Annotated in this window: 197 protein-coding genes and 5 tRNA genes (1 of these 202 cut by a window edge); 113 read left to right on the top strand and 89 right to left on the bottom strand. The window is 41.8% G+C overall.

Annotation, left to right across the window (positions count from 1 at the left end):
- On the top strand, nt 1-1,276 hold the 3' portion of the coding sequence (locus tag FAZ15_RS15715; protein ID WP_238387277.1) for a bifunctional alpha,alpha-trehalose-phosphate synthase (UDP-forming)/trehalose-phosphatase. It extends 938 nt beyond the left edge of the window; only the last 1,276 of its 2,214 coding nucleotides appear in the window; its start codon lies off the left edge, out of view; the stop codon is at nt 1,274-1,276.
- Nucleotides 1,269-3,068: a glycoside hydrolase family 15 protein gene (locus FAZ15_RS15710; protein ID WP_136902268.1), complete on the top strand. Its 1,800-nt coding sequence runs from the start codon at nt 1,269-1,271 to the stop codon at nt 3,066-3,068. Before FAZ15_RS15715 ends, FAZ15_RS15710 begins: the two co-directional genes overlap by 8 nt.
- Nucleotides 3,069-3,162: 94 nt before the next feature.
- Here FAZ15_RS15710 and FAZ15_RS15705 read toward each other — a convergent pair whose 3' ends face one another.
- From FAZ15_RS15705 to FAZ15_RS15695, 3 genes are all read right to left on the bottom strand, one after another.
- Nucleotides 3,163-3,672 (bottom strand): RNA polymerase sigma factor, encoded by a 510-nt coding sequence (locus tag FAZ15_RS15705; RefSeq protein ID WP_136902267.1) that lies wholly within the window; start codon nt 3,670-3,672, stop codon nt 3,163-3,165.
- Nucleotides 3,673-3,977: 305 nt separating this feature from the next.
- Nucleotides 3,978-4,631 carry a response regulator transcription factor gene (locus FAZ15_RS15700; RefSeq protein ID WP_136902266.1) on the bottom strand — a complete coding sequence of 218 codons (654 nt, stop codon included), beginning with the start codon at nt 4,629-4,631 and terminating at the stop codon, nt 3,978-3,980.
- Nucleotides 4,628-5,722, bottom strand: coding sequence for a sensor histidine kinase (locus FAZ15_RS15695; RefSeq protein WP_136902265.1), 1,095 nt, complete (start codon nt 5,720-5,722; stop codon nt 4,628-4,630). The genes FAZ15_RS15700 and FAZ15_RS15695 overlap by 4 nt, the downstream gene beginning before the upstream one ends.
- Before the next feature lie 444 nt (nt 5,723-6,166).
- Here FAZ15_RS15695 and FAZ15_RS15690 point away from each other — a divergent pair, with 444 nt between their 5' ends.
- Together FAZ15_RS15690 and FAZ15_RS15685 are read left to right on the top strand one after the other, a co-directional pair.
- Entirely contained in the window at nt 6,167-7,213 is a 1,047-nt protein-coding gene (locus tag FAZ15_RS15690) for a threonine aldolase family protein (RefSeq protein WP_136902264.1), read from the top strand.
- A gap of 219 nt (nt 7,214-7,432) precedes the next feature.
- Nucleotides 7,433-8,638, top strand: a complete 1,206-nt coding sequence (locus FAZ15_RS15685; RefSeq protein WP_136902263.1) for a glycosyltransferase family 4 protein — start codon at nt 7,433-7,435, stop codon at nt 8,636-8,638.
- A 232-nt stretch (nt 8,639-8,870) separates the two neighbouring features.
- Here the strand turns inward: FAZ15_RS15685 and FAZ15_RS15680 are convergent, their stop codons facing one another.
- Both FAZ15_RS15680 and FAZ15_RS22730 read right to left on the bottom strand, forming a co-directional pair.
- The gene (locus tag FAZ15_RS15680) at nt 8,871-9,074 is read right to left on the bottom strand and encodes a uracil-DNA glycosylase family protein (protein ID WP_136902262.1); all 204 of its coding nucleotides are present in this window, start codon (nt 9,072-9,074) and stop codon (nt 8,871-8,873) included.
- Nucleotides 9,075-9,097: 23 nt separating this feature from the next.
- Nucleotides 9,098-9,250, bottom strand: coding sequence for a hypothetical protein (locus tag FAZ15_RS22730; protein WP_202912419.1), 153 nt, complete (start codon nt 9,248-9,250; stop codon nt 9,098-9,100).
- Nucleotides 9,251-9,608: 358 nt separating this feature from the next.
- On the opposite strand from FAZ15_RS22730, the gene FAZ15_RS15675 reads away from it, so the two are divergent.
- Nucleotides 9,609-11,291: a DNA polymerase/3'-5' exonuclease PolX gene (locus FAZ15_RS15675; RefSeq protein ID WP_136902261.1), complete on the top strand. Its 1,683-nt coding sequence runs from the start codon at nt 9,609-9,611 to the stop codon at nt 11,289-11,291.
- A 35-nt stretch (nt 11,292-11,326) separates the two neighbouring features.
- Nucleotides 11,327-12,304, top strand: a complete 978-nt coding sequence (locus FAZ15_RS15670; protein WP_136902260.1) for a 2-hydroxyacid dehydrogenase — start codon at nt 11,327-11,329, stop codon at nt 12,302-12,304.
- Nucleotides 12,305-12,389: 85 nt separating this feature from the next.
- On the opposite strand, the gene fabV is transcribed toward FAZ15_RS15670, so the two are convergent.
- The 3 genes from fabV to FAZ15_RS15655 form a co-directional block, all read right to left on the bottom strand.
- Nucleotides 12,390-13,589: an enoyl-ACP reductase FabV gene (gene fabV, locus FAZ15_RS15665; RefSeq protein WP_136902259.1), complete on the bottom strand. Its 1,200-nt coding sequence runs from the start codon at nt 13,587-13,589 to the stop codon at nt 12,390-12,392.
- Between the two features lie 340 nt (nt 13,590-13,929).
- Complete coding sequence (locus FAZ15_RS15660; RefSeq protein WP_136902258.1) at nt 13,930-14,400, bottom strand: Dps family protein; 471 nt, start codon at nt 14,398-14,400, stop codon at nt 13,930-13,932.
- A 68-nt stretch (nt 14,401-14,468) separates the two neighbouring features.
- Complete coding sequence (locus FAZ15_RS15655) at nt 14,469-15,425, bottom strand: aldo/keto reductase (RefSeq protein WP_136902257.1); 957 nt, start codon at nt 15,423-15,425, stop codon at nt 14,469-14,471.
- 128 nt (nt 15,426-15,553) lie between these two features.
- Between FAZ15_RS15655 and FAZ15_RS15650 the strand changes: the two genes are divergently transcribed.
- The 9 genes from FAZ15_RS15650 to FAZ15_RS15610 all read left to right on the top strand — a co-directional run bounded on the left by FAZ15_RS15650 (nt 15,554) and on the right by FAZ15_RS15610 (nt 24,055).
- Nucleotides 15,554-17,329 carry a pseudouridine synthase gene (locus FAZ15_RS15650; RefSeq protein ID WP_136902256.1) on the top strand — a complete coding sequence of 592 codons (1,776 nt, stop codon included), beginning with the start codon at nt 15,554-15,556 and terminating at the stop codon, nt 17,327-17,329.
- 30 nt (nt 17,330-17,359) lie between these two features.
- Nucleotides 17,360-17,938: a Crp/Fnr family transcriptional regulator gene (locus tag FAZ15_RS15645; RefSeq protein WP_136902255.1), complete on the top strand. Its 579-nt coding sequence runs from the start codon at nt 17,360-17,362 to the stop codon at nt 17,936-17,938.
- 12 nt (nt 17,939-17,950) lie between these two features.
- Nucleotides 17,951-18,523, top strand: coding sequence for a pentapeptide repeat-containing protein (locus FAZ15_RS15640; protein WP_136902254.1), 573 nt, complete (start codon nt 17,951-17,953; stop codon nt 18,521-18,523).
- 69 nt (nt 18,524-18,592) lie between these two features.
- Entirely contained in the window at nt 18,593-19,048 is a 456-nt protein-coding gene (locus FAZ15_RS15635) for an SRPBCC domain-containing protein (RefSeq protein WP_136902253.1), read from the top strand.
- Nucleotides 19,049-19,356: 308 nt separating this feature from the next.
- Nucleotides 19,357-21,552, top strand: a complete 2,196-nt coding sequence (locus FAZ15_RS15630; RefSeq protein WP_136902252.1) for a GAF domain-containing sensor histidine kinase — start codon at nt 19,357-19,359, stop codon at nt 21,550-21,552.
- A 314-nt stretch (nt 21,553-21,866) separates the two neighbouring features.
- Nucleotides 21,867-22,241 carry a MauE/DoxX family redox-associated membrane protein gene (locus FAZ15_RS15625; protein WP_136902251.1) on the top strand — a complete coding sequence of 125 codons (375 nt, stop codon included), beginning with the start codon at nt 21,867-21,869 and terminating at the stop codon, nt 22,239-22,241.
- Nucleotides 22,242-22,325: 84 nt separating this feature from the next.
- On the top strand, nt 22,326-22,766 hold the full coding sequence (locus tag FAZ15_RS15620) for a VOC family protein (protein ID WP_136902250.1): 441 nt from the start codon (nt 22,326-22,328) through the stop codon (nt 22,764-22,766).
- Between the two features lie 182 nt (nt 22,767-22,948).
- Entirely contained in the window at nt 22,949-23,482 is a 534-nt protein-coding gene (locus FAZ15_RS15615) for a DUF1697 domain-containing protein (protein ID WP_238387276.1), read from the top strand.
- A 51-nt stretch (nt 23,483-23,533) separates the two neighbouring features.
- Complete coding sequence (locus tag FAZ15_RS15610; RefSeq protein ID WP_136902248.1) at nt 23,534-24,055, top strand: SRPBCC family protein; 522 nt, start codon at nt 23,534-23,536, stop codon at nt 24,053-24,055.
- A gap of 109 nt (nt 24,056-24,164) precedes the next feature.
- Here FAZ15_RS15610 and FAZ15_RS15605 read toward each other — a convergent pair whose 3' ends face one another.
- Nucleotides 24,165-24,497 carry a HopJ type III effector protein gene (locus tag FAZ15_RS15605; RefSeq protein WP_136902247.1) on the bottom strand — a complete coding sequence of 111 codons (333 nt, stop codon included), beginning with the start codon at nt 24,495-24,497 and terminating at the stop codon, nt 24,165-24,167.
- 52 nt (nt 24,498-24,549) lie between these two features.
- On the bottom strand, nt 24,550-25,773 hold the full coding sequence (locus FAZ15_RS15600) for an MFS transporter (protein WP_136902246.1): 1,224 nt from the start codon (nt 25,771-25,773) through the stop codon (nt 24,550-24,552).
- Nucleotides 25,774-26,046: 273 nt separating this feature from the next.
- Here FAZ15_RS15600 and FAZ15_RS15595 point away from each other — a divergent pair, with 273 nt between their 5' ends.
- On the top strand, nt 26,047-26,499 hold the full coding sequence (locus FAZ15_RS15595; RefSeq protein WP_136902245.1) for a copper resistance protein NlpE: 453 nt from the start codon (nt 26,047-26,049) through the stop codon (nt 26,497-26,499).
- A gap of 199 nt (nt 26,500-26,698) precedes the next feature.
- On the opposite strand, the gene FAZ15_RS15590 is transcribed toward FAZ15_RS15595, so the two are convergent.
- Nucleotides 26,699-27,367, bottom strand: a complete 669-nt coding sequence (locus FAZ15_RS15590; protein WP_136902244.1) for a tetratricopeptide repeat protein — start codon at nt 27,365-27,367, stop codon at nt 26,699-26,701.
- A 307-nt stretch (nt 27,368-27,674) separates the two neighbouring features.
- On the opposite strand from FAZ15_RS15590, the gene lon reads away from it, so the two are divergent.
- Nucleotides 27,675-30,134: an endopeptidase La gene (gene lon, locus FAZ15_RS15585; RefSeq protein WP_136902243.1), complete on the top strand. Its 2,460-nt coding sequence runs from the start codon at nt 27,675-27,677 to the stop codon at nt 30,132-30,134.
- A 147-nt stretch (nt 30,135-30,281) separates the two neighbouring features.
- Nucleotides 30,282-30,791: an FUSC family protein gene (locus FAZ15_RS15580; protein WP_136902242.1), complete on the top strand. Its 510-nt coding sequence runs from the start codon at nt 30,282-30,284 to the stop codon at nt 30,789-30,791.
- Nucleotides 30,792-30,807: 16 nt separating this feature from the next.
- Here FAZ15_RS15580 and FAZ15_RS15575 read toward each other — a convergent pair whose 3' ends face one another.
- Entirely contained in the window at nt 30,808-32,637 is a 1,830-nt protein-coding gene (locus FAZ15_RS15575; protein WP_136902241.1) for an alpha-L-fucosidase, read from the bottom strand.
- A gap of 170 nt (nt 32,638-32,807) precedes the next feature.
- Here FAZ15_RS15575 and FAZ15_RS15570 point away from each other — a divergent pair, with 170 nt between their 5' ends.
- The 5 genes from FAZ15_RS15570 (at nt 32,808) to rimK (ending at nt 36,549) form a co-directional block, all read left to right on the top strand.
- Nucleotides 32,808-33,314 (top strand): ribonuclease H family protein, encoded by a 507-nt coding sequence (locus tag FAZ15_RS15570; RefSeq protein WP_136902240.1) that lies wholly within the window; start codon nt 32,808-32,810, stop codon nt 33,312-33,314.
- 9 nt (nt 33,315-33,323) lie between these two features.
- On the top strand, nt 33,324-33,806 hold the full coding sequence (locus tag FAZ15_RS15565) for a DNA-deoxyinosine glycosylase (protein WP_136902239.1): 483 nt from the start codon (nt 33,324-33,326) through the stop codon (nt 33,804-33,806).
- A gap of 146 nt (nt 33,807-33,952) precedes the next feature.
- Nucleotides 33,953-35,131, top strand: coding sequence for an AIR synthase related protein (locus FAZ15_RS15560; RefSeq protein WP_136902238.1), 1,179 nt, complete (start codon nt 33,953-33,955; stop codon nt 35,129-35,131).
- Between the two features lie 6 nt (nt 35,132-35,137).
- Nucleotides 35,138-35,569, top strand: a complete 432-nt coding sequence (locus FAZ15_RS15555) for an ATP-dependent zinc protease family protein (protein WP_238387275.1) — start codon at nt 35,138-35,140, stop codon at nt 35,567-35,569.
- 47 nt (nt 35,570-35,616) lie between these two features.
- Nucleotides 35,617-36,549, top strand: coding sequence for a 30S ribosomal protein S6--L-glutamate ligase (gene rimK / locus FAZ15_RS15550; RefSeq protein ID WP_136902237.1), 933 nt, complete (start codon nt 35,617-35,619; stop codon nt 36,547-36,549).
- Between the two features lie 68 nt (nt 36,550-36,617).
- Here the strand turns inward: rimK and rplT are convergent, their stop codons facing one another.
- From rplT to thrS, 4 genes are all read right to left on the bottom strand, one after another.
- Nucleotides 36,618-36,962, bottom strand: a complete 345-nt coding sequence (gene rplT / locus FAZ15_RS15545; RefSeq protein WP_136902236.1) for a 50S ribosomal protein L20 — start codon at nt 36,960-36,962, stop codon at nt 36,618-36,620.
- Nucleotides 36,963-37,065: 103 nt separating this feature from the next.
- Nucleotides 37,066-37,266 carry a 50S ribosomal protein L35 gene (rpmI, locus tag FAZ15_RS15540; RefSeq protein WP_136902235.1) on the bottom strand — a complete coding sequence of 67 codons (201 nt, stop codon included), beginning with the start codon at nt 37,264-37,266 and terminating at the stop codon, nt 37,066-37,068.
- 34 nt (nt 37,267-37,300) lie between these two features.
- Nucleotides 37,301-37,825, bottom strand: a complete 525-nt coding sequence (gene infC / locus FAZ15_RS15535) for a translation initiation factor IF-3 (protein ID WP_394343815.1) — start codon at nt 37,823-37,825, stop codon at nt 37,301-37,303.
- Nucleotides 37,826-37,873: 48 nt separating this feature from the next.
- The gene (gene thrS / locus FAZ15_RS15530) at nt 37,874-39,799 is read right to left on the bottom strand and encodes a threonine--tRNA ligase (protein ID WP_136902233.1); all 1,926 of its coding nucleotides are present in this window, start codon (nt 39,797-39,799) and stop codon (nt 37,874-37,876) included.
- 172 nt (nt 39,800-39,971) lie between these two features.
- Here thrS and rlmF point away from each other — a divergent pair, with 172 nt between their 5' ends.
- Nucleotides 39,972-40,880 (top strand): 23S rRNA (adenine(1618)-N(6))-methyltransferase RlmF, encoded by a 909-nt coding sequence (gene rlmF, locus FAZ15_RS15525; RefSeq protein ID WP_136902232.1) that lies wholly within the window; start codon nt 39,972-39,974, stop codon nt 40,878-40,880.
- Nucleotides 40,881-40,934: 54 nt separating this feature from the next.
- On the opposite strand, the gene glmM is transcribed toward rlmF, so the two are convergent.
- The gene (glmM, locus tag FAZ15_RS15520) at nt 40,935-42,317 is read right to left on the bottom strand and encodes a phosphoglucosamine mutase (RefSeq protein WP_136902231.1); all 1,383 of its coding nucleotides are present in this window, start codon (nt 42,315-42,317) and stop codon (nt 40,935-40,937) included.
- Nucleotides 42,318-42,613: 296 nt separating this feature from the next.
- Here glmM and FAZ15_RS15515 point away from each other — a divergent pair, with 296 nt between their 5' ends.
- Nucleotides 42,614-43,210, top strand: coding sequence for a phosphatase PAP2 family protein (locus FAZ15_RS15515; protein WP_136902230.1), 597 nt, complete (start codon nt 42,614-42,616; stop codon nt 43,208-43,210).
- Nucleotides 43,207-43,998, top strand: coding sequence for a ZIP family metal transporter (locus tag FAZ15_RS15510; protein ID WP_136902229.1), 792 nt, complete (start codon nt 43,207-43,209; stop codon nt 43,996-43,998). Before FAZ15_RS15515 ends, FAZ15_RS15510 begins: the two co-directional genes overlap by 4 nt.
- Here the strand turns inward: FAZ15_RS15510 and FAZ15_RS15505 are convergent, their stop codons facing one another.
- Nucleotides 43,999-44,469 carry a MarR family winged helix-turn-helix transcriptional regulator gene (locus FAZ15_RS15505; RefSeq protein ID WP_136902228.1) on the bottom strand — a complete coding sequence of 157 codons (471 nt, stop codon included), beginning with the start codon at nt 44,467-44,469 and terminating at the stop codon, nt 43,999-44,001. It lies immediately after the preceding gene.
- A gap of 113 nt (nt 44,470-44,582) precedes the next feature.
- Here FAZ15_RS15505 and FAZ15_RS15500 point away from each other — a divergent pair, with 113 nt between their 5' ends.
- The 3 genes from FAZ15_RS15500 to FAZ15_RS15490 are packed head-to-tail and all read left to right on the top strand — an operon-like array spanning nt 44,583 to nt 47,077.
- Nucleotides 44,583-44,822: a FeoA family protein gene (locus tag FAZ15_RS15500; RefSeq protein ID WP_136902227.1), complete on the top strand. Its 240-nt coding sequence runs from the start codon at nt 44,583-44,585 to the stop codon at nt 44,820-44,822.
- A complete protein-coding gene (gene feoB / locus FAZ15_RS15495) occupies nt 44,822-46,924 on the top strand; it encodes a ferrous iron transport protein B (protein WP_136902226.1) in 2,103 nt (700 codons plus the stop codon). Before FAZ15_RS15500 ends, feoB begins: the two co-directional genes overlap by 1 nt.
- 6 nt (nt 46,925-46,930) lie before the next feature.
- Complete coding sequence (locus FAZ15_RS15490; RefSeq protein WP_136902225.1) at nt 46,931-47,077, top strand: FeoB-associated Cys-rich membrane protein; 147 nt, start codon at nt 46,931-46,933, stop codon at nt 47,075-47,077.
- 47 nt (nt 47,078-47,124) lie between these two features.
- Here the strand turns inward: FAZ15_RS15490 and FAZ15_RS15485 are convergent, their stop codons facing one another.
- Together FAZ15_RS15485 and dinB are read right to left on the bottom strand one after the other, a co-directional pair.
- On the bottom strand, nt 47,125-48,669 hold the full coding sequence (locus FAZ15_RS15485; protein WP_136902224.1) for an alpha-N-arabinofuranosidase: 1,545 nt from the start codon (nt 48,667-48,669) through the stop codon (nt 47,125-47,127).
- Between the two features lie 96 nt (nt 48,670-48,765).
- On the bottom strand, nt 48,766-49,812 hold the full coding sequence (gene dinB, locus FAZ15_RS15480) for a DNA polymerase IV (protein WP_136902343.1): 1,047 nt from the start codon (nt 49,810-49,812) through the stop codon (nt 48,766-48,768).
- A gap of 189 nt (nt 49,813-50,001) precedes the next feature.
- On the opposite strand from dinB, the gene FAZ15_RS15475 reads away from it, so the two are divergent.
- From FAZ15_RS15475 to FAZ15_RS15455, 5 genes are all read left to right on the top strand, one after another.
- A complete protein-coding gene (locus tag FAZ15_RS15475; protein WP_136902223.1) occupies nt 50,002-50,877 on the top strand; it encodes a carbon-nitrogen hydrolase in 876 nt (291 codons plus the stop codon).
- A 92-nt stretch (nt 50,878-50,969) separates the two neighbouring features.
- Nucleotides 50,970-52,016, top strand: coding sequence for an agmatine deiminase family protein (locus FAZ15_RS15470; RefSeq protein WP_136902222.1), 1,047 nt, complete (start codon nt 50,970-50,972; stop codon nt 52,014-52,016).
- Between the two features lie 16 nt (nt 52,017-52,032).
- The gene (locus FAZ15_RS15465; protein WP_136902221.1) at nt 52,033-53,235 is read left to right on the top strand and encodes a porin; all 1,203 of its coding nucleotides are present in this window, start codon (nt 52,033-52,035) and stop codon (nt 53,233-53,235) included.
- Nucleotides 53,236-53,513: 278 nt separating this feature from the next.
- Nucleotides 53,514-54,629 carry a lipid-A-disaccharide synthase gene (gene lpxB / locus FAZ15_RS15460; protein WP_136902220.1) on the top strand — a complete coding sequence of 372 codons (1,116 nt, stop codon included), beginning with the start codon at nt 53,514-53,516 and terminating at the stop codon, nt 54,627-54,629.
- Nucleotides 54,630-54,664: 35 nt separating this feature from the next.
- Entirely contained in the window at nt 54,665-55,300 is a 636-nt protein-coding gene (locus FAZ15_RS15455; RefSeq protein WP_136902219.1) for a hypothetical protein, read from the top strand.
- Between the two features lie 93 nt (nt 55,301-55,393).
- On the opposite strand, the gene mnmA is transcribed toward FAZ15_RS15455, so the two are convergent.
- Entirely contained in the window at nt 55,394-56,485 is a 1,092-nt protein-coding gene (mnmA, locus tag FAZ15_RS15450; RefSeq protein ID WP_136902218.1) for a tRNA 2-thiouridine(34) synthase MnmA, read from the bottom strand.
- Nucleotides 56,486-56,669: 184 nt separating this feature from the next.
- Between mnmA and FAZ15_RS15445 the strand changes: the two genes are divergently transcribed.
- Both FAZ15_RS15445 and FAZ15_RS15440 read left to right on the top strand, forming a co-directional pair.
- Nucleotides 56,670-56,745 (top strand) — tRNA-Phe (locus FAZ15_RS15445).
- A 38-nt stretch (nt 56,746-56,783) separates the two neighbouring features.
- Nucleotides 56,784-56,859, top strand: a tRNA-Phe gene (locus FAZ15_RS15440).
- A gap of 226 nt (nt 56,860-57,085) precedes the next feature.
- Here FAZ15_RS15440 and FAZ15_RS22530 read toward each other — a convergent pair.
- The 7 genes from FAZ15_RS22530 to FAZ15_RS15405 form a co-directional block, all read right to left on the bottom strand.
- Nucleotides 57,086-58,045, bottom strand: a complete 960-nt coding sequence (locus FAZ15_RS22530) for an MBL fold metallo-hydrolase (protein ID WP_162304973.1) — start codon at nt 58,043-58,045, stop codon at nt 57,086-57,088.
- The gene (coaE, locus tag FAZ15_RS15430) at nt 58,045-58,629 is read right to left on the bottom strand and encodes a dephospho-CoA kinase (RefSeq protein WP_136902217.1); all 585 of its coding nucleotides are present in this window, start codon (nt 58,627-58,629) and stop codon (nt 58,045-58,047) included. Before coaE ends, FAZ15_RS22530 begins: the two co-directional genes overlap by 1 nt.
- A gap of 4 nt (nt 58,630-58,633) precedes the next feature.
- Nucleotides 58,634-59,581: a hypothetical protein gene (locus FAZ15_RS15425; protein WP_136902216.1), complete on the bottom strand. Its 948-nt coding sequence runs from the start codon at nt 59,579-59,581 to the stop codon at nt 58,634-58,636.
- Nucleotides 59,582-59,740: 159 nt separating this feature from the next.
- Nucleotides 59,741-60,064, bottom strand: coding sequence for a preprotein translocase subunit YajC (gene yajC, locus FAZ15_RS15420; protein WP_136902215.1), 324 nt, complete (start codon nt 60,062-60,064; stop codon nt 59,741-59,743).
- Nucleotides 60,065-60,092: 28 nt separating this feature from the next.
- Nucleotides 60,093-60,551, bottom strand: a complete 459-nt coding sequence (locus FAZ15_RS15415) for a DUF1573 domain-containing protein (RefSeq protein WP_136902214.1) — start codon at nt 60,549-60,551, stop codon at nt 60,093-60,095.
- Between the two features lie 163 nt (nt 60,552-60,714).
- Nucleotides 60,715-61,662, bottom strand: a complete 948-nt coding sequence (nusB, locus tag FAZ15_RS15410; protein ID WP_202912418.1) for a transcription antitermination factor NusB — start codon at nt 61,660-61,662, stop codon at nt 60,715-60,717.
- 48 nt (nt 61,663-61,710) lie between these two features.
- The gene (locus FAZ15_RS15405; protein WP_136902213.1) at nt 61,711-62,778 is read right to left on the bottom strand and encodes a Glu/Leu/Phe/Val family dehydrogenase; all 1,068 of its coding nucleotides are present in this window, start codon (nt 62,776-62,778) and stop codon (nt 61,711-61,713) included.
- A 192-nt stretch (nt 62,779-62,970) separates the two neighbouring features.
- On the opposite strand from FAZ15_RS15405, the gene FAZ15_RS15400 reads away from it, so the two are divergent.
- From FAZ15_RS15400 to FAZ15_RS15385, 4 genes are all read left to right on the top strand, one after another.
- Nucleotides 62,971-64,749, top strand: coding sequence for an ABC transporter ATP-binding protein (locus FAZ15_RS15400; protein WP_136902212.1), 1,779 nt, complete (start codon nt 62,971-62,973; stop codon nt 64,747-64,749).
- Between the two features lie 68 nt (nt 64,750-64,817).
- Nucleotides 64,818-66,797 (top strand): DUF3857 domain-containing protein, encoded by a 1,980-nt coding sequence (locus tag FAZ15_RS15395; RefSeq protein WP_136902211.1) that lies wholly within the window; start codon nt 64,818-64,820, stop codon nt 66,795-66,797.
- The gene (locus FAZ15_RS15390) at nt 66,790-68,703 is read left to right on the top strand and encodes a DUF3857 domain-containing protein (RefSeq protein WP_136902210.1); all 1,914 of its coding nucleotides are present in this window, start codon (nt 66,790-66,792) and stop codon (nt 68,701-68,703) included. Before FAZ15_RS15395 ends, FAZ15_RS15390 begins: the two co-directional genes overlap by 8 nt.
- 68 nt (nt 68,704-68,771) lie before the next feature.
- Nucleotides 68,772-68,845, top strand: a tRNA-Ala gene (locus FAZ15_RS15385).
- A 117-nt stretch (nt 68,846-68,962) separates the two neighbouring features.
- Here the strand turns inward: FAZ15_RS15385 and FAZ15_RS15380 are convergent.
- The 6 genes from FAZ15_RS15380 to FAZ15_RS15355 all read right to left on the bottom strand — a co-directional run bounded on the left by FAZ15_RS15380 (nt 68,963) and on the right by FAZ15_RS15355 (nt 72,659).
- Nucleotides 68,963-70,249 (bottom strand): DEAD/DEAH box helicase, encoded by a 1,287-nt coding sequence (locus tag FAZ15_RS15380; RefSeq protein ID WP_136902209.1) that lies wholly within the window; start codon nt 70,247-70,249, stop codon nt 68,963-68,965.
- A 151-nt stretch (nt 70,250-70,400) separates the two neighbouring features.
- Nucleotides 70,401-70,664, bottom strand: coding sequence for a 50S ribosomal protein L27 (gene rpmA / locus FAZ15_RS15375; protein WP_136902208.1), 264 nt, complete (start codon nt 70,662-70,664; stop codon nt 70,401-70,403).
- A gap of 43 nt (nt 70,665-70,707) precedes the next feature.
- Nucleotides 70,708-71,019, bottom strand: coding sequence for a 50S ribosomal protein L21 (rplU, locus tag FAZ15_RS15370; RefSeq protein ID WP_136902207.1), 312 nt, complete (start codon nt 71,017-71,019; stop codon nt 70,708-70,710).
- Nucleotides 71,020-71,167: 148 nt separating this feature from the next.
- Entirely contained in the window at nt 71,168-71,611 is a 444-nt protein-coding gene (locus tag FAZ15_RS15365; protein ID WP_136902206.1) for an Hsp20/alpha crystallin family protein, read from the bottom strand.
- A gap of 418 nt (nt 71,612-72,029) precedes the next feature.
- A complete protein-coding gene (gene folB / locus FAZ15_RS15360) occupies nt 72,030-72,392 on the bottom strand; it encodes a dihydroneopterin aldolase (protein ID WP_136902205.1) in 363 nt (120 codons plus the stop codon).
- A gap of 87 nt (nt 72,393-72,479) precedes the next feature.
- Nucleotides 72,480-72,659: a hypothetical protein gene (locus FAZ15_RS15355; protein ID WP_136902204.1), complete on the bottom strand. Its 180-nt coding sequence runs from the start codon at nt 72,657-72,659 to the stop codon at nt 72,480-72,482.
- A 67-nt stretch (nt 72,660-72,726) separates the two neighbouring features.
- Between FAZ15_RS15355 and FAZ15_RS15350 the strand changes: the two genes are divergently transcribed.
- A complete protein-coding gene (locus tag FAZ15_RS15350; protein ID WP_136902203.1) occupies nt 72,727-73,467 on the top strand; it encodes a 3-keto-disaccharide hydrolase in 741 nt (246 codons plus the stop codon).
- 44 nt (nt 73,468-73,511) lie between these two features.
- Complete coding sequence (locus FAZ15_RS15345; RefSeq protein ID WP_136902202.1) at nt 73,512-75,770, top strand: S9 family peptidase; 2,259 nt, start codon at nt 73,512-73,514, stop codon at nt 75,768-75,770.
- 50 nt (nt 75,771-75,820) lie between these two features.
- Here FAZ15_RS15345 and FAZ15_RS15340 read toward each other — a convergent pair whose 3' ends face one another.
- On the bottom strand, nt 75,821-77,515 hold the full coding sequence (locus tag FAZ15_RS15340; protein WP_136902340.1) for a protein-disulfide reductase DsbD family protein: 1,695 nt from the start codon (nt 77,513-77,515) through the stop codon (nt 75,821-75,823).
- Nucleotides 77,516-77,643: 128 nt separating this feature from the next.
- Nucleotides 77,644-78,711, bottom strand: coding sequence for a PLP-dependent cysteine synthase family protein (locus tag FAZ15_RS15335; RefSeq protein ID WP_136902201.1), 1,068 nt, complete (start codon nt 78,709-78,711; stop codon nt 77,644-77,646).
- A 191-nt stretch (nt 78,712-78,902) separates the two neighbouring features.
- Here FAZ15_RS15335 and FAZ15_RS15330 point away from each other — a divergent pair, with 191 nt between their 5' ends.
- Nucleotides 78,903-79,361, top strand: coding sequence for an Lrp/AsnC family transcriptional regulator (locus FAZ15_RS15330; protein ID WP_136902200.1), 459 nt, complete (start codon nt 78,903-78,905; stop codon nt 79,359-79,361).
- Between the two features lie 114 nt (nt 79,362-79,475).
- Here the strand turns inward: FAZ15_RS15330 and FAZ15_RS15325 are convergent, their stop codons facing one another.
- Together FAZ15_RS15325 and FAZ15_RS15320 are read right to left on the bottom strand one after the other, a co-directional pair.
- The gene (locus tag FAZ15_RS15325) at nt 79,476-79,685 is read right to left on the bottom strand and encodes a hemolysin III family protein (RefSeq protein WP_136902199.1); all 210 of its coding nucleotides are present in this window, start codon (nt 79,683-79,685) and stop codon (nt 79,476-79,478) included.
- A gap of 522 nt (nt 79,686-80,207) precedes the next feature.
- A tRNA-Pro gene (locus FAZ15_RS15320) sits at nt 80,208-80,281 on the bottom strand.
- Between the two features lie 304 nt (nt 80,282-80,585).
- Between FAZ15_RS15320 and rplS the strand changes: the two genes are divergently transcribed.
- The gene (gene rplS, locus FAZ15_RS15315) at nt 80,586-80,933 is read left to right on the top strand and encodes a 50S ribosomal protein L19 (protein ID WP_136902198.1); all 348 of its coding nucleotides are present in this window, start codon (nt 80,586-80,588) and stop codon (nt 80,931-80,933) included.
- 97 nt (nt 80,934-81,030) lie between these two features.
- On the opposite strand, the gene FAZ15_RS15310 is transcribed toward rplS, so the two are convergent.
- On the bottom strand, nt 81,031-82,017 hold the full coding sequence (locus tag FAZ15_RS15310) for a potassium channel beta subunit family protein (RefSeq protein ID WP_136902197.1): 987 nt from the start codon (nt 82,015-82,017) through the stop codon (nt 81,031-81,033).
- A 101-nt stretch (nt 82,018-82,118) separates the two neighbouring features.
- Here FAZ15_RS15310 and FAZ15_RS15305 point away from each other — a divergent pair, with 101 nt between their 5' ends.
- The 4 genes from FAZ15_RS15305 (at nt 82,119) to yidC (ending at nt 87,999) form a co-directional block, all read left to right on the top strand.
- Nucleotides 82,119-83,222 carry a carbohydrate-binding family 9-like protein gene (locus FAZ15_RS15305; protein WP_238387274.1) on the top strand — a complete coding sequence of 368 codons (1,104 nt, stop codon included), beginning with the start codon at nt 82,119-82,121 and terminating at the stop codon, nt 83,220-83,222.
- Entirely contained in the window at nt 83,215-84,291 is a 1,077-nt protein-coding gene (locus FAZ15_RS15300) for a family 10 glycosylhydrolase (protein ID WP_136902196.1), read from the top strand. Before FAZ15_RS15305 ends, FAZ15_RS15300 begins: the two co-directional genes overlap by 8 nt.
- A gap of 261 nt (nt 84,292-84,552) precedes the next feature.
- Entirely contained in the window at nt 84,553-86,157 is a 1,605-nt protein-coding gene (locus FAZ15_RS15295; protein ID WP_136902195.1) for a CTP synthase, read from the top strand.
- A 42-nt stretch (nt 86,158-86,199) separates the two neighbouring features.
- A complete protein-coding gene (gene yidC, locus FAZ15_RS15290) occupies nt 86,200-87,999 on the top strand; it encodes a membrane protein insertase YidC (protein WP_136902194.1) in 1,800 nt (599 codons plus the stop codon).
- Nucleotides 88,000-88,049: 50 nt separating this feature from the next.
- Here the strand turns inward: yidC and FAZ15_RS15285 are convergent, their stop codons facing one another.
- The 3 genes from FAZ15_RS15285 to FAZ15_RS15275 all read right to left on the bottom strand — a co-directional run bounded on the left by FAZ15_RS15285 (nt 88,050) and on the right by FAZ15_RS15275 (nt 92,482).
- Entirely contained in the window at nt 88,050-89,036 is a 987-nt protein-coding gene (locus tag FAZ15_RS15285; protein WP_136902193.1) for a pectinesterase family protein, read from the bottom strand.
- A gap of 49 nt (nt 89,037-89,085) precedes the next feature.
- Nucleotides 89,086-90,708, bottom strand: a complete 1,623-nt coding sequence (locus FAZ15_RS15280) for a glycoside hydrolase family 43 protein (RefSeq protein WP_136902192.1) — start codon at nt 90,706-90,708, stop codon at nt 89,086-89,088.
- A 421-nt stretch (nt 90,709-91,129) separates the two neighbouring features.
- Nucleotides 91,130-92,482 carry an acyl-CoA dehydrogenase family protein gene (locus tag FAZ15_RS15275; RefSeq protein WP_136902191.1) on the bottom strand — a complete coding sequence of 451 codons (1,353 nt, stop codon included), beginning with the start codon at nt 92,480-92,482 and terminating at the stop codon, nt 91,130-91,132.
- Nucleotides 92,483-92,717: 235 nt separating this feature from the next.
- On the opposite strand from FAZ15_RS15275, the gene FAZ15_RS15270 reads away from it, so the two are divergent.
- The 4 genes from FAZ15_RS15270 (at nt 92,718) to FAZ15_RS15255 (ending at nt 97,020) form a co-directional block, all read left to right on the top strand.
- Nucleotides 92,718-92,930 carry a hypothetical protein gene (locus FAZ15_RS15270; RefSeq protein ID WP_136902190.1) on the top strand — a complete coding sequence of 71 codons (213 nt, stop codon included), beginning with the start codon at nt 92,718-92,720 and terminating at the stop codon, nt 92,928-92,930.
- Nucleotides 92,931-93,221: 291 nt separating this feature from the next.
- On the top strand, nt 93,222-94,571 hold the full coding sequence (gene purB, locus FAZ15_RS15265; protein WP_136902189.1) for an adenylosuccinate lyase: 1,350 nt from the start codon (nt 93,222-93,224) through the stop codon (nt 94,569-94,571).
- 66 nt (nt 94,572-94,637) lie between these two features.
- A complete protein-coding gene (locus FAZ15_RS15260; protein WP_136902188.1) occupies nt 94,638-95,192 on the top strand; it encodes a NifU family protein in 555 nt (184 codons plus the stop codon).
- A gap of 181 nt (nt 95,193-95,373) precedes the next feature.
- Nucleotides 95,374-97,020: an amidohydrolase gene (locus FAZ15_RS15255; RefSeq protein ID WP_136902187.1), complete on the top strand. Its 1,647-nt coding sequence runs from the start codon at nt 95,374-95,376 to the stop codon at nt 97,018-97,020.
- 9 nt (nt 97,021-97,029) lie between these two features.
- Here FAZ15_RS15255 and FAZ15_RS15250 read toward each other — a convergent pair whose 3' ends face one another.
- The 3 genes from FAZ15_RS15250 to FAZ15_RS15240 form a co-directional block, all read right to left on the bottom strand.
- Nucleotides 97,030-97,656 carry a hypothetical protein gene (locus tag FAZ15_RS15250; RefSeq protein ID WP_136902186.1) on the bottom strand — a complete coding sequence of 209 codons (627 nt, stop codon included), beginning with the start codon at nt 97,654-97,656 and terminating at the stop codon, nt 97,030-97,032.
- A gap of 21 nt (nt 97,657-97,677) precedes the next feature.
- Nucleotides 97,678-98,559 (bottom strand): lipoyl synthase, encoded by an 882-nt coding sequence (gene lipA, locus FAZ15_RS15245; protein ID WP_136902185.1) that lies wholly within the window; start codon nt 98,557-98,559, stop codon nt 97,678-97,680.
- A 133-nt stretch (nt 98,560-98,692) separates the two neighbouring features.
- The gene (locus tag FAZ15_RS15240; protein WP_136902184.1) at nt 98,693-99,337 is read right to left on the bottom strand and encodes a porin family protein; all 645 of its coding nucleotides are present in this window, start codon (nt 99,335-99,337) and stop codon (nt 98,693-98,695) included.
- 286 nt (nt 99,338-99,623) lie between these two features.
- Here FAZ15_RS15240 and FAZ15_RS15235 point away from each other — a divergent pair.
- Nucleotides 99,624-99,694, top strand: a tRNA-Cys gene (locus tag FAZ15_RS15235).
- A gap of 35 nt (nt 99,695-99,729) precedes the next feature.
- The gene (locus FAZ15_RS15230) at nt 99,730-99,909 is read left to right on the top strand and encodes a spore protein (RefSeq protein ID WP_136902183.1); all 180 of its coding nucleotides are present in this window, start codon (nt 99,730-99,732) and stop codon (nt 99,907-99,909) included.
- Between the two features lie 123 nt (nt 99,910-100,032).
- Here FAZ15_RS15230 and FAZ15_RS15225 read toward each other — a convergent pair whose 3' ends face one another.
- Nucleotides 100,033-101,223 carry a phosphoglycerate kinase gene (locus tag FAZ15_RS15225; protein ID WP_136902182.1) on the bottom strand — a complete coding sequence of 397 codons (1,191 nt, stop codon included), beginning with the start codon at nt 101,221-101,223 and terminating at the stop codon, nt 100,033-100,035.
- A gap of 173 nt (nt 101,224-101,396) precedes the next feature.
- Nucleotides 101,397-103,160 (bottom strand): signal peptide peptidase SppA, encoded by a 1,764-nt coding sequence (gene sppA, locus FAZ15_RS15220; RefSeq protein ID WP_136902181.1) that lies wholly within the window; start codon nt 103,158-103,160, stop codon nt 101,397-101,399.
- Nucleotides 103,161-103,243: 83 nt separating this feature from the next.
- Here sppA and folK point away from each other — a divergent pair, with 83 nt between their 5' ends.
- Nucleotides 103,244-103,723 carry a 2-amino-4-hydroxy-6-hydroxymethyldihydropteridine diphosphokinase gene (folK, locus tag FAZ15_RS15215; RefSeq protein ID WP_136902180.1) on the top strand — a complete coding sequence of 160 codons (480 nt, stop codon included), beginning with the start codon at nt 103,244-103,246 and terminating at the stop codon, nt 103,721-103,723.
- The gene (locus FAZ15_RS15210; protein WP_136902179.1) at nt 103,723-104,076 is read left to right on the top strand and encodes an Hpt domain-containing protein; all 354 of its coding nucleotides are present in this window, start codon (nt 103,723-103,725) and stop codon (nt 104,074-104,076) included. Before folK ends, FAZ15_RS15210 begins: the two co-directional genes overlap by 1 nt.
- A gap of 55 nt (nt 104,077-104,131) precedes the next feature.
- Here FAZ15_RS15210 and FAZ15_RS15205 read toward each other — a convergent pair whose 3' ends face one another.
- Both FAZ15_RS15205 and FAZ15_RS15200 read right to left on the bottom strand, forming a co-directional pair.
- The gene (locus tag FAZ15_RS15205; protein WP_136902178.1) at nt 104,132-105,334 is read right to left on the bottom strand and encodes a hypothetical protein; all 1,203 of its coding nucleotides are present in this window, start codon (nt 105,332-105,334) and stop codon (nt 104,132-104,134) included.
- 78 nt (nt 105,335-105,412) lie between these two features.
- Nucleotides 105,413-106,021 (bottom strand): Crp/Fnr family transcriptional regulator, encoded by a 609-nt coding sequence (locus FAZ15_RS15200; RefSeq protein ID WP_136902177.1) that lies wholly within the window; start codon nt 106,019-106,021, stop codon nt 105,413-105,415.
- Nucleotides 106,022-106,380: 359 nt separating this feature from the next.
- Between FAZ15_RS15200 and FAZ15_RS15195 the strand changes: the two genes are divergently transcribed.
- From FAZ15_RS15195 to FAZ15_RS15125, 16 genes are all read left to right on the top strand, one after another.
- The gene (locus FAZ15_RS15195; protein ID WP_136902176.1) at nt 106,381-106,851 is read left to right on the top strand and encodes a c-type cytochrome; all 471 of its coding nucleotides are present in this window, start codon (nt 106,381-106,383) and stop codon (nt 106,849-106,851) included.
- A 54-nt stretch (nt 106,852-106,905) separates the two neighbouring features.
- A complete protein-coding gene (nosZ, locus tag FAZ15_RS15190) occupies nt 106,906-108,891 on the top strand; it encodes a Sec-dependent nitrous-oxide reductase (RefSeq protein ID WP_136902175.1) in 1,986 nt (661 codons plus the stop codon).
- Between the two features lie 11 nt (nt 108,892-108,902).
- Nucleotides 108,903-109,493: a hypothetical protein gene (locus tag FAZ15_RS22725; protein WP_238387273.1), complete on the top strand. Its 591-nt coding sequence runs from the start codon at nt 108,903-108,905 to the stop codon at nt 109,491-109,493.
- 45 nt (nt 109,494-109,538) lie between these two features.
- Nucleotides 109,539-109,991 carry a nitrous oxide reductase accessory protein NosL gene (locus tag FAZ15_RS22720; protein ID WP_202912417.1) on the top strand — a complete coding sequence of 151 codons (453 nt, stop codon included), beginning with the start codon at nt 109,539-109,541 and terminating at the stop codon, nt 109,989-109,991.
- 12 nt (nt 109,992-110,003) lie between these two features.
- Complete coding sequence (locus FAZ15_RS15180) at nt 110,004-111,251, top strand: nitrous oxide reductase family maturation protein NosD (protein ID WP_136902174.1); 1,248 nt, start codon at nt 110,004-110,006, stop codon at nt 111,249-111,251.
- The gene (locus FAZ15_RS15175; protein WP_136902173.1) at nt 111,248-111,955 is read left to right on the top strand and encodes an ABC transporter ATP-binding protein; all 708 of its coding nucleotides are present in this window, start codon (nt 111,248-111,250) and stop codon (nt 111,953-111,955) included. Before FAZ15_RS15180 ends, FAZ15_RS15175 begins: the two co-directional genes overlap by 4 nt.
- Nucleotides 111,956-111,976: 21 nt before the next feature.
- The gene (locus FAZ15_RS15170; protein ID WP_136902172.1) at nt 111,977-112,744 is read left to right on the top strand and encodes an ABC transporter permease subunit; all 768 of its coding nucleotides are present in this window, start codon (nt 111,977-111,979) and stop codon (nt 112,742-112,744) included.
- A gap of 78 nt (nt 112,745-112,822) precedes the next feature.
- Nucleotides 112,823-113,752 (top strand): iron-sulfur cluster repair di-iron protein, encoded by a 930-nt coding sequence (gene ric / locus FAZ15_RS15165; RefSeq protein ID WP_136902171.1) that lies wholly within the window; start codon nt 112,823-112,825, stop codon nt 113,750-113,752.
- Nucleotides 113,753-113,763: 11 nt separating this feature from the next.
- Complete coding sequence (locus FAZ15_RS15160; RefSeq protein WP_136902170.1) at nt 113,764-114,597, top strand: DUF2249 domain-containing protein; 834 nt, start codon at nt 113,764-113,766, stop codon at nt 114,595-114,597.
- A 10-nt stretch (nt 114,598-114,607) separates the two neighbouring features.
- On the top strand, nt 114,608-115,885 hold the full coding sequence (locus tag FAZ15_RS15155; RefSeq protein ID WP_136902169.1) for a hypothetical protein: 1,278 nt from the start codon (nt 114,608-114,610) through the stop codon (nt 115,883-115,885).
- Nucleotides 115,869-116,198: a metal-sulfur cluster assembly factor gene (locus FAZ15_RS15150; RefSeq protein WP_136902168.1), complete on the top strand. Its 330-nt coding sequence runs from the start codon at nt 115,869-115,871 to the stop codon at nt 116,196-116,198. The genes FAZ15_RS15155 and FAZ15_RS15150 overlap by 17 nt, the downstream gene beginning before the upstream one ends.
- A 49-nt stretch (nt 116,199-116,247) precedes the next feature.
- A complete protein-coding gene (locus FAZ15_RS15145; RefSeq protein ID WP_136902167.1) occupies nt 116,248-117,033 on the top strand; it encodes a FixH family protein in 786 nt (261 codons plus the stop codon).
- A gap of 55 nt (nt 117,034-117,088) precedes the next feature.
- Nucleotides 117,089-119,116, top strand: a complete 2,028-nt coding sequence (locus FAZ15_RS15140) for a TonB-dependent receptor plug domain-containing protein (RefSeq protein ID WP_136902166.1) — start codon at nt 117,089-117,091, stop codon at nt 119,114-119,116.
- A 117-nt stretch (nt 119,117-119,233) separates the two neighbouring features.
- Entirely contained in the window at nt 119,234-121,363 is a 2,130-nt protein-coding gene (locus tag FAZ15_RS15135) for a ribonucleoside triphosphate reductase (RefSeq protein WP_136902165.1), read from the top strand.
- Nucleotides 121,338-121,523: an anaerobic ribonucleoside-triphosphate reductase gene (nrdD, locus tag FAZ15_RS23005; RefSeq protein ID WP_136902164.1), complete on the top strand. Its 186-nt coding sequence runs from the start codon at nt 121,338-121,340 to the stop codon at nt 121,521-121,523. Before FAZ15_RS15135 ends, nrdD begins: the two co-directional genes overlap by 26 nt.
- Nucleotides 121,504-122,184: an anaerobic ribonucleoside-triphosphate reductase activating protein gene (locus tag FAZ15_RS15125; protein WP_136902163.1), complete on the top strand. Its 681-nt coding sequence runs from the start codon at nt 121,504-121,506 to the stop codon at nt 122,182-122,184. Before nrdD ends, FAZ15_RS15125 begins: the two co-directional genes overlap by 20 nt.
- Nucleotide 122,185: 1 nt before the next feature.
- Here the strand turns inward: FAZ15_RS15125 and FAZ15_RS15120 are convergent, their stop codons facing one another.
- From FAZ15_RS15120 to FAZ15_RS15105, 4 genes are all read right to left on the bottom strand, one after another.
- On the bottom strand, nt 122,186-123,295 hold the full coding sequence (locus FAZ15_RS15120) for a hypothetical protein (protein WP_136902162.1): 1,110 nt from the start codon (nt 123,293-123,295) through the stop codon (nt 122,186-122,188).
- A gap of 188 nt (nt 123,296-123,483) precedes the next feature.
- Nucleotides 123,484-123,720, bottom strand: coding sequence for a hypothetical protein (locus FAZ15_RS15115; RefSeq protein ID WP_136902161.1), 237 nt, complete (start codon nt 123,718-123,720; stop codon nt 123,484-123,486).
- A 73-nt stretch (nt 123,721-123,793) separates the two neighbouring features.
- Nucleotides 123,794-124,489, bottom strand: a complete 696-nt coding sequence (locus tag FAZ15_RS15110; RefSeq protein ID WP_162304971.1) for a response regulator transcription factor — start codon at nt 124,487-124,489, stop codon at nt 123,794-123,796.
- A gap of 10 nt (nt 124,490-124,499) precedes the next feature.
- A complete protein-coding gene (locus tag FAZ15_RS15105) occupies nt 124,500-125,891 on the bottom strand; it encodes a sensor histidine kinase (RefSeq protein WP_136902159.1) in 1,392 nt (463 codons plus the stop codon).
- 132 nt (nt 125,892-126,023) lie between these two features.
- Between FAZ15_RS15105 and FAZ15_RS15100 the strand changes: the two genes are divergently transcribed.
- A complete protein-coding gene (locus FAZ15_RS15100) occupies nt 126,024-127,433 on the top strand; it encodes an alpha-L-fucosidase (protein WP_136902158.1) in 1,410 nt (469 codons plus the stop codon).
- A 137-nt stretch (nt 127,434-127,570) separates the two neighbouring features.
- Here the strand turns inward: FAZ15_RS15100 and FAZ15_RS15095 are convergent, their stop codons facing one another.
- Complete coding sequence (locus FAZ15_RS15095; RefSeq protein WP_136902157.1) at nt 127,571-127,840, bottom strand: hypothetical protein; 270 nt, start codon at nt 127,838-127,840, stop codon at nt 127,571-127,573.
- Nucleotides 127,834-128,445, bottom strand: a complete 612-nt coding sequence (locus FAZ15_RS15090; RefSeq protein WP_202912416.1) for a RagB/SusD family nutrient uptake outer membrane protein — start codon at nt 128,443-128,445, stop codon at nt 127,834-127,836. The genes FAZ15_RS15095 and FAZ15_RS15090 overlap by 7 nt, the downstream gene beginning before the upstream one ends.
- Before the next feature lie 50 nt (nt 128,446-128,495).
- On the opposite strand from FAZ15_RS15090, the gene FAZ15_RS15085 reads away from it, so the two are divergent.
- The 4 genes from FAZ15_RS15085 to FAZ15_RS15070 all read left to right on the top strand — a co-directional run bounded on the left by FAZ15_RS15085 (nt 128,496) and on the right by FAZ15_RS15070 (nt 135,193).
- A complete protein-coding gene (locus tag FAZ15_RS15085) occupies nt 128,496-129,299 on the top strand; it encodes a sigma-70 family RNA polymerase sigma factor (protein WP_238387272.1) in 804 nt (267 codons plus the stop codon).
- A gap of 72 nt (nt 129,300-129,371) precedes the next feature.
- Nucleotides 129,372-130,484 carry a FecR family protein gene (locus tag FAZ15_RS15080; RefSeq protein WP_136902155.1) on the top strand — a complete coding sequence of 371 codons (1,113 nt, stop codon included), beginning with the start codon at nt 129,372-129,374 and terminating at the stop codon, nt 130,482-130,484.
- Nucleotides 130,485-130,495: 11 nt separating this feature from the next.
- Nucleotides 130,496-133,522: a SusC/RagA family TonB-linked outer membrane protein gene (locus FAZ15_RS15075; RefSeq protein WP_136902154.1), complete on the top strand. Its 3,027-nt coding sequence runs from the start codon at nt 130,496-130,498 to the stop codon at nt 133,520-133,522.
- Nucleotides 133,523-133,537: 15 nt separating this feature from the next.
- Entirely contained in the window at nt 133,538-135,193 is a 1,656-nt protein-coding gene (locus FAZ15_RS15070; RefSeq protein ID WP_202912415.1) for a RagB/SusD family nutrient uptake outer membrane protein, read from the top strand.
- 127 nt (nt 135,194-135,320) lie between these two features.
- Here the strand turns inward: FAZ15_RS15070 and FAZ15_RS15065 are convergent, their stop codons facing one another.
- The 15 genes from FAZ15_RS15065 to FAZ15_RS14995 form a co-directional block, all read right to left on the bottom strand.
- A complete protein-coding gene (locus tag FAZ15_RS15065; protein WP_136902153.1) occupies nt 135,321-136,481 on the bottom strand; it encodes an AGE family epimerase/isomerase in 1,161 nt (386 codons plus the stop codon).
- Nucleotides 136,482-136,510: 29 nt separating this feature from the next.
- Nucleotides 136,511-137,908, bottom strand: coding sequence for an MFS transporter (locus FAZ15_RS15060; RefSeq protein ID WP_136902152.1), 1,398 nt, complete (start codon nt 137,906-137,908; stop codon nt 136,511-136,513).
- Nucleotides 137,909-137,933: 25 nt separating this feature from the next.
- Nucleotides 137,934-139,103, bottom strand: a complete 1,170-nt coding sequence (locus tag FAZ15_RS15055) for a glycoside hydrolase family 130 protein (RefSeq protein ID WP_136902151.1) — start codon at nt 139,101-139,103, stop codon at nt 137,934-137,936.
- Nucleotides 139,104-139,153: 50 nt separating this feature from the next.
- Nucleotides 139,154-140,308: an esterase gene (locus tag FAZ15_RS15050; protein ID WP_136902150.1), complete on the bottom strand. Its 1,155-nt coding sequence runs from the start codon at nt 140,306-140,308 to the stop codon at nt 139,154-139,156.
- 10 nt (nt 140,309-140,318) lie between these two features.
- Nucleotides 140,319-141,806 (bottom strand): glycoside hydrolase family 30 protein, encoded by a 1,488-nt coding sequence (locus FAZ15_RS15045; protein ID WP_202912414.1) that lies wholly within the window; start codon nt 141,804-141,806, stop codon nt 140,319-140,321.
- Between the two features lie 358 nt (nt 141,807-142,164).
- Nucleotides 142,165-143,364, bottom strand: a complete 1,200-nt coding sequence (locus FAZ15_RS15040) for a glycoside hydrolase family 5 protein (protein ID WP_136902149.1) — start codon at nt 143,362-143,364, stop codon at nt 142,165-142,167.
- 192 nt (nt 143,365-143,556) lie between these two features.
- Nucleotides 143,557-144,621 carry a glycoside hydrolase family 26 protein gene (locus FAZ15_RS15035; RefSeq protein WP_202912413.1) on the bottom strand — a complete coding sequence of 355 codons (1,065 nt, stop codon included), beginning with the start codon at nt 144,619-144,621 and terminating at the stop codon, nt 143,557-143,559.
- A gap of 25 nt (nt 144,622-144,646) precedes the next feature.
- Nucleotides 144,647-145,837: a glycoside hydrolase family 26 protein gene (locus tag FAZ15_RS15030; protein WP_202912412.1), complete on the bottom strand. Its 1,191-nt coding sequence runs from the start codon at nt 145,835-145,837 to the stop codon at nt 144,647-144,649.
- Between the two features lie 10 nt (nt 145,838-145,847).
- Nucleotides 145,848-146,789, bottom strand: a complete 942-nt coding sequence (locus tag FAZ15_RS15025; protein ID WP_202912411.1) for a hypothetical protein — start codon at nt 146,787-146,789, stop codon at nt 145,848-145,850.
- 11 nt (nt 146,790-146,800) lie between these two features.
- The gene (locus tag FAZ15_RS15020; protein ID WP_162304970.1) at nt 146,801-148,327 is read right to left on the bottom strand and encodes a RagB/SusD family nutrient uptake outer membrane protein; all 1,527 of its coding nucleotides are present in this window, start codon (nt 148,325-148,327) and stop codon (nt 146,801-146,803) included.
- Nucleotides 148,328-148,351: 24 nt separating this feature from the next.
- The gene (locus FAZ15_RS15015; protein WP_162304969.1) at nt 148,352-151,414 is read right to left on the bottom strand and encodes a SusC/RagA family TonB-linked outer membrane protein; all 3,063 of its coding nucleotides are present in this window, start codon (nt 151,412-151,414) and stop codon (nt 148,352-148,354) included.
- A 226-nt stretch (nt 151,415-151,640) separates the two neighbouring features.
- Nucleotides 151,641-152,519, bottom strand: a complete 879-nt coding sequence (locus FAZ15_RS15010; RefSeq protein ID WP_136902146.1) for an AraC family transcriptional regulator — start codon at nt 152,517-152,519, stop codon at nt 151,641-151,643.
- Nucleotides 152,520-152,733: 214 nt separating this feature from the next.
- Nucleotides 152,734-153,738, bottom strand: coding sequence for an ABC transporter permease (locus FAZ15_RS15005; protein ID WP_136902145.1), 1,005 nt, complete (start codon nt 153,736-153,738; stop codon nt 152,734-152,736).
- A gap of 18 nt (nt 153,739-153,756) precedes the next feature.
- Nucleotides 153,757-154,707 (bottom strand): ABC transporter ATP-binding protein, encoded by a 951-nt coding sequence (locus FAZ15_RS15000; protein ID WP_238387271.1) that lies wholly within the window; start codon nt 154,705-154,707, stop codon nt 153,757-153,759.
- An 8-nt stretch (nt 154,708-154,715) separates the two neighbouring features.
- The gene (locus FAZ15_RS14995; protein WP_136902144.1) at nt 154,716-155,573 is read right to left on the bottom strand and encodes a COG1470 family protein; all 858 of its coding nucleotides are present in this window, start codon (nt 155,571-155,573) and stop codon (nt 154,716-154,718) included.
- Nucleotides 155,574-155,848: 275 nt separating this feature from the next.
- Between FAZ15_RS14995 and FAZ15_RS14990 the strand changes: the two genes are divergently transcribed.
- The 13 genes from FAZ15_RS14990 to FAZ15_RS14930 all read left to right on the top strand — a co-directional run bounded on the left by FAZ15_RS14990 (nt 155,849) and on the right by FAZ15_RS14930 (nt 174,778).
- Entirely contained in the window at nt 155,849-156,547 is a 699-nt protein-coding gene (locus tag FAZ15_RS14990; protein WP_136902143.1) for an ATP-binding protein, read from the top strand.
- A gap of 97 nt (nt 156,548-156,644) precedes the next feature.
- Complete coding sequence (locus FAZ15_RS14985; protein WP_136902142.1) at nt 156,645-157,112, top strand: DinB family protein; 468 nt, start codon at nt 156,645-156,647, stop codon at nt 157,110-157,112.
- A gap of 28 nt (nt 157,113-157,140) precedes the next feature.
- A complete protein-coding gene (locus FAZ15_RS14980; protein ID WP_238387270.1) occupies nt 157,141-157,371 on the top strand; it encodes a hypothetical protein in 231 nt (76 codons plus the stop codon).
- Nucleotides 157,372-157,466: 95 nt separating this feature from the next.
- Nucleotides 157,467-158,048: an RNA polymerase sigma factor gene (locus tag FAZ15_RS14975; protein ID WP_136902140.1), complete on the top strand. Its 582-nt coding sequence runs from the start codon at nt 157,467-157,469 to the stop codon at nt 158,046-158,048.
- Nucleotides 158,049-158,098: 50 nt separating this feature from the next.
- Nucleotides 158,099-159,244 (top strand): FecR family protein, encoded by a 1,146-nt coding sequence (locus FAZ15_RS14970; RefSeq protein ID WP_136902139.1) that lies wholly within the window; start codon nt 158,099-158,101, stop codon nt 159,242-159,244.
- 94 nt (nt 159,245-159,338) lie between these two features.
- Nucleotides 159,339-162,608, top strand: coding sequence for a SusC/RagA family TonB-linked outer membrane protein (locus FAZ15_RS14965; protein ID WP_136902138.1), 3,270 nt, complete (start codon nt 159,339-159,341; stop codon nt 162,606-162,608).
- A 10-nt stretch (nt 162,609-162,618) separates the two neighbouring features.
- A complete protein-coding gene (locus FAZ15_RS14960; RefSeq protein ID WP_136902137.1) occupies nt 162,619-164,205 on the top strand; it encodes a RagB/SusD family nutrient uptake outer membrane protein in 1,587 nt (528 codons plus the stop codon).
- 18 nt (nt 164,206-164,223) lie between these two features.
- Nucleotides 164,224-165,864, top strand: a complete 1,641-nt coding sequence (locus FAZ15_RS14955) for an FAD-dependent oxidoreductase (protein ID WP_136902136.1) — start codon at nt 164,224-164,226, stop codon at nt 165,862-165,864.
- A 2-nt stretch (nt 165,865-165,866) separates the two neighbouring features.
- Complete coding sequence (locus FAZ15_RS14950) at nt 165,867-167,216, top strand: glycoside hydrolase family 2 TIM barrel-domain containing protein (RefSeq protein WP_136902135.1); 1,350 nt, start codon at nt 165,867-165,869, stop codon at nt 167,214-167,216.
- Nucleotides 167,217-167,226: 10 nt separating this feature from the next.
- Nucleotides 167,227-168,447, top strand: a complete 1,221-nt coding sequence (locus tag FAZ15_RS14945) for a hypothetical protein (RefSeq protein ID WP_136902134.1) — start codon at nt 167,227-167,229, stop codon at nt 168,445-168,447.
- Between the two features lie 94 nt (nt 168,448-168,541).
- Nucleotides 168,542-170,866: a glycoside hydrolase family 3 N-terminal domain-containing protein gene (locus FAZ15_RS14940; RefSeq protein WP_202912410.1), complete on the top strand. Its 2,325-nt coding sequence runs from the start codon at nt 168,542-168,544 to the stop codon at nt 170,864-170,866.
- A gap of 11 nt (nt 170,867-170,877) precedes the next feature.
- A complete protein-coding gene (locus FAZ15_RS14935) occupies nt 170,878-172,893 on the top strand; it encodes an FAD-dependent oxidoreductase (RefSeq protein ID WP_136902133.1) in 2,016 nt (671 codons plus the stop codon).
- 40 nt (nt 172,894-172,933) lie between these two features.
- Complete coding sequence (locus tag FAZ15_RS14930) at nt 172,934-174,778, top strand: carbon starvation CstA family protein (protein WP_238387269.1); 1,845 nt, start codon at nt 172,934-172,936, stop codon at nt 174,776-174,778.
- A gap of 149 nt (nt 174,779-174,927) precedes the next feature.
- On the opposite strand, the gene FAZ15_RS14925 is transcribed toward FAZ15_RS14930, so the two are convergent.
- Together FAZ15_RS14925 and FAZ15_RS14920 are read right to left on the bottom strand one after the other, a co-directional pair.
- Nucleotides 174,928-175,878 (bottom strand): alpha/beta fold hydrolase, encoded by a 951-nt coding sequence (locus tag FAZ15_RS14925; protein WP_136902132.1) that lies wholly within the window; start codon nt 175,876-175,878, stop codon nt 174,928-174,930.
- Nucleotides 175,879-175,924: 46 nt separating this feature from the next.
- The gene (locus FAZ15_RS14920; RefSeq protein WP_136902131.1) at nt 175,925-176,830 is read right to left on the bottom strand and encodes an alpha/beta hydrolase family protein; all 906 of its coding nucleotides are present in this window, start codon (nt 176,828-176,830) and stop codon (nt 175,925-175,927) included.
- Nucleotides 176,831-177,138: 308 nt separating this feature from the next.
- Between FAZ15_RS14920 and FAZ15_RS14915 the strand changes: the two genes are divergently transcribed.
- The 7 genes from FAZ15_RS14915 (at nt 177,139) to FAZ15_RS14885 (ending at nt 188,267) form a co-directional block, all read left to right on the top strand.
- A complete protein-coding gene (locus tag FAZ15_RS14915; RefSeq protein WP_136902130.1) occupies nt 177,139-177,894 on the top strand; it encodes an MBL fold metallo-hydrolase in 756 nt (251 codons plus the stop codon).
- 40 nt (nt 177,895-177,934) lie between these two features.
- A complete protein-coding gene (locus FAZ15_RS14910) occupies nt 177,935-178,534 on the top strand; it encodes an RNA polymerase sigma factor (RefSeq protein ID WP_136902129.1) in 600 nt (199 codons plus the stop codon).
- A 71-nt stretch (nt 178,535-178,605) separates the two neighbouring features.
- Nucleotides 178,606-179,667, top strand: a complete 1,062-nt coding sequence (locus tag FAZ15_RS14905) for a FecR family protein (protein ID WP_136902128.1) — start codon at nt 178,606-178,608, stop codon at nt 179,665-179,667.
- A gap of 175 nt (nt 179,668-179,842) precedes the next feature.
- Nucleotides 179,843-183,397: a SusC/RagA family TonB-linked outer membrane protein gene (locus FAZ15_RS14900; RefSeq protein WP_136902127.1), complete on the top strand. Its 3,555-nt coding sequence runs from the start codon at nt 179,843-179,845 to the stop codon at nt 183,395-183,397.
- 24 nt (nt 183,398-183,421) lie between these two features.
- The gene (locus tag FAZ15_RS14895) at nt 183,422-184,846 is read left to right on the top strand and encodes a RagB/SusD family nutrient uptake outer membrane protein (protein WP_162304967.1); all 1,425 of its coding nucleotides are present in this window, start codon (nt 183,422-183,424) and stop codon (nt 184,844-184,846) included.
- A 32-nt stretch (nt 184,847-184,878) separates the two neighbouring features.
- A complete protein-coding gene (locus FAZ15_RS14890) occupies nt 184,879-187,146 on the top strand; it encodes a redoxin domain-containing protein (protein WP_162304966.1) in 2,268 nt (755 codons plus the stop codon).
- A 17-nt stretch (nt 187,147-187,163) separates the two neighbouring features.
- Complete coding sequence (locus FAZ15_RS14885) at nt 187,164-188,267, top strand: TlpA disulfide reductase family protein (protein ID WP_136902124.1); 1,104 nt, start codon at nt 187,164-187,166, stop codon at nt 188,265-188,267.
- A gap of 72 nt (nt 188,268-188,339) precedes the next feature.
- Here FAZ15_RS14885 and FAZ15_RS14880 read toward each other — a convergent pair whose 3' ends face one another.
- On the bottom strand, nt 188,340-188,741 hold the full coding sequence (locus FAZ15_RS14880) for a winged helix-turn-helix transcriptional regulator (protein ID WP_136902123.1): 402 nt from the start codon (nt 188,739-188,741) through the stop codon (nt 188,340-188,342).
- A gap of 108 nt (nt 188,742-188,849) precedes the next feature.
- On the opposite strand from FAZ15_RS14880, the gene FAZ15_RS14875 reads away from it, so the two are divergent.
- Nucleotides 188,850-189,479, top strand: a complete 630-nt coding sequence (locus FAZ15_RS14875; RefSeq protein WP_136902122.1) for an NAD(P)H-dependent oxidoreductase — start codon at nt 188,850-188,852, stop codon at nt 189,477-189,479.
- Nucleotides 189,480-189,544: 65 nt separating this feature from the next.
- Here FAZ15_RS14875 and FAZ15_RS14870 read toward each other — a convergent pair whose 3' ends face one another.
- Nucleotides 189,545-190,126: a helix-turn-helix domain-containing protein gene (locus FAZ15_RS14870; protein ID WP_136820128.1), complete on the bottom strand. Its 582-nt coding sequence runs from the start codon at nt 190,124-190,126 to the stop codon at nt 189,545-189,547.
- 260 nt (nt 190,127-190,386) lie between these two features.
- Between FAZ15_RS14870 and FAZ15_RS14865 the strand changes: the two genes are divergently transcribed.
- Together FAZ15_RS14865 and FAZ15_RS14860 are read left to right on the top strand one after the other, a co-directional pair.
- Nucleotides 190,387-191,085: a phosphonatase-like hydrolase gene (locus FAZ15_RS14865; protein ID WP_202912409.1), complete on the top strand. Its 699-nt coding sequence runs from the start codon at nt 190,387-190,389 to the stop codon at nt 191,083-191,085.
- 34 nt (nt 191,086-191,119) lie between these two features.
- Nucleotides 191,120-192,280, top strand: a complete 1,161-nt coding sequence (locus tag FAZ15_RS14860; RefSeq protein ID WP_136902121.1) for a TIGR03364 family FAD-dependent oxidoreductase — start codon at nt 191,120-191,122, stop codon at nt 192,278-192,280.
- Nucleotides 192,281-192,370: 90 nt separating this feature from the next.
- Here the strand turns inward: FAZ15_RS14860 and FAZ15_RS14855 are convergent, their stop codons facing one another.
- The 11 genes from FAZ15_RS14855 to FAZ15_RS14805 form a co-directional block, all read right to left on the bottom strand.
- Nucleotides 192,371-193,681, bottom strand: coding sequence for a DUF5690 family protein (locus FAZ15_RS14855; RefSeq protein WP_136902120.1), 1,311 nt, complete (start codon nt 193,679-193,681; stop codon nt 192,371-192,373).
- A 2-nt stretch (nt 193,682-193,683) separates the two neighbouring features.
- Nucleotides 193,684-195,057: a (R)-1-hydroxy-2-aminoethylphosphonate ammonia-lyase gene (gene pbfA, locus FAZ15_RS14850; RefSeq protein WP_136902119.1), complete on the bottom strand. Its 1,374-nt coding sequence runs from the start codon at nt 195,055-195,057 to the stop codon at nt 193,684-193,686.
- A 158-nt stretch (nt 195,058-195,215) separates the two neighbouring features.
- Nucleotides 195,216-196,385, bottom strand: coding sequence for a purple acid phosphatase family protein (locus FAZ15_RS14845; RefSeq protein ID WP_136902118.1), 1,170 nt, complete (start codon nt 196,383-196,385; stop codon nt 195,216-195,218).
- 19 nt (nt 196,386-196,404) lie between these two features.
- A complete protein-coding gene (locus FAZ15_RS14840) occupies nt 196,405-196,875 on the bottom strand; it encodes a hypothetical protein (protein WP_136902117.1) in 471 nt (156 codons plus the stop codon).
- A 28-nt stretch (nt 196,876-196,903) separates the two neighbouring features.
- Nucleotides 196,904-198,532 (bottom strand): LamG-like jellyroll fold domain-containing protein, encoded by a 1,629-nt coding sequence (locus FAZ15_RS14835; RefSeq protein WP_136902116.1) that lies wholly within the window; start codon nt 198,530-198,532, stop codon nt 196,904-196,906.
- 5 nt (nt 198,533-198,537) lie between these two features.
- Nucleotides 198,538-199,389 (bottom strand): DUF5007 domain-containing protein, encoded by an 852-nt coding sequence (locus FAZ15_RS14830; RefSeq protein ID WP_136902115.1) that lies wholly within the window; start codon nt 199,387-199,389, stop codon nt 198,538-198,540.
- A 69-nt stretch (nt 199,390-199,458) separates the two neighbouring features.
- Entirely contained in the window at nt 199,459-200,091 is a 633-nt protein-coding gene (locus FAZ15_RS14825) for a fasciclin domain-containing protein (protein ID WP_136902114.1), read from the bottom strand.
- Between the two features lie 17 nt (nt 200,092-200,108).
- Nucleotides 200,109-201,638, bottom strand: coding sequence for a RagB/SusD family nutrient uptake outer membrane protein (locus tag FAZ15_RS14820; RefSeq protein WP_162304965.1), 1,530 nt, complete (start codon nt 201,636-201,638; stop codon nt 200,109-200,111).
- Between the two features lie 38 nt (nt 201,639-201,676).
- Entirely contained in the window at nt 201,677-204,745 is a 3,069-nt protein-coding gene (locus FAZ15_RS14815; protein ID WP_162304964.1) for a SusC/RagA family TonB-linked outer membrane protein, read from the bottom strand.
- Nucleotides 204,746-204,788: 43 nt separating this feature from the next.
- The gene (locus FAZ15_RS14810) at nt 204,789-206,201 is read right to left on the bottom strand and encodes a RagB/SusD family nutrient uptake outer membrane protein (RefSeq protein ID WP_136902111.1); all 1,413 of its coding nucleotides are present in this window, start codon (nt 206,199-206,201) and stop codon (nt 204,789-204,791) included.
- An 8-nt stretch (nt 206,202-206,209) separates the two neighbouring features.
- A complete protein-coding gene (locus FAZ15_RS14805) occupies nt 206,210-208,618 on the bottom strand; it encodes a TonB-dependent receptor plug domain-containing protein (RefSeq protein WP_136902110.1) in 2,409 nt (802 codons plus the stop codon).
- A 508-nt stretch (nt 208,619-209,126) separates the two neighbouring features.
- Between FAZ15_RS14805 and FAZ15_RS14800 the strand changes: the two genes are divergently transcribed.
- From FAZ15_RS14800 to FAZ15_RS14770, 7 genes are all read left to right on the top strand, one after another.
- Nucleotides 209,127-212,684 carry a chemotaxis protein CheB gene (locus tag FAZ15_RS14800; RefSeq protein ID WP_136902109.1) on the top strand — a complete coding sequence of 1,186 codons (3,558 nt, stop codon included), beginning with the start codon at nt 209,127-209,129 and terminating at the stop codon, nt 212,682-212,684.
- 158 nt (nt 212,685-212,842) lie between these two features.
- Nucleotides 212,843-213,814, top strand: coding sequence for a PD40 domain-containing protein (locus FAZ15_RS14795; protein WP_162304963.1), 972 nt, complete (start codon nt 212,843-212,845; stop codon nt 213,812-213,814).
- Nucleotides 213,815-213,916: 102 nt separating this feature from the next.
- Entirely contained in the window at nt 213,917-214,570 is a 654-nt protein-coding gene (locus FAZ15_RS14790; RefSeq protein ID WP_136902107.1) for a hypothetical protein, read from the top strand.
- Between the two features lie 27 nt (nt 214,571-214,597).
- A complete protein-coding gene (locus FAZ15_RS14785; protein ID WP_136902106.1) occupies nt 214,598-215,569 on the top strand; it encodes a TolB family protein in 972 nt (323 codons plus the stop codon).
- A 21-nt stretch (nt 215,570-215,590) separates the two neighbouring features.
- Nucleotides 215,591-216,202: a hypothetical protein gene (locus FAZ15_RS14780; RefSeq protein WP_136902105.1), complete on the top strand. Its 612-nt coding sequence runs from the start codon at nt 215,591-215,593 to the stop codon at nt 216,200-216,202.
- 46 nt (nt 216,203-216,248) lie between these two features.
- Nucleotides 216,249-218,240: a tetratricopeptide repeat-containing sensor histidine kinase gene (locus FAZ15_RS14775; protein WP_136902104.1), complete on the top strand. Its 1,992-nt coding sequence runs from the start codon at nt 216,249-216,251 to the stop codon at nt 218,238-218,240.
- Nucleotides 218,237-218,848 (top strand): response regulator transcription factor, encoded by a 612-nt coding sequence (locus FAZ15_RS14770; RefSeq protein ID WP_136902103.1) that lies wholly within the window; start codon nt 218,237-218,239, stop codon nt 218,846-218,848. Before FAZ15_RS14775 ends, FAZ15_RS14770 begins: the two co-directional genes overlap by 4 nt.
- Here the strand turns inward: FAZ15_RS14770 and FAZ15_RS14765 are convergent.
- Nucleotides 218,845-219,780 carry a LysR family transcriptional regulator gene (locus tag FAZ15_RS14765; protein WP_136902102.1) on the bottom strand — a complete coding sequence of 312 codons (936 nt, stop codon included), beginning with the start codon at nt 219,778-219,780 and terminating at the stop codon, nt 218,845-218,847. The genes FAZ15_RS14770 and FAZ15_RS14765 overlap by 4 nt on opposite strands.
- A 99-nt stretch (nt 219,781-219,879) precedes the next feature.
- On the opposite strand from FAZ15_RS14765, the gene FAZ15_RS14760 reads away from it, so the two are divergent.
- The 6 genes from FAZ15_RS14760 (at nt 219,880) to FAZ15_RS14735 (ending at nt 228,204) form a co-directional block, all read left to right on the top strand.
- Nucleotides 219,880-220,491, top strand: coding sequence for an NAD(P)H-dependent oxidoreductase (locus tag FAZ15_RS14760; RefSeq protein WP_136902101.1), 612 nt, complete (start codon nt 219,880-219,882; stop codon nt 220,489-220,491).
- Between the two features lie 213 nt (nt 220,492-220,704).
- Complete coding sequence (locus tag FAZ15_RS14755) at nt 220,705-221,844, top strand: WG repeat-containing protein (protein WP_136902100.1); 1,140 nt, start codon at nt 220,705-220,707, stop codon at nt 221,842-221,844.
- Between the two features lie 51 nt (nt 221,845-221,895).
- The gene (locus FAZ15_RS14750) at nt 221,896-222,564 is read left to right on the top strand and encodes a hypothetical protein (RefSeq protein ID WP_136902099.1); all 669 of its coding nucleotides are present in this window, start codon (nt 221,896-221,898) and stop codon (nt 222,562-222,564) included.
- A 509-nt stretch (nt 222,565-223,073) separates the two neighbouring features.
- Nucleotides 223,074-224,780 carry a hypothetical protein gene (locus tag FAZ15_RS14745; protein ID WP_136820078.1) on the top strand — a complete coding sequence of 569 codons (1,707 nt, stop codon included), beginning with the start codon at nt 223,074-223,076 and terminating at the stop codon, nt 224,778-224,780.
- Between the two features lie 5 nt (nt 224,781-224,785).
- The gene (locus tag FAZ15_RS14740) at nt 224,786-226,510 is read left to right on the top strand and encodes a hypothetical protein (RefSeq protein ID WP_136902098.1); all 1,725 of its coding nucleotides are present in this window, start codon (nt 224,786-224,788) and stop codon (nt 226,508-226,510) included.
- Complete coding sequence (locus FAZ15_RS14735) at nt 226,510-228,204, top strand: IPT/TIG domain-containing protein (protein WP_136820076.1); 1,695 nt, start codon at nt 226,510-226,512, stop codon at nt 228,202-228,204. The genes FAZ15_RS14740 and FAZ15_RS14735 overlap by 1 nt, the downstream gene beginning before the upstream one ends.
- 221 nt (nt 228,205-228,425) lie before the next feature.
- Here the strand turns inward: FAZ15_RS14735 and FAZ15_RS14730 are convergent, their stop codons facing one another.
- The 3 genes from FAZ15_RS14730 to FAZ15_RS14720 form a co-directional block, all read right to left on the bottom strand.
- The gene (locus FAZ15_RS14730; RefSeq protein WP_136902097.1) at nt 228,426-228,740 is read right to left on the bottom strand and encodes a hypothetical protein; all 315 of its coding nucleotides are present in this window, start codon (nt 228,738-228,740) and stop codon (nt 228,426-228,428) included.
- A 251-nt stretch (nt 228,741-228,991) separates the two neighbouring features.
- The gene (locus tag FAZ15_RS14725) at nt 228,992-229,399 is read right to left on the bottom strand and encodes a DUF5675 family protein (protein WP_136902096.1); all 408 of its coding nucleotides are present in this window, start codon (nt 229,397-229,399) and stop codon (nt 228,992-228,994) included.
- A gap of 150 nt (nt 229,400-229,549) precedes the next feature.
- On the bottom strand, nt 229,550-230,191 hold the full coding sequence (locus tag FAZ15_RS14720; protein WP_136902095.1) for a DUF6266 family protein: 642 nt from the start codon (nt 230,189-230,191) through the stop codon (nt 229,550-229,552).
- Nucleotides 230,192-230,686: the final 495 nt, after the last annotated feature.

The following is a 230,686-nucleotide window of genomic DNA, read 5'->3' as shown; positions in this document are numbered from 1 at the left end:
TGAAGTATCGGCATACAAAAAATTACGTAACGATATTGACCGATTAGTTGGAAATATTAATGCCGTTTATGGTAGACCCGGTTGGAGTCCGGTTGCTTATTTTTATCAATCCGTTCCCTTTGAGGAGTTGTCTGCCTTATACGTAGCAGCTGATATCTGTTTCGTGAATTCTATTAGAGATGGAATGAATCTCGTAGCCAAAGAGTATATAGCCAGCAAGCAAAGTGATAAACGAGGGGTGCTCCTCTTGAGCGAATTCACCGGTGCTTCCAAAGAATTGACCGATGCCGTACTCATTAACCCACACGATTCCATAAAAGTAAGTGCATCTTTATATCATGCACTCAATATGCCTGTAAAAGAGCAAAAAGAAAGGATACAAGCCTGTCAACATATCGTTGAAAAATTTCACGTGCACCATTGGGTGAAGCTATTTATGGAAAGGCTACAGGAAACTAAACATCTTCAAAGAAAAGAATTAGCACGTAAAGTAGCTTCTTCCATTAAATCAGCAATACACGATAGATATACAAATAGCCAAAATCGGCTATTCTTTTTGGACTATGACGGTACATTGGTGGGTATAAATATAAATGCCAATAAAGCGGTCCCTACAGAGGAAGTTTATAATTTAATTGATTCGCTTACTGCAGATCCAAACAATACCGTCGTCATCATTAGCGGACGTAGACATCTTGAATTAGAAAAGTGGTTTGGAAAAAAATCAGTATATCTAATTGGAGAACACGGTATCTGGACAAATTATCCAGATAAGAAATGGCGTGCGAAAAAAGGTATTTCCAACAAATGGAAGACCCATATCAAAGAGATACTTCAACATTATACCGATCGAACTCCGGGAGCTTCTATCGAAGAAAAATCGTATGCTGTAGCCTGGCACTACCGTAAAGTCCAAAAGGGATTGGGCTTACTACAAGCACATAATCTTATTGTACAATTAAAAAATCTCGCTTCGGATTATGGATTGCAAGTTGTACACGGGGACGAGGTTGTTGAAATAAAAGTAATGCAGACAAATAAAGGAAAGGCAGCCTTGGAACTTGTAAACACCATGACTCCGGACTTTATATTAAGTATAGGCGACGACACAACGGATGAAGATATGTTTCAAGAGCTCCCATCTAATACGATCTCGGTGAAAGTTGGTGATAAACAGTCTCATGCAAAATTTTATGTCGATACGCAGATCGATGCCTTGAAATTTCTTAAATCCTTCACCCAATTAAATGTAGAAAACACAATACAATATGAATAAAAAGCACGTTTATGAAAGTGGAATTATAGGAAACTGTTCTTACATAGCTCACGTCCATAAGAGCACAAATATCTCCTGGTTATGTTGGCCTTCCTTTGAAGACAGTTTTATTTTCGGAAAATTGTTGGATGAAAACTTAGGAGGCGAATTTTCCTTTAATTTAGAAGGTCCGATTGACAGCCAAGAGCAGTATTATCTGGAGAATACCAATATTTTGGTTACTGAAGTCAAGGGTCCTAACGCCGGATTTAAAGTAATCGACTTTGCGCCCAGATTCAATCAATATGAACGGTATTATAAACCGCTCATGCTGGTTCGGATATTTGAACCGCTCTACGGTAACCCAAAGATTAAAGTAAATTGTGAGCCACGTTATTCTTATGGAAAAGAAGGATTTACTAAATCAAGAGGCAGTAATCACGTCCAATATTATAACACGAAAGAAAACATACGGCTAACGACTAATATCCCTATTAGTCATTTTTTTGACAAGGAAGAAAGTTATATCATCATTAATGAGAAGAAACATTTTATTTTAACTTACGGGGGATTATTCGAAGCGCCATTAGAAAGCACTGCTGAAGATTTTTTACATAAGACAAAGAAATACTGGAGGGGATGGACAAAAAAAGCAAACATTCCCAATTTTTATCAAAAAGAGGTTATACGGTCTGCCCTTACGCTGAAGCTACATCAGTATGAGGATACTGGAGCAATTATCGCCGCGAGCACCACGAGCCTTCCCGAGTCTCCGGGATCGGGAAGAAACTGGGATTATCGGTATTGTTGGGTAAGAGATAGCTTCTATGTATTAACTGCTCTCGCACATATCGGTAAATTTGAAGAGATGGAAAAATTTGCCTCATACGTCGCTGGAATTACACAAACGGATGCTGGACGACTTCAACCACTTTATGGAATTTTGGGCAAAAAAAATCTCTACGAGGAAACACTTGAACATCTTGACGGTTACCTGGGCAACAAACCTATTCGCGTCGGTAATCAGGCATATGAACACATTCAAAATGATGTATATGGACAGGCCATGATTGCGCTACTTCCACTTTTCACGGACTATCGCTTTCCGGTGGATGAGAGAAAAGATGTTAAGAATTGGCTATTGTACATTCTGGAAAAGATCGAAATGACCATTGATGAAAAAGACGCCGGCATCTGGGAGTTCAGAAATTTTGCAAATCATCATGCCTATTCCAATCTATTTCAGTGGGCTGGCGCTTCAGCAGCACTCAAGATAGCACACCAAAATGGATATGAGGATATCAGAGAGCGAGCCCAAAAGTTGAAAGATAAAGCTGCAGACTATATTGAACGTTGTTACGATAGTGAACGAAACCTATATACCAATGCCGTGGGTAGCAGCAACCTCGACGCAAGCACGCTTCAACTTATTATGATGAACTATCTTAAACCAGATAGTGAACGTGCAAAAAGCCATCTCGAAGGATTGGAAAAAGAATTAAAGGGGAAAGATGGTCTCTTTTATCGATACCTTCATCGTGACGACTTCGGTAAACCGACTACTACGTTTTTGGTTTGCGCATTTTGGTATGTAGAGGCTTTGGCCTGCGTAGGACGTGTTGATGAGGCACAGGAGATTTTTGAAAAACTGCTAAAATACGGCAACCATCTTATGCTATTTAGTGAAGACATCAACGAAGATAATGGAAGTCAATGGGGCAACTTTCCACAAGCTTATAGTCACGTGGGACTTATGAATGCTGCGTACCGTATTGCGACCAAGTTGGATAAACCGATCTTTCTGACGGAGTAACTCGAATAAACACGTCGGTCATAAGGAAAGATATTACCAAATAAGCAGTCTATAATCACAGACTGCTTATCGCATATAAAATAAAAATGGAAAACTAATTTAGTTTATAGCTGGAGAGAGTCGATTTCAATCTCTTACGAGCTATATGGATTCGAGTCTTTACCGTTCCCACCGGAATTACAAGATGTTTCGCTATTTCATCATATTTGTATCCTTCATAAAACATAATAAAACATATATATAAATCTTCGGGTAACTTCGCGAGCGCATAATTAATGTCATCCAACATACATTTATTCTCACCGCGATTATTGGAAGCCGAATGGCGTAAACTGACCGACGAAATCTCTTCTTCTACGGTAATGACCGACTTGGATTTAACAGCACGTCTGTAGTTATTTATAAATGTGTTTTTCATGATCGTCACTAACCAGCCTTTCAAATTAGTCCCCTCCTTGAAATTCTCAAAGTAATGCACCGCTTTTAACATGGTCTCTTGTACCAGATCGTTAGCGTCGTCATAGTTTTTGGTTAGATTTTTTGCATAATCCTTTAATAAGTTACTTTGTCCTAGCACTAGGCTATTAAATTGTACTCTGTCCATAAAAAATCTTTTTTAGCGTTTAAAACTTCATTAATACAAAGCTCACGTGACCAAAAACTGGTCTTCCTTTCGTCTTTAATTCATCATCTTAATATCAAATTTTATGCTGCTTACTTCGAAATGAAGGAAAACAAGTATAACCACCCCTAAAAAAACGTTTATTAGAAAGAGGAGCACGTACATATACGCTTATAATCAGCATTTTGCCACTCTAAAATCAATTGTGATAGGCCTTAAATGGAAAAACTGCATTAATGAATATAATACAGTTTTTAAAAAACCCTACATGGTTGGAAAAGCAGAAATTATTTAATCAAACCATTCAAAACAGCAAACTTGATTAAAGAGGCTGTATTTTTACATCCTGTTTTTTGAATTAAATTCTGACGATGCCCTTCGATCGTCCGTTTGCTGAGAAAAAGCTTATCAGATATTTCGTTATTAGTCAATCCTTCGCCTAATTTCTCTAACACCTCTAACTCCCTTACCGACAAATTCAGATCTACTTTATTAGGCATATCGGGGTAGGATAGCTGGTTAGAAATTAATCTATTTACATACTGCATGCTCAATTCTTCACAGAGATACTTTCCACCCGACGCTACGTAACGTATGGCTGAGAGCAATTCTTCTGAATTTACATTCTTCACTAAATAAGCTGAAACCCCTGACTCAAAAGATCGAGCTATATATTGTTCATTATCCATCATTGATAATATGATAATAGCAGGTCTTATTTCGAATTTGCTAATAATCTTTGCCAATTCAATACCATCTAAAGGTTCCATGCTTATATCAGAGAGCAATATATCTGGCTGTAATCCCGCATCCAATAATTTTAACACTTCCTGTCCATTGGTGGCCACCCCTACTATTTCAATATCTTCTTGACTCTCCAATAATAGACGAATGCCGTCTCTGACCAATTTATGGTCATCGGCTAACATTATTTTTATCATTTAACTTTATTTTTAAAGACTACTTTAACAACACATCCACTTCCGTCATAATCGATAGAAAGTATACCTTTCATGACTTCAACTCTATTTTTAATATTTCTTAAACCGGTTCCTTTCAACATACATTCATCGACATCTTTCAAAAAGCCTTGCCCGTTATCTTTTACTTCTATTATTAAATTTTCATCTTCGCGAAACAATCTGATCCAAATTTCACTAGCATTCGAGTGCTTTAAACAATTGTTTAAAAGCTCTTGGATAATTCTGAAAACTCCAAACTCATAGTCATACGGCAATCGAATTTCCTCTTCCATATACGTATGAATATCCAACTGCGGGACATGTATACGATCGACCATATCCATAATTGCTTTTTTGAGTCCGAAATCTTTTAAAACCGAAGGTGCCAAATCTTTAGAGAGATCACGTATTTGATGAATGGCTTCATCCAACATGCCTTTTATGGGTTGGATATTGTTCTTGAATTCCGGATTTTTCAATAAAAAATGTTGAAGACTCAACCGGATACCATACAATACCTGTGCAAGGCTATCGTGCAAGATAGACCCAAGCTGTTCTCTTTCTTTATCTTGTGCATCAATCACCGCTTGCATAAAACTAAATTCAATATCGATTTCTGATGCAAATACACTAACTGTAGAAATCAGCAAAATATACAAATCGTCATTGTCTGCTATTCGAATTTTTTTTATATAAAAATAAAGATACTCCTGCGCAGAATCAGCATAATTGACATGGAGCTTTATTGAAAAAAGTGTATTCTCCTGCTCTTTTTGCAAAATATTTTCCAATGCCTTAGCACTTCCGGAATATAGACCTCCATAAAGCGAGCTATCTAATAGGTCCTCAGATTGGACACCAAGAATTTCTTGACTTCTTCTATTCAAATGGACAATCTTTGCATTTCTATCAATCAACATGTAACCCAAAGGCCCCAACGTAAATAAATCTAGAAATTTCAAAAAATTATCAAACGATTCGGCACTAAGATCGTCTTGGATTCCGGAATTTATTTCTCTATATTCCATTAAGATACGTTTTTCTGGCAAGGCATTTATATTCTCCTCCATAACCCTATATTACGTTTTCCGTTTATTTTTCATAAAAACAAACTTGACAGGTAGTAATATATACAGACAAACGAAAAAAAAGTTTTTTTCGTTCACTAATTCTTTATTATTTAACAACAAATCACAGTTAGCTTGGGAGATGGTATAAATATATATATTATTAAAAGCTATTTACTTTCTGTCGCTAACTAAAACAACATTTACAGTACTTATACCCTATACTTCGAGTATTAATTCTTCATTCAAAGATTTAATAACATACCTATTGACAACCTATACATCAATAAATAATAGAATATTAAATAAAAATATCAACGGCAATATATTCCTATGATTCCCATAATATGCACACAACCGGTCAACGAACTTTTTGATACAACACGACTAATATATGCTTAATGGATTATCTTTGTGTTCAATAGGTAGACAAGTAGCAAAACGATAATGTATAACTTTAAGAACGATTATGCTGAGGGTGCACACCCACGGATTTTAGATAAACTTGCCGAGACAAATTTTGAACAGCAATTAGGATATGGTGAAGATAACTATTCCCTTGAAGCGAAATTTATTCTCAAAGAAAAAATAGGATGCAAAGGTGCATCTGTGTTTTTTTTAACCGGTGGAACCCAAACGAACTTAATTGTAGTATCTGCTCTACTACGGCCACATGAAGCTGTCATAAGTGTTTCTTCTGGACACATACAAGCGAATGAAGCAGGCGCCATCGAAGCGACAGGACATCGTATTATAACTGTAGAAGGCGAAAACGGAAAAGTAACTCCATCTGACATACAGCAGGTGCTCGACACACATACTTTACGACCTCATGTAGTAAAGCCAAAATTAGTCTATATATCCAATGCGACAGAATTAGGCACCTATTATGCGAAACATGAACTACAAAGCCTAGCCAATATCTGTCGTAAAAACAGGTTATATCTATATATGGATGGAGCGAGGCTTGGAAATGCCCTAACAGCAAAAGATAGCGACACGTCCTTTGAAGATATTGCCCAACTTACCGATGTGTTCTATATCGGAGGCACCAAAAACGGCGCATTATTGGGTGAAGCTGTTGTTTTTACCATACCGCAGCTTGCTCAAGACTTTGACTATATACTAAAACAACGTGGTGCCTTGCTGGCGAAAGGAAGAATTTTAGGAATCCAATTTTTAGAACTCTTTAAAGATGGTTTATATTTTGAACTGGCAAAAATGGCGAATGATAACGCTTCTGAAATTGCGGATGCCATTCGGAAACTGGGGTATACTTTTTTAACAGACGCTGGAACGAATCAGATCTTCCCAATACTTTCGACTTCAATCATAGAAAGCCTTTCAAAAAAATATGCATTCTACGTTTGGAAAAAGATTAATATTAACCAAGCAGCTATTCGACTAATTACATCGTGGGCGACCGAACAACACGTTGTCGATGCTTTTATTTCGGATTTAGAAAAAGCTCATGCCGGCATTGAAATTTATTGATGAAGATCGAATAGTTAACATTTAATTTCTCACACTGCTTCCCAACGTATCTCACTAAAGATATCACGTATTTTTTACGGTATCTAAGCCTACTAATACGATAAATAATGCTGTTTCAAAACTTTCGCTCTGCTCGTTAGTTGTGTAACTAACAATGCTAAAAATTATCATCGCTGCAGTTATATAAATAGTACGACACTGATATAAGAATATAGAATTATGAGAATAGCTATAATAGGAACATACCCACCAAGGCAGTGCGGTATCGCTACATTTACTCACGACCTTTATCATGCAATTACTTTCCATTCCAACTATCCGCATGGCATTATAGCCATTACCGATGGTACTGAACAGGGGTTTCCAGATGAAGTTGTCTTCACGATTAAACAAGCTGAGAAATCAAGTTATTTAGATGCCGCTAAATTCATCAATTCTCATTTTGACATTTGCCTTGTACAGCATGAATATGGAATTTTCGGAGGCAATAGTGGGGAATATATACTTTCCTTGTTGGAGAACCTGACGATTCCTGTTACAGCCACGTTACACACCGTGCTACAACATCCTAGTCACGTAGAATATACCATCTTACGTAAGTTAGCTCACTTTAGTAGTCACCTCATCGTAATGACTGATACCGCCATAGAAATGTTACAACATGTTTTTCAAATCGATACCGCTATGGTCTCTATGATTCCACATGGTGTGCCTCAATTTGATTTCAATCAATTTGAAGCAAAACGGAATTTAGGCCTTTTAGGCAAAAAAGTCATGCTCACGTTTGGCTTTTTGGGTAAAAATAAGGGCATTGAAACTGCAATCGACGCGCTTACTGAGGTGGAAGATGATGACATTCTTTATATTGTATTAGGAACTACTCATCCGAATGTAGTTAAACATGAAGGAGAGGCATATCGTGACATCCTACAGCAAAAAGTAAGAGAACTCCAATTAGAAGAGAAAGTTATCTTTATTAATAGCTTTGCATCAGAAGAACTACTTATTCAATATCTTACTGCCTGTGACATCTACGTCACACCGTATCCTCACGAGAATCAAATTAGTAGCGGAACACTTTCTTTTGCCGTCGGAGCAGGCGCAGCTGTTATTTCTACGCCTTATTGGTATGCAAAAGATCTACTGCAAGAGGAAAGAGGTTTGTTATTTGATTTCAACGATGCTCATGGGCTGGCAAATTTGATTAATCGTCTAACAGGTGACCACCAGGAATTAACACGATACAGGAATAATGCGGCAAGCTATGGACAGCAAACGTCTTGGAACAAAATAGGAAAAAAATATCTTGAAAGCTTAAAAGAAATTGTAGATCGGATGCCCGAAAAATTGATTTCATTAGACCCATCAGATAGTAATCGGATTACGGAATTCACAACAGTCAATACCAAAAGGTTATCTTCTTAAAAACATAATTTTATTCAAAACAAAGAAGCTCATTCGCTATATGAAGCTTCTTTGTTTTCTGAAATTGTCTATTTTCTCAAAGGCAATCAAGAACATTCATGCCTACGGCATGTATCGCATCATTCAACGAACTGTCTCTAATCCGAATAATTTTTTCCTCATCGATGACAAACCGACACACAGTTTATCCAAAATAGCTAAACGCTCATTGACGGCCTCTTTTCCTTCAAATTCAAAATATTGCAACTTGTGCTCCTGCTAAATTAATCATCACATTCCAAAATCTATTAGCCGGGTTTGGATAATAGAAATCGATCTTCCGCTTAGCTTCCTGTGAGGAAAATGCACCTAGTATAAGATGAGTAGATCCTATTGGTATATAGGCCGCCCATGGCAACGTTTCTATGCTATAGTCTATACGTGTCTTATATTCCATTTCTGATTAAAGGAATAATGTCTCTAATAAAAAAATACAAAATATATTATTGTCAGCAACACGACAGCAATAAGGATTGTCCAATTTAATGTTTTTGCAGCCGGCTTATCATTGGGTTCTTCTTTCACCACTTCCGGCACTTCATCATTTTCAACTTTTTCTCTCCACTCTTCCATAAGATTAAAATTTTAATAATTAATGCACTTATTTATATATTATAACTCATTTTCTTGCTTATGGTTTTTTTCAAAACAGCATTAACCGTATTTTACTCCGATATAGCACGTATTAATATCATCAAAAATGATGAGTAATCGTTAAATCCAATACCGCTTAAAAAATCAGAACGATATTCCCCTGTTCTATTAACGCGCCGAGCAACAGTAGAAATTACATGTACATTGATATACAAACTGATTTTATTATGTAAAAAACTGGACTACGAATGGTGTGTTTTTCCGTAGGGTATTCGTGAATGCAGCGCATTTTATTTAAGTTTGAATACACGAAATTCAGATTTTATATATTTTAAAAATGGATAACAAATCTATAGCTAAAGTATTCAAACTTTGCGCTCAATTGATGGAATTGCACAATGAAAACCCTTTTCGGACTAAAGCTATGGGGAGTGCTGCTTTTAAAATCGATAAATTACCATTTTCTGCTATAGATGCTTCATTGTATCAGTTGAGTGATCAGCAAGGAATTGGAAAAAGTACCGCCGAAAAAATCAAGCAGGTGGTAACCTCGGGTACATTCCCTGATCTAGAGAGTCTTCTAGCAAAGACTCCTGAGGGTATTTTGGAGATGCTCAAGATCAAAGGATTGGGACCTAAAAAAATACAGATCGTTTGGAAAGATCTAGCTATCGAATCTGTTGGTGAACTATATTATGCCTGTAATGAGAATCGTCTAATCGAAGCCAAAGGCTTTGGATTGAAAACTCAGGAGGATATTAAGAGAGCGATCGAATTCACCATAGCCAACGAGGGGTGGATACTCTATGCCAAAGCATTACCTTCCGCTAATCAGGTTTATACACATTTAAAAAATCAACTTCCTACTCATCGCATTTCGTTTACAGGTGAATTTAGACGCAAATGCGAAGTGCTTACCCATATTGAACTTTTATCAGATGCTTCTGCAGACGAAATCTATAAAGCAGTTGAAAAATTGAATAACGAAATCATTTTGAATGAGGATACCCATAGCATTTCATTCAAAGACGAGAACAATTTCTCCTTTGTGATTTATTTTACTTCTGAGGATGACTATGCTAAGGAATTAATGATAACTACCGGCTCTGAAAAGCATCTTGAATTGATTCAGCAAATACAGCATGTAATTCCGGCCTTAGGTTCGGAAGAAGAAATATACCAGCAGCTAGGTTTAAACTACATAGAACCTGAACTCAGGGAAGGTCTTGACGAGGTTGAATTGGCTAAAGCCAATTTATTGCCCACACTAATTACATTTGAAGATCTCAAAGGGACTTTACACAATCACTCTACGTATAGCGATGGTGTACATACCCTTGCAGAGATGGCCCGATATTCGAAAGAAGAACTCGGTTTAGCGTATTTGGGAATCTGCGACCACTCTAAAACGGCCGTTTACGCCAATGGATTATCCATTGAACAATTAGAACAGCAGTGGATAGAAATAAATCATTTGAACGAGACCTTGGCACCGTTCAAAATATTCAAAGGTATTGAATCAGATATTCTTTCAGATGGCTCTCTAGACTATCCGGAAACCGTGTTGGCGAAATTCGATTTTGTGGTGGCATCCGTACATAGCAATCTAAAAATGGAGGAATCTAAAGCCACAGCACGATTAATAAAAGCAATTGAAAATCCATACACGACAATCTTAGGCCACCCTACCGGAAGACTGCTGTTATCTAGAGCGGGTTATCCGATTGATTACAAAAAAGTCATAGACGCTTGTGCAGCCAATAATGTCGTCATTGAAATTAATGCGAATCCATTACGTCTGGATTTAGATTGGCGTTGGCACAGGTACGCGTTGGATAGAGGTGTACTGTTATCTATTAATCCGGATGCGCACCGCACGGAAGGTTTATTAGACATGCACTATGGTGTGTTTGTGGCAAGAAAAGGTGGGCTATCAAAAGGAAAATGTTTAAATACGTATAACTTAAATGACATTTCAGCTTATTTTTCAGAGAAAAAATCAAAAATCAATAACACTTAGCACCGTCTGTTTGTTTAAAGATATATACATAGTGAATGAAAGTATTTATTGCTAGAAATATTCCCGAGAAAGCTATTGAACAGCTAAAAGAAAAGGGGTTGGAGGTATCGATAAACAGGTCTCGTAAACACCTTCCGCAGGAACAATTGATAGCGCAGTGTCAGGATAGTAATTTTCTGATCCTCGTGGGAAATGCGAAACTCGACTCCCTTTTCTTTGAAAAATGTGCTCATCTGGAAGGAATAGCTCTTACTACTGTTGGATTTGACCATGTCGATCTTGCTGCTGCAACCAAAGCGGGTATTCCGATAAGTAATACGGCAGGCTCTCTCCGCAAAACAACTGCAGACATCGCTTTTTTGTTGATGATTGCGGTGTCTCGGAAAGCTTTTTTCTATGCGAAGGAAGTTAGGGAAAAGCAAAAGAGATCATTTGACTTCATGCAGGACCTCGGCATTGAACTTGAGAAGAAAACGTTGGGAATATATGGACTGGGTGATATTGGACTAGAGCTTGCCAAAATGGCAAAAGCGGCATATGGCATGAAAATCATTTACCACAACAGAACTAAAAATGAGGAAGCAGAGAAATTAGTTGACGCAAAATACGTCAGTTTTGCTGATTTGCTGGCTCAAAGTGATGTTGTTTCTGCACATGTAAACCTTTCACCGGAGACGAAATACAAATTTAACAAAGATGCATTCAAAAAAATGAAAAATTCCGCTATTTTCATCAATACGGCAAGGGGAAAAATACATCAGGAAGAAGATTTAATAGTTGCCTTGCAACAAGGAGAAATATGGGGAGCAGGATTAGATGTAACGGATCCCGAACCTATTTCGTCAGAAAATCCACTGTTAGAGATGCCGACAGTGTGTATACTGCCGCATATCGGATCCGCTACAGTAGAGGCTCGCACAAAAATGGCTGTAATGGCTGCTAATAATATAATATGTGCTAAAACGGGATTGGAAATGCCTCAGGTTATTAACAAAGAAGTTTATATGAAGTAGCAAATTACACATATGAGGGTGTCCCTTATGTTTGTCTTGAACAAACTTAGGAGACACCCTCATAAAGAAATACAACATCACGGCATTAACCGATGATGCTAGGTACATTTACAACCTCATTTGTATCTACCTCGTAATCGATCGAATCGAGATTAAAACCAAATAGATTAAAGAAATCCTTCCGGTACCCTTTGATATCAGAAATTTCTTCTAAGTTTTCAGTAGTGGCTTGTTCCCACAATTTAGCTACCTCCTCTTGTACATCTGGACGCATCTCTAAATCATCTACACGGATACGACCTTTTTCATCCAACTGCACATGACCACCATTGTACAGGCGTTCTGCAAATAAGCGCTGCATTTGTTCTATAGTACCCTCATGGATGCCTTTCTCTTTCATTACCTTATAAAGCAATGAAATATATAACGGCACCACCGGAATGGCCGAACTGGACTGTGTCACCAATGCTTTATTCACAGATACGTAAGAAACACCTCCTAGGTCTTTTAACAGTTCGTTTAATGCAGGAACCGTTCCTTCTAAATCATCTTTGGCTCGGCCTATTGTACCATTTCGATAAATCGGATATGTTAACTCAGGGCCTATATAGGAATACGCTACCGTCTTTACCCCTTCTGCCAATACCCCCGCAGCTTTTAAATCCTCGATCCAAAATTTCCAATCTTCACCCCCCATTACGGCAACAGTATTTGTAATATCCTCCTCGTTCTCTACGGGCTGAATGGAGATATCAGAAACCACTCCGGTATGGAAATCAACTGTTTTATTGGTAAAGCTCTGTCCGATAGGCTTTAATACCGAAGCATGTGCTACACCTGTTTTAGGATGAGTACGACGTGGAGAAGCCAATGAATACACGACTAAATCTACTTCCCCTAAATCCTTTTTTATCAAATCGATCGTTTGCTGTTTAATATCGTCGGAAAAAGCGTCGCCATTAATACTTTTCGCATATAAACCAGCTGCTTGTGCTTCTTTTTCAAAAGCAGCGGAATTGTACCAACCTGCAGTTCCTGGTTTACCTGCTGCAGCGGGTTTTTCGAAGAATACGCCAATGGTAGCAGCGTCAGAACCAAAAGCGGCGCTAATACGAGAAGCTAATCCGAATCCAGTAGAGGCACCTATGACCAATACTTTTTTTGGCCCATCAGTAATCTTACCTTTTGACTTTACGTATTCAACTTGATCCTTAACATGTTGCGCCGTTCCTTCGGGGTGCGACGTCAAACAAATAAATCCTCTTACACGTGGTTGTATAATCATGTTCTTATATTAACAAGTTTCAATTTCTAATTTAAGGTACAAATTAAGCAATTTTTGAGGAATATACCGCAATAGCCATAGTTAATAGTTGTTCTTAGTTTTCCTCAAAAAAATTAACCACGGATAAAATTAAACTTTTCTACATAAAATAGGGATATCGATTTTAATTTCAATATCCCTTAATTCTGTCTTACCCGTTGTGCATGATGAAATCGTAAAACGCTTTAATGTCATGCTGAGCGAAGTCGAAGCATCCATAACCAGATTTTTAGATCCTTCCTGTCGTCAGGATGACAGTTTTGAAGTAATAATGCTCAACGGGTTCTATCTTGTCTTTTACTTATTTGATGTGTGCTCTCAACATCCAAGCTGTCTTCTCATGTTTTTCCAAAATACCAACTAGAAAATCTTCGGTTCCAGCATCACCTGCCTTTTCGACAGCATCGATATCTTCGCGAATGGAAATAATCAGACTTTCAAGATCGTTTAGCAGTTCCTTGATATAGCCCTGACTATCATTTTTACCGTATTTCATTTCGGTCAGCTGTGTAAGTTCCAAGAATTGCTTCATAGTACCTATTGCAAAATGACCAATGGAGCGGACACGTTCGGCAATTTCATCAATCAACTCTGCTAATTCTCCATAGATGGTTTCAAAAAACAGATGCTGTGCATGAAAATCAGGCCCTTCAACATTCCAGTGTGCATTTCTTACCTTAGTATACAGTACATTTTCGTCTGCCAACAGTTTATTCAAAATCTGTGCTACGACAGCTGTGTCTTTTTCTTTAATTCCAATATTTGCTTTCATCTTTTTTATTTTTGTTTTAAGGATCAAACGTATGCCTGTCTATTGGCAGGGATCTGATAATATATTATTTAATATTTACTTGCTTCGTTTAATAAAGTTAGCGATTCATATGACAAATTCAAGTCCACCGCTGTTATAAAAGGATCTAAATGTATTGCTTTTGTGGCACTTGCTATCGGCGCAGTGACAGTTGGTTGTGCTAACAGCCAGGCCAATGCCACCGCAGCAGGGTTCGTATTGTTCTCTTCCGCTACGTGAGTTAACGCTTTTATGATACGTTCTCCCCGCTCATTCCAATATTTTTGTTTCACTCCCTCGCCTCTATCCGATTTAGCAAAATCATTTTCAGTTTGGTATTTGCCAGTCAAAAATCCGCTAGCCAGTGAATAATAAGGAATGACACTTAACTCAAAGGTCTGTGCGATTTGCTGATAGTTTTGTTCATAGTTTTCTCGGTCGAATAGATTATACAGGGGTTGCAAAGATTGATAACGCGCAATCCCCAGTCCCTCACTTACATTTAGTGATTCTTTTAGTCGTTGAGGGGAAACATTAGAGGCTCCAATGTAACGCACTTTTCCGTCTTTTATCAAATCTTCATAAGCCCGTAGCGTCTCTTCTACAGGTGTTTTCTCACTATCAAAATGCGTCTGATATAAATCGATATAATCTGTCTTTAAACGGAGTAAAGACAATTCCACCTGTTGTAAAATATGTTCCCTGGTATTAATAGGCTCAGGAATATCAGAGGAAGTTCCGCCAACTTTAGTGATTACCGTAATTTTATTCCTATTGCCACACGCTGATAACCAATTTCCAATAATTGTTTCTGATTCGCCTCCCGTATTTCCCGGAACCCAATAGGAATATTGATTTGCTGTATCAATACCGTCAAAACCTAAATCAACAAATGCATCTAAGATGTCAAATGCCTGCTTTTCATCCAGCGTCCATCCAAAGACATTACCTCCAAATATAATTGGAGCTACTGACAAGTCTGATTTTCCAATTTTTCTTCCAACCATAAAATAATCGTTTGCGAATAAAATAACAATTTACTCTTTAAGTTTGATTCCACATCGGTTCGAACTACATTTAATTATCATAAATTTCGGTATTCTTACTATTTTTGTGGCACACAATAAATTACACTATGCAGTCATCACCTTCCTATTCTCGTCAAAATAAATTCTCTTTTAACGGTGATGAAGCTCGTACAAGCGATGTCTATGACGGTTCTTTTTTGAGAGGCAGCTCATCCAGGCTTCATTCATTTAATACAGATATATCTCTTATAGAAAAACCGCGGAAATTCACATTTCCTTTTTATTACGAGCCTCACGCATTAAGCATTATGGCGGCCAAAGAGTTACAAAAATATTTAATAGAACAAGATGATTTCGTTCACAATTTTGGATTACGTGACGGACAGGAAGGATTGGTGATTGGAAAAATGTTTGGTGTGCTTGTAGTAGAAACACCTTCCGGCGAAATGGGTTATTTGGCTGCCTGTTCGGGTAAACTTGCCGGTACAAATAAACATCACTATTTTGTCCCTCCTATTTTTGATATGTTGGATGAAGAGGGGTTCTTTTTGAAAGAAGAATCGACCATCAATCAATTGAATCGAGAAATAGAAAAATTAGAAGCCAATGAGGAGCTTGAATCTGCGATTGCCGATTTGGAAAAAACGAATGAAACTGCGTCCGCTAAATTAGCCGAAATGCGTGTGCTGCATAAGCAGAATAAAGCTGAACGCAAACAAATACGGACGCATCGGAAAATCATATTAGCGGAAACAAAATACAAAGAAGTGGAGGCTGATCTCATAAAACAGAGCTACCGCGATCAGCATGAATATGATGTACTGAAAGCGCAATGCAAGTTAGATGTGGAGCAAGCAAAGTTCGTCGTAGATCAACTTCGGGAACAAATCGCAAGCTTGAAAGAAACCCGCAAGCAAAAATCTGCCGCGTTACAACACAAACTTTTTGATCAGTATCAATTCCTCAATGCTTGCAAAGAAACTAAAAATGTTTTGGCCATTTTCGAAGAGGCAAATAATATTACGCCACCTGCAGGTGCAGGAGAGTGTGCGGCGCCAAAACTACTACAGTACGCATATCAAAATGATTTAAAGCCAGTATGTATGGCCGAATTTTGGTGGGGTGCATCACCTTCTTCTGAAGTGCGCAAACATAAAAGTTTCTATCCAGCATGCCGGGGTAAATGCGAACCCATTTTGGGCCATATGTTACAAGGACTAGAGGTAGACGAAAATCCGATGTTACAAAATCCGGCTGTAGGTAAGGAGTTGGAAATAATATTTGAAGACGAGGATTTAATAGTCATTAATAAACCCGCAGAATTCTTATCGGTACCCGGCATTCATATCCAAGATAGTGTACAACAACGAATTTTGGCACGTAATCCCGAGATTACAGGGCCTTTAATTATTCACCGCTTAGATATGTCTACTTCGGGAATACTTGTACTCGCAAAGCACAAACATGCACACCAGTTTATTCAGGATCAATTCATCCATCATAAAGTACGAAAACGATATACCGCTTTACTAGATGGGATGATTACGCAAACCGCAGGAATAATTGATTTACCATTACGTGTAGATTTGGACGACAGACCGCGCCAAGTCGTTTGCTACGAATACGGCAAGGTAGCACAAACTGAATTTGAGGTAGTGGGTATAGAAAATGGAAAAACACGCATACATTATTTCCCGCTGACAGGACGCACGCATCAACTACGTGTTCACTCCGCACACCAGCTTGGTTTAAACACGCCTATCGTGGGGGATGATTTGTACGGAACACGAACGAATAGGCTCCACTTGCATGCGGGATTTATTTCTTTTGTACACCCGGTCTCCCGAAAAGTAATTGAATTCGAAATAGCAGATCCATTTTAATTTATTACTTTAGTTTTAAATTGATGACCAATGGCTATAGAAGTTCTAAAATATGCTTATCAACATCCACTTTTTCAGCTTAAAGACCTGGAACTAATATTTAACGCACATACTAAACTTACCTATTCAAAAGGAGACTTTTTATTAGAGAGAGGACATATCGCAAATGAATACTTTATTATAGAAAATGGTTTGGTGCGCAATTATCTCCATGATTATGAAGGCAATGAGATAACAACGGGCTTTGTTGGGAATAATGAAGTGCTGATTGAAGTTGCGTCCCTCTTTCAACGTATTCCTACGCATGAATATATCCAATGCCTAACAGATTGCACACTTTGGAAGATCGCATATGACGATTTCCAAGAGCTCTTTCACCAAATACCTGCATTTAGAGAATGGGGACGGGCTTGGATGTCTTTCGAATTGTATAAAAGTAAATTAAGAGCAACAGAAATGATAACGCTACCAGCTTCTAAACGTTACCTCCAACTTATTCATAAAAATCCGCAAATCATACAACAGGCGCCTCTAAAACACATCGCAACGTATTTAGGTGTAACAGATACTTCCTTAAGCCGTATACGGAAAGACATATCTCATTTATAATACTATTCATCTATGTCCTATCCGATAATTGAAGATATAACGTACATACAGGAAGACTTCGAGATTAGAGAACTGCCTCTCGCTGAATATGAAAACTGTCGATTTGAGAACTGTAATTTCGAAGGACAGAATCTATCTCAATTTCGATTTTTAAATTGTGAATTTGTTCGTTGTAATTTGTCGCTGACAAATATGCAGAATGCCACACTACAGGACGATGTCTTTAAAGAATGCAAAATGCTGGGTATCCGATTTGACTTATGCAATCCCTTTAACCTATCTTTCACATTTTATAATTGCTTATTGGATCACTCCTCTTTTTACAAGACTGTTGTTAAAAAGACAATCTTCCAAACCTGTGAATTAAAGGAGGTTGACTTTGAACAATGTAATCTTACGCAATCTATATTTGACACCTGTAATCTGCTAAATAGTAAATTTTTTCAAAGTGTATTAGAAAAGGTAGACTTCAGATCCGCCTACAACTATACCATCGACCCGGATAATAATAAACTTAAAAAAGCTAAATTTTCGTTAGTCGGTATACCGGGATTACTGGAAAAATATAATATCGACATAAGCTAGCGGAAAATGACAAGTGCAACGCAAAAACCAATCATTATATTAATTGTTATCCTTGAAATTTGAACCATCATGGAAAAATACCTCTTTGCTAAAGCTGCCATTCAAATTCAAAAACCTATAGCAGAAGTTTTTGAAGCAATCATAGATCAGGAAAAAATGTCTAATTACTTTATCTCAAAAAGCACAGGCCGATTAGACTCTTCCAGTGCAGTTGAATGGAGTTTTCCTGAGTTTGAAGGATCTTTCTCCGTTGAACCCCGAGAAATTCAACCCTTTAGTTATATTTCCTTTGATTGGAGCGGTGGCGCAGAAGACATGCTTGTTGAGATTTTTCTCGAACCACAGGAGAATAATTCGACAGTCGTACGCATTAAAGAAAAGCAAATGAATGCAGACGAAGACGGTATCCAACAGGCTATAGGCCAGACAGAAGGTTGGGCTAACTTTTTAGCCTGTTTAAAAGCCTATTTGGAATATGGCATTAACCTTAGAAAAGGTGCATTTGATTTTGTGAAAGAAGACTAACGGAGTCATATCGTATTTACTCCCATATTTCACCGTATTTATACCAACAGAAAAAAATCATTTTAGCGGATAAGTACGCAACAGCTCAAGATCAACGAATTTCATTTCTAAAAAACCACTAAACAAATGAAAATCAGAAAAATAGAACTGAAATTTAATTTTTAAGATTTCCATAAAAATACAATTTGATTAATTCGTAACATTATTATTTTTTTGAGGAATAAGCATTATATTTGGAATAGATTGATGTGTAAAGACCTGCTTTATCATTGTCCATTCATTATCCATTTTAATACAAATATTTCTTTATGTTAACTGTTATCAATTGTGAAGATGAAAAAATTCATATTCCCAATAAAATTATTCAGAATGGATATTTAATAGTTTTTAACCTATCTGGGAAAGCGAGCTATATAAGTGAAAATTTGGACACTTTGTTTCCGACAGAACATGAGTTTTTAGGCTTAGATATTACCTCATTTATAGAAAACTACCTAAAAGATTACAGCACTACTATACACACCTTTCTTGAAACGTTAGCAATTACTAACGAAGAAATATCCATGATCGATGTGAACGAACATAATTGTTATCTTTCCATCTATCAGCATCACGATTTAATTTATTTTGAATTTGAAGAAATACACAACACACTGAGCGAAAATAATATCTCTTTCAATACATTTTCCAGGTTTAACCAGCCCGCTATATTGTGGGATAATCTATGTGATGTAATTTCTGAAATAATTGATTTTGACCGGGTCATGATCTATCGATTTGTGGAAGATAGCAGTGGTAAAGTTATCGCAGAGAAAGTAAAAAACAGTCTACCTAGTTATTTAAACATGCACTATCCTGAATTTGATATTCCAAAACAGGCTCGGGTATTGTATTTGACAAATCATTTTCGTTTAACTCCAGACACGGATGCGCCCCGGGTAGACTTGATTGGAAACACGTCGAGACCATTAGACCTTAGCAAAAGTAATATTCGCGCTGTATCACCTATCCATCTAGAATATTTGAAAAATGCAGGAGTAAGAGCAAGTTACAGCATATCCATCATTATCGACAACAGACTATGGGGGTTGGTTGCCTGCCAAAATATAGAACCAAAGTTTATTGATTTAAAAAACCGAATCACGACCAATATAATAACCCAATTTGTCGCGAATAAATTTACCGCTAATACCAATGCGGAATTGGTCACAGAGGCAGAAAAATTAAAGTTTATTGAATTGGATATCAAAGGCAAGCTTCTTTTACATGACTCCATTGAGCATGCCGTGGGGGATAATTTGGGAGCTTTATGTAAATTAGTTGACGCCGATACAATTGTATACGCGAAAGATGAAAATATTCGCTCTTTTGGAAGTCAAATTTCGGAAGAAACCATCAAAAGAATAGTTCGCTTTTTTAAGTCCGATTTCCAATCGGAAGAAGAAATTTATTTTTCAAGTACATTCCTCAAAGATTTTGGCGAAAAATTAAATCTGGACTCGAATCTTGGTGGTATTGCGCTGATACACTTAGATACATTGAGAAATGAAAATATGCTGTGGATTAGAAAAGAACAGCTTCATCAAAAAGTATGGGCAGGTTCTCCGACCAAAATATTAATTCCAAGCGAAGATAAAAGGATGTTAAAGATTTCACCCCGCAAATCTTTTGAAGCCTGGAAAGAACATGTCAAAGGAACTTCTTTCATGTGGAATGATAAAGACATTTATCTTATCAAGCGTCTACGCAATCTAATTATTGAATCGGCTCTTTTAAAGTCAGAACAAATCCAAAAGCTGAATAATGAATTATTAGAAGCAAACAATGAGTTAGAAAATTATGCACACACTGTTTCCCACGATTTAAAAAATCCGCTTTCGGTACTTAAATTGAATGCCCAAGTGCTCCAATGCAAGCCCTCTACAGATCCTATTTTCATCAAGAAGCATCTTAATCATATTTTAGAGAGCATCTCTACGATGGAGGATATGATAAAATCCATATTGGAAGTTTCTAGAACTAAAAATGCTGAATTGTATATGGAAGAAATTAACCCCGAACAATTAATTCATAAAGTGTTCAACCATTCCAAAATTATTTACAATTCGCCAGGCACTGACCTTATCCTAAAGAAGGTCCATCACATATACACAAATCAAACATTAATAGCTCAGGTATTGATGAATCTCATCAGTAATGCGGTTAAATATTCGTCAAAATCGACAACTCCCACAGTTATCATAAATAGTTATATGGAAGATGAATATACGATTTATGAAATCGCTGACAATGGAATAGGAATTGAAGTTAACGAAGCGGATAAAATATATCGCAAATTTATTCGTCTTGGGAATGCTTCGGATTTCGAAGGCACAGGGTTGGGACTTTCAATTGTATATAAAATTATGAAAAGGTTGAAAGGCAAGATATCATTTGTAAGTAAGCCAAATGAAGGAACTACATTTATTGTCAAGTTTCTAAACAAAAAACATCAGGATTCCTGATTAAATTCCTTTTACTCCAAAAGAGCTTAATCTATAACATCGGCTATCACTTCATGATGTCAAAAACACTATTCCAATATAATTGTTATTGATTCATTCTAAAATTACTATCCCAATAGAAGATTAGTAATGGGAATGGGGCTACTGACATATAGCTGTCAAACATGGGCTTAATTTTACAGATATATACCATTTTGTATATGATATGTGGAGAAATAGCAAAAATATTTTTATTAAAACTTGCCATAAGGCAAGTGTTATGTTCGAATTGTAAACTAAATTTAAAACTTAAAGAATAATTATATTATATACCGATGAAAATTTTCAAATACGTTATTTGCATACTCTTTGGTGCCATGTTTATCAATGCAGGTCTCAATAAGTTTATCATGTACATGCCTGCGCCGGAGCTGGAAGGTGAATTACTAAAAGTTAGCGAGGCAATGGCCAGCATAAAATGGCTGTTACCTTTGGTAGGTCTTATCGAAGTACTGGGCGGGCTTCTATTTATTATTCCCAAAACACGCGCCTTAGGTGCAATAATGATACTTCCTGTTATGGTGGGTGTGGTCTTACAAAATGCCATATATTCCCCCTCTACGTTATCAATAGCAGGTGTATTATTTCTGATCAATTTGTATATCTTATTTGATGAGAGACGCAAATACAAACCTATGATTGAAAAGTAATTACCGACGAGACCATCCACCTTAAAAATCAAGAGATTAAAAGACGCAGAAAATATCTATTCAAAAAATTAACATTTAGAAATCATGACAAAAGTACACGCTTATTTAAATTTTAACGGCAATTGCGAAGAGGCCTTTAAATTTTACGAACAAGTTTTCAACAAAGAAAACACAGGTATTTACCGTTTCGGCGACATGCCCGCTGATCCGGAATACCCACTGCCCGAAGAAGCAAAAAATTTGGTCGCACACACAGCCATTGTACTTAATGACTCGACCATGCTGATGGGATCAGACTGTTTTGAGGGTTTTGGTCAAAAAGCTACCCAAGGTACAAATACCTATATTATGTTAGATACGGATACTCCCGAAGAAGCGACCGCACTTCATGCGGCATTATCTGCCGATGCGGAAAATATAGAAATGCCACTAGGAGAACAATTCTGGGCAGAACTTTATAGTTCTTTTACGGATAAATATGGAATCTCTTGGATGATACATTTTGAGGGGAACAAAAAAATGTAATGAAGTCGACCTCGCCCCTGGCGAGAGAGCTCATTGATTCCTTCAAAAAACTTAAATTTATCAATAACTAGGGAGACGGTTTAGTGATGATATCCGATTTGATTTTCTTGGCGAAGTGTTATCATCATTTTAAAGAAGTTAACACGAGAAATGGAATTTGCGAAATGCATAATCATAATAAAGTGGCGAAACATATTGTATTCCTACGGGGCATTAATGTATCCGGAAAAAATAGCATTAAGATGCAAGATCTGCGGTCTCTTCTGACAGAAGCAGGATTTGAAGAAGTCATGTCATACATTCAAAGTGGCAATATCATCCTCTCTTCTCCCCTTTCCAAACAAGAAGTCAAATCGGCTATACATCAGCTTATTCAGGAAAAATTAGGATTAGATATCGAAGTTTTTGCGGTAACTGGCGAAGAGCTGAATCAAGTACTTTTAAACAACCCTTTTCAAGGGGGGCACGAACAACCAAATAAGTTATTCATCACCTTTCTATCTAATCAGCCGAGCACCGATTTGGTAAACAAATTGCAAGAAAAAGATCACGGACAAGAAGAATTTCAGCTCATTAATAATATGCTATATTTTTACCTGCCAGAAGGAATGGCAAAATCCAAAATGAATAATAGTTATTTTGAAAAAGCGCTAAAAGTAAAAGCGACAGGACGAAATTTAAATACCGTACAGAAATTAATAAGTCTCATCCAATAAACCCAGCTTTAATGCACTACAGAAATACAAACCATTAACAATGAAACTAATATGAAAACTTTGAAGTACATCTTATTCACACTTTTGGGGCTAGTTGCGTTGGTATTAATTATAGCATTAATAATGCCCAAGAAATTCCACGCCGGAAGTGAAATAGCTATCAACAAGCCGCGACAGGAAGTGTTTGATTACGTGAAGCTACTACGCAATCAGTCAAACTACGACAGCTGGTCAATACAAGACCCCAATATTCAACAAACTTATTCCGGAACCGACGGAACAGTAGGCTTTCGCTATGTCTGGAAAAGTGACAAGGTAGGTGAAGGTGAACAAGTTATTACACGTATTGAGGAGGGACATCAAATGGATACTGATTTATTTTTCAACGGATCCAAAGATGTTAATAAATCTATTCTTCGTGTCGAAGAGTTAAGTCCAACGCAATCAAAAGTAATTTGGAAAATTGATGGAAAGATGCCCTACCCTTTTAACATCATCGGTTTATTTTTTGATATGAACAAAGACTTCGACAAAGGTCTTCAGAACTTGAAATATATTTTAGAGAAAGAATAGCATATTTTAAAAAGTATATCGAAAACTTCTACGAGAAGAGGTGTTCAAAAAAACTCATCATATCGGTTTTTTGAACACCTCTTTTATTTTTTCTGAGATCGGCTATCAACTATTTTGCCTGTAAGGATGCCCCTTCAAACTTCACGCCCTCCCAGCCGTTCAATATAAACTGACGGATGTTTTGATGATCCATAGCATCAGGAGACGCCAATACAGCTTCTCCATGTTCGGCAAATAAAAGCAATGTATCGTCTTTTGAAAGTCCGTGTATTTGTGCGAAAGAAAAAACCTTTGCACTCCCTTGATTTTCATTTTCAGTATTATATTGTTTGCCGTTTGTAAATGCTGTCGGCGTATGTACATATCGTTCGTCAATAAAAGCCAACACATCCGCAAATTTTGCTTCCTTATTTTTTAATCGTTGTATTAATTCCTGAGCCATAATATTGTTTTTTATGCGAATATAGTAAAGGGGACCGAAAATTCAATTCCTGTTATTTCTTTTGTCCTATCTTCATTAAAGCAGGTGTAAAAAAAGAAAATAGGCCAACCAATACGATCGACAATCCTAAGATCATAAAAGTCAAATTAATACCAATACTATCAGCAATAAATCCTGTAAACAATAATCCTACGATCGACGGTATAACCACAATACTAAAGTACATGGAAAATACGCGACCCAATTTATCTGCCGATATTTCCTCTTGAAGAATTGTTGTAAAAGCAGCGTTATAAATCGAGGCAGCAACACCTCCAACAGCCGTTAATCCAACAAACAAGTAAAACATATTCGCAGAAATATAACCCGAAAGAGCGAGTGCAATTCCAAGTATAATATGCATACTATTGACCAATATTACCTTAGGGACCGATGGCTTGAAGATACCCAAAATCCCACCTCCAATTACCATCCCTACTCCCCAAACAATTTCAATAACACTCATTTCCCATTTTCCACCACCAAAATGATTGAGCGTTAATAACGGAAAAATCACGGCTAAGGGCATGATGCAGAATGTCGCTATGACGGAGTAGGTAAATAGCCAAGCCAACCCTTTTCTGCTCATAATTTCATTCCAACCAATTCCGATATCGGTCCATACTTGATGGAAACTCGATTTTTGTACGTTATCCTTTTTTGGATCGGGAATATGCACAAAAAGCAGACTGCTGATTGCAATGATGGCACCGATGATATCTAACCAAAGTACGTCACCGATACGAAATAAACCAATTGCCAATGCGCCCAACGCCGGTCCAGCAATACTCGAAACTGATTGTATCATTTGATTTATCCCGGCTATGCGCAATAATTGATTTTCAGGAGCCAACATGGGTATTGCAGCCTGCATCGCTGGCATATGAAAGGCAGAACCTACTGAGCGTAAACTAAGTAGGACATAAATAAGCAGTAGACTTTCATTGCCTAGGTAAAAACTTATAGCCATTACCAATGTACAAAATGCAACAAATGCGTCTGCAAAGATCATGACTTTTTTGCGATCCCAACGATCAATATAAACACCCGCGAACGGACCGATGACAGCTTGAGGAAGTAGTGCCGCTATCGCACTATACGCCAATACCTCTGCTGATCCGGTCTCTAAACTCAACCAAATAATAATTGCGAAATTCACCGCTGAAGTACTTACCAACGATAAAAACTGACCTATCCATATTATAGAAAATGTTCTTTTCCATGAATACTGTAACATAAAACAATAATTTTTTTGTACACCAAATATGTACAGTTCGTAAAAAAATATAAAAATTTCCCTGTAATTAGGAAGTGAAAAAGATATGCTTTATGGCATATTTAAGAAGCTGAAATTCTGTCTCTATGACAAAAAACACCTTTTTGTGCAGTACTCCACATGGTTCAAAACGATTTAATATGCCAAAGATAATATTTTACACCGCAAAATCTATTCTGATTAAAACAAAGTTTTCTATAATTCGTTGTATACATATTTATTAATTCCATTGACATGAATAAATTATTACTTCCCGCCATACTTTCAGTATGCCTAATGTTTGCATCTTGCACATCAAACACGAACAATCAAAAAACAACTGACGAAGTAAGTACCCCTACTGATGAAGTATTACCGGATACTACCCACACGTCACAAAACTCGCTGGATTGGAATGGCACCTATAAAGGCGTGATCCCTTGTGCCGATTGTCCGGGGATAGCAACTACGGTAGTTTTGAATACCGACGAGACATTCGCCTATACTGCGGAGTACCAGAATAGAAACACGAAGCTCAAAGATACAGGAAAAATCATGTGGCATGACCACGGCAGCACCGTTCATCTGCACGGCAAAGAATTAGATATAAAATATAAAGTGGGCGAAAATAAGCTTATACAATTGGATCAGGAAGGAAAAGAAATCGATGGAGAGCTTAAAGATTTATATAATTTAATTAAACAATAATAAGGGGACCTTAAGTATCTATAGCAGTAAACAAAGGGGTTTCTAAAGGGGAGCTCATCCTCAAAAAACGCGTCATTGCGAGGAAGCATGGCGAGGCAATCTGCGTTTTTAAAATCGTCAGATGCTTCACCATCGTTCTTCCGGTTCGCACGATGTTGTGCTTTTTAGAAACCCTCTTGTTTTTAAAACGGAGAATAGCTTATTTTAAATTATCTCTATATACTTTTGCTTTTTTCACCTCAGTCTGAATATCCTTACGAGCTGCGTCGTATGTCAACACTTTTTCGTAATCTACGATCGCTTTGTTATACGCATCAGTTGCATCCGCTTTGTTGTAATTTGCTGCTTCAGAAGTTCCTTTCAAAATTCCTAAATCACGATAAGCGATAGCGCGATTCTGATATAGTTTAGCGTCATTCACATTTACGGAAATAGCTTTAGTATAATCCGCGATAGATGAAGTTAATAACTGTTCTTTTTGAGCTAATGATAACTTGCTGTCTTTTGCTATGGCCAAGTTGTTGTTTGCTTTTGCTTTATAATAGTATGCATTTGCATTTTTACTGTCTAGCATAATTACTTTGCTAAATGAAGCAGCTGCTTTTGTATAGTCACCATTGTGAAATTGTGAATAACCTAACAAATACAACACATTGGGATCTTTACTTTCTGCGGGAAGGGCTTTTTCCAAATGAGAGGCTGCACTTTTAAAATCGCCATCCAACAACGCCTTTTGTCCGAGACGAACATTTGGATTGCTGTGTTCTTCTTGCTGTGCGTGAGCCGATAATGTAGTTACTGCTAGCGCTAAGGTAGCAATTCCAAGTTTTAATGTTCTTAAACGAGTACCCACAAATTTTAAATTCATATCCTTATTTTATATAGTTTCTATCTAATAGAGTAAAAATGCTGGATTAAGTTTAAGCATACAATTAATATTTATAAACATTTCCACAATATACATTGTTCCTCCGATAATCGTTACTTTTACGTCTATGAAAAAGATGTCAATCTAGATTATTTTCTGACGTTTTAGCAGTATCCAAATTAATATAGCATAAATAATACCAAATATTCAAGTTGGCATCGGACTTGCATTATAAGCAATCACAGTTTATTAAAGATTTTATACTAAACAATCTGACATCTTGTCGGATTAACCAAACAATATATAGATGAGCAAATTTGACACATTCGACTTCAATCAGGCTATACCAATGATTAGCGAAGATACAGAATTCTTTCCTTTGCTAAGTCAGCAAGATGAAGACGAAATGAGTAAAGCAGATATTCCTGAAGATTTATCCATTCTTCCCCTTCGCAACACCGTGTTATTTCCTGGAGTTGTAATACCGATTACTGTAGGAAGAGATAAGTCTATTAAGCTCGTAAAAGACGCCTATAAAGGAAATCGAACAATTGGTGTGGTCTCTCAAAAAGACATGAATATTGAAGACCCCGGCTTTGATCAACTGCATAAAATCGGTACAGTAGCAAATATCATTAAGATCTTGCAAATGCCGGATGGAAATACTACTGTGATCATCCAAGGCAGACAACGCTTTAAACTGATCGAACTAATTCAATCCGAGCCTTATATCAAAGCCAGGGTTGAACGTTTTCCGGAGGATAAACCCAAAACGAGCAGCAAAGAGTTTAAAGCGTTGATATCTTCCATCAAAGAGCTAGCGCTTCAAGTGATTCAACTTTCTCCTCATCTTCCTAGCGAAGCTGGTATAGCGATAAAGAACATTGAAAGCCCTACATTTTTAGTAAACTTTATATCCTCAAATTTATCTCTTGAGATGATCGACAAGCAAGATCTTTTGGAAATGAAAGATTTTGTTAAACGCGCAAAGTTATTATTGGAATACTTGACTACTGAAATTCAGATGTTAGAGCTTAAAAACCAAATCCAGAATAAAGTCCGTATTGATTTGGATAAGCAACAAAGAGATTATTACCTCAATCAACAGCTGAAAACAATCCAAGAAGAATTAGGTGGAAATACACCTGATTTAGAGATGGAAGAACTAAAAAAGAGAGCTAAAACAAAAAAATGGTCTCAAGAGTTAAAACAACATTTCAATAAAGAAAGTGAGAAGTTGGCCCGTATTAATCCAGCAGCAGCTGATTATTCGGTACAATTGAACTACTTAGAATTGCTTTTGGATCTACCTTGGGGAGAATATACGAAAGACAATTTTGACTTAAACCGCGCGATTAAGATACTGGATAAGGATCATTATGGCCTAGAAAAGGTAAAACAACGTATTATAGAATATCTTGCCGTATTGAAACTTAAAAACAATATGAAAGCCCCCATCCTTTGTCTGGTCGGCCCTCCGGGAGTGGGAAAAACTTCTCTAGGTAAGTCTATAGCACGTGCATTAGGAAGGAAATATACGCGTATGGCTTTGGGAGGCGTGCGCGATGAAGCTGAAATCCGCGGTCATCGTAAAACGTATATTGGTGCTATGCCCGGCCGTATCATTCAATCCCTAAAGAAAGCAGGAACTTCAAATCCGGTTTTCGTACTGGATGAAATCGATAAAATCGGTTCGGACTTTAAGGGCGACCCATCATCTGCTTTATTGGAAGTATTGGATCCGGAACAAAACACTAATTTCTATGACCACTACGTAGAGATGGAATACGATCTGTCTAAGGTAATGTTCATTGCTACCGCAAATTCACTAAATTCCGTCCAACCGGCACTGCTTGATCGGATGGAAATCATAGAAGTAAACGGCTATACGATTGAAGAAAAAATAGAGATTGCAAAAAAACACCTATTGCCGAAACAACGTGAAATGCACGGTTTGAACACCAAGGATGTATCATTGTCCCCCAAAGTTATTGAGAAAATAATTGAGGAATATACAAGAGAATCCGGTGTACGGGGCTTGGAGAAGAAAATAGGTTCTGTAGTACGCGGTGTAGCAACCAAGATTGTTATGGAAAAACCGTATAACACCAATATATCTGCCCCTATCGTAGAAGAAATATTAGGTGCTCCCATTTTTGACAAGGACATCTATGAAAACAACGAAGTAGCCGGCGTTGTCACCGGATTGGCTTGGACTTCAGTAGGCGGCGACATCTTATTTATAGAGTCTAGTTTAAGCCCGGGAAAAGGCAAGTTAAGCTTAACAGGTAATTTAGGTGATGTAATGAAAGAGTCGGCAGCTATCGCCATGGCTTATCTTCGTTCGCATGCAGAAGAGTTTGGTATTGATTATAAAATATTTGACCAATGGGATGTAAATGTACACGTTCCAGCAGGAGCTACACCTAAAGATGGACCATCAGCAGGTGTCACCATGCTCACCGCACTGACTTCTTTATTTACACAGCGCAAGGTAAAAGAGAAATTAGCAATGACCGGAGAAATTACACTGAGAGGGAAAGTATTGCCTGTTGGGGGGATAAAAGAAAAAATACTCGCTGCAAAACGCGCCAACATCAAGGAGATCATACTTTGTAAATCCAACAAAAAAGATATTATTGAAATAAAAGAAGACTATATTAAAGATCTTACCTTCCATTATGTAAGTGAGATGTCTGAAGTAATTGAGTTAGCCTTACTGAAGAACAAAGTAAAAAATGCTAAGGTGCTAGAAAGAATTGCTTAATAGGGGTTAGAAACCAGGAATCAGGAGTTAGGAATCAAACAGTTTAGGCAGATTGAGACCTAACTCCTTATACCTAGCTCCTTTTAAATTTTTGACAATATTAGACTAATCTTCCGAAAAGAAAAGCTAATTTTGTCTCCCAATAATATGATTGATAATTTCATCAAAAGATTCGTTTCTTCGCCCTTATTGGTTTACACCTTACGATGTCTTATAGGTTTCTTAATAGGTTTCTCTTTATATCAGACTTATCCTCAATTCGAGCTCTTCTGGACATTATTATCCATTCTTCTGGTAATCTCCCCAGAAGAAAAAGACTCGAGGCGTCTATCTATTGAACGGTTTAAATCCAATTTTATTGGTTCTTCTGTCGCGATGGCCTGTCTGTTCATACATGAATCCAACATTTATAACATCATTATCGGAATAATATTGACCATTATAGTCTGTCGGTTATTTCACGTGATGAATATGGCAAGGGTAGCATTGGTTGCACTATTAATTATCATGGTTGAACCGCATCATACTGCCATGAGTATTACTCCCATTTTTCGCTTCTTATCGGTAGGACTGGGTTGTATAGTAGGTTTACTAATAGTTGTATTTACATCCATGATTTTCCGTTATTTCAAACGTAAATACGGGATAAAATATTAGTAAACCCACTACTAAATTACAAATTACTTTCTATAGCCCCCACTTCTTCACGGTATAATTCAATAGGCCTGTCTAATAAAACTGCAACCACAGTGATGTCCTTATCCAATCTAGATGCTGGTAAATCTATATATATAATACCGGGAATAGGTGACCAATACAATTTATTGAAAATATCATGACCTATCATCGAACCTTCGCCCACAATACGAATACGCGCGATCACATTTTTCAGCCCCTTCACTGCGAGAGGTCCTGTCGGCTTACCCTCTACAAACAAATACAAGGTCTGTTTATCTCCTGAAAGAGCTGTCGCTCCAGCGTAATGACCAGCGTCTATGCCGGCCTGTGCATTGTGCAATACTTCTGCGTGTTTCAATATCCATTCCTCAACCCTTTTATTTGCAAATTTCAACGTAGGATCTATTTCACTGCCATCACTCTGTAATTTGCCTTTTAATAGATTCGATCCAACATCAGTCCATTTAACCAATGTTGAAATAGATTCTGAAGCATCCTCCATATCTAAAATGCGTTGTAGTAATGGTATAGCTTCTACCTCGTGGAGACGAAATTCAGGCTTCTCATCAAACGTTATAGCAAGGACAGTAACAGTGGAGTCAAAATTATTGGGGGACAGTGGAAGATTTAAATGATATCCATCGTAATCAAGCGTAATTGTTTCAGACGTCCCTACCATCCGAACCGATGTAGGTTTGGTATGCAATCCAGTTATCCGAACTTGATCTTTTACATTCTCCAAATACACAAACAAAGTTTTACCATCTTTAGAAAACGCATTTTTATCTTTTAAAAAAGATGGTGATACCCCTTCTCTGGTTTCATATACGGCTTCTTTATGTTTTGCAGTCCATCGTCCCAGTTCCTTTAAGATCGCTATTTGTGGCTCTGGGATCGTTCCATCTTCTTTTGGCCCGATATTAAGCAGCAAATTTCCACCCATAGCAATACATTCCACTAATGTCCGAACAATCATATTTGGTGTTTTATAATGTGTATCAAAAGGCTGATATCCCCACGAATCGTTCATCGTATAACACAATTCCCAATATTTGTTCTTCGGTCTGGTGATAGGCACTCCCTGCTCCGGTGTTTCATAATCTCCATGATGATTTAACCTGGAATTAATGATAATATCCGGATTATAAGATCTCAAAAGTGATAGGGTTTGGGGTGCTTTCCATTCTTCGGATGTATGTTCCCAATCTCCATCGAACCAAATCAAATCCGGATTATAAGTTGTAGAAAGTTCTTTTAATTGCAATTGATAATAATCTACAAAATCAGTCCATCGTTTTGGTTCGTCTTTGAGTTCATATCGCTTTTTAGTACGTGTATTGACATCATACCATGGGTGGCTCCAATCGGGAAGCGAATAGTATAACCCTGTTTTTAAATCTGTTTTTTTCAATGCAGAAATAAAAGGTGTTAATACATCCTTTTTTACAGCAGCATCTTTGATCGTAGTAACAGCATGCTGCGCTTTACTATCCCACAAGGATACACCATCGTGATGTTTTGTTGTGATGACAGTATACTTGGCACCGGATTTCTGAACGAGATCAATCCATTCTTCTGGTTTATATTTGGAAGCCGTGAAACCTCCTAATTGTTTCATGTAATTTGCATGGCTGGTGTAATTATTAAAAAATGCCCATGATTCTGATATACCATCTACGGAATATATACCCCAGTGAATAAATATACCAAGCTTTGCGTCTTCAAACCATTCCATTTTCTTTTCGGAATTGTTCTGAGCTTGCAGATTTATCGCTGTACTGATCACCAAAAATGAGAGTGCGCTAAAGAATTTTCGTAGATTCATATATCTAATTTGAACGGTGAAAATAATCAATTTTAAAGCAATTTCAAACTTAGGCTGATTTGAATATAGCGGTTTGCCTTCGATAAGCTCGGTTCTCATCTACCGCTGAAGATTTATTTTTAGTGGGAATATTGATAGACTCTGTTCAGAATAACTGTACTTTTGTAGGAATGATCGAATTATATACAGATGGAGCATCAAGTGGAAATCCCGGTCCTGGCGGATACGGCACAATATTACGAACGATTTATCAAGGTTCGAATCCCGAATACCAAGGCAAACTAATTGAAAAAGAGTTTTCGGGCGGATTTAGAAAAACGACGAATAACCGCATGGAACTCTTGGCAGTAATAATCGGGTTAGAAGCTTTAAAAAATATCAAACAAAAGGTAACCATCTTCTCTGATTCGAAATATGTGATTGACGCAATCGAAAAAAGATGGGTATATGGCTGGATCCAAAAAGGCTTTCAAGGAAAGAAAAATAAAGACCTCTGGATGCGATTAATACAGTCTTACAAACTTCACGATGTGCGGTTAGTGTGGGTAAAGGGGCACGCCGGACATCCGCTAAACGAGCGCTGTGATAAGTTGGCGGTAGCAGCTTCGAAAGACAAAGCAAATTGGAAAATTGATTCTGTATTTGAGATGGAAGAGCAAAAACCCGGAATAATATAAATGTAAAATATGATCAAACAATCCTTTCCTCCGATACTACATCTTGAGGCGACCGTCCTGATTTTAGGCTCATTGCCCGGAGACTTCTCCATAGCACATCAACAATATTATGCACACCCGCAAAATCGGTTTTGGAAGGTATTATTCAGGTTAGTAGACGAGGAATTCTCTATCGATTACAAAGAGCGGATAGATTTACTATATCGGAATAACATCGCACTATGGGATGTTTGTGCGACCGCAATAAGACCGGGAAGTATGGATACGGCCATCTTAAATGAACACCCCAACAACATCCATAACGTACTGAAAGAGTACACCTTACTAAAAAAGATATGTTTTAACGGACAGAAAGCTCAAAAACTGTACGACAAGTATTTCCAACGCCTGCCACAAATCGACTACTATACCTTACCAAGTACCAGTCCGGCCAATGCACAATTTACATTAGAAAAATTGGTAACGGCATGGTCCGTTATCAGGGGCCGATAACCTTGGAAACGCATACCTTGTAAGCGAATTCCCAAAGTTTACTAATTTCAAATAGTGCCATACACATACAGAAGTGAATACCAAGAGGACTAAGGCAATAAAAAACTTTACCAATAGTCGTTCAGTTTGTTTATTTTTGCGTTAAGATGTCAGATTTAAAATACAACCAACGAGGTGTATCCGCTGGTAAAGAGGATGTACACAATGCTATAAAAAATATCGACAAGGGTCTCTATCCTCAGGCTTTTTGTAAAATCATACCTGATATACTGGGTGGTGATGAGCAATGGTGTAATATTATGCATGCAGATGGCGCGGGTACCAAATCGTCTTTGGCTTATGTGTATTGGAAAGAAACTGGAGACATTTCTGTATGGCGTGGCATTGCACAGGATGCAATCATTATGAACCTTGATGATCTCCTCTGTATTGGTGCTATCGACAATATATTGCTATCCTCAACAATCGGACGTAATAAAAACGTTATCCCCGGTGAAGTCATTGCAGAGATTATTAATGGTACGGAAGAAATATTAGCGGAATTACGCAAATTGGGTATCGGTATTTTTTCTACAGGTGGGGAAACTGCAGATGTCGGGGACTTAGTTCGTACAATTATTGTCGACAGTACGGTAACATGTCGGATGAAGCGAGACGATGTCATTTCCAACCATAACATAAAACCCGGAAATGTAATAGTAGGCTTAGCTTCGAACGGTCAAGCTACCTATGAAAAAGAATACAATGGTGGCATGGGCTCCAATGGATTGACATCTGCCCGCCACGATGTGTTTAATAAAACCGTAGCTGAAAAATATCCAGAGAGCTTTGATCCCGCCGTACCTTATGAACTTGTATTTTCAGGGGGGAAAGCTTTGACGGACAAAATAAAAGTGGAAACCGGAGAAGAAATCACTGCTGGAAAATTGGTTCTCTCTCCAACGCGTACCTATGCTCCCGTTATCAAACAGATATTAGACAAGTACCGTAAGCAAATCGACGGCATGGTACATTGTTCGGGCGGTGCTCAGACAAAAGTACTACACTTTATAAACAATATGCATATCATTAAAGATAATTTGTTCCCTATTCCTCCGCTATTTGACCTTATTCAAAAACAGTCGAATACAGATTGGAAAGAGATGTACAAAGTTTTCAATATGGGCCATCGCATGGAGTTATACGTTCCGGAGGATATCGCTGCCGACATTATCGCAATTTCAAACTCATTTGGTATTCCAGCTCAAATTATTGGGCGTGTAGAAGCTTCAGACAGAAAACAGGTCACGATTACGTCGTCATATGGTGAATTTACATACGAATAAATAGGTTTGAAAGAAAAAAGCATCATTGGTCGTCATGAAATTGTAGATCTGCCCGAGTTGGGCATGTATAATATCCATGCTAAAGTGGACACTGGTGCAGAGACTTCTGTTTTACATTGTGAAGATTTTAAGGTATTTGAAAGAAAAGGACACCGTTATATTACTTGTCACATTAAACCGCATTTAGAAGAAGAAGAAATCCTAACATTGACATTTCCTGTACACCGGGAGCGCATCGTCAAAAGCTCTTTCGGTCAGACAGAAACCAGATATATTTTTATTACTAAGATTAAAATGTTTGACTGCTTATTCGACATCAAGCTCTCATTAAGAGATCGTTCTTCTATGTCCTATCCTATGCTATTGGGCAGAAACTTTATCAACCAAAAATTTTTGGTTGACGTTTCACAAAAGTATCTGGCTAAGAATAGCTTTTAAGCAAACTTATCTTTTCCAATTTTGTTACTAATTATAAACAGATCTTTGTGAAAATTGCCGTATTATCCACGAACAAGCATTTATATTCTACCCGACGGCTTGTAGAAGCTGCATCAGCCCGCGGTCACGAATGTATTGTTATCGACCACAGTAAATGCTACGTCGGCATTCGACAAGGGCAGCCAAGTATACATTACAAAGGTCATGATATAGCCGATATAGATGCTATTATCCCTCGCATCGGCGCCTCTGTCACGTTTTATGGCTCAGCTATTGTAAGACAATTTGAAGTCATGAATGTGATCTCTGCCAATCCGAGCCAGGCCATCACACGCTCTAGGGATAAGCTACGCTGCATGCAAATCCTTTCCGGCGCAGGACTCGGACTTCCTATTACTGGGTTTGCACGTACAGCTTCAGATGTCGATGATTTGATTAGTATGGTGGGTGGAGCCCCTCTGGTTATTAAACTTTTAGAAGGTACTCAGGGTATCGGTGTGGTACTTGCTGAGACGAAAAAAGCTGCATCTTCTGTAATCGAAGCGTTTTACGGTTTGGGAAATAACATCCTTATTCAAGAATACATTAAAGAGGCGAAAGGCAGTGATATTCGTGCTTTCGTAGTAGATGGCAAGGTTGTGGGGGCTATGAAACGTACCGCAAAAGAGGGAGAATTTCGTTCAAACTTACACCGCGGAGGAACAGCAGAAATAGTTAAATTAACGCGAAAAGAACGTGAAACGGCGATTGCCGCCGCGAAAGCGATGGGCTTAACCGTTGCTGGTGTAGATATGCTGCCTTCCGATAGGGGGCCGTTAATTCTAGAAGTTAATTCTTCACCGGGCCTGGAAGGAATTGAAACAGCGACACACAAGGACATCGCTAGCGAAATTATAAAATATTTGGAAACACAGCATGAAGCAAAACAGCTGTTAAAGCCTGTTATAAAACGCAAAATTAAGAAAGAAAGCAAATTATAGTTTATAAAAAAAGGAATCCAAATGGATCCCTTTTTTTATATCTAACAAATTGATTGCGGGTTAAAACTCTATTTTACTACGTCTATAACTGCTTTGAAAGCATCTGGATTGTTTAAAGCTAAATCAGCCAAAACCTTACGGTTTAAACCAACATTTTTAGCATTTAATTTACCAATCAACTGAGAGTATGAAATTCCGTGTTGACGGGCTCCAGCGTTAATACGTTGAATCCATAAAGCTCTAAACTCGCGTTTTTTAGTTTTACGGTCGCGGTAAGCGTACTGTAAACCTTTTTCTACTGTATTTTTAGCAATAGTATATACTTTGCTACGTGAACCGAAATAGCCTTTAGCTAATTTCATGATTCTTTTTCTTCTTCTTCTCGAAGCTACTGCGTTAACCGAACGTGGCATAATTTTTAAATTTTAGTTTGGTACAAGGCGTTACGTTTTTCAGCAATCTTACGACCCAATACCCGGTTAAAAAAATGTTATTAATAAATAATGATGATAAAACTTATTTACCGATACCTAGCATACGTTTTACGTTACCTGTATCACCATCAGAAACATAACTAGTTGTTGTTAAGTTACGTTTTTGTTTGGTAGTTTTTTTCGTCAAGATGTGGCTTTTGTAAGCGTTTTTTCTTGCAATTTTACCTGTTCCAGTCAATTTAAAGCGTTTTTTCGCGCTGGAATTGGTTTTTACTTTTGGCATAATACTTAAATTTTATATCAATCTGTTAGATTTTCTATTTTTTAGCAGCCTTAGGAGCTAAGGTCAAGAACATACGCTTACCTTCTAATTTCGGTAGCAACTCTACTTTACCATAATCCTCTAAAGCCTGCGCGAATCGAAGCAATAAGATTTCTCCCTGTTCTTTAAACACGATAGCACGTCCCTTGAAGTGTACGTATGCACGTACTTTCTCTCCTGCTTCCAAAAAGCGGATGGCGTGTTTTAATTTAAATTCAAAATCATGCTCACTGGTATTAGGCCCGAAACGGATCTCCTTAATGACAGTTTGCTTTGCATTAGCTTTGATTTCTTTTTGCTTTTTCTTTTGTTCGAAAGCGAACTTACTGTAATCAATTATTTTACAAACCGGCGGAACAGCATTTGGCGAAATCTCCACTAAATCAAGTTCCAATTCATCGGCTAGTTCCAATGCTTTGCGCGTTGAGAAAACCCCTTGTTCCACATTATCTCCCACTAAGCGTACCTCTGGCACGCGAATATGTTCGTTAATGCGGTGATCTGGTTCTTTCTTTCTCATTGGTGGTCTTGGACCACTCGGTCTTTTTAATGCCAAATGTTTAAAAATTTAAACGGTTATTTCTTTAATTAATACTTCTCTAAATTCGTCAGGGGTCATTGAACCCAAATCTACTGACCCGTGTTTGCGAACAGAAACTGTGCCACTTTCCATCTCTTTTTCCCCTACAATCAACATATAAGGCAATTTTTTAACTTCAGCGTCACGAATCTTACGACCAACCTTCTCATCACGAAGGTCAATCAGACCGCGAATATCGGAATTATTTAGCGATTCTAAAAGTTTTTGTGCATAATCTTCATATTTTTCTGACACCGGCAACACGATAAATTGCTCAGGCGCAAGCCATAATGGAAATTGCCCTGCGCAATGTTCGATCAATACCGCTACAAAACGTTCTAATGAACCAAAGGGAGCACGGTGGATCATGACAGGGCGGTGTTTTTGATTATCGCTACCTGTATACTCCAATTCAAAACGTTCTGGTAAATTGTAATCCACCTGAATGGTACCTAACTGCCATTTACGTCCTAAAGCATCCTTGACCATAAAGTCCAATTTAGGGCCGTAGAATGCAGCTTCACCGTATTCAATGACTGTATTTAGTCCTTTTTCTGCTGCAGCCTCGATAATCGCATTCTCCGCTAAAGCCCAATTTTCGTCTGTACCGATATATTTCGTTCTATTGTCCGGATCACGTAACGATACTTGCGCCGTATAATCTTTAAAACCCAAGGCTCCAAAAACATACAATACTAAATCAATTACTTTTTTAAATTCTTCCTTCACCTGGTCTGGACGACAAAACAAGTGGGCATCATCTTGTGTAAACCCGCGTACACGAGTTAAGCCGTGTAATTCACCCGATTGCTCATAACGATATACTGTACCAAATTCAGCAAAGCGAACCGGCAACTCCTTATACGACCGAGGTTTTATTTTATAAATCTCACAGTGATGTGGGCAGTTCATCGGTTTCAAGAAAAATTCTTCTCCCTCTACAGGTGTATGAATAGGCTGAAATGCATCCGCACCATACTTCTCGTAGTGACCAGAAGTAATGTATAATTGTTTGTTTCCGATATGCGGTGTAATCACTGGCTCATACCCTGCTTTTAGCTGTGCTTTTTGTAGAAAATCCTGTAATTTTTGACGAAGGGCAGTTCCCTTTGGCAACCATAACGGTAGTCCAGCTCCCACTTTTTCAGAGAAAGCAAACAATTCCAATTCTTTCCCCAATTTGCGGTGATCTCGCTTTTTAGCTTCTTCGATAAATTTCAAATAATCTGAAAGCTCGGAAGCTTTAGGAAAAGTGACCCCATAAATACGGGTCAATTGTTTGCGGGTTTCATCCCCCCTCCAATACGCCCCGGCTACATTCGTAAGTTTTATTGCTTTTATAAACCCTGTATTTGGGATATGAGGACCACGACACAGATCTGTGAAATTCCCTTGCGAATAAAACGTAATCTTCCCGTCTTCCAGGTCTTTGATGAGATCCAGTTTATACTCATCTCCTTTTTCAGTGAAATAAGACAATGCATCTGCTTTGGAAACTGCTTTACGCTCAAAGATTTCTTTTTGCTTCGCCAATTCCAACATCTTATCTTCGATCAGCTTGAAATCATCTGAAGAAAATTCACGATCACCAAAATCTACATCGTAGTAAAAACCGGTTTCGATAGAAGGACCGATTCCAAATTTGACACCGGGATAAAGAGATTCCAAAGCCTCGGCCAACAAGTGAGCAGAAGAATGCCAAAAGGTTGATTTACCTTTATCGTCATTCCACGTCAATAATTTTACGCTAGCGTCTTCTTCAATAGCACGAGAGGCATCCCAAACCTCACTATTTACTTCTGCTGCCAATACATTTCTTGCTAAACCTTCGGAAATAGAAAGGGCTATCTGCATGGCGGTAGTACCTTTTTCATACTGACGTACCGAGCCGTCAGGGAGCGTAATGTTAATCATGAACAACTATGATTTTTAAATTATTTAAAGTTAAGAAACGCCTGAAATCAGTATGCACAATTATACTGTTAAATATCAAGTGATTCTATGAATTAATAGGTTGCAAAGGTACCTAATATTTAGCAAGATAGGAAGAAAAAAAAACAGTACCTTTGCATAAAAATACACATAGATGGCTAATAACGCAAAATCCACTCCCAAACTGCATGCTCGGAACAAGCACCAATCAGGATACGATTTAAAAAAGTTGAGCAGCAGATACGCAGGACTTAAACAGCATATATTTATCAATGATTTTGGCAAGGAAACCATAGAATTTTCTGATCCTAAGGCCGTTTTTGAATTGAATAAATCCATATTATTAACCGATTATAAGCTAAAGCATTGGGAGATTGCTAAGAACAGTCTTTGTCCGGCTATCCCCGGACGAGCAGATTATGTGCATTACATGGCGGATTTATTAGCTTCTGAAAATAATGGAGAGCTTCCAAAAGGACCAAAAATAAATATCTTGGATATCGGAACAGGATCGAGTCTGATATATCCACTAATTGGGGCTCAAGAATATGAATGGAAATTTGTAGGAACGGAAATCGACAGAACTTCCATCCACCACGCCGAAATTAATATCAATAAAAACGTATGGTTGAAGAAACAGATTGATCTGCGATTTCAGGATGATAAAAACAAAATTCTAGCGGGCATCATATACGACAACGATAAATTTGATGTCGTAATGGGTAATCCTCCATATTACGGCTCAAGGGAAGAACATTGGAAAAGTACCACCAAAAAATTCGACAACCTGAACAAAAAGAAAGACGCTTTACCGGTTCAAAACTTCGGTGGACATGCCAATGAGCTATGGTATGAAGGAGGCGAAAAAGCTTTCATCAGTAAGCTCATTTATGAAAGTATGGAATTCAAGAAAAATCTAAATTGGATTACTTCTTTAGTTTCTAACAAAGATCATTTAAAGCCACTTATATCTATTTTGGAATATCACAAAGCTTCCAAAGTTGAAGTAATTGAGATGAAACAAGGTCAAAAAACGTCACGGATATTGGCTTGGAAATGGTAGCAAACGAAAAAAGGATCCACTGAAAGGATCCTTTTTTCGTTTGCACGACAATACTTAACCAATAATTTCTTTCATCTCGGCAATAATCCGCTCCGCAATTGCTTCTGCTGCCTGAGGAGTCTGCCCTTCGGAGTAAATACGGATAATCGGTTCTGTATTCGATTTACGAAGATGTACCCATTCGTTCTCAAAATCGATTTTCAATCCGTCTATAACGGAATGATTTTCATGGGCATATTTTTCCTGCATTTTAGCCAATAAGTTATCGATATCCAATTCGGGAGTTAATGTAATTTTGTTCTTTGACATAAAATATTGTGGAAGCTCCGCTCTGTACAGCGAAACTTTCTTTCCCAATTTGGCTAAATGAGACAAGAAAATAGCTACGCCTACCAATGCATCCCGTCCGTAATGCGAAGCCGGATAGATAACACCACCATTTCCCTCTCCACCAATCACGGCATCTACTTCTTTCATCTTAGTCACAACATTTACCTCGCCAACAGCTGCCGCAAAATATGCTCCACCATGTTTTTGTGTGATGTCGCGTAATGCTCTGGTCGATGATAGATTTGATACGGTGTTACCCTTTTGATGCTGAAGGATATAATCGGCCACCGCAACTAATGTATATTCTTCTCCAAAAAGCTCGCCGTCTTCCATCATGAATACTAAGCGATCCACATCCGGATCTACGGCAATCCCTAGATCGGCTCCATGCTCCAATACCGCAGCGGATAGATCCGTCAGGTTTTCTTTAAGCGGTTCAGGGTTATGTGGGAATTTACCATTTGGCGTACAATGGATCTGATATACCGCATCAACTCCTAAAGCCTCCAATAATGCAGGGATGAATATACCGCCCGAGCTATTAACCGCATCAACAGCTACTTTGAAATTAGCGCTTTTAATAGCCTCCACATCCACGTATTCCAAAGCCAAAACAGCATCAATATGTTTCTGCAAGTAACTTTGATCATGAACAACTTGCCCCAATTCTTGTACCTCAGCAAAATCGAAATCCAAACTTTCACCCAATGCAAGTACCTCCTTGCCCTCTATATCGGAAATAAACTCCCCTTCATGATTTAATAGTTTTAGCGCATTCCATTGCCCTGGATTATGTGAAGCAGTTAGGATGATTCCTCCTGCAGCTTTTTCAAGTGGCACTGCAATTTCTACCGTAGGTGTCGTAGACAGTCCCAAATCGACAACCTCGGCACCTATACTTTGTAACGTACCTATGACTAGGTTATTCACCATTTCACCCGATTCTCGTGCATCTCTTCCGACTACTATTTTCTTATTACCTGTTTTACCGATTAAAATCTTACCAAAGGCTGCCGTAAATTTAACAATATCAATCGGTGTTAACGATTCACCTGGTTTTCCGCCTATAGTACCTCGAATGCCGGATATGGATTTAATTAAAGTCATAATATTTCTAATATTTAATGGTGGTAAAAATAAGCTATTAATAATAAATATCCATGACGTTCAAACACAAATGCAGATAAAAATAACTTGGATATTCCTTATGACCTTTAAAAAACAAACCGAGCGTGCGAGTTCATGAAATAATCATTTACATGAGAATTTACAATAAATACTTCAATATTTGAATCCAAAAACATACCTTTGTTGCAACTTTGTGTATTTAAACAATTTCTACTTATTTTTATTCCTTATAAAATAATGTACTTTTATCGGATAAAATCACAAAATCACTACGCATGTTGCAGCAAATAATAGAATTAGATAAAGAAATATTCCTGATTATCAATCAGGGGATGAGTAATCTCGCATTTGACTGGTTGCTACCCATACTTCGGAATCCATATACGTGGGCGCCTCTCTATTTATTTTTAATTATTTTTTTCATAAAAAATTATGGCCGGTTCGGTATTGCAATCGTCCTTTGTACCTTAATTAATTTTGGCATTTCGGATGGTATTTCCTCCCATCTTATCAAAAAAACTGTAAAACGTCTCCGCCCCTGCAACGATATTGAATTCAAGCATGACATTAATCTTCGCGTTAGATGTGGTTCGGGCTACAGCTTTACAAGTTCTCACGCTACGAATCACTTTGCAATGGCATTTTTCTGGATTGTACTCTTCAGAAGAAGGTGGAAACACACCCTGTGGTTATCCATTACATGGGCCGCATTAATTTCGATTTCTCAGATATACGTAGGTGTACACTATCCTTTTGACATTTTATGTGGAGCTATCTTTGGCGCCTTAATAGGAATCCTTAATGGAAACCTCTTCGTAAGATTACTACCTAAATTCGCAAACGAAAACATTCAAGAAAACACATCTATATGAGTTCTGCTCTAATTATTACAATTTTATTTGGTTCTGCTTTAGCAAGTGGATTAGCCGTATTTTTTGTCAAGCGCAACAATACAAATTTACTCAAGCTCATTCTCTCATTTAGTGGTGCATATTTATTTGCTATAACGGTACTACACCTCATACCTCATGTATACCATTCTAACACCAGCAGTCCCGAGATAATTGGATTGTTTATATTAGGAGGTTTTATTTTCCAATTGGTTTTAGAACAATTTTCTCAAGGTATTGAACATGGGCATATACATCATGATAGTCATCAGGCTTTTCCGATAGGAATAATGATAAGTTTATGTCTACACGCGCTTTTAGAGGGCATGCCATTGGCGTCAGAACACCAATCACAGTTGGTTTTCGGAATAGCCATACACCATATCCCAGCGGCTTTTGCCCTTGGAAGTTTATTGCTTCATACTTCATTGAAAAAACAAAGCATTATTTTAATGCTTGTTATATTTGCCATAATGACACCATTGGGTTTTATATTAAGTAGAACAATTAGCAACGGCAGTATTGGAAATATTTCTCAATACTTTGACAAAATCATGGCAGTAGTAATAGGTATATTCTTACACATCTCCACCACGATTTTATTTGAATCCGGATCTGCAGATCATCATAAATTTAACAAGAAAAAGATGATAGCCGTATTCCTTGGAATAGCGGTTTCATTGAGCAATTTCCTATTTGACTCCCATACGCATAGCCACGATGCACCTCATCAGCATGAGCATCATGATCACGACGACCATCAACATTAACTATTCATCTATACCGTTATTTGCTCCTCGAAACTTATCTAACAAATTACTCAATTGAAGTGCCTCCTGTTCGGTTATATTACTATTGACTAAATCCGTCAACATCATATCTTCTTCAATTTCATCAAGAAGTTGTAGACCTTTTTCCGTAATCTCTAGGTCGACGGATCTTTTATCGCGAATATTTTTTGTACGCATCACCAAGCCTTTTGCTACAATACGGTCTACCAATCTTGAAATATCGGGTGTACTATTAATCATTCTTTCTTTTAAAAGATTATTAGATGCGGCTTTGGGATATTGCCCTCTTAGAATTCGTAAAACATTAAATTGCTGAAGTGTAATTTCTTTTTTATTTGCTCGTTGCTCTAAATTTTTAACAATCCAACTATTAGTATAGATGATGTTTATAGTTGCTTTATGCCAATCGTCTCTAAATTTTTTAACTTTCACTAGCTCGTTGATCTTCATGTTTATAATAATTCTAAATAATACAAAAGCGTGACAGATTGTGCTCCTGTAAAACTTCTATTTTGACTATATTTGGACATTTCTAATAAATAATATCTTATCTAAGATACAAAATGCAAAACAATATTACTTTAGACAAATTAAAAAAAGGCGAAAAAGCAATAATTCATTCTTTTAAAAGTAATGAACTTCCTGCAAAGTTTTATGAGTTAGGATTCACGCCTGGAACGTCGATCGAAATAAAACATATAGCTCCTTTACAAGGGCCAATGTGTGTAAACATCATTCAGCAAGATTCTTTAATTGCTATTCGCAAAAAAGAAGCTAACTTAATTTTGATTAATAAGATATAATGAAAAGAAAAACAATAGCTTTATTAGGAAATCCAAATGTAGGTAAGACATCATTATTTAACAGATTAACAAAATTAAATCAAAAAGTTGGTAATTATCCCGGTATCACGGTAGATAAACGTATTGGAACGTTAAAGACAGATGCGAAAGAATACAAAATAATCGATCTTCCGGGGACTTATACATTGTTTCCGAACTCCTTGGATGAGGAAGTTGTTTTCAATATTTTAAGCGATCAGTCTAACGAAGATTTTCCGGACTTAACCGTAGTTGTTACTGAACCATCTAGTGTTAACAGAGGAATAGTAATATATCAGCAAGTTCGTGAACTAGGCTTACCCGCAATTTTTGTTATCAATATGATCGACGAAGTAGACCAAAAGGGTTTACATGTAGATTATACTGCACTCGAAAACTATTTACAAACAAAAGTTGTCAAAACCAATGCCCGTTCTGGTAAAGGTATAGATCAATTAATTCAACATTTTGACATTGAACTAAAACCTTACTTTGGTGCATTTGATTTACCTCAAAAATATCAGAACGCATTAAAGGATGCGAGACAGTTATTTCCTTTGGCAACAGAGTACCTAACTTGGCAATATTTAGCACAAGATAGCGTGCGCAGTCTTCCCCTGGAGAAAATAGCTGCATTGCAAAAAATACGTCAATCTCATCAGCTCGATACCCAAGAATTGCAAAAGGATGAGTCTATATCGCGGCACGATAAGGTTGCAAATGACTTGGCATCGATTATCTCTAAGAAGGAAAACAAACGGCTATCTATTACAGAAAAAATAGACAACCTACTGATACATCCTGTGTTGGGTTACGTCGTATTCTTCGGACTATTATTTCTTATATTTCAGGCTATTTACAGTTGGGCCGGCCCTTTGATGGATGGTATAGATACCCTTTTTGCTTCTTTATCGGATTCTACCGCCGCGGCATTGCCGGAAGGTCCTTTAAGCGCTTTATTGGTAAATGGGGTTATTGCCGGAATTGGGGGAATTGTTATATTCCTGCCTCAAATCGTGATTCTCTTTCTATTTATCGCTATTATGGAAGAGACAGGCTATATGAGTCGGGTCGTGTTTTTAATGGATCGGTGGTTAAGGCCTTTTGGGTTGAATGGTAAATCCGTCATTCCGTTAATGTCCGGAGCTGCCTGTGCCATCCCTGCGGTTATGTCTGCACGTAATATTGAAAACCCAAAAGAACGCCTATTGACTATATTGGTTACGCCATTTATGACTTGTTCTGCAAGACTTCCGATATATATCGTTATCATCGGACTTGTCATTCCGGATGAAACGTTTTTGGGATTCAACCTGCAGGGCATGACATTATTCGGAATGTACATCTTGGGTATACTTGGCGCGTTGTTGTCTGCCCTCGTACTGAATAAAATCATAAAATCAATTCGTAAATCCTTTCTAATTTTTGAATTACCCACGTATAAAGTTCCAGATTGGAAGAATGTATTGAATACCGTATGGGAAAAATCATTAGGATTTTTAATAGGAGCCGGTAAAATAATTTTAGCCATTTCCATCATTCTATGGGTTCTAGGAAATTTCGGGCCTACGGACAGGTTCTCAGATCCGGAAACATATATCGCGGAAGCCAATCCTGAATTCTCACAAGAGGAAATAGACAACGAAGTAACGGCTTACAAAACCGAATACTCTTATCTAGGTTACTTAGGCCGTGGTATTGAACCCTTGATTAGGCCATTGGGATATGATTGGAAAGTAGGAATAGGCTTATTAGCTTCATTTGCTGCAAGAGAAGTTTTTGTCGGCACCATGGCGGTAGTTTATAGCTTAGGAGAAGATGTAGATATTGAAGATGAAGGGCAAAGACAAACATTATTTGAGCGCATGAAAGGTGAAATAAATCGCAATACGGGCATGCCCACATATAATTTTGCCACAGGAATATCATTATTGTTGTTTTATGCTTTCGCTATGCAATGTATGGCAACAATAGGCGTTGTAAAAAGAGAGACAGGTTCTTGGAAATGGACATTGATACAAACAGGATTTATGACCGGACTCGCTTATTTGGTCGCTTTAGTTGCTTATCAGCTTTTAAAATAAATTGATATGGAAACCATTCAATATATCATTATCGCACTCATATTTATCGCAGCCGTATTATATGTAGTGAAAAGATTTATTCCTTCTAAAAACCAGCAAGGTGGTTGCGGCAAAGGCTGTGGTTGTGATTTTGACAAAGCAAAACAATCCTAAAAAAACAATCCTAAAAAGTAAATAATTAACAGCAGGATTGCAAATCACTAATTAAGATGCAATACAACTACGGAGAACGGTGGAATTTCTACTTCTATCTTTCCGTTGGTTAATGTCGCGGCAGTAAAACGTCGCGGAGAAATCTTTTCGGGCTCTTGAAACGAATTATAATCGCGTAATTTTTTAGCGCTTAGAATACGTCCGCCGACAGTTTTCGCTTTGATTTCACCCATATCCACACTTATTTTCTTAGGAGATTTTGGATCAATGTTCACCAACGAGATATGTGTTGTTCCATCCACATTCTGCGAGGCAGACGCCGATACAGCAGGAATGCGCTCATCCATAAACGTAAAATCTTCCGAAATCAGTTTTAACGGAATGAGTGTTGCATCTTGATGCACTTTATACATTTCCATCACATGATACGTGGGTGTTAAAAGCATCTTTTCCCCCTCAGTAAGAATCACTGCCTGTAATACATTAATCGTCTGAGCAAGGTTAGCCATCTTCACCCTACGCGCATGATTGTTGAAAATATTCAGTGTCATCCCAGCAATCATCGCATCACGCATTGTATTTTGCTGGTATAAAAACCCCGGATTAGTTCCCACCTCCACTTCATACCATCCTCCCCATTCATCTACTACAAGATCGATTTTTCCTTTGGGATCATATTTATCCATAATTGCGGAATGCTTTTCAATCAATTCATTCATAAACCAAGCAGATTTCATGGTTTTAAAATACTGTTCTTCAGTAAAATCGATCGAAGGCCCTTTTTTACTCCAATCGATCACTGCATAATGGTGTAGCGCAACTCCTTTCATGAGACTACTTGGAATTTTCTTCATTAATGTCTCCGTCCAATGATAATCATCTCCACTCGCTCCCGATGCTATGCGGTACAGCCCGCCACTATTGTCCCAGTCTGCCATGAAGGTTGAATACTTGCGATAGATATCCGAATAGTATTCTGGAGTCATATTCCCACCACATCCCCAAGCCTCATTTCCCACTCCCCAATACTTCACGTTCCAAGGGTCTTCACGGCCATTTAATTTTCTTAAATCAGACATGGGGCCTTTCCCTGAAAAATTGACGTATTGTACCCAATCCGCTAATTCCTGTACTTCACCACTGCCTACATTTCCTGCTAAATAGGGCTCAGTAGCGAGCAACTCACACATATCTAAAAAGTCATGCGTACCAAACGAATTGTCTTCCGTCACTCCTCCCCACCAATTATTTACAATAGTTGGGCGAGATTCCTTTTTTCCTATTCCATCTTTCCAATGATAGGTATCCGCAAAGCAACCTCCGGGCCATCGTAAATTAGGTATTTGAAGCTTTTTTAATGCATCCACCACATCGTTTCGCACTCCCTTGGTATGGGGTATTGTGGTATTACTTTCTCCCACATAAAAGCCATCATAAATACATCTTCCCAGGTGCTCAGCAAAATGACCATAAATATGTTTATTGATGATGATGGTTTGTTCGGAATCAAATTCCAATTGGACTGTATTTTGCCCCATACAAAAAACACTGCTAGATAACAGAATACTTCCTAATAAAAATTGCTTTATCATACTACAACTGGTTATTACACCTCTAAATTACAAATAAACGTTATAGCAACAATTAAAAAAGAAAAAATAATTGTGCATCCTATCGAGTCACAAATTTTAAAACAGTGATAATTGGTTGCTTTCCAATTTTTTCACATCTTCTTCATAGAAATTGGAAAGCGTAACACCAAGAAGTCTTACTTTCTTTTCATCTAAAAGGAGATTGTCAAATAATTTCTCGACTTGCGCATAGATATCAGCATAAGAGTTTATATAATAAATTGAAGTGTAGCTACGTGTGATTTGTGTAAAATCCGAGAATTTGACCTTTAAAGTAACCGTCCTTCCCATTTTTGCTTTACTATCTATTCTCCTTTCAACTTTTAGAACTAGATTTTGCAATTCGGTTTTGAGTACCATTACGTCCGAAATATCTGTCTCAAATGTATCTTCAGCTCCTATGGATTTACTTATCCGATTGGGTTGCACCGGTCTATTATCCTGTCCTCTTACAATATGGAAGTAAAACTTACCAGATTTTCCAAATTGTCGAATGAGTTCCTCTTGGGAATATTTCTTCAGGTCTTTACCATAATGGATACCTTTTCCTTTCATTTTTTGGGCGGTAACTTTTCCGACTCCAAAAAATTTATCAATAGGCAATGCTTCCATAAATGGAATTATTTTAGAGGGTCCTATAAACGTCAATCCATCTGGCTTATTGTAATCCGAAGCAATTTTCGCAATAAATTTATTGGTCGACACACCAGCTGAAGCGGTAAGATTTAACTCGTTACGAATAGCATCCTTTATTTGCTTCGCTATTTCTATGGCCGATCCAATTTTTAATTTATCTTCTGTAACGTCCAAATAAGCTTCGTCCAGCGACAACGGTTCTATCATATCAGTATATCGTTTGAAAATAGTACGGATATGAGAAGAGACACCTTTATAAACATCAAAACGTGGCGGAGTAAACAATAAATGAGGGCACAACTGCATAGCCTGACGGGAAGACATCGCCGACCGTACCCCAAATTTACGTGCTTCATAACTGGCAGTAGCTACAACCCCTCTTCCGTCCGGAGAACCTCCAACAGCTAAGGGGTGACCTCGAAATTCAGGAAAATCCCGTTGCTCCACCGATGCATAGAATGCATCCATATCGATATGTATAATTTTACGCAATACCCTAAATATATTTTCTCGACCAGCTCCCGTTTATTATCGATTAACGTGAACACTGTTTTAGATATGTAAATTTATGCAATAAATAAACGAGATTATAGCCCCTTTAGATATAATTAATTCAATAATCTTATCTTTGCAACGTACTATCATAATTTAGGAAAAATGAGCAAAGTAAACGTTGGTATAGTTCAAATGTCGTGCGTAGCAGACAAACAACAAAACTTGGATAAAGCAATTCAGAAGGTGAGAGAAGCTGCTGCTAAAGGTGCTCAAATTATATGTCTTCAAGAATTATTTACTTCATTATATTTTTGTGATGTTGAAGATTATGACAACTTTGACCTAGCGGAAACTATACCTGGTCCATCAACAGATGCATTATCAGCTGTTGCAAAAGAACTTAATGTTGTTATAATTGCTTCGCTATTTGAAAAACGTGCACAGGGTTTATATCACAACACAACAGCGGTATTAGATGCGGATGGCAGCTATTTAGGGAAATATCGTAAAATGCACATCCCCGATGATCCGGCATTTTATGAAAAATTCTATTTTACTCCGGGAGATTTAGGTTATAAGGTATTCCCTACTAAATTCGGAAAAATCGGTGTATTGATCTGTTGGGATCAATGGTATCCGGAAGCCTCACGTATTACCGCTTTAATGGGGGCTGAAATTTTATTTTACCCTACCGCAATTGGTTGGGCAACAGATCAAGATGAGGAAACAAATCAAGATCAGTACAACGCTTGGCAAACGATTCAACGCTCGCACGCCGTAGCCAATGGTGTACCTGTGGTATCTGTAAATCGTGTTGGTTTTGAACAAGAAGGTGCAATGAAATTTTGGGGAGGAAGCTTCGTAACGAATGCGCAAGGTAAACTATTATATCTGGCTTCTCATGATAGCGAAGAAGTGGATGTGGTAGAAATCGACCTACAACAATCAGATTATTTCCGCAAGCATTGGCCTTTTTTACGCGACAGGCGTATCGAGACCTACGCTCCAATAACAAAGCGATTCTTGGATGAAGATTAATGTTTAAATGAAGATGATCATTCCCGTCCATGAAAAATGGAACACCTATGGGCATATCAATAACACATTAGAATTACTAAACACACGATAAATTGAATAACTTAAATACACCAAAAAAGGATGGTTTTAGTTTCCCTGCGGAGTGGGAAAAACAGGATGCCATGTGGCTAAGTTGGCCACATAAAGAAGAATCGTGGCCCGGAAAAATTGAATCGATTTTTAAGCCTTATTCTGAATTTATCAAAGCTGTAGCAGAAGGTCAAAAGGTACGAATTAATGTGAGAGATGAAGAGATGAAGTCTTTTGCATTGAAATACCTGACTGAAATATCCGCCAATTTAGAAAACATTGAATTCTTTTTTCATCCCACAAATGATGCTTGGTGTAGAGACCACGGTCCAGCTTTCGTGTTGAATAAACAAACCGGAGAAAAAGCAGTGGTGGACTGGGGTTATAATGCTTGGGGAGATAAGTATCCTCCCTACGACTTAGATGATGTTATTCCAACTCAGGTCGCCAATCATTTCGGGCATAAACTCTTCACCCCTTCTATTGTTATGGAAGGTGGTTCTGTCGAATTTAATGGAAACGGAACGATTTTGACAACCACTGCCTGCCTGCTTAATAAAAATCGTAATCCGCATTTGAACCAAGAGCAAATCGAAGACTATTTAAAAGAATATTACGGACAAAAACAAGTTTTGTGGCTCGGAGACGGTATTGTTGGGGACGATACGGATGGGCATATTGACGATATTACACGTTTTGTTAACGAAGATACCGTATTGACTGTTGTAGAAGAAAATCAGGAAGATGAAAATTATGCCATTCTACAGGATAATCTCAAAACGTTGAAAAATCTCAGACTATTGGATGGACGCCCATTACAAATCATTGAACTGCCGATGCCCCACCCTGTCGTATACGACGAAACAAGACTTCCAGCATCATATGCAAACTTTTACATCGCTAATGAAGTAGTAGTCGTTCCCACTTTTGCGGACGATAATGACCAAAAAGCATTGGACATCATCCAAGGCTGTTTCCCCGACAGAAAAGTTATCGGGATCAATTCAATAGATATCATATGGGGATTAGGGAGTTTCCATTGTTTAAGTCAACAAGAACCATCCATCTAAACCTGAAAATTATACCATGAGAGTACTTAAAAAGGTATTGATAGTCTTATTTTCCATATTAAGTGTATGCAATTTTGCAAAAGCCCAAGAACGCGATGACCGTGCCACTATTTTAAACTTTAAAGGCATCCAATATACTTCTAAAGACTCGCTATTCTATACAAATTTTAGATTCCGTATGCAAAACCGTGTCGGATTTTCAAACACGTTAGACGAAGCAGATAACGGAAAATTTGATGCGCGTATACGCCGTCTCAGAATGCGAATGGATGGCTATATTTATACACCTAAGATCTCGTATTCCGTACAACTTGCCTTCACGCGGGGAGATCAGGATTTTGACGACACCGGTATTCCCAACATTGTACGTGACGCTGTATTATTTTACAATTTTTCGGATGATTTCTACATATCTTTTGGCCAAAACAAACTACCCGGTAATCGTCAACGCGTGAATTCCTCCGGACAATTACAATTTGCAGATAGGTCGCTTGTAAATACTAATTTTACCGTAGACCGTGATTTTGGTTTGAGTTTAAATTTGAGCAAGAAAATAGGCAACATGCCGTTTAATGCAAAGGCTGCCATTTCGACGGGAGAGGGACGGCCGGTAAATTCAACAGACAAGGGTCTCGCTTATACCGGAAGGATAGAATTTCTGCCATTTGGAAAATTCACGAATGATGGCGATTATTCTGAAGGAGACATCGAACGCGAGGAAACACCTAAACTATCAATCGGGACAGGATACAGCTACAACGACAATACCGTGCGTGAGGGTGGACAGACCGGACGATTCGTTAAAAATCCATTTACCTTAAAAACAATGTTTGCCGATGCTATTTTCAAATATCAGGGTTTCGCTTATCAAACGGAGTACATGCAACGTGATGTCGATAACCCACTTAATGTAATTGACGACGACAAAGCAGAGGAAACCTACGCATATAAAGGTTGGGGGCTCAATCAACAGAGCTCATATTTATTGAATCATGGCTATGAAATCGCAGGGCGATATACCTTTGTAAGACCCCATAGCGACATCGCCAACCTAGAAGACCAAATCGAAGTTCTTGAAGTAGGATTAACAAAGTATATGAAGGCCCACAGGCTCAAATTTCAGTTGAATGCGAGCTATACCGTAAAAGACGGAATTTACAGTAATACCAACAACAAAAGTGCATGGGGAGCCATGTTCCAGGTAGAGCTGGGTATCTAAAAAACGGCTTAAAAAAATCAGGCCCTATTTTTTAGTTAAATCTTCAACGATAGTTTTTTAATTTGTATTGAAAACTATCATTGACATTATTTTCCCATTATTTATGGAATTCCGTTCTTTGCTGCATCATGTAGCAAAGTTTTCCTAATTTCAATGTTATTTACAATGTACACGAGTCTGATTTGGAAAAATATTCGAAGGATGAAAGAAGTGACTAAGATTGAGCAATGAATTCATTTTATGATATTGAATTCTTATATTCATAAATATTTACGCTAATGAAATACTATATAATAGCAGGCGAAACATCTGGCGATTTACATGGCTCCAATCTGATAAAAGCACTGAAGATAGAAGATCCTTCAGCGGAATTCAAAATTGTTGGCGGTGACTTGATGGAAGCGGCAACAGGACAAAAACCATTGATACACACGTCCGAAATGGCGTTTATGGGGTTTATAGAAGTTCTTAAAAACTTAAAGACCATATCCCAAAACCTTAATACAGTAAAACGAGATCTATTGAAATACAACCCTGACACGGTTATACTCATTGATTTTCCCGGATTTAATTTAAAAATCGCCTCTTTTGCTAAAACGAATGATATCAAAGTCTGTTACTATATTTCTCCTAAGATATGGGCTTGGAATCAGGGCCGCGTACACCAAATCAAAAAGGTTGTAGACCATATGTTCTGTATACTTCCTTTTGAAGTTGATTTTTATAAAAGCTTTGGGGTAAAAGTTGATTATGTCGGAAATCCACTTTTAGACGCCATCTCCAGCTATTCTTTTAATCCAAACTTTATTGTGGACAACGGTCTAGCATCGGAACCGATTATAGCACTGTTGCCAGGTAGTCGCAAGATGGAAATCGATCAAATCTTGCCCAATATGGTAGAACTCTATTACGCATTCCCAGGGCATCAGTTAGTGATTGCCGGAGCACCTAATTTCGATGAGTCTTACTATAGAAAATACACTAATGACTTGCCAATTCCTATCGTTTTTAATCAAACCTACGACTTATTAAAGCACGCGCAAGCAGCGGTCGTCACGAGTGGCACAGCGACTTTGGAAACAGGTATATTGAAAGTTCCGCAAGTGGTCGTTTACAAAGCCAATCCGATTACCATTATGATCGCGCGCAAGTTGATCAAAGTACGTTTTATTTCTTTGGTAAATCTGATCAACGATTTTTTATCGGTAAGAGAACTTATACAACAAGACTGTAATCCGGAGGACATCCGAGATGAGCTTAAAGAATTGATTATGAATCCAAAACACCGTGCAAGTGTGTTGGAAAATTATGACCTGCTGGCTGAAAAACTTGGCACCTCCGGAGCCTCGGAAAAAACAGCTAAGCTAATTGTAACATATTTAAAGAATGATTAAACCTTTGGATATAATTGAAGTTAAACTTATTAGGTATGAAAACAAAAATAATATTAGGTGTATTTGTGGCGGTATTTGGTTTTCTTAATACTCAAGCTCAGGTTAATGAGCAGCATTTTGATAAACTGGTACTAAACAAAAAAGAAAGGAAAGTCTTTTCTGAACGCGACTCTTCGGCTGTTATTTATATTGACACCCTAATCATGAAGGATAATTCTTCTTTGCAATTCTTTGGTAAAAAGGATGTAAAACTTATCGTGAAGCATGCGGAAATAGGAAATAAAGCACTGATCAGCGGACAGGCTGGTCAAAATAATGCATCAGACTTCGACATCACGATAAATTTTCAAAAATTAGGATCTTTATATGTAGTAGCCCGTGGCATAGATGCATTCAACGGGACCAAGACATTCCCTAACGGTGACGCAGGAACTGTAAACATCAGCTACGACAACGAGGGAATTTCTCCCCAGACTGCAAATAAAAAAGATAAAAATTATTTATTTGTCGATGTGACTCCTGGTGGTCTTCGTGTAACACCAAGTTCGGAGGTAGCGAATATATACAGTCGGATAGCGACTTCAGCTCCCGGCTTAAGAGGACTTCCACAAGGACAAATCTATTCAGGGTCTCCGGGGAAGGAAGGAAAGATAACTATTAGGGGTAATTAGAATTTTATTCTAAAAATGCAAAAGGTTCCGAGAAATCTCAGCACCTTTTGCTATAATAAATATAGAACTACTTGTTCAAAAAAATAAACGTTTTTACTTCATTAAAAAACCACCACCAATCAAATCATTGCCTTCGTAGAAAACAGCAGATTGACCTGGCGCAATACCCTTTACATTATGCGGAAAATCAACCTGCATAATATTTCCTTGTTGGGTGAGCACAGATTGTGCTCCGGCATCTTTATAACGAATTTTTGTGATTGCATTCATCGGCTCGTCCAAAGAAGCATATTTAATTAGATTAATATCCCGTACAAACGCCTCTGCCTTCTCCAATTCGTGTTCCTCACCCACCACTACCGAGTTACTTTCCGGTAAGATTTCGATAACATACATTGGTTTACCAAATGCAACACCTAATCCCTTACGTTGCCCTATTGTGAAATAGGGATAACCGATGTGTTGCCCCACTACCGTGCCATCAGAAAGAATAAAATTACCTGGACCTATCTCTTGATCCAATGTAGGTTTCTTGTGTCTTAAAAAAGCTCTATAATCATTCTCAGGCACGAAACAGATCTCATAGCTCTCCGATTTATTCGCGAGCTCCTGTTGTCCCATCTCCAATGCCATCTGGCGAATTTCCTTTTTCGTAAAGTTTCCCAATGGAAATTGCGTCCGTGCTAAGTTTTCCTGAGAAACTCCCCATAATACATACGATTGATCTTTATTTTCGTCACGTCCTTTGGAGATTACATAACGTCCATTATCATGCATACGAATATTCGCATAGTGTCCGGTCGCTATAAATTCACAATCCAGCTTGTCGGCTCGTTTCATAAGCGCAGACCATTTAATGTGTGTATTACACAATACACAAGGGTTAGGCGTACGTCCGGCGATATATTCGTCCACAAAATTATCGATTACAAAATCTCCAAACTCATCTCTTATATCTAAAATATAATGTGGAAACCCATAACCTACAGCTAAGGCTCTTGCATCATTGATACTGTCTAAACTACAGCACCCTGTTTCCTTTGAAGAACCACCTGAACTTGCGTAATCCCAAGTTTTCATGGTAATTCCAATGACTTCGTATCCTTGCTCGTGTAACATTACGGCCGCCACAGAACTATCCACTCCTCCACTCATTGCGACCAATACTCTACCCTTTTTACTCATAACAATTCAATAAAGTGCAAAGATACCCTAAATTCGTGGATTCGAGTGTTTATTTGATGTAATTTTATCTTAATCAGAATCAAGGCATTGGGTTTTCTCCCGAAAATATTTACCTTAAAAGTTTTAGAATTAAAAAAAAGAAACTACATTTGCATCGCAACAACGGTAAAAAGTTAAGCAAAAAGGTGCCATAGCTCAGTTGGTAGAGCAAAGGACTGAAAATCCTTGTGTCGCTGGTTCGAATCCAGCTGGCACCACCAAAAAATCTGAAAGTAACAGATTCAAATCAAAAACTTGAGGTGCCATAGCTCAGTTGGTAGAGCAAAGGACTGAAAATCCTTGTGTCGCTGGTTCGAATCCAGCTGGCACCACCATAATAAAAAAGGACTTATTATTTCAATAAGTCCTTTTTTATTATCCTAAATATCCCAAAAGATAATAAATTATGATAAAAACGATGATGGTTCCGAAACAACCAAATCCCATTTTTTTCGCACCCCATCCAGCAATTAATGCTCTAAAAAATTTATTCATAATCCTATCTTTTAATTAAGTCCATTCTTTTAACCGTATAGATAACAACAGGGAATGGTTAAGGTTTTAAAACGCAGTAATTTTCGCCATATTTCGAACAACGATCTTTCCTTCAAAATAGCTTTTTAGCATGGCGCCGTCTCCATGTACAGTCCATATCTCTCTTGGATTAGACGCTTCAATACATTGAAGTAAATCTTTCCAATCCACATGATCTGAGATGTAAAGAGACAAATCGTTATTGTGTTGTAACCTTTTCCAACCGGAAGCAAAAACCCGTATAACATTCTTCGCTCGGAAGTAACTGTTAAAAGTCAATGGCGGTACTAAATATATCTTGTTTATGCCATCCTTCATCACTTTACGGTTATAGATCTCATATTTTAGCGGCACGAAACCGTAGGTATCATAGATGCGATGAATCGGAGCAATGTTGTGATGTACATATATTACCTTTTCAGGGCAATACACGTTTAAGAGGTAGGTTAACCTTTGCGCCTTACCGAGAGAATAACATCCCAGCATCATGTTATGATTTGTCGCAGTCAGTTTAGAAATTTCTTCGACCTGATCCGGATGAACAATATTCGGGTTAGCAAAAGTTGTTTCCGTTATGAGTACGTCGGCCTTTACAAAAACGAGGGGTTCACATGTGGCATCGTCCTGTAGTTTATAATCTCCCGTGTATAGATATCTTGTCTCCTTGTACTCCATGAGTATTTGTGCTGACCCCAAAATATGGCCAGCAGGAAAAAACGTAATCTTCACATCAGCCAAAAAGAAAGATTCGTTATACGATATCACCTTATAGGATTTCAGGTCTTGCTTTGCGAAACGGTGCTGCATAAAGATTGTGGTCGTATTAGTCGCTAGAATACGGCGATGTCCGGGTCTAGCATGATCGCCATGCGCATGGGAAATTAATGCGGTATCCACAGGCATTAGGGGGTCAATGTAGAAATCGCCGTACGAACAGTAGTACCCTTTTGCCGTTTCCACTAAAAAATCAGCCATTATTTCAGCCATTACTTCTCCATTAACTTATGGTGAATGGCCAATACCTGCGGCAGCAAAGGAGCAATTTCATCATTAACAACAATAAAATCTGCATACCCTTTCTTCTCTTCTTCAGACATCTGTCTACTCATCCTATCCAATACCTCTTCCTCCGATACATTGTCTCGTTTCATCACTCTTTTTATACGCAGTTCCAATGGGGCAGCAACTAAAATCGTATAATCCAAAGATTGGTAAGAACCGCTTTCGTAAAGTAGGGCAGCTTCTTTAAGGCTATATGCGCCCTTTTGTTTTTCTGCCCAATCCACAGCACTTTGGATTACAACAGGGTGAACAATCCCATTTAATACTTGAAGCTTCTCAGGGTCTTTAAACACCTTATCAGCTAACCATTTTCGGTTTAACGCGCCATCTTCACGATAGGTTTCAGATCCAAATGCATCAATCAAACCTCGACGCACGATATCACTTTTAGTCATAATATCTTTCGCTTCCTTATCTGCATCATAAAACGGCACTCCCATACTTTTAAAAATTTTGCTGACAAAACTTTTCCCAGTACCGATCCCTCCTGTTATTCCTATCTTTAACATGTTATTATTTTCTGACGAAAAAATCCACATTTTGCGGTTCAATCTTAATAATCTTACTAAAATCAGGAACCTGGGTCAATATGACGGGTAGGCTAGTGACACCATTCTCAACCCAACTTTCCAAATCAACAACTGCTTCAAAGTCCCTGGCAGACCATTTGTTATAATCTTTTAATGACACCAAGGTAGTGATGGTGACCTTACTTGGAACAGTTCGTACAGATGTAAATTTTCTGGCATTTTCAATCTTTAAAGGTATCTCGATCACCTTTTCCGTAAGTTCTCCTACCGGAATCACGATTTCTGCAATCGTAGGATAAATTGATATATTCGTACGTTGATTGCGGTTGATATTAGCTACCGTTCGTACATCCGTTTGGATTTGTATCCCTCGAATCGTATCCGTCTCCAAAAACTCAATATTAGCCACATCCTCTAATGGGCCTGTAATGGTAACATATGCCGGATTTACCCTGGTTTCTCCCGTGATGCCATACTGCTTACGAAAGGTGATATTATAAGGCACTTTTACAGGCACTTTCCGCTGGGTTTGTTTCGAAAAATCGAAGTAAAGCGTATCTGGGGCAACGTGAGTTACCTGCTTATTTGCCGGAAATTGTCGATTAATAAATCCTAATTGATTACTGAACACAATAAAGTTTCGACTCTTCAGATTACTGAGATCCACCTGGATATTAGAACTGTCCGGATTAAATTTACTGAACAACAGATCCCAACCACTCATTTTTACGCGCACGTTGACTGTATCTGACTGAAGCGGATGAAAAGCTCTTTTTTCGGGAATATTAATATATTCTATTCCGGTCTTCAATGTAACGGTGTATTTATTAGAAATCGCAATTAAGGTCCAAGCAATAAACGAAATAATAATACAACGCACAAATATCGAAATCTTCCGACGCTGGTTCTTATTAAATCTTCTTTGCTTCATTACACAAAGTTAATAAATAGTCTGGGATCAATCTTAAAAAGTAGGAGTATAATAAAAACGAAGGTTTAATTTAAACAATTTATCTAAGCTACGATCTACTATAAAACAACAAAGCCATTCAGAAGTGAACGGCTTTGAATAATACCTTTTGAAAATAAATTACGCTTTTTTCGCGCCTTCTCCATTTGCCAAACGCGATGCTTCTAAAGAGACCGCCGATTTGTCAAAACGCATTTTCACACCAGAACCTACATCAACCAAAAACGTCGTGTCACTCACTTCCACGATTCTTCCGTGAATACCTGCCGTAGTTACTATCTTTGAATTCACCCCTAGTTCTTCGATATATTTTTTGTGATCCTTTTGCTTCTTCATTTGCGGTCTGATCATGAAGAAATAAAATACCACGACGATTAAAATCATTGGTAAGAAGCTATATATACTGCTTCCACCTGTTGCTGCTTGTAATAAAACTGTTAACATTATTTGTTCTTTTTAATTGATTACTTATTTATTTTTCTACTACCGCGCCTTTAATTTGGACCGTAGTTACTTTATTCATAGCATTAGAACTCACCGTAACTATTTTTTGTTGGGTCCCGACTTGTCCTTGACTATTAAAGCTCACTTTTATCTCACCTTCTTTCCCAGGTAATATCGGATCTTTCGTATAATCCGGAGTCGTACATCCACATGAAGCACTTACCGCAGAAAGGATAACAGGCTCTTCACCCGTATTTTTAAATTTAAAGACATGATTCACCACTTCGCCTTCCTTAATAGTACCAAAGTCAAAAGCATCTTCTTCAAATTCGATCTTACCTTTACCAGACAACGGCTCGGTGTTCTCCGTAGGCGTGACCACTTCGGCAGGATCCACTTTACTTGCTTCATCTGTCTTTGGTTGATTGTTACAAGCTGCGAAGAAAACGACTGCAGCGAGACCTATACCCAATTGTTTTAATTTCATCCGTATACTAATTATATTTATTATTCATATGTATATATTTGTTTTTTTAATTATCATATGGAATATCCAAACCATATTCATTCGTGTTTGTGCAGTTCTGCTACATGGATATTTCATATGATTCCTTGTATCCGCAGCTCACAGACACGTAGATACATATATACTAATCTTTTAATCCCCGACCGACCTTGCGGATACGGCCTTGTTTAGTCAAGTCCGCTAAAATTTTGTCCAGTATACCATTTATAAATGTATTACTTTTTAGCGTACTAAAAGATTTAGACAACTCAATATACTCATTTATCGTCACTTTCACGGGGATACTTGGAAAATTTATCAATTCACTGATAGCCATACGCATTAACAAAGTATCCATCAACGCGATACGATCTGCCTCCCAATTTTTTGTTTTATCCGATATGAGTTGTTGATACTCCGGCGTGTAACGGATAGTTGTCTTCAATAACTCCTCAATAAACTCGCTGTCTTCATCCCAACTAGGTGTTAAATCTGCTAATTTATTCTGTGATGGATTTTCCGAACTAAAATTTTTGAATGTCTTAGCAACCATCGCTTGAAGAACTTCCTTATCTACCGACCAATTGATAAATTTTTCTTCGAAAACCTGTTCAATTTCTACCGTTTTAAGGATGATTTTTTTAAAGATATATTTAATGATATCCTTCTCTCCTCCGATACTGCGATCATCGCCGGATAGGTATTCCAAATAAGCTTCCGAATCCTTCAACTGCGCAAATATCGAGCGAACAATCTCAGGATCAAACTCCCAAGATACCTTATATTTTTTGACCAGCTCCAGGTATTCACGATTCTGACGGAGCGATTCAATAAAAGTATTCGTGTTTAATTTGGTAGTAAGGATTTTATCCTTTTCTGTCGGTAAAAATTTTGCAGCACGACTTTCAGCATCCAATACCACGTATTCAGCCACTTCATCCAATAAATTCAGCGTCCAAATGTACATTTCACTTACTTCTTCAACACTTTTGAAAAGCGCCTTTTGAAAATCTTTAACTTGTTTATCTTCTGACAAGCTATACGCATAAAGCGTCTGCATTACTTTCACCCTAAGGTGTCTTCTATTAAGCATATTTATTTAAAGAACGATTGTTTGAATAAAGAACGATTTTTGTATTTATTATCTTTTTAATTTCCCGATATCCTTAATACGGCTCTCTGCAATTTGTTGAGCAGCTTCAAACGTAGTAATTCCTTCTTCTCGGGATTTTTGAATTACATGTCGGGTGGCGCTATAAATATTTCTAATCAAAGATTCAGTACGCTCAACACCATACCCTTCCAATTCGGAGAAACAACTGATTAACGCACCTGAATTAATCAAGAAATCTGGCGTATAGAGAATATTGTGATCTCTTAGCGCCTGAATATCAGCCTTTTCATCTTTTAATTGATTGTTTGCTGAGCCCGCTATAATTTTACAACGCATCTTTGGAATTGTCTCCGTATTGACAGTTCCGCCAAGCGCACATGGAGCATACACATCTACATCCAACTCATAACTTGTCGAATACTGAATAGGTTCAGCTTTGTACTTCGCTGCAATCTTCATTTTACGTTCTTCGGTCATATCCGACACATAAACCCGCGCATTTTCTGCACGCAACATGGCCACTAATTGTTCGCCTACACTTCCTACACCTTGTACGGCAACCTTACGCCCAGCTAAAGAATCATCGCCGTAAAGTTCTTTGATAGCGGCTTTAATACCGTAAAAAACACCTTTCGCAGCAAAAACCGTAGTGTCCCCTCCCCCATTAAGAGCGGTAGGTAGACCTGCAACGTAACTAGTTTCCGCATGAATATATTCTAAATCCTTTTGAGAAGTACCTACATCAATAGAAGCAATAAAGTTTCCATTTAGACCTTCAATAAATTTCCCAAAACGACGCATCAACACTTCCGTTTTATCTGTTCTATTATTACCGATAATAATAGCGCAGCCTCCTCCTAAATTTAATCCGGCTAAAGACGCCTTGTATGTGATCGCCTGCGACAGGCGCAACGCGTCATCAATAGCTTCCTCTTCTGACGCATACGGCAACATCCGTACGCCACCGATCGCAGGACCTAATGTTGTATCGTGAATAGCTACAATCGCCTTCAATCCAATCTCCGGATCATTGCAAAAGAAAAGATTTTGGTGTCCTAAAGGACGCATTAAATCAAAAATAGAAGTATTTTGCATATCTAATAATACAAATTATGGTCGCTTTATGACTTTGCAAAAATACAAATAAAATCCTTCTTCAATGTAATTATTCAAACATAAAATATCTATGCCAGCATGAATGAATATTGCAGAAAGAAAACACACCATAAAAAACAACTGCTTTTTTATGCAAAGCAATTTATCTAAGTTTGTAATCTTAAAGCACAAATGAAAGAACTCGCATATCTTAATAAATACTTTTACAAATACCGTTGGCATTTGGTTCCCGGTGTTATTTTCGTTGTTATCTCCAATTATTTTGGCATTCTACCTGCAAAAGTAATACGGGAGGCTTTCGATTTGGTTAAAGAAAACATCGACTTATACAGACTATACAACGGCTTTGAAAGACAAGATATCATCTATAATATATTTGGCAGCAGTTTACTTTTCTTTGGAGCAGTAGTACTTTTACTCGCATTACTCCGTGGGGTTTTTCTATTCTTAATGCGTCAAACTATCATCTTAACCTCAAGACGTATAGAGTACGATTTAAAAAATGAGATTTATGCACATTATCAAGATTTAGATTTTTCGTTTTTCAGAAAAAATAATACTGGAGACCTAATGAATAGAGCTACAGAAGATGTGAATCAGGTAAGAAATTATCTTGGTCCGGCTATTATGTACGCCATTAACACCATTGTACTTTCCATTATGATTATCTACGCCATGTACGATGTTAATCCTACCTTGGCCACATACGCATTATTACCTATCCCTATTATATCCGTCATTATTTTATTTGTAAATCGCATCATAAACAAAAGGAGTACACGCATTCAGGCTCAGCTTTCCAAATTATCTTCTTTTGTACAGGAGACATTTTCCGGTATCCGTGTAATAAAGACCTATAATCGCGAAGGAGATAAAATGGATGAATTTGCAAAAGAGAGTAACATATACCGCAATACATCCCTCGATTTAGTCCGTATACAAGCTGTTTTCTTTCCTTTAATTATTTTTTTAGTGGGATTCAGCACAATTATCACCGTGTATATCGGAGGGATTGAAGTAAATAAGGGAACCATTACGGCCGGCAACATTGCCGAATTTATCATGTATGTGAATCAGCTGACTTTTCCTGCTATGTCTTTAGCATGGGTTACTTCCCTCATTCAGCGAGCGGCTGCTTCACAAAAACGAATCAATGAATTCTTAAAAACAGAGCCCGAAATAAAAAACGGTATGGTCAACCGGACTTTACATGGCGATATCGTTATAGAAAATCTTTCCTTTACCTATCCAGAAACAGGAATAAAGGCTATTGACAATCTGAGTGTACATATTCCTGCCGGAAAAACCCTAGCCGTAATTGGCAAAACAGGCTCTGGCAAATCGACTTTAGCTAATTTATTGCTCCGCATGTACGATGCCGATCAAGGAACAATCGAATATGATGATACGGCTATTGAGCAGTACGACTTTAAAAACTTACGTCAGCAAGTGGGATTCGTACCGCAGCAGGTGTTCCTATTCTCCGATACTATTGCGAATAATATTGCTTTCGGATTAGACGAATGTGAAGATGAACGCATAGAACAAGCTGCGAAAGATGCGGCAGTCTATGAAAATATCATGGCTTTTGATGAAGGATTCCAAACACATATTGGCGAAAGAGGCATCACCCTGTCAGGAGGCCAAAAACAACGTGTTTCTATCGCCCGGGCCCTAGCTAAGGATCCAGAAATATTAATATTTGACGATTGCCTATCTGCCGTAGACACCAAAACCGAAGAAGAAATATTGCACAATCTCGGTCGTATCATGAAGGGAAAAACTTCTATTTTTATTGCACACCGCGTTTCTACGATAAAAAACGCAGATCATATTATTGTCCTTGACAACGGTAGAATTGTTGAAGAAGGCGATCACAATGAGTTACTGGCATTAGCAGGTGTATATGCTGAACTCCATGAAATGCAATTACTTCAAAGTGTAGACTAGAACTTCTTGTTTGGCCGATAAATAATTTCTATCTTACCTCCTCATTATTAACTTTTGTTGAACCCCGTATGAGGATTATACTTCTCCTTTTAGGAATATTATTTGGCCATTTTTCTTTTGGACAGTTTGTCGAACTTGATCCAATTAGACACAGTGATTTTTCAGTGGATTACACACAGCTCGACAGCAATGCACGCGCTGTAGTCATATCAGAATTGGGGAAAACAACGGTAGACCTTGTAGAAGCAGAGCGGTCTATTCGCGTCCTGCACCGCTATGCGATTCGAATTAAAATAAACAAAAAAGAAGGATACGACAAGGCTAACTTCTCCCTTCCCCTTTATAAATATGGAGGAGACTTCGAGACGATAGAAGATGTAAAAGCCAAAACTTACAACCTAACAGAAAATAAAATTAGCATTTCGGAACTGAAGAGTAAAGATATCTATAGCGAAAATAAAACACCATACGTAAAACTAAGCAAATTCACCTTGCCTGATGTACGCGAAGGATCAGTCATTGATATTGAATATACTATTATATCGCCCAATATTTTCAATTATAGAAACTGGGAATTTCAATCCGATATTCCAAAACTTAAAAGTACTTATACCGCAATAATTCCGGCATTGTACAAATACAATGTGACCCTTCGGGGAGCCCTGAAATTGGAAGATGTAAAATCCAAAGTACTGCGGGAATGTTTTCGGGTCGGAGGAGCAAAAGCCGATTGTTCTGAATTGACTTACTCCATGAAAAACATACCCGCCTTTGAAGAAGAGGACTATATGTTATCTCCGCAAAACTACATTTCTTCCATCAATTTTGAAATGGAAGAAGCGCAGCATTTAAATGGTTCGAAACAAACCTATACGAAAAAATGGAGCGACGTAGACCGTGAATTGATGACTGAGAAGGATTTTGGTGGCCAGATAAAAAAGACCAAATTTTTTCTTGGAATCCTCCCCGACTCCATACTATCTCAAAAAGACGTACACGCAAAAGCCAAGTTAATTTATTCCCATATACAAAGCAGAATAAAATGGAATAACATGTACGGGAAATACAGTCAGTTCGGCGTAGAAGAAAGTTATGAAAAAAGATCAGGCAATGTTGCCGATCTGAATCTCTCCCTTATAGCGGCCTTAAATGCAGCAAATATAGAAGCCTATCCCATACTGGTTTCCACGCGTGAAAACAGCCTCCCAAATCCGCTACATCCCGTTTTAACCGATTTTAACTATGTCATTGCGGGCATCAAAACCGGCAACGAAACGATACTAGCCGATGCCAGTGAAAATTTGCTCAGTTTTGGCGAGTTGCCTTTACGCTGCATAAATGAAAGAGGCCGCATCATTTATTCACGAAAATCATCCGAATGGATTCCCTTGGAAAACAAGACTAAATCCCTGACCGCTTATTCTTTCAGTGGCAAATTAGATCTTTCTGGAAAATTAATTGGCAGCCTGACCATCACCTACGATGGTTTGGATGCACTGCGCAAAAGAAAAGAAATACTAAGGTACCCATCCATTGAAGAGTACGAAGAAAAATTAGATGAGCGACTGACAAATATGTCATTGGCAAATATAGACATACAGAACCTGGAGAATCCGGATCTTCTACTATCCGAGCAGTTTGATGTAATAGTCGACGTAGGGAGCACCGATATTCGGTCTAATTCGGTCTTTAACCTTAACCCCATCTTCATCGACCGCATCACACGGAATCCGTTTAACTTAGATGAACGGACATATCCCGTAGACCTCGGATCACAACGGGAAGAGCGACACCATTTCAGCATTATCCTGCCCGAAGGAGTCACCGTCCAATCCAGTCCAAAGGCAGCGAACCTCACCCTCCCCGACGGGGCGGCACGATACGTTTACAAAAACAGTATAGATGACAATGTTTTGATGGTACAGCAGAATCTTTCTTTGAATAAAGCCGTATACAACACAGATGAATATTTCTTTTTAAAGGAGCTCTTTTCGCGGGCAATCCAACACTTGAAAGTTGATTATATTTTAAAATACAGCAATGAATAACCGATTAATTTTAGCCTTTTTTCTATTTCTATTTATTCAGTTTAATCTTCTTGGACAGGAGTATGCTGTTGAGAGGATACCTGTTGAATTAAAAAGTCGTGCTACAGCTGTAGTACGGCATGAATCCATCAACATGGACATGAGGAATGAAACCAATATTGTTGAATCCGTAACCCGTGCCATCACCATCTTAAACAAAGCTGGTGAATCCCATGCTGAATTACTTTTATTTTACGACAAAAGCAAGTCCATAAAAGAGGTGAAAGGTGCAGTGTACAATGAATTCGGTATCCAGACGAATAAGTTCAACTTAAAAGATTTTAAAGATTACAGCGCCACGGGACAGGTGAGCATGTATGATGATGTACGCGTAAAACATTATCAACCTTCCACCCTAGTTTACCCATACACGATTGTTTACTCCTATGAGATAAAACACAGTCAGAATCTTTTTATCCCGTATTGGAGACCTAATTATTATTCCGATTTGGCCATCGAAAAAAGCAGTTACCAATTTCAATGTCAACCCCAGCAGGTGCTACGTATCAAAGCGGAAAACATCCCTTCTGAAGCAAAAGTTGAAACAACAGATAAATCCAAAATCTATATTTGGACAGCGACTAATCTTTCCGCACGCAAAGATGAACCATTTTCCCCCATAAAATATACCGAAGAAATCTGTGTCAAAGTCGTGCCCGAAAATTTCAAATATTACAAAAAGGGAGGCCAGGTGAACGATTGGAAACAATTTGGGAAATGGGTTTACGACGATCTATTAAAGGATAAAAAAGATCTCCCTCAGGCTGCGAAAAACAACGTAAGAGATATCATCAAAGATATCGAATCGCCCAAAGCGAAGGCAAAGGCATTGTACGAATACATGCAACGCAAAACACGATACATCAGCATACAAGTGGGAATAGGTGGCTTAGAACCATTTCCAGCATCCTATGTCGAACGATTAGGATACGGCGACTGTAAAGCCTTAGTAAATTATATGCAGGCTCTCTTGGACGAAGCAGACATCCCTTCCTATTACTGTATCGTGGAGGCCGGCAATGCCAAGAAAAGTCTGGATACAGAATTTGCAAATGCGGTAGATGGTAATCACATTATTCTTTGTATACCTTTTGAAGGCGATACGACATGGCTTGAATGTACAAGTCAAAAACAACCTTTCGGATTCCTGGGAGATTTTACCGACGACAGACTGGTATTAGCTTGTACCGAAGAGGGCGGAAAAGTACTTCGCACGCCGAAATACAATTGGGCCCAAAATCAACAAATCAGAAATGCAGCCCTCCAGGTGCAACCTGATGGAACGGTGACCGGACAAATCAAAACGACTTTTAGCGGAGCTCAGTTTGACAATCATTTTAGTAACATTTTTAAGAATCCGGTCGACCAAAATAAAACGTTGAAAGAGTATTATGATGTAGACAATATATACTTCAACAAGGTGAATTATGAAATCAGCGACGCAGATGGCCCGGTTGTAGTTGAAGAACTGGATATCAACATTAAGAGTTATGTTGTAAAAAGTGGCAACAACATCATTATACATCCGAATATTTTCAATATATCGCGGACCATTCCAGAATCTAGAAACCGTAAAAACCAACTTTATATCAATCGGGGATACACCGATGTTGATGAATTGACCTTTGAACTTTCTGAAGAAATCAAAGGAAAAATCATGCCGGTACACAAAGTTTTGGAAAGCCCAATGGGAGCATACCGCTTGGCAATAAAACAAGAAGACAACCGTATCCATTTTTACAGAAAATTGGAAATCAAGGAAGGCCTTTATGCTTCAGAAGATTACCAAAAATATTTCGATTTCATGAAAGAGGTTTCGGCATCGGACAAAGGGAAATATAATCTCCCTCTTGCAGTAAACGAATAATAATTTACTTTTATAGGTCAATCAACTTGCATATAAAATTGAATTTATCTATACTTGCAGAATATAATGGGGGATTAGCTCAGTTGGCTAGAGCGTTTGGCTGGCAGCCAAAAGGCCATCGGTTCGAATCCGATATTCTCCACCCCATTTAAACATACAAGAAGAGGGATCGCTTTTAGCAATCCCTCTCTTTTTTTAATATTATTACCTCACATAACGTCATCACGAGGAGGAACAACTTGGCGATCTAAAAACAACACTATACCTGTCTTCTTCTCCGTTCTTTACTCGTAGGTTTGCTTTTACGATGACGGTTGTCCGGCTTCCCTGTAGCAGGAGCAGCGGGCTTGCCTTTTCCACCTTTGCCCGCCTTTACACTCACGGACGATTTGGCTACAAAACCGGGCGACATCGTAAGTCCTTCCATCTCCATGACCGGAAGTGCTATTCCGATCGTTTTTTCAATGTCCTGCACATACGGTATTTCTTCTACGTCGCATAGTGAAATAGCAAATCCTTCTGCCCCAGCTCTACCGCTCCGACCGATACGATGCACATAAGATTCCGGTACATTCGGTATTTCATAATTGATAACATATTTCAATAAGTCAATATCAATCCCTCGCGCCGCAATATCCGTAGCCACCAATACCTTTATTTTTTTATTTTTAAAGTCCTCTAATGCCCGTTGGCGTTGATTTTGAGATTTATTACCATGAATAGCCGCTGAAGAAATCTCATACTTAAATAAAACCTTCACCAATTTGTCAGCACCGTGTTTCGTCCGTGTAAATACCAAAACACTGTCATGAACATCATTCTTTAACAACTGCAAAAGTGCTTTATTTTTATTCGCCTTCTCGACATAATATAGTGTTTGCTGAATAGTTTCGGCCGTTGTAGACTCTGGTGTCACTTCTACTTTCACCGGGTTGTGCAATATGCTATCAGCAAGACTCTGAATTGCTTTCGGCATCGTTGCCGAAAAAAACAAGGTTTGACGATTCTGAGGGATCACCTGTAATACCCTCTTCACATCGTGAATAAAACCCATATCCAGCATACGATCTGCTTCATCCAAGACAAAGATCTCAATCTGGTGAATGGACAGTACTTTCTGGTTCATCAAGTCCAATAATCTTCCCGGTGTGGCTACTAAAATATCAACCCCCGCTTTTATTTGGTTAACTTGGGAGAATTGATTTACCCCACCAAAAATAACGGCATGTTTTAATTTTAGATTTTCACCATACTCTTGAAAAGATTCATCAATCTGAATTGCCAGTTCCCGAGTCGGAGTTAGGATTAGGGCACGAATGGTGCCTCTTTTTTGACCCTGCGGTTTTGTATTATTTAGTAGTTGGAGGATAGGAATGGCAAATGCTGCCGTTTTACCTGTCCCTGTCTGTGCACAGCCCAGTAAATCTTTTCCTTTTAGGACTTCCGGTATAGCTTGTGCTTGTATCGGCGTAGGTGTTTTGTACCCTAATGTATCAAGTGCTGCAAGAATAGGCGCACTAACCTTTAAATCTTTGAAAGTTGTCATTCAATAATTTTAAGACAATAAATATACTGCCTAGTGAATATTTTACTTTCAAATCCGTGTGAAAGTAGCACGAAATAGAACTGAAGTCTATTCAAAAAAACAAAGCCGTTAAGCAAAAACTTAACGGCTTTGTTTTGTATTGTACCAATTCTTAGTTTTGTTCAACAGGAAGTACTGAAACATAAGATTTGTTGTTCGCTTTTTTACGAAAAACAACGGTACCTTCTACTAAAGCGTATAATGTATGGTCTTTACCAATACCCACATTAGCATCAGGGTTGTGTTGCGTACCACGTTGACGAACGATGATGTTCCCAGCGATAGCTTTTTGACCACCGAAAATTTTGATACCTAATCTCTTACTGTGTGACTCACGGCCGTTCTTAGAACTACCCGCACCTTTTTTATGTGCCATTTCTTTATCTTAATTTATGACTTTCGTCAGATTAAAAATTCAATTATAAACTGATACCAGTAATCTGGATTTTAGAAAATTTTTGACGGTGACCGTTTTTCTTCTTGTAACCTTTACGACGTTTTTTCTTGAAAACGATAACTTTATCACCTTTTAAATGAGACAAAATCGTAGCCGAAACTTTAGCGCCTGAGATACTTGGAGTACCTACAGTAAATTTACCACCATCTTCTGCTAACAATATGTTGTCAAATTCAATACTAGCGCCTTCTTCTCCTTGTAAACGGTGCACAAAAAGATACTGGTCTTTTGCAACCTTAAATTGCTGTCCTGCTATATTTACTATTGCGTACATTGTTATTTAATATATTTTGTTAATATTTAATGAACCGCAAAGATAGAAGTTTCTTTTTAATCTTGCAAGTATATTTTAAACTCCGTTTTTTACACATAGAAAGGCCTCCGCTTTCGCAGAGGCCTTTCGCTCCAAATCATCTGTCCCGTTACTTCACTTCAATTAATCTTTTTGCGACTATAGCTTCTTCTTTCTTACCTATTTTCACATGAAGAATACCATCTGTATAGCTGGCATCTATACTGCTATAGTTTACCGTATCAGGCAATGTAAACGATCTTGTAAAAGAGGTATAACTGTATTCTTTTTTACTGTACAATTTATCTTCTACTTCATTTTCATCCTTTTTCTCTACGGAGATAGAAATGATGTTTTTATCTACATTAATTTTGAAATCCGACTTTTGTAAGCCCGGAGCCGCCAATTCTATACTAAATGCGTCTTGTGTCTCTGTGATATTTACCGCAGGAACTCGGGTTACTAAACGATCTGTGATAAATGAATCATTGAATAAATTGTCGAATACACTGTTTACAAATGGATTTACACCGTCTGTATTTACTGCTTTGGTTGGAAATTTGATTAATGCCATTTTATGATCCTCCTATTAAGTTTAATTTTTATTTTTTATAAATTAACAACGATTGGAATTATTCAATTTATATACCAATCGTATTTTTTCTTAAAAAAGAGACAAAATGTCATTTTAAAACAAATACACAGGACAAATAGTCATTAACTCGTGTTGATATTCTAATCCTATGGATCCGGATTAGGGATACGTATATTGTGTCTTCTATAAACATTGGCATCTTATGGATTCAGAGAAATTCGTGCTTTGCAACATTTTAATGGGACATTCCGTAAGGATTGTACGGTTGTCTGTTTGTCCCGGAGGGATTACATGTTGATAGCAAAATGTGTATTCGATCGGGGGCGACCCCGCTAGGGGTCGAATGCACCGCATCTTCTATCTAGAAACATTCGAATCCTACGGATTCTTCTTTTATTTAATCCCTGGCATAATTCAGGGAGACCTTAGAGTTTGCTAAGTCTCCTCCGAACGGTGGGTTGGTCTTCCGAATAGAAATATCCACGCGGGAGACAAAGTTATATTTCTTAAGCAGCAGATCAAGGATATCTTCGGCAGCAGATTCTAACAACTTTCTCTTTGGAGACATCACCTCTACCAACACCTGATACAGCTCCTCATAATTGACCGTATTTTTCAAATCCTCGGCATCTGGATTTTCAAATGGGAAGCAAACTTCTACATCGATATAAAATTCATTACCCAGCAGCTGCTCTTCTTCATAAAAGCCGATAGGAGAAAAAAAACGGACCTCAGTAAGTGCTACCTTTTGTATAACCATGATCTAATATACAAAAAATCCGAGAACACCACACAAGAAATTCGCCGTGTCTAGGAAATACAATTAAATTTTTCACGTTTTATTTTTTTAAAATCTTCCTGAAGGCGATGACAGCAGGACGTCCCCTCGTCTACGAGGACTGATTTCCGACATAAAGGGTACCTCAATCTCGACACCATTTGTCGTAACCTCCATACCGTTTACCTCATCCGTCATAAAGGATGCCTCAATCTCCATGTCGATTCGTACATTCGGATAAATTTTCATGTATTTCTACTCGATTATAATTGCCGATAAAAGCAAAATTATCTAAGTTTATAAAAAATCAATCCATATGCATAATAAATCTTATTTTCTGATACTTATCCTAACGGGGCTATTTTTATGTGGTAACGGACAGACCAAGTTCCAACCCCAAGACACCGAATTCTATGAGCCTAAAATCCGAACCGTCACAACCTCCGACAATCAGGCACCGAGCGATGCAATCGTACTTTTCAATGGCACAGGTCTTTCGCAATGGTGTAGTGCCAATGACAGCATCAAAGAAGCCAATTGGCACATCGAAAACGGAATGCTACAGGTGAGACCAGGAACCGGAAACATTCGTACGAAGGAAAACTTTGAAGATTTCCAACTCCATGTAGAATGGAAAAGTCCCGAAGTAATCAAAGGCGAAGGACAAGGTCGAGGGAATAGTGGTATTTTCCTGCAAGGGTACTACGAAATCCAGGTTTTAGACAACAATAACAATCCAACTTATGTAAACGGACAAGCAGGCTCGCTCTACAAGCAGCAACCTCCTTTGGTCTCCGCGGTGAAAAATCCCGGAGAATGGCACAGCTACGACATCCTGTACACAGCCCCCCGCTATAATAGTGACGGGATCCGGATTCGAAAAGGAAGTGTTACCGTAATCCATAATGGTGTTGTTGTACAATACAACACGGAAATTGCCGGAACTACAGAATACATCGGAATGCCTCGGGTAGTCGCTCATGGTACCGGCCCCATCGTATTGCAAGATCATGGCGACTTGGTGCAGTTTCGGAATATCTGGCTACGGAAACTATAAAACCGAAATAATCCTTAATTTTGCTCAGATTTTTAAAAAAATATATGCATAAATTCCTAGCCTTATTTTTTCCCGCAAGTATCTGTCCTAAATGGTCATCAAGAACCTGCAGAACATTTTTATCGCTGTTAGCAGTACCGCTAATCTTGCAAGTTTTATTTGGTTTTACCTGCGCCTACGGTCAGCGAAACTTTACTATAGATGAGACCGTTTATGGTCCGGGAAGATTTTCTCCGAAAACATTAATAGCACAAAAATGGATGCACACGGAAGATGCATTCACATGTCTTGATAGCACATACCAAAACTTGGTCATCCGATCCGCCAAAGACAACTGGTCGCCACAGAACCTGATTACCGTAAATCAACTTCAGTCTGCCGTTACTTCGGCTCTCCCCAACGAAAAAATTGAACTGAAATATATTCCTTTCGACTACTCCTGGACAGGAGATCAGGTATTATCCTTTTCCGCGCAGGGAGCGAACAACTCGTATGTAATCGAGTACAATACCAAATCCCAAAAAGCTACGGTAACAAGCAGTGTTCCTTCCGGCGTGTCCAATACAGAATACGGAAATGACGGCGGTAGCATAGCCTATCTGATAGGCAATAACATTGAAATCATAGATGCAGCCGGAAGAAAAGTACAAGTAACAAAGGACACGGTAGATGGCATTGTGAATGGAAGTGATTACACACATCGACAAGAATTTGGCATTAATAAAGGGATGTGGTGGAGCCCAGACAACAAAAAGCTACTGTACTACCGAAAAGATGAAACAATGGTATCTAAGTATCCCCTTCCGCAATGGGATTCACGCGTGGCAACTGTAAAAGACATCCGGTATCCGATGGCCGGAATGAAGAGTGAAGAAGTGACTCTTGTTATCTTCGACACGGATAAAAACGAACACATAACATTGCAAACCGGAGAACCCAAAGAACAATATCTCACGATCGCCACTTGGGATCCAACCGGTCAGTCCATCTATGTTGGTGTATTAAATCGCGGACAGGATCACTTAAAACTCAACCAGTACAATGCCAATACCGGAGCATTTGTAAAAACACTATTTGAAGAGAAATCTTCCACTTGGGTGGAGCCACAGCATCCGCTTACTTTTCTTCCAAAAAATAACACACAGTTTCTCTATCAAACCGATAAAGATGGCTACAACCAATTGTACCTCTATAATACAGACGGAACACTAGTCAGACACCTAGGGCATCAAGACATTATCGTCACCGATCTAACAGGATTTGACGCTAAAAGCCAAAAGGCCTACTATGTAGGAGCAGCGAAGAACGGATTGGAAAGACATCTATTTGAAGTGGAGTTAAAATCGGGTAAAACTACCCAATTGACAACAGCAAATGGTGTACATCAAGCGTCAGTGAGTTCGAGCGGTAGTTTTATTTTAGATCAGTACAGCAATTTAAATACACCAAATGTGGTTCAGGTTATTCAAACGAAAGACAAAAAGGAGCTCCCTATTATTAAGGCAGACAATCCATTTGTCGGAAAAATAAACTTACCCCGTATTGAATTCAAAGAGTTCATCTCTCCGGATGGCAAGACACCCTTAAATGCAAGGATCACTTACCCGCTGAATTTTGATAAGACAAAAGAATACCCTGTTATGATCTACCTATACGGGGGATCACATGCACAATTAGTTACCGATAGGTGGCTTGGAGGTGTAGGATATTTTGACCTCTACATGGCACAAAATGGATATGTCGTATTCACCTTAGACAATAGAGGATCGGATGCAAGAGGAAGAGATTTTACCCGTGTCACGCACCGCAACCTGGGTGAAGCCGAGATGGAAGACCAGCTAAAAGGCATCGAATACCTCAAGTCCCTTCCTTACGTAGACACGGAAAACATGGGTATATTCGGATGGAGCTACGGCGGTTATATGGCAACTTCTTTTATGACCAAGCACAACGAAATCTTTAAGGCTGCTGTCGCTGGTGGCCCGGTTATCGATTGGAAATATTATGAAGTGATGTATGGCGAGCGTTATATGGATACACCGCAGGAAAATCCTGAAGGCTACGCCAAAACTTCGCTCCTGAATAAGGCAGATCGATTAAAAGGCAATCTTTTAATTATCCATGGTGCGCAAGATCCAGTAGTCGTACAACAACATAGCATGGATTTTATTGAAAAATGCATCAAAGCAGGGAAGCAAGTGGATTACTTCCTCTACCCTAGCCATGAACACAACGTGGGCGGTAAGGATCGTATTCACCTCTATGAAAAAATAGCAAGGTATTTTGATTTGCATCTTAAATAGGAAAAGCGAGCTTTTATGCTCGCTTTTCCTATTCTTAATCCGCGTTATTATCAATTCCGTTCTTGATACGCCTTTATACCAGACTGCAGAAAAGCAGCATATTTATCGATATCATAGTTTGCGCCACTTGACTGCACAAGCAGCTCACCATCATTGCCCACCAACGCATATAACGGCTGAGAATTACTACCAAACTTACTGATCTGAAAATCTGTATTCTTTTTACCAACTGTATTTATTTTCTTTCCAGTTTGTGGAGAAATATATTGTTCCGCTTCCGCGAGCTTTAAATCATGCTCATCCACATATAATTCTACTAGAATAAATTCCTGATTAATCAAATTTCTTATTTTCTGATCAGACCACACATCCGCCTCCATCTTACGACAATTGACGCAAGTCCATCCCGTAAAATCTATCATTAAGGGTTTGTTTTGCGCTTTCGCCGCAGCAAGGGCTTCCTCATAATCGTAATAGGGATCAAATCCCTTAATCGTTGCCCGACTGTGAAAATGCGTATAATGTTTACGACCACTGGCATCTGCCGTATGTGTACCGCCCATGCTATGCACAGTCGAAATATCAAAATCCTGTGTACCTATCGGTGGCAAGAAAGCGGCTATAGATTTCAGTGGCGCTCCCCACATACCCGGTACCATATACACCACAAATGAAAAAACAACTATGGCCAGTATCGTTCGGGGAACAGACAAATAATTTAACGGACTATCGTGTGAAAATTTGATTTTACCAATAAGGTACAATCCCATCAATCCAAAGATGACAATCCATAACGAAAGGAACACTTCCCTATCCAATATTTGCCAATTATAAGCCAAGTCAACATTAGACAAAAATTTTAAAGCCAAGGCAAGCTCCAGGAATCCTAACACTACTTTCACACTATTGAGCCATCCACCTGATTTGGGCAGCGACTTCATCATGGAAGGAAACATAGCAAATAATACAAAAGGCACGGCCAATGCTAAAGAAAAACCAAACATACCAATTGCCGGCCCCAATCGTTCCCCTTTTGTAGCGGCCTCAACAAGCAGCGTGCCGATTATCGGCCCCGTACAAGAGAAGGAAACTACTGCTAGACTAGCCGACATAAAAAACAAACCTACCAAACCGCCTTTGTCCGAATTCGCATCAATTTTATTGACAAAAGAACTGGGCAGTGTAATTTCAAATGCACCAAAAAAGGAAGCTGCGAACACAACCAGTAATAGAAAGAAAAGAAAATTGAAAACACCATTCGTAGAAAGCGCATTTAATGCATCCGCACCAAACGCCATGGTAATCAACATGCCCAGGGCAACATAAATAACGATAATAAATATACCATATAACAACGCCTGCGAAACCGCTTTCCCTTTACTGCCCGACTTTTTCGTAAAAAAACTTACCGTCAATGGTACCATCGGAAAAATACAGGGCATCAGGAATGCCGCAAATCCGCCGATTAATCCCGCGATAAATATTGCCCACATTGATTGTTTCTCTGCCTGCTCAATCGGTACCCGTGTAACGACAGCATCATCACTTTCACCTTCATTGAACGACGCAGTATCAGCACCATCTGAGAAAACTACCTCATCAGAAACATCGATCAGCCCTTCCGTATCCTGAGCTCCCTCCGAAAATTCAATATCGTCAAACGAAACCAAACTATCCTCCTGCGCGAAACCAGCTCCCTGAAACAGGAAACTCATCGTTAATAAAATTTGAAAAACTATCTTCATCATAATATGCTTTTTTGGTTGATTTTATATTTTCAAAAAAGAGGTACCGATCATACTCCTGATCGGATACCCCTCACACAAACAATACCTAAAAGTTTACAATTTTAGGTTGAAACAACAGTTATATATTATCGTACACCGATCAATGGTTTCTCCAGTCTACTAATTGGCAAATACCCCGTAAACGAAAGATCACTAGACACATACCCCGGCTTAATCGGTTCTTCACGCACGAGATCAGTACTTAAATATTTTTTATTATCATCGCAGAGTAATGTTACCACTACGGCATCATCCCCAAGCTCTTCTTTTAATTTAATCGCACCGATAATATTAGCACCAGAGGAGATTCCTACAGCCAATCCCAGTTCCTTTGCTAATTTCTGCGCCATAATAATCGCATCACCGTCGCACGCTTTGATCACCCGATCTACTTCGTCCAGCTTTACAATAGCAGGAATAAATTCATCTGAAATTCCCTGAATACGGTGAGAGCCTACTTTATAGCCAGTCGTCAATGTTGGACTTTCTGCAGGTTCAAGTGGATGTATTTTAACAAACGGATTACTATTCCGGAGCTGCCTACCTACCCCCATCACCGTGCCACCGGTACCTACTCCTGCCACAAAAGCATCTGCCGCCAGTCCGACCGAGGAAAGCTGAGATACAATCTCTTTTCCCGTAGTCAATTCATGCGCCTCCACATTGAATTCATTCTCGAACTGTCTCGGCAAAAACACGCCTCCTTTTGCGGCCAACTCCTCACTTAACCTAATACTCCCGAGAAAGCCTCCCTCCTCTTTACTGACCAGCTGTATATCAGCTCCCATACTTTTTATGATGTCGATACGCTCTTTACTCAGCCAATTAGGCATAATGATTTTCACCTGATGCCCCAATGCTTTACCAATCGCCGAAAAAGAAATACCCGTGTTGCCACTTGTTGCTTCCACAATCATATCCTTGGGGTTGATCTGACAGTTCATATATGCCTTATAGAGAATATATAACGCCATACGATCCTTTATACTTCCCGTGAGATTATAGTTTTCACACTTCACGTATATCCTTCCAGCTTTTCCCTTATAGTGATACTGCAACTCCAACATGGGCGTATTACCAACCAAACACCACAGGTGTTTAAATCTACTATCCAGTTCGGGAGAAAGACACTTACTCATCACTTCTTCTATCATTTATGTTTTATTTTAAATCATTGACACACTAAAACGCTCTCCATCATTTCATCAACAAAATTGCAGTTTAACAAGATAATATTCAACACTAACACTTCTTTTCGATAATTTTTATGGAATAAACACTACAATTAAATAAATTATTCGTGAAAAATATATAATTTAGCAGAGTACCAAGAAAAAATACACTTATGCAATTAGATGATACAGACATAAAACTACTTCGCTTACTTCAGCAAGATGCTACATTGAGTAACAAAGAGTTATCTTTCAAATTACATAAATCAATAGCTGCTATTCATGAGCGGGTTAAAAAACTCAAAGCACAAGGTTATATAAAAAGGACTGTGGCTATCGTAGATCGGCATAAGATAGGAATCGGCCTTATTTCTTTTTCCCAGGTCTTTCTTAAAGCACATACGGCCGAAGTACTAAATGAGTTTGAACGCGATGTTGCGAAATTCCCTGAAGTAATGGAGTGCTATCAAATGGCAGGATCCTATGATTTTATGTTACGCATAGCTACTAAAGACATGGATGCCTACCACATGTTCCTTCGGCATAAATTGGCAGTCTTGCCCCAGGTAAATACCGTACAAACCTATTTTGTACTCTCCGAAACCAAGAGTGAGACGGCTTATTCAATATGACAAAATGGATCATTTATCGATACTGGATTAAAGACCTTTCCAATTGGGTTGGATCTTCGATATATATTCTTTTTAAAATAATAAGCTGTATCGTTATTGTTTTAAAAGTCGCACTCACATGGCCAGCAAAATAGCCACATAATGACAAATTGCTGCTGCAAGGACTAATGCGTGCCATATAGCATGCGCATTCAGATTTCTCTTATAGCTGTAAAACGCAATACCCAATGAATATAGGCCTGCCCCAACAAAAATCAACACCAACACGGCGGTGGGGAGATCGTTGAAAAATCTTTTTCCGCCGACGACCATCATCCAGCCCATCAAAAAGTAGACTTAGGGGCATAGCGGACAATATCTGATTTTTCCACTTTCATTGTATTCTGTGTTTGAACGTAAATCAAGCATATCTTTGCTTACTAATAAGTAACAATTAATTGTACAGGTCGGTTTATTTTTTTTGCAATAAGTTCCCCTTCTTATAAACAGACTTTTGAGCTAGCTACTAACCCTTTGCGATGCCGCACATTCGAACTGAGGTTCTAATTCTGCTACAAACAAAAAAAGTCCGACTTTCGTCAGACTTTTTTTGTCGGGGTGGCAGGATTGGCTCAGCCCCCCGATCCCCCAGCACGACCCTGAAGCCTCCTGCGGATCGAACCACGGTTCTCATCCCGCCACAAACAAAAAAAAGTCCGACTTTCGTCAGACTTTTTTTGTCGGGGTGGCAGGATTGGCTCAGCCCCTCGATCCCCCAGCACGACCCTGAAGCCTCCTGCGGATCGAACCACGGTTCTCATCCCGCCACAGACAAAAAAAAGTCCGACTTTCGTCAGACTTTTTTTGTCGGGGTGGCAGGATTCGAACCTACGACCTCCACATCCCAAATGTGGCGCGATACCGGGCTACGCTACACCCCGAAAAGGCATTACCTTTTTTGTGTGGCACAAATATACGGGTAAAAATGATTTTGTCAAGGACAAACACAAACATTCACATTAACACGTTGATTCATTGCAAAATATTTTTTTTTCAACGTTTCATTTCTAATATTGAAAACATCTCCTAATTGTTTATAAAAAAATATTTTTTTTCTTACCTTTGCAGTCGCTTCCAAAAGAGGTCAAAAAGTATTTTAAAAAACTTTTTTTTAATTAAAATAAAAGCTGTAATATTGCATTCCGATTTTTACAGGATATAAATCGTTAATAATTACTCGAAATCATGGATTTAGTAAAATTTGTAGAAGAACAAGCGGTCGTAAGAAATGAAAATCCCGCTTTCAAAGCAGGAGATACCATCAGCGTTCATTATAAAATTCGCGAAGGAAATAAAGAGCGTGTTCAGGTGTACCAAGGTGTAGTACTCCAATTAAACAGCGAAGGTGCCAACGCTACTTTTACCGTTCGTAAAATTTCTAACGGCATAGGTGTTGAACGTATTTTCCCTGTAAATTCGCCAAACATTGAAAAAATTGTAGTAAATAGCTATGGTAAAGTACGTCGCGCTAAATTATTCTATTTGCGCGGTCTTACTGGTAAAGCAGCCCGTATCAAAACTAGACGCGTTTAATTTTAAACACGAAACTACTTCAAAAGAAAAAGGATGCAATCGATATTACATCCTTTTTCTTTTTTCTATAAGCATTCAAAAAAGCCCTATCTACCCCCTAACGAACCACGTCGGGTTTTGTCCCCATAATATCATCTATCTTTTCCCTCACTTCCTCCGTCAACACAGATAAAACTTCAAAAGCCTTAAAGTTCTCCACCAATTGACTTTCTTTAGTCGCACCCAATATCGCAGTAGTAACATTCGGATTCTGAATACACCATGCGATAGATAATGTTGGCAATGAAACCCCTAGCTCCTGCGCAAAAGCACCTAATTGTTTCACCCGCAAAACCTTATCATCCAACAATGCCCTATCCTTCAACCATTCGTATCCTTCCAAAGACATCCTCGACCCATCAGGAACTCCGCTGTTGTATTTCCCGGTTAACAGTCCTGACGCCAACGGACTCCAAATAGTACTGCCCATTCCTATATTATTAAATATACTTAAGAATTCGGATTCCATTTTCCGTCGGTTAAACAAGTTATATTCGGGTTGCTCTACTGCAGGTCCTTCCAAGCCCAATTCCCTCGCGATCATATGCGCTTCCATAATTTCCGCTGCCGACCATTCACTTGTACCCCAATAAAATATCTTACCTTGTTGTATCAGCGTGTTCATCGTGCGCACCACTTCTTCGATCGGCACATTCTTATCTGCACGATGGCAATAATATAAATCAAGGTATTCCACCTGCAACCTCTGCAAAGCTTCATCACATGCTTCCATTAAATGTTTCCTACTTAACCCGTGTTGATTAGGCTTCTTATCCTCCCCCTTCCAACCAAAAAAAGCTTTACTAGAAAGCACAAAGGAACTCCTATCCCAACCTTTCTTTTTCAATATTCTTCCCATCATTTCTTCCGACTTACCGGCGGAGTACACTTCGGCATTATCAAAAAAATTGACACCATTTTCATAAGCAATAGACATTAGCCTATCATTAATATTATCGTCTGTCTGTCTTGCAAAAGTGACCCACGAACCAAATGATAATGCACTTAATTGGAGACCACTCTTCCCCATTCTTCTGTATTCCATGTTTTGAATTTTAGCAGCCTAAAGTTAGGTATTAATGATTTTATAAAAAATTATTGTTACAATATGGGTGCTAAATCATTTTATGGGTATCTTCAACCATTATGAATGGAAACATCGTCTTGATCTTTATTTTATTCATCGGCATCAATGCACCTATAGGAGTAGCGCAGTCTTCCATGGACGACATCGCAGCAATGCAATCCTTACCCTTAAAATATCAGGTTCTAAAAACAAATGAACGCATTTTCATAGACGGAAAAGCTGACGAAACTATTTGGAAAAAAACACCTTGGACATCAAATTTTGTGGATATCGAAGGAGCACATCAGTTAAAGCCAACCTATAGAACTGCAACAAAGATGCTGTGGGATGACGAACACCTTTACATCTACGCAGAACTGGAAGAACCACATATCTGGGGCGACATCACGACATATGATGCCATCATCTACCATAATAATGACTTTGAAATATTTATTAAACCTTTTGAGCAACACCCCTTTTATTATGAAATAGAAATCAATTCATTAAATACCGTTATGGATTTAATGATGCCCAAGCCGTATCGTTTCGCAGGAGAAGCAATAATGAATTGGGATGTAAAGAACCTAAAATCAGCAGTGCATATAGAAGGCACACTCAACAATCCGTCAGATAAAGACAACTATTGGTCTGTGGAAATGGCAATTCCTTTTGCGTCTTTAAATACATTTGGACGCCCCACTACTCCCAAAGTAAATAGTTTCTGGCAAATCAATTTTTCAAGGGTACAATGGCAACACGAACTTATAAACGGAAAATACAGCCGTAAAAAACAGGAAAATGGCAAATTTATCGCCGAAGACAACTGGGTCTGGTCTCCTATCGGGGTAATTAACATGCATTATCCAGAAAGATGGGGATACATCCAATTCGTGGAGCAGGATCAAAAAGAAGACAATTACATTCCCCATACAAATCAAAAAACGGCATGGAATGTCTTTTATTTACAACAGCTACACCGAAAAAAACATGGACGCTTTGCGACCGACATAACCGCACTAGAAGGATATAAATTATTTTTAGAAAATGATTTTAACAATATCCATTATACCTTTGTAATCAATGACGATCAGACATTTTATAAAATAAAAATCAAAGATCCAACGATATCACAGGTACTTTCGCTGGATAGTTATGGTAATTACAACATCAGTTATGAATAAAAGAAGAGATTTTCTAAAAGCAACCTTTGCAGGTATTGCGACGCTGCAATTGCAACCACTGGCGAGTCTAGCTAGTCCACAAAATAGTGGACTTTTATTTGATTACTGGATGTGGGTTCGTCCCAATCAAAAAGAATCGGAAGCCATTATAAAAAAAAGATATCAATCCTACAGGGAAGTAGGTGTTAGAGGGCTCTTTTTTGAGGATTATAGCAAGAAACATTTTCAAATTGCAAAAGAAATGGGACTGGAAACACATCGTTGGATGTGGACAATGAATAGAGGAGAAAAAGATCTTTTGGCACAACATCCAGAATATTACGCGGTCAGTAGATCGGGTAAATCCTGCGCCACAGAACCTGCCTATGTAGATTATTATAGGTTCCTCTGTCCATCACATCCCGATGTTCCGAAATACCTTGAAGAGAAATCCCGGGAACAACTTGAAAAAGAAGATGTGGATGGCTTACACCTCGATTACATTCGGTATCCAGATGTTGTATTGCCCGTTAATCTATGGCAAAATTACAACCTCGATCAGTCCACCGAACTACCTGATTACGACTTCTGTTATAGTAAATACAGTAAAGCTGCTTTCCTAAAAGAAACAGGCATTGATATTGACAAAGTAGAACGTCCAGACCAGAGCCTATCCTGGCGTTCCTTCCGCTACAACCAGGTCAACAAAGTCGTGAACCGCATTGCTGATGTCGCTAAAGAATACGACAAACCGCTTACTGCTGCAGTATTTCCTACCCCAGATCTTGCAAAACGAATTGTAAGACAAGATTGGACAAATTGGAAACTCTCTGGTGTATTTCCCATGATATACCATGGTTTTTACAGAGAACCTGTCGGCTGGATTGGTACCGCCGTGAGCGAAGGAGTGCAGGCATTAAATGGCAAATTCCCCCTATATGCAGGACTTTATCTACCTGATTTCAAAACAGAAGATGAATTAAAGGAAGCTATAAGGCTTTCGAAAAAAAACGGTGCCGCAGGTATATCCCTATTCGGTGAAACAGATTTTACACCGGCCATACTCAATGTCTTGAAATCTTTCCACTAAGCAATTTTACAGAAGGATATGGCAGTCACGTACAGTTCTAAATGACAACAATATTGATTTGATTCAAACTTAGATAAATTTGACTTTATGCAATTATAATCACTTTACATATAAAGTCAAATTTTCAATCTCTCCTCTGCCTTTAAGATTTTATTTTTAGAGGAAAATATGTCAAAAAAATACGTACCTTTGTATCCCGTACATGAGGCAGATGTTTGGAGCCCTAAAGCTCCAAACATTAGTTAAAAATCCATAATTGCTATGACTAAATATATCTTTGTTACGGGCGGCGTAACCTCGTCGTTAGGGAAAGGCATTATTGCTGCATCCTTAGCCAAACTTCTACAGGCACGTGGCTTTAAAGTAACCATTCAAAAATTCGACCCTTACATCAACATTGATCCAGGAACATTGAATCCCTACGAGCATGGGGAATGCTATGTAACCGAAGATGGTGCGGAAACCGATCTCGATTTGGGACATTACGAACGTTTTTTGAATGTACCTACTTCCCAGGCAAACAATGTTACGACAGGGCGTATCTATAAGCACGTCATCGAAAAAGAAAGAGAAGGTGCTTATTTAGGGAAAACAGTTCAAGTCATACCACATATTACCGACGAAATCAAACGTCGCATGCAACTTTTGGGCGAAACCGGCGAATACGACATTGTCATCACCGAACTTGGAGGAACAGTAGGCGATATCGAGTCACTTCCTTTCATCGAAGCCGTACGTCAGTTGCGTTGGGAATTAGGCAATAACGATTCATTGGTCATCCACTTAACGTTGGTCCCTTATTTGGCCGCTGCGGGCGAGTTGAAAACAAAACCTACGCAACACTCCGTCAAAACATTGTTGGAATATGGTGTTCAACCAGATATTTTAGTATGTCGTACAGAACATAAATTAACGCCGGAAATTCGCAAAAAACTTGCATTATTTTGTAATGTGAATATCAATGCGGTAGTGGAATCAATCGATGCACGTACGATCTATGATGTTCCCTTATTAATGCTAAAAGAACAATTGGATAAAACCGTATTATCCAAGCTAAAATTATCTACCAAGAACGAACCTAATTTAGAAAACTGGAAAAATTTCTTAGGAAGATTAAAAAATCCGACAAACGAAGTTAACATCGCCTTGGTGGGCAAATATGTCGAACTTCCAGACGCATATAAATCCATTGCAGAGGCGTTTATACACGCCGGATCTGCTAACGAGACTAAAGTAAAAGTACGGTATATCGCAGCGGAAAGCATCAACGATGAAAATGTAGCCGATAAGTTAAAGAATCTAGACGGTGTATTGGTAGCTCCTGGATTTGGAGAACGCGGACTAGATGGTAAATTATCAACGATCGAGTTCGTACGCAAAAATAAAATACCTTTCTTTGGTATTTGTTTGGGTATGCAATGTGCCGTCATTGAGTTTGGCCGCAATGTATTAGGTCTTAAAGATGCAAACAGCTTTGAGATGAACGATAAAACGACCAATCCCGTTATTAATTTGATGGAAGAACAAAAAAACATCAAAAATATGGGCGGTACCATGCGTTTGGGAGCGTATGACTGTGAAATCAAAAAAGGGACCAAAGCTTTTGGTATTTACGGTAAAGCAAAAATTTCGGAAAGACACCGCCACCGTTATGAATTCAATAATGACTATTTAAAAGACTACGAAAAAGCGGGAATGATAGCCTCAGGAATCAATCCCAACACCGGACTAGTCGAAATAGTAGAATTAAAAGATCATCCGTTTTTTGTAGCCGGTCAATTTCATCCCGAATTAAAATCAACAGTTGCAAATCCTCACCCACTTTTTGTTAGCTTTGTAGCCGCGTGTTTAGCTAATAAGAAGTAGAACATCAATAAATAGAAAGATATTAGAAATAAAAAATAGTAAATGGATAGAAATAATATCATAGGATTAGTACTTATTTTCGCAATTTTTGCTGGTTCATTTTACTTAATGAAACCGTCAGAACAGGAAATTAAGCAAGAACAAGTATTACAAGATTCGCTAAAAAACCTAAGAGAAGGTAACGTCGTTGCCGACACCACACGTACTACTGATCAAATCGCTACAGTAGACTCCGCAGCATTACAAAAACCTTTTGGTGCAACTAAAATCGGACAAGAACAACTTGTTAAACTGGAAAACGAATTGCTGGTAGCGGAAATTTCCACTAAAGGGGGTAAAGTAAAATCTGTACAGCTCAAGAATGAAACAAACTATGACGACACCCCGTTGTATATCTTAGAGGGTGAAAACAACAAGTTTGGATTTATCTTTAAAGCCGACGGTGAAAACATCAACACGAACGATTTATACTTTACCGTAAGCAATCCCTCTGCAACTGCAGTAACCCTTCGTTTAAATTACAATGAGAATCAATATATCGACTATACCTATACCTTGCAAGCTGACGCATATAATGTAGGACTTCAGGTGAATGCAGTAGGCATCCAAAATCTAGTTGACATCAAGCAAAAGTTAATTACGTTAAACTGGGAGGCTTCTCTTCTTCAAAAAGAACTTAATGTAAAATCGGAAAGAGAAAAATCAACAATATTCTACAAAGATTCCGAAGGTTCAGTTGACCATCTTTCTGAATCTGGAGATGATGAAGAGAAAGTAGAGGAAAAAGTGGAATGGATCGCATTCAAACAACACTTCTTCTCTGCTATTCTATCTTCAAAACAATCTTTTGAAAATACAGAACTGAATGTAACGTTTAACACTGCCGATAGCGTGGTGAAGACGTATAAAACTTCAACTAACCTGGCGTTCAATACCCAAGGAAATAATCAGTATGATTTCAATTTCTTCTTTGGTCCAAATCAGTATAAAACCTTGAAAGGCGAGGGAAATGATTACCAAAAGATTATCAATATGGGATGGGGTCCTATGTCATGGATCAATAGATTCTTGACCGTCCCTCTTTTTGATTTTCTTGATGGCTTCAAAATGAGCTACGGTATTGTCATCCTAATTCTAACCTTGCTATTAAAAGGATTGATGTTTCCGTTGACCTACAAATCTTATCTTTCGATGGCCAAAATGCGTGTGCTTAAACCGCAGCTTGATCAGATTAAAGAAAAAGTAGGTGACGATAATCCGATGCTTTTACAACAAGAGCAAATGAAATTATACAAGCAAGCAGGAGTAAATCCCTTAGGTGGATGTCTACCCATGCTTCTACAGATGCCTTTTACATTAGCGTTTTTCTTTTTCTTTCCTAACCTTTTCGAATTAAGAGGCGAAAGTTTCTTGTGGATGAAAGATTTGTCCACTTACGATGCACCTATTACTTTCGCCCCAATTTTCGGGATCGGCCACATATCGTTAATGTGTATCTTGATGACATTGACGACTTTGTTAACCACTTGGTATAATAATGCAACTTCGGGAGCAGCTGCCAATGCCCAAATGAAATATATAGGTTATATCATGCCGTTGCTCTTCTTTTTCATGCTAAACAGTTTCCCATCCGGATTGAACTATTACTACTTCCTGGGAGCTGTCTTTACCTTTCTAACGCAGGTTCTTATTCGTTCATTCATTGATGATGATAAAATCCTGGCCAAATTAGAGAACAATAAGAAAAACCCAAAAGTTCAAAAGAAATCATCGTTCCAACAACGGATGGAAGATATGATGAGACAACAGCAAGCGAATCAACAAAAAAAAGTAAATAAGTAATATAATATATAAAAAGAAAAAGGCTCAATGAGCCTTTTTCTTTTTATAACCTAATTTGGAGGTAACCAATCCCCAAAAACATTCCGGATGTCATAATGTCCCTGCTGAGATCGTGGCAACTGATGCGACCAGGTCACTCTAGCTCCGTCATTTCCTCCAGGCCCCGTAGATCCGAGTTCCGCATAAAAAGTCGTCGGTACTTTATCGGGAAACATCTTATCTCCTGTCCACGGATCCCAACCGGCCGGGACGATATGCCGATCCATAAAACAATCTATAAATACAGTTTTTGCATGAGGACGCCAAGGCCTTCCAAGGTAAACTTTATTTACATTCGCATCTGCGGCCATTAATCGACATTTCACGAAAACAAAACCGTAACCACTTTCTTTGATCGTAGATGCGGCAGTGATATACGAATTGCGTAGGCTTTCAATTTCACATTCCTCAAAAAAAGCAGTACTGGAGCCAAAAATAAAATCCGTTGTACCGGCTATTTTACATCTATAGAAATAATTACGATGTCGATCTTTCCCCAGATATAAGGTGTCCTGATGCCCCAGAATCGTACAATTGATAACCGAAACACGATCCGCTTCCACGTGAAGCGCAACAGCCTGTCCCACAGGACCGGAAGAATTAACAATCGTCAAATTTTTGATCGTAACATCATTTGCGAGAACAAGAAAACTATACGAATTAAACGTTCCAAACTTTGTCAATCCACATTCATCCGGAGTGGCTCTTGTTTTTCCCGAATAATCGTCAAACGTAATCACGGTATTCTCCCTGCTCTCCCCTTCAATAATAACATGTCGAATATACGATGGAATCACAACTTTCTCTTTATAAACACCTGCTTTTATCCATATTTTAATCGGTTCTTCACGAAAAGAACGGACAGAATTAATAGCTTCCTGAACAGTTTCAAAATCTCCATTACCCGTTTGATCAACCACAATCTGATCTATTGCTGCTAATGTTAAGCCCGCGTAACATATCAGAAAAAACACCATAAAACTTCGTATCTTCCTCATAATTAGCATATATTATTCAACATTTATATTTCTCAATTAAGCCTCAATTCTATAATTTTTCCAACCGGAACCAATCCACTTCGGCGAAGCCGGAATCGTTTATAGTTTGTTCGCGCGTAGCATACAAGCCCAATGTAGCACCGATCCATTTCCCCGGCTTTGCTTTGAACGTCTCTCCCACTTTCTGATAGTTTTTATTGTCTAAGCTATAGTACCAATTGCAGTTTACCCCCTCTGTAACTCTTACCTGCAGGTATATAAAGTTCGAATCGATGGCAGTAACCGGTGTTATGTCTTCGGTTTTTCCACTCAAGCCTTTCGTACATACGCCATGAAAAAGAGCGTATTGCCCTGTTGTCCCTGCGAGATACAATTGGCTATAATCCTCCCCTACAACTATGAATCCAGCTTTTTCTTTTAGATCTTTTTCATTGGCAATCAATCTCATTTTGGCCGTGGCCTTAAAATTCTCAGCTGGGAATTTCTGTGTCAATATATTAGGCACATCTAGCATGTTCTTAAAATCAGCGGGAAGTTGCTGCGTGTAAAGCCTAAGATAGCCATCGTGACTGGGAATGAACCAAGTCCCATCTGGATTTGCTTGCCACTGCCATTGCAGACCCAATTGTGTGCCCTCAAATTCATCTGATTCAGCCGGATTTATAACAGGGTAGTTTTTGCCTACATTCGGTTTTTTATATTCCAGAACAGGGTTCCCTATCCCGTCACCATCTTTATCTTCACCTATTACCGGCCAGTCGGCAATCCATTTCATGGGTTGAAGGTGCACTACTCTACCCATGGCATCTTTATCCTGAAAATGGAAAAACCAGTCTTCACCCGATGGAGTATCCACCCATGCTCCTTGATGTGGACCATTAATCGCAGTCTTTCCTTGCTCCATAACCACCTTACGTTCGTAAGGCCCATATATATTTTTAGATCGCAATACCAATTGCCAGCCTGTAGCCACACCACCAGAAGGAGCAAATATGTAATAGTATCCGTTCCTCTTATGCATTTTAGGCCCCTCTATTGTAGGATCGATCACATGTCCATCGTATACGATTACCCCTCTATCCAGCACCTTATCCCCATTATCGTTTAACTTCGCAATAGCAAGTACACTTTTTAGTCCGGCCCTGCTTCCAGCGTATGCAAAAGCAAGGTAATTTTTACCATCCTCGTCCCAAAAAGGGCAAGGATCAATCAGTCCTTTTCCCTCAAACACCAAAATTGGATCCGACCAGGTTCCAGCTGGATTCGCTGCCTTCGTCATATATATACCGTAGTCAGGATCTGGGTAATAAATATAAAACTCATCTTGATGAAAACGTATTGCTGGCGCCCATACCCCATTGCCATGCTGTACCTTTTTAAAGATATCCTCGGGTACTTGTTTCTGTAAGACATGACCGATGATCTTCCAATTGACCATATCTTTAGAATGTAAAATCGGTAAACCAGGAGCATGGTTAAAACTAGAGGAAATCATATAGTAGTCATCTCCAACCCGTGTTACATCGGGATCGGAATAATCCGCATCTATAATTGGATTTTTATACCGTCCGTTACCCAAATCGGGCGACCATACCGAAGAAACATAGTTTTGAGAAAAAACAGCCCCTGTTATAAATAGGCCTAAAGAACTTAATAATAAATTTATCTTCATGACAAAATTGGTTTAAAATTTAACGCTACCGGTTGCATAACAAACCTAGCTTATTCCGTTTTATTTTACAATATTATTTACGCAATCGTTGTCATCTGAATAACAAAAAGGAGATTTCTAAAAAGCACGACATCGTTGTCATTGTAAGTTCGTAGATAAATATTTTGAGAATAGTTTGACAGAATATAATTTTGTTGGACAAAGATCCATCAAAGAGAAGGAATAAGGCTTTTAGTCGTCATTGGTCAAATAGACCCTTCGCAATTTTAGTCCCCTCCTCTTTATCCTTATCACAAACTTGGACAGTTCATTAGATCTGCAGAGCTGATAAAAACCAATCTGATCTTCCTCACGATGACGCTTTTTCTAAGTTCAACCACCCTTTTAGCCCAAGCAGATCATCTTCGGCACTGTTAACAACCTACACAAAGGCGCTAAAACCAGTAATACTCCGTCCCACTATTAACGAGTTTATTTCTTTCGTTCCTTCGTACGAATAGATAGCTTCTGCATCGGCTAAGAAACGAGCAACATTATACTCTAATAATATTCCATTTCCTCCCATTACCTCTCTTGCCCTTGACACAATATCACGCGTTCGTAAAGTACAAAAGACTTTCGCCAGCGAGGCATGTTCATCACGGAGCTTATCCTCATCTTGCAGTTCGGATAATCTGAATACTAAAGTTTGCATGGCTGTCAAATTAGACAACATCTCCACCAGATGATTCTGGATCAACTGGAAAGCCGCAATAGGCTTACCAAACTGCTTTCTTTTTAGTGTATACTCCAATGCATTTTCGTAGGCACCACGTGCACAGCCTACGGCCATCCAGGCGACACCAGCCCGCGTCATCTGCAATACTTTGGCCGTATCTTTGAAAGAATTCGCATGTGGCAAACGGTCGCTCTCGGGTACAATACAATTCGTCAATGTTATTAATCCGTTTTGGACAATTCGCAGCGCCATCTTTCCTTTAATCTTCTCGACATTAAATCCAGGATTCTCTTTTTTTACAATAAACCCTTTAACTTCACCATCCCCTAAATCCCTGGCCCATATAATAGTGATATCAGAAAAAGTAGCGTTTCCAATCCATTTTTTTTGGCCATTCAACACCCATCCATCAGCTGTATGACGACAGGTAGTGGTCAATCCCCCGGCCGCTCCCGATCCAACTTCGGGTTCCGTAAGCCCGAAGGCGCCGATTTTTTTGAACTGTTGCATCTGTGGCAGCCACTCGTTCTTTTGTTCTTCCGATCCGCAGGTATAGATAGATCCCATCGCAAGGCCGCTTTGCACACCTAAAAAAGTAGCAATAGAAGGATCTATACGTCCGAATTCAGCAGCTATTATTCCATCCATCAATGATTTTCCACCAGCACAACCGTACCCTTCAAAGGTATAACCACATACATTTAACGAGGCGAGTTTTGGAATGATTTCAAACGGAAACTCATCGTGCAACCAATAATTGTTTACCAAAGGTTTAATCTCCGTTTCAAGGAACGTTCTGATTTTCAACAATAAAGCCTGATCTTCTGTAGAAAGTTTATTTTCCATTCCGTAGAAATCCGCGTTAATAGGAGGCAGCTCTTTTTTCTTGTTACTACCACCGGTAAGCATTTTCATGGCCATCTGCAATTGCTTTTCATCCATTTTGGAAACAGCATTTAAAACTGCACCCAAGTCTACCTTTTTTGAAATCTTATTAAGCTGCTCAAAATCAACCGATTTCAATAATTTTAGAATATTTCTGATTTTATCTAACATAACTACTACTTATAAAGTAAAAACATTTTTTTATCAATTTAGTTTTTTTATTGTTGCAATTCAATAAAACTATCTTATATTTGCGACAGAATAATTCTTAAAAGATTTTAAAATACTGTTTTTCAACATTTTAAAAAAAATAAAAAAAAGATTTATTTTTCGGGTTACCTTTTTGGAATACCAGTATTAAAGGATATAAAACAAAATTTGTTTCAATTAAATAGAAAATTAAAAGATGAAAAATTTATTCGCATTCGGATTTTTAGCATTAGCTTTGACAGTAGTTTCATGTGGTGGTGCAGAAACTAAAACTGACGCTACTACTGATTCATTAGCAAACGAAGTAGAAAACGCTACTGAAAACGTTGCTGATTCATTAGAAAACGTTGCTGACTCAGTACGTTCAACTGGTGATTCTATCGCTGATTCATTGAATAACGTTCAATAATCCGAACAAGAGTTTAAAATACTCCATAAAAAGCCTGTGTTCATGAACACAGGCTTTTTTGTTATTTTTATATCTGTATTTTGCCTATGGTGGAAGGTTTCTTAAATTCCCCAGATAATTAAGTTCCAAAGGTCGAGGAGATCAGATCCTACGGAACTGACCGTAAATCAAAAATTTTCATTCTGAGATATGCTTTCTTTGGCTGTCTAGCTAATACCAAAGGCATATTGTATGCGATTATAATTGCATATAAATGCAAATTTATCTAAGTTTGAACAAATTACTTACAACATGACATTATCGCCTTTAACAGCCGTTACTCCAATAGACGGAAGATACCACAATAGCACAAAAGAACTATCAGCTTATTTTTCAGAATTCGCCTTAATAAAATACCGTGTACTTGTAGAAGTTGAATATTTTATTGCACTTTCGGCCTCAGGTATTCCACAACTCGGTCACTTTGATGGATCATTAAATGAGAAATTAAGAAACATTTACCAGAATTTTTCGTTAGCAGATGCGGAATGGATCAAAAACACCGAAAAAGTAACCAACCACGATGTCAAAGCTGTAGAATACTTTTTAAAAGACCAATTCGAAAAACTAGGACTGCATGACTCGATGGAATTTATCCATTTTGGATTGACATCACAGGATATTAATAATACAGCGATTCCATATTCATGGAAAGAGGCCATACAAAACAGCTATACTCCAGCTATTAATGAATTACTTCAGGTGCTGAAAGGGTTTGCTACAGAATGGAGAGAAATTCCAATGTTGGCCCGTACACATGGACAACCCGCATCCCCTACCCGCTTAGGAAAAGAAATTCACGTATTTGTGGAACGTATAGAAAAACAATTGGAATTATTGACTCAAGTACCTTACTCCGCAAAGTTTGGCGGAGCCACAGGCAATTTTAATGCACATCAGGTCGCTTATCCTACTTACAACTGGGTAGAATTTGGAAATAAATTTGTCAATGAACAACTTGGCTTAAATCGTTCGCAGACGACAACCCAAATTGAACACTATGATAATTTTGCGGCAAGCTGTGATGCCCTAAAGCGTATTAATAACATAATCATTGATCTTTGCCGTGATATCTGGACGTATATTTCGATGGAATATTTCAAACAAAAAATAACAGCTGGACAAGTAGGTTCTTCGGCGATGCCACACAAAGTAAACCCGATTGACTTTGAAAATGCAGAAGGAAACTTAGGATTGGCAAATGCAATTTTTGAGCATCTATCGGCAAAACTACCTATTTCACGTTTACAACGTGACTTAACAGATTCAACGGTGTTGCGTAACATCGGTGTCCCTTTTGCACATACGCTGATCGCTATAAAATCTACATTAAGAGGTCTTCGCAAATTAATTCTAAACGAGTCTGCTTTAGCAAAGGATCTAGAAAATAACTGGGCAGTAGTAGCAGAAGCTATTCAGACTGTTTTACGCAGGGAAGGATATCCAAAACCATATGAAACTTTGAAAGATCTAACACGCACAAATTCCCATGTTACACAAGAAACCATAGCTGTATTCGTAGACGGACTTAACGTGCCTGAAGAGGTAAAAGAAGAAATCAAAGCAATCACGCCTACCAACTATACGGGAGTTTCTTTCTAAGCTTTGACGAAAGAATGACGTGTATGAGTAGTATATCTGCTATATTTGAACATTAAATTTAAGAAAATGGCTACAATTAACGTATATACAGAATCAACGCCTAATCCATCTACCATGAAGTTCTTGGTTAACAAACTTCTGATAAATGGAAGTGCAGATTATCCAGATAGAGAAAAAGCGCTAACCTCTCCTTTTGCAAAAGAATTGTTTAAATTCAATTTCGTAAATGGAGTATTTTTTGCGAGCAACTTCGTAACAATCACTAAAAGTGATGACGCAGAATGGGAAGATATTGAAGCTATTTTGAAAGACTTTGTTAAAGGAGCCGTGGAATCCGAATTAAAAATCCAGGAAGTTGTTTCAGATGAGAATGTATCTTTTGAAGGTTCTGAAACTGAAATTAAAATACAGCAAGTACTTCACGATTATGTTCGTCCAGCAGTAGAACAAGATGGAGGCGCGATAGCCTACAAATCATTTGAAAATGGTACAGTAACTGTTGAGTTAAGAGGTTCCTGTAGTGGATGTCCATCCTCTACCATCACACTTAAAGCAGGTATTGAAGGTCTGTTAAAAAGAATGGTTCCCGAAGTGGAAGAAGTTGTTGCGGAAGCACTGTAAAACAGGATGTGATATCAAAACACAAGCGGGTCGAAAATTTTCGACCCGCTTGTGTTTTGGAAATCTACTATCAATAGAATCTAAAAAAAATCCGATCATTTTAATCTATGTGTATCAGATAAAGAAAATATTATGCAGTCCACAAAAATATTTCTTAACTTCAACAAATTATGGTTTTATAATGGCTTCTATCAATCAAATTTTCCCAATTTTACTACTTATTGGTCTTTTTTCAAGTTGTACGACTAATACACAAGTAGATCTTATCGTTTTTAATGCAAAAATATACACCGTTGATTCCACATTCACTACCGCAGAAGCATTTGCTGTAAAAAATGGAGTTTTCATCGATATAGGCACCTCAGAAGTCATACTAAAACGATATAAGGCCAAAGAAACAATTGACGCTAAAGAAAACCCTATCTATCCGGGATTTTATGATGCACATGCTCATTTTTTCATGTTTGCAGAACTGTTGGATCAGGCAGACCTGACAGGAGCCACCTCCGTCGGTGAAGTTATTGAGAAATTGAAAATTTATCATCTTTCACATCCAGAAAAAAAATGGATTGTCGGTGCAGGTTGGGATCAGAACCTATGGTCCGATAAAGTATTTCCCACCAAAGATAGCCTCGACAAATATTTCCCTGATATTCCCGTTTATTTATCCCGAATCGACTATCACGCCGCATGGGTAAATTCCAAAGCATTAGAAATAGCGCGATTAGACAGTGGAAGAACAGTAGACGGAGGACTTATCATGCTAGATAGTTTAGGGTATCCAGCGGGCATACTGGTCGATAACGCAACCTCATTGATATCTATACATATTCCTGAAGAAGCGGAAATCGATTTATTACAAAGTTTACGTCGAGCACAAGACTCCTTATTCTCGGTCGGCCTCACCAGCATTGTCGATGCAGGACTCAATTCCGATCAATTAGAAATTCTAACAAAATTTTATTCGCAGGACTCTTTAAAAATCAGAGATTATGCCATGATATTGGCCGAACCCTATGATATCGGAAATTATATCCGGCAGGGTGTCTATGATTCCGACCGTCTAAGCATTAAATCCGTAAAACTAATGGCCGATGGTGCCTTAGGTTCGCGCGGCGCCTGTCTTTTAGAACATTACCATGATCATCCTTCAAAAGGTTTTTTACTTCGTAGCCCGGCAGAATTTGATGAAACGATTCGACTGCTGTCTGACAGTCCCTTCCAGGTGAACACCCATGCCATTGGCGATTCTGCTAACCGACTGATCCTGGATGCCTATGGCAGGCACCTTACGGATGGCAAAAAGCGGAGGTGGCGAATCGAGCATGCCCAAGTAATTGCACCTGAAGATTTTAAAAAATTCAGTAAATTTCATATTATCCCTTCCATCCAACCTACCCATGCCACCTCGGATATGTATTGGGCAGAAGAACGTCTAGGTGCCGAACGCATCAAAGGAGCGTACGCCTATAAACAATTATTACAGCAATATGGTCTTGTTGCACTGGGAAGTGACTTTCCTGTAGAACATTTCAATCCTTTATACGGCTTCCATGCCGCTGTTGCCCGCGTGGATAAAACCGGCTTTCCCGGTGGAGGATTTCAGATGGAAAATGCACTTACACGCGAAGAGGCTCTCCGTGGCATGACGATTTGGGCAGCATTTTCTTGTTTTCAGGAACAGAAAAGAGGATCTATTGAAAAAGGGAAAGATGCAGACTTTGTAATTTTGGAAGATGATATCATGAGCGCACCGGATAATCAGTTACGCGACATCAAAACTTTACGAACAGTAATAGCCGGAGAAACCGTTTTTTTAAGACAATAAAACGCTATCCTAATCTGTCTTTATATTTTCAAATTCGGCTGAGTCAAGTATCTCCATATTTTTGGACAAAAATTTCTGTAAAGAAATATCTTCATCCAACGCTTTTTCGTATTTATTTGTTGTCAGATTATATTTCCAATAGACCAATTTCAGCAATTCCGCTGATTTAGAACTGCCACCCTTTCCAGGAATGATAGAAATAACATTTCCTTTCAGATCTCTTATGATAAAATAACGTGATAGATCGTGAAAATCCAACTGTTGCCCAGCCTCCGTGATAGCGCTCGGAAATACTTTCGTAACCCAGAAAGATTGAACAGTGCTATTCGGTCCATAATAAAAGACAGCATGGTTACCGTAATCAAATGGAAAAACTTTATTCGACGTAAATCTACTGTATACATTTTCAGCTTTAATCGGAACCAGCAAAACAGTCTGTCCATTACTTTTCTTCTGTACTGTGTTGAAATCCCAATAAAGCTGTGGATTTAGTTGCGTTATTGTAGCGTTTCCCACTAATGTAGCTGTTGATGCAATCGATTTTTCGTAATGCGCCTTGGCAACATCCAATGTCATGTCCTGTCCCGATACAGCAAAACTAAATAGCAGTAAAAAAACTAAAATAAGATTATTCATAAGTTCGTCACGCCTACTTTTCTACTGCATATCAAACAAGTGCTTTTCAGCATGATAAGACGAACGCACTAATGGTCCTGATTCGACATATTTAAATCCCATGTCGAGACCGATTTGTTTGTATTTATCAAATTGAGACGGTGTAATCCAGTCTAATACAGGGTGATGCGCCTTGGTAGGTTGTAGATATTGCCCAAGCGTAAGGATATGTACCCCTACATTATACAGATCCTGCATTGCTTCAATTACGTCCTCTTCCGTTTCACCCAGTCCCAGCATGATTCCCGATTTTGTACGCAGGTCAGCTTCAGAAATACGGCGCAAACATTCTAATGAACGATCGTATTTAGCCTGAATACGCACTTCACGGGTCAATCGGCGTACCGTTTCTAGATTATGTGACACCACTTCCGGACGTACCGCTAATACACGGTCCAAATTATCCCATTGCCCTTTAAAATCAGGAATTAGTGTTTCAAGAGTCGTTTCCGGACTTTCACGACGAATAGCATTGATGGTTTCAGCCCATATCGTAGATCCACCATCCTTCAGGTCATCGCGATCTACAGAAGTAATCACACAATGTTTAACCTGCATTAATTTGACAGACTGTGCTACACGATTTGGTTCGTCCATATCCACAGCTAACGGTCGACCCGTTGCCACTGCACAGAAAGAACAAGAGCGTGTACATATATTACCAAGTATCATAAAAGTAGCTGTACCTGCACCCCAGCATTCGCCCATATTAGGACAATTACCACTTTCACAGATGGTATGCAATTTATGTTCGTCTACCAAACTACGAACATGGCGGTACTCTTTACCGACCGGTAATTTAACACGTAACCAATCCGGTTTACGCTGCGTCTCTGAAACAGGTATTACAGGTAGTTCTATCATAGTACAAAGTTAACGATAATTCACATATTCTGTAATAGAATTATTGTTAATCCATTATCATATTATAACCAACATAAAACAGAAATGGCTGTTCTTATCAGGACAGCCATTTCTCTATTCAATCGTGTTAAGCTTAGAATTGGAAACCGACTCCGAATGAAAGTACTCTATTCGAAAATTTATTATCCGAATTGCTGTTGTTCGATAAATTTGATAATCCTAGACCATATCCAGCATTTATTAAAAAGCCGTTACCAAATTTATAGCCGGCTAAGAAATTGGCACCAGCATCAATCACTTTCATTTCATTATCACCACTTCCAAAGTCAATATCCGATTCACCTTCTGCTCCCCAATCTCCTACATTACCTTCGTATTTTTGCTTACCACTAACATTAAATCCTACGTACGGACCCGCGCCCAAAAACACTGATCCAGAAGCTCCCGTTGGAATCCAATAAACTGCATTTACTGGAATTTCAATCGACATCACATTAGTAGTTGATTTACCATCTAAGCCGTCTCCATCAAAGTTGTATTTATTTCCTTTACCCTGTAAAGACAAACCCGGTTGGACAGAAAAATTAGTCGCGACCGGAAGATCAGCAAAACCTGTTACGAAAAAAGAAACATTATTTGTCTGATAATCTTTTGCCAAATCAGACTGATTACTGTATTTACCTAAGTTAACACCGGCTTTTAGGCCATAACTTACTTGAGCTTGTGCTCCCGCAGCTAATAATACTACTGCGCCAAAAGAAAGTAATAATTTTTTCATAATAATCTTTTTAAATTTTAAAACTGTTTATGCTTACACCATGTAAGACGGTAACTATCTATCAAGTATTAGACCAAAAAGAAAAAACAACCAAAACACAAAATTAAAACGCTATTAATCAAAAGATTAAAAGATATAAAAAATAATATAGGCATGAATAAATTACAAAAAAAATTAAAGATTAATTCTACAAATAGCGCACGAAATCCAATACACAAATAATTTCCAATATATATTTGCCATTTTAAAAATTAAGCGTTATTTTTGCATGCCCACAAAGGGAAAAGGTCGGATGGCCGAGTGGCTAGGCAGAGGTCTGCAAAACCTCGTACAGCGGTTCGAATCCGCTTCCGACCTCGTTTAGATTTTGTACAAAAAAAATATTAAATAAAATGGGAGTTACACGTTTAAAAAGAAAAGATAGAAGAAACAAAACTGTTTCACGTGTTGAGGTTCAGTTTCTGAAATTAGGACGTAATATCGAATTGGGAAGCCGTTCGAAAATGCCTAAACACAGTCAAATTGTAAAAAACAATGCGATCTTAGATCAATTGGCTGCTGAAGCTAAATAAACTAATAAAAAACATAAAAAAGAGATCTATCAAAAAATAGGTCTCTTTTTTTTTTCCTTAGAATCTAGTCAAAAAAAAATGGGCAGCCAAAAGGCGACCCATTGACATGATATTATAGGTAAATTAACCCTCAATAGCTTTTACACCAGGCAATGTTTTACCTTCCATGTATTCCAACAATGCTCCACCACCAGTACTTACATAACTCACATGTTCTGTCATACCAAATTTAGATACCGCAGCAGCAGAATCACCTCCGCCTATTAAAGAGAATGCGCCGCGCTCCGTAGCAGCAACTATCGCATCAGCAACAGCACGGGTTCCCTTTGCAAACGTATCGAATTCGAACACACCCATTGGTCCGTTCCATAATACAGTGTTAGATGCACTAATCACCTCTGCAAAATGAGCTCCCGATTCACTTCCAATATCCAACCCCTGTCTATCTACCGGAATTTGGTCATTAGGTCCATCATAAACATCTGCATCATTTGCAAAACGATCTGCAATCTGTGCATCCGTTGGCAGTACTAAGTTAACTCCTTTTTGTTCTGCTTTTTTTACCAATTCATTTGCTAGATCCAATTTATCCAGCTCTACCAATGATTTACCAATTTCACCACCTTTTGCTTTCACAAAAGTATAAGCCATACCGCCACCTATAATCAAATTGTCCACTTTGTCCAACAAAGCTTCGATTAATTCCAATTTATCAGACACCTTAGCTCCACCCATAATAGCTGTAAACGGACGCTGTGGATTATTTAGTACTTTCTCTGCGTTGTTAATCTCCGCAGCCATCAAGTATCCAAAATACTTCGCGTCTGGGAAGAATTGTGCTATTACCGCGGTAGAAGCATGCGCTCTATGCGCAGTTCCGAATGCATCATTCACATATACATCGCCCAATTCAGCAAGCTTTTCAGCAAAATCCTTATCTCCTTTTTCTTCCTCTTTGTAAAAACGAAGATTTTCCAACAGTAACATTTCTCCTGATTTTAAATCAGCAGCCTTGTCTATTGCTTCTTGTCCGATACAATCATCAGCGAATTTTACATCCAGGCCAACCACTTCAGAAAGGTAGGATACAATATGTTTCAACGAATATTTATCAGTAGGACCCTCCTTAGGTCTTCCCAAGTGAGACATCAAAATCACCGATCCACCGTCATTCAAAATCTTCTTTATGGTTGGTAACGCACCTTGAATACGATTGTCATCCGTAATTTTAAAATTATCATCCAAAGGAACATTAAAATCCACACGAATTAAGGCTTTTTTTCCAGAGAAATCCAAACTATCTATTGTTTTCATATGTCTATATATATATTATTTTAAGTTGATTGAAGGGTTAAACTTAGATAAAATGCTTTGCATTCACAAACACCTGTAAAAAAAACACTACTTGTAATTTGCTTTTATATGCAATTATAATCCAATAAAAAAGCATACAATTGTTTCCAATGCAATGCCTTTTTTAAGATCGATTAATATATTTCTATCGTATACGGTATCCGTGCCTGTATACCGGTATTTTGTAATGCATTTCGAATTTCAAACACATATTTATGATAATCGCCGATTTCTTCGGCAAATAGCCATGTCTTTAATTTCTCCTTTGATGTCAAAAAGATACTGCTCAACGGATCATCTTTTTCCGGAAGTTCAATAATGGCATAATCTGCTAATTTAGCTTTATATGCTGCAGCCTGCACCGCTCGATGTACATCACCAATCTTGTCCACCAATCCCAGCTCCAATGCTTGACTTCCCGTCCATACCCGTCCTTGACCTATACTGTCCACCCGCTCTACCGAAATTTTTCTTCCATCAGCTACCCGTTGCATAAAAGTATTATATACGCGTCCAACCTCCATCTGTACAATAGATCTTTCTTCCGCTGTCATTGGCCTATCCACATCCGACATTAAGTTAGAAAATTTGCCAGTCGATACCTCATCTACGTGTATCCCCAGCCTGTCATTCAATAAGCCTTTAAAATTAGGAATCACACCGAACACACCGATAGAACCTGTGAGGGTATTTTCTTCGGCAAAAATGGAATCAGCTGCTGCTGCAATATAATAACCGCCCGATGCGGCATAATCACCCATAGAAACCATTACCGGTTTCACTTTTCGTATTAGATCCACCTCTCGCCATATCATATCCGAAGCCAATGCAGATCCCCCGGGCGAATTCACCCGCAGTACGATCCCTTTGATATCGTCATCCTTTCTCAATTTACGTAACTCCCTGGATAATTTATCTCCCCCAATTGAACCGATAGATCCTTCTCCGTCAACAATATTTCCGTACGCATACAACACCGCAATTTTATTTTTCGAGTTGTTTACCTTCCCTTTAGGCGAATAAGCCAATAATGATACGGCCGAGATATCCTTATCTTTAGCAATCTTCAGGCGATCTTTAATTTCGTCCAGCAATTCATCTTTATATAGTTTCGCATCAGCGAACTTATAATTTACGGCATCATCTGCGTTACGCACGAGATACGCATCAGCGATATGATCCAAAGAATCAACAGCAATCTGTCTTCCTTCCGCTATATCCTTTAAAAATGAAGAATAGATACTATTCAAATAAGATGTAACCTGTTCGCGATTCGCCGGGCTCATCTCGTTCAGCAGGAACGGCTCTACTGCAGATTTATAAGTCCCTACCTTTACCACCTGCATTTCTACACCTAATTTATCCAGCGCATCTTTCATAAATACGACAGAAGAACTTAAACCTCTAAAATCTATTGCTCCCTGTGGATTAACGTAAATCTTATCCGCTACCGAAGCCAGATAATATGCCTTCTGTGAATAGCCTTCGCTATAGGCTACAATAAACTTTTTTGACGTCTTAAAATCTACTAAGGCATCACGTATTTCTTTTAAACTCGCAAATCCAACATTGACGGTAGAAGGATTCAGGTATATCCCTTTGATATTATTGTCTTCTTTTGCCGCCTTTATTCTAGTCAATATGTCATTGAGCCCTATTGATTTAGCCGTTCCATATCCCGGAATATTAAGGTCGCCCAGCGGATTGGATTCCGTTTTTTCGACGATATCATGGTTTAGACTCATGTACAGTACTGAATTATCAGGCACCGCGACGGCCGATTGGGAAGTCGACTGTTGTACCAATGCACCAATAAATACCAGAACAACAAAGAAAATAATCACGAAGGTGATCAGCACACCAATTATGGTGGCAAATATGTGTTTTAAAAAATCCATTTAAAATATATTTTAATGTTATAAATTAAAGGAATATATTTGATTTTTACAGCATTTAAAGATATATAATCAAGTAATATTCTATGAACTTCGTATTTCTCCTATTAGGAGCCAATCTTGGATCCCCTTTAAAACAACTCGAATTAGCACAAAAACTATTGATAGAAAATATAGGTGCATTACAATCCGAATCTGCAGTATATGAATCAGAAGCCTGGGGCGTAGAGGAACAACCAAAATTTTTAAATAAAGTTATTAGCCTAGGCACCCGTTTCGATCCACATGAAACGCTTGCTATATGCCAAAAAATCGAAGACACTTTAGGACGCGTCAGGAAAGAAAAATGGGGGGCACGCATAATTGATATTGACATCCTGTATTATAATTCAGAAGTCCTGGACGAACCTTTCCTAAAAATCCCCCATCCTTATTTACATTTACGCAAGTTCACATTAATCCCGCTAGTAGAAATAGCGCCTCAGGAAGTACATCCTATACTGAAACAGACCAACGAAGAATTATTACATCTTTGCAGCGATCCTTTACAGGTTAACAAAATATAATGACGTATCAAATCATAAAACCCGAGCTCGTACAATCCTCGATGATGAATAATACCGAAATGATCAAACAGTTTCTGGGACTTTATCTTCATCAGCTGCCCGTTGATTTTGGAAATCTAACTGTCGCGGTGTTGGGCAAAAATAAGGCTGATATCGCCCGGTACGCCCACCACATTAAACCTACTATGGAATACATCGGCGCTTCTGAGATGCGGATCAATTTTCAAGAACTTGAAACCTTAGCAAAATCGAATGCTTCTATGGAAGAGTTGGAGCGTATCTTCAATACGATCGATGTGCGATTTGGCACTTTAATGTCTGAATTAAAATCCTATTTGGAGAATTTGACGTAAAGAACCAGTTATACAAAGATCAGGTGCCGATTATTTTTTTAATTGTCTGCAATCCCTATTCCCTCACCGACCAAAAAACACCCGCTATTCCGCACACTATCATAGCTGATACCACAGCCAATCCGAGGGATATATGCTGTATAAAAAAACCAATCAATGACGAAACACCTTGTAGTGCAAGCAAAAGTTCATTACTTACAATACCCACTATCATAATTACAGTCCAGTATACAGTACTCCGCCTAATATGCAATATATTCATCTGATAGATATACGAAATGACAAACAGGGTAATTATGACCAATAAAACCAGGTGCAGATAAGCAATTACAACCGGTCGGAAACCATATACCAATTGGCTGAGCGATGGAATTGCAGACAAGGCCTGCAGCAGCAATTTAACGAAGACAGCAAGCAGAACACCTCCCTGCATCCATGCCACGACAGACGTTCTATCATCAACTTTTCTGACAGCCTTTACAACAGCATATACGTATACCGTCCATGCCAACAACTGCACGATAACTATTACGCCAAGCAGTAGATATAGCCATGCGGGAATATTCAACCAAAGTACGGACAACAAATATGTCGGTAACACGCAAAAGAAAAACAGAAAGAAAAAAGTCTTGGCATGATGTAGGATAATCCCTTTTACATGTAACCAATAACTAAATAGCCCCATGCAAGCAAAGAAGAACCAACCGTTATATTGAAAGTGCAAATAAAAATATACCGAAGCAAGTTGCTTTCGGGTATCAATGATATGAGTAGCCCTTAAGTACGCCAAAAAAAATGTGCCTAGCGATGAAAATACTAAAAAAAACAGTGCCGCACGAAACCAATACAGCGCTATACGGCCAATCTTGGTCTCATCCAGATCACGCCAACAGTAAAAAGCAAAAACATAAGATATCAGCAGCGATAACGTCGAAAAAACAATAGAATACATACCATAGCCATGCAAGGAAAAACTGATCAACATCGCAAATGCCAGCAGTACATTAGCTAAAATTATACACTGGTATTTTAGAGGCAATGTATCTTTACCTACCTTACCATACATACTCGTTACAATTAGTACCATCAGTATATGAGATACCCACCCCGAAAACGCGAAGTGTGAGTGTGCATGCATAAAATTCTTTTGATCCATCCATGGTAATGGCATTAAGAATTTCAGTCGCATCAACAAACCAAGAGAAGCAACACAAAACAGATTAAACAGGCCTATCCATGCCCATCGTCTTATTGTCATTCTATTTAACAAAGCGATCATAGGCGCAAATTACAATTCATCAGGATCTCATTTTATGACTAGAAACATACTTTCCGATCACATCCCATCGGCCGGAATAAAGACCTTACCTTTCACTATACTAAGCCTATCCTCCCTTTCCATTTGCTTAATAGCACGTATAACCGTTTCTACACGCAGTCCAGTCATATTGGCAAGCTGCTGTCGGGTTAGGAGCAGACGATTACATTCCTGGCAGATCAACTTGCCGCGATCATTGAAATAATGGATCAGATTAGATACGACATTCTCCGGACTATTGCTTGATAAAATACTCGTGAGCATAAACTTAAATCGGAGATCACTCACCAAAGATTGGGTAAATGCGAAATGAATCTCTGGGAATTCCTTTAAAAGCCCATGGAAAGTAGATTTACATAACCGCAGCATCGTACAGGGGCTATCCGCGATAGCACTCGCTGCATACGGTTTGTCATCAAATAACGGGAACTCACCAAAACTCTCTCCCGGATCAATTACCTTATGGAGTATTTCCCGGCCATCGGCGTTGACGGTACACCATCGCACCCGCCCTTCCGTTAGTTGGTAATAATAGGCCGCAACGGCTCCTTCATTGAAAATAACATCACCTGCAGCCACTTTACGGTAAGCTGCTCCCCTTTTTAACAGTAATTCTACAGGTATCATACGGCCGTTATTAAATGGGTAACAATACGAAGTTAAGGAGATATGTATATGGAGATCCTGACACTCGTCACAATTCGATATGATTACAATCAAAATACAACATAACACACTAATAAACAACAACTAACAAACATTTTTATATAACAAAAACAGAAATTATTCACATCGTATATCGCTTTATGATTCCACGCATAAAATGCCCCTCCAATCGGCTCTTACCTTTGTATTACACTATTTAGCAATAATTAAAGATACATCTATATAGATCCCTCCACATGGGTCGGGATGACAACAGGAGGGCTATTGTTGAATCTGGAATAAATCAAATATTAAAAAGAGATATACAAATTAAAAAAGTTATGAAAAAGTTACTAGTTGTAATTGCGATGGGTATAATGCTATATGCCTGTTCTTCAAATAGCAACCAACAGCAGACGAGCAGTACTTCCGCACCCGAAAGTGACAGTCCGACAACATCCGATTACGATCCAAAACGAGGTGAAGGCAAATTTGACAAAGTCGATATCGGCGACAGATTAGATGTAAAAATGGCAGCAGAGGGACACAGCATTGCCAACCTCAAATGTGCCAGTTGCCACAAATATACAGACGAGAAACTCGTAGGCCCCGGTTGGAGTGGAGTAACAAAAAAGCATGAACCTCATTGGATCATGAATTTCATCACCAATCCGGATCCCATGATCGACAAAGATCCCGAATTGCAAGCACAGCTTGAACTCTGTCTAGTTCGTATGCCTAACCAAAATCTAAGCGACGATGATGCCCGTAAGATCTTGGAGTTCATGCGTCAGAATGACGGCGCACAATAATTCATGAATAACCGAGCTTGCGAGCTCACGAAGTAATCACAAATCAGATATATTATGAAATCAAAACAATTTCTCCTCTTGATGATTGCCCTATTTGGAATAGCGACAACATTCGAAGGCTGTAAGCCCAAAGGAGCAGGTAGTGCGGTCAGTGCAGGTGCCGCGGAAAAAACCTATGTCGCACCAGGACAGTATGACGAATTTTACAATTTTGTATCCGGAGGTTTCAGTGGACAGCTCTCGGTGTATGGTCTCCCTTCCGGCAGATTGCTGCGCGTTATACCAGTTTTTTCACTCGATCCCGAGAAAGGATGGGGCTTTAGCGAAGAGACCAAGCCCATGTTAGAAACATCACACGGCACCGTACCTTGGGATGACCTTCACCACGTGCAACTGTCCAAGACAGATGGTGATTACGATGGCCGTTGGGTATTTGTCAATGGCAACAATACGCCACGGATAGCACGTATCGACCTCACGACCTTCCGCACTGCGGAGATCCTAGAACTTCCAAACAGCGGGGGGAATCATTCCTCGCCCTACATCACCGAAAACACGGAATACGTCGTGGCCGGTACCCGTTTCAGTGTACCGATGGATGGCGACGATAGCGATACACCCATCAATACCTACAAAAAGAATTTCAAAGGCACCCTTAGTTTTGTCAGCGTCAATAAAGACAACGGCCATATGGACATCGCTTTTCAGATCGAAACTCCCGGTGTAAATTTTGATCTAAGTCGAGCGGGCAAAGGAGTATCCCATGGATGGTTTTTCTTTTCGACCTACAATACCGAACTGGCCAGCACCCTTTTGGAAGTGAATGCTTCTAAAAATGATAAAGATTTTGTCCTGGCGGTCAATTGGAAAAAAGCAGAAGAATATCTAAAGGCCGGTAAAGGTAAAAAAGTAAGCAACGTTAAATATGCGCACAACATTTATGACGAGACCAGTCATACGTCTACTTCTACGATCAAAAATGAGGTTATTGTATTAAATTCGGCTGAACTCGAAGGACTTTGCTACTTCATTCCCTGTCCTAAATCGCCCCACGGTGTAGACGTTGATCCTACCGGAGAATATATTGTCAGCAGTGGAAAATTAGCTGCTTTGATTCCGGTGTTCTCCTTCAGTAAGATACAGAAAGCAATCGAGAGCAAATCCTTCGAAGGCGAATTTGCAGGCATACCCGTCATCAAATATGAAGCTGCATTACATGGTGAAGTCGAAAAACCAGGTCTAGGTCCATTACATACCGAGTTTGATGGAAAAGGAAATGCCATTACGTCCTTCTTCGTATCATCCGAACTTGTTAAATGGAATATTAAAGATCTAAAAATACTCGATCGGGTGCCGACCTTCTATTCTGTAGGGCACTTAATGATCCCAGGTGGTGACACTAAAAACCCGGATGCGAAATACGTCGTCGCTTACAACAAAATTACAAAAGATCGGTTCTTGCCAACCGGACCGGAGTTAGCCCATAGTGCACAAATCTACGATATCACAGGTGATAAGATGCAACTTATCCTCGATTTTCCGACCATAGGCGAACCACATTATGCCCAAGCTATACGAGCCGAGAAAGTAAAAGATAAATCCGTCAAGATCTTCAAACTGGAAGAAAATAAGCATCCGTATTTTACTAACGGCGAGTCCGCTGCAAAAGTAGAACGAAACGGTAATAAAGTCCATGTCTACGTCACAACCATCCGTTCACACTTTACCCCTGACAATATAGAAGGCATCCAAATGGGCGACGAAGTTTACTTCCATGTTACCAATATCGAACAAGATTGGGATATGCCACATGGGTTTGCAATCAAGGGAGCCAATAATGGGGAACTATTGATCATGCCCGGAGAAACGCAAACCTTGAAATGGGTACCAGACCGTATCGGAATTTTCCCCATGTACTGTACCGATTTCTGTAGTGCGCTACATCAGGAAATGTCGGGTTATGTACGTGTATCTCCAAAGGGAAGCAATGTCCCTATCACATTTAGTGTCGGCACGAATCAACCTACAGATACCCAATAAATCAGAATAACGTGAAAGCATACCATCCCATAAAATCAATACACCGCATCATACTTCTGATATGTGGTATCGCGCTGCTTGCGGTGATTTTTCTGCCGATATGGCGGATCGAACTTGATGCTGCCCAATATCCGGAAGGCTTAGAGCTCCATATCTACAGCTATAAATTAGACGGGCAGGTCGAGATTATTAATGGGCTTAATCACTACATCGGCATGAAAACCTTACATGCCGATGATTTCGTAGAATTCACGGTATTACCTTATATTATAGGAATATACGCCCTCGCATTTATCGTAGCCGGACTCATGGCCCGACGCAAGTGGATATACATCTTATTGGCTGCTTTTCTTGTATTTGGCATCGTAGCCATAGTCGATTTTTGGTTTTGGGAATACGATTACGGTCACAACCTGAGTGATGATGCTCCCATCAAAGTACCTGGCATGGCTTACCAACCTCCATTGATCGGCTACAAGCAGCTACTCAACTTCGGCACCTATTCTATACCTGACATTGGGGGCTGGATAGTGATCACCTGTGGTTTGCTTTTATGTTATTGCGTGTACCGTGAATGGCAATTTTCAACGAACAAAATTTAATACCATGAAGACGACCTGATTAAAAACAATAAATAAAATAAACAGATGAAACCAAAAAACATATTATCGTATACCATTGGACTGATATCCCTACTGTTTCTAAGTGTGCAGGCCTGCAACAGCAGCGCCGGCCCTAAGCCGATTCGATACGGACAAGATCAATGTGCCTACTGTAAGATGACGGTCAGCGACGCACGTTTTGGAACACAGTTGGTAACAAAAAAAGGTCGCGCTTATAATTTTGACGACGTTCAGTGCATGATTGCATTTGTTAAAGAAGGAACGGTGAAGCGCGATGATGTCGCTGGCTTTTACCTTCCCGACTATAGCAATGACAACGAACTATTGCCTGCCGAAAAAATGCTCCTTTTAAAAAGTGAATCGCTCAAAAGCCCAATGCGTGGAAACATAGCTGCTTTCGCTACCGAAAAAGATCTGGCGCAAGCACGCGCACAGCACACAGGCGATGTACTCACTTGGGATGATCTCTGGAAATAAACTTTTTATATCATGAATGGATACCTCCTGTATATATTAAATTTATGTGTTTGCCTAATGGTAGCCGGCACCTCTTGTGCCGCTACCATTCATATCGGCAAGCAAAAAGCTGTAAGGTCCATCCGTCAGGCCATTGAACAGGCCACCGATGGGGACACATTGTATGTGCACGCAGGCCTCTATCGGGAAGGAAACCTTCAAATTCGTAAAAAAATCGTTATTATTGGGGTAGGTAATCCCATTATCGATGGTGAAAAAAAATACGAGCCGATAGCTATCTATTCGTCACATGTTACGATCAAAGGACTAACAGTGAAACGGTCGGGCCAATCTTCAATCAACGACATCGCAGGGATTAAAATCTACGACACCCATCACGTTACGCTTATTGACAATATCCTAAAAGACAATTTCTTCGGCATCTATGTACAAGCTTCTAAAAAATGTATGTTTCAAAATAACAGATTACAGGCCTACGGTAAAACGGAACAATTAACCGGTAACGGCATACATGCCTGGAAATCTGACAGTCTAGAGATTAGCGGCAATCAAATCACGGGACACCGTGACGGTATCTATCTCGAATTTGTGACCCATACCGATGTACGAAACAATCTGTCCCTGAAAAACCTCCGGTACGGTCTCCATTTTATGTTTTCGCACGACAATGGTTACTATCATAACACCTTTCGCCACAACGGTGCCGGTGTCGCAGTCATGTACACCAAGCGCGTCCGGATGGAACATAATATATTCGAAGAAAACTGGGGAGATGCGGCATATGCCCTCTTACTTAAAGACATTACCGACAGCCACATCCTACATAATACCTTTTCACATAATACAACAGGGATTTTTATGGAAGGAAGTAACCGTATGCAGATTGTCTACAATTTGTTCCAAGGCAACGGATGGGGGCTCAAAATACAGTCCAGTTGTATGGACAATGTATTGACATCCAACAATTTCGTTTGCAACACATTTGATGTAGCCACCAATGGTAGTTTAATGCTCAATCGTATTGAGCGCAATTATTGGGACAAATACGAAGGATATGACCTCGATAAAGACGGTCAGGGCGATGTACCCTACCGGCCAGTCAGCCTCTTTTCCATGATCGTCGAGCGGTATCCGACTGCAATGTTACTTTTTCGAAGTTTTATGGTCACGTTATTTGACCGCACTGAACGCGTGCTACCGAGCTTAACTCCAGAACATCTCAAAGACGACAGTCCACTAATGAAATTAGTAGCATTATGATCCAGATACAGCACGTACACAAGCGATTCGGGAAGATCACTGTCTTGAACAATGTCAACCTTTCACTAAAAGGCGGCCAATGCATCGCATTAATCGGCCCTAACGGAAGCGGTAAGACCACATTGATCAAAACTATTTTAGGTATGGTCGTACCGCAGTCAGGGAAAATCCTTTTTAAGGAAAAAGATACGGCACATAAATGGGAATACCGAAAAGAGATTGGTTATATGCCACAGATCGGTCGGTATCCCGAAAACATGACTGTAGGTCAGGTACTCGACATGATGAAGGATATCCGTAAGATGTCTGAACACGAATTGGATACAGACCTAGTTACAGCCTTCCAGATCGCGCAGATAATGGATAAAAGAATGCGAACGTTATCCGGAGGCACACGTCAAAAAGTAAGCGCATGCTTGGCTTTTATATTTAATCCAAGCGTACTCATACTCGATGAGCCCACTGCCGGACTTGATCCCCTTTCTACCGAAATCTTAAAAGAAAAAATACGTGCAGAAAAACAAAAAGACAAATTAATCATCATTACCTCTCATGTGCTGAGTGAGCTTGACGATCTCGTTTCGGAAGTAATTTACATGCAAGATGGTAAGCCTCGTTTTCACGAAACACTTGATACACTCAAAGCATCCACCGGTACCGACAGACTTTCCAAAGCCATTGCGCACGTCATGTCGCATCAATAACCTTCTATTGCAACAGAAAACATGAAGAAGATCATCAAATACGTCATAGCAGATATTCTTAGCAGCCGTACCATCATAGTCTACACGTTTGTGTTACTGGCCCTATCGATCAGTATTTTTAGCATAGAAGACAATACCGACAAAGGCGTAGTAAGCCTACTTAACATTGTATTGCTTGTAGTACCCTTGGTTAGCACGGTTTTTCCGACCATCTATCTGTACAATAGTAGCGAATTTATCGAACTATTGGTCAGCCAACCGCTTCGACGACAAAGTATCTGGGTAAGCATCTTCATTGGTCTAGCAGGCGCAATGGCATTAGCTTTCTTTATCGGCGTTGGAGTTCCTATACTGCTTTATTCCTATAGCATTTCCGGCATCATACTGATCATCAGCGGAATGGCATTATCGATCATTTTCGTTTCTATCGCCCTTTGGGCGGCAGTTCGTATCCGGGATAAAGCTAAGGGGATCGGATTAGCCATCCTCCTGTGGTTGTATTTCGCCCTGTTGTTTGATGCCCTTGTACTCTTTCTCTTGTTTCAGTTTTCTGATTATCCGATTGAAAGCGCAATGATCGCGGTATCCATGCTCAATCCAATTGATCTCTGCCGAATCCTAATATTACTTCAGGTAGATCTATCGGCAATGATGGGTTATACCGGCGCCATATTCCGCAGTTTCTTCGGTACAGATGCAGGCATGGCCATCACAGCCGTCGTTATGGTGTTCTGGATGGGTATACCGTTGTGGTTGTCCATGCGCTTTTTTAGAAAAAAAGATTTGTAAAGCCGAAGTGGAAAGATTAAGGGGTTAAAGGGTTAGAAGGTTAAGAAATTAAAAATTATACATTAAATATATATAGTCATGATAAAAACAACAGTTTTAGATGTAACACGTATTGAGCCGAGGCTCAAACATCCCACCATTTTCGATCATTTCGATAGCTTGGAGCAAGGTGAAAGTTTTTGCATTCTTAATGACCATGATCCCAAGCCTTTATATTACCAGCTCCTAGGCGAACGCGGAAATATCTTTACTTGGGAATATCTGGAATCAGGTCCAGAATATTGGCGTGTCAGCATTGCCAAACCTGCCACAAAAGACGCTTCACCTACCGTAGGTGAGATAGCGGCGAAAGATATCAGGAAGGCAGAAGTGTTCAAAAAGCTCGGTATTGATTTCTGCTGCGGCGGAAAAAAAACACTGCAAGAAGCTGCTCAATCCGTTGGTTTGAACAAAGAGCAACTGCTTCAAGAGCTGGAAAACACCACATCAATACCATCAAACGGTACACAACATGATTTTTCCGCTTGGGATCCCGGATTTTTAGCCGACTACATTTACCATATCCACCACAAGTATGTCCGTGAGCAAGGGCCGATTATTGAGCAGCTGGCCGATAAGGTTGCCGTACGCCATGGAGCTGAACACAACGAGCTCATTACACTTGCCGAAGAATTACACAATCTGATGGAAGACCTCTATCAGCATCTTAAAAAAGAAGAGAAAAAACTATTCCCATTCATCAAACAATCCGATAAAGGCGGGTATACAGAACGACAGATTGAAGAAATCATACAGGCGATGGAACATGAGCACGAATCCGCAGGGGAAGAACTACGACGATTCAGGGCACTGACAAAAGACTATACCCTGCCCGCCAATGCCTGTAATTCATATACTTACCTTTACGAAAAAATAAAGGAATTTGAAACGGATCTTTTCCAACATATCCACTTGGAAAACAACATCCTATTTCCGAAAACTATCGAGATAGCAAAACAAACCACATAATATCGACTATCATGAAGATCACCCCACACACCAAGATATCCGCTATCATCAAAGCCAACAGCGATAGCATAGCGGCCATTGCTTCGATCGCCAAACCATTTCAAAAACTGAAAAATCCGATCTTGCGACACCTGATGGCTCCCCGGGTAACGGTAGCTGAAGCGGCGGCTATTGGCGGCTGTACGATAGCCGATTTCAAACGTGTGCTGGAACCTTTAGGCTTTATCATAACCACAATAGACCAGGAGGAAACTGAAAACCATACCGGGGGGAGTGCCCCCGTATGGTTCAGTTCACTCTCCGAACCTCAAATCGACCAATTCGATGTACGGCAGATCATCGATCAGGGAGATGACCCCTTAAAAGCAATTATGCTACGTTACCAACAGTTACCGATCGGGCATGCACTCTGTATTATCAACAGCTTTATCCCCTATCCATTAGTTCAGGTATTGGGCAAAAAAGGAACTAGTTATTATATACAGTCACTATCCGATACGCTGCATCATACTTGGTTTTTTAAAGAAGCCGCTACAGCAAAGCCCGGAAAAATATCAAATGAGCACATCGTGATGCAAGCCTCTTCATCTTTTGAGAAAAAATTGACGGCATACGAACCACAATATCGAATCGAACTTGACGTACGGGCATTACCGATGCCACAACCTATGGAAGCTATTCTTCATGCCATAGCGAAGTTGAAACCGGATGAAATTATACATGTATACCACAAACGTGTACCACTACATTTATTAGAAGAACTAGAAGGCACGCCATATGAAATCCTGCTGTGCGAATACGCCGATGAGGATATCCGTCTACTTATATCTTATGAAGCTGAATAAAAAATCAGATATGGCAGATCTATTTGTACATCGCGCACCCAAAAGCTTAGCAGTCATACCTTTTTATGCCACGGCGGCTGTCTTTTTCCTCGGCTTTAGTATCATGCTATTTATATCATCCGCCGAACTAACAGGTCATCACTTCCATCCACATCTTTTAGCAATTGTACATGCTGTCGTTTTGGGTTGGAGCACCATGATTATCCTTGGCGCCGTTTATCAATTATTGCCTGTGCTCTGCGAAGGCGATCTTTACAGCCATAGACTTGCCTTTACCTCTTATCTGTTCCTATTAGTGGGTACCATCCTATTGGTTTGGTGTTTTTGGGTATTTCAAGCAGGTCCTTGGCTGATTACCGCTGGCACAATTGTGGTGCTGTCCACATGTCTCTATCTGTATAACGTCTGTGCTACGGTTATTTGCTCCAGTAAATCCACCGTCTACCAATATTTTATTGTCAGTTCGGCGGTCTGGCTGTTGCTGACGACTGTAGCCGGATTACTGTTGGCCATCAACCTTACCTATACATTTATTCCACGAAACCATATGGATATGCTCAAGTTACATGCCCATGCCGGCATTGTAGGTTGGTTCCTGCAGTTGATCTGTGGCGTAAGCGCGAAGCTCGTTCCCATGTTTCTATTGGGAAAATCCAAGCGTTCTTGGTTACTTTACCTCGCACTGATCTTACAAAATCTGGGATTGGTCTTGTTTTTATTTCATGCCTATTTCCGTCAAATAAATGGTGTGGTATTCATCCATATACTCTTGATCAGTATCGGTATCATCCTGTGGGGTATATATATCGCCGAAGCCTACATAAAGCGTATCAGGAAGAAAATAGACTTGCTTATGAAACAGACGCTGCTCAGCTTTGCTTTCAAGCCGTTGGCAATCGGAGCACTCCTAATGACATTTGTTTACGCAGATACCAAATGGGTTAATCTTTATGGAATCTTGATCTTTCTTGGCTGGATAACCGGGATTATCATTAGCAAAACATTCAAGACGCTGCCCTTCATCGTATGGAACAACCTGTACAAAGATGTACATGGGAACGTCCAGATACCGCTACCGAAGAATCTCTATAGCCAAAAGCTGATCACCTACCAATCCTACCTTTTTGTGATAGCTGTCGGTGCCTTATGTTTAGGTATGGTCATTAATCTCACTTGGTTTCTACAAATAGCCACTGCACTATGGGTATTACTTGCACTACTCTATTGCTACAATGTAGCCACTGTTATTTTTCACAAATCCCGTATCCATCATGAACATCACACTTAATAATCCGTATGCCAAAGAGCAACTAAAAGCACAAGTCACGTTGATGCAGGTAATCGATCCCGAGTTGGGCGTCAATATCATCGACCTGGGATTAGTTTATGCCGTTAATTTTTCTTCAACAGCCGTCATCCACATCGACATGACATTCTCTACATCGCATTGTCCACTGGGTGATGCCATAAAACAAGGCGTCATGCATGCCCTGACAAGTGCTTTTCCCGATCACAAGATTAACATCAATATCGTATGGGATCCCGAATGGAACTATGACATGATCTCGGAAGCCGGCAAACAACAACTTGGTCTCGATTAAATATAGACTATACTCTGCTTAAATACGTAAGTAGCTAAAAATACATCACATGAAAAATCATTTACTACATTGTCTTGCTCTCTTGATATTTCTCTTTTCAAGCTGTTCAAAAGATGACAACAGCGATTTTCTAATCCCTCAAAAAGAGCAGATCGCCTCGACGACGACAGCAGACGAAACAAAAGTAATCCTTTGGAGCGATCAGCCCAAGCTCCAAGTGGGGTATAATCCTGTCTATTTAAGCATGGAAAAAGCCTCGGGTGGATACATGGAAAGCGCTGTGCATATACACTCCTTGATGGATATGCATAGCATGTCACACAGCAGCCCAGTAGAACAACCCGTTCACAATAAAGACAGCAGATTACACGAAGGAGCGGTTGTATTGACCATGCCCTCTGGCGAGATGGGCAACTGGACGCTCGAAGTAGCTTGGGATAGTCAAACAGCCGTATTGAATATAGAGGCCATTTCCCCTCCGAATAATGTCAAGACCGTGCAGACAGTTGTTGGTAAAGACGACATACGATATACCGTCAGTCTGGTACAGCCACAGCACCCCAAGGTAGGATTGAATGATGTGGAATTTTTAATCAATTACCGTGTTGATGCCACTAGTTTCCCTCCTGCTGAAAATCTGACACTCTCCTTTGAACCGGAGATGCCTTCCATGGGACACGGATCACCCAATAATATGCAGCCGCAGCATATCGGCAAAGGCCATTACAGCGGAAAAATAAACTTTACAATGACGGGTGATTGGCGCATACACGTCAAGCTTAGTAAAAATGGGGCCTTAGTCGCCGACGGCATATACTTGGATTTACAGTTTTAATGATTTGTCACGGATTGGATGATCGGCAACGACTATCCGCTCTCAATCGTCTATTATGAAACGATCAGCATACAGCTTATATCTGTTATTTTCACTACATTCCATCACTTTTGCACAGCAAGGGTCGTTCCCAGCAGATAGCATCAAGCAAATTATCCTCGATGAGATCAGCATCTCCCACCATGCCGATATTGCCAGTGCCAACCAGCAAAGGCAGCGAGCTTCTTTGCAAGAGCCTACAGACAAGATATTGGAGCATATACCCGGCATACAAATGATACGCCGTGGGAACTATGCCTGGGAACCCACTATGCGCAGCCTCAATGCAGCCCAGGTAAACATAACCATAGATGGGATGCACCTATTCGGAGCCTGTACAGATCGGATGGATCCCATCAGTTCATACATCGAACCGACCAACCTTAAGCGTATCGTAGCGCGTTTTGGCCCTAGCATGGACAATTATGGTGGTGCTATTGGCGGAGGGATTAATTTTAAGCTACAAGAAGCAGCTTTGGCAGCAACACACCCCGTGACCGGAACCATCGGCACAGGATACGAAAGTAATGCAGGTGCCTTACAGACCTTAGCCACACTACAATATAGCCAGACACGCTTTGCCGTCCAGGCCAGCGCCATCCTACGCAAAGCTTCAAATTATACCGCTGCCAACCAGACCACAATTCCTTTTTCACAATACCAAAAATGGAATGCCTCCCTCCAAGCTTCCTATCAGGTCGACGCACATCACCATATCACTACCAGCTACATACAGGATGAGGGTAAAGACATTGGTTACCCTGCATTAACTATGGATGTTGCCTACGCCAAGGCAAAAATAGGATCCGTGAGCCACTCCTACCATCAACACGACGGCAGGCTCGTACATTGGGAAAACAAGCTGTATTACAACCTTGTCGACCACGCCATGGACGACACCAAGCGCCCGACAGAAGAAATCACCATGCACATGGATATGCCTGGCAGATCCTGGACAGGAGGTCTATACAGTGAGATCCATTATAAAGTCCATGAAAAGCACCTGATCAAGTCCCGGTTCAGTGGCTACCGCAACCGCATGACTGCCGATATGACTATGTATCCCGATGCCGGAACCCCTATGTACATGTATACCCTACCCGACGCCCAGCGCTATTTCACGGCATTGGATATTTCCGATCAGATCAGCCTGAGTCCCAAGCTGCAGTTGCAGCTCATGGCAACGATAGCTTATCAAGGATCAGCTATCTACAGCGAAGCCGGCAAGACACAACTTTCCGGTATGATTGCCGGTGATCCAGGTCGTCAAAATTGGCTGTTTAACACGCACGCAAAAGCATCTTATGCCCTTTCAACCTTTTGGCATATTTCCGTTGGTCTTGCTCGTGCCATGCGCGCCGCATCCCTGCAAGAGTACTATTCCTTTTACATTTTCAACCGATTGGATAGCTATGATTACCTAGGCAACAATCGCTTATCGACAGAAAAATCGATCAATACCGATCTAGGTATACGCTATCAGTCTGCATGGCTTCGACTTGAAGCCAATGCCTTCTCCTATTTTTTTAACGACTATATCGCTGGACAGATATTATCTGACCATCAGGTCATGACGATAGGTGCACTGGGCGTAAAACAATATCAAAACATTGGACAGGCTGAGTTATATGGTTTCGAACAGGCATTGCAGATCAGTCTCCATCCGTTCTGGACACTGAGTAGTACCAATACGTATACCCGGGGACTGGATCACCGCGGTCATGCATTGCCACTGATTGCTCCATTTACATCAACCAACGGTCTGCATTTTCAAAAAAAAGACTATTATGCCCATATTGAATCCCAAACCGCCGGTACACAGCGGCACGTCAACTTTGCCCAATACGGCGAACAGACTACACCTTCCGCTACGATTTTCCACCTAGCCATACAGAAAATCTTTGTCATCCGTCCAACGCTCAAAATCAACCTCGGTTTCCGTCTAGAGAATGTCTTTGATAAAGCCTACTACCGTCATCAGGACATCATGAAAATCCAACGGCCTGGGCGTAATTTTATCAATCAACTAACCCTAATCTTTTAAAAATCACCCTTTTTTATGTTTACAGTCATAAAATTCCGGACACATAAAAGTTAGCTTTGTTTGGAAGTCATGCGGTATCTTTATCATCGCTTTTTTAGACATATTTCACCAAACGATATGGAACAACAAGTCATCAAAAGAAACGGTATATCTGAACCTTTCCAAGCCTATAAAATACAAGATGCAATTGCAAAATGCTTCATCAGTGTATCACAACAACCGGATGATACCGTATTCAGTCAAGTCATGGAGCAGTTACAAGCAATAGAAAGCTGGGCCGTGGAGGATATCCAAAACCTGATCGAACACACACTCTATCAATGCGGGCATTATGATGCCATGCGATCTTTCATGCTATACCGACACACCCGTAAGATGCAACGCGATCATTCTGGAACGCTCAATCCTTACACGACCTATGTGGATAGTACGCAGACCATTTCGGAATATATTCAACAAACCGATTGGCGGATCAATGCCAACGCCAATACTTCCTATTCCAATGCCGGTTTAGTGAATAATACAGCAGGCAAGATTATTGCCAACTACTGGTTAGATGCTGTCTATAGCCCAAAAGAAGGCGCACTACACCGAAATGGCGATATCCATATTCATGATCTGGATTGTCTTACAGGCTACTGTGCAGGTTGGAGCTTAAGGGTACTGCTCAACGAAGGTTTCAATGGCGTTAGAGGACGCGTCGAAAGCCGTCCTCCCGCACATTTCAGGGAGGCACTCGGCCAAATGGCAAATTTCCTAGGCATCTTGCAAAGCGAGTGGGCGGGAGCGCAGGCTTTCAGTTCGTTCGATACTTACCTCGCACCGTATGTCTTTCTCGACCAATTGGGATATAAAGACGTGTACAAAGCCGTCCGCAGCTTCGTCTATAATCTTAATGTACCAGCACGCTGGGGGCAATCCCCCTTTACCAATATTACACTCGACTGGACCGTACCCGAAGATCTCCGAGATCAGATTCCTACACGTGGGGACGTCCATCTCTTTTCGGGGATTACCGACGTACGTATCCTAAACCTTATCCAGAACAAAGGGGTTGCGCAACCGACTGATCTATGTTACAAACATTTCAAAGAAGAAATGGACATGATCAACAAAGCATACTATACCATTATGACGGAAGGCGATGCCTACGGACAGCCGTTTACCTTTCCGATACCCACGGTTAATATCACCGAAGATTTTGACTGGCACAGTGAAAATGCAAAACTTCTTTTTGAAAATACGGCAAAAATAGGTTCTTCCTATTTCCAAAATTTCATCGGCAGTCAGTATTTTATCGATGATCTGGGTAACAAAGTTGAAAATCCTGAAGCTTACAAGCCCAACGCAGTACGGAGTATGTGTTGCCGTCTACAGCTCGACCTACGGGAACTACTCAAGCGCGGCAATGGACTTTTCGGTAGTGCAGAGATGACGGGTAGCATCGGTGTCGTAACGATCAACATGGCCCGATTAGGTTATCTCTTTGCCGAGGAAGAGGAAAAACTCTATACACGCTTGGATGAGCTGTTGCTTATTGCCAAATCCACACTTGAGAAAAAAAGAGCTTGCATACAGGATCTCTACGACAGGGGACTATATCCGTATACGAAACGATATTTATCCCACTTTCGCAATCATTTTTCTACCATCGGAGTTAATGGAATGAACGAGATGATCCGCAATTTTTCACAAGATCGAAATGATATCGCATCCCTCGCGGGTATAGCATTTGCCAAGCGCATATTAAATCATATCCGTGTCCGTATGCAGGAATTTCAGGAAGAAACGGGCAACCTATACAATCTTGAAGCTACGCCTGCGGAAGGGACCACTTACCGCTTCGCCAAAGAAGATATCAAGCGATTTCCAGATATCTTACAGGCCGGGACGTATCCTAATATCTATTACACCAATAGCTCACAGATTCCAGTAGATTATACCGCTGATCCATTCGAAGCACTATTATTACAAGATGAACTCCAATGCAAATATACCGGGGGAACCGTACTTCACCTTTATATGAGTGAGCGCATTAGCTCACCGACAGCCTGTCTCAGCTTTGTACAGACCATTATCCGCAACTTCAAATTACCTTATATCACTATTACCCCTGTTTTTAGTATCTGTCCAGTACACGGCTACCTGAATGGCGAGCATGAATACTGCCCGAAATGTGACCATCTTATTTTAAATGATAATCCATTAAATACTTCACATCATGAACACACAGCAACAACAGCATGAGAAAATCCTCGCCCAGCATGAGGATAAACGTAGCAAATGTCTTGTCTACACACGCGTCATGGGATATCACCGACCTGTAGAAAGTTTCAACATTGGAAAAAAAGGCGAACATCAGCAGCGCACACACTTTAGAGAGTTTCATGCAAAAACCGGTCTATAGCATTACCCCTTTTACATTACTCGATTATCCCGATCATACAGCCTGCATCATTTGGTTTGCGGGCTGTAATATGCGTTGTTTATATTGTTACAACCCAGAGATTGTATTGGGCAAAGGAAAGCTTACAATAGCAGAAACATTGCGATTCTTAACATCACGCAAACATCTTTTGGAAGGGGTCGTATTCAGCGGCGGCGAATGTACCTTACACCCCAGCTTCCTAGAGATGGTACGTATCGTAAAAGAAATGGGCTTTCTGGTGAAAATTGACACCAATGGCTCCCGGCCAAAAGTACTGGAAGCGCTGATCAATCAAGGCTGTGTTGACTATGTTGCATTGGATTTTAAAGCCATTGCAAAATCCTTTGTCGACATTACACGTTCCCATCTACACGCCGCCTTTGAGAAAAGCCTGCATCTTCTTCAAGAATCTCATGTTCCCTTTGAAGTACGTACTACATGGCATCGTGAGCTAATCAGTACCGCAGAGCTTCAGGAGATGGTCGATTATTTAACGGCACATGCCTACCATGGAACGTATTATGTGCAGCATTATGTGAACAATGTAACTACCCTCTTCCCATTACCATTTTCCGCACCAATTAACGACTCCATCCCATTTTCAACAGCGCGGATAGAAGTAGTCTTCCGTAGCTTATAACCTATTTTACTTTAGTTTTTGCGAGCTCCCGGATCAAATGGTCTAATTTATTGGCGTCAAATTTTAAGTTACTGTTTGATTTTGCTTGCTCCAGTATGCGGATAATATCATCTAGATACTGATTATATACCGCATCGAATGGACTTTGATCCACCAGCAGATCCGGTGATTTATTTACGATTGCCACACTATTTTGAATAGCTCCCGCATTATTGATGTTCCTCAATTCTGTTGACGACAAGCTTCCTTTTGAAGAATACTTAAATAATTCACCCATCTTTTGCTTCGCTGTTGTTTCCGTTGCCCCCAATGAAACGTATAAACTTTGCGAATACCGGTCAAACACATTTTCAAATTTTTTAAGGTCTCTCCTATAGGAAAGAAGATCATCCCTAAAAGACGTTGTTTTCTGATCGATGGAAATATAAAATTCAATATAAGGCTCCAAACTGCGCATAAAATCCTTTATCGTCTGTTCTTTAATAGCATTGTCGCCATAGCCCACCGCCTGCTGAAATACATTCTGAACGATAGAGGTAACCGGATTGGTCGCCGCCAATGTAGAGACAACCGGAATGCTAACGACGCGCGTTATCGTCTCGGTAAATTTATTTTTAGCTTTACCACTCAGATCTTTTGCAAGTATACTGTGTGAATTCTGGATCACTACGTTCGAAAAGCTCGTCCCTAACTCCGAATTGGTTGGGCTATTCAACGCTGTAATCAATGACCCAGCTATCGCCACATCCAACAATTTCCCGTAGGCATTAATTTGCTTTCTGACATTTTCAATATCGTTTAACGCATTAGCAATGATAGAATAATTGTTTTCGTACAGTTGTTGCTGCGAATTGAATGATTCCTGCTGCGCGCTGCTAATCATCCTGCGGATGCTATCGTTTGCCATCAAAAGCTTATCAGACTGCTCTTTTAATGCTCTATAAGATGATCTTAAGGTTTCCAGTTCATTGTGGCTATTTTCAAGATTCTGTTGCGTGGCCTGCATAGATCCTACGGTGGTCGTCGTATCCTGAGCATATGAACCCAGCCCCCAACAGACTAATGCCATGACTAGTAGCGTCCGAATAAAAGATATCTTCCTGGCTTTCATAATAATTATAACAATTGGTTAAGGCGTTTTGTTTATTTAACTATTTCCTATCGGTGAATCAAAAATAGAGAATAATTTTCAAAAACAAAACAGTTTACTTCCGATGTTTTATGAAATAGCTTTCCGGATTCCTTTTGTCGTTAATGTTAACATTCTGGATTGTTCAAAAAGCGGCCTTATCAAACGGACTACATGAAATGTCCGAAACTTTTCTGTACAAGCGTAGCAAGCTCTTCGACTGCAATTTGTGGCTTGGGGCCATCTTCCGTCCGCCATATACGGGTATTCATATCAAATTTTAAGTGATACCTTTCCTGTTGTCCCGATTCCAATACGGTAAAAAAATGAGTTTTTGGATCGTAGGTTACGTCGAATGTGATTGTCCTTCCATCTACATTGTGTTGAAATTTTCTATTGAAGTCCATATATCTTATTTAAGTTGAGTTTATCTGTTAGTTAATTAACAACAATAATACAAAATCGTTTAAGGAATTTCTTCTAATTCTTGTTTACATTCAAGATATAGCCGGCACCATAGATACTTTCAATCACTACCGTCGGATCCGCTTTAAGCAGTTTTCTTATCCTGGAGATAAACACTTCTAAACTTTTTCCGTTAAAATAATCTGTATTCCCCCAAAATCGCAGCAAGAGGTCCTTCTTCAATACCAGCTCGTTTTTATGTTCTAATAAATATGTCAGTATTTCTGCTTCACGCAGCGTCATGTTCTTTTTCTCTCCATTTGGATATGTCAGGAACAATCGATCGGGATCAACTACAATCTCCCCGAGGTGTATGCTCGTCTTCACAGACGGGGCTGCATCTTTTGTCGCGGAAAAATGGATGACGTTCATGATCTTAAGCATCAATTCGTCCATCTCAAATGGCTTTTCAATATAATCGAAAGCTCCCAGTTCCAATCCCTTCTTTCTATTCTCCTTACCTCCAAGCGCTGTTAAAAAAAATATGGGCTGAAGCGGAACGCGCTCTTTTACTCGCCGCGCTACAGAAAAACCATCCCCGTCAGGCAGCTGAACATCAATAATGACCAACCGGCATGAGATAGCGGCAAATTCCTGCAGGGCACTTTCTGCTGTCAGCTTCCAAGAAACCCGAAAACCTTTATTCTGCAGATATAGTGACAAGAGTGCCCCTAGATCGGGTTCGTCTTCGATGAGTAATATATCTATCATGCTGTCCATATCAGTTTTCTAGTGGAATATCTATTTCAAAACGGGCACCTATTTCCGTTGTTCCGTCTAAACGGACGATCCAACCCATTTTTTCAGCGCACACCATTACATAATACAGTCCCAGGCCCAGTCCTGCTCCACCCTGCTTCGTAGTTGATCGATAAAATTTATCAAATATTTTCGATCTATCTTCTTCAGATATTCCCATTCCATTATCTGCTATGGATAACCGCATCCATTCTTCATTGAGCTTCTCCCATCGAAAATTAATGTTTTTGTCTTCCGACAGATTGAACTTCGTCGCATTCTCTACCAGATTATTCAATATCGGAAAGTAGAGCATCGGATCCACATCAGCGTAGATGGGTTGCTGATGCGGGTCATAGCTTATCGTTATCTGATCGGCCATGCCCAGGGCAATATCCCGCAGGTAAACCGCTGTGAGCTGATTAAGATCCTGTAATTCGAGATCCGGATTTTGGTCTTCCAGCATCACTGAATCAATACTTTGTTTTACATAAGCTTTGAGTCGCTTTGCATGCCGTTCGATAATGTGTCCCATTTCCCGGATATCTGAAATAGAGAGCTTATCCGCTTCTTTTAGGTTACTCGCCGATATCAAAATGGTTGTGATAGGCGTATTAAATTCGTGCCGGATATGTTGCAAAAAATCAGTTTTAAGCTGCGCCTCCTTCCGCTCGTTTACCCAATTCCGAAACGTCGCATAACTGATAACAATCATGATGACCACGCAGATAAATGAAGCAGAAAAGACAGGCGCCATAGCCGATAAAACTCTCCATAACCTATTGGGAGAATCGACATATAAACTATAGGTGAAACGATAGTCTGCTCCCTGGTGATCATTGATCGAAAGCTCCAGTATCCTATTATTGTCGTGTATTTGGGTAAGTTTGCCTGAAATGACTGCACTGGATCGCCTTCTCCCTGAACCAAAAATCGTACTCCACTCACCAGCTCTAACCACCTCAAACCTATCCAACGAAAGCTGGTACAGCAGATTACTTTCGAGATCATTATCTTCCACGATCTGCTCAAACAAACTATCCATCGGACTACTTTCGCGTAATCTATCCAACAGTTGCTGTACAAGTATGTTGCCCTCCCGATAAAATGTAGCGCTGTCACGAATAGCAATCAAGTCAGGCAGTGTGTGCGCTAAAACCTCGTGAAATATCATGTCTCCACCCGGAAATAATTTATCGCTTTTTACAGAATTACCGTACGCCGTGACGATCTTTTGTTTGTGTACAAATATCAGGTTGTCGTCCTTTAGCTTATAGGTATTATAGACCAATACCGTTAACAAGGCAATCAACGCCAGCATACTGATTATTAAAACCCTTTTATAAAAAATCGGATTGGCTTGGATCTTCATCATTTAAAGCTACTATTAATTTTGTTTCATTGTGCTTTCATTAGGCTTTTGTTAAGCATTATTTAGGTTTTCGTTAGGCTTCAACTCCGTACTTTCGATGTATGTTTGTATCTATCATTTTAATATAAGCAAATTATGAAGAAAATCTATTTTCTACTCTGCTCCACGGTTCTGTTGCAGGTCTTCGTCTTAGGTAGCGTATATGGTCAGCAACAAGCGACGGAAGCTTTGCTTCGGAAAAACCAACTCGATTTTGTCAACCTCGGTTTCGGCATGTTTATCCATTACGGTATGCCTACCTTTATGGACCAGGATTGGTCCGATCCCAACGCATCGCTATCCCTATTTGATTCCCCGAAACTTGATCCTAACCAATGGGCCATAGCCGCAAAATCAGCGCACATGACCTACGGTTGTCTCACCACCAAACACCATAGCGGATTTCCGATCTGGGATACCAAAACAACGGATTACAATGTGATGAATACACCTTTAGGACGCGACGTCGTGAAAGAATTCGTGGATGCCTTTCGGAAAAACGATCTACGTGTCATGTTATACTATTCGATACTCGACACGCATCAAGGTATACGTCCGAATCAGATCACCAACGAACATATTGAACTGATCAAAGAACAATTGCGCGAATTACTGACGCAATATGGAACTATTGATGCATTGGTTATTGACGGCTGGGATGCTCCTTGGTCGCGCATCTCTTACGACGACATTCCATTTGACGACATCTACTTTCTTGTGAAATCGCTCCAACCTAATTGCTTGGTCATGGACCTCAATTCGGCGAAATATCCCGGCGATGCCCTATTTTACACCGATATCAAATCGTATGAGCAAGGAGCAGGTCAATTTATCTCCAAAGAGCACAATAAATTGCCCGCCATGGCATGCCTACCCTTACAGCAGAACTGGTTCTGGAAAACCTCCTTTCCCACTACGCCAGTCAAAGATCCCCAACAACTTATTCAAGATTTTGTCATTCCCTACAATCAGGCCTACTGCAATTTTATGCTGAACGTCGCGCCGAATAAAGATGGCCTTATGGATCAAAACGCCTTAGAGGCCCTACAAGAAATGGGGAAAGTGTATAGTGCATCAACAACATATCAGAAGCTTCCAGACTACGCCTATCCAATCGTGTCCAGCAATCTGGCGAAACACGTGGTGAGCAATAGCAGTTGGAGCGACGATATGAACATCATGGATTTTGCCAACGACGACAACTTTGGTTCGGCCTGGATATCCAATTCCGTCGTTAGTAAGCCTTGGTATGAACTGACCTTTGCTCGATCTATACCTTTCAATACGGTTGTCATTACCGAAGGCAAAGATAGGCCTTCGGCTTATCAATTAACATATCTTAAAGATGGAAACTGGGAAACGATTTCTGCTACCCCTACCACACAGGGGCGAATTAAAATCTTTCGGTTTGAAAGCGTTAGCGGACAAAAAATACGGTTAACGATCACTCCCGGCAACAAGCCCGCTGTTCTATCAGAAGTAGGCGTTTATCAGGAGAGAAGGTAATCTACACTGTGAGGATCGGACAACCACAACCTGCTATAAAGATTAAAATCCCGAGTAATACCCGGGATTTTTTATATAAGATACTTTTTAAGGTGCGACTTATCGCTAAAACTTAAACGCTAGCGAGAAAGATCCATTTATTTTTCCTCCATTTTCTCGGACACAAATACGTGATCGACATAAAAGGAATAATTATCAAACGTACGGACATCCCCCGAGCCGCTTCTGAACAAGATGAATTCTGTGATCTGTGCGAGGTTAATATTTTGATCCTTTTGTTTAATATGCGCAACGGGAATAGATATAAGATGCCAATTCCCGTCTCGTTTAAATCCATACTCTTCGCCCGAAGCCGTAAATTCAAATATGGCATTTCCACCCCCAGAGCTTCGAATACGGATCAGCATTGGCGCGAGTGATTCTGGCTTATCGGCATATTTACCATATGTTCTGCCATAGGATAAATAGCCTTATTGCCTGAGTTGGAACCCATCTCATAATATTTATTGACCCGATCTACCAAGATTCCCAATCGCTTTAGTAAAAACCACCTTTCATTCTCAAAGGCCAGTTCACGAGCAGATTCCTCTAGATAGCTCTCTAAGTCGAACGAAGCAAAACCGTTCAGTCCGGCTCGGGTACGCACGCTATTAATATATTCTAATGCCTTATCCAAATCTCCCACTCTCCAAGCAGCCTCCGCACCTAACAACAGGGTTTCGGCATATCGATAAAATATATGATCCTTGTAACTGTTGAGTGTACCGATCCGTTTTTCATCATCGTGATATTTCTTCAAGCTCCAATGATATCGTCTATAGGCATCATCATAGCGATCAGCAGCCAGTGGCTTTCCAAAATTTGGTGAGCTAGGATTATTAACGATCAACTGTAGAGGGTAGTAGTAAGTACGAAATCTCAGATCATTTTCTTCATCGTAAAGGGATCGCAGGTAATCGTTAGGGAAAGACCACCCAAGCGATTCACCACCATACTCGACAGATCTGATCATCTCTCCTCCGGAAAGCTCGTAGACCCGAGAATTAAACACGCTGCTAATCCATGTCGGTCCTCCGCCGGGCAGGTTGTCATTGCCACCTGTCACTTCGTCTCGAACATACACCAGCGAAGCTTCTCTGTGGTTCAGATTTTGACCAAATACCTGAGCAATCTGCTCCCGCGGTAATAGATCATGAGTGGGATCTTGAAACCGTTTTCAGAGATTTTATTACAATTGTTCAAGGTCTTTCAAACGCATTTCAGGAAATAGGAGAAAGTTCATACAACCATAACATTCGCTTAACAGATATATCCAAGCGGCATTTTACCTTTGCTCTAAGTATGGAGCATATCAAAGCAATAAAGGCGGATAACCATGAAATTTTTAGCCGAGTGTATGAGCAGTATCATCATCAAATTTATGGCTTTATTCTACAGCGAACGCAATCCGACTATATTGCTGAAGAAGTAACCCAGCTCACCTTTATTAAATTATGGAAACAACGAAACAATTTGAGCGAACAGCTACACGTCAACGTTCAACTTTTTGGTATGGCACGCCAGGTCATGATCGATCTGCTTCGAAAAGAAGCTACTCGTTTCAAATATGAAGGCGAGTCGGCCGCTACACCATTTACCGACAGCCTAATCGACACCATTGAAAGTAAAGATCTATTACGACTGATGGAGCAAGATATCCAGAACATGCCCAGAACACGCCGCCTCGTTTTCGAACTTAGCAGAAAGCGTGGGCTCACCCATAAAGAAATCTCCCAGCAGCTCTCGATCTCAACAAAAACCGTAGAACAACATATTGGCAAGGCTTTGTTACAGCTCAAACAGCACCTCTATTCCATTATGCTCTAATTATCACCCTCCTCTAATATTAAATAATTGTTAAGCAACTAGGGATCCCCTTCCGAGCCACGTAATATAAGTATGAAGTTCGGAAAAAATAAACGAAACGATCAAGATGATCGTCTAGAGCAGCATCAGGTACGAAAAAAAATATGGGAAGCCCCGTCTATTATTGAAGATATTTTCCCCGACAAGGATTGGCAGCTCTTTGAAGGTAATCCCCTGCATGATCACATCCCCTCTGCAAAGATGGCCAAGCACATTGAAGAGGAGATCCACAAAGAAACAGAACAACAAGAACGCAACGAACGTCGCAGCCATAGCCTCCAACGTTTCACGCGTTACACAGCCGCAGCAGTTATTTTAGTGCTGCTGTCGTTCAATCTTTGGCGCTGGGTCACACCAAACCCAGATGCTGTAATACCTTCGTATGTAGAACAGCATGAAAAACCTGTCCAAGATAGTAGCTGGATTTCAGTAACAAACGACAAACAAGGCATTCAGACACTCACACTACCTGACCAGTCAACAATCAAACTCTTTGCACAAACTACCGTACGATATCTGCGAAATTTTCCGGGCGACAGCCGCGAAATCTATTTAGACGGTAAAGCCTATTTCTCCGTCACAAAAGACGCCGATCGACCTTTCAGTGTTTACACTGGCGAGACGAAGACCACAGCCTTAGGTACATCATTCACCATTGATACACGTACCAACTCTAGGTATACATCTGTTCAGCTCCACACCGGAAAAGTCGTAGTCGCTTCCCTTGCAGCCATTCCCGCATTCGAGAACGTCTTTTTAAACAACTCCGGCGAGCGTCTTTCCTTTGATACAAATATGCGTATCATAGAACATAAGCGTGGCCACGCTAAAAAAACAACTCTTCCACCTACACCTACCATCGAGAAGAACACGGTCACCCTGCTTCAAATGGACAATATTCCGTTACCGAATGTTTTTGTAGCCTTGACGACAGCATACAATACCCCTATAAAAATAGGAGAACAAGGAATCTCAAAAATCCTATACACGGGCAATATCGACCCACAGCGTGAAACTTTAGAAGAGGTCCTCGCGGTGATCTGTCTCATAAACAATTTGCGTTATGTCACAGAAACCGATGGATCTTATACCATCTATAGTCAGGACAAAGGCACAAAAGAAGAACATAAAAATGAAAACCTATAAGTAAAACGATCATGTTTAACAAACCGTATCAATTGAAAAAAAATGTGTTGTTTTTTGCACTATTGGCGGCTGGTCTTTCCCAGGCACAGGCGCAGCAAGAGCAGGTAAAAGGGGCAACACAAGATGAAACCGGAAAATTTCTTTCCGGTGTTAGCATCAAAGCCGTTCACGGAGGTTCGGGCAAAACCTTCACGACAAGCTCTTCAGAAAAAGGATTATTTTCCTTTAAAAACCTTCCCGAAGGTGGTCCCTACCAGTTTATTTTCAGCTACGTAGGTTTCCAACCTGATACTTTATCGGGCTATAGCATTCATGAAGCGAGCCCCTTAGCGCTAAGTGTAAAACTGCGGACAGCAAATACAGCGTTGGATGAAGTCGTTGTTGGCTACGGCCGGGTGGCACGAAAAGATCTCACCAGTTCCATCACGACGATCAAGGCGGAAGACGCGAACGTCGGCGTATTTTCCTCACCGGCGCAGATGTTACAGGGTAAAGTACCCGGACTAACCATATCGACCAACAACAGTAATCCCAATGCCAGGGCATCGGTTAGTTTGCGTGGTGCCTCTACATTGCGAAGCGGCGAAGCCATGGAGCCTTATTATGTTATTGATGGTGTTCCAGGTGCATCGCTTACATTGGTTGCTCCAGATGATATTGCCAGCATCGATATCCTTCGCGACGCCTCGGCAACAGCCATTTATGGATCTAAAGCAGCAAATGGTGTCATCATCGTAACAACCAAGCGTGGCAAATCCGGTCAAACCAGCATCAACTACAACGGTTACCTGGCCGTCGATAACGTCACCAAACGTTATGAGATGATGACCGGAGACCAGTACAGGAATTTTGTAAACGACAACAATTTCTCTATGGAACCGACCGACGATTTGGGAGCAAACACCGACTGGCAGCGTGAAGTAGAACGTACCGGTATCTCCAACAACCATAACATTTCGTTATTGGGCGGCACAGACAAAACCCAATACAGTGCCAGCCTCAATACGTTAAAAAACAACGGCGTCATAAAAGGCACAGACATGGGACGCCAGATCGGCCGCGGCTTCGTACAAACAAAAGCATTGAACGATCGGCTAACCGCCTCTTTCAACGTAAACACCAGCATCACCAAACAAAATGATGTACTTGCATTAGGAGATGGCCTAAGTGTATACGATGCCATGTACTACTATTTGCCCGTATCACCCGTGAGAACAGAAACCGGCGCATGGTTTGAAAAAACAGATCGCTCCCAATACGTTAACCCCTTATCATTAATCGAGGAAAATACCAATTTTTCCAAAACCAAAGTGATACAGGCACATGCCAAAGTTGGTTACGAAATCCTACCCAGTTTGACGTACAACATCGACCTCTCGATGCAGAATCGCCAGTATATTAATTCGCAGTACAACACCGCCCTGTCGATGGCAGCACGTAACCAAAATGGAAAGTCTATCCGTGCAGCTGTGGAAGATGAACGCCAGGTAATGGAGATGAACCTGACTTACGACAAGACGTTCGGTGGCCTGCACAAGGTTTCGGCATTAGCCGGTTATTCCTGGGAAGAGAACAACAATAACGATGGTTTTCAACTGACGACTTCCGATTATTATGACGATGGCTTAAGCTATTATAATCCCGGAATGGCGAATGTCGTTGATCTATTGGGATTTGGGAATTATTACCTCTCCACGCTCCGTATGATCTCCGTTTACGGACGTTTAAATTACGCTTACGACAGCAAGTACCTCTTTCAGGCTACCGTAAGACGCGACGGTTCTTCAGCCTTTGGGGCGAATAACCAATGGGCCACCTTCCCTTCTATTTCTGCTGCCTGGCGCCTATCCGAAGAACCGCTTATTCGTGAGATGGGCTTCTTCGATGATTTAAAACTACGTGCCGGTTACGGTGTCAGCGGAAATTCAATGGGCTTCGACGTATTTACATCGAGACAGGTCTATGGCGCGACCTCCAGCTTTTACACCAATGCTTTTGGCAATGATTTACGAACCTTAGCTGCCCTGCGAAATTCCAATCCCGATCTGCGTTGGGAACGAACCGGCATGCTTAATCTAGGTCTGGATTTCGCTTTCCTGAACAATAGATTGAGCGGTACCCTAGAGTTTTACGATAAAAACACCACAGATCTAATTTATGATTATGCCGTTTCAACAACGAAGTATCTATACGGATCATTGACGGCTAATGTTGGAGAAATTAGTAACAAAGGTGTTGAACTTACCTTAAATGCAACTCCAGTAAAATCAGCAACTTTCACATGGAACACCGGGGTTGTCGCCTCCCATAATAAAAACATTGTAACCCGTATCACCAATCAGGAGTTTTCTACAGGTTATGTAGACTTGGCCGATCTAGGTGGAGCTGGCCAAAGTAATGCATTTCAACAGCGTTTAATGGAAGGAGCTCCCATTGGTCAGTTCTATACCTGGGAATGGGCCGGTTATAATGAAGAGGGCATATCCACATTTCACGTACATGACCAACAGACTGGCGAACGCACAGGCGAAACAACGATCACGCCTTTACACAAAGACAGAGCCATAACAGGTAGCGCACAACCCAAACTCACTTTAGGCTGGAACAACAACTTCACCTACCAAAATTTTGCATTGACCGGCATGTTTCAAGGCGTATTCGGCCATAAAATCATGAATGGCACACGCGCACGGCACTCCAATGTCGTAGGTAATGCCGGTCAAAAGAATCTATTGGCGAGTGTCGTAGACACCGAGCTGGCAACTGATATCAATGCGCACTACCTATCAGACCGCTATCTGGAAAGCGGCAATCACCTGCGTCTTGCAAACCTGAGTCTTTCGTACAGTTTTAGTAATCTTGGAAGTCAGTTTAAAAATGTGAGGCTCTATGCTACGATGAACAATGTATTTGTACTCACTAACTACAAAGGCATTGATCCGGAAGTGAATCTCGGTGGTCTTACCCCTGGTGTTGACAACCGCCAAACTTATCCACGTACACGCACCTTTATGTTTGGTCTAAACTTTAACTTATAATCAGGAGAATTTATCATGAAATCAAAACTATATATCCCCTTATTTTCCATGTCGGCCCTTGTTGCGGCCTTCGTTTCATGTACCGACCTGGATGTTGATATTAAATCACAATACACCGATTTCCCAACTACCGAAAGGGCTGCTGAAGCCATCTCGGCAGATGTGTATGCCGCGTACCGTGGCGCATTAGGATACAATCATTGGATGGTGCAGACTTTATCGTCCGACGAAGCCGTGAGTGTTGCTTTGGGTACCGACTACTACGATGGAGGGCGTTTCCGCGAACTTCACGTACATAACTGGACATCTGACAACGCTATCCTTCCTAACATGTGGAATGCGGCAATGACGGGTATCAATCTTTCAAACAATGTACTGACCATTTTCGGTGATGATGAAAGTGATAAGGCTGCACCTATGCGTGCCATGCGTGCCTATTTTTACTTCCTTTTGATGGATAATTTTGGAGGAGCGCCCTTAATCAAGGGGAAAGTAGATCAAATACCCGATCGATCATCACGGGCTGAAATAGCAAACTTTATCGAGTCCGAACTACTCGCTGTGCGGGATCGCTTACCGGGTGAAGTTTCTGCAGCTACTTATGGCAAAGCGACGCGTTACATGGCCGATGCGCTATTGGCTAAGCTTTACCTGAACTGGTCTGTATATACCTCAGGCGATGTCGCAGCCTACACCCCCGCGATGCCTAACGAGAAACTCGCGCAAGTCGTGGCCATGTGTGATGATATTATCCAATCGGGTCAGTTTAACCTAAGCAGCCACAAGTACCTCGAAAAATTCCGTCCAGACAACGGACCGCAGATCAAGGACTTCATTTTTGCCATGCCCTACGACAGGGAAAAGCAACAAGGTATGACCTACGCGCGCTTCTGGATCCATCGCAGCGGACAAAATCAATTTGCACCGTTGCCATCCAGTGTGGGAGGTACCTTTCGTGTACTACCGACTTTCCTTGCTAAATTTAATTTAGAAGGAGACGACCGTAATGCTTCCTATATGGGCGGACTTCAGTACTACTGGTCAGACTATTCGCCGGATTTGAGCCGTCCTTTTTTAATCAGAACCTCAAAAAAAGGGATAGATCAAGATTACTCGGGAAGTGACGAGAACGTCACATTTGACTGGCACATGGAGACCACAAAAGAAATTACGCTTCGCCCGGATGGCGGCCCAACTCTCAATGCCGGCAATGACCAAAAAGGCCGATCCATGGGTTACCGCTCCGTTAAGTTTTATATGGATGTAAATGTTACGGCTGCCAACAATAGAAACCAAAGTAACGATGTGCCTATTTTCCGGTACGCTGACGTATTGCTCATGAAAGCCGAAGCCATCCTCCGCGGGGCGGCCCCAACCAATGGAGAAACAGCTATGTCGTTAATGAACCAGGTTCGCGCCTATGTGAATGCGCCTGCATTGACTACCGAGCCTACCTTCGCCGAGTTATTGGATGAGCGTGCGAGGGAGTTTTCAGATGAATCCTGGCGCCGTAATGATCTAATTCGCTATGGTAAGTTTGAGGAAGACTGGGGCTTCAAATCCTTGTATGCTGCTGGATCTTCTGAGCGTTACCGCAGGATATTTCCTGTTCCAAGACAAGTTTTGGAAGTAAACAAACACTGGACACAAAATACCGGATATCCACAGTAAACATCACATCATGAAAAGAAGAGATTTTAACACAATCATTCCACGGAATTCATAACTGCATACGATATAAACTCCCAAGTCGATACCACATCTTGGGAGTTTATATATTCATGGCCTTCGTCGTTTGTCATATCCCTTTTGCCATCATCTCTAAACACATTCTGCCATTATGGTAAGGGCATTTCCAAAAACCAGCCTTGTCGTCCTGATCATTAGCCGATCCATCCTCCAAACGGCTCCAATACCATTCGCCATTTTCCTTATCCACTATATGCTGTTGGATGTAACACCACAATGCTTCTGCCCGTTGTTTCGAAGTTTCGTCTTCCAATATCATGGCCATATATTGATAACCCACTACGGCTTCAGCCTGCACCCACCAGTGTCGCTCTTTATCCAGATGCCCGTTTTTTAGTTCATACGCCATGCTTCCGTCGGGCAGTATCCCTTCTGCGGCGGCGGCGGCGATCTTACCGGCCACCAGGCGAACCTCATCTTGGAGTTCAACATTACCCAGTACCGTTACTGCTTCCCACAACAACCAGGCAGCTTCGATATCATGTCCATAAGAAATCACGTCGCCTTTGGTGTTCCATTCACGATCAAAGAACAACTGCAAATGTCCCGTTTCCGTGTTCAATATCTGATCCAGAAATACACGAATCAAGTCGTGCTGAGCAACGAGCAAACGTTCATCTGGCCACACCCGGATCAAGTTTGTATACGCTTCGAGGATATGTAAATGCGTATTCATAGTCTTGGCTTCATTTTCATCCTTTTCACTCAAGCGCATATCCGCTATAGGTTGCCAATCTTCCGTAAAAGCTTCCCAATATCCACCCAATTTTTCATCCTTACACGTCTCTATGGCATGGAACAAGGCGATCGCCAAATCCAGTGCTTCCTCCTCGCCTGTCGCCCTGTAGTATTCCGAAAAAGCATAGAGTGCAAAACCCTGTGCATAAGTTTGTTTCTTGCGATTTACCGGCTTTCCCAGGTAATCCACTTCCCAAAATACCCCGCCCTGCTGTAGATCCAGAAAATACTTTTTGATGTACACGAAGGCACGTTTGGCCATGCTGAGATATCGTTTTTCCTGCAATACCCGATAAGCCGCCGAGAAAGTCCAAAGCACCCTGGCATTCATCACTGCACCCTTATTCGCCTTAGGCAACAGCCGGTTTTTCCCATCAATAGCGCCGTAAAAACCGTCATGTTCCTCATCCACCATCTTTTCTTCCCAAAAGTGTAGGATATTATTTTCCAGTTCTTTTTTAAATCCGTCCATCAATACTATATATTATTACGTGTTATCGCCTAAATCCTTCTTTTTTCCAATTCTGTTGTGATATCCAGCATCTTCTTTTCACTCAATGGATAAAGACTGATAAACAACACGGATAACACGGTACCAATCGCGGGGAAAAAGCTCAAGAACATACGTATTCCAGATAGCGTCTCGGCACTTTGAACCTGGTTAGCCTGAAAACCGTAGTAGCCCAATAGCCATCCCGTTACCGCGGTACCAAATGCCCAACCCAATTTCTGGCTCATAGACGACGAGCTAAAGATCAAACCCGTAGCACGGTTTCCTGTCCGCAATTCCGAATAATCCGCACAGTCGGCATACATAGACCACAACAACGGAAAAATTGCCCCTGCACAAATGCTTATCAAGACCTGAAGCACGAAAATCAGGAGCAGCTCATCATGTTCTAACCAATAAAAAGAGATGCTCGCTGCCGTAGCAATTAGCATCGCCCCCATATAGGTATTCTTCTTGCCAATCTTATTACTTAGCGGAGCTGCCGCAACCACGCCGATAATGTTGGCGGCCTGCCCTAAGGCTAAATAAAGACCGCTTAAAACAAAGGGAATATTGAGCAGCACGATATTGTCGAATTGATCTTCACGTACATAATACTTGAAGTAATACAAGGTCGCTCCATCCCTAATCGAATTGAACACCAGCGCAGCCACTCCTGCTCCCAGCAGGATCCACCAGGGTCTATTGTTCAGTAGATCACGAATATCCTGTTTAAGTGTCGAACTCGTCGACGCTATGGGGATCACCCGTTCTTTCGTCCAATAGAAGCACAACAAAAACAGTAAGACCGAAAAAACAGCAATGACCGTAGCTGCCATAAACCATCCATACTGCTGATCTGTTATGTTCTGACTATTTTTGCTAAAATAGTTTACCAATGGATTGAATAATAATAACGTCACAAAGCTTCCGATATACGCAAACGTCATCCTAAATGTGGCCAGCACATTGCGAATCTTTGGGGATGGACTCATTACGCCCAATAATGAAGCATAAGGTACATTAATTGCAGAGTAAACCATCATCATTAACGAATAGGTGACATATGCATACACCATTTTCCCTACACCATCTAATGCGGGCGTTAAAAATGTGAACGCACCAATTACACCAAAAGGGATTGCGACATACAGAATATAAGGTCTAAACTTGCCCCATTTCGTTCGTGTGCGGTCGGCGAAAGCCCCCACAATAGGATCAAATAAAGAATCCCAGACCCGTGTGATCAGAAACATCGTCCCTACAGCTTTTGCCTCCATGCCGAAAATATCGGTATAAAAAAACATTAAGTACATACCGAACAGCTTCCAGAACATAGAAGATGCAGCATCTCCTAAACCATAACCGACTTTCTCCCGAAGGGTGACTTTATCTGATTTCAATTCCATAACAGGTTTTAAATTGACGCCTAAATTAACGATTTAAATTCTTTGAAATAATACGAGATAGCACATCTACAGATACCGCTGACCGAAAACCGTCTTCAGCCGTGTTTAAGCAGTAGTCCAGGAGCCTATCAACAGAAGAAACAGCCACATGCATACGTGTATCGCTTGATGCATAGTAGATAAAAACCGTTCCATCATCATCCGCAATCCAACCGTTTGTAAACAATACGTTCGAAACATCCCCTACACGCTCTTCTCCTTGCGGCGCCATTAAATGTCCTGCTGGTTCAGCAATCAACCTGTCGGGTTGATTGCGATCGGTCAAGAACACGTACAGGACGTAACGAAGCCCTGCCGCACAGGCGCGGACACCATGTGCCAAGTGCAACCAGCCCTTTTCGGTTTTAATGGGTGCTGGTCCCTGTCCATTTTTCAACTCTTTGATCGTATGATATTGGCGCGAATTCACAATTTTTTCCTCCAGAACGATGGCTTTTTCCATACTATCCACTACCGTCCAACCGATTCCCCCTCCGCTTCCCGCGTCGATGAAACCATCTTGCGGACGTGTGTACAATGCATATTTTCCGCCTACAAATTCCGGATGCAGGACCACATTCCGCTGCTGACTTGTTGACTGTAAATCGGGTAAGCGTTCCCATGTCTTTAAATCTTTTGTTCGTACAATACCCGCAGCGGCAACAGCAGACGATAAATCGCCGGGCGCAGCGTTAGGGTCTTTGCGTTCCGTACAAAAAACACCATAAATCCAACCGTCTTCATGCTGGGTAAGGCGCATATCATATACATTCGTATCCGGAGTCTCCGTTTCAGGAATAACGATGGGGTAATCCCAGAATCGAAAACCGTCAACTCCATTCGAGCTCTCTGCAATGGCAAAGAATGATTTTCTATCATTGCCTTCCACTCTGACTACCAAAATGTACTTCCCTTGCCACTTGATGGCACCTGCATTGAATGTACCGTTAATGCCAAAACGCTCCATCAAGTAGGGGTTACTCGTTTCATCGAGATCAAAACGCCAGTGTAAAGGAGTATGATCTGCAGTTACTACCGGATTGATATACCGCTCGTAGATGCCATTTCCCGGCAACACCGCCTCATTCTTTTTATTCAACAATTGCTCATAAGCCTCCTTTACGGCGGCCAACCGGTTCTCAAATTTGCTATTCATTTCTTTTGCCAATGTATTTATGTGGTCTATGTGACTTGTGTTTTCTAATGTTAAAATAAGTGCACGGTAAATCTTGCCAATTGTTCCCGCCAAAATGCCCACTCGTGTCCGGCCGGTGCTTCGTCACTTTGATAGGCTATCCCTTCCTTGTCCAAGGTCTTTAAAAAATTCAAATGACCTTGGTAACGTGGATCTTTGGTTCCACAGCTCGTCCACAGGATCTTGATGAGCCCATTTATCTCTCGTTTTTTATACTCCCATTCCGGCACGTAGTCCGAAAGATTTAACTTCTCATCGCTTAGCAGCCCCGAGCTGAACTGACCGATGTAGTTAAACTTATCCATATTTCGCAGCCCGATCACAAAAGCCTGTCCACCGCCCATCGATAAGCCGGCGATAGCCCTTCCTTTTTTGGATTTATGTACGTGAAACCGCTCTTCTACCAGCGGAATCACATCATTAAGCAGTTCATGTTCCAAGATGTCCATCCCTTCTTTTGAACTCCCTCCCGCCCAAGAACCGTCTGTATGTCCGTTGGTCATGACCACCAACATGGGTTTCGCCTTACGCTCTGCAAGGAGATTGTCAAGCACATCCGCTACGCCTCCGTCACGTATCCAGCTCCCCTCATCGTCTCCACCACCATGCCGCAGGTATAAAACCGGAAAAGCCTCCCCCTCTTCGTTATATCCGGGTGGCACGTAGACATATACCGTTCTATTCTTTTGTAGCGTTGTTGCACGATAGCGCAGTATACGTACCTCACCATGTGGCACATCTTTGGTCTGGTCAAAAAGAGGGGCTTCTCCTCTGATCTCGAGGATATTTCCATATATAGAGGTACCATGCTTAACCCGAGGATTTTCTAAATCCAACATCGTGAGTCCATCCACTTTAAAATGGTATTGATATATACCGGGGGATAGGGAATCCACGACAACAGACCAGATACCCTGCTCGTCCTTCTTCATTTTCCATTCCTGAATATCCCAATCGCCTAATTCGACGAAAACGGTCTTTGCATGAGGCGCCTTAAGACGAAACGTTACCGTTCCATCTTTCCCGACCTGCGGCGAAAAAGTAGTCGCACTCGGATTCCACCATCCATCCGTGCTGAAATTCCTTCCGCCGATAGTTTGCGCGGTGACAGCGAACAGGCAGCACATCAACAGTAAACTCGTTAATACTATTTTTATAGGTTTCATATCCCAAGCATTAAATAGGCCAAACATAGGTTGCAATAGCTCCGGCAGCTAAAGAAAGATTAACAAAACGCCCCCTGTACTGAATCTTTACACTCCGGTCAGTAAACGAACTGTTTGCTACAATGAGGACAATCTTCCCCTCAGGTGTCTTAAATGCAACATTTGGCAATACATTGCCCTGCGCGATGTGAGTCGTCCTTGTAATTTCAGCATTTTCCTCATCTGTCGTTAAATTGACCACCCCATCAAACGGGCCATTCGATTGGATGCGCACAGAACCCGTAGGAACGAATTTGGAAGCTTGCGCTATAACATGAAAAGCTACATTTTTGGAGACCGCGTCGCCATCAAGTGTAAGTGCACCTTGACAGATAGAACAGCCCCCATTATCGGTATGTGGATCATTATGAGGATCTGCAGCAAGATTCCATAAAATAAGGTTCTTACTCCAATTGCGCATCGTCCCAATCACCAAACGTTCTACTTGATAGGCAATATTCATGATGGGCACATCAGTGTTCTGGGTAACCATCTGCTCTGTAAAATAAATATTCTTATCCGGTCGTGCCTGATGAACGAGGGACATGGTACTTATATCGCCACCGTAATGATGAAACCCCGATCCATCCACATACCTGTCCAGCTCCATATCATTTAATAAAGCCAAAGGATAATCCGGCCGGTCGCAGTTATGATCAAAAAGCACAATCTTTGTTTCCGGTACGTTTTTGTAAAAAAGAGGCCCTAAGTGATCCCTCAAAAACACACGCATCTCGGGTACTGTAATAGGCATACTAGGTGTGTTTCTTGAATTCAGTGGCTCATTTTGTACCGTAATAGCGTCGATCACAATCCCCTCCTTTTTCATTTCCTGCACATAACGCAGCAGGTATTTTGCATATACCGCATAGTATTCCGGTTTTAGCGAACCTCCCTGCACCTTTCCGTTGGTTTTCATCCATGTCGGTGCCGACCACGGGGAAGCCATTATTTTTAGCGTAGGATTAATGGCTAAAATTTCCTTTAGCACGGGGATGATATCATCGTAATCATGTCCCAAGCTAAATTTTTTCAACGCTATATCCGTTTCACCATCCTTTAAATCGTTATAGGAATACACAAACCGATTGAGGTCAGAAGCGCCGATACTTAAGCGGAGGTAATTGATCGAAACATCACTCGTTCCTTTGCCGAATAACTCTTTTAATAAAGCAGAACGCGACGATGGGCTCATCTTATGAAGCAGCTCTGCGCTCCCCCCAGTCAACGCAAAACCAAAGCCATCAATTTCCTGAAACGTTTGCCGTTCGTCCACTACAATTGGAAAATGTCTTCCGTCATTTTCCCCAAAGAGCGCAATAGGTTGCTCTTCCAGCAGTGCCGAACCGTCAGCTTTCGTAATCCAGCTTCTTACGCCAGGTTGTTGCGCAAAACCAGAAGACAGCCATATAAAGGCTATCAAATGGCGCAAAACGGAGACTATATTCCATATTTTCATGCTATCACCAGTTAAATGTTATACAAGGTCTATTATCTATAAAAGTGGCTAGTTATAACCCATTACAAAGATAGCAGTGGGTGCAGATCAAGACTAGTATTATTTTATCCGTTAATAAGACAAATCATACAAAAAACACCTTAAAAGCACGATAGAACATCTTTTTAGATGTACTATTTTATCCTTCCTTCTGCTGTTGACCGCTGTCATCTCGTATATGCATACAAGAAAACTTTCATGATCCACTGAATCACCAACAGGCATGAAAGTTCTTGATGGCCTTTGGGAATAGACACTTTCAGAAAAAAAGGAAGAGCAACCTACGCTACCCTTCCTTTTTCTGCTGAAACCTAGGTCACTATGGATATACTAGATCTGGGTAGTGGTAATGGAAGTCATTGGTCGCATTCTTTATCGATTCAAAATCTCCATAATTATCATTTTCCCATGGATTTTTCCATGCGCAGACCCCCGCATAACCATTCCAATAACTCTGTTTGTAATAATTGGCGAGTGTAATATTCCAATTACCGGTATTATTATACGTAGATCCATTAATATTATATCCCGGTGTTTCGCCTATCAGGACAGGTTTGTTTCCATTATCCAGCCAATAGCCAACCGATGTGGTAAAGGGAGCACCTGAAGATTGCCATTGATACCAATGCGGCGAGTAGAAATCCAGGTAAGCGTTTGTGTTATTGTACTGTGCCTGTAGCTTGGCGTTACTGTAATTATTACCGCCGTAAGTATCCCACGATGCATATCGATCGCTATTAAAAATAATCCACATCGATCCAACAGTTACCGGCTTGTTCGAGAATTGATTAATTTTTGCTGCACACCACGCCACAAATCGGACTACATGGTCTTTACTCAGGTAACCACAATTCGCATCCCGCCACATATGTTCCGGTTCATTACAGATATCGTAGCCCATTACCGTGGGTTCGTTCTCGTAACGTTGTAAAAAAGGAACTAAAAAATACTCCGTATACCATTGCGTTTTATTGACGTCGTTAATAATTTGCCGATACTGATTGTGCTTACCGCTCGTATTCTTCACCATGTCGAAAGACCAAAACGTAATCAACAGGTATACTCCCTTCGATTTGGCGATTTGCACCAACTGATCCATATCTGACCAAAATTGGGCGCTAGCGCCCGTTACCAGCCCATCCCCATTTAAGGAAGGACTGTGACTTCCTGAACCGTGAATCCAGATACGTGCCAGGTTAATTTTATTGTCTTTGTACCGCTGGAATTCATTATTCCACCAGTTGTAGTCAAAATTACGCCCTAAAAAATCAAGCGTATAATCGCTTTGTTTCTGCCAGGCCGTATTGATACCATTAAAAAAAATCTGGTTTTGCCCCACATAGAACTTATTGCCCGATATGGTTACCCCTTGCGTAATTGACGAAGGAGCTACCCCAGCATTTGCTATGGATAACTCCGACAATTCGGGAACGTTTGCCGTTTCCATTACGTCTGTCTTGTGGCAGCCCAACATCAACACGAGGATGCTCAGCCCTGTAAACATAAGATACTTTTTCATCTGTTTAAATTTGCTTTTTCAGTTGTGATGAAGCTATCAGATTTATTCATCCCACTGTGTGGTTTGAAAAATCATGATGGTTTCATTTTGAATTTATTTTTGGTTCCTCAAATTTAGGTAGGCATCGCGCACCAAACATAATACTTTCTTAACCAAACAAAATACCAATATGCTTACTTACAGATATTTACACTACAAACCATTCACTTCCTTCAACAGCAGCACCCGATCAGAACCATATACTTCTTTGATTGTGTCGATGCTATTGTGCTCGAATACAAGCTCAGACCAGCCCATAAAGAAAATCCAATCTTTTTGTTCCTGCAATACAGTTACAGAAGGTAATTTTTGACATTCGCCTATTCCCATAGGTTTGCCATTTGCGACCCGTTTTATGGTCTCATATTTTTCTTTTGAAAATCCCGAAGCATCATCGTAGACATCAAGGGAGACGATATCCCAATACCTATCGCCTGGGTTGTACAGATCAGCATCCTTGTCCAAGGATGGAAAATCCTGAATATTCCATACCCATATTAAATTGTCGAGCCCCTTTTCTTTTACCATGTAATCATGCACCCAACGGTACAGCTTAGCGGTACCCTCTTCACCTGGACGTCCACCCCACCAGAACTTTCCTTGATTCATCTCGTGAAACGGCCTGAACATAGCCACCACCTTATTGTCTTTTAATCGCCGAAGATGGACGGCTACTTCCTCCATCATCGTAACGAATTGCGTATGGATGGCTGTTCCCTCGGTAAAAAGCTCTTCCCATTGTTTATCCGTCAATGTGCTCAATACCCCTTTACCATCATCCCAAGCACAAGGCTGCCCATTTGCAGGATTACAGGCGTGCCACATGATATTGATTATTGCACCGCTTTTAAACTGCTTAATCGCTTCACTAATCATGGTTTCGCGGTGTTCAATATTTTCCTTTTGAAACAAGAAATCGCCACTCCACAACGCAGGATAATCACCTACCGTTTTATGTACCGCATCGGTCCATTGTGCGGGCTTACTGTTCGGTTCCCGATTGTGAATGCCACCGAGCACATACTTCGATTTAATATCGGATAGGAATTTCAGTATACGACTTTTCTCCGCCTCGATCACACCCGAAGCCGAGTCGACCGTTTGCGTCATCGTCGTATCACGTTGTTTTGCGGTCGATCTATTTTCGCCTTCGCAGGCCGATAGCGTTATTAAAGCCGCTGCGACCAGTCCTTGATAATACAGTTTCCCTTTCAACATGCAAATATTTTAGTTTAAAAATGCGTTAATTAACCGTGACCTCTTCCGCCATTACATACATATTTGGCAAATCTTTGGAGAATAAACTCACCGAACTCCGATATAGTACCTTAAAATCTTCCACCGAACTATGCCCTTTCCATGGACCATAGAAGTGAAAACCCTCTTTTAATGGGTCGTACGCATTCCGCCACAGCACTACCATGCTTATCTTTTTACCGATCAACGGTGTTAGTATTTCCTTTGTCCAATACTCGGTATACGGCGCACCTCCATTTCTTATCCCTTCTATTCCTACTTCCGTTACACCACAGGGTTTAAGCTTTTCTTTCGACAGCTCCTGCAACGCTTTAAGATTAGACTGGAAAGCCTGTGTGTTGGCGCCGTGATAACAATCCATTCCAATAAAATCCACGAAGCCATCTCCCGGCCAACGAAACAAGAGTTCCTCCCGGCCGCCTACGTTATCCCGTTGTGGCGAAATCGCATAAATAAAGTTGCTTACGCCCTTCACCTCTTTCAAATAGTTCAAGGTAAATTTCCAAAGTTGAATAAATTCATCGTTTGTTGTACACTTGCTTCCCCACCACGACCATTGTTGTGTGTGTTCGTGAAAAGGCCGGTAAATAATAGGGATCAGTTTTCCCTGCTCGTCTTTAAGCGACAGGGCAAATTCCGCTAAGTTATCCAGCCACTGCTTAAATTTCACGTTTGTGGCACTTCCTTCCTGTAGAATCTGTTTTGCCACATCGTCGGATGAGTTGTCCCAAGAATCCCCTCCCGTAAGGGGATTATTCAGGTGGCATACCGCCGTAATTACTTCACCACGCTTGCGTGCTTCCAGAATGGTCCTTTTCCGTACGGCATTCAGGGTAGATGTCGCCTTGCGGTCGTCCATCACCTCGGCAAAATCGACACTGAATACAGCCGGATAGTCCTCCACGATTTCGTAGACATCCGACAGACCAGGTTCGTTCATCCATTCACGGCCATAGATTAGCGCGTCATGGTGCCCAAACATAAATCCTTTGCTCTGTATTCGCCAGAGCTGCGAATAAAGTGCTTTCGTCTCCGCCGTAGCAGATTTATCGTATAAGCTCAATGACACTGGCTCATCCTTGTCCTTGTCATCATCGATGATATCGTCTTTCGATTTCCCGCATCCTACGGTAACCATCAAAAGAAAGGCAAAACTTAAAATCGTATTCTTGTTCATAACCCGTTATTTAGTTCTGTTTTTCTACTTCAATCCAATATCTTCTCGGCTTCTTAACAAATTTATCATAATCCGAGTAAATGGCCGACCAATCATCCGTACCGCTCAATGCAAAGGCGAAAGCATTATTCTGTATCGTCTTGCTGAAACCGTTACCCAAATCTTCTGTCGTAGCCCCTAAAAAAGAGCAATTTACACGCGTTCCATCTGTAAAAATCAAGGTAAGTACATCCGTCGTATAATCCCGCTCCCACCTACCTTCACCTTTCGGCAGCTTGCGATAAAAATGATTCACATCGGTACGCGGGTCAAGGATGTAGGTAAAATCTGCATAGAGACCATCGGCTCCGGCATCATTCACAAAATCCCCTGTCGTTCTACCAGTAGGTGTCACACCGGTCAGGGTAAAGGTCAACTTATTATCCAGCTCCACTTGCGGACCATCCGTAGCCGGCCAAATCCAAGGCTTGCTCGTTAATGAGAGTATCGCGCCGCCTCCATACTCAGGCCCCGTTCCGCCATATACCACTAAATCTGTGATGTCGTATGTTCCTGTAATGGTTTCTTCAAACGGCTCCACCTCTACCTCCCATTCCCTCAGTTCCCCCGTCTCGGCCGTTACCTGGTATTTAAACTTATAGTCATTTGCCAAAAAATCAACCTGCTCTCCCGAATTCGGTGAGACCGAAGCCCGGTATGATTGCTGGATAATCGGACTCACCTTCGAAAAATCTGTATGCTCTTCCATCAACACCTTTACCTTCACCTTTCCAGCAGTACGGTCTACCACCGCAGCGCCGATCTGGGTAAAGCCCTCGCCCATCGTAAAGTTCTCAATAGACTTTTCGTTACTTTTAACACCGTCGTAAGGATCTTTTTGGCACCCTATAAAAAACCCGAGCACTACCAGCACGGCTAGCGTTACTTTTATTTTCAGTATTTTCGATTTCATGGTTAACATAGTTAAGGTTGTATTAAAGGATTTGAGTCAATTTCACGTTGTGGGATAGGAAAGAAATAAGCGCCCGATGTAATGCTTTTTCCATACTTCTCCACCAGCACTTTCTCCATACTATTGGTTCGGCGAAGGTCGAATAACCTATTTCCTTCAAAAGCCAATTCGAGTGCGCGCTCTTCGACAACAGCCTCTCTAAAAGCAGTCGGCGAAAGACCCGGCGTCAAGGGGCCCAATCCCGCGCGGTTGCGGATTCTATTGACGGCAGCATAGGCTTCCGTTGTCGGCCCAGCAGCTTCGGCATATACCAGTAAGATATCCGAATAACGGATTACAGGCGAGTTTGTACTCATCTTATCCGCATCCCGTAAAGGATCTATAAACTTTCGGGTAAAGGGGCGCGAAAAATCGTTTATTCCCAACGGAATAACGTTGCCGTCGGGGTTCACCACTTCGGACACAATCAAGTCTGTTTTTCGTTTATCGCTCGCATTATAACTGTTATAATGATGGGCCTCCATCTGGAAGTGGTTCCATCCACGGCCAATATTAATCGATTCCGTATTCGGATCACTGGGATTATACTGGATTGTCATGACGAAGCCCGGATCCGGCAAAAACATATTGGGCAATTTGGAGTAGTTACCTTCCCGTTCACCGGAACGATCTACCGCTGCATCGAAAATATGCTCCGAAACCGCCGCATTTTTATACACTTCCGTATTCCAGATATCCGGAAGTACATCCGTAAAATTAAACATCTGCTGATCGTTAATGACTTTACCCGCATAATTCCTTGCCTCATCATACATTTCGTCGCTATTGGTTACGAAATCATAGCCAACCGAGCCCGAAGCCTTAGCAGTGGCCAAGTGCAAATACACTTTTGATAGTAAGGCCTGTGCCGCCACGCGGTTTGCACGCCCTTCAAAATTCTTCGCCGCAGACATCAATTCTTCGCCTTGTTTCAAATCGGCGATAATCACATCATACAGATCGGATATGCTAGACTTCGCCACAGGTATCTGCCCCGCCTCGACCAGCGGCTCCAAACGAAGGGGTACCTCGCCAAATAAACGAACCAGATTAAAATTGTGCAGCGCACGTAGGAAATACCCTTCCCCTACAATTTGATTGCGGTCTGCATCCGGCATATTCGGTACGTTAGGCACATTTGTAATGACCGCATTGGCCCTTGCAATGCCCCGATACATATAAGTCCAAAGGTTATCCAAATCAGAATTCGTCGACGTCGTCCGCAACTGCTCCAGTTCAAAATTCGCCTGTCCCGCATCCGATTTTGCTGTTAGGTTTTCCGTCGGCAACTCCGTAATGAGGTAGTAACCCCGCGAATAGTATCCCACTTCGGGCAATATTGCATACGCATAGACCAGGCCCGATAAGGCATCCTCTGCGGTTTTATAAAACGAATTAGAATTCACGATACCATAGGGTTCTTCTGTCAATTTCGAGCACGACAGAAAAGTGCTACTTGCTATTCCCGCTAGGCAAATGCCTGCAATAATCTTATTCATCTTCATGTCTTTTTGAAATTTAGATTAAAATCCTACTGATACACCAAAAGAGTAAGCGCGAGGACGGGGGTAGTTACCCCAATTTATCCCGTCCAAACCCACCTCCGGATCAAATCCCTTATTGAATTTGGTAATCGTCAACAAATTATTTCCCGATGCATACAACCTGATATTACTGATCCCTTTAATCATTCCCGGTCTAAAGCTATAACCCAGTGTTACATTCTGAAGGCGTAAAAACGATCCATCTTCCACAAAGAAATCAGACGCTTTATACCCCCGTGTATTATTCGCGCGTGGATAGAGATTGCTCGGATTGTCCGGGGTCCAGCGTTGCACCTGCCGACTAGGCGTCATCTTCTGCAAATCGAACACATCATTACCATATACGCCATAAAACTGTGCGTTTAAATCAAAGCGTTTATAAGAAACCGAAGTATTAAAACTGTAGATAAAATTCGGGGTCGGATCGCCTATAACGACACGATCGTATGTCGGATCGATCGTACCATCAGGACTACCGTCCGCACCGGCTATATCGATGTACTTAATCTCCCCCGGGATAGCTTCCGCTCCTGTAAGCCCAGCTTCTATCCCCTCTTCGAGCGATTGGATAATACCGTCGGAGCGATACCCGTAAAACGTATACATCGGCTGTCCGATGATAAAGTGGTTTACATTCTGACGCACCATTTCGATCAACGATCCCGTCACAACGCGGTCGCTTTCGCCCATGGCTACCACCTTGTTTCTATTCAAGGCGAAGTTACCTCCTACAGACCAGCTTAATTCTTCCCGTTGGATAATACCCGCGTTGAAGCCCAACTCGAAGCCACGGTTACTGATCTCTCCATCATTAACCCATTGTTGGTCAAAACCTGATGAAGGCGAGATGGTACGTGTGCGTAATAAATCTTTCGTATGCTTATCGTAATAATCTAGGGTTAACGTAAAGCGCTGGTTCATAAAGCCGATGTCTAATCCCAGATCGTACGAAGTAGTTGTCTCCCATTTTAGGCTTTTGTTTCCTAAGCCGCCGACAATGGTTAGCCCCTGTTCATTGTTGGCTCCGGCCAATCCCGGGCCAAAGCCTGTCATAAAACCGTTTTGCGCGCCAACATAGTAGCGTTCAGAACCAAATCTATCCAAGGTTTGATAAGGTGAAATACCTTGATTACCCGTCAGACCGTAGCTGGCACGTAATTTCAGTTCGGAAAATGCGTTCAAGTCTTTGATAAAAGATTCCTCGTTTAATTTCCAGGCTACGGCAGCTGAGGGGAAGAACGCCCATTTATTATTTTCGCCAAATTTGGTAGAACCATCCGCACGCCCCGTAACCGTAAACAAATACTTATCCAGCAAGGCATAATTAGCCCTACCAAACCAGGAGTGTAAAGTAGACGCAGATAGACCATTGCTGAGCACCTTAGTCTTGGCGCTATTTAGATTTTCGTTCTGCAAGTTGTCGTTCACGAAGTTCATCCCCATGAGATTGCTCGTGCGTGTCCGCGAATTTTGGAGGGAAAAACCACCCACGACGTTCAAGCGATGGATATCGTCGAATGTCTTATCGATCGTCAGGTAGTTTTCATTGACCAACTCATTGTTACTATAGTTGTTGATCGCACCATAACCTGTATTTTCGTATCCGCGGAATGTGACATTTGCCGGCTCGTACACATCGCCGATCGAATTCCCATATTTAGTACTTAGCTGCGTTCTAAATTGTAACCAGTCGGTGAGTTTTGCGCTGACGAATATCGTACCCAATACGTCGATCGTTTTCGACTTGTTAAGTACCTCGTTTGCAATCGCAATGGGGTTACCAAAATCCATGGCAGATGTACGGAAGTAATTTCCATTTTCATCATACACCGGAAAAATCCGTGAGCGGCCAGCACTGAGGTTTTGTCCTGTATTATTGGTATAAGTTAATATGATATTTGTCCCGGCAGAGATTGCGTTCGTTAATTTTTGGTCCAGGTTAAGCCTTCCCGTGTATTTATCGTATGCATTTTTAATGGCGAGTCCCTCTTCTTTATAGTAATTACCCGACATCGAATATTTTGTATTGTCAGAACCACCATCTACTCCCAGCGTATAGTTTTGCGAAAATGGATTGCGGTATACCAGATCTGCCCAGTCGGTATTTGTCTTCCATTGCGGTTTGGTGGGATCAAGGCCGCGTAATTCGGCGATGGACGGAAAATACACTCCGCTTCTCACTTCACCAAGATACGGCAACTGGCTCAGCGGTGTGCCACCGTTAAGCGCAGCCTCATTCGCATACACAGCCTCTTCAATACCATCTCGCCAAAGATCAGGCTTCACGGACAGCGTAGAAATGGTGTTCAGCGTGTTTAACGATATCCGCGGCGTACCTGCACGCGCTTTTTTGGTTGTCACCATAATCACACCATTCGCTCCTCTGGATCCATAAATCGCTGCCGATGAAGCATCCTTTAGCACTTCAATGGATTCAATATCCTCTGGATTGATTTGCTTCAGATCGCCCGCATCTCCCCAAGGAAAACCATCCACCACCACAAGAGGTGCATTCGATCCACTTAACGAGCTATTCCCGCGGATACGCACCGTTGCACCGGCACCGGGCTGTCCACTGGATATAGATACCTGCACCCCCGGAATCTTACCCTGCAACAGCTGATCTACCGACGAAGCAGGTGTTTTATTTAGGTCGCTTCCTTTTAACGTGGCAACAGCTCCGGTTAAGTCACTCTTTTTAACCCCTCCATATCCCACTACGACAACATCGTCCAGATCCACCATGGTGCTTAGGAGAACAGCGTCGATGGTAGATCTATTGTTGAGGGAAATCTGCTGTGATTGCAACCCAACAGAACTAAAAGACAACACATTCTCATTATCGGCGACGGTTACCTGATAGCTCCCCGCTTCATTCGTGGTAACGGTATATCTACCTGATTTCACCGTAACACCAGAGAGTGGCCTTCCCTCGCTGTCCCTTACGATACCAGACACCGAACGGCTTTGTGCCATCGTGAACTGGACCGCGAAAAGTACACTACAAAAAATAGCGCAGGTTCTTAATAAACTTCTTCTCATTATAATTAACATTTAGATTTATACATCGCTTATTTAGGCAACTTTTAATCTGTTTCGATTGCCGATCCAGATTATTCGAATTGGTTAGCCATAAGCTTTAGACAAAGATATCTCAAAGCAAGGCAATCGAAGCAATACTATTTTAACCAAATATTATACTTAAAATAGCCAAAAGGCTATTTGAAAATCATATAACACTAAAAAAGATATATATTATTTTAACTGTTTATATGAAAATACGGCTACCACTAAAGTTTATACGGTATTCAGAAGGGGTACAATTCTTCTTTCGTTTAAAGGCCCTGTTAAAATTGGATATATTATTAAAGCCACATAAATAGCATATTTCGGCTATCGTATTGCTTGTTTCGATCAACATGCGGGTTGCATGTCCGAGTCTTATTTCATTCAGGTTGTCGATAAAGGTTTTTCCTGTTCTTTTCTTTATAAACCGGGAAAACGAAACTTCAGACATATTCACCTGATCAGCAACTTCTTTAAGCGTGATCAAAGAGCCAAAATTTTTGTTCATAAATTCGAAAGCCGCATCCAGCCTCCTGCTCCGAAAATTCAGGCTTTTGTCCAGCAGCATATCGCCTTCAACCAGCGTCTTTGCATCTTTGCTAACCGATAGTTCCCGTAAAATCAGCATGAGTTTAATAACAGAGTCGAAACCTATCGTTTTATGAAGCGTGAGGATTTCCGGTGCAATTTTTTCGACCGTTTCCTTCGAAAACTGGATACCGAAGCGGCTCAGTTCAAACATTCGTTTGATAAAGTTCAGCTGATTTTTATTTAGAAAATGTTCACTAAAAAGGTCTTTATTCCATTGTATCGTGACTTCGACTATTTTCGTTGAAGTGCAGCGATGGTTGAACCAGCCGTGCGGGAGGTTGGGACCAGTAAGTACCAACTCCAAATCACCAATTTCTTCCATCTTATCTCCCACAACGCGTTGTGCACCCTTCGCATGCAAGATCATGTTTAATTCAAATTCTTCATGGTAATGATAGGGAAAATCGAACTTATCTTTCTCTCTATGGAATACGGTAAAACATTCTGTTTCCCGTAATGGCGTCACTTCTTTGATTGCGTTGTGGTTCATATTAGTCAAAATACTATCAACTAAAATAGGGATTGTAACGATAAAATCATAGTGCAATCCCCAATAATTGTAAAAAACCGTCGTATTTCAACATTTTAGATCTATATATGGATAAAATAGTATCAATCGAAATGATTGTACTATTTTCCGTTTTCACGAAGCTCTATTTTTACACTTCCTTAATTAATAGCACAAGCTATCAAACCTATGTTAGTTAGCTCCGAATCTCTTTCCGCATAAATATATAATATGAAAGGGCAAAGCATACCACCGTTGCCGCAATCAGTCCGCTTAGCTGCGGCCATACGATCAGGAGGCTGTCTTTCACGCCGAGTGGCGATGGTATTGCGCCAATCATCTGTTCCATCGACACCGGGCCCAGACTACGTACGGAGGGAATCAACAGCGTAGTGGTTGCATCGGTATAGAGCTGCCCCGGTGAAAGGCGCAGCAAATTCAAAATCAATTCGTTGTATTTAATCAATTGCGCTTCCGACAGATAGTTGGGATTAGGTAGCAGCGCATGTACAAGCAGGTTAATCACAATCGGAAAAAACACCGTGAAAAACAACCAAATACCTATGGCCGTAAGTGCAGACGTGGCAGCCTGTTTAAACCGGATAGAGAGTAAGATAGAAAGACTCAGCCAGAAACCGATATAGATCACGCTCAGAATAACGAATCCAACGATCCGCAGTAGCTCCTGCGGTTCCATCCGCACACCCGTTGCGATGAGTCCACCACCAATTAAAAACAAAATAAGTGCACTCAATAACGTACCCACGATAATTAAAGGTCCCAGAAATTTCGCGATCAAGAGATTGTCGCGATAGATCGGTTGTGCCATCAAACGGGTAAGCGTGCCACCGTTACGTTCGGAGTTAATGGCATCAAAACCTAGCGCAATACCAAGCAACGGCGCTAAAAAATTCAGGAACACGTGAAATGCAGGTACCGAATTGTCTGTATTGGTCAATAACTTGAGATACAAAAAAGCCTGATCCGGATCCTGTGCATTATTAATTGCACTGCGCAAGTTGGCAGACGATACATAGGTCGATGCTAAAAAAGTTAATACCACGAGCAAGATCAACACGATAAAACGCCAGCTGCGGATATGTGCACCAACCTCTTTATTGATCAATATCGATAGCGGATCAGAGGCTATTCCTGTGGTTTTTGAAAAAAGACCTTTGAAAGAAGCTGTTAAATTGTTCATATGTGTATAATGTGGTTTTTAATGGTCTTCGAAATATTTCTCGTAGATATCGTCTAAGCTATATTCTTTCCGTTGCACACCGATGATATCCGCTCCATGCTTTACCATTGTGCGCACGATCTCGGGCGTTATATCGGCTGTCGTCTCCAGTTCCAATACGTTGTCGTTAACAGACAAGGTTTGGAAACCCTGCAGCTTTTCCAAATCAGCTTTGATCTGCTGCAGGGAGATCTCCTCTACGGTCTGCAACACCACCGTAGTTGTATACCCTTCTTTTTTCAGTAAGTCTTTGGCAAGTGTCTGGATATTACCCTCTACCAACAGCTTCCCTCCCACGAATATACCCACTCGGTCGCATACACGCTGCACCTGATGCAGATGGTGCGACGAAAGCAGCACGGTGAGTCCTTGCTCCCTACTAAGTTGTTTGATCAGCAACAGAAATTCGTTTACGCCGCTCGGATCAATACCCAGAGTAGGTTCATCCAAAATGATTACGTCGGGCTGTTTGATCAACACATCAGCAAGGCCAAGCCGTTGTTTCATCCCGCGCGAATAGGTTGCCGTCTTTTTGTGTGCAGCATGCGCCAGCCCCACGGTTCGCAACATCTCCGTAGATCTCGTTTGCGCCTCCGCTTCAGATAATCCGTTAAGGCGGGCAATGAAACGTAAGTTTTCGAGCGCGGTCATGTTATCATAGAAGCCCACACTATCGGGTAAGTAACCAACCTTTTTTTTAACAGCTATCGGGTTTCGGGTTGCATTGTGTCCGCATACGTAGGCTGTACCTTCGTTAGGTTCGGTCAGGCCAAGCATCATCAGGATACTCGTCGTCTTTCCTGCACCATTTGGCCCCAATAGACCAAATATTTCGCCCTTCGCTATCGATAGATTCAGGTTATCGACCGCCGTCAACGACCCGTACCGTTTTGTCAGACCGGATAATTGTATTATCGAATCATTCATCATTTAACCTCCTATCTACGGCCGTATTTCCGGATGAGATAATAGACCAAACCAATCGCAATTAAAATAATGAGTACACCTATCCAGCCCGACAGCATGGAGGTCGTTACCGCAGCGCGGAATGAAATTTCAGCTGATCCGTTTGGATTTTTGGCCGTAAATTTAGCGACATAGTCGCCTGCAATCGTTTTTTCGGGCACTTTAAGGTTGATCTTTACATCTACGGTTTTTCCGGGTTCGAGCTGTTTGATGTTCACAGGCTCGAAGGTAGCTTCCCATTTGGTCGGGAGTTGTGAGGTAAGCTCTACATCATTGAGCGGCAGCGTACCGGTATTCTTTAAGACAACCTGTATTTCTTTACTACTTCCAGCGACCACTTCATCACTCAAACGGCCTGTCGGCGTTGTCATCTCGATACTGTAAGAGCCCTTCACCACCGCTTCCAAATTCAGCGTTAGCGTATCCCTCTTAGACACCGCCTTGACTGGTATATTATATTTATTAGGTTTGGCTGTATGCGTCGCGTTAACCTCTATGCTGATGTCCTGCATTTGTCCGGCTTCTATGCGGATCGATTTCACAAAACTTCCCTGCACGCGGTAGCTGATCTGCCAGCCTGCAGGCAACTGGGCATCCAAGTCATACAGGACAGCCTCTCCCGCGCCATTTCGTAAGGTCGCATTATACCGAAAAGGTTCGCTCGCGGCCGCTTCGATGTTGATTAATTGTGTTTCAAAAGCAGATTTGGCGTTGTTCTGTGTTGCCGACTGCTGTGCATGGGCTTGGTAGCTGTGACCAAAGAACAGCGCTAAAAAAAGCGCGAAAAAAGTAAAACGCTGTGCGTGTGTTGATTGTAATGGTGTTAACATAATCCAATAACTAAAATTTATATTTTATAGAATAATAGTCACAAAAAAATGCTCGGTAAATGTACCCCTTGCTAAGTTTAAAATTTGATTACAAATTAAAATATCCAATTTCAAAAAGTCAAGTATCTTTTTAAAAAAATAAAAATATCTCTGCCGCCTGACAACTTCTTTCATTTCTTTTGAAAGATATCTTTTGTTTCATCTGAAAGATTTATTAAATTTGTTATGAAAGCACTTTATATGATACGACATTAGATAGCGGAGAAGATGCCGTGATGGCGTATCTCAAATCTGGAGGAATAGCTGAATACATCAAAACAGGCATCCCGCTAATCCTAAATACATTGGTTGACGACATATTGATGAAGGACATTGCCGTAAGACATTCTGTCCGTGATATCAACTCGCTTAGGCAGTTAACGGCTTTTTTAATTACCAATATCGGAAATCTGGTATCCGCCAGCAAATTAGTAGGCATGTTCGATATTAAGTCGCCCGCTACATTTTTAGAGTATTTTTCCTTTTTGAAAGATGCCTACCTGCTTGACTTTATTCCGTTGTTCAACCATTCTTTAAAAGTTCAGGCCCGCAATCCGAAGAAGGTATATGTCATGGACATGAGACTCTATACCGAAAATGCAGTATCAACCAGTGATAATACCGGGAGGCGGTTAGAAAATCTCATTTTTTTGCATCTTCGCCAGCACTATAAACATATCTTTTATTACAAAGATCGGGGTGAATGCGATTTTATCGCTATGGAAAAAAACGAAGTAAAGGAAGCCATACAAGTGTGTCTTTCTATAAACGATGAGAATTTTGACCGGGAGTATAACGGACTTTTGGAGGCCATGCTATATCTCGATTTAAAAGAAGGGTACATTATTACCTTAAATCAACAAGACACATTTGAAAAAGACGGACGGGTTATCCGAATGCTGCCAGCGCATGTATACCTCATGTCTCAGGCGTAGACAAACAAATACCCTCTGCACGTGTTTTGCAATAACAGATACAATCGCTACCAGCACTGATCAATCAGCAGCGATAAAACAATTAATATGCAAGATCATGAACTATAGCATTACCATAGCAAATAGGTTTCGGGAAGTCATTTTAGATGGGACCTGGATTGCAAATACCAATTACAAAAAAGAACTAACATCGCTGGACTGGCAAGTAGCGACCACGAAAGTGGATTCCTTAAATACGATTTCTTTGCTAGCACAACATGTCCATTATTATATTAGTGGCGTGAAGGATGTAGTGTCAGGAGGGCCATTGGCCATCAGCGATCAGTTCAGTTTTGATTTCCCGCCTATTGCATCTCAGGAACAATGGGAGCAATTCCTGAACACGTTTTGGCGAGATTCGGAAGATTTTGCACACCTAGTAGAAAATACCTCCGAAGAGCAATTACGTCAGATCTTTGTCGAAGAAAAATATAACACCTATTTAAGAAACATTGAAGCCATGATCGAACACAGTTATTATCATTTAGGTCAGATTATACTGATCAAAAAAATGATAAGGAGATGAAGCCAGTGTGTTACAAACGCTATACCGTTTGCACCTAAAAGAGTTCGTATTTCTTTCGTCATCTTTGTTACGTACACCAGCCAACCTACTTGCATATAGCGATGGCCTACTGTATAGCAACCGACTGGAAATTGTAAGCCAGACTATTAACGATAAAGGCAAACTTCACGATCGACATTTTAATATTACCTATCGTGAAGTGTATAAATTCGTATCACTCGATTCCGCTCAATGGGCAGAACTCAGTCCGGGGTGGTAATGAAAGATGACCATCGGTTTTTATGATTTATTTTGAATTACAGTTTAGATTTTCTAATATTGTCGATACTCATTATACACCGAAGTTTCCAAAATATGGCCATCAATTATACCATACTTTCGTTTCCCCACCTGATGCTTGCTATAAAACAATCAGACAGAAAGGCATTTGATGAGCTGTATGGTAGAACATGGAAATCGTTATACAAGCAAGCCGTTAACAAACTGAATAACGAAGACCTGGCAAAAGATATCATCCAAGATATCTTTATAGACTTGTGGACCAAAAGAGAAAGCAGCAATATTGATCATATAGAGCACTATCTAAGCCGAGCAGTCAAATTTAAAGTAATTGACCAATTTCGGAAGAAAGATTTCCACCTAAAGGAAATCGAAGAGTTTGTAGATATCCTGGAAGATAGTGAATATGCCGATAGCAAGTTGCTCGATAACGAACTAAGAGAAATTATCAGTACACTAGCCGACCGCTTACCCCAAAAGCGGAGAGAAATTTTTAAACTAAAATTTGAACAGGAACTTAGTACCAAAGAAATTAGTGACCTATTGAACATATCTCCAAAAACAGTTCAAAACCAAACACTTAACTCGATATCCATACTAAAAAACATATTTCAGAAAATTCTTTTTATACTTTTTATACTTTTTTTTGGGAGTTAGCCCCTGTTTTTACGACATAGAAGAAAGCAACCATTATAAACATTTCTTCCATGCACAAGAAACGTCATAAGATAAAAGACAGATTATTTAAGATTTTTCGTTTATATACCTCCGGAAAAGCTTCTACAGAGCAGGAGAAATTTGTTGACACGTTCTACGATTCTGTTGGCACCGAAGAAAATGTCCAAGAGAACGATATGGAATCCATATCAAAGGAGATCAAATCCAACATCGACAAAATAATAAACACCAACCCCAAAGTCATTTCATTCCCTTGGGCAGCAGTCAAGGTCGCAGCAGCGGTTGTCTTGATTGGCGCAGCATCAATACTTCTTTTTAATCTTCGTCAGGAACAAGCCGAACAGCCGCAATACGGACAGGAAAGTTCTCATGAAGAAACTCCAATTCTTTTAGTCGGTAGTGACAGTGTTTATGCCTTGGGCGAAGAACCGCCAGAAGGCACTTCCTACAAAATTATTGACGACCAGAAAGTATTGGTATTTGCTGCACGTGCAGAGGAGAATGAAAGCAAACTTCTAAAAGTGGTTAAAAATCCGACTAAAAACGTTTTTACATTTTTATTAGAAGATGGTACCCAGATCTGGCTTAATTCAGGAGCAGAGGTAGAGATATCATCTCAGTTTGGTGTAACGAAGCGGGAAATAGCCGCCAAGGGCGAGGTGTATTTCGACGTAACAAAACAGCAAATAAATGGCCAAGCTATACCATTCACGGTTCATACGTCTTTGCAGCGTATCGACGTACTGGGTACGCAGTTTAGCATCAACAGTAGCAACGGCGATGAAGAAAGCATCCATCTCGTAGAAGGAAAGGTAAAGCTTACACATAATCTATATAAAACAAGCACCCTGCTCAAACCAGATCAAAAAGCCGTACTTAATGGAAGTAGTTCGAATATCTTAGTCGTCCGCGCAGAAGACTCCAACAAAGTAAATGCGTGGAGAAAGAACCTATTCTATTTCGAAGATCAAACATTAGCCTCCGTCATGGAAGAGCTTTCACAATGGTATAGTGTAGAAATTCATGTGGACAAATCCATCGCACAAATTCCTATTACCGGTATAATCACACGATATAAAAATATTCAAGATGCCTTACAAATAATCGAAATGACCAATAATATAAACACGGTAAAAGAAGGAGGAAAAATATATGTAAAAGAAAGCCAGCGATAAACCAAAAATTAGGGATGCTGCAAACACCCCTAATTCGTTGCCTAAAGAGTTTAGGCGCGATTGTTCAGATTGCTATAAACTAATCAATATTCAAATGTATAAATTACTACTGATAATTAATAACCATTTAAGCTGTAGTAGTATAAGAATCTTTTGTTCCACCCTATTTTTTCTGTTATGGTTAACCACCGGCGGAATCTGCTTCGGACAACAGAACACTATTACTGCTACGTTTAAACAGACATCCATCAAAGAAGTCTTTCGTGAACTCAATGAAACGGTGGGTCTCAAATTTATGTACTCCACGAAAGATCTCAATGAAAAAAGGACGATCACGGCTACCTTTACCAATGCCAGCATCCAAAGCGTGCTCAACCGGGTGCTGCAAGATCTAGATGTCTCCTACACCCTCAAAGATAATACGGTAATTATCAAAAGGAAAAGTAGAACGGAAAATATAAAATCTCAGGAACGCGTTATACGTGGACAAGTTGTCGACGAAAATGCACAGGCTTTGCCGAATGTGACCGTATCGACCAACTTAGGAGAGGTTCAGGTCTCAACCGATAGCCAAGGCAATTTTTCATTGCCGGTGACTGGGTCCGCTACGTCCCTATCCTTTCGCACATTAGGTTACGAATCAAAGGAAGTTGCGCTCGACGATCAAGAAGATTACACCGTAAAATTGAGCAAAACCTATATGGATCTCAACGAAGTCGTTGTCGTAGGCTATGGTGTACAAAAACGAAAGGATATGACCGGGGCGGTTTCTTCCGTAAGCGGCACGCAACTCAATAAAGTTCCGTCCACCAGTCTAAATGAAATGCTACGAGGTGCTGCACCTGGCATTCAGGTCACGACCGCTAACGCATCGCCTGGCGGGAGTTCAAGCATATTGATTCGTGGCCGCAGATCATTATCGGCAGGAAACGATCCACTATATATTGTAGATGGCATCCCTACGGCCAGTATCGACGACATCAACCCCAACGAGATTGAATCTGTAGAAATCTTGAAAGACGCCTCATCTCAGTCTATTTATGGAGCTCGTGCAGCGAATGGCGTTATTTTGGTGACAACTAAAAGAGGTTTGAGCAACACGACAAAGATCAATGTCAACTCCTATGTCGGTAATCAGTCGCTAGATCGCAATTTCGAATTTTACGATGGCGAGCAGTGGGCAGCCTACCGTAAAGAAGCTTTCTACAATGCCAATGGATACTACGACGAAGATGAAGTATTTAGAGGACTAATGGGACAAGTGTACCAATCCAAAGACTACGTCAACTGGGAAGAAGTGATGCTAAATTCCGCCGTACAGAACAAGAATGACGTGCTGATACAGTCGGGTAGTGATAAGACAAAATACGCCCTCAGTGTCGGGCATCTGTTTCAAGATGGTATGGTGCCGGGCTCTGATTTCACCCGGTTTACCGGCAGGTTAAATGTAGATCAAAAACTGTTCGACAAGGTAACATTGGGTTCAAACATCGCCTACACCAAATCCTTCCGCAACATAGCAGATGGTAGTTTCAACTCCTATATCACCATGCCTCCTTTGGCGCAGATTTATAATACCGATGGTAGCCTCAGACAAGATGTAACCGAAGCCGGCGAGTCACATTTCAACCCACTTTGGAACATTGATCACTCCGAGAACATTAGCGTCACCGATCGGTTTAACCTTAACCTATTTGCCGACTGGAATATCAGCAAATCCCTATCATTTCGGGTTAATGGAAGTCTGAATAACCGTAAAGTACAAGATAATGTATACCGTGGAATCCTGCACAGCACTGGGCGTAACAATCAAGGAGAAGCCGAAGTATCCGAAAGCACATACAACGATTACCTAGTCGAAAACATCCTGAACTACAACAAGGATATCGACAAGCATCATATCGATGTCACCGCGATGCAAAGTATCAATGTCATTCAATGGAAACGCCTTGCCAATACAGGGTTCGGCTTTGCCAATGATGACCTCTCCTATCAAGCCATCGCCTCTGCCAGCACACATGGCATCCCTGTGTACGAGCTTTCCGACAGGAGACTACTCTCCTACATGGGACGCGTACGGTACAATTACGACAGCCGGTACATCCTATCGCTAGCTATGCGTATCGACGGTTCGTCTGTTTTTGGGGCAAATAACAAATACGGTTACTTCCCGTCTGCCGCGTTTGCCTGGCGGATAAAAGACGAAACGTTTTTAAAAGACGTCAGCACAGTGTCTGATTTGAAATTAAGACTCAGCTATGGCCAGGTCGGAAACCAGGGCATCAGCCCCTACACCACATTGGGACTAGCGGATAAATACCTGACGGAATTTGGGAATGTAACGCAGATTGGCTACCTGCCCAATGCCCAGTTACAGAATCCCAACCTAAAATGGGAAACCTCTACTTCAGTCAATCTCGGGTTAGATTACGGATTTCTGCGAGGGCGCATCAATGGTACCCTCGAGTTTTATGATACGCAGACCACCGATCTACTTGTAGAACGATCCCTCTCATCCACATTGGGATATACCAGTCAGCTGGTCAACCTAGGGCATGTTCAGAATCGTGGCGTAGAAATCGCTTTAAATACCATCCCGATAGAAACGACGGATTTCAAATGGAATCTGGGCATCAACTTTACGCTCAATCGGAATAAGATCAAGAAAATCGACGGACAGACCAATGCAGATGGCACACAGACTGATGACATCAACAACCGTTGGTTTATTGGCAATTCGATGAACGTGTATTACGATTACGAATTTGACGGCATCTGGCAACTCGACGATGATATCGCCAATTCAGCGATGAAAGATGCCAAGCCGGGGGCTGTCCGCGTAAAAGACAATAATGCAGACAATGTCATCTCTGTTGACGATCGGATTATAATCAATCGCGATCCGAAATGGATCGGATCGCTGATCACCGGATTTGAATACAAAGGCTTCAATCTTACGGCAGATCTGTATTACGTTCGTGGCGGTTATCTATACAACCCCTACTTAACCAGCTTTGAAAGCGGAGGAGATCTTACCGGCAAGCGCAACGGAATCCGTCGCAATTATTGGACAATACATAATCCATCCCAGGAAGCTCCTGCCCCCAATATGAACCAGACACCGGCGTTTCTTTCGGCTGCTGCCTATCAAAAAGCGACCTACATCAGGTTGAGAAACTTGGGTCTTTCCTATAATATTCCGAAGAAATACCTTGAAAAGATCAAGTTGGATAATCTTAGGGTATTTGGAACCATGACAAACGTATGGACCTCGACCGAGGTGATGGCTTATGGCCCAGAACAAAATCCAGGACAGTATCCCGAACCCAAGACCATGCTTTTCGGACTGAACTTTTCCTTTTAATTAGAATATCATGAAAAGATTTATCATATATAGCATCATTAGCGTTGGAATCCTCGCCGGATCATGTACGAACTGGCTTGACGAAGAAAACCAGACAAAGTATTCCGCAGCCTACATTTATAGTACCGAAGAGGGACTACACCTTGCTGTAAACGCTCTGTATGCGTTATTGCGAAATTACGCCAACGATACTGAGAATGCGACTATTTTCGCACATGAACGTGGCACGGATCTCGCCGTAAGCAATGGTGGAACCGGAAACTTCTTTGGTATCTACGATCCAAACAACCTACGCTCCTCCTCCTCGCAGGTAGCCCATATGTGGCGTACCATGTATCAAATCATTGGGAAAGCCAATGAGATCATTGCAGCAGGTGAAAATTTGGAGCAAACGGACCGGTTAAATACGATCCTTTCTGAAGCACGGTGTTTTCGTGCACAGGCCTATTTTCAACTCTATCGGACCTATGACAGGCTCTGGTTAAATACCAGTCCTACCACTTGGGAAAACGTAGACTCGCCGAAAGATTATCACGTAGCAAACAATGCAGAGGTTTTTGCCTTGATACACGACGACCTTGACTTTGCCATTACCCATCTGGACTGGAAATCGATAGAACCGGGGCGTTTCAACCGCGCTGCTGCCCGTCACATCAAAGCAAAAGCTGCACTGTGGCAAAAAGATTGGGACACTGTACTTGAACAAGTCGAAAGCATCACACAATCTGGCGGTTATCAGCTTATAGCACTAGACAGTATTTTCAATGCGGCCGATCTCAATCACGATGAAGCCTTGATGGTACAGCAATGGAGCAAAAACCCTGGAGGAAATTTATCCAATGAAACACCGCGAGGCAACTACTTTGCAGCCTATTTCATTGGATTGTACCGTACAGAAATTGGTGGAACAGCCGAATTTGCATGTAGCTACGAAAACTGGGGATATACCTATGGACGAGTACTGCCTAGCCCCTATCTCTTCTCGCTTTATGATCAAACCAAGGACAACCGTTTCACCCAATTTTACATCCATCGGTATAGAAATACCACCAGCAATACCATAGCTTACGGATCAACACAGGTAGCACCAGGCGCCTATTTTCCGCTCTACAAGAATGGAAACAAAAACCGTAACGTTTATCCCGGATGTACCAAGCATGGCGATATCTGGACCCGTACCCCGTTTGAAACAAGAAGCTACAAGGACTATATTCTCTACCGTCTGGCTGAAACCTATATCATGGGCGCGGAGGCAGCCTTGATGAAAGGCGATCAAAGCTTGGCAAAAGAATATTACAACAAAACATGGCAACGTGCCGGAAACACTGCATTTACAGGCACCTTAACCATTAAAGACATTATCGATGAGCAGGCAAGAGAACTGGCGTTCGAAGGAGATCGCTGGTATTTTCTCAAGCGTCTAGGAATCCTTATTTCACAGGTCACTAACTATGCTGGCGATCCAGAAATAGCGGCTTCCGTTGCCGGAAGGAACAATCTTCCTGCCAATCCGCATTTTATAAGATGGCCCATTCCAGAGGCCGAAGTTATTAATATGGGAGCTGAAAACTTCCCGCAAAATCCAGGATACAATTAATCCCTTAAAAAAATTATCATGAAAAAATATTTGCTATACCTCTTTACAATATTAGTTGTTCACACCGCCACCGCAACGAGCCCTCAAGAAAAATACGACATCTGCGTGTATGGAGAATCCGCTTCAGGCGTAATTGCTGCGGTCCAGGCCGGTCGTCTTGGTAAAAAAGTGATCCTGATTTCCAAAACAGCACACGTAGGTGGACTTGCCACATCAGGTCTTACAGCCACTGATATGAATAGAAATGACAAAGTTGGCGGGATCACACGCGAGTTTTACCAACGTATATTCCAATATTACCAACAGCCTGAATCCTGGAAAAACCAGGAACGGGATGCATTCTTTATCAAATCCCTCAAGCGGACTTATAAAGGCAAAAACGACGAGCGCGAAATGCAATGGGTCTATGAATCCCATATTGCCGAAAAAATCATGCTGGACATGCTGCGCGAGGCCGGGGTTGAACTTCTTTTTAACGAACGTATTGACCTTAAAAAAGGTGTAAAAATGAAAAAGAAGCAGATCAATAGCCTCTTGCTAGAAAGCGATAAACAAATCCAAGCCAAAGTCTTCATCGATGCATCTTACGAAGGCGATTTATTGGCCCAATCCGGGGTCTCCTATACCGTAGGTCGAGAAAATAACACAGCGTACAACGAAACCTTAAATGGCTACCGAATCAACTACAGTCAGGGAACTGATTTGAGCGCCATCGATCCTTATATCAAAAAGGGCGACAAATCGTCGGGATTGTTACCCCTCGTTGATGCACAACCAACATCCGAAAATGGACAGGCCGATAAAAAAGTGCAAGCCTATTGCTACCGGGTTACCTTAACAGATGATCCCAATAATCGGGTAAAAGTTCAAAAGCCGGCAAATTACAATGCCCTTTGGTACGAGATCCTAGCTCGTCAGTTGGAGTTAAATCCCCAAACCGAACTGCAAAAAATCATCACCCTAACCCCTATGCCAAATCGAAAAACCGACACAAATCATCTCGATTTCTTTGGCGCGAGCTATGATTATGCCGAGGCAAACTACGAAGAACGTGCAAAGATAGAACAAGCCCATAGAGATTATGCACTCGGGATGCTGTGGTTCCTAGAGCACGACGAACGCGTACCTGCTCACATACGAAAAGAGATGAGCGATTGGGGATTAGCAAAAGATGAATTCAACGAAAGTGGGCATTTCCCATATCAAATCTATGTAAGAGAAGCACGGAGAATGATAGGCACCTACGTTATGCATGAAAAAAATGTTAGCAAAGAGAACCGCAAAAATGCTGAACACCCTATCGGTCTGGGATCGTATGCCTTAGACTGCCACTACGTTTCACGGGTAGTAGACAAAGATGGAAAACTACGGAATGAAGGCACTATTTTTCAGCCCGTTACCCCATATCCGATCAGCTATTATGCGATTACGCCAAAACAGGAAGAATGTACCAATTTATTGGTTACTGTATGTATGTCTGCATCACACGTTGCCTATAGCAGCATCCGTATGGAACCCGTATATATGATCCTAGGTCAATCTGCAGCCGTAGCTGCTTCAATGGCAATAGACGGATCCACTACGGTACAAAAGGTATCTTATGAAAAATTAGCCGATCAGTTGATCAAAGATCAGCAAATTATCCACTTAAGCAATTAATCATGAAAATATATCATGCTATAGTATACCTCCTGTTTGCCATATTGGCAAACAGTTGCGAGAATGCGTTTGATTATCCCATTCCCCCCAATTCCTTTGAAGTGGTCGAAACTGATCCGCCAGCAGTCGTCACCCTGGAGCAGCAAGACGGTGTATGGAAGATGTTTGTCGACGGAGAAGAATTCTATGTCAAAGGTGTTGCCGCCAATAACTTTCACGACAAAGGTATCCAATATGGCGCAAATACGGTGCGTACATATGGCGTAAACGACAGCACCAGAGCCACGCTCGACAAAGCTTATGCCGCTGGGATGTACGTTAATTTCGGTCTCTATATCCGTCGGGAGACCGATGGGTTTGATTACAACAATCAAACTGCCGTTGACCAACAATTTCAAGCCATGCGCGAGGCAGTCCTTCAATTTAAAGATCATCCAGCCATCCTGTGCTGGTCGATCGGCAATGAAGCCGAAGCCAGCTACACCAACACCAAATTGTGGACAGCTATCAATGACATAGCCACCATGATACACGAGGAAGATCCCAATCATCCCACAACGACTACATTAGCGAGCTCTAATGTAAGCCATATACAACACATTATCCAGATGGCACCCGAGATCGATATCCTATCGGTGAATACCTATGCCCCCAACCTACCCGGGGTATTGAACAACCTTGCGACAGCTGGCTGGCAGAAGCCTTACATGATCACCGAATATGGCCCACGCGGTACCTGGCAAATGAATCCCGAACCCGATCGCATTCTTAATTGGGGAGCACTCGTTGAGCAGACAAGTACAGAGAAAGCACAGATATATCTAGATGCTTACCAAAACCATATTGTCGCGAATAGGCAACAAGGCTGTATTGGTTCGTTTGTATTTCTGTGGGGGTATCAACTCCACGGAGAAGTACTCACCTGGTATGGTATGTTTGACAAACAGGGTAATACCTTTGCCGCCGTGGATGCCATGCAATACGCGTGGACCGGCTCCTATCCAACAAATAGAGCACCCGTAATTCAAGATCGCAGCAAAATATTGATGAACGGTAAACGCGCAGAAGAAAACATTACCGTTTCAAAAAACTCGACAAATATAGCGACTGTAGAAGCCTCTGACCCCGACAATGATCCGTTGACCTATGCCTGGCGCATCATTAAGGAAAAAAGCGCAGCAGCAGATGGCAGTCTGCCGAATGGCATTGCTGGACTAATTACGGATGCAACATTGCCCAGTATTAGTTTTAACGCACCTAACGAAACAGGCGGCTACCGATTGATCATTTTTGTAATCGATCAGAACAACAAGAAGGCTGCCAGTGCCGTCATTCCATTTTATGTTGAATAACAAGAAATTTATGAAAACTAGATTCCATATTTTTAGTATTCCACTGTATCTTATCGTGCTTTTGATTTCGTGCAAAAAAACAGCAGACGATATCGCAGTGAAACCCGATCTATCGGTCGACATCGTGCTCCATCAGGCCATCCCCGTATCCGTGACCTCCAAAGATAAGATCGAATTCGATGTTACGGTCACAAGTAGCTCATCAGCAGTGTTAAAAACCGGCATCTTAAGCCTGAATGGAGAAGAGCTACAGCGTGAAGAAGCTACATCGGCATCGGAGATCACGATAAAACATAGCTATCAGGCATTGGACACCGATGTCGGCAAAAGCTTAATCTTCCATTTGCGTGTGGATGATGAAGACGGAAACACCGCAAAGAAAGATTTCACGATCTATGTACAATCCGCCCCAGCAGCGATCACTTTTACCTTGCCCGAAGATAGACCAGAAGAAATTCTGGATAACGAGACGGCCACGTTCAATATAGCAGTTGCTTCCGAGTTGGATCTGAAGTATATTAAGACTTCTTTGGATGGTACAGAGATAACCGCACTCACGCAGGAAAGTTTTGCCGACCCAAAACTGGCAGATTACCGTTTTGATTATACCCCTACAGCAAGCGATATCGGGAAAACATTGACCTTCCAAGTCGAGGTAATGGATGTGTTAGGCAATGTCGTGCGTCAAGAATTTCAATTACGTATTGTCCGCAGTAACACTGTAGACTTCAAGAACTTTTTTGATATAAATCTTGGTGCCCAGCGCAGTACCGCCGCAGGCCCATTTTTGAATGCCCATACAGGCGAAGTTCATGTACCTTCTGGTGTAAGCCAACAAGCAGCACAAATTGATCTCGTGACATTCTATAGCGGATCCACATTTAGTTACAATATCACTTCCCCTACATTAGCCTCTGTTGCAGACAATATTTATACTGTCGCGCTATTTGGTGCTGATGCCATGGCCAACTGGAGCGTAAGAAACAGTACACTTATCAAAAAAATCGATCTCAGTAGAACCGAATTTGATGCGATCGAATCAGGCGCGGCCATCGAAAGTCTATACAGCAGTTCGAGTGTAGCGCCATCCGCAACATCAGGAGCTATGGCCAACAATGCCGCTATCGTCTTCATGACGGCACAAGGTAAGTATGGGGTGCTGTATGTTAAATCCAGGACAGCTAATAACAACACCGGTGTATTAACCGTTGACCTTAAAATTCAGGACTAGCTGAATAACAACCGAACCGATCCCCTCTAAAATGGGATCGGTTCATTGATACCATTAAAAGCATTAGCTATTCATAGAAAGATAAAAACAAAGGATGAAAACAAGAAGAAAAGGGTTGCCTGTGAGTTTGCTCTTGAGCACCCTTATGAGCATATCCCAATCACTGAGCGGACAGGTAGCCCCCCCCTTATACCTCCGTCCAGATATTCCCATAGAAGAGCGTCTCAATGACCTAATGGGTCGTATGAACTTAGAACAAAAGATTGCACAGATGTGCCAATACGTTGGGCTCGAACACATGCGCGATGCCGAAAAAAACATCTCCGAAGAAGAGCTTTTGCATGGTCATGCACGCGGATTCTATAAAGGCTTGCATTCCGAAGGTGTAGAGCGCATGGTCAAAAAGGGTGAGATCGGTTCTTTTTTGCATGTGCTGGATGTCAACGAAGCCAACCACCTACAGCAGTTGGCCGCTCAGAGTCCGCTTAAGATCCCGTTATTAATTGGAATTGACGCGATCCACGGCAATGGCCTCGTACGTGGCAGCACCATATACCCATCCCCTATCACGATGGCCTCCTCTTTTGCGCCAGCCTTGGTTCAAGAATCCTATCGGCAAACAGCCAAAGAAATGCGTGCTACCGGATCACACTGGGCCTTTTCTCCAAATATCGAGATCGCTCGCGACCCACGCTGGGGGCGCGTCGGCGAAACATACGGAGAAGACCCCTATCTCGTTACGCAGATGGGAATAGCCGCCGTAACCGGCCTGCAAGGAACCCTATGGCACACGAGTGAAAGTGTGTTGGCCTGCGTCAAACACCTTGTTGCAGGCGGCATTGGAAACAATGGCACCAACGCCTCTCCTGTTGAACTGGGAGAAGGAGAATTGCGGAATGTATTTCTCGAACCTTTCAAGCGGGTCATTCAGCAGGCTCAACCGTACACCCTCATGCCTGCCCACAACGAGCTGAATGGGATGCCGTGCCATGTAAACAGTTGGCTAATAAACGATATTATCCGCAACGAATATGGATTTGAGGGGTTTGTGGTCAGCGATTGGATGGACATGGAAGCAGTTAGTACCAAGCACCGTCTAGCCGAAGATCTCAAAGAAGCCTTCCGGCTAGGTATAGAAGCCGGTGTTGATATGCACATGCATGGTCCCATTTTTATGGATGAAGTAAAATCTTTGGTTCAAGAAGGAAAAATAACCACCGTACGTATTGACAGTGCCTGTGCGAAAATCCTTCGTGCCAAATTTAAGCTCGGTTTGTTTGAAAACCCCTATGTCGATCCAAACACTACCCAAGATGCTCTGTTTACGAATGTTCATCAGCAGACGTCATTGGAGATTGCACGCAAAGGAATTGTACTCTTACATAACCAATCTAATGTATTGCCTTTGACCACACAGAAACGGATACTGGTTGTTGGTCCAAACAGTAACAATCAGGCCATGATGGGCGACTGGGTTTTCGATCAACCACAAGATCAGTTCACCACGCTATTGGCAGGCATACGCAATCAGGCAGCAGGTATAGCAGTAGATTACGTAGATGTCGGGTGGAACCTTCGGGCGTTGGATGCCGATTCCATTGCCAAAGCGATCCAACTAGCTTCAAAAGCAGATATCGTCATCGCTGCCGTTGGCGAAGACTCCTTCAGACAACATTGGAAAGAAAAAACTGGCGGTGAAAACCGAGATCGTATGGATATTAGCCTCTGGGGTATGCAGCAAGACCTACTTGAAGGCCTTAAATCCACAGGAACCCCATTGGTGGCCGTACTCATCAATGGCCGACCTCTCGCCACGCCCTGGATTGCCGAGCAGGCAGATGCCGCCATAGAAGCTTGGGAACCCGGTTCCCACGGAGGTCGTGCTATCGCTGAGATATTGTTCGGAAAGGTCAATCCAAGCGGAAAATTACCCATGAGTATTCCCCGCCACGGTGGCCAAATACCCATTTACTACAATCATAAGCCCTCCCAATTTGCCCATGCATTTATCGATGGTCCGAAAGACCCTCTTTATCCCTTTGGTCATGGCCTGAGCTACACCAACTTCCAGTACCATCGTATCGAATGTGCTTCACACATTACCTTACAAGACAGTCTAAAAGTAGCTGTTGAAGTTGAAAATAGCGGCCAGATGGATGGTGAAGAAGTTGTTCAACTTTACATCCGTGACGACTATGCAAAGACAACCCGTCCAGTGAAAAGCCTATGTGGCTTTCAACGTATAGCGTTGAAGAAAGGAGAAAAGAAAACAGTATATTTTACCTTACACAATGAGGTATTTCACTATTATGATGGCCGTGGCCAATACACATTTGAACCGGGAAGTTTTACCCTGATGGCAGGTGGAAGTTCAGCACAAAAAGATCTTTTACACCGCAAACTCATGGTTTCACATTAAAATACACCAAGATGAAATATTACATTATTCTCTTCATGATATCATGCAGCACAGTACTTCAGATTTTTGCTGCTAGTCCCGATCACCTAAAAGTTGACCTATGTATCTATGGCTCGACTTCTGCAGGTGTAATAGCAGCTTATACCGCTGCAAAAGCTGGAAAAACCGTACTATTGGTTGATCCGGGATACCGTTTGGGCGGACTAAGTTCTGGTGGGTTAGGAATGACCGATATCGGAAACAAATACGTCGTTACCGGACTTGCGCTCGACTTTTACCGCAAGATAGGCAAGCATTATAATACATTTGAACAGTGGATCTTTGAGCCACATGTGGCAGAACGCATCTTTCGAGATTACATGACCAACTGTAAAGCCGGGCAGCTTATGGGCTATCAGCTCGAATCTGTTACAAAAGTAGGACAAAAGATCAGTTCCATCACAGTGGTGGGCAGCCAATTATCTCCGGTACCTGCCAAAACAATTGAAGCCTCGATCTATATGGACTGCAGCTACGAAGGAGACCTACTCGCAGAAGCCGGCGTTTCTTATCACGTAGGCCGAGAAGCAAATGACACCTACGGCGAAACATTGAATGGCGTACAATTAATGAAAGGACATCAATTTCCCGACGGAATCGATCCCTATGTGATTAAGGGAGATCCTTCCAGCGGACTCTTATGGGGGATCAACAACGAAGAACTGAAACCTGACGGTACTGGCGACAAAAAAGTACAAGCATATAATTTCCGCATAACCCTCACAAATGATCCAGCAAACAGGATAACGATAACCAAGCCAGACAATTACGACCCAAAGAGGTACGAACTTCTCATCCGGCAGAAGGAAAGCCAACCTTGGAAAGGGCTGAACGATGTTTTCATTTGGAGCCAGATGCCGAATAATAAAACAGACATCAACAACCGGAACGGTATGTCGACCGATATGATCGGCGCCAATTGGGAATATCCCGAAGCAACTCCTCAAAAAAGAAAAAACATCGTCAAGGAACATGAGGATTACACCAAGGGCCTACTCTACTTTGTAGGAAACGATCCGAGGATCCCTGCATTTATCCGCGAAGAAATGCAACGCTGGGGCTATCCGAAAGACGAATATGTAGAAAACGGTCATTGGTCACCACAGCTCTATATTCGGGAAGCACGTCGCATGGTCGCTGATGTAGTGATGACCCAACACCATTGCCAAGGCCGGGAAATCGTAACAGATGACATCGGTTATGCCGCCTATACGATGGATTCGCACAATTGCGACCGCGTTGTTGTAAACGGTATGGTTAAAAATGAAGGCAACGTTGAAGTTGGGGGGTTCCTTCCCTTCCCCATCTCTTACCGTGCGATAGTACCGAAGCAAGAAGAAGTCAGTAACCTGCTCGTTCCCGTATGTCTATCTGCCAGCCATATCGCTTTCGGTTCGATACGGATGGAACCCGTGTTCATGGTACTCGCCCAGGCGGCGGCCATCGCAGCTTGTCAGGCTATTGATCAGGATATCGCTGTTCAAGATGTCAACGTAGCCCTACTTAAACAACAATTAAAAGACAACCCAAAAGCAGATTTCCGTACAGCAGACGAGCTGATCACCATTACAGATCAAGAACAGATTTCCCTCAAAGGAAAGTGGGATACGGGAACCGGCAGCGGTTATGGCATGTCCTACCTACAGGCAGATGGTCCCAACGCCAACGAAGCGGTTTTTAAACCCACGAATAGGCTTCAAAGCGGTACGTACCGTGTTTACACCTACTACCCAAAAACAACAGAAAGTGCAGCATCCATTAAACTAAAAATATTTGACGGAAAAGCGCTATCCGAGAAAACGCTAGATCTTGCGCAGGTAGAAATAAAGGGACAAACAAGCAGTACCTGGGTAGAGATTGGTGAGTTCACCTTCGACACTGCCAACCACTTTCCCTACGTCAGCATCTCCACGGAAGGTGTCGAAGGCACCGTCGCTGCCAACGCCATGTTATTTGTACCGATTGATGACCAAAAACTTATGCAATAAATCTAATAAAATAGTATCTTAACACCATTAAAGACACAATATGATGGAATTTCTCAATGGCATCAATGCCTTAACGCTGGTCTTTGTTGCGCTACTCCTATTTGCGATAGCCTATCGATTCTACGGTATATTCATCGCCAGCAAAGTTCTTCGTCTCAATGACAAGAACATAACACCTGCGGTGGAGTTTGCCGATGGACACGATTATGTCAAAACGAATAAGCACGTGTTGTTTGGTCATCATTTTGCTGCCATAGCCGCAGCCGGACCGTTGGTAGGTCCTGTTTTAGCTGCCCAGTTCGGTTATTTACCTGGCGCCATATGGATTTTGATCGGTTGCGTACTTGGGGGTGGAGTACACGATATGGTCGTGCTGTTTGCCTCCGTTAGGCACAAAGGTGAAAGCTTGGCCTCGATTGCGTCCAAAGAGATAGGCCCAGCAACGGGTACCATCGCCGGTGTTGCCGTGCTTTTTATCTTGATACTTACGCTGGCTGGATTATCGCTTGCCTGCATTAGTGCCATGCATGAAGCCTCCTGGTCACTGTTTACCGTCATTATCACCATGCCCATTGCAATAATCATGGGATTGATCATGCGATATCGGCAAAACAGCATCACCTTTGCCAGTATTCTCGGTGGTGTGCTATTGTTGATCGGGATCTTTGCCGGGCATGATCTGATGAGCTACGAACACATCAACAACCTATTCCACTGGGATGTGCATACAATATCTATCGCTATTGCCGTTTATGGATTTGTAGCCTCTGTATTACCGATCTGGCTGCTGTTGGTACCGCGAGATTACCTTTCCACTTACCTGAAAATAGGCACCATATTAATGCTGGCTGTAGGTATTCTATTTGTACATCCCACATTGGAAATGCCTGCGCTAACCTCCTTTATCCATGGTGGCGGTCCCGTTATTGGAGGTCCAGTTCTACCCTTTATCTTTATTGTCATTGCCTGTGGAGCCATTTCAGGATTCCATGCCGTTATCGCTACCGGCACCACACCAAAAATGTTAGCTAAAGAAAAAGAGATCCTTTTTGTCGGTTACGGAGCGATGCTTGTCGAAGGTTTTGTTGCGCTAATGGCACTTATTGCCGCCTGCACCCTGATGCCCGGAGACTATTTTGCCATCAATACACCTACCCATAGTTATGCTGACTTCTTAGCGGCGCATCCCGACCTGCATGCAGTGGATCTCCCACATTTTATAGAAAAGATCGGGATCGACCTTCATGGACGTACCGGTGGTGCAGTGTCCCTTGCGGTAGGTATGGCTCATATATTTGACAATATACCATTTATGGATGACCTGATGGCCTATTGGTATAATTTCGCCATTATGTTTGAAGCCGTCTTCATCTTGACGGCCATAGACGCTGGTACACGCGTAGGAAGGTTTTTCCTGCAAGAAATGCTAGCTGGCGTTATACCACAGTTTAAAAACAAAAATTGGATTCCCGGCATATTAATCAGTAGCGCCTTATTCACCTTTTCATGGGGCTATCTCGTCTATACTGGCAACGTGAGCAGCATATGGCCACTTTTCGGCATCAGCAACCAGCTCTTAGCCGCATGCGGCCTCATTGTGTGTACCACGATGCTTATACGGATGAACAGAGGAAAGTACGCCCTATTTTCAGCAATCCCCGGCGTTTTTATGGCCATCATCACCTTTTGGGCGGGCTATATCCAAGTGAAAGACATGTACTTGCCCAATCAGCAATACCTGTTGGCGTCATTGGCTATCGTTGCTATGTTACTTATGCTGATCGTATTCGTTGGCGCATTTCGGAAGTGGTACGGGCTGCTTAAAACCAAAACACTACACATCGATATGTACGGGGAAGAGGTTAAAGAACTTGTCGAACGGTAATTCACAAACTTAAATCATCTTTCGGATGATACAAAAGAGATCTTTTGTATCATCCGAAAGATTTATTATTAATTGAAATAAAGATAAGTAAAAGCACTTACACCTACAGTTAATTCAGAAAGATGACCAAGAGGCAGTAAAGCTAACCTCTACAGCGTCGATAAAAATTCTTCGATGACCTCTGTAGTTCGTTCCAATTTATCGTGATGCAGGTTATGCCCACCCCCATCGATATGAACAAGCTTACCCTTCGGCATAGCTGCCGCAGCATCTTCGTTTTTTTCACGAACTTCGGCAGAAGCGTCTGCTTTCAGAATAATAGCCGGAACCTCTATTCTAGACAGCGCATTACCAATATTCATCGTCGCGGTCATCGCTTGGGCAGCCTGGCTAGTATAAGGGCCATGATATTGCTTCTTCGAAAGCGCCCAGTATGCAATGTCCATCTCTCCCCATAGCGGGTTTTGCCTACGGCCCAAGGCGATCAGATCTTCGAAACTATAATTGTTTTGTGTCACAAGTATCTGCGGACTGCCAAACATGTTAACTGCAATCTTGGGTTTAGCTGTCGCAGATTTGGACGAGACATCCGTGTCGGGGTTGCTGTTATTCCGGGCAGGCCGGTCTTGACCTCCGATTCGTCCCAGCAAGGGATCCAGCATGATAATCGCACGGGCTATATCCGGATAATCAGCTCCTAGCCGCATTACTGTAGCTGCACCCATAGAATGTCCCATTAAAATAGGGTTATGAAATTCCATAGCGCCTACAAATGCGACCACATCCTTGATCAACGTCTCTCCGTTATCGCTAGGCGTAAAGGGATCAGACAAGCCGTGCCCACGTGCGTCGAGCATGTAAATATCGTACATCCCCTGAAGGTTCAATGCAAGCGTGGTCCAACACAGTCCATTGTCGGTAACCCCATGAACCATTACCAGTACAGGTTTATCTGGCTGGGGGGCAGCACGGTAATAGTGAATCCGGATACCATTAGCATACGCGTAGCCATCCGACCAGCCTTCAGGAATACTTGGCTGTTGGGCAAATAACCATGATGGTAACAACACGAGAAGAGCAATAATTGGAAAAAAATTCATAGTGGATGAGATTTGTTATTAAAGATAATGGTGTCTACCGTTAAAACTATGGCATATTTTTCTTCTCCATACGCCAGTGCGCATTCTTCGAAAGCAAAGGCTTATCACCCGAAAACATTCTACCAGCTTCCGAATCTCCCTTCAGTTGCCATTTGTACCAGGCCGTGGCCACGTTGGCAAATTCCCCACCATGTGGCTGGCTAAAGGTCCCTCCGTGTCCCACATCCATATTTGCCATAAAAATGGGGACATGATTAATACGTTTATAATCGTCCATTCCATTCGCGTAAGCAATATCCTTCTCTCCTCCTAACATATAAAGTGTTGGCGTATGGATTTTGTTAAGGTTTTCCTTTTTTAAATTCGGCATTGCACTCCGGCCGTTGCCCGGAATATCTAAAATACCGCTATTGCATATCACTACCGTGCTTACTCTTGGATCGGAAGCCACTTCAAGCGCCTGTAAACCACCGCACGACATCCCACTCACCGCTATTTTTGAAACATCAAGTCTATTGTGATACGGACTTTTTGGATCCTTATTCTGCGCGATAGCCCAATCTATACCATCTGTTAACTGCTTGGATGTTGATTTTCCATCTCCTTTCTGTCCTTCTTCCGGCATTAGGCCGATCGCCACGATTAAGAATCCATGGGATGAAACTTCAGATAAAAAATTAACATGCTCCCAGGGCGAGTTGGCACAGGCCCCATTTCCCCAAGCAATAATAGGAAGCTTGTGATCTTGATCGAAAGACGTGAGATCTTGAGGCCGGAAAACGGTATGGGTAGGTAAGGAGGAATCCGCTAGCATCATAGCACTGTAAGCTCCCGATCCGCCGTCCTCTATTACCCTTGACACAAGCTTGTCTGCGGATGTCTCTTGAGCAAATAAGGTATCGCCTGTCGCCAACAGAAAAAGGAATAAACACATAAAAGCATTTTTTCTCATATTACTACTTGTTTAAATCACTATTGTACAAAGAAATTTTCATTTATCGACAAACTTGCTCCCGCTATAGTTTATTATCGAATATACAAAAAATCCACCAATTTAAACTAAGTGCAGAAGAATGTTGTTGCTTTCGCGCATCACTCAGCTAAGCGTTCTAAAAAATAGCATCGCAGATGCTTGTTTAAGCATATTGACAAACAATCGTCGTTGTAGGATGTTTTGATGAAGAGGCGTCAGTACGACGCTAACGAAGGACAGTAGTCAATCTAACGACTATCGTTAATTCCTGAAACAAAATCATTCGAATGCAACATCAAGAAAACTCCAATACACATATGCTCACCGTGATCGGCTGTGGTGATGCCTTTTCCAGTGGTGGTAATGCCCAAACCTGTTTTCATGTCCAATCGCCATCTGGTGCCTTCCTGATCGACTGTGGAACGGGCACACTGGCGGGACTTAAAAAAAATGGACTCCCCTTATCCGAAGTCGATACCATCATCATTTCCCATTTTCATGGAGACCATTACGGCGGCCTGCCCTATTTGCTGCTCGATGCAGCAAAAGAAAAAAGAGAAAAGCCGCTCACCATCATAAGCCCTCCGGGATGCGAAGAAAAAATCCAACAGCTATTTGAGTTACTCTACCCGGGAACCGTTGTTTTGGACAAGCTAAACTTGGCGTTTGTTTCCTATCAGGCTGAAGAAGAAATTTCGCTGCCCCATCTGAGCGTCATACCCATACCCGTTTCACACAAACCCGAAAGCCAACCTCATGGCATCCGGATCCGCACAGCGGATAAGATCATTGGCTACTCGGGCGATACGAGCTGGACGGAGCGCTTAGTCGATATCGCCGCAGACACCGATTTATTTATCTGCGAATGCTGTTTCTACGATACGGAAGTAGATGGCCATCTCAATTATCTGGAATTATCGAAACATATCGATCGCTTTAGCGCAAAAAAAATTCTGCTCACCCACTTTGATGAAGAAATGATAGCACATATGAACGCAGTCGCATTACCACGAGCAAATGATGGTCTACGCTTAGTGCTGTAACTTTTTTTACATCCTAAGAAATATTACATTTGTGACGGATATGCAAATAAATAGTGATCGTGCGATTCAGGAAAATGAGCAATGGGAATCCTTAAGAAGAGGAGATGAATCTGCATTGCAAACCCTATACATGTCCTATCACAAGCATCTTCTCCATTATGGATTACGTTACACAACCGATCGTGAACTACTAAAAGACAGCATCAATAATACGTTTCTGTACCTGTGGGAAAAACGAGATTCGTTATCCGCTGCAAAACATGTCGGAAACTATATTTTCAGAAGCTACCAGCGCCGTTTAGAAAGAGACCTCAAAAAACATAAGGATTTCGAAGGCTCATCCAGCACCCAAGAAGGAAATGATTTTTACGAATCAGACGAAGTCTCCTTCATTCTCCGGCAAGAGGAAAATATCCGTATTAAGACTTTAAAAAATGCTATCTTAAAACTTCCCAAACGTCAGCGGGAGCTCATCGCGCTACGATATTATGAGGGTCTCAGTTACGATGAGATCGCCGCAAAAACACAGTTGACTAAACGCGCCGTATATAACCAAATTCACACCGCTATTAACTCCCTAAAAGCGAACACGCGTTTACAAAATTTGAAGCACATTCTATCGATAATAGCTTTTTTTTGAAAAAAAATAAAAAAAACTGGTAAAAAAACAAACGACTTGTCTCTATATTATTAAAAGACTAATTTTTCATCATGAAAGTGTATCGATCTACATCAGATTTTTTAATGGATGAGTCCTTTTGCCGCTGTTTTTTACAACATTCGGAAGAAGACGTCTTGAAGTGGAAAAAATACACTGAAGAACATCCCGAAAAGCGCGAACTCATCGAAAAAAGCAAACAAGAACTCTTAGAACTTTATGAAGCCTTAGCCAATGTGGATACAGAAGAAAATTTTGATAAATTAAGACAACAGTTACCTGCGCGGACAACTGGCCTAGGAAACAGACGATATTATTATGTAGCGGCCAGTATTGCCCTCTTCCTCGTTGCTGCAGCGTCCATCTGGTTTTATATTATTCATCCTAAAGGCTCGATAGTAGAATTACAATATGTTACACAACCGTCGGAACGAAAAAGTATCTTGCTAGCAGATGGTACTCGGGTAAAGCTGAATGCCGATAGTCGATTGGAGGTGGCTCGGGGATTTGGAAATACCAACCGCAGCATCAAACTCGTAGGCGAGGCCTATCTAGAGGTGGCCAAAAACCCTGATCTTCCGTTTACGATAATCACAAACACCCTTGACGTACGTGTACTCGGTACGACGTTAAATATCAGGGCATATCCGAATGAAGATATTACGTCGGCATCACTTATTGAAGGAAGTGCCGAGGTGCTGTTGAAAAATACAGAAGAAAGCCCTATTCGCCTCAAACCACTTGAAAAAGTAGTGGCTGCTGCAGAAAACAAACAACTTGAGATATCGAACAGTGACCCGCAGAATATATCCATGCCAGAGTATACCTTGGAATCTGTAACGCAATACGATGCAGAACAACGACTTGCAGAAACCTCCTGGACCGAGCAGAAACTGGTATTTGTCAACGAACCACTCTCTTCTATTAGCAAAACACTCGAACGATGGTATGATATAAAAATCGTCTTTCTAAACGATGAGATCAAATCGCGTAAGTACACCGCTGCCTTTGACGAAAAAGAATCCCTCCAGAACGTATTGGAAATGCTTCGTGCGAGTATCCCCTTCCGTTACGGTAAAGCAGGAGCTCGTGTCATCACCATTACATCGCAATAACAAATCATTTCACTAACATATACACACATGTAACAAAAAGAAAAATTTATAAATACATTGGCATAAAAAAGGAGTATGCCAGGCACACTCCTCAAATAGTTAATTAACCATAACAGTCTGCGACCGGACAATCTCAGGAACTGTTATCATCTGTTTACACTAACCACGTAAAATTATGAAAAAAAACGCAATATGCGTTACGGGATTTTATTGCCCGAGACTTTTTAAAACACTTATTCTAGTGAAACTGACCTTTATTCTGACTGTCTTGTTGCATGTAACTGCAATAGGTAGTACTTGGGCGCAAAATGAACGGGCCACGTTAAATGTGCGATCGGCCAAACTAGGCAAGATACTGAAGGAAATTGAAAACCAAACGAAATACCGTTTTGTATATGGTGAAGCGTTACTGACCGGCATAACCAAACCCTTTGCTGTACATGCTAACGATACGCCAGTGAAAGATATCCTTACCGATCTGCTAATTAATACCGATCTAAATTTCGAATTGCGCAATGATTATCTTATCATATTATCTAAGGAGTTAAAAACACCTGCGACGGGACAGGCAACACTTCGAGGTGCCATATCTGATAATCATGGAAAAAGGCTGGCCGGTGTAACGGTTAAGATCGCCGGAAACACCAATAAAGTGATCATTTCGGATCAAAACGGCTCATTCCAACTTGCATCAGTTAATATAGGAAGTATCTTACAGATTTCATCTATTGGCTATCTATCACAGGAAATAATGGTTAGTGCAACACACTTATCAGACGGCATACATATCGTCTTGGAGTCCGAAATCAGTGCGCTGGAAGAAACGGTCGTGATCGGTTACGGATCGGCTAAACGAAAAGACCTGACCGGATCCATCGCCTCTATCAATCCAGATGAAATCCGGGATGTACCATTTATGTCTATTGACGCCGCCATGGTCGGTAAAGCTCCAGGTGTGCAGATCACTAAATCGGACGGATCCCCTGGTGGAGCGGTACGGATTCGGATAAGAGGTGGTGCTTCACTTATTGGATCTAACGATCCACTCTATATTATTGACGGAGTACCTGTACTGGTCGAAAATAAATATGTCGGGGTTACAGACATGACCAACCCTGTTGAAAATTACGGAGGCGAAAATGCGCGAAATTCAAGTATATCAGGTTCTTTTTCACGTGGATTGAACAACCTGGCTGGTCTCAATATAGACGATATCGAATCTATCGATATCCTTAAGGACGCCTCTGCGACTGCTATTTACGGATCTAAAGCCGCAAATGGTGTCGTCATCATCAATACAAAGAAGGGAAAGAAAGACCAAAAGCCCATACTCGAAGCCAACTATTACTCCGGTTTTTCTCGACCATTACGTGAAAAGGTATTAAATGCATCACAGTATAAAGAGATTATGCTGGAAGCTGCGACAACCCGTGTTACGGAAGACATCCGGTTGGGCAGGACACCAAATGCCTTAGCCAATGCATTGGTCAACAACCCGATGTTATTAGGCGATGGCACTGTAGATACCGATTGGTTGAGCCTGGTACTACGACGAGGCCATACGCAAAATGGTAATCTTTCTGTTCGTGGTGGTGGTTCCGCCTCACGACACTACAGCTCTTTGGCCTACACCAAGCAGGAAGGCGCTTTACGTGGTACAGATTTTAGCAGAATAGCCGGAAAACTAAGTCTGGATAACGACATCAGTAGTAAACTTAAAGTGGTCACTAATTTGGATTACGGGTTTACAACCAATAATATCACAAACGGTGTATATTCCAACGCCATGATGGCTCCTCCTATTTTTACACCCTATAATGCCGATGGTACGTTCGTTAATTTTGACCAGCAATTTGCCGCTGCCACACCGGTAGGAGGTGGTAGCGATTTCGGTATTCAAAATCCACTCGCCATGGCCAGTGCGATCAATAACGGAAAAAACAGCTCGCTATTGGGTTCGTTATCGTTGGAGTATGATATCCTTAACGACCTTAAATTTCGATCCACGGCATCAGTCAATTATGGGAATTACAGACAGCGCAACTATATTCCAAGCTATCTTGAAATTGCAAATCCAAACAGCCAAGGTGGGCAATCCTCCCAAGGTGGTGTAGGCTCACAATCTAACAGTACCACGGTAAATAGCTTCTTCGAAAACACGTTAACCTGGGATAAAGAAATCAACGAAAATCACCGATTAAATCTACTGGGTGGTACCTCCTGGGAAAAATATGCGACCGAATTCTTCTCCGCCGAGGGACGCGGCTATCCCAATGACGATTTCTTAAATAACCTGAGCTCGGCAATTGTACCTGCACAGGTGCAAGGTGCTAATCCCTCCGGAGAATACGCCTTGTTATCTTTCTATATGCGGGCAAACTATGCCTTTAAAGACCGGTACCTTTTCACATTCACTGGCCGAAATGATATTTCTTCCAAATTCCCCAAAGGAAAACAAGCCACTTACTTCCCCTCCGGTGCGCTTGCCTGGCGTCTGTCGGAAGAAAACTTTTTAAAGGGTGTATCCTGGATGGACGACCTAAAGCTTCGTGTTAGCGCAGGATATACGGGTTCCCAAAGTATCGGCAATTATCTATTCCTATCCCTGTATTCTCCGGTAGCCTATGCCGGCGCAAGTGCATTCACTCCTACACAATTAGGCAACAGAGACATCAAATGGGAGCGGACGCTGCAGAAGGATCTGGGACTTGACTTTTCCTTCTTTAAAACGAGGTTGCGTGGTACATTAGGCTATTATGAAAAAAACACCAGCGGATTGTTACTCAACATGACGCCGCCACCAAGCTATGCGTTTAGCAGTGTGATCATGAATGTAGCGAGTATAGCTAATCGGGGTCTCGAATTTGACGTACGAGGTGATATTATACGAAATAAAACCTTCAACTGGAACCTCGCGTTCAATATATCCAGAAATATATCCAAAGTAACCTCTATACAAGGCGGCGACTTTTCTAATCCGAATAACAGAAACGCCTTAAATTTGGGCACGAGTATCGTACGGGAAGGCGAAGAACTAGGGCTACTTTACGGCCGGGTGGCTACGCAGATAGCCCAGAGTTCGGAAGAAGCCACTCAATTTCTTAACGACGTGTATTTCGCACAATTATTTAATCCTTTTTTTAATGCTGGAGATATGATGTATGAAAAATCATTGCTCACCTCGTCTGGCGGTGTTGACTACTATCAATACAAGTACGATGTCATCGGCAACATCAATCCCGATTTTTATGGAGGCATCACCAATATATTCAGCTATAAAAACATCCATTTGAACACCTTATTTACCTACTCCTATGGCAACGATATCCTCTTTCAAACCGATGTGCGCGACCGAGGAATTAATAACCTCACCAATAAAGGAGAACGTATTCTTGGCCGTTGGACACCAACAAATCCAAATTCCGAAAGGGAGCGATTAATTTTTGGTCAAAGTGCGTTTCTTAACAACAATAGTGTGTACGATGCATCCTACCTAAAACTTAAGTCACTTACCGTTGGTTACGACCTTCCCAAAATAACATCAGACAAACTAGGCGTTCGTTATGCAAGTTTCTACGTATCGGCAACTAATCTTTTTGTGATCACCAACTATCCAGGCTTAGATCCAGAGATCAGCGATGATCCACGCAGTGTGATCGGTGGCGGGCGCGACCTGAGTTCCTATCCTACAACACGAGAGTTGACCATCGGTATCAGATTAGGTTTTTAATTCATGAAAAAAAAACGAAAGACAATGAAGTTACATACATTATTATATACACTGGTTCTGGGGCTTGTTTTTGGCAGCTTTTCCTCCTGCGAAAAAGATCTTAATGCGTTACCCTCACAGGCTGTCGTCGATGAGACGGTAGTTGTGGATCAAAACAGTGCACAAATTGCCCTCAATGGTGCCTATTATCGCCTGGCAAATACCGGCTTAAATCTATCGGTACAAAGTACGCGGTGGTCTAACGTCAATGAAGTCATTCCTGCGATGATGGCAGGCTGGATGTCGTATGGCTTTGGAGCGACCACTACGGATACGCATGATTATACTCCTGCATCTACAGGTGATTGGAGCTACGCTTATTTCATCCTTAATGCCGCAAATGGTACGATAGCCGGAGTGGAAGCAGTAGCCGATAGCAAGTTTACGGGAAATCGGAAAACGGAGATTCTTGCTGAAGCCCGTTTTCTTAGAGCCTATGCACACTTCCATCTTCTATCCTATTTTGGCGAGTGGTTTGACCTAAACAGTATACATGGTGTACTCCTACGCGACAAACCATTGATTTTTGGAAATGGAAACAACCAACCACGGAGCACGGTAAAAGATAGCTATGCATATATTTTGCAGGATATTGATTATGCCATTACCCATGCAAAAGAAAACAATCCCGCACATTACGTCAATAAGGCTGCTGCACAGGCTTTAAAAATAAGGGTATTGATGAGTCGGGGACAACAGTCAGATTACACCGCTCTTATCACACTAGCTGACGAGATTATCGCCAACCCGAATTATGCCCTAGAGACCAGTCTCAAGGATCTATTCCAAAGCAAAGGGCTCACGAGCAAAGAGGTCATATTAGGTATTACCCCCTATCCTACGCAACGCAGTAGAAATGCGACATACGAATATATCCAATCATCGGTATATATTGCATCGCCGGCATTCAAAACGCTCTTAGCCAACGATCCTAGAGCAAGCTGGATGCTTACGCCGTCAACACATCCGACGGTATTGATATACAACACCGATCCACAGTATCTTACCAAGTACAAAGGCACCCACTACGAGGATGCCTATGTGTTCCGTTTGACCGAGGTGCACTTGCTGAAAGCGGAAGCCATTGTACGCTCGGGAGGAAGTCTAAACACTGCCAAAACGATTCTTAAAAACATTATGGGACACGCCGGCGTCACCGATTTCTCCGCCGTAGACAATGCCACCACGACAGATCAAGTTTTGTATCAGATTTACCTAGAATTTTCCAGAAATTTTGTATCCGAAAACGGTGTGGACTGGTTTGCCTTACTGCGCTTACCTTATGAAACAGTGAAGACACTTCGGCCTACGATCACCACCAAAACAAAATACATCTTTCCTATTCCGGCTACTGAATTCCAGACCAATCCGAGCATAGGCGATCAAAACCCAGGATATCCGAAAGAGTAAAGAATTTATATATGCACTATAAACAATTCCATATGAATAAATATTTAATTCTGATCGCTTACGTGACTGTGGTGATGCAGAGCTTTGCACAGAAAAACAACACCTTTGTCGCCGGAAACATACAAGATCTTTCCAATGCAGAATGGATCTACCTATCCAGTATGCGAGGTGGGTATAAGGATTCTACACAACAAAATGACAACGGATTCCGATTCGAGCTGGATATCCCCGAAGGCGAAGGTGACTTCTATATACTGCGAGCAGGTAAACAAGACAAATATAATACAGTATTTATATATCTGGAGCAGGGGAAACTTCACGTTTCAAGTAAAACGGCATCGTTGAAAGACGCAAAATTTTCTGGGGGGAACTTAGCAAAGTACTACAATCTATTCAAAAACCGACCACAGGCCGGCGATACGGAAGAACTGTACACGCAATTCGCTGAAGCACAAAAAAACAACGACACGGAAAAGCTGAAAACGCTATCCGCTAAAATGACGGAACAACGAAATGACCAAAAACAACTTGACAAGACCTTTGTGCTTAAGCACAAATCGAGCCCTGCTGTAGTTTATCCTTTATTTTTTACGTTGCGGGATCGCGACAATCTGGCCGAGCTGGGAGAAATACTGGACCAGCTTACCCCCAAGGCGAAAAATAGTGTTCCGATAAGAGCAATAGAATACAGCATCAAAACCGATAAACTAACCGGTATTGGTCGTACAGCATTACCATTTTCCCAAGCAGATACTGCCGGAAACATTGTTTCGATCAACGATTTTAAAGGTAAGTATGTACTCATTGATTTTTGGGCAAGCTGGTGCGTACCCTGCCGTGTAGAGAATCCGAATGTCGTGGCAGCATTTGAGCAGTATAAAAATAAAAATTTTACCGTGCTGGGTATTTCATTTGACAACCCTGGACAGCGCAACCGATGGATCCAAGCAATACACGACGACAACCTGCACTGGACTCAGCTATCGGATCTCAAAGGTTGGAAAAATGAAGTGGGTGTACTATACGATATCAAGTCCATACCTTCTAATCTTTTAATCGACCCGAACGGGGTTATCGTTGCGAAAAACTTAAAAGGTGCGAAGCTTGAGGAGAAACTCCACGAGCTTCTAGGAAAGCCAGAGTTGGAAACAGGAACCTTCGTGATCAAAGGAGCAGTTGAAAATTCGAATAAAGCTACCCACTTTTATACGCGCTATGAGAACGCGGACGGCCAATCCGTATCCGACAGTGTACCGATATTCGACGGAGTATTTAGCTATATTGGCAAAGTCAGTTCGCCGACACAGATGATGGCATACTTTGGTAATGGTCACGATGCCGCACCGAATTCCTATGAGCAATATTTAATATGTTATGTAGAGCCGGGCGTAGTGTCTTTAAGCGGCAATACCACCATGCCACAGGAGATCACTGTATCAGGTTCGAAAACCAACGACGAGTATATCTTATTCAACAACCTAATTAAACAGGAGCTTGATGCCTTTAAACCCCTAAATGAGGAGTATTCACAACTGAGCGCGGCCTATGCCCGACTAAAAAAAGAAGGGGCATCCGAGACTGTATTGGAGGCTAAACTTGCCGAATTCGAACCGCTGAAAGAACGGATGGCTCCTTATCAAAAAAACATAAAGGAAAAGCAACTTAATTACATCAGACAGAACCCCAATTCGTACATCTCCGTAGGACAGCTTAGGTATTACGTCAGCAGTCTTAGTCTCTCCGAATTACAAAATATCTATTCGCAGGTAGGGCCGACGATCAAAAACTCGAAGATGGGGAAAGAAATCGGAGAAGAAATCGCAAAATTAAAAGCTGGCTCACCCGGCAGTCCGGCAAAGAATTTTACAGGTACAGATATCAATGGCAAACCGTTGCAGCTTACAGATTACAGGGGTAACTATGTATTACTGGATTTTTGGGCAAGTTGGTGCGTGCCTTGTCGCAAAGGAAATCCACATCTGTTAAAGCTTTATAACAAATACAAAAAGAAAGGTTTTGAAATTATTGGAATATCAGATGACGACCGCAACCACGAAGCTTGGAAAAAAGCGGTCGATCAAGACCAAATAGGTGTTTGGAAACACGTGTTACGCGGGATGAAAATGGATCCGAATGGTGGATTCGATCGATCGGAAGATAAATCTGAATATTACGGCGTGCACACGCTACCAACCAAGGTATTAATTGATCCACACGGTGTAATCGTAGGTCGCTATGCAGGCGGTGCGGGTTCAGACGCCGATCTCGATGCGAAACTAAAAGAGATATTCAACTATTAGTCAGTTAGATAAGAAACATGAAAAAAATATTATTTATTATACTGGGGTTCATGATATGGTCTCCTGTCAAATCGCAAGAAATCCCTGTCACCTTAGGCATAGGCGATACCGCGCCTAAACTGCAATATGCAAAATGGATCCAAGGTACTCCTTTTGATCTGACACAGAAAGACATGGTCTATGTTATCGAATTTTGGGCGACCTGGTGTGGTCCCTGTGTAGCCGCTATGCCGCATTTATCCGAATTAGCAGCGCAATACAAGGACGAAGCTCGGTTCATTGGCGTCAATATCTGGGAAAAAACCGGCGACAAGCCGTATGAGAGCTCACTTCCTAAGGTGATCCAATTTGTTGAGGGCAGTAAAGACCGCATGACGTACAATGTAATTGCAGACAACAATGAGCTGTATATGAGTAATACCTGGATGCGTGCCGCTGGTCAAAACGGAATCCCTTCGACGTTCGTCGTTAAAAACAACCAGATTGTATGGATCGGTCATCCGAGCAAACTGGATGAAATTATTCCCGCTGTAATCGCGGATACATTTGACATCACCGTGTACAAAGCACAATTTGAAAAAGCCAAGGAAAGTTCAAAAGCGACCATGCAGCTTTTTGCCACCTTCAGCACGCAGGTTAATGAAGCTGTCGCAGCGAAAGATTACGACAAAGCATTTACCATCATAGACGAATCTGCGACGAAAACGCCAATATTAGCGTATACAAGCAAAATAGAAAAACTAAAAATATTATTAGAACATTTTTCGGAGCAAAAGGCCATTGCATACATAAAAGAAATTACCAATGCAGAAAAAGATAGATATGAAGGTACATTAGCGTCATTCTTGATAGAACGAGAAAATTTATCGAAGGAAACGTACGAATTTGCAGCAACCTTAGTAGACAAAGCCATTGAAACATATCCATTTTCCGGAGTTTATGACCTGAAAGCTAAAGCAATGATCAAAGCCGGAAATCAAGCGGGAGCTATTTCAGCATTGGAAAACGCAATCGCGCTAGCCAAATCAGAAGTCAACGACCCTAAGTTTGCCGGTCGGGTGTTTGACTATACGATTACAGAATATCAGGACAAATTAAAGACACTTAAGGCGACACCTTAAGTAAATAGCTAATACAGTAAGAGACGCGATTTCCGTGGAGGAAATCGCGTCTCTTATTTCTATCCATTTTGCTTAACCTTCTGCCAGCGCAGGCTCCCCTTTAATATGCTTTACGATCACCTGCCTGTGTTTGGTCCCCCATTCGGCTAGGCTATGGATAATGGGCAGTAGGTCTACACAATAATCTGTCAAACTATAGGCTACCGCAATGGGCTGATCCGATACGACCGTGCGCTTCACCAGAAGATTCATTTCCATATCCTTGAGCTCGCGGCTCAGCATTTTGCCGGAGATACCTTCTACCTCCTTCAGAATCTCCGAGTAACGCCGCGTTCCAAAACCGAGTAAAGAAATGATGGCTATCTTCCACTTACCATTTAATACATCCATTGTATCGTGTACCGCTGCAATGCGTTTGCCGCATGCACTAAAATCATGGCCTTTCCAAGGCACCTTATCCTGTTGATTTTCCATAAAATGTCACCTAGTTACCCCAATGTTACTATTACTTTTTGTCACTTAGTTACAAATATACACCAAATAAACCGATATTTGTATCGGTTTAACATATTTAATTGGTATATGAATTTACAAGACACCTTATCATGGCGTTACGCTGTGAAAAAGTATAGCGACCGACGGGTCGAAGACGACAAAATACGCCGGATCCTAGAAGCTACTAACATGAGTGCATCTTCGGTGGGCATACAACCCTACCGCGTTCTGGTTGTGGAAAACAAAGAGCTGCGTAAACAACTTGGCGAAGGCTCGTTCAATACCCAGATCGCCGAAGCCTCCCATCTCCTGGTTTTCGCCGCGTATGCAAATATCGACCAAGCTATGATCGATGACTATATGGCGCGTACCGCAGCGATACGCTCTACGCCATTGGATCAACTGGCGGATTTCAAAAGCAAACTGGAATCTTTTTTACTAGCCCGTCCGGCGGAAGATAACTTCACTTGGGCAGCGCGGCAGACCTATATAGCATTAGGTACTGCGTTAATAGCTGCAGCAGCCGAAAAAGTGGATACTACTCCCATGGAGGGTTTCGATCCCGCTCAGGTCGATCGCATCCTTGGTCTCACGGAGAAAGGCTTACGAAGCGTCGTCTTATTATCATTGGGCTATCGTGACGAAGCAGGCGACTGGCTAGCATCCCTTCCGAAAGTTCGATTAGACGTTGAAGAATTTGCACCAGTGGTTGGATAAATCGCGCTATACAATTTTAACAAGGGCTTTGCCACGTGGATCAAATCATGTGTGCGTGGCCCTTTTTATTTTCCCTTACCGTCGAAAAAATAGACGATAAGCATGAGGGCAGGTACGGTGCCCGTATTTTTGGGCGTATGCGAAATCCTGCCGTCAAAGAAGATCGAATCCCCTGCCTCCAGTGCGACGGTACGATCCGGAAAAATATATTCCACTTGTCCAGAAACCATATATTTATATTCAAACGCCTCTGTTTCCACCATGGGTCTCGTCGCATCAGGTGCCAACTCCAATAAGACGATATCTAATGTAGAACTATCGATTGTTGATGCGAGAATACGCTGATATTGAAATCCGATCGCATGCTCTTTCTCGAAGTTTTCGTAATCCTGTTTTTTACGGACAATGATTGGTCCCCCTTCGTTGTTGGTTTTAAAATCTTGGAAAAATTCATTCAGATCGACATCCAACGCATTCACGATATTGATAAGCACAAAAAGAGAGGGCACCGTACGGTTATTTTCAATCTGCGAAATCAGGCCTTTACTTACTCCTGCTTTATCCGCCAGTTCCTGTATGGTAATGGATTTATCTTTTCGGATCTCCTTTATTTTAGCACTGATTTTAAATACCGTATTATCTTCCATAGCCTTTTATTTGTAAGTTAGGCAAAAATAGCTAATTGTAAGTAGAAACAGCGCAAATAAACTGCAATTGACGTTTAGCGAAAGTAAACAAATTGTTAAATAATATCTACCCGTATCGCCAACAAGCTCACTGACATACAATCAGCATAGAATTCGCACGTATTGAGATATATAATATTTATAAATACTAAACAAATGTTTATATTTGCACCATATATTTTTTCACTTATAACAGCGCTAGTCGAATACACATTTAAAACATGATAGCAGTAGAAAAAAACGATAAAATTAAGATGGTAGTATGCGATATGGCCGGTACCACAGTTGATGAGGATAACCTCGTGTACAAAACCTTACACCGGGCAATTAATCGGCATGGTTATGCCGTATCGCTAGAGGATGTATTGGCGCACGGGGCCGGTAAAGAAAAAAAACAGGCCATTGAGTCGATCTTAACAAGCACCGCCGAAAAAGTTGATCCATCCGTCATCGAGCTGATGTTCCGTGATTTCTTGCAGTTACTTGACCAGGCCTACCAAACAGCGGCTATATCCGCACAAGATAATGCCCTGGATTTCTTTCAGGCTTTACAGAAAAAAAACATCCGTATTGTGCTGAATACGGGCTACAACAAACACACCGCCGAAACCCTTCTCCAGCAGTTGGATTGGAAAGTAGGCCGTGATATCGATGCCTTGATCACCGCGGATGATGTGGCTCGTAATCGCCCCCACCCCGACATGATTCTGTTTGCCATGGATCAATTCGGTATTGAATCCGGTCAGGCCGTCGCAAAAATTGGAGACTCGGCCGTCGATATCGCAGAAGGGCAGAATGCCGGCTGCAGATTCAGTATCGGCATCACGACCGGTGCACACACCGTCGCGCAATTAAGCCGTGCAAATCCCAGCCATATCGTGGACAATCTGCTCGAAGTCTTACCACTGTTAGAACAATAAGAAACGGGTATTCGAATAAAAAAACTCATAGCTTATGCACTCAAAAAAATACGATTTAATTGTAGTCGGCGGCGGTATCCTGGGCACCTTTCACGCCTATCATGCCCTGCTACGAGGCCTTGAAGTTCTTCAGCTCGAGAAAGATAACTTTCCAGTCGGCTCTACAGCCCGTAATTTCGGCCAGGTCGTACCCTCCGGGATGTCTGGAGAATGGTTTGATTACGGCGTCCGGGGTCTCGAAATTTATCAATCCATACAGCGGGAGTTCGACATCTCTGTCAGAAACAACGGCAGTTACTACATTGCGTCCGATCACGAAGAAACGCAGGTCATGCACGAGCTTGCCGCACACTATAACCGCAAAGACTACGCCCATGCGGTCTGGAATCAAGCGCAGGTATGCGCCAAATTCCCGGACCTACGATCCGATTACGTGAAGGAAGCTATTGTGTTCGAGCAAGAGCTCAGTGTCGAGCCCGAAACCATGATCCGCCGTCTTCATCAGTTCCTGAAACAAAAATTTGCAAAATATACCCTGCGCTACGACACCACCGTATTAGCCTGTGAGAGCCATGCGAGCGGTGCCACCATCAGCACGACGAATCAGCAGGAATTCCAAGCCGAAAAAGTCGTCATCTGCAACGGCTACGAATTTAAACTGCTTTATAGGGAACTATTCGAAGACAGCGGTTTACAGATCAGCAAGCTGCAAATGTTGCGCACACAGCCCTTGCCGCACATCCAGTTGCCCGGAAACATCTTAACCGGTCTAACCATCAGGCGGTACGAAAGCTTTGAAGCCTATTGCCCTTCCTTTCAGCAACTGAGCGTACCCGAGCATTACGAAGAACTGAAAAAATGGGGTATCCACATCCTGTTCAAACAGGCGCTCGACGGAAGCATCATCATCGGAGATTCGCACGAGTATGCACCGGGTACACAGCTCGAAGAACTTGGATTTTCGATCAATGCGCACATCAACCAATTGATGCTGGAAGAAGCCAATCGGATCTTGCCCATCGATCAGCGGCAGATCGCCACTTCCTGGGCAGGATTCTATGCACAGCATCGAGATCATATCGTAGAGAAGAATATTGACGATCGTATCCATATCCGTACCGGTATCGGGGGCAAAGGGATGACCGCCAGTGCCGGATATGCGGAGCAAAGCATCGCGAACTTATATAATTTTTAATCAGGGGCTAACGCCCCAGTATAGGCACACACAAATGGCCTGTCTACTTCTAAATAGACAGGCCATTTGTGTTCCTACTCTGAACAGTTATTATCGCGCGAGTTCCATATCGCCTACCTGCTCCACCTCCGTCACTTTCTTCCGTCTAAAATAAATGAGGGAGAACACAACGGAAATACAACCCAGCACGGCTGCCAGAAGGATGGCCTGCTCAAAAAAGCTACCCCAGCTGGTCTCCACCAATCCGAGTTCGCGCACCAGCAATACACAGACGCTTCCCAGGTATCCCACAGAATCGGCGACATACATCAGGAATCCAATATTACCCTTCACCTTAAAAGACGCCAGAAAGCGCTCGAAAAAAATCGCATTAAACGGTATGTACACCATATACAGTCCCAGTCCCGTCATGACCATCCACGTTGTTCCGCTGACCGCCTGTATCCGAAAGAGATAGGTGAATACACCCGCTAAAAAACAACCCGTAAAAAGCATCACATGGATGTAGCTGAATGCCTTCATGTTATTTTTAACACAGATCAACAGCCCCATAAGTGCCAACACAACTAATGCGATAAGCGAATCCGTCTGCACATAGATCAGCGTTTCTGTTACGCCAATATCCGCCCAGATCTCAACTTCAAAATTATCGCGTATATCCCGAAGCACACTGAATATCAAGTACACAAATACAACGACAACTAGCCCCGGCAGAAACATTTTCAAAAAAGCAATGCGCTCGCCATGTGTCATGGCTTTCCGTTCGTTGCGCAGCAGTTTGTCTTTGGCATCCGGCGGCGGCATGGCCTCCAGCACCAACGTAAATACAAGCAGCGGAATCGCAAACAGCAGTCCCGTAGCAAATGGCATCCATTGCTCCGTTACGTGCAATTCTTCCATCAGGAAACGTGCCAGCGACTTAACAAATCCAGAAGCAAACACCAGACTCACACTCATGATTGCCGCCAAAAATTCAGTGGCACGCCTACCCTCCAGATACGAAAATACGATACCCCATATCATCCCTAAGGGCAAACCATTAATAAACATACACACGATGTTATACGGTGCCGGGATAAATGCGAATCCCAGTAGCGCCAGCCAGGCGACACCAATAAGCAGGAGCAATTTCGCACCACGCCTTTGCTGTCCAAGCTCGGAGACAAACTTAATCCCATAGAACTTACTTAGCATATAGCCAAATACCTGTGCGATCACGAGCCACACCTTATAATCCACCCCCCAAATCGGTAGCTCCGTAAACAAGGCTGCTGTAAACGCTTTTCGATACGCGTACATGCTGGTATAGCAGCCAAATGCAGCCAGCGCCAACAGTATCATCTGTATCGAATACGAAGCACTACCCAGTCGCTGCATCAATAGTTGAAATGGATACTTCATTTTTAAAATAATTGATCTGTTGTAACCGCCAGTAATACGCTATCCAATATGCTCACGGCCTGATCTAGTTCCACCTTCGAAATGACCAAGGGCGGATAGAGCGACAGTACATTCCCGTCAGACACTTTTAAACTAAGCCCCCTTTCCAGACAGGCATATAATACCAGCTCAGCGGCTGCGTTATTTTTTTCCTTCGTCTTTCGGTCCTTTACCAGTTCCACAGCCCACAACAGCCCCACACCCCTTACATCCCCTACAATCGCATAGTTGGCTTTTAGCTCTTCCAGCCGGCTTCCGAAATAGTCGCCCATGACGTTCACCTGCTCCAAAATGTCGTTTTCTTCCATGAAATCAAGCGCTGCCAACGCAGCTGCAGCACCCAGCGGACTCTTTTCGTGTGTAAAATGACCTAAGGAAATCGACGAAGCTACATTAAGCTCCTCGCGACAGATCACAGCTGCCAACGGCATGATCCCCGCTCCTAATCCTTTACCCAATACCAGTATATCCGGTTGTATCTCTGCGTGCTGGTAGGCAAACATTTTTCCGGTCCGTCCCATCCCGATCGGGATTTCATCGAGTACCAATAGCACGTTGTACGTATCGCAGATTTCGCGCACCCGCTTCCAGTATGCTTTAGAGTGCACATGTACGACTGTACTTCGCACCGTCTCCACCACGAGCACGCCAATATCTCCCTCCTTCTGGATCACATATTCCAAGTAATCGGCGTAGGCCATATCCCCATCCGCAGCTGCCCGATCATACCACATGCCCCGATAAGAGTCTACCGGAGGCACATGTACACTTCCCGACATCAACGGGCCCAATCCCTGCTGAAAAACGTACTCTCCACCCAGGGCAATACTATCCATCGACGCGCCATGGAATGAGTCGTACATCGCAAGTGTCTTATACTTTCCGGTATAGAATCGTGCGATCTTCAAGGCCATTCCGATAGCTGAGGTTCCACCCGGCGCAAAAAGAACCCGCGTTAGCGCGTGCCCGGTTAAAGCAACCAACCGCTCTGCCAATGCAATAGCCGGCCGATTGGTAAACCGTCGTGGACAAAAAGCCAAAGTATCCAGTTGCGCTTTTACCCGCTCAATCACGTAGCTATTGTTGTAACCCAGCTGGTGTACATTGTTTCCATGAAAATCCAGATAATGCTTTCCCTGCAGGTTTTGGACATGTACCCCGTCGCTGCGCTCCAGTACGTCCAAACAGGGTGAGGACAGCGCCTGGTGCACAAACACCTGCGCATCGCGATCCAACGCCGATTGCGTTTCTTTATCCGTGATTTTTTCCGACCAACGCTTGCGTGCATCGCTCAGGTTGATATCACCCTCGGTTTGTAAGTGTTTTCGATTGCTCATTCAATTTGATATATGCGCCAAAAAGTTTAACAATACTAAACAAAGTTTATTAACTAAAGATCGCCTCCATGTTAAGAAATTATTAAAAAAGGGCAACTGAAAAACAGCTGCCCTTTACCCAACGAAATGCCGCTGGTATGCGTTAACTTAAAAAGAGATTACTTCTTTAATACAAATTGGTCAAACACATTTCCCCGCACATCAATTCCTTGAAAATGTAACTCGCCATTTACGACCCGTACATATCCGTAGTGGTGGTCGAGGAATAATTTGTTGGTAAACCACGATCTCCATGACGATGGTCTTTCCAATCCGCCGCCGCCGCCGCCCAAGGTCATGTAAATTGTTCCATTATCCAGGTCCACCTTATTGTTGCGCAACGGCCAAGTCCGTTCGTAGGTATGCACATGGCCATAGAATACGATATCCACATTGTATTTTTCGTACAGGGGTGCCAGATGCGCCAGCTTTGGGCTCCCTAAGGTCGATTTGGCCACACGCGTATTCCCGTAATCATCATCATCCGAAGAGTAAATAGGATGGTGATGTGAAACGATCTTCCATTTGGCGGTCGACTTGGCCAGATCAGCTTCCAGCTTCTTGTAGATTTCGCTACCTACTGAAACATCCTGATTGGAGTCGAACATAAAAAACTCCGTATTACCATAGACGAAACTGTAGCAACGTAGTCCATCCGGATGGCCCAGGTAGTTATGGTAATTCGGTGCGTCATTTTCATGGTTTCCGGGTACGGCGAACATGGCATATTTACTCATAAACTGTTGGCCCTGCGGGAAGAATTGCCCTACCCAGTTGCTCCTATCGTGTCCATTATCGACCTGATCTCCGCTGTGGATCGCAAAATTTGGTCTTTCCTTCTCCGCTATCTTCGCAATTTCGCCCCATACCGTAGGGTTAGGTACCCCTTGGGTATCCGAGAAAACAGCAAAAGCAAATGGAGAGTCTGCACGTACAGCCGTTTTAAATGGATAAATTGGGCTGCGTAAGGTATCCCCTGCCGTGCTCACGCTCACTGCACGGTAAAAATATTCCGTTTCAGGCTCCAATCCAGCTAAGTTTACAGTCTGTATGAGTACGTTATCCTTACCCTTCACTTTTTGCGAAAGCGCTGGTGACTTTACGTCAAACATCGCCTTACCATACTCCACATAGCCGCTAGTTGCTGCAGAAGTTTCCCATTTTACGGTCATTTGGGTCTGGGTAGACCACTGTAAGTACGGTTTCACGACGAAACTAGGACGTTCGGCCGCAAAAGCAAATTGCTGGCATAAGATGATCAGTCCGATTAAGTTGAATGTGTGTTTCATGTATTTATTTTTATAGTAATTATTGACGCGATAATGTGACCCGAAAGTCGCCTTTTCCTGTTTCTCCCGTTTCGGTATTTTCCCATCCCATGTAAAAAGACAGCGTCATGCTGTTTGCATTGACTTTCACATCGAACTCATCCACCGGTGTTGTTCCTTGCAGCAAGACTTTGGCCTGTTCTTCCGTGCCCGATACGGACCAGGCACTTTCGGTTGCGCTAAATACAATCGGACAGTCCTTTCCCAAAAAAGCTTTTGGATTACCGGATTCATCCATGGTAAATACCAGACGCATCTCACCGAAAACTTCCGCGGGCACTTCCGGCGGTGTCACGATCTGTACCGGCTTGGCCCAGGTACCACTGATGCGGCCAGCCAGCAGCTGTTCGGGATTTCCTACCGTTCCATTCATCACCTCCTTCTCGCAGGAGCTACCCCATAACAGCACCGTAAGGAACAGTGCGAGGTTGAAAATATATTTTATGTTCATATGCCTAATCGATTAAAAAATTACGTAATCAGTTCACTTTAAATAAACGGAAGGGCACATTCGACTTCAATGTACTTCCGTCGAGGTTCCATGCACCATCGACACGGATACCCATATGGCTCAGCACGTTGACGGCCACATCGGTAAGACCGACCGGATAATACGGCTTGCGCTCCGTTGCCGGACCAACCAGTTCCGCATGGTTATTTTTCCCACTGTAATCCGTTAACACCGCACCCCTCACCTCATCCAATTTCAGGTACAGGTTTAAAAAGTTCAGATGCGGGTGGTTGCTCTTCTCGATATGCTGCAGGTACATATAATTTTTTATGGTCTCCTGCGACAAAGCTGTCGTCCATATACGCACCTCATTAAAAGACCCCGCCCAATTCGGTGCTCCGCCGCCGTAGGTACCCGTTCCATCCTGTGCCATATAGATGTAATTAAATGGCGATGCCATTTGATCGGTCTCCTTATACGTCAACGCTGCTCCGCCCACACGTTCGCCATCTTGGTATACAATACACTCTTTGGTTTTATCAAATGTCACGGCTATATGATGCCATTTGCCATCCTCTATGGGTTTAGACGATCCGATATCGTAGCGCGACCGTTGCGTATTGGCAATGTTGATCTTCCATGACGAGCCACTCCGGCAGATCACGAATCCCGGATTGCCACCCGAGTCCCAGTCTTTATCGCCCATAATGGATGGGTCACTGGAATTTGCACCCGCTTTGATCCACATCTCGATCGTAAACTTATCCATTCCCTGTAAACCGGTACCCGCAATAGGAATCCGTCCATAGGTTCGGTCGCCGGTCGGCGCCTTGTTTATTGTCAGAAAATTATCGCTATTCTCTTTAGCGACCATGTTTGTGGTCAGCAGTTCTTTATTATCCAGATCAGCCCCCGAAAAGATAACGGGCACCTTTAGTTCCTCCATCGTACTGTTTGTAGCCAGGCCGCTTTCCGAACCACCATGCGTCGATACAACAAAAATAGCCCAGTTCTCGTCCGCATACGTTGCCCTGCTTTGTATGACATCTAGCAGTTGCGCGATATAGGTATCCACCTGCTGGATGGCCAATACATAATCCGCTTTTCGGAGCTGATAGCCGTGCAGCAAGCCTACCTCCTTGGGGCTGCTGAACTGCACAAACACCGCATCTGCGGACTGTCCCCCCAAGACCTCTTTGGCCTGATCAAACACCTGTACATCCGAGCCCTGGCTATACTTCAAATCAGCATCGCTGTTCAATACCGTATTGATTTCCGGCTCGCGTACGATAGATGCGATGCGGATAGCCGGAAGCTGGCTTTTTATACGTTTTACCAGCGAAGGATACTGATCCAGGTGATTACCGGCGAAGGAGTTCGCTTGGCGTACACCATGTTTATCTACGCCGACGCCTGTTAACAAGGTCGACCAGCCCGTTGTCGAGTTAGCGGGCAGCCCGCCATATCCTTCCTTACTGTAGGAAGCATCGGCAATTAGCTTATCCAGTCCCGGCGTTGTTGCATAATCTAGCGCGGTGTAGATCATACCATCCACGCCAATCACCAATATTTTCTTCGTTTTTGCCGTCTGCGCAAACGAAAAGCCCGTTGCGATCATATAGAGCGCTACGGCCCAAAAAATCCATCTATAGTTCATAACGATTATTTAAAAAGCTTGATAACATAACTTCCCGGTCTGCCCAGTACAAAATTCATATTCTCGGTAACGTAAGTGGTATTCACCACACCCCCCACTTCTTCTATGATCTGCCAGGAGCAATAGGTATCGGCAGATTTCACCGGAAAATTCACTTTCCAAATTTCTCCTTCGGGAGTATCGTTTACAAACGTACCCTTAAAGCCCGAAGCCCTATTGGCCGTAAAATCAATGCGGTCGCCGGGCAAAGGTGTACCATCTAAGTGCGCCACAAAGCGAATCTGGTTTGGCGCATCCGCCACACGCTCAATTTCGGGGGCCTTCGTCATTCCAGTAGACCAGCTCGCCACTTCGTACTCCTTAAACTCGATAACAATTGCATCCCGCAACAAGGTGCTACCCGACGTGTTGGATACGCGGATATCAAAGTGGTATTCGCCCGCCGGAATACGATTTCCCTCCAGGATTTCGAGCTTTCCCGTAAATAGGTTTAGCGATACCGCCGGCTTCATGACCGTGTCCGTTTTCAGGCGCAGTTCCTCTTCCGATTCGCCACCGACAATCGGTGCGTTATAGGAAACCACCGCTATCTCCTCATCGAATGACGATATCTCAAGACCATTGGTCTCCCATACGTTTACGATCTCAAAGTTCAATGGCAGGGTCGAGCTGGAGGAAAGAAAATCGCCGATATTCTGCCCCATACCCGATATAGCATACTGTTTTCGGTTCTTATAGCGAACATCGGGTGCTATACTTCCCAAGCTAGGCACCTCCGTACAACCGATTGGCAGTAATGCAGCTCCGATTATAAAAAGGATAAAATTTATTGTCAGCTTTCGCATATCAGTTTTCATTAGACTGTAATTTATTTTTTAACGATTATGATGACCATCATCAGGAGTCCGATCTATCTGCTGTTTATGTTAGTTAAATCCAAAAATATGGGTATCCGAAATCAGCACATGCACCGTCCCTGTCGTGGTTGCCACATCCGTAACCACAACCTTCGCAGGCGAGTAAAACTCCGGCGTAGCAGGCGGGTTTAGGTTCACCGAATAGATCATGTAGGCAGCCCCCATGTTGATATTACCCAGGTAATCTTCCCGCACCAGATTAAAGCGCGCCTTTTTATCACTTAATGTCGTCGAGTAGGAATACACCGTCGAAAGATCCGACCGTACGATCTGTTCGTTCGGAATGATGTAATCGGAAATGTATCCTGCCATCTCTGCCATATCCCCGGCCGGTATCGCTTCCAGTGTTTTGGGTCTATTTTCCGGATCAGGATATTTCAGTAACAGGTAATTGTATATCGAATAATTCTGCGGCGCGAAAAAGGTACTGCCTTTGCGGTTTACCTCTTCCTCCATATTATTCAGTTTAATCAGCGTCGTTAAGGTATCGAATAGCGCCGGTTGGCTTTCGAGGTAACTCATCGTCGTACCTTCGTATACCCCGATCTGATTGTCCAAAAGTCCGCCATCATTGTAATATGCATCATCGCATCCCGATAACAGGATACCGATACAACAGCATAGGGAGAGAAATAATTTCATAGCCTTATTTTTAGTGGTTATTGATTAAACTGCCAGTAATAGGTTTGCTCCATATTCGGATTGTTGGCAAAAGCCTCGTCACTCACAGGGAAGAAGCCGGCACCGTCTTTCTCGGCCTGTTCGCTGACGAAGGGATTGAATTCATGCAAACGCCCCAGCCTTACCAGGTCGTATACGCGGTGGTATTCGCCAATCAGTTCGCGTCGGCGTTCGGCCAGGATCTCTTCAATCAACAAGGGCTGATCTTCCCGTGTAAAGCGCGGAATATCTGCGCGCTCCCTTACCAGGTTGAGATAGGTGATAGCGTCTCCAAGACGGTTCAAGCGGGCATCTGCTTCCGCTTTGAGTAACAACAGGTCCGCATACCGAAAGATCGGCACAGGCGAATCCATCCGGTTGTAGGAGCGATCTTTGACCTTTCTAAATTTGGCAAACATAATCTGGCGTTCCCCATTCTGTAAGGGATCATCAAAGATCGGACGCAGTTCGCTCGCGCTACCCGAGAAATCAATGCTTTGGAAAAACTCGGCTACCCGTTTGTCTGATCCATCGCGGGCGTAATCCGGGAATATCTCCAGAATTTTTGACTTCGGCACCGCCAATGAAAGGTTAGAACGATCGGTATACGGATTTGTCAGATAATAGGTTAAAATATGACCGTAATAATCTGAAAACTCACCAAACTGATTATCGTAATATAGCTGAAATACCACCTCGTTTGATTCCCCTTTATCAAAGAGGTTTCTAAATTCCGAAATCGGGGCCAGGTCAAACTTCTCCGATCCAATGATCAGCTGCAATTTATCAGAAGCCAGTTCGTATTCGTTCAGCCACATGTAGGCATGGGCCTGTAAAGCCAGTGCCGCACCCTTAGTACCGCGCGACATAGACAGCTTACGCGTCATATCCTCATATTCCCACGGAAGGTCAGGGAGCGCTATTTCAACCTCGTCTGCGACCATCTTCATCACCTCGTTAAGCGGCTCGCGTCCCAGTGGCTCTACGTTGCGTGCCTGCAGATTAACCGGTACATCACCCCATATGCGGGCTGCATAAAAGTGCGACATGGCCCTTAGAAAACGAGTTTCTGCGAGCAGTTCCGCCTTTCTATTTTCGGCAAAGCCATCGTTGATCTCCGGTACGCGTTCCAGCACCAGGTTACACTGTTCAATGGCACGGTAAAAAAGGCGCCAGTTCGTCATGGGCTCCAGCTGCGTACGGGCAATCAGGCGATTCTCAAATCCGGCCTGCCAGTCGCCATCGTTATTCGGCGTGATCCAATCGCCCGAACGGGCATCGCCCCAGAAATAATAGTCGCCCCAAGACCCGGCGCGTGTGGTGGATGGGGTATCATCTTTGGTGAGACCAGACAAACCACGTCGGAAGATAGAGAATGCTGCCGCAACCGCCCCTTCCGCATCGCTGGCATTTTGCCAGGCCTGATCTTCGGTAACCGTATTAATTGGAAGTTCGTCTAGCCAATCCTTGCAGCTCGAAAGCGTCAGGATCAGAACAGCTAGCGCCGCTAAGAGAATATTGTTTTTCATACCTGTATTGCTATTTGTATACATAAACCATCAATTTTTTAAAGTCCCAGGGAAAGGCCGAATAACACCATCCGCCGCATCGGGTAGCCACCCGAATTATCAAACCCATCGGGTGTAACCAGCTCTGCGTCCGGACCACTGTAGTTTTGGAAAGTCACCAGATTATCTACCGTGCAGTACACGCGTACCCGGTCGAACGGAATCCGCTTGAGCAGCAGTTTCGGTACGGTATACGCCAAGGTGGCCGACTTGATCTTGAAATACGATCCATCTTCCACATATTCCGAATCATAATTCACGATCTGCGAAGCGTCGTTCCACGGATTTAGTGTTGGATAACGGGCCTGGTCACCGCTTTTTTCCCAGATGGAATAGCGGTCAAAATCGGGCATCGAAGACGTACCGGCGAAGTCCTTACCAAACCGTAACCTATCCAGAAGTTCGGTATTGACGATGTCGCGACCAATGACAAACGTCGATACCAGATTAACAGAAAAGCCCTTATAATAAAAGTCGTTTGTCCATCCGCCCGTCCATTTTGGGTTGGGGTCTCCAGCTAATACGCGGTCGTCCACATCGATGATAAAATCATCGTTCTGATCTTTAAAATTCCGGTCGCCTACCGCCAACTTTTTGTTCTGCAGGCCGACTAGGCGTCTACCTGTTTTGGCGTCGACCGGAATTTCATGTTCACTTTGGTAAATCCCCTGGGATTCGTAGAAAAAGAACCCGTTCAAGGGTGCACCGGAGCGTACGATCGATCCAAAATCCTGTCCCGACGTACTGATCTTGATGATATCCGCATTTCCATCGGGAAGGGCGACCACACGGTTTTTGTTGTATGCAAAATTAAGTCCCATATTCCAGCTGAAATCCCTAGTCGATTTCAGGTTGGTATTTAGCGTAAATTCCACTCCCCGATTCAGCACATCAGCTGCATTGCGATATACCTCATTATAACCCGAAGTTGTCGGCAACGCTGTGGTTAACAGCAATCCTTTCGTCAACTTCTCGTACACGTCCACCACTACTTCTACCTTGTTATTAAAGAGCGACAGATCTAGACCGATATTGCCCATCTGACTTTTCACCCAGGTGAGGTCTTCATTTTTAAAACCGTTGTACCAGGTCGGTGTAAAACCCCCAATACCGCCGTATGTAATCTCCAAGAGAGATTGATACCGATCCAGTGAACCACCATCCATCAGCCCCAGGGCTAGGTAATTCTCATCCCAGGTAGTACCTGAAAGACCGTAGCTACCCCGTATTTTACCGTTGTTCAACCATTCCCAATCCGCAAATAAGCTTTCTTTGTTGAAGTTCCAACCAGCCGATACCGAAGGGAATAATCCCCAGCGGTTAGCCTGTCCAAATTTGGAGGATCCGTCCGTACGGATAGAAGCACCCAATAGGTATTTCTGTTGAAAGGAATAATCCACGCGGCTGAAATAAGACAGTAAGGTATTCGCGCCGTAGTTGCTCGTACCGATATCATTTTCTCCAGGCCATTTCACGCTGGTGGATAGCAAGGGCGCACTGGCTACGCTGCTCACATTGGTCACTTTTGATTCCATTTTTTCGGCACTCTGCCCTACCAAGATGCTTAGGCTGTGGCCATCGCCAAAGCGGGGCGTATAATTAAGGGTATTTTGAAACAGCAGGTTGCGGTTCTCCCCTACACCACTCTCATTCGTACCCCATAAGGTGCGGCGGGACTGGCTGAATGCGTCTCTCATGGCCCGCGTATATTCCAAGCTCAAACTCACCTTATACATCAGGTCGTTTACAATCTTCCAAGACACGTCCGAACTGAAGCGGATACGGTCGTTTACGTTGGCATTCTTACCCAGTCCATACACTTCTGTACCGGCCACCATCGGATTAGTGGGCAAAGGCATTAAGGATGAAAAATTAGTAGACAGATTTCCAGGATTACGAGTCTGATCCGTACGCGAGAGCGCTAAGGTATTGTTGATCACCAGCGCGTTGTTTAACGCGTTAAAGGTGGTATTGGTCATCGTACTATACCGTTTAAAGCCTGTATTAAATAAAATCCCTTCGCTATCTAGGTAGCCTAGACTTACGCTATACTGGCCAAAATCACCCGCACCGCGTACCGAGGCATTGTAATCCTGCGTTACGGCCGTATTGTACAGGTAATCCTGCCAATCGGATGAGTTGTTGTAAAATGGATTGGTTACATCGGTGTACATGCTCGGCATGGCCACACCATAAGGCGCATAAAGCTCATATAGGCGGGCCACCTGTTCCCGTTCTTTCTGCCCCCCTGCCACATCCAGCAAGCGGGGTACAAAATTAATACCCGTACGGCTGTTGATATTGATCTGCGGCTTGCCTCTTTTCCCTTTCTTGGTCGTAATTAAGATCACCCCGTTGGCCGCCCGTGAACCATATATGGCCGCAGCATACGCATCCTTCAATACCGTTACCTCCTCGATGTCGCTTGGGTTAAGATCCGCCAGTACATTGGTGCTGGTTACCGCAAATTCATCACTCGTACGGGAGATAATCGGCACGCCATCCACGACATATAAGGGCTCCGATATGGCCGAACCGTCGTCGCGGCTTACCGCAGCCAACCCACGGATTATCACATTGGGTGTGGCACCCGGTTCGCCGGAATTCAGCTGGATATTGACCCCCGCCACGCGGCCCTGCATCATCGATTCAAACGACTCGGCCACCTGGTTTTCTGTAATCTCTTCCATTTTAAGCGTCGAGACCGCTCCCGTAAGCTCCTTTCGCGTCTGCGAACCGTATCCAACCACCACGACATCATCGATCCGGGATTGGTTTTCCTCCAGTTCGATCAGCAGCCTGTCGGTAGCCGCATAAACACGTTCCGTAGCTTTAAAACCCACCGAGCTTGTTACGATGACGTCGCCCTGCTGGAGCATCAGGGTAAATACCCCTGCATCATCCGTTTTTGCACTGCGCGTCGTACCTTTCACCTTGATGGTAGCACCCACAATGGCGTTCCCTTGCTGATCCACGACTTTCCCTGACTTTACCCCTTGCGCCATGAGGAGTACGGGGATTGTCATCATCCAGAACAGAAAATATATACCTTTTACTATTGCCTTCATTTGCATCTATGTTACATTCGTAATTATCACTTTCAGTTATCTCTTAGTTAGACCAGTATTCATTTTGCGCGAGTCCATTCGTTTGTATACTTTGCGCCGACAAGGGCCAATAGGCCGCTCCCTGAGCCAAATCGCCTTCCGTATACGAAGGAAGGAACTGCCCGACCTTATCGAACCGGATCAGGTCAAAGAAACGCTGCCCCGACCCCATCAGTATCCGCTGCCTTTCGCGTAGCAGGGCATCGGCAAACGTACCCGCAGTGAGCAGTGCATAGTTTTCCGTCGCGCCCGCAGTGAGCAGTGCATAGTTTTCCGTCGCGCCCGCAGCCGCCGTCGTCAAATAGGATTTGGCAGCCTCCAGCTGTCCGGCGCGCCATGCCGCTTCCGCCATTAGCAGGTTGATCTCTTTCGTCGAGTAGATCATTAACAAGTCCTGTTTGGCAATAATTAAGGAAGCCGTCGTTCCCGTTGCCGGGATGGTAAACATCGACCTGCGCGTATCCCCTACGGGATAGATAGCCTCTAGTTTTTCCTTGGTTATGTGTATGGGGTTGCCGTTGTACGGTTGCTGCGTGATATCAGGGTCACTATCCTTACCAAGGGACAAGCCGAAGTTGGAAAGGCTGTCCGTACCCTGCCCTTCAAAAACAGCGGTCAATCCGTCATACGCTTCCTGGCCTTTACCCAGCCACAGTTGTTCGTGCGCCAGTAATAAACTTACCGCCGTCTTATTAAACCGCACCTCCGTTAGCGCCGTACTGACAATACCATCGTCGTTTAACAAGAGACGTGGCAATAAAGGTTTTGCTTCTGCTGCCCACTGTACACAGCGTGTCAGCACCTCTTGTTGGGTCAGTAACGTACCACGGTCCGCTGCCTCCGCAGAAGGCACCGCTCCCCAGATACGGGTGAGGTAGAAGTACGCCATAGACTTCAGCGCCAGTGCTTCGCCACGGTACAGATTATATTGGTAGCTGCTCAACAGCCCCCCTTTTGCGGGTCCTAATTTTTCGAGCAGGTGGTTCGCATCCTGTATGGCATCATAAAAATAGCCCCAGTCTGTGAGCTGCCTCAACGGTAAGGTACCGTTCGTTAATCGCTGTGCCGCCACATCATCCATCATATCTACCTCTAGGGTAAGATCACCGGCACGGCCTTCGCCGTACATCAACCAGGCATGGTTATGCAGCAGCGCCCGTCGCATATCCACATAGACGCCGACTACGGCCTGCTCGAGTTTCTGTGGCGAGTCGTAATAGTCAGTCGCTATGGTTCTATTCTCCACTTCGTCAATGGTGAGGTAATCCTCACAGGAGGAGAATATGAAAGGTAACAAGGCTACGAGCGCACACCATGTTATAGGCTTTATTTTATTCATGACCGTATTTTTTATGTCGTTTATCTGGAAGGAGTCCGTATTCCGGATACCGCAACCTCCTATTGAATTGATTCTCATATCGCGTATTAAAAAGTAAGTTTCATGCCCAGAACGATCGACGCGGGTAAGGCGGTGCCCGTGTAGCCCAGATCGGCTTTACGGATGCACGTTATATTTTCCTCCGGGTTGAGTCCTGAATAACTGGAAAAGGTCCATAAGTTTTCACCCGTCAGGGTCAATGCCGCATCCCTAATTTTCCATTTCTGCAGGTCATCGCCAAAGTGGTAGGCAACACCGACTCTGCCCAAGCGGACAAAATCCACCGATTCTATGCGCTCGATGCCCTGATACCGGAAGCTCTCCTTACCGAGGTCATTTTTAAAATAAAACGCAGTCTCACCGGTAGCCATTGGAAATCCGGCCTGTAACTGCTCTGCCACATACGCACTTTCGTATGATTCCAGCACCGCATCGGCTCCGAAACTGTAGGTCAACGTAAAACCAAGGGCTACCTTTCCAACACGTAAATCATTCGTAAGACCACCAAACAGCTCCGGTTGGCCGTTACCTATGATACGGCTTTGGCTGCCTTCGTAAGCTACGAGCGAACTGATCCGATCGCCGGTCGTCAAAGCAGAAAGGTGGGTTAAGCTGGTTTGCTGCAGATCCGCAGGCAGCTCCGTTACGCTATTTCGGTAGGCTGCCACATTCAAATTGCTGGCCCAAGAAAATGCCTTCCGGCGTATCCACTGCCCCTGCGCATTCATTTCCAGTCCATGCAATTGCAGCGCAGCACCCGTTTCAAAGGCATAGTCTAACCCCTGTATATTCGGTAGAAATCGCATGTAGGTAAAATCACGGTACCGCTTATTGAAATAACCCAGTTCCATGCGCAGGTAAGACTGTATATCCACATCAACCTTTGCATCAAATTGATAAATATCCACGCTTTTTGCATCGGTAAAAGGTGCATACAGCTGCGTAATGCCAAGCTTATTGCCCCCGTAATAATCTCCTAGGCCTACGAGCTCCCCGCGATATTGTTCCGGTCCCGATCGTTGTCCGGTCTTACCATATCCGACTTTAAATCGGGCGGGCAGATCCGTATCTCCGCGCAGGTCGTAGACGAGGCTTAGTGCCGGATAAAGCGCCCACTTATTTTGATACAACGAGCTGCCATCCGCACGGGCGACCATATTTAAAAAGAACTTCTGTTTATAATCCCAGTTGAGTGTACCGTAGAACGAAAGCAACTTCTCCCGTTCGCTGTCCGAATAGGCCTTGGCCTGGTTCGCATTGTATCCGGTAACCACCTTCACATAGTCTGACCCGCCACTTTCCAAGCCTTTCATGCCCTCCACGGCAGTTATGCGGTAATCCGAATTAACAATCTGATTCCCTACGGTAACCTTGAGGTTCAGTAATTCTGAAAACCGGTGCGTGTAGTTCAGGCTGGTATGTACGCTCAGCATCTGTCGCTTAAAGGCCTCACTACCTGCCAGCACCTCGCCATCCAAGATATTCGACGGGATATACAGGTCCCTTCCGGCAGTTTCGTAGGATAGGCCCGCTACCGAACGGAGATGGAAGTTAGGTGAAAAACGATAGACGAGGTCCATGGATGAAAGCAGACCGACATTTTTATTATCGTCCATAAAAAAGCCTTCATCGGCTACTTCCGTACCGGATAGGTCGCGGTTGTACTGCCCCGCATACCGCCCGTCCCTATCGGCAAGCGCGAGGTTCGTGTAAAACTGTATGGAAAACGGCTCGGCAATTTTATACTTCGCATTCACGAACAAATTTTGCCGCTGGAAACCCGCGTCCTTGATCGCGCCAGAAGCCATATAGTTGTTCATCCCGAACAGGTATGAACCGTAATCGCCACCGCCATCCACCGAAATATGCTGCCGCTGAATGAGCGACTGCTTCGCATAGACTGCCTCGCGCGACGCAGAATGGTAATTATAAAAGGCATCCTTTCCGGCATCGAACCCGGCTACATAATCCACCCCTGCAGCGGCATGGGCATGCACGTGAAGTGGCCCCGATGTACCTTCTTTAATAATGAGGTTGATCGCACCATTCGGCGCCTGTACACCCAGTGCAGCCAACTGATCGATATCTTTGATGATTTCTACCCGCTCGATCTGTTCGGCGCTGTAATACGTCAGTGGATTGATACCGGTCACCGCAGAGGGATTCGCGATGATGGGTACCCCGTTTACCATAAAAAGAGGCATGGTCGACTCATCGGTCGTGTTAAGATGTAGACCACGCAAATTAATGATCGACTGGCTCCCCGCTGTACCCGTCCAACTTTTAACCTGCAACCCGGCGGCCTGGCCCTGTAGTAGGTTTTCCAAACTGGCCGTATTTGTTGCAGGCAGGCTGTCCAGCACTAAGACTTCCTGCGCCTGGATGCTGTGCAGCCCTGCGAACGAAGCAAGTACAGCCACGGTAAATTTCCAAACGTCTTTCGGTAATAATTTCATATGTATATTAATTGACTTTTAGCAGTTATATGGAATATTCATGTGTATTGCTTTTTTCGGAGCCATGAACATTTCATATGTGTTAATAATTACTATTTTCCAATAATCAGCAAGACCTAGGTCTGTCCATTTGCCGCGCTGAAATGTTAAGCAATATTAAACATTGTTTATTAATACAATACTATCTCGAAATTAAGTTATCATTAACTTAACGGAGTAAGGGGCTGATTACTGCGCATCAGCTTTACGAGAAAGGTTTGAATGAGACAGTCTTAATAAATTATTGATTTTAAGATTGTTTCAATCTACCCCTTATAGATGCAATCTAATCCTTATCTTTGTTTCGATAGCATTAATTATGGGCTGTTAATTGATCAAGGTTATCAATCGCTTGTGTTATCATCATTCCTACCACTAAGAATTACGTATATTTACTAAAGAACAAATTTCAAAACCACCTTCTAATTCCCCAACTCATGAAAAAAATAGCTTCTAACTGTATTGGGCTATGAATCAGCCAAAACATATAATCGCGATTGGCGCGTCCGCAGGTGGCTTGGTTGAACTCAATTCATTTTTTGATCATACGCCATTAGATGGTGTGTCTTACATCATTGTCCAACACCTTTCCGCTTCCTTTAAAAGTAGCATGGTGGAATTGTTGGCTAAACATAGTAAGCTATCCGTAATAGAAGCTACCGAGGGTAAGTTTGTGGAGTGTAATAAAGTTTACCTTATTCCACACGATAAATACATGACTATTCAAGCGAATAGGTTGCATCTAACGGACAAGGGAGGAGCAGAAGGACCGCATCTAACGATCAATATATTTTTTAATTCGTTAGCAACAGATTGGGGTGGTAAAGCAATAGGTGTTATTCTTTCGGGTTTAGGTAAAGATGGCTCTGCGGGTCTCGTGGCGATCAAAGAGGCAGGTGGAATGGTGATTGCCCGCAATCCCGAAACGTCTGAGTTTCCCAGCATGCCATCCAGTGCTATAGCTACCGGATTGGTAGATCTCATATTAGAACCTGCTGCGATGCCGGGCGCGATTGAAGATTATGTAGAATCTGAGGGGCGTTTACAAATTGAAACCGATAAAGAAGCTTTAAGTCTTAAAGCTATCGTCGAATTAATCAGTGAGCAGTCCCCACTTGATTTTTCCGATTATAAACACGCTACGATATTGAGGCGTACAAAACGGCGAGCAGCCTACCATGATTTTAGCAGCCTAGAAAAGTATCTTGAATTTTTAAAGATCTCCCCCACGGAAATCGAAGCGCTATCCAAAGAATTCATGATCAGTGTGACGTCATTCTTTAGAGACAAGGAAGCTTTTGACTATATCGGGCACAATATTGTGCCCAGTATGCTAAAAAAACTCGCACCCAAAGAAGAACTAAAAATTTGGGTAGCGGGTTGTGCCACAGGAGAAGAGGTGTATTCTTTGGCCATCCTTATTGCCGAACAATTGATAGGAGATCTGGAACATATTGTTGTGAAAATATTTGCCACCGATATTGACAATACTGCTTTGATTCATGCTGGTAAGGGTATTTATACCCAGGATATCGCAAATGATATGTCTGCCGAAAGATTGCAGAAGTATTTTATAAAGGAAGGCCATCATTATAGAATTAAGCCCAGCATTCGTAAAATGGCAATCTTTGCCCAACATGATCTCGTGAAAAATCCACCCTATTGCAATATGCATTTTATCAGTTGTCGTAATTTACTGATTTATATGACACCTGTATTGCAAAAAAAGATCTTTAGCATGTTGCTTTTTGGACTCAAAATGGATGGTTACTTGTTTCTGGGTTCAAGTGAGAATCCCATGCCCATCATGGAGAATCTAGCGGTAGCCAATAAACAATATAAGTTATACAAGAATATCAAATCCAAGAAAACTGTCAGCTTTGATGCTTTTTCTATGCCAGATTCCATAGAGGTTAGAAACAGGTCTCATTATATCAGTAATGAACGAGTTGTAAATGATTCGCTCTCATGGCTTGGCGAACTAATGCATACCAAACTTGCTTATGAAAAGGATTACTTAGTAATATGTGTCGATGAACACAAGGAAGTGGTAAAGTCTTACGGAGATACGAGCAAATATTTACTACCAAAGCACTTTACATCAAATTTGGAGGAGCTATTGCCTAGAAAATTAGCGATCGCGTTCAGTACGCTGAGTAATACTGTATTGAAGACAAATGAAATGGCGCATTTAAACGGCATAAAGATCCATATGGCTGGTTCGTTGGTCAACGTAAATCTGGCAATAAGTCCGCTAGTACCTAAAACCGGCCAACAGAAGTTATTAATGGTAACCTTTACAGCACAGGATCAGGTTGAAGCTTCGCCAGAAGAAATTATGGCTTTTGATGATATAATCTTTCGTGATCAGTATACGGTTAATCTGGAACAGGAATTACGGGACATAAAAGAGAAACTCAGCTCTGCTTACGAACAACTGGATTCTTCCAATGAAAATGTGCAGTCATTTAATGAGGAAATGATTTCTGCCAATGAAGAAATGCAAAGTACCAATGAAGAGATGCAGTCCGTAAACGAAGAATTAGACACCATTAATTCAGAGTATCAATTAAAAAACAAGGAGTTGCTCAATATCAATGATGATCTAAATAATTATTTCCGGAGTAATATCAATGGGCAGTTATTTATAAATGATGATCTGCTCCTGATGAAATTTTCTCCAGGTACAGTAAAACAGATTAATTTGTTAGAATCCGATATTGGCAGGCCACTAAGTAACATCACCACCAATATAAAATTTGAAACCCTTATTGAAGATGTTAAAAATGTCCTGAGCAACGGCGAGGTGATCTCCAAGGAAATTGAAACCAATAATGGAAAATGGTATCAAGTGATGACCATGCCCTATGTTCGGCAGTCGGATGAAAAGAATAGCGGTGCCATTATCACCTTTAATGACATTACCGCACTGAAGACAGCGCAGCTGGAATTGGACATCAGTAGCAAAATGCTTGGCATGAGTATAGATTCTGCCGAACTAGGCACATTTTCCATTCATGCTAAAACACGGGAGTTCCAGACTTCATTTCACTTTAAGGCGATATTCGGATTTCATGCGGAGCAGGCACTTAATTATGAAGACTTTGTAGAATGTATTGACAAAGCGTACAGGGAAAAACTGATTGAAATTATTGAAAAAAGTATTAGCAGGGGTGACAAATGTGATTTGGAATTTCCCTTTCTAAAGTTTAATACTAAACAGCTGCGTTGGGCTAGGATAATAGGAAACATTTCGTATAACAGCGAAAAAATTCCGATGTATTTTACAGGAATTCTGAATGATATTACCACTCGTAAACAGGATGAACTTCGAAAAAATGACTTCATCGCAATGGTGAGCCATGACTTAAGATCTCCGCTTACCACTATTCAGGCTTACATACAATTAGTTACACAGCGACTAAAAAAGGTAGACGAGCCCCTCGTTATATCTTATCTATCCAAGGTTAGTCTTCTCATGAAGCGGATGAACAGCATGATCAATGGCTTTCTAACAATTTCGAGTTTTGAAAATGGAAAAATCCATCTCGATCGAACAGCTTTTCAGATGAACAGTTTAATTGACGACGTTATAGAAGAAACTATCGTGGTCAATAAATCGATTGAGATCATCTTCAATCATGGACCGGACTTAACCATCGATGCGGACCGTGATAAAATTGCACAGGTCTTAAACAACTTTTTAAGCAATGCGATCAAATACTCTCCTCAACAGAAAGTTATTGAAATTTCAATGGAAGAGCACGACGGAATGGCGCAAGTTTGCGTAAAAGACAATGGAGTAGGTATAAGCTTGGAGGATCAGAAACGGTTATTTGACCGCTATTTTAGGGTAGGAAACAACAAAGCAAAGTTTGTTTCAGGTTTTGGATTAGGGCTTTATCTGTCTGCTGAAATTATTAAAGTACACTTTGGCAAGGTATGGGTACAAAGTAAAATTAATCAAGGTTCCTCATTTTTCTTTAGTCTACCTCTTCTTACAAGCGAAGAAAACTCAAAACAATAGTATTTTAGTCTACAAAATCCCTGTTTTCGTGGATTGACCTGCAATCTTCTGGCCGTTAACTTTGTTATATCACGATGCATACCTTACCTGTATTTGGCTCACGGGTAAATGCACTGATGCAGATACGGAAACTAAGTCGGCACGTAAATTATAAAAACATGGGAAATCGAAATATAGTATTAATAGCATTGATCGGTCTATCGTTGACTTTCGGCACGAGCTGTTCAAAAGATGACAACCCGCCAGACTCTTCCTCAGGATCACATGTCGGGACGATCTATTATGAAAATTACGAAGGGTTCTCGAAAGTTAGTCTCGCGATCAAACAGAAAACTATAATCAAGCATACAGGAAACCACTACAACTGGCATATTACCGGCGATGGTACCACCATATTGGAAATGACCGACGGTCGATCGTCTGGTCGACCCGACCATATCCACTTTACGATACGGAACCTGGGCACGGGTGAACACATTAAAGACTTCTTCTATCGGCCAGTAAAAGGCGGATCAATTTTTCAGGAGGCTGATCTCTCGCCCGATAAAAGTATGATCTGTATTTTTCCTTCCTTTGATGAAGGATTTGTCTTCCTCAACGCACAAACAGGAGCCGTCATGGCACATATAGAAGATATCAACGGTGAGCCGATCCCCCGAAATCAAAGTTTCGCGTGGCTACCCGACAACTCGTTGCTGATCAAATGGAAGCAGCATATCCTGAAGACTAAATATCCATTTGACGACATCACTATTGTTGCTGAGTTTGATACCGAAGCCTTTCACTCTTTTTCGGTCAATGCCCAAGGAACCCGGATTGCGATGAAGTACCAAAAACACATCGCCGTGATGAATACGGATGGTTCGGGATTTTATATGGCCACCTCAGGAAGCGAAGAAGAAAGTAGTGCGAGCTTCTCACCAGATGGCAAATACCTGGTAGTAGGTACCGATGTAAGAAGCATTGGTGTTCCGGGAAGTGTACCCAGCCAGCAGAGTTTTATGAAAATAATTCCGGCTGACGGCAAGACGTATGCAGTAGACCAGGATGGGACAGATATTGTACCCGTAATACCTCAGGGCGAAACCTCGGCAGAGCCACAAAAAGGATTAATGGTATGGACGCCGTAACGGAGATCGCCGTGGTTTGCTCTTTAAAAACCCCTGTTTTCGTGGATTGACCAGCAACCATACATCGGTTAACTTTGTTATAGTAAAGATAAATATGCACGTATGAAGAAGAGACTATTGATTCATTTATCTCGAGCAAGCCTACTGCTGATCGCGCTATGTTTGCATCTGAGCTGCGGCAAGGACACGGCTAATGACGCAGACCAACATGATTTTATCAGTTCAATGAAAGACGAAGCTTACCTGGGCGATGCCAAATCTACCCTATACGTTGGGGGCATCGATCCCTTGCCTTCCCTATCCGGCACCTCGTCCTTAAGTGTAGATAAGATACGTGGCGACAGCGTCACGGTATCGCTACTCGTCAATCTACCCGGCGGCGATGGCTTTACCTTAGGTATACCCGGAAAACAGCAAGGGAAAAATTGGAACGCAACCTTTGCTGGCGGCTCATTTTACATCAAAGAAAACGGCGCTATGGAAGGAACGGTTGTTGCGGGAAACAAGGAATTTACCTGGGACGGGTATCTTGCTGATGATGGCGCCATCCTAACCGTGCGGACTAAGTATCTGGCCGCCGACGGCAACATACCGGCTGAATCGATCCTCACTACCGAAATGACGTTGAATCGGTCGGGAAGCGATGCACCCGGGAATGCGAATGGATGTACCAACGTGGTATGGGAGACACGACCGGTATTCAACCTCTATAGCGGCGGTGTGGATTTAATCCGTGTTCCGGTATGCCATCCCTAAGTAACCAAACACATAAAATCAGAAACGATGAAAAAGACAAACTTATCACTGGTAGTGGTATTTCTTATGCTACTATCCGCCTGCTCAAAAGATAATGATGGCAGCCCTGATGGTGGCGACAATGGCTACCCATCCGCTGTAAAAGGAACCATCTATTACGATTGGGCGACCGAGGGAATCCTTAAAGTGAGTCTGCCCGAGGGGGTGGGTTCGGCTTTTATTCCCGACGATTCTAAACTCAATAATTTTGATGTTTCCCGGGATGGGAAATACAAACTCACTGTGGTGAATGAACAAACAGTCGGAAAATACCCCATCCGCTTTACCCTTAGCGATATTTCCAATGGCAGTATTGTGGAGGAGTTCGTCTACAACAGTCCGGGACTGGATGGATACAGCAAAGGATATCTATCTTACGATAACAGCCATATTCTCGTGCTTTCGCAGACCAAAGAAGACGGTATCACCATATTAAAACGAGATGGGGAGTTTGTCGGGCGCATCCACGACATCAACGGAGAAGAGCTGGGTTTCAACGACCAGCGCTTATGGCTGCCCGGCAATGCACTGCTAATTGTGCACAACAATTATATCATTCGTCTAGATCCACCCTATACCTCGGGAAAATTGTTAAAAGAAATGGAATACGAAGACTGGGGCGATGTAGCTGTCAATCCCGCAGGTACACAACTCGCTGTGCGTATTGCCAACCATGTGTACACCATGGACATGGATGGATCAAACCTGAAACAGGTTACCACCAGTAATTTTAAAGAAGCCGTGCCGGAGTTTTCGCCCGATGGAAAATACCTACTGGTGGGCACCGAGTACAGGCAAACCGGCCCATTTGGCTGGATGTGGTCCCTAAAGATCATTCCCAACGATGGTAAGGAGTACAACGTGGATCCGATTGCGCCAAACTCGCCCGGTGTGATCCCGGTTTTCGTAAAAGGTAAAAACAAGATTGAAACCGCAGGCGGTCAGATGATATGGCGCTAGTTATAATCAAAAATAAGAGATATGAAAACGATATATTTATCACTTGTAATAGTACACCTTCTACTGCTATCGGGCTGTACGAAGGATAACGACGGAGAGGATGCCAACCAAAATTTCAACGAGGTATTTGGAGGCAAACCCTACAAAGGCACAGCCAAAGGTGTTCTCTCCCAAAATGAGACTCCTATCTATACCTGGGATGGCGAAGGTAGGATCGCACTGATCGAAGCCACGGCAGACTCCGTTTCCATCGTATTTATGGCCGATTTTGGCAACGACGATGAAATGAATATCAAGCTCCGCGGTAAGCTAGACGGCGCCGCTTACCGGATGGAGACAACAGATCCGGACAATTTCTTTCGCATTGTCGACGAAAAGATAACGGGCCAAATCAATAATGCCCAGCAACAGATGACATTCGACGGCAGCCTGCGGAGAGAAACTGCCGCAATGAATATGCGCGTCACTTTCAAAGAAGCCACCGACGTATTTCCTGCGGGATCGGAGCTTGAACTCACTTTTGATACGCGCCGTACCATCGATGACAACGACAATGACGGAGGCTGTCAGATGCGTTTGGTACCCATCTGGAGTCCGTCGGGTGTTACCATGGGTATGGTGCCGGATTGTTAGTTTGCAGATTAATCTGTAATTTGAGCATGAATCAAGAAACGCAATAATGTATAAACTGGCAGCCCTTCTCGCTTACCTACTCTCCATAACGCAGATCTTCGCCCAATCAAAAGAAGAGCTGAAGCACTATGGCGACAGCCTGTACCAGCAACTGCAGCACATCGACGATCGGGAAGAAAAGGCGTTAGCACTATTGGACCTGAGCTTCTTTTGGTCAGACTACGACGCGGCAAAAGCACGGCAATACGTCGCTGAAAGTGAAAAGCAGCTGGGCGATAAAAGCAAAACAAACTATTATCAAGGCCTACTGCATTTCTATCGGGCAGCGATTCATTTCGATATCGACCCCATAAAGTCAAAGCAACAGTATATGCAGGCCGACAGCTTTCTCCGCCAAGATATACCCAAAAAAAATAGCCTAGCGGCCACCCGGTACCGTGCCCGCCTTTGGGGAAGCTACGGTGCGCTATTGCAAAGGGAAGGCAACCCCTCCGAATATGTGCAGGTACTCCTGGAGAAGGTCATCCCCATGGCCAAACAGATCGGAGACTCGACACTCATGGGCAATAATTACCAGAATGTGGCAATGGCGCTCATGAACCTGGAAGAGTATGATAAAGCAACCACCTACTACCAAGATGCCCTGGCGCTGCTGAAAGGAAGAACCGGTGCCGATGAACAACGGCTTACCCTTTTTGTCAATGCCGCCCGCAACGCCTTGTTCAGCGAGCAGCACAGCTATGCGCGTACCCTGCTCGACAGCGCCGCCAACACGGCGAAATCCATACCCACTTCTTCTTACCTCCCAATCTATCATAACGTAGCAGGAAGCTATTGGGAAACGCAGCGAAATTTCGATCGGGCAAACTTCCATTTTGAAAAAGCACTGGCCGGTGCGAAAGAGCAGCACAATAACGATATGGTGGCCTCCATCCTTTTCAGCCAATTTGAGGCCTTTCAGACACGTAACCAGCCCGCAAGGGCCATGGCCAAGCTGCGTGAAGTACTGCCCTATGTACAGGAAAAATCTTCGCTGAAGAACAAGCAGATGGTGTACTACAATCTTGCCCATACCGCCTCCCAATTGGGTAAATACGAAGAGGCTACAACCTGGTATGAACAGTATAAACAGCTCGTGGATACCATCCTAACCGATAAGGGCGACGCGATCACGCTCGAGCTAGAGAAAAAATACCAGACCGCCGAAAAGGAAAACGAGCTGCTACGGGTAAAAGCGGCCAATCAACAACAGCAGCTCGCGATCCAGCGCACACGTATGGTCGCCGGTATTTTTCTGCTTACCACAATCGTACTCGGCATGCTCAGCTACATGTGGTATACAGCATTAAAAAACAGAAAACGACTGGCGGCACAAAAGGAGCAACTCAACCTCTTTAATGCCATGTTGCAAGGACAAGAACGGGAGCGCAGCCGTATTGCCCGCGATCTGCACGACGGTCTAGGCGGTATGCTTGCCAGCGTGAAGCTCAGATTATCGGCTGTTGCCAACAGAGAATCGAAGACGCAGCCACAAACCGCATCATCTACGGATTTATATACGATCATCAACCAAATGGACCACTCGGTCAACGAACTACGGCGAATAGCCCGCAATATGATGCCCGAGTCGTTGTTGTACATGGGGCTGGAAGCATCCCTACGCGATCTGTGCAACGCGATGGCGTTGCCCCACTTACAGATTGATTTTCAAGCGTCTAATTTACGCCCAGATTACAGCCAGTCTTTTCTGATTGCGGTATATCGTATCGTGCAGGAACTGCTTACCAATGCCCTGAAGCATAGCGATGCCTCTCAGATCTGGGTACAGTGCTCCGAGGCTGATGGATATTTTTACATTTCCGTAGAAGATAATGGCAAGGGATTTGATCCATATGGGGAAGAAATGAAACAGGAAGGCATCGGACTATCTAACATCCGTAACCGGATAGAGATCTTAAATGGACACCTGGAGATTGATGCGGCAACGGGAAAAGGCGCTGCATTTCATATTCAATTTAAGTTAGAAGGAATAATATGATTTCTGTAATAATAATCGATGACCATCCACTGGTACTCAATGGTTTCGAATTCATCCTAAAAAACACGTCGACGATCGAGCTACGCGGTTCGTTCAGCAATGCGAAAGACGCCTTCGATTTCTTAGCCATCGAAACGGTAGATGTCATCCTTGTCGATATCAATATGCCCGATATGAATGGCATCGATGCGACAGAAATCATCAAAAAAGAATATCCCGGTACGCAGGTTATCGCGATCAGCAACCTCAACGAAGGGAGCATTGCCCTACGGATGTTAAAGGCCGGTGCAATGGGGTACCTGCTCAAAAATGTATCCGCTGATGAACTGATCGAAGGGATAGAAGCCGTGATGCGGGGCGAACAGGTACTGAGCAAGGAGATGACCTTTATCTTAACGGACAAGCAAGACGAGATACCCACCGTTAGCCAACGGGAACGCGAAGTATTGGCTTTAATGGCGCAGGGGCATACCACCCCAAAAATAGGCGAACTGATGTTTATCAGCCCGCTAACCGTCGAAAGCCATCGCCGCAACCTGCTGCAAAAATTCAAGGTTGCCAATTCGGCCTCCCTGATCCATAAAGCCACCGAGATGAAGTTTATCTAGCTCGCCGCACTCGGTTGGTGCGCGTCTGCCATCCACTCCCATTTTTTTTGGAAGAGCTGCTCTAAACGTTCTATCTCTGGCTGATACATGGTCTTTTTGCGTGTGCCAAAATATAAGGTATTCTCCAGCGGCGTGTTGCCTTCCCACAGCAGTTTTACCTTACCTGCAGCAATGGCTTCGCAGCAAAGGAAATCAGGCACCACGGAAAATCCCACACAGTCACTCAGGCAACGTATAATGGAGCTGATATTGGGCACGATATAATTGGGACTAAAATCCGGATGTTGTCCAAAATTCTTGATCCAAAAATTTTTCAAGTGCTCCATATCCGCAGCCGTGCTATACCACAGTTCCTGTTTCAGCAATTGCACCACCTGCTTCAGATCATTTTCCCCCAGGAGCCGTTCAATCTCCTGCGTATCGGTATTGCTACCTGCAATCAGCACGATACGTTCTTTCGTAAATGGCCGGTATTCCAGATTTTGCTGACTTCCCTTTTGCGGTGTCACGATCAGATCGAGCAACCCATTATCCAGATCCTGTTGCATTTGTGGGTATTCCCCAAATTTGATGATCAGGTTAAAGGGCAGCTCGTTGATATGTTCTTCCAATGTATATTGGAATGTTTCGAAACACATCCCCACACTAATGGTGGCGCGGGCAGGCTGTGTGCGCTTATGAAAGTGCTGTTCTGCCGCTTCCAACTTTTTCAGCGGCTCCAATATACAGTTGTACAACATCTTTCCCTTCTCGGTGGGCACCATGCGGCGCGCCGAGCGATCAAATAACTTATCTCCCGTGAAAGCTTCGAGCGAACCCAAATGAAGGCTTACCCCCGGTTGGGAAATAAACAACTCCTGCGCAGCAGCGGATAATGTTCCTGTGTCGTATATGGCCTTAAAGGTACGTAGCCATTCTAGATTCCATCGCATAACTATAATTATTATGATACAAATATACAATTTAAGTTATTTTAAATATAGACAAATATACAGGATATTTGCATAAACAATAATAAAACACATAGAGACATGAACATATTTATCATCAATGCCGGACAAACTTTCGCCCACTCGGGTGGCAAATTCAACAACAGCGTTACCGAATGGACACAAACGGTTCTTGACAAAAACCAGGTTGCATACCGCATCACGAACATCAACGATGACTATGATGCCGTTGCAGAAGTAGAAAACTACAAATGGGCCGACGTCATTATCTATCATATGCCGATCTGGTGGTTTCAGGTTCCCTACGGACTCAAGAAATATATCGACGAGGTATTTACGGCGGGGCATCAGAACGGCATGTATGCCAGCGACGGTAGAAGTCGCAAAAATCCGGCAATCAACTACGGTAAAGGCGGCTTGATGCAGGGCAAACACTATATGGTTACCACGTCGTGGAATGCTCCGGATACCGCATTTACCTTACCCGGCGAATTCTTCGAACAGCAGTCGGTCGACGATGGCGTATTGTTTGGCTTCCATAAGATGAACCAATTTACAGGCATGGATCGCATAGCTGGATTTCATTTTCACGATGTCGAAAAAGATGCAACGGAAGAGCGAATTTCCAATTACCGCAAAGCGTATATGGAGCATTTGGAGCATAAAATTCAAAACTCCTACATAAAAGTGTAGCACTACCACAAAAAGTCGTACATAAAAGTGTAGTGAGTATACAAAAAGTCGTACATAAAAATGTAGTATACCACAGAAAGTCGTACATATTTTTGTGTTATGTCTTTATAAAACGGAATCTTTATGAGAAGCTACTGCCGTTAAATCCCTTGCTGCATTGTTTCTTTTCAGTATTAAATTAGGTAGATTTGGTTAGGCATAACTGATATATACATGTGTACATTCTTAAAGAAATCCATACACCTATTCTTACTGGCTATTTTACCGACAGCCTGGCTGAGCTGCAGCAACCCCAGATCTACTGATGGACGTCAGGAGCTTATGGACAGCAAGGAATCTTCCGATACGAGCCGGTGGTATACGTATTGGAATGCGGATAGTACTCAATTTGGTTTTAAGGATGCCGCCGGCAATATCATGGTCGAGCCTAAATTTGTGGGCGTATCATACCTTTATGTATTGGATCATATCACAGCCGTCACCGAAGAAGTAGATAATAAGTGGTCAAGTTATTATTTGACCAAAACCGGAAAACAATTTGGTAGAGATAGTCTATATTTTTTCGACAATACCCCAGATTGTGAGCATGAGGGCTTTATCCGTTTCAAAAATCATAAAACGGACAAAGTAGGCTTATTAAATAAAAACGGAGACGTGATTATTCCTGCCGAATATAATGATTTAACACAGGCGAGAAATGGCATGCTAATGGCCTTAAAGGGCGCCGAGAAAAAATATTACCCAGGCGGTGAGCATTACAGTTGGGAAGGCGGCAAGGAATTTTTGATCGATACGAACGGCCATATACTGATTGAAAATTTCAAACGCGACGATGACTTAAATTTCTATTCCTTAGCAATATCGGACAAAGCAAGTAACGATCCGATACGAAAAAGCTTTAAAGCCACCAACGGCAAATATTACTCCTTCGTCGACTTTGACAGCGAATTTAAAGCTTGGTTGAACAAGGATCTACTGGCTAACTTTACAAAAGAAAACTTGCAGAATAGTGCACATGATTCGATCAGCTTTTGGAAAGAGGATGTTGGATGGGTGGCAGAAAATAAACTAAGTTTTATAGACCGCAACTTTGATCTCATCCAATCGAAATTAATGTCCCTGAAGGATGACAAAACTGATTATCATATTTTCACCGACGGGCTTAACCCCTACATTTATGAATGGGATTTTTTTACCAAATTCTATAATAACTGTGGAGAAGCCTTAGTTTGGAGGTATCCCATAAAACAGATCGTAATCTCGTATAACACCGAAACAGACTTACAACAGGACCACTTTGATTTTTTACGAACCGACGATGGCTACAAACTGATAAGTGTCTCCATACCATAGGTATGCGAGGGAATATTATATCCACGAAAACCAGTATTTTCATTTTTTATCATGGAAATGAATCCCCAAATAACGATCTTGCTGGAAAAGCAACATATGGTATTCCGAATTATTCTTGCATTTATCACCACCGGTTATTTATTATTATTCATTTCCTGCGGAAAAGATCAGGGCACTGACGAGGATATTGTTACTGGTCAGGGATCTCGTTTAAAACATATTACGCAAGGTACTGAGGGCAATGGATTAATTGAATCCCTCATGCAGGATTATAGTTTGAGCAGCGAATCATTTACCGATGTCGGCAGTTACCCTATCCCGGTGTATACCTATTATTATACCCTTAACTGGGACTGGAATCAGAATAATGATCAAGTAACCGCACATCGCGTGCTAAGCTGTTCTTCGGGGCTAGGTACGGATAGTAAAAAAGAAATTTTAGAACAATCCCACGGATTTATTGAAATACAGGACGAACGATTGGGCAAGGCTCCCTATCAAAATGTATTTGCCATCCGTTACCAAGATCAGACAAAAGCAGACTGGCGTTACGAAATACATGTGCTCAAGGTCACGAACAATATGCGAAATCAAGGCATTACCTTAACAGGCTCATACGGCCCTGTACAGCGTGATGACATTGCGGCCTTGGCTCCCAACCCTCCAGACGAAGAAGCCGTTGTTACCGAGCTCCTGAAACTTCTTGAACCGATCCAGTAAGAACGACATGGTGGTTTATAAAGAGAGCAGACGGTTTGGGATTTAGCAGGCTTAGCGGCCTAAACCCTGTTCAGGACGGTGAAATCCAGTGAGCGGATTACCAAGCAGTAAATAGAGTTTAATATATACCGCCGCCGCCGTCGCTTGCCTTCCAACAGCCGACTTACTAAGTAACTGACCGCAGCACCGATCGCGGCCATCAGCGCGGTATGGAGCATGTTAGACCAATCGAAGCTATTCCAGATGGAGCACCCCTCTAAGATTGCCGCGTCGCGATGCTCCTCGCAAAGACGAGAATAACAGTTCTGCTCCCTAGTCTTCTAACTCCTAGTCACCAATCACTCGTCACTAATTACGAGCCCCTCTAGGATTGCCATCGTCGTTTGCCTTCCAACAGCCGACTCACCAAGTAACCAACCGCAGCACCGATCAGAACAATTTCAAAATAAAAAGAACGAAATATCTATAAATTATTTATATTTACGGCACAAACTTATTAGCTTAATTTTATGAACAAAATAGTACTTGTTCTATGTCTTGTAACTGTATCTCTTTTTCAATATAGTTGCAAACAAGAAGAAATTATACCCTATAAAGATGAAAAGCCAACGCAAGTAGAAACGCTAGCCGTCGAAATTATCAATTCAGAACAAGTTGTATTAACTGCAGCTGTAACCTATCTCAATGCGCAAGCAAAAGTTGTTGATCATGGCTTCGATGTCGAATACTACGATGCTAGTGGAAAAAGAGGCGTGCACAATTTCTCCCTCGGCAAAGACGCACAACCTGGAAAGATACGCTTTCCCCTTACCGGCGAGTGGAAAGTTGCGGCCGATAGGGGCATCAGCTATACATACTACCTTCGAACAGAACAAGATACCACTCGAGGCAATATACTGAATTACAGCAAAGACTACGCTAATCCGTTCTCTATACATCCAAACCAAGAATTCAAGGTATATGGTGGAGAGAAAATCACCTTAAAAGGCAGTTTTGAAGATATTAAAGGTAAATATAACTTAGTTATAGACATCAATACCAATACAAGTGTAACTGTTCCTTTTGATATCACGGATAATAACTCGAGCCTACAACTGACTTTACCTCTTGGCATTAGCGCCAATAAGGTTGCATTATATTTGACGCCAATAACAAACAATGGAAGCTATCCCCATAAGCATTATTTAATAGAAGTCGACATCCTCGGAAAGTTAAACCCACCCTCAAATTACACATTATCCTGGATAGAGTCTTTACAGCTACAACCAAGTTCCGACAGCCCTACCTACCCTTATTTTCAAGTAATAATAGGCAATAGAATGGCACGGTACGAATCCTATATTTCTATCCGTGATTACATCAACGCATCAGAAGGAGACAGTTATCGCCTAGGGTACTACAATGGCAGAGATACGGTTATCTTTCCGCATAAATTACAGATCCTACGGCCAGATCCGACGAATATCGGATTCATAGAAAACCGGATACATCCGCACAGCTCAGCACACCTCAAGAATATAGGCTTCAACAATATCTTTGGCGAGGTAAGCTACCAATTTGGCTCGCAGGCCGTACAAGTACGCAGTAACAACCAAGGCATTATGAGTTTTTCCATAGGAAATATGGCCGAAGGTGAATATCCGATCACCATCATCAGCAACAGCTACACCATAAGCAGTCAAACTACACTCCGCGTAGAAAAATTAGTAGCCACCCGCATAGATCAACAAAATACTGCAATGGGAAGTGAAGTTACCATCTATGGTAATTTTATCAATGGAAAGTTTTACAATGTTATTTTTGAAGAAAACATAGAATATGGGATAGCAGCAACAGACGGACAGCTACGTTTTACTATCCCAAAATTAAGCGCTGGTAAGCATAAATTGTCTATCGGCTACTTCAACAACGAGTACGGTGAACAGCATATTGTACCTACCGCGTTAAGCATCGACGTGGCTCTCGCTCAGTATACAGGTTTTTCTCCCAAGAAGGGACAACCTGGATCTATGGTTACCTTAAAAGGTAAATCCCTTGCTTTCGCAACAGTATTTTTTGGAGACACCTTTGTATTTGCTTATCGAATGAATCCATCAGGAGATGAGGTGCAAATTGAAGTTCCACGGTATGCTCAACCCGGTAAGTATAAAATTAGTGCACAAGTATTTGCGCATTGGATGCAAGTAGATGATGTATTTGAAGTTGTCAACCCCTAGAATATATGAATATTTTTTTCCGATATATAAGATCTTGGTTTCCGTTACCATCGATAGGAATCTGCCTATTCCTACTCACTATCTTTCAGGGCTGTAAAGAAGAAACCATTGTGACGACCGTAGACGTTACTCCTATTAGCTTTTTTGTTGAAGGGATCAACGTAATCAATTCAGAGCAGATTAAACTGGAAGTCACCATCCAATACCTTAACGATGAGGAAATTGTAGATTATGGCTTTTCGTTCAAAAAGTCGGGTTACAATCATCAGGAACAATTAATCAGCCTCGGTAAGAGCCCATCGATCGGTCTTTTAACATACGATTATAAACCCAAAGAAAAACTAGAACTTGGGCTATATTACGAGTATTATTTTTACATCAAAACCAATAGGGGGTACTATAAAAGCTATACGAACTCGTTTTCGTATTCTGGCTTAAAAACTATTGTAGAAACATTACCTTACAGCTCAGGTGAGACGGTAACATTAAGCGGAGATTTTAGCATGCTTGATGAGAGTTACAAGGTACAAATACTCGATATCAATGCGCGGCAATTACCGATCAAACTGAATGATGGCCGTACCACATTGTCTTTTACACTACCGGCCAATTACACCGCCCACAATAAGTATATTCAGGCCGTACTTGTCCATTATGAGAGCAGCAGATTTTTTAGTCAAAATCTCGTACGAATCAAGCTCTTAGGAAAAGTATCGCCCCCTGTACGAAAGAGTTACTACTACTATGAGAGCTTAGTTTTCACCGGCATCAACAATAATGAAATTTACAATCACGATGGCAGTCTGCGTTTAATTATCGGTGATCAAGTTGTTCCTTATCGATCTGAAATTAAGATCTCAGATATTGGTGATTTCGAAGGGTCGAGCTTCCGTATTGGATACGTCAACGGCCGTGACTCTGTCATCTTTCCGGATCCGGTCACTATTTTACTTCCGCCAGCAGAGATGTTACAGCTTCGGCAGCGCAAAGCACACCCTTTTTCACAACTGCATCTTGTACAGCGCGATATGATGTTTAATTATTTCATCAACGCGGGCATGCCCATCCTAAAAATTGGTCCTTATGACGCATTATATTATGACGACAATCAGGGTAACCCTACCTCATTCCGAATCGACGATATTCCAAACGGCAATTACCAGATCGGACTAAGCCATAGACTGGGCGAAATAGAAAGTCCATATTCTTTAGAAGTAGAAGAATTCGATTGGCATGTACTTCCAAACCAAAAGCTCCATTATGGAGATAAGATCACGTTCAAAGGAACTTTTATCGACGGTGTGGAATACGGCATACAACCGTTAGAAATGCCACACTATCGGATGGGGGCCATAGCAAGTAACAACGAGATTACCGTTGAGATTCCTTTTATTTTGGGGGGCCGTACGAGCTGGAAAATTGGCTACAATATCGGTGGTAATCAAACGCGGTATGCTGATAAAATCCAAATCATCGACGTGCTACCGATCACCTTTGATGGCGTCTCGCCTATACGAGGTACAACCGGAGAAATAATCACGTTAACCGGAAAGGGTATTAAACACGCACAACGCTATTATATTGGCGACAGAGAGATCATTCCCTATGCTATAAGTGCGGATGAAGTAAGGTTTGCCATCCCCTTCAACATTCCGCGTGGCACCACCCGACTTTCCATACTAAGCAACAACGAATTAATTATATCACCAGTCTATTTAGAAATTTTTTAATGAGAATTTTACTATATATCATCCCATCTATATGCGTGCTCTTGTCCTCGTGTCGCAAGGTCGAAAATATCATGCAAGCAGAAGAAACTAAGCCTATCGTGCTCGAAGCAGCCATTCTCGAACACTTGGATGCGAAATCTGCGCGCCTCTCCTGCCGAATAACATCGTTAAATAACGAGATAGTTAAAGAACATGGAATTATTTTGTACTCCGGAATGTTTCCGAATGTGAAAGAAGAGCAGGTGTCCATTGGTGGTAAAGTTGAGATCGGAAAGATCAGCTACAACTACACGCGCTCCGTACCGTTCGAAATTGGCAAAAATTATATGGTTTCCTTTTATGTTCAGACCGAAAAAAGCTTTTACCGAAGTGGGCTAGTTAGCTTTAAGTGGAACAATGTACAAGTTAATCCACAAAATGATCTAAGCGCCACGACTGGAGAAACGATTACGATTACAGGTAATTTTGAAGGGATCGACGAAAAGTTCATCATTACGGATTGGAATACAAACACCACGACACCTTTCACATTGAGCAGTGATAAAAAATCGCTGTCTTTTGTAGTCCCAAAGACAAACATCCCACATGGTTCTATATTGAATTTCAATCTATCTAAGCGTACAACAGAAGGTGGTAATGAATTCAGCACGATCGCACTTTGCCGTGTAAAAGTATTAGCCTCTATCAATCCACCAGAAATATCGCAGTTATATTTATCTGATGCCATCCCGTTAAAGGGCAACAACCTACCTAGTATGTACGAAATCCCGGCCGATCTTATGCTTATCATCGGGGATCAAAAAATCAGGTACCAAAATCCGCTTCGGTTAACGAGTATAGAGGGTCTCAAGGGCAACAACTTAAAGATCGGATATTCCAACGGCAGGGATGAGATCATTTTTCCCGAACCGATCCGGCTAATTATCCCTAATAAGAATGACATACGATTCAATGAAAAAGTTGTACATCCAGGTAGCCAACTACGGTTACAAGGTTTAGAATTCGCTAAGTTTTTCAATTATGGTAGCACCAGCTTTAAAGTCGGTGGTGCTCCGCTTACACAACCAATAAATCCGTTTCCATATAACCTAGATATAATAGTTCCCCAAGTAGCTGATGGTCATCACGCTGTGGAAATTATTAGCCCTTTTTACAATGGAATTGTCAGTACCGAAAAAATAGAAGTTAAGGAGCTCAAGTTGAGCGGCCCGAGTCAAGTTAATGCTCACGTGGGCAACACAATACAGATAAAAGGTAGTTTTATTAATGGCAAGATCTATGAAGTTCATATAGCAGGCCACACTATCTATAATATCATCGCACAAAATGGCGAAATCAGTTTTGAAGTACCCAATCTCAAAAGTGGAAAAAACGAAGTTAAGATAAGCTATCGTCACGAAAGTTGGGATAGCCATTTCTCAACAAGCCCATTTACCGTATTCGTTGAGAAAAGTATGATAAATAGTGTTAGCCCGTTGGTAGCATACCCAGGAGATGTTATTACCGTTACGGGACGAGGTTTAAATACAGGTTCTTCCTACACCCTTGGCGGACATTATATCAATGTCGTTAACAAAACGGCCGATGGCTTTAAGTTTCTAATTCCTTCCGGATTTCAAAAAGGGAAAGCACGCCTAACGATAGAAATTAACGACGACATCATCCAATCGGATGATTATATCGAAGTAAAGTAAATTAAGGTTGATAATAGAAAATGTATAAAACTCCCGAGGCGCAAAGCCCCGGGAGTTTGTTTTAATACCGCCGCCGTCGTCGCTTGCCTTCCAAGAGCCGACTCACTAAGTAACTGACCGCAGCACCGATCGCGGCCATCAGCGCGGTATGGAGCATGTTAGACCAATCGAAGCTATTCCAGATGGAGCACAGCGTACCACCAAGTGTACCTGCCTGCACATTATTCAGTGGCCTCATCGCTCCCCTCCTTTCTTTCTCCATTACCCTCCGCTTGTTCGTCGTCATCAATACAACCGATGATGACCTTGCTTTCTTCACCATCCTCCCGATCCCCGATTCCCATTTCCTGCTCCCCGATTTCTGATTCCCGATCCCCGATTCCCGATCCCTGCTTCCCGTTATCCAGTACCGATTCGATAACACCCAGCCCAACAGCAATGTATTTTAAAATATTCAATGCCTTTCCCGGCAATTTGATTGGAGCCAGCAGTACCACCTGTACCGCCCGGCTGATTTTGTTTATAATGTTTTTCATTTAGATGTGAGACATGAGATATTAGATTTGAGACATTAGATTTGAGATGTATGACCGTTAAAACGTCATCGCGAACCTGAGGCACGAGGGTGACGCGATCTTATTTGCAAAAGACAAAAGATTGCCGCGTCGCTACGCTCCTCGCAAAGACGAGAATAACAGTTCTAGTCACTAGCTCCCAATCACCAGTCACCAGTAACCAATCACTAATCCCCCCTAATTCTCAATTCGTAATTCCTAATTCTCAATTCTTACCCCCTAATCACTAAAAACACTTCTGCTTCCATATCCCACAGGCTGTACACCAGTGCTTTCAGCTTATCCAAAGCCTTACGGCTGTCGTCGCCTGTACCTTCCCCAGTGAGCGTCGTAACCGGGGCGATGCAGCCACGCAGATCACGCTCGGCATTATTAGCGGCATGGATCAAAATTGCTTCGCGCCCCAGTACGTTGGGGATACCGATCTGCTCCCCGTTCTTCGGGTACGTCCTTTTCTCCAGTTTGTACCGCCCCTCCGGGATACAGCTCAACCGTCGCAGGTTATCCCGATCCGGTAGTTCAATGGTATGGCATATGTGTTCCCCCTTAAAGGTGATGTTTCCGTTTGTGCCCTTCTCTCCGTATTTCCGTCGGAGATAGAGTGTATGTGTGTTAGACATAAGATATTAGATATTAGATTTGAGATGTGAGATGTGAGACTTTAGATGTGAGATATTAGACATTAGGAGTTAGATTTTAGGAGTTAGGACGATCTAGTCTCTAACTCCTTCCACCTAACCCCTAGTCACTAGTCACCAATCACCAGTCACTTAACTGACAGTGATTTCGCCTAGGTAGTAGCTACCGGATGTTTTCACGCCATCTCGATTTCCTGTGAATACCCATCCCACGACATTATCCCCTGCATACACTTCCGGAAAGGTCAGATCCAGCGAACCGTCTGCACGTGTACCCGATTCCAGGATACTGAAGAAGGACTTTTCCTTGTTGTACATTAAGAGGATCACCACATCGTCCGAAAATGCGTTGAAACGGTTTGTTTCTGTCGTCCAGCTTAGGGATATTTCCCGCGGTGCGGTCTCCTGCCAGCTCACCCCCATCAGGTTCGATAGTCCGCCTTTAGCGATTACCACCGCTTCATAATCCAATGTCTGGTTTGGATAATCGCCCATGATACCATTCGCCAGCAGATGCTGCAGCGCTTTATTGTATCCGGTTGAGCGGCCCTGTAGGGCATCCGAATAGCCCAGATTGAGCAGATCCTTGATCGGTGACAGAAAACTTACGCCAAGTGCAAATTTCGCACGCTGTGCCAGTTGATCCGCCGACGCGGGTTTGTTACTTCTTTTCGAAAGGGAGCGTACATAGTCTACATTTCTCCAGCTGCTTCCGATTACGTTGCCTACCTTACCTGAATAGGCGCCGTTGATTCCTTTTAAAAATCTAGCCATTTTGACTGTTGTTAATTTGTTAAACCTGTTGCTTGCATGCAAGGCTTATCGCTGATATCAAGGGCTAAACTACGGTGTACCGCACCTGAAATGAAAGAATGGGACAAAGCGGGACAACATGGTACGATTCGGAACACATTGTCCCATTTTGTGGGTAAATCCGCCAGATATCTACCACTTATTCGGGACAGACAGGTATCTTGTTCGCCTCTGCTTCGACTCGTGTTCGACATGTGTTCGACTGCTCTTCGGCTACGAGTCGAACAACAGTCGAAGCGCAGCCGAAGAACTGCCGAAGGAGTCTCGAAGCGGTCTCGAAGACGAGTCGAACAGCACCCGAAGGCGTGTCGAACAACTCCCGAATAATCCCCGAACAACTGTCGAAGCTTTAAAGCCTCCCCCTTCGCTTACTTTCTTTGATCATCTCGTCGAGATCTGCCAGATAATAGCAGGGGCGACCACCGATTTTCCTCGGGGTCAGTTTGCCTTGGCTCA

Origin of the sequence: Sphingobacterium olei (assembly GCF_005048855.1) — a bacterium.
Classification (GTDB): Bacteria; Bacteroidota; Bacteroidia; order Sphingobacteriales; family Sphingobacteriaceae; genus Sphingobacterium; species Sphingobacterium olei.
Note: the sequence above shows the minus strand (reverse complement) of the source record. Positions and strands in the feature narration are given on the sequence as shown.

Excerpts from the sequence above, each read along its gene's own strand:
- FAZ15_RS15475 (WP_136902223.1), top strand. The coding sequence starts at position 50,002 with ATGAGCAAAGTAAACGTTGGTATAGTTCAAATGTCGTGCGTAGCAGAC.
- nrdD (WP_136902164.1), top strand. The coding sequence starts at position 121,338 with ATGAACACACAGCAACAACAGCATGAGAAAATCCTCGCCCAGCATGAG.
- lpxB (WP_136902220.1), top strand. The coding sequence starts at position 53,514 with ATGAAATACTATATAATAGCAGGCGAAACATCTGGCGATTTACATGGC.
- FAZ15_RS15415 (WP_136902214.1), bottom strand. The coding sequence starts at position 60,551 with ATGAAATTAAAACAATTGGGTATAGGTCTCGCTGCAGTCGTTTTCTTC.
- FAZ15_RS15040 (WP_136902149.1), bottom strand. The coding sequence starts at position 143,364 with ATGAAAAAGTATCTTATGTTTACAGGGCTGAGCATCCTCGTGTTGATG.
- FAZ15_RS15270 (WP_136902190.1), top strand. The coding sequence starts at position 92,718 with ATGAAAAATTTATTCGCATTCGGATTTTTAGCATTAGCTTTGACAGTA.
- FAZ15_RS14895 (WP_162304967.1), top strand. The coding sequence starts at position 183,422 with ATGAAGTTACATACATTATTATATACACTGGTTCTGGGGCTTGTTTTT.
- FAZ15_RS15155 (WP_136902169.1), top strand. The coding sequence starts at position 114,608 with ATGGCAGATCTATTTGTACATCGCGCACCCAAAAGCTTAGCAGTCATA.
- FAZ15_RS14840 (WP_136902117.1), bottom strand. The coding sequence starts at position 196,875 with ATGAACATAAAATATATTTTCAACCTCGCACTGTTCCTTACGGTGCTG.
- FAZ15_RS14830 (WP_136902115.1), bottom strand. The coding sequence starts at position 199,389 with ATGAAAACTGATATGCGAAAGCTGACAATAAATTTTATCCTTTTTATA.
- FAZ15_RS14740 (WP_136902098.1), top strand. The coding sequence starts at position 224,786 with ATGAATATTTTTTTCCGATATATAAGATCTTGGTTTCCGTTACCATCG.
- FAZ15_RS14835 (WP_136902116.1), bottom strand. The coding sequence starts at position 198,532 with ATGAACTATAGATGGATTTTTTGGGCCGTAGCGCTCTATATGATCGCA.
- FAZ15_RS15065 (WP_136902153.1), bottom strand. The coding sequence starts at position 136,481 with ATGGACGGATTTAAAAAAGAACTGGAAAATAATATCCTACACTTTTGG.
- FAZ15_RS15595 (WP_136902245.1), top strand. The coding sequence starts at position 26,047 with ATGAATAAATTATTACTTCCCGCCATACTTTCAGTATGCCTAATGTTT.
- FAZ15_RS15570 (WP_136902240.1), top strand. The coding sequence starts at position 32,808 with ATGATCGAATTATATACAGATGGAGCATCAAGTGGAAATCCCGGTCCT.
- FAZ15_RS14900 (WP_136902127.1), top strand. The coding sequence starts at position 179,843 with ATGAAAAAAAACGCAATATGCGTTACGGGATTTTATTGCCCGAGACTT.
- FAZ15_RS14920 (WP_136902131.1), bottom strand. The coding sequence starts at position 176,830 with ATGAGAAAAAATGCTTTTATGTGTTTATTCCTTTTTCTGTTGGCGACA.
- lipA (WP_136902185.1), bottom strand. The coding sequence starts at position 98,559 with ATGATAGAACTACCTGTAATACCTGTTTCAGAGACGCAGCGTAAACCG.
- FAZ15_RS14760 (WP_136902101.1), top strand. The coding sequence starts at position 219,880 with ATGAACATATTTATCATCAATGCCGGACAAACTTTCGCCCACTCGGGT.
- FAZ15_RS15210 (WP_136902179.1), top strand. The coding sequence starts at position 103,723 with ATGACGTATCAAATCATAAAACCCGAGCTCGTACAATCCTCGATGATG.
- FAZ15_RS15085 (WP_238387272.1), top strand. The coding sequence starts at position 128,496 with ATGTCGGTCCTCCGCCGGGCAGGTTGTCATTGCCACCTGTCACTTCGT.
- FAZ15_RS15610 (WP_136902248.1), top strand. The coding sequence starts at position 23,534 with ATGAAAACTTTGAAGTACATCTTATTCACACTTTTGGGGCTAGTTGCG.
- FAZ15_RS14780 (WP_136902105.1), top strand. The coding sequence starts at position 215,591 with ATGAAAACGATATATTTATCACTTGTAATAGTACACCTTCTACTGCTA.
- FAZ15_RS15170 (WP_136902172.1), top strand. The coding sequence starts at position 111,977 with ATGAAGAAGATCATCAAATACGTCATAGCAGATATTCTTAGCAGCCGT.
- FAZ15_RS14765 (WP_136902102.1), bottom strand. The coding sequence starts at position 219,780 with ATGCGATGGAATCTAGAATGGCTACGTACCTTTAAGGCCATATACGAC.
- yajC (WP_136902215.1), bottom strand. The coding sequence starts at position 60,064 with ATGTTAACAGTTTTATTACAAGCAGCAACAGGTGGAAGCAGTATATAT.
- FAZ15_RS15635 (WP_136902253.1), top strand. The coding sequence starts at position 18,593 with ATGGAAAAATACCTCTTTGCTAAAGCTGCCATTCAAATTCAAAAACCT.
- FAZ15_RS15000 (WP_238387271.1), bottom strand. The coding sequence starts at position 154,707 with ATGATGAATGATTCGATAATACAATTATCCGGTCTGACAAAACGGTAC.
- FAZ15_RS14755 (WP_136902100.1), top strand. The coding sequence starts at position 220,705 with ATGTGTACATTCTTAAAGAAATCCATACACCTATTCTTACTGGCTATT.
- FAZ15_RS15335 (WP_136902201.1), bottom strand. The coding sequence starts at position 78,711 with ATGATAGAAGAAGTGATGAGTAAGTGTCTTTCTCCCGAACTGGATAGT.
- FAZ15_RS15275 (WP_136902191.1), bottom strand. The coding sequence starts at position 92,482 with ATGTTAGATAAAATCAGAAATATTCTAAAATTATTGAAATCGGTTGAT.
- FAZ15_RS14870 (WP_136820128.1), bottom strand. The coding sequence starts at position 190,126 with ATGGAAGATAATACGGTATTTAAAATCAGTGCTAAAATAAAGGAGATC.
- FAZ15_RS15100 (WP_136902158.1), top strand. The coding sequence starts at position 126,024 with ATGAAGAAAATCTATTTTCTACTCTGCTCCACGGTTCTGTTGCAGGTC.
- FAZ15_RS15465 (WP_136902221.1), top strand. The coding sequence starts at position 52,033 with ATGAGAGTACTTAAAAAGGTATTGATAGTCTTATTTTCCATATTAAGT.
- FAZ15_RS15485 (WP_136902224.1), bottom strand. The coding sequence starts at position 48,669 with ATGATAAAGCAATTTTTATTAGGAAGTATTCTGTTATCTAGCAGTGTT.
- FAZ15_RS15515 (WP_136902230.1), top strand. The coding sequence starts at position 42,614 with ATGTTGCAGCAAATAATAGAATTAGATAAAGAAATATTCCTGATTATC.
- feoB (WP_136902226.1), top strand. The coding sequence starts at position 44,822 with ATGAAAAGAAAAACAATAGCTTTATTAGGAAATCCAAATGTAGGTAAG.
- FAZ15_RS15700 (WP_136902266.1), bottom strand. The coding sequence starts at position 4,631 with ATGATAAAAATAATGTTAGCCGATGACCATAAATTGGTCAGAGACGGC.
- FAZ15_RS15345 (WP_136902202.1), top strand. The coding sequence starts at position 73,512 with ATGCATAAATTCCTAGCCTTATTTTTTCCCGCAAGTATCTGTCCTAAA.
- FAZ15_RS15135 (WP_136902165.1), top strand. The coding sequence starts at position 119,234 with ATGGAACAACAAGTCATCAAAAGAAACGGTATATCTGAACCTTTCCAA.
- nusB (WP_202912418.1), bottom strand. The coding sequence starts at position 61,662 with ATGCTTAATAGAAGACACCTTAGGGTGAAAGTAATGCAGACGCTTTAT.
- FAZ15_RS15150 (WP_136902168.1), top strand. The coding sequence starts at position 115,869 with ATGAACATCACACTTAATAATCCGTATGCCAAAGAGCAACTAAAAGCA.
- FAZ15_RS14800 (WP_136902109.1), top strand. The coding sequence starts at position 209,127 with ATGAATCAGCCAAAACATATAATCGCGATTGGCGCGTCCGCAGGTGGC.
- FAZ15_RS15405 (WP_136902213.1), bottom strand. The coding sequence starts at position 62,778 with ATGCAAAATACTTCTATTTTTGATTTAATGCGTCCTTTAGGACACCAA.
- FAZ15_RS15125 (WP_136902163.1), top strand. The coding sequence starts at position 121,504 with ATGCAAAAACCGGTCTATAGCATTACCCCTTTTACATTACTCGATTAT.
- folK (WP_136902180.1), top strand. The coding sequence starts at position 103,244 with ATGAACTTCGTATTTCTCCTATTAGGAGCCAATCTTGGATCCCCTTTA.
- FAZ15_RS14735 (WP_136820076.1), top strand. The coding sequence starts at position 226,510 with ATGAGAATTTTACTATATATCATCCCATCTATATGCGTGCTCTTGTCC.
- mnmA (WP_136902218.1), bottom strand. The coding sequence starts at position 56,485 with ATGAGTAAAAAGGGTAGAGTATTGGTCGCAATGAGTGGAGGAGTGGAT.
- FAZ15_RS15340 (WP_136902340.1), bottom strand. The coding sequence starts at position 77,515 with ATGAAGATAGTTTTTCAAATTTTATTAACGATGAGTTTCCTGTTTCAG.
- FAZ15_RS15630 (WP_136902252.1), top strand. The coding sequence starts at position 19,357 with ATGTTAACTGTTATCAATTGTGAAGATGAAAAAATTCATATTCCCAAT.
- FAZ15_RS15645 (WP_136902255.1), top strand. The coding sequence starts at position 17,360 with ATGGCTATAGAAGTTCTAAAATATGCTTATCAACATCCACTTTTTCAG.
- FAZ15_RS14925 (WP_136902132.1), bottom strand. The coding sequence starts at position 175,878 with ATGAATTTTTTTCCAATTATTGCTCTTCTCGTGTTGTTACCATCATGG.
- FAZ15_RS14790 (WP_136902107.1), top strand. The coding sequence starts at position 213,917 with ATGAAGAAGAGACTATTGATTCATTTATCTCGAGCAAGCCTACTGCTG.
- glmM (WP_136902231.1), bottom strand. The coding sequence starts at position 42,317 with ATGACTTTAATTAAATCCATATCCGGCATTCGAGGTACTATAGGCGGA.
- FAZ15_RS14950 (WP_136902135.1), top strand. The coding sequence starts at position 165,867 with ATGAAAATATATCATGCTATAGTATACCTCCTGTTTGCCATATTGGCA.
- FAZ15_RS15580 (WP_136902242.1), top strand. The coding sequence starts at position 30,282 with ATGATTGATAATTTCATCAAAAGATTCGTTTCTTCGCCCTTATTGGTT.
- FAZ15_RS15250 (WP_136902186.1), bottom strand. The coding sequence starts at position 97,656 with ATGAATAATCTTATTTTAGTTTTTTTACTGCTATTTAGTTTTGCTGTA.
- pbfA (WP_136902119.1), bottom strand. The coding sequence starts at position 195,057 with ATGAGCAATCGAAAACACTTACAAACCGAGGGTGATATCAACCTGAGC.
- FAZ15_RS14890 (WP_162304966.1), top strand. The coding sequence starts at position 184,879 with ATGAATAAATATTTAATTCTGATCGCTTACGTGACTGTGGTGATGCAG.
- rplU (WP_136902207.1), bottom strand. The coding sequence starts at position 71,019 with ATGTACGCAATAGTAAATATAGCAGGACAGCAATTTAAGGTTGCAAAA.
- FAZ15_RS14815 (WP_162304964.1), bottom strand. The coding sequence starts at position 204,745 with ATGAAGGCAATAGTAAAAGGTATATATTTTCTGTTCTGGATGATGACA.
- rpmI (WP_136902235.1), bottom strand. The coding sequence starts at position 37,266 with ATGCCAAAAGTAAAAACCAATTCCAGCGCGAAAAAACGCTTTAAATTG.
- FAZ15_RS14985 (WP_136902142.1), top strand. The coding sequence starts at position 156,645 with ATGAACTATAGCATTACCATAGCAAATAGGTTTCGGGAAGTCATTTTA.
- rlmF (WP_136902232.1), top strand. The coding sequence starts at position 39,972 with ATGGCTAATAACGCAAAATCCACTCCCAAACTGCATGCTCGGAACAAG.
- FAZ15_RS15060 (WP_136902152.1), bottom strand. The coding sequence starts at position 137,908 with ATGGAATTGAAATCAGATAAAGTCACCCTTCGGGAGAAAGTCGGTTAT.
- FAZ15_RS14935 (WP_136902133.1), top strand. The coding sequence starts at position 170,878 with ATGAAATATTACATTATTCTCTTCATGATATCATGCAGCACAGTACTT.
- FAZ15_RS15005 (WP_136902145.1), bottom strand. The coding sequence starts at position 153,738 with ATGAACAATTTAACAGCTTCTTTCAAAGGTCTTTTTTCAAAAACCACA.
- FAZ15_RS15300 (WP_136902196.1), top strand. The coding sequence starts at position 83,215 with ATGAATAAAAGAAGAGATTTTCTAAAAGCAACCTTTGCAGGTATTGCG.
- FAZ15_RS15140 (WP_136902166.1), top strand. The coding sequence starts at position 117,089 with ATGAAACGATCAGCATACAGCTTATATCTGTTATTTTCACTACATTCC.
- FAZ15_RS14865 (WP_202912409.1), top strand. The coding sequence starts at position 190,387 with ATGATAGCAGTAGAAAAAAACGATAAAATTAAGATGGTAGTATGCGAT.
- FAZ15_RS14730 (WP_136902097.1), bottom strand. The coding sequence starts at position 228,740 with ATGAAAAACATTATAAACAAAATCAGCCGGGCGGTACAGGTGGTACTG.
- FAZ15_RS14945 (WP_136902134.1), top strand. The coding sequence starts at position 167,227 with ATGAAAACTAGATTCCATATTTTTAGTATTCCACTGTATCTTATCGTG.
- FAZ15_RS14775 (WP_136902104.1), top strand. The coding sequence starts at position 216,249 with ATGTATAAACTGGCAGCCCTTCTCGCTTACCTACTCTCCATAACGCAG.
- FAZ15_RS15020 (WP_162304970.1), bottom strand. The coding sequence starts at position 148,327 with ATGAATAAGATTATTGCAGGCATTTGCCTAGCGGGAATAGCAAGTAGC.
- FAZ15_RS15620 (WP_136902250.1), top strand. The coding sequence starts at position 22,326 with ATGACAAAAGTACACGCTTATTTAAATTTTAACGGCAATTGCGAAGAG.
- FAZ15_RS15640 (WP_136902254.1), top strand. The coding sequence starts at position 17,951 with ATGTCCTATCCGATAATTGAAGATATAACGTACATACAGGAAGACTTC.
- FAZ15_RS14825 (WP_136902114.1), bottom strand. The coding sequence starts at position 200,091 with ATGAAATTATTTCTCTCCCTATGCTGTTGTATCGGTATCCTGTTATCG.
- rpmA (WP_136902208.1), bottom strand. The coding sequence starts at position 70,664 with ATGGCACATAAAAAAGGTGCGGGTAGTTCTAAGAACGGCCGTGAGTCA.
- FAZ15_RS14975 (WP_136902140.1), top strand. The coding sequence starts at position 157,467 with ATGGCCATCAATTATACCATACTTTCGTTTCCCCACCTGATGCTTGCT.
- FAZ15_RS14995 (WP_136902144.1), bottom strand. The coding sequence starts at position 155,573 with ATGTTAACACCATTACAATCAACACACGCACAGCGTTTTACTTTTTTC.
- FAZ15_RS15070 (WP_202912415.1), top strand. The coding sequence starts at position 133,538 with ATGAAATCAAAACTATATATCCCCTTATTTTCCATGTCGGCCCTTGTT.
- FAZ15_RS14745 (WP_136820078.1), top strand. The coding sequence starts at position 223,074 with ATGAACAAAATAGTACTTGTTCTATGTCTTGTAACTGTATCTCTTTTT.
- FAZ15_RS15680 (WP_136902262.1), bottom strand. The coding sequence starts at position 9,074 with ATGGAATATAAGACACGTATAGACTATAGCATAGAAACGTTGCCATGG.
- coaE (WP_136902217.1), bottom strand. The coding sequence starts at position 58,629 with ATGTTAAAGATAGGAATAACAGGAGGGATCGGTACTGGGAAAAGTTTT.
- FAZ15_RS15255 (WP_136902187.1), top strand. The coding sequence starts at position 95,374 with ATGGCTTCTATCAATCAAATTTTCCCAATTTTACTACTTATTGGTCTT.
- FAZ15_RS15690 (WP_136902264.1), top strand. The coding sequence starts at position 6,167 with ATGTATAACTTTAAGAACGATTATGCTGAGGGTGCACACCCACGGATT.
- FAZ15_RS14750 (WP_136902099.1), top strand. The coding sequence starts at position 221,896 with ATGGAAATGAATCCCCAAATAACGATCTTGCTGGAAAAGCAACATATG.
- FAZ15_RS15305 (WP_238387274.1), top strand. The coding sequence starts at position 82,119 with ATGAATGGAAACATCGTCTTGATCTTTATTTTATTCATCGGCATCAAT.
- thrS (WP_136902233.1), bottom strand. The coding sequence starts at position 39,799 with ATGATTAACATTACGCTCCCTGACGGCTCGGTACGTCAGTATGAAAAA.
- FAZ15_RS15110 (WP_162304971.1), bottom strand. The coding sequence starts at position 124,489 with ATGATAGATATATTACTCATCGAAGACGAACCCGATCTAGGGGCACTC.
- FAZ15_RS14795 (WP_162304963.1), top strand. The coding sequence starts at position 212,843 with ATGGGAAATCGAAATATAGTATTAATAGCATTGATCGGTCTATCGTTG.
- FAZ15_RS15010 (WP_136902146.1), bottom strand. The coding sequence starts at position 152,519 with ATGAACCACAACGCAATCAAAGAAGTGACGCCATTACGGGAAACAGAA.
- FAZ15_RS15095 (WP_136902157.1), bottom strand. The coding sequence starts at position 127,840 with ATGCTGATCCGTATTCGAAGCTCTGGGGGTGGAAATGCCATATTTGAA.
- FAZ15_RS15230 (WP_136902183.1), top strand. The coding sequence starts at position 99,730 with ATGGGAGTTACACGTTTAAAAAGAAAAGATAGAAGAAACAAAACTGTT.
- FAZ15_RS15035 (WP_202912413.1), bottom strand. The coding sequence starts at position 144,621 with ATGTTGAAAGGGAAACTGTATTATCAAGGACTGGTCGCAGCGGCTTTA.
- FAZ15_RS14805 (WP_136902110.1), bottom strand. The coding sequence starts at position 208,618 with ATGAAATTATTACCGAAAGACGTTTGGAAATTTACCGTGGCTGTACTT.
- FAZ15_RS14725 (WP_136902096.1), bottom strand. The coding sequence starts at position 229,399 with ATGTCTAACACACATACACTCTATCTCCGACGGAAATACGGAGAGAAG.
- FAZ15_RS14940 (WP_202912410.1), top strand. The coding sequence starts at position 168,542 with ATGAAAACAAGAAGAAAAGGGTTGCCTGTGAGTTTGCTCTTGAGCACC.
- FAZ15_RS15490 (WP_136902225.1), top strand. The coding sequence starts at position 46,931 with ATGGAAACCATTCAATATATCATTATCGCACTCATATTTATCGCAGCC.
- FAZ15_RS14930 (WP_238387269.1), top strand. The coding sequence starts at position 172,934 with ATGATGGAATTTCTCAATGGCATCAATGCCTTAACGCTGGTCTTTGTT.
- FAZ15_RS14915 (WP_136902130.1), top strand. The coding sequence starts at position 177,139 with ATGCAACATCAAGAAAACTCCAATACACATATGCTCACCGTGATCGGC.
- FAZ15_RS15455 (WP_136902219.1), top strand. The coding sequence starts at position 54,665 with ATGAAAACAAAAATAATATTAGGTGTATTTGTGGCGGTATTTGGTTTT.
- FAZ15_RS15355 (WP_136902204.1), bottom strand. The coding sequence starts at position 72,659 with ATGAAAATTTATCCGAATGTACGAATCGACATGGAGATTGAGGCATCC.
- FAZ15_RS14810 (WP_136902111.1), bottom strand. The coding sequence starts at position 206,201 with ATGAGAATCAATTCAATAGGAGGTTGCGGTATCCGGAATACGGACTCC.
- FAZ15_RS14770 (WP_136902103.1), top strand. The coding sequence starts at position 218,237 with ATGATTTCTGTAATAATAATCGATGACCATCCACTGGTACTCAATGGT.
- FAZ15_RS14955 (WP_136902136.1), top strand. The coding sequence starts at position 164,224 with ATGAAAAAATATTTGCTATACCTCTTTACAATATTAGTTGTTCACACC.
- FAZ15_RS15565 (WP_136902239.1), top strand. The coding sequence starts at position 33,324 with ATGATCAAACAATCCTTTCCTCCGATACTACATCTTGAGGCGACCGTC.
- FAZ15_RS15560 (WP_136902238.1), top strand. The coding sequence starts at position 33,953 with ATGTCAGATTTAAAATACAACCAACGAGGTGTATCCGCTGGTAAAGAG.
- ric (WP_136902171.1), top strand. The coding sequence starts at position 112,823 with ATGATAAAAACAACAGTTTTAGATGTAACACGTATTGAGCCGAGGCTC.
- FAZ15_RS14720 (WP_136902095.1), bottom strand. The coding sequence starts at position 230,191 with ATGGCTAGATTTTTAAAAGGAATCAACGGCGCCTATTCAGGTAAGGTA.
- FAZ15_RS15145 (WP_136902167.1), top strand. The coding sequence starts at position 116,248 with ATGAAAAATCATTTACTACATTGTCTTGCTCTCTTGATATTTCTCTTT.
- rplT (WP_136902236.1), bottom strand. The coding sequence starts at position 36,962 with ATGCCACGTTCGGTTAACGCAGTAGCTTCGAGAAGAAGAAGAAAAAGA.
- fabV (WP_136902259.1), bottom strand. The coding sequence starts at position 13,589 with ATGATTATACAACCACGTGTAAGAGGATTTATTTGTTTGACGTCGCAC.
- FAZ15_RS15075 (WP_136902154.1), top strand. The coding sequence starts at position 130,496 with ATGTTTAACAAACCGTATCAATTGAAAAAAAATGTGTTGTTTTTTGCA.
- FAZ15_RS15260 (WP_136902188.1), top strand. The coding sequence starts at position 94,638 with ATGGCTACAATTAACGTATATACAGAATCAACGCCTAATCCATCTACC.
- FAZ15_RS15605 (WP_136902247.1), bottom strand. The coding sequence starts at position 24,497 with ATGGCTCAGGAATTAATACAACGATTAAAAAATAAGGAAGCAAAATTT.
- purB (WP_136902189.1), top strand. The coding sequence starts at position 93,222 with ATGACATTATCGCCTTTAACAGCCGTTACTCCAATAGACGGAAGATAC.
- FAZ15_RS15705 (WP_136902267.1), bottom strand. The coding sequence starts at position 3,672 with ATGGACAGAGTACAATTTAATAGCCTAGTGCTAGGACAAAGTAACTTA.
- FAZ15_RS15160 (WP_136902170.1), top strand. The coding sequence starts at position 113,764 with ATGAAGATCACCCCACACACCAAGATATCCGCTATCATCAAAGCCAAC.
- FAZ15_RS15200 (WP_136902177.1), bottom strand. The coding sequence starts at position 106,021 with ATGATACCTGTAGAATTACTGTTAAAAAGGGGAGCAGCTTACCGTAAA.
- FAZ15_RS15180 (WP_136902174.1), top strand. The coding sequence starts at position 110,004 with ATGAATGGATACCTCCTGTATATATTAAATTTATGTGTTTGCCTAATG.
- FAZ15_RS22720 (WP_202912417.1), top strand. The coding sequence starts at position 109,539 with ATGAAACCAAAAAACATATTATCGTATACCATTGGACTGATATCCCTA.
- FAZ15_RS15500 (WP_136902227.1), top strand. The coding sequence starts at position 44,583 with ATGCAAAACAATATTACTTTAGACAAATTAAAAAAAGGCGAAAAAGCA.
- FAZ15_RS15055 (WP_136902151.1), bottom strand. The coding sequence starts at position 139,103 with ATGAATAGCAAATTTGAGAACCGGTTGGCCGCCGTAAAGGAGGCTTAT.
- FAZ15_RS15675 (WP_136902261.1), top strand. The coding sequence starts at position 9,609 with ATGGATAACAAATCTATAGCTAAAGTATTCAAACTTTGCGCTCAATTG.
- FAZ15_RS15695 (WP_136902265.1), bottom strand. The coding sequence starts at position 5,722 with ATGGAGGAGAATATAAATGCCTTGCCAGAAAAACGTATCTTAATGGAA.
- FAZ15_RS14880 (WP_136902123.1), bottom strand. The coding sequence starts at position 188,741 with ATGGAAAATCAACAGGATAAGGTGCCTTGGAAAGGCCATGATTTTAGT.
- FAZ15_RS15045 (WP_202912414.1), bottom strand. The coding sequence starts at position 141,806 with ATGAAAATATGGAATATAGTCTCCGTTTTGCGCCATTTGATAGCCTTT.
- FAZ15_RS15625 (WP_136902251.1), top strand. The coding sequence starts at position 21,867 with ATGAAAATTTTCAAATACGTTATTTGCATACTCTTTGGTGCCATGTTT.
- FAZ15_RS15195 (WP_136902176.1), top strand. The coding sequence starts at position 106,381 with ATGAAAAAGTTACTAGTTGTAATTGCGATGGGTATAATGCTATATGCC.
- FAZ15_RS15240 (WP_136902184.1), bottom strand. The coding sequence starts at position 99,337 with ATGAAAAAATTATTACTTTCTTTTGGCGCAGTAGTATTATTAGCTGCG.
- FAZ15_RS15350 (WP_136902203.1), top strand. The coding sequence starts at position 72,727 with ATGCATAATAAATCTTATTTTCTGATACTTATCCTAACGGGGCTATTT.
- FAZ15_RS15390 (WP_136902210.1), top strand. The coding sequence starts at position 66,790 with ATGAATAACCGATTAATTTTAGCCTTTTTTCTATTTCTATTTATTCAG.
- folB (WP_136902205.1), bottom strand. The coding sequence starts at position 72,392 with ATGGTTATACAAAAGGTAGCACTTACTGAGGTCCGTTTTTTTTCTCCT.
- FAZ15_RS15600 (WP_136902246.1), bottom strand. The coding sequence starts at position 25,773 with ATGTTACAGTATTCATGGAAAAGAACATTTTCTATAATATGGATAGGT.
- FAZ15_RS15280 (WP_136902192.1), bottom strand. The coding sequence starts at position 90,708 with ATGAAGATAAATTTATTATTAAGTTCTTTAGGCCTATTTATAACAGGG.
- FAZ15_RS15205 (WP_136902178.1), bottom strand. The coding sequence starts at position 105,334 with ATGACAATAAGACGATGGGCATGGATAGGCCTGTTTAATCTGTTTTGT.
- FAZ15_RS14960 (WP_136902137.1), top strand. The coding sequence starts at position 162,619 with ATGAAAAGATTTATCATATATAGCATCATTAGCGTTGGAATCCTCGCC.
- FAZ15_RS15575 (WP_136902241.1), bottom strand. The coding sequence starts at position 32,637 with ATGAATCTACGAAAATTCTTTAGCGCACTCTCATTTTTGGTGATCAGT.
- infC (WP_394343815.1), bottom strand. The coding sequence starts at position 37,825 with ATGAGAAAGAAAGAACCAGATCACCGCATTAACGAACATATTCGCGTG.
- dinB (WP_136902343.1), bottom strand. The coding sequence starts at position 49,812 with ATGGATGCATTCTATGCATCGGTGGAGCAACGGGATTTTCCTGAATTT.
- FAZ15_RS15380 (WP_136902209.1), bottom strand. The coding sequence starts at position 70,249 with ATGACAACTTTCAAAGATTTAAAGGTTAGTGCGCCTATTCTTGCAGCA.
- FAZ15_RS14990 (WP_136902143.1), top strand. The coding sequence starts at position 155,849 with ATGGCGTATCTCAAATCTGGAGGAATAGCTGAATACATCAAAACAGGC.
- FAZ15_RS22730 (WP_202912419.1), bottom strand. The coding sequence starts at position 9,250 with ATGGAAGAGTGGAGAGAAAAAGTTGAAAATGATGAAGTGCCGGAAGTG.
- FAZ15_RS15030 (WP_202912412.1), bottom strand. The coding sequence starts at position 145,837 with ATGAACAAGAATACGATTTTAAGTTTTGCCTTTCTTTTGATGGTTACC.
- FAZ15_RS15295 (WP_136902195.1), top strand. The coding sequence starts at position 84,553 with ATGACTAAATATATCTTTGTTACGGGCGGCGTAACCTCGTCGTTAGGG.
- FAZ15_RS15650 (WP_136902256.1), top strand. The coding sequence starts at position 15,554 with ATGCAGTCATCACCTTCCTATTCTCGTCAAAATAAATTCTCTTTTAAC.
- nosZ (WP_136902175.1), top strand. The coding sequence starts at position 106,906 with ATGAAATCAAAACAATTTCTCCTCTTGATGATTGCCCTATTTGGAATA.
- FAZ15_RS15400 (WP_136902212.1), top strand. The coding sequence starts at position 62,971 with ATGAAAGAACTCGCATATCTTAATAAATACTTTTACAAATACCGTTGG.
- FAZ15_RS15120 (WP_136902162.1), bottom strand. The coding sequence starts at position 123,295 with ATGAAAGCCAGGAAGATATCTTTTATTCGGACGCTACTAGTCATGGCA.
- FAZ15_RS15015 (WP_162304969.1), bottom strand. The coding sequence starts at position 151,414 with ATGAGAAGAAGTTTATTAAGAACCTGCGCTATTTTTTGTAGTGTACTT.
- FAZ15_RS22530 (WP_162304973.1), bottom strand. The coding sequence starts at position 58,045 with ATGGCTGAAATAATGGCTGATTTTTTAGTGGAAACGGCAAAAGGGTAC.
- FAZ15_RS15655 (WP_136902257.1), bottom strand. The coding sequence starts at position 15,425 with ATGGTTGGAAGAAAAATTGGAAAATCAGACTTGTCAGTAGCTCCAATT.
- FAZ15_RS15105 (WP_136902159.1), bottom strand. The coding sequence starts at position 125,891 with ATGATGAAGATCCAAGCCAATCCGATTTTTTATAAAAGGGTTTTAATA.
- FAZ15_RS14820 (WP_162304965.1), bottom strand. The coding sequence starts at position 201,638 with ATGAAAAACAATATTCTCTTAGCGGCGCTAGCTGTTCTGATCCTGACG.
- FAZ15_RS15080 (WP_136902155.1), top strand. The coding sequence starts at position 129,372 with ATGAAGTTCGGAAAAAATAAACGAAACGATCAAGATGATCGTCTAGAG.
- FAZ15_RS15090 (WP_202912416.1), bottom strand. The coding sequence starts at position 128,445 with ATGATCAGATCTGTCGAGTATGGTGGTGAATCGCTTGGGTGGTCTTTC.
- FAZ15_RS15225 (WP_136902182.1), bottom strand. The coding sequence starts at position 101,223 with ATGAAAACAATAGATAGTTTGGATTTCTCTGGAAAAAAAGCCTTAATT.
- FAZ15_RS15590 (WP_136902244.1), bottom strand. The coding sequence starts at position 27,367 with ATGAATTTAAAATTTGTGGGTACTCGTTTAAGAACATTAAAACTTGGA.
- FAZ15_RS14905 (WP_136902128.1), top strand. The coding sequence starts at position 178,606 with ATGAAAGTGTATCGATCTACATCAGATTTTTTAATGGATGAGTCCTTT.
- FAZ15_RS15285 (WP_136902193.1), bottom strand. The coding sequence starts at position 89,036 with ATGAGGAAGATACGAAGTTTTATGGTGTTTTTTCTGATATGTTACGCG.
- FAZ15_RS14860 (WP_136902121.1), top strand. The coding sequence starts at position 191,120 with ATGCACTCAAAAAAATACGATTTAATTGTAGTCGGCGGCGGTATCCTG.
- FAZ15_RS14855 (WP_136902120.1), bottom strand. The coding sequence starts at position 193,681 with ATGAAGTATCCATTTCAACTATTGATGCAGCGACTGGGTAGTGCTTCG.
- FAZ15_RS15330 (WP_136902200.1), top strand. The coding sequence starts at position 78,903 with ATGCAATTAGATGATACAGACATAAAACTACTTCGCTTACTTCAGCAA.
- FAZ15_RS15395 (WP_136902211.1), top strand. The coding sequence starts at position 64,818 with ATGAGGATTATACTTCTCCTTTTAGGAATATTATTTGGCCATTTTTCT.
- yidC (WP_136902194.1), top strand. The coding sequence starts at position 86,200 with ATGGATAGAAATAATATCATAGGATTAGTACTTATTTTCGCAATTTTT.
- FAZ15_RS15115 (WP_136902161.1), bottom strand. The coding sequence starts at position 123,720 with ATGGACTTCAATAGAAAATTTCAACACAATGTAGATGGAAGGACAATC.
- FAZ15_RS15365 (WP_136902206.1), bottom strand. The coding sequence starts at position 71,611 with ATGGCATTAATCAAATTTCCAACCAAAGCAGTAAATACAGACGGTGTA.
- FAZ15_RS15025 (WP_202912411.1), bottom strand. The coding sequence starts at position 146,789 with ATGAAATCGAAAATACTGAAAATAAAAGTAACGCTAGCCGTGCTGGTA.
- FAZ15_RS15510 (WP_136902229.1), top strand. The coding sequence starts at position 43,207 with ATGAGTTCTGCTCTAATTATTACAATTTTATTTGGTTCTGCTTTAGCA.
- FAZ15_RS15670 (WP_136902260.1), top strand. The coding sequence starts at position 11,327 with ATGAAAGTATTTATTGCTAGAAATATTCCCGAGAAAGCTATTGAACAG.
- FAZ15_RS14885 (WP_136902124.1), top strand. The coding sequence starts at position 187,164 with ATGAAAAAAATATTATTTATTATACTGGGGTTCATGATATGGTCTCCT.
- FAZ15_RS15710 (WP_136902268.1), top strand. The coding sequence starts at position 1,269 with ATGAATAAAAAGCACGTTTATGAAAGTGGAATTATAGGAAACTGTTCT.
- FAZ15_RS14845 (WP_136902118.1), bottom strand. The coding sequence starts at position 196,385 with ATGAAACACACATTCAACTTAATCGGACTGATCATCTTATGCCAGCAA.
- rplS (WP_136902198.1), top strand. The coding sequence starts at position 80,586 with ATGGATTTAGTAAAATTTGTAGAAGAACAAGCGGTCGTAAGAAATGAA.
- FAZ15_RS14965 (WP_136902138.1), top strand. The coding sequence starts at position 159,339 with ATGTATAAATTACTACTGATAATTAATAACCATTTAAGCTGTAGTAGT.
- FAZ15_RS15685 (WP_136902263.1), top strand. The coding sequence starts at position 7,433 with ATGAGAATAGCTATAATAGGAACATACCCACCAAGGCAGTGCGGTATC.
- FAZ15_RS14970 (WP_136902139.1), top strand. The coding sequence starts at position 158,099 with ATGCACAAGAAACGTCATAAGATAAAAGACAGATTATTTAAGATTTTT.
- FAZ15_RS14910 (WP_136902129.1), top strand. The coding sequence starts at position 177,935 with ATGCAAATAAATAGTGATCGTGCGATTCAGGAAAATGAGCAATGGGAA.
- lon (WP_136902243.1), top strand. The coding sequence starts at position 27,675 with ATGAGCAAATTTGACACATTCGACTTCAATCAGGCTATACCAATGATT.
- FAZ15_RS15050 (WP_136902150.1), bottom strand. The coding sequence starts at position 140,308 with ATGAAACCTATAAAAATAGTATTAACGAGTTTACTGTTGATGTGCTGC.
- FAZ15_RS15310 (WP_136902197.1), bottom strand. The coding sequence starts at position 82,017 with ATGGAATACAGAAGAATGGGGAAGAGTGGTCTCCAATTAAGTGCATTA.
- FAZ15_RS15425 (WP_136902216.1), bottom strand. The coding sequence starts at position 59,581 with ATGAAGCAAAGAAGATTTAATAAGAACCAGCGTCGGAAGATTTCGATA.
- FAZ15_RS15660 (WP_136902258.1), bottom strand. The coding sequence starts at position 14,400 with ATGAAAGCAAATATTGGAATTAAAGAAAAAGACACAGCTGTCGTAGCA.
- FAZ15_RS15175 (WP_136902173.1), top strand. The coding sequence starts at position 111,248 with ATGATCCAGATACAGCACGTACACAAGCGATTCGGGAAGATCACTGTC.
- FAZ15_RS14875 (WP_136902122.1), top strand. The coding sequence starts at position 188,850 with ATGAATTTACAAGACACCTTATCATGGCGTTACGCTGTGAAAAAGTAT.
- FAZ15_RS14785 (WP_136902106.1), top strand. The coding sequence starts at position 214,598 with ATGAAAAAGACAAACTTATCACTGGTAGTGGTATTTCTTATGCTACTA.
- FAZ15_RS15325 (WP_136902199.1), bottom strand. The coding sequence starts at position 79,685 with ATGGGCTGGATGATGGTCGTCGGCGGAAAAAGATTTTTCAACGATCTC.
- FAZ15_RS15505 (WP_136902228.1), bottom strand. The coding sequence starts at position 44,469 with ATGAAGATCAACGAGCTAGTGAAAGTTAAAAAATTTAGAGACGATTGG.
- sppA (WP_136902181.1), bottom strand. The coding sequence starts at position 103,160 with ATGGATTTTTTAAAACACATATTTGCCACCATAATTGGTGTGCTGATC.